General features: G+C 37.2%; 235 protein-coding genes, 1 tRNA gene, 4 pseudogenes, 3 riboswitches and 5 other annotated features (1 of these 248 running past the window's edge). Of the genes and pseudogenes, 42 read left to right on the top strand and 198 right to left on the bottom strand.

Features of this window, described 5'->3' with window-relative positions; all coding sequences use genetic code 11:
• Positions 1–38: 38 nt before the first annotated feature.
• The 44 genes and pseudogenes from lonB to ACK3CR_RS23215 all read right to left on the bottom strand — a co-directional run bounded on the left by lonB (position 39) and on the right by ACK3CR_RS23215 (position 41328).
• Positions 39–1706, bottom strand: a complete 1668-nt coding sequence (gene lonB / locus ACK3CR_RS23000) for an ATP-dependent protease LonB (RefSeq protein WP_243517367.1) — start codon at positions 1704–1706, stop codon at positions 39–41.
• 165 nt (positions 1707–1871) lie between these two features.
• On the bottom strand, positions 1872–3137 hold the full coding sequence (gene clpX, locus ACK3CR_RS23005; protein ID WP_019391301.1) for an ATP-dependent protease ATP-binding subunit ClpX: 1266 nt from the start codon (positions 3135–3137) through the stop codon (positions 1872–1874).
• A gap of 419 nt (positions 3138–3556) precedes the next feature.
• Entirely contained in the window at positions 3557–4846 is a 1290-nt protein-coding gene (gene tig / locus ACK3CR_RS23010) for a trigger factor (protein WP_243517366.1), read from the bottom strand.
• A 185-nt stretch (positions 4847–5031) separates the two neighbouring features.
• Positions 5032–6024, bottom strand: coding sequence for a tetratricopeptide repeat protein (locus tag ACK3CR_RS23015; protein ID WP_243517364.1), 993 nt, complete (start codon positions 6022–6024; stop codon positions 5032–5034).
• Between the two features lie 170 nt (positions 6025–6194).
• Entirely contained in the window at positions 6195–6776 is a 582-nt protein-coding gene (gene leuD, locus ACK3CR_RS23020) for a 3-isopropylmalate dehydratase small subunit (RefSeq protein WP_019391298.1), read from the bottom strand.
• A gap of 13 nt (positions 6777–6789) precedes the next feature.
• Positions 6790–8205, bottom strand: coding sequence for a 3-isopropylmalate dehydratase large subunit (gene leuC / locus ACK3CR_RS23025; protein ID WP_328122477.1), 1416 nt, complete (start codon positions 8203–8205; stop codon positions 6790–6792).
• 80 nt (positions 8206–8285) lie between these two features.
• Complete coding sequence (gene leuB, locus ACK3CR_RS23030) at positions 8286–9371, bottom strand: 3-isopropylmalate dehydrogenase (RefSeq protein WP_488976140.1); 1086 nt, start codon at positions 9369–9371, stop codon at positions 8286–8288.
• A 22-nt stretch (positions 9372–9393) separates the two neighbouring features.
• Complete coding sequence (locus tag ACK3CR_RS23035; RefSeq protein ID WP_243517359.1) at positions 9394–10935, bottom strand: 2-isopropylmalate synthase; 1542 nt, start codon at positions 10933–10935, stop codon at positions 9394–9396.
• On the bottom strand, positions 10922–11953 hold the full coding sequence (ilvC, locus tag ACK3CR_RS23040) for a ketol-acid reductoisomerase (protein ID WP_243517358.1): 1032 nt from the start codon (positions 11951–11953) through the stop codon (positions 10922–10924). The genes ACK3CR_RS23035 and ilvC overlap by 14 nt, the downstream gene beginning before the upstream one ends.
• Positions 11954–12011: 58 nt before the next feature.
• Positions 12012–12530 (bottom strand): acetolactate synthase small subunit, encoded by a 519-nt coding sequence (gene ilvN, locus ACK3CR_RS23045; protein WP_019391293.1) that lies wholly within the window; start codon positions 12528–12530, stop codon positions 12012–12014.
• The gene (ilvB, locus tag ACK3CR_RS23050) at positions 12527–14245 is read right to left on the bottom strand and encodes an acetolactate synthase large subunit (RefSeq protein ID WP_243517357.1); all 1719 of its coding nucleotides are present in this window, start codon (positions 14243–14245) and stop codon (positions 12527–12529) included. Before ilvB ends, ilvN begins: the two co-directional genes overlap by 4 nt.
• 95 nt (positions 14246–14340) lie before the next feature.
• Positions 14341–14600 (bottom strand) — a binding site (T-box leader).
• Positions 14601–15092: 492 nt separating this feature from the next.
• Entirely contained in the window at positions 15093–15398 is a 306-nt protein-coding gene (locus tag ACK3CR_RS23055) for a YrhK family protein (RefSeq protein ID WP_243517355.1), read from the bottom strand.
• A 242-nt stretch (positions 15399–15640) separates the two neighbouring features.
• Positions 15641–15883, bottom strand: a pseudogene (locus ACK3CR_RS23060) (KGG domain-containing protein); the annotation flags it as partial.
• 112 nt (positions 15884–15995) lie between these two features.
• A pseudogene (locus ACK3CR_RS23065) lies at positions 15996–16214 on the bottom strand (KGG domain-containing protein); the annotation flags it as partial.
• A 157-nt stretch (positions 16215–16371) separates the two neighbouring features.
• Positions 16372–16599 (bottom strand): annotated as a pseudogene (locus ACK3CR_RS23070) (KGG domain-containing protein); the annotation flags it as partial.
• A 126-nt stretch (positions 16600–16725) separates the two neighbouring features.
• Positions 16726–17001: pseudogene (locus tag ACK3CR_RS23075) on the bottom strand (KGG domain-containing protein); the annotation flags it as partial.
• A 205-nt stretch (positions 17002–17206) separates the two neighbouring features.
• A tRNA-Arg gene (locus ACK3CR_RS23080) sits at positions 17207–17280 on the bottom strand.
• 122 nt (positions 17281–17402) lie between these two features.
• Complete coding sequence (locus ACK3CR_RS23085; protein ID WP_243517353.1) at positions 17403–17909, bottom strand: metallophosphoesterase family protein; 507 nt, start codon at positions 17907–17909, stop codon at positions 17403–17405.
• A 14-nt stretch (positions 17910–17923) separates the two neighbouring features.
• Complete coding sequence (locus ACK3CR_RS23090) at positions 17924–18517, bottom strand: XTP/dITP diphosphatase (RefSeq protein ID WP_488976142.1); 594 nt, start codon at positions 18515–18517, stop codon at positions 17924–17926.
• Positions 18514–19269 carry a ribonuclease PH gene (gene rph / locus ACK3CR_RS23095; RefSeq protein ID WP_243517350.1) on the bottom strand — a complete coding sequence of 252 codons (756 nt, stop codon included), beginning with the start codon at positions 19267–19269 and terminating at the stop codon, positions 18514–18516. Before rph ends, ACK3CR_RS23090 begins: the two co-directional genes overlap by 4 nt.
• Positions 19270–19395: 126 nt before the next feature.
• Positions 19396–20469 carry a GerMN domain-containing protein gene (locus ACK3CR_RS23100; protein ID WP_243517348.1) on the bottom strand — a complete coding sequence of 358 codons (1074 nt, stop codon included), beginning with the start codon at positions 20467–20469 and terminating at the stop codon, positions 19396–19398.
• A gap of 103 nt (positions 20470–20572) precedes the next feature.
• Positions 20573–21379 (bottom strand): glutamate racemase, encoded by an 807-nt coding sequence (gene racE, locus ACK3CR_RS23105; RefSeq protein WP_243517346.1) that lies wholly within the window; start codon positions 21377–21379, stop codon positions 20573–20575.
• Positions 21376–21822 (bottom strand): MarR family winged helix-turn-helix transcriptional regulator, encoded by a 447-nt coding sequence (locus ACK3CR_RS23110; RefSeq protein WP_488976143.1) that lies wholly within the window; start codon positions 21820–21822, stop codon positions 21376–21378. Before ACK3CR_RS23110 ends, racE begins: the two co-directional genes overlap by 4 nt.
• Before the next feature lie 157 nt (positions 21823–21979).
• Complete coding sequence (gene cobO, locus ACK3CR_RS23115; RefSeq protein ID WP_243517344.1) at positions 21980–22522, bottom strand: cob(I)yrinic acid a,c-diamide adenosyltransferase; 543 nt, start codon at positions 22520–22522, stop codon at positions 21980–21982.
• Positions 22523–22533: 11 nt separating this feature from the next.
• Entirely contained in the window at positions 22534–23106 is a 573-nt protein-coding gene (locus ACK3CR_RS23120) for a nitroreductase family protein (protein WP_243517342.1), read from the bottom strand.
• Positions 23090–23872, bottom strand: coding sequence for a uroporphyrinogen-III C-methyltransferase (gene cobA, locus ACK3CR_RS23125; RefSeq protein ID WP_488976144.1), 783 nt, complete (start codon positions 23870–23872; stop codon positions 23090–23092). The genes ACK3CR_RS23120 and cobA overlap by 17 nt, the downstream gene beginning before the upstream one ends.
• Positions 23873–23906: 34 nt before the next feature.
• Positions 23907–25442, bottom strand: coding sequence for a cobyric acid synthase (locus tag ACK3CR_RS23130; RefSeq protein WP_488976145.1), 1536 nt, complete (start codon positions 25440–25442; stop codon positions 23907–23909).
• Positions 25439–26800, bottom strand: a complete 1362-nt coding sequence (locus tag ACK3CR_RS23135) for a cobyrinic acid a,c-diamide synthase CobB (RefSeq protein WP_243517332.1) — start codon at positions 26798–26800, stop codon at positions 25439–25441. Before ACK3CR_RS23135 ends, ACK3CR_RS23130 begins: the two co-directional genes overlap by 4 nt.
• Before the next feature lie 14 nt (positions 26801–26814).
• Positions 26815–27939, bottom strand: a complete 1125-nt coding sequence (locus tag ACK3CR_RS23140) for a cobalt-precorrin 5A hydrolase (protein ID WP_243517330.1) — start codon at positions 27937–27939, stop codon at positions 26815–26817.
• Positions 27936–28709 (bottom strand): precorrin-4 C(11)-methyltransferase, encoded by a 774-nt coding sequence (gene cobM, locus ACK3CR_RS23145; RefSeq protein WP_488976146.1) that lies wholly within the window; start codon positions 28707–28709, stop codon positions 27936–27938. Before cobM ends, ACK3CR_RS23140 begins: the two co-directional genes overlap by 4 nt.
• On the bottom strand, positions 28706–29407 hold the full coding sequence (gene cobI / locus ACK3CR_RS23150) for a precorrin-2 C(20)-methyltransferase (protein WP_243517326.1): 702 nt from the start codon (positions 29405–29407) through the stop codon (positions 28706–28708). Before cobI ends, cobM begins: the two co-directional genes overlap by 4 nt.
• The gene (gene cbiE / locus ACK3CR_RS23155; protein WP_488976223.1) at positions 29407–30618 is read right to left on the bottom strand and encodes a precorrin-6y C5,15-methyltransferase (decarboxylating) subunit CbiE; all 1212 of its coding nucleotides are present in this window, start codon (positions 30616–30618) and stop codon (positions 29407–29409) included. The genes cobI and cbiE overlap by 1 nt, the downstream gene beginning before the upstream one ends.
• Positions 30608–31708, bottom strand: coding sequence for a cobalt-precorrin-5B (C(1))-methyltransferase (locus tag ACK3CR_RS23160; protein WP_410914117.1), 1101 nt, complete (start codon positions 31706–31708; stop codon positions 30608–30610). The genes cbiE and ACK3CR_RS23160 overlap by 11 nt, the downstream gene beginning before the upstream one ends.
• A 5-nt stretch (positions 31709–31713) precedes the next feature.
• Positions 31714–32361 carry a precorrin-8X methylmutase gene (locus ACK3CR_RS23165; RefSeq protein ID WP_040056890.1) on the bottom strand — a complete coding sequence of 216 codons (648 nt, stop codon included), beginning with the start codon at positions 32359–32361 and terminating at the stop codon, positions 31714–31716.
• Positions 32362–32374: 13 nt separating this feature from the next.
• Positions 32375–33151, bottom strand: coding sequence for a precorrin-6A reductase (cobK, locus tag ACK3CR_RS23170; RefSeq protein WP_243517320.1), 777 nt, complete (start codon positions 33149–33151; stop codon positions 32375–32377).
• Complete coding sequence (locus ACK3CR_RS23175) at positions 33148–34056, bottom strand: sirohydrochlorin chelatase (RefSeq protein WP_488976147.1); 909 nt, start codon at positions 34054–34056, stop codon at positions 33148–33150. Before ACK3CR_RS23175 ends, cobK begins: the two co-directional genes overlap by 4 nt.
• A 21-nt stretch (positions 34057–34077) precedes the next feature.
• A complete protein-coding gene (cobJ, locus tag ACK3CR_RS23180; RefSeq protein WP_488976148.1) occupies positions 34078–35715 on the bottom strand; it encodes a precorrin-3B C(17)-methyltransferase in 1638 nt (545 codons plus the stop codon).
• A 53-nt stretch (positions 35716–35768) separates the two neighbouring features.
• Positions 35769–36143 carry a (2Fe-2S) ferredoxin domain-containing protein gene (locus tag ACK3CR_RS23185; protein WP_243517311.1) on the bottom strand — a complete coding sequence of 125 codons (375 nt, stop codon included), beginning with the start codon at positions 36141–36143 and terminating at the stop codon, positions 35769–35771.
• Positions 36144–36285: 142 nt separating this feature from the next.
• A riboswitch (cobalamin riboswitch) is annotated at positions 36286–36472 on the bottom strand.
• A 262-nt stretch (positions 36473–36734) separates the two neighbouring features.
• Positions 36735–37151: a universal stress protein gene (locus ACK3CR_RS23190; protein ID WP_243517309.1), complete on the bottom strand. Its 417-nt coding sequence runs from the start codon at positions 37149–37151 to the stop codon at positions 36735–36737.
• Between the two features lie 113 nt (positions 37152–37264).
• The gene (gerE, locus tag ACK3CR_RS23195; protein WP_019391263.1) at positions 37265–37489 is read right to left on the bottom strand and encodes a spore germination transcription factor GerE; all 225 of its coding nucleotides are present in this window, start codon (positions 37487–37489) and stop codon (positions 37265–37267) included.
• Between the two features lie 115 nt (positions 37490–37604).
• Positions 37605–38072 carry an acyl-CoA thioesterase gene (locus ACK3CR_RS23200; protein ID WP_243517307.1) on the bottom strand — a complete coding sequence of 156 codons (468 nt, stop codon included), beginning with the start codon at positions 38070–38072 and terminating at the stop codon, positions 37605–37607.
• A gap of 53 nt (positions 38073–38125) precedes the next feature.
• Positions 38126–38893: a succinate dehydrogenase iron-sulfur subunit gene (sdhB, locus tag ACK3CR_RS23205; RefSeq protein WP_061802165.1), complete on the bottom strand. Its 768-nt coding sequence runs from the start codon at positions 38891–38893 to the stop codon at positions 38126–38128.
• Positions 38890–40689: a succinate dehydrogenase flavoprotein subunit gene (gene sdhA, locus ACK3CR_RS23210; protein ID WP_488976150.1), complete on the bottom strand. Its 1800-nt coding sequence runs from the start codon at positions 40687–40689 to the stop codon at positions 38890–38892. Before sdhA ends, sdhB begins: the two co-directional genes overlap by 4 nt.
• A gap of 30 nt (positions 40690–40719) precedes the next feature.
• Entirely contained in the window at positions 40720–41328 is a 609-nt protein-coding gene (locus ACK3CR_RS23215) for a succinate dehydrogenase cytochrome b558 subunit (RefSeq protein ID WP_061802167.1), read from the bottom strand.
• A gap of 292 nt (positions 41329–41620) precedes the next feature.
• Here ACK3CR_RS23215 and ACK3CR_RS23220 point away from each other — a divergent pair, with 292 nt between their 5' ends.
• Positions 41621–42109, top strand: coding sequence for a YslB family protein (locus tag ACK3CR_RS23220; RefSeq protein ID WP_328122482.1), 489 nt, complete (start codon positions 41621–41623; stop codon positions 42107–42109).
• A 33-nt stretch (positions 42110–42142) separates the two neighbouring features.
• Here the strand turns inward: ACK3CR_RS23220 and ACK3CR_RS23225 are convergent, their stop codons facing one another.
• The 16 genes from ACK3CR_RS23225 to ACK3CR_RS23300 form a co-directional block, all read right to left on the bottom strand.
• On the bottom strand, positions 42143–43369 hold the full coding sequence (locus tag ACK3CR_RS23225) for an aspartate kinase (RefSeq protein WP_243517299.1): 1227 nt from the start codon (positions 43367–43369) through the stop codon (positions 42143–42145).
• 128 nt (positions 43370–43497) lie between these two features.
• Positions 43498–43674: riboswitch (Lysine riboswitch) on the bottom strand.
• 69 nt (positions 43675–43743) lie between these two features.
• On the bottom strand, positions 43744–45534 hold the full coding sequence (uvrC, locus tag ACK3CR_RS23230) for an excinuclease ABC subunit UvrC (RefSeq protein ID WP_488976151.1): 1791 nt from the start codon (positions 45532–45534) through the stop codon (positions 43744–43746).
• Positions 45535–45601: 67 nt separating this feature from the next.
• Positions 45602–45916, bottom strand: a complete 315-nt coding sequence (gene trxA / locus ACK3CR_RS23235) for a thioredoxin (RefSeq protein WP_040056898.1) — start codon at positions 45914–45916, stop codon at positions 45602–45604.
• 182 nt (positions 45917–46098) lie between these two features.
• Positions 46099–47079 carry an electron transfer flavoprotein subunit alpha/FixB family protein gene (locus ACK3CR_RS23240; RefSeq protein ID WP_328122484.1) on the bottom strand — a complete coding sequence of 327 codons (981 nt, stop codon included), beginning with the start codon at positions 47077–47079 and terminating at the stop codon, positions 46099–46101.
• 16 nt (positions 47080–47095) lie between these two features.
• A complete protein-coding gene (locus tag ACK3CR_RS23245; RefSeq protein WP_488976152.1) occupies positions 47096–47866 on the bottom strand; it encodes an electron transfer flavoprotein subunit beta/FixA family protein in 771 nt (256 codons plus the stop codon).
• A 28-nt stretch (positions 47867–47894) separates the two neighbouring features.
• Positions 47895–48668, bottom strand: a complete 774-nt coding sequence (locus tag ACK3CR_RS23250; RefSeq protein WP_243517288.1) for an enoyl-CoA hydratase — start codon at positions 48666–48668, stop codon at positions 47895–47897.
• 24 nt (positions 48669–48692) lie between these two features.
• Complete coding sequence (gene fadR / locus ACK3CR_RS23255) at positions 48693–49274, bottom strand: fatty acid metabolism transcriptional regulator FadR (RefSeq protein WP_019391251.1); 582 nt, start codon at positions 49272–49274, stop codon at positions 48693–48695.
• A gap of 180 nt (positions 49275–49454) precedes the next feature.
• Positions 49455–51131 (bottom strand): AMP-binding protein, encoded by a 1677-nt coding sequence (locus ACK3CR_RS23260; protein WP_488976153.1) that lies wholly within the window; start codon positions 51129–51131, stop codon positions 49455–49457.
• 217 nt (positions 51132–51348) lie between these two features.
• Positions 51349–51756, bottom strand: coding sequence for a DUF350 domain-containing protein (locus tag ACK3CR_RS23265; RefSeq protein ID WP_111922012.1), 408 nt, complete (start codon positions 51754–51756; stop codon positions 51349–51351).
• A 16-nt stretch (positions 51757–51772) separates the two neighbouring features.
• Positions 51773–54136: an endonuclease MutS2 gene (locus ACK3CR_RS23270; protein WP_488976154.1), complete on the bottom strand. Its 2364-nt coding sequence runs from the start codon at positions 54134–54136 to the stop codon at positions 51773–51775.
• Between the two features lie 36 nt (positions 54137–54172).
• Positions 54173–55885: a DNA polymerase/3'-5' exonuclease PolX gene (gene polX / locus ACK3CR_RS23275; protein ID WP_488976155.1), complete on the bottom strand. Its 1713-nt coding sequence runs from the start codon at positions 55883–55885 to the stop codon at positions 54173–54175.
• Positions 55886–56121: 236 nt separating this feature from the next.
• Complete coding sequence (locus ACK3CR_RS23280; protein ID WP_243517279.1) at positions 56122–56661, bottom strand: CvpA family protein; 540 nt, start codon at positions 56659–56661, stop codon at positions 56122–56124.
• Positions 56662–56667: 6 nt separating this feature from the next.
• On the bottom strand, positions 56668–56928 hold the full coding sequence (zapA, locus tag ACK3CR_RS23285) for a cell division protein ZapA (RefSeq protein ID WP_019391245.1): 261 nt from the start codon (positions 56926–56928) through the stop codon (positions 56668–56670).
• A gap of 329 nt (positions 56929–57257) precedes the next feature.
• Positions 57258–59672 (bottom strand): phenylalanine--tRNA ligase subunit beta, encoded by a 2415-nt coding sequence (pheT, locus tag ACK3CR_RS23290; RefSeq protein WP_243517278.1) that lies wholly within the window; start codon positions 59670–59672, stop codon positions 57258–57260.
• A gap of 14 nt (positions 59673–59686) precedes the next feature.
• Positions 59687–60721: a phenylalanine--tRNA ligase subunit alpha gene (gene pheS / locus ACK3CR_RS23295; protein ID WP_040056904.1), complete on the bottom strand. Its 1035-nt coding sequence runs from the start codon at positions 60719–60721 to the stop codon at positions 59687–59689.
• A 68-nt stretch (positions 60722–60789) separates the two neighbouring features.
• Positions 60790–61025, bottom strand: a binding site (T-box leader).
• A gap of 62 nt (positions 61026–61087) precedes the next feature.
• A complete protein-coding gene (locus ACK3CR_RS23300; RefSeq protein WP_243517277.1) occupies positions 61088–61831 on the bottom strand; it encodes a TrmH family RNA methyltransferase in 744 nt (247 codons plus the stop codon).
• Positions 61832–61961: 130 nt separating this feature from the next.
• Here ACK3CR_RS23300 and sspI point away from each other — a divergent pair, with 130 nt between their 5' ends.
• A complete protein-coding gene (sspI, locus tag ACK3CR_RS23305; protein ID WP_019391241.1) occupies positions 61962–62171 on the top strand; it encodes a small acid-soluble spore protein SspI in 210 nt (69 codons plus the stop codon).
• A 32-nt stretch (positions 62172–62203) separates the two neighbouring features.
• Here the strand turns inward: sspI and ACK3CR_RS23310 are convergent, their stop codons facing one another.
• The 24 genes from ACK3CR_RS23310 to ACK3CR_RS23425 form a co-directional block, all read right to left on the bottom strand.
• Positions 62204–63289, bottom strand: a complete 1086-nt coding sequence (locus tag ACK3CR_RS23310) for a M42 family metallopeptidase (RefSeq protein WP_243517276.1) — start codon at positions 63287–63289, stop codon at positions 62204–62206.
• A gap of 60 nt (positions 63290–63349) precedes the next feature.
• Positions 63350–63838, bottom strand: a complete 489-nt coding sequence (locus ACK3CR_RS23315; protein WP_410914134.1) for a dUTP diphosphatase — start codon at positions 63836–63838, stop codon at positions 63350–63352.
• A gap of 15 nt (positions 63839–63853) precedes the next feature.
• A complete protein-coding gene (locus ACK3CR_RS23320; protein ID WP_488976156.1) occupies positions 63854–64105 on the bottom strand; it encodes a DUF1294 domain-containing protein in 252 nt (83 codons plus the stop codon).
• 94 nt (positions 64106–64199) lie between these two features.
• The gene (gene rplT / locus ACK3CR_RS23325) at positions 64200–64559 is read right to left on the bottom strand and encodes a 50S ribosomal protein L20 (protein ID WP_019391237.1); all 360 of its coding nucleotides are present in this window, start codon (positions 64557–64559) and stop codon (positions 64200–64202) included.
• Positions 64560–64590: 31 nt separating this feature from the next.
• Positions 64591–64791 carry a 50S ribosomal protein L35 gene (rpmI, locus tag ACK3CR_RS23330; protein ID WP_019391236.1) on the bottom strand — a complete coding sequence of 67 codons (201 nt, stop codon included), beginning with the start codon at positions 64789–64791 and terminating at the stop codon, positions 64591–64593.
• 30 nt (positions 64792–64821) lie between these two features.
• Positions 64822–65364, bottom strand: a complete 543-nt coding sequence (gene infC, locus ACK3CR_RS23335; RefSeq protein ID WP_113714088.1) for a translation initiation factor IF-3 — start codon at positions 65362–65364, stop codon at positions 64822–64824.
• Between the two features lie 40 nt (positions 65365–65404).
• Positions 65405–65534: a sequence feature (ribosomal protein L20 leader region), on the bottom strand.
• A gap of 128 nt (positions 65535–65662) precedes the next feature.
• Positions 65663–67606, bottom strand: coding sequence for a threonine--tRNA ligase (gene thrS, locus ACK3CR_RS23340; RefSeq protein ID WP_124049769.1), 1944 nt, complete (start codon positions 67604–67606; stop codon positions 65663–65665).
• 342 nt (positions 67607–67948) lie between these two features.
• Positions 67949–68797 carry a putative sporulation protein YtxC gene (gene ytxC / locus ACK3CR_RS23345; RefSeq protein WP_243517269.1) on the bottom strand — a complete coding sequence of 283 codons (849 nt, stop codon included), beginning with the start codon at positions 68795–68797 and terminating at the stop codon, positions 67949–67951.
• A gap of 94 nt (positions 68798–68891) precedes the next feature.
• Positions 68892–69827 (bottom strand): primosomal protein DnaI, encoded by a 936-nt coding sequence (dnaI, locus tag ACK3CR_RS23350; protein WP_268586251.1) that lies wholly within the window; start codon positions 69825–69827, stop codon positions 68892–68894.
• Positions 69828–69891: 64 nt separating this feature from the next.
• Positions 69892–71304: a replication initiation and membrane attachment family protein gene (locus ACK3CR_RS23355; RefSeq protein WP_488976157.1), complete on the bottom strand. Its 1413-nt coding sequence runs from the start codon at positions 71302–71304 to the stop codon at positions 69892–69894.
• A 24-nt stretch (positions 71305–71328) separates the two neighbouring features.
• Positions 71329–71793 (bottom strand): transcriptional regulator NrdR, encoded by a 465-nt coding sequence (gene nrdR / locus ACK3CR_RS23360; RefSeq protein ID WP_019391229.1) that lies wholly within the window; start codon positions 71791–71793, stop codon positions 71329–71331.
• A 170-nt stretch (positions 71794–71963) separates the two neighbouring features.
• Complete coding sequence (gene speD / locus ACK3CR_RS23365; protein ID WP_019391228.1) at positions 71964–72344, bottom strand: adenosylmethionine decarboxylase; 381 nt, start codon at positions 72342–72344, stop codon at positions 71964–71966.
• A gap of 344 nt (positions 72345–72688) precedes the next feature.
• Entirely contained in the window at positions 72689–73720 is a 1032-nt protein-coding gene (locus tag ACK3CR_RS23370; RefSeq protein ID WP_243517260.1) for a glyceraldehyde-3-phosphate dehydrogenase, read from the bottom strand.
• A gap of 134 nt (positions 73721–73854) precedes the next feature.
• Positions 73855–74451, bottom strand: a complete 597-nt coding sequence (coaE, locus tag ACK3CR_RS23375; protein ID WP_328122487.1) for a dephospho-CoA kinase — start codon at positions 74449–74451, stop codon at positions 73855–73857.
• A gap of 21 nt (positions 74452–74472) precedes the next feature.
• Positions 74473–75108 (bottom strand): sporulation membrane protein YtaF, encoded by a 636-nt coding sequence (ytaF, locus tag ACK3CR_RS23380; RefSeq protein WP_488976158.1) that lies wholly within the window; start codon positions 75106–75108, stop codon positions 74473–74475.
• A gap of 86 nt (positions 75109–75194) precedes the next feature.
• The gene (mutM, locus tag ACK3CR_RS23385; RefSeq protein WP_488976159.1) at positions 75195–76031 is read right to left on the bottom strand and encodes a DNA-formamidopyrimidine glycosylase; all 837 of its coding nucleotides are present in this window, start codon (positions 76029–76031) and stop codon (positions 75195–75197) included.
• Positions 76032–76108: 77 nt separating this feature from the next.
• Positions 76109–78739, bottom strand: a complete 2631-nt coding sequence (gene polA / locus ACK3CR_RS23390; RefSeq protein ID WP_410914137.1) for a DNA polymerase I — start codon at positions 78737–78739, stop codon at positions 76109–76111.
• 244 nt (positions 78740–78983) lie between these two features.
• A complete protein-coding gene (gene pnpS / locus ACK3CR_RS23395) occupies positions 78984–80744 on the bottom strand; it encodes a two-component system histidine kinase PnpS (RefSeq protein ID WP_488976160.1) in 1761 nt (586 codons plus the stop codon).
• The gene (locus ACK3CR_RS23400) at positions 80737–81456 is read right to left on the bottom strand and encodes a response regulator transcription factor (RefSeq protein WP_019391221.1); all 720 of its coding nucleotides are present in this window, start codon (positions 81454–81456) and stop codon (positions 80737–80739) included. The genes pnpS and ACK3CR_RS23400 overlap by 8 nt, the downstream gene beginning before the upstream one ends.
• Positions 81457–81601: 145 nt before the next feature.
• Positions 81602–82072: a MaoC/PaaZ C-terminal domain-containing protein gene (locus tag ACK3CR_RS23405; RefSeq protein ID WP_243517240.1), complete on the bottom strand. Its 471-nt coding sequence runs from the start codon at positions 82070–82072 to the stop codon at positions 81602–81604.
• A gap of 86 nt (positions 82073–82158) precedes the next feature.
• Positions 82159–83097: a malate dehydrogenase gene (gene mdh / locus ACK3CR_RS23410; protein ID WP_019391219.1), complete on the bottom strand. Its 939-nt coding sequence runs from the start codon at positions 83095–83097 to the stop codon at positions 82159–82161.
• 34 nt (positions 83098–83131) lie between these two features.
• Positions 83132–84424: an NADP-dependent isocitrate dehydrogenase gene (icd, locus tag ACK3CR_RS23415; RefSeq protein WP_268586573.1), complete on the bottom strand. Its 1293-nt coding sequence runs from the start codon at positions 84422–84424 to the stop codon at positions 83132–83134.
• Positions 84425–84499: 75 nt separating this feature from the next.
• On the bottom strand, positions 84500–85615 hold the full coding sequence (citZ, locus tag ACK3CR_RS23420; RefSeq protein WP_019391217.1) for a citrate synthase: 1116 nt from the start codon (positions 85613–85615) through the stop codon (positions 84500–84502).
• A gap of 333 nt (positions 85616–85948) precedes the next feature.
• Positions 85949–86410: a DUF441 domain-containing protein gene (locus ACK3CR_RS23425; protein ID WP_113749567.1), complete on the bottom strand. Its 462-nt coding sequence runs from the start codon at positions 86408–86410 to the stop codon at positions 85949–85951.
• 163 nt (positions 86411–86573) lie between these two features.
• Between ACK3CR_RS23425 and ytvI the strand changes: the two genes are divergently transcribed.
• Positions 86574–87695: a sporulation integral membrane protein YtvI gene (gene ytvI, locus ACK3CR_RS23430; protein WP_328122492.1), complete on the top strand. Its 1122-nt coding sequence runs from the start codon at positions 86574–86576 to the stop codon at positions 87693–87695.
• A gap of 59 nt (positions 87696–87754) precedes the next feature.
• On the opposite strand, the gene ACK3CR_RS23435 is transcribed toward ytvI, so the two are convergent.
• The 6 genes from ACK3CR_RS23435 to dnaE all read right to left on the bottom strand — a co-directional run bounded on the left by ACK3CR_RS23435 (position 87755) and on the right by dnaE (position 97250).
• Positions 87755–88147 (bottom strand): FxsA family protein, encoded by a 393-nt coding sequence (locus ACK3CR_RS23435; protein ID WP_243517236.1) that lies wholly within the window; start codon positions 88145–88147, stop codon positions 87755–87757.
• A gap of 121 nt (positions 88148–88268) precedes the next feature.
• Positions 88269–90029: a pyruvate kinase gene (gene pyk, locus ACK3CR_RS23440; RefSeq protein ID WP_243517235.1), complete on the bottom strand. Its 1761-nt coding sequence runs from the start codon at positions 90027–90029 to the stop codon at positions 88269–88271.
• A 162-nt stretch (positions 90030–90191) separates the two neighbouring features.
• A complete protein-coding gene (gene accA / locus ACK3CR_RS23445; RefSeq protein WP_243517234.1) occupies positions 90192–91169 on the bottom strand; it encodes an acetyl-CoA carboxylase carboxyl transferase subunit alpha in 978 nt (325 codons plus the stop codon).
• The gene (accD, locus tag ACK3CR_RS23450; RefSeq protein WP_488976161.1) at positions 91160–92026 is read right to left on the bottom strand and encodes an acetyl-CoA carboxylase, carboxyltransferase subunit beta; all 867 of its coding nucleotides are present in this window, start codon (positions 92024–92026) and stop codon (positions 91160–91162) included. Before accD ends, accA begins: the two co-directional genes overlap by 10 nt.
• A gap of 601 nt (positions 92027–92627) precedes the next feature.
• Positions 92628–93857 (bottom strand): NADP-dependent malic enzyme, encoded by a 1230-nt coding sequence (gene ystJ / locus ACK3CR_RS23455; protein ID WP_019391209.1) that lies wholly within the window; start codon positions 93855–93857, stop codon positions 92628–92630.
• A gap of 123 nt (positions 93858–93980) precedes the next feature.
• A complete protein-coding gene (gene dnaE, locus ACK3CR_RS23460) occupies positions 93981–97250 on the bottom strand; it encodes a DNA polymerase III subunit alpha (protein WP_488976162.1) in 3270 nt (1089 codons plus the stop codon).
• Between the two features lie 94 nt (positions 97251–97344).
• On the opposite strand from dnaE, the gene ytrH reads away from it, so the two are divergent.
• A complete protein-coding gene (gene ytrH, locus ACK3CR_RS23465) occupies positions 97345–97680 on the top strand; it encodes a sporulation membrane protein YtrH (RefSeq protein WP_061802207.1) in 336 nt (111 codons plus the stop codon).
• Positions 97650–98201, top strand: a complete 552-nt coding sequence (ytrI, locus tag ACK3CR_RS23470) for a sporulation membrane protein YtrI (protein ID WP_243517232.1) — start codon at positions 97650–97652, stop codon at positions 98199–98201. The genes ytrH and ytrI overlap by 31 nt, the downstream gene beginning before the upstream one ends.
• Before the next feature lie 48 nt (positions 98202–98249).
• Here ytrI and ACK3CR_RS23475 read toward each other — a convergent pair whose 3' ends face one another.
• A complete protein-coding gene (locus ACK3CR_RS23475) occupies positions 98250–99185 on the bottom strand; it encodes a DHH family phosphoesterase (RefSeq protein WP_488976163.1) in 936 nt (311 codons plus the stop codon).
• A 227-nt stretch (positions 99186–99412) separates the two neighbouring features.
• Between ACK3CR_RS23475 and ACK3CR_RS23480 the strand changes: the two genes are divergently transcribed.
• Positions 99413–99703: a YtpI family protein gene (locus ACK3CR_RS23480; RefSeq protein WP_019391204.1), complete on the top strand. Its 291-nt coding sequence runs from the start codon at positions 99413–99415 to the stop codon at positions 99701–99703.
• Positions 99704–99747: 44 nt separating this feature from the next.
• Here ACK3CR_RS23480 and ACK3CR_RS23485 read toward each other — a convergent pair whose 3' ends face one another.
• The 7 genes from ACK3CR_RS23485 to ACK3CR_RS23515 all read right to left on the bottom strand — a co-directional run bounded on the left by ACK3CR_RS23485 (position 99748) and on the right by ACK3CR_RS23515 (position 106220).
• Positions 99748–101064, bottom strand: a complete 1317-nt coding sequence (locus tag ACK3CR_RS23485) for a DRTGG domain-containing protein (RefSeq protein WP_243517224.1) — start codon at positions 101062–101064, stop codon at positions 99748–99750.
• A gap of 197 nt (positions 101065–101261) precedes the next feature.
• Positions 101262–101498: a hypothetical protein gene (locus ACK3CR_RS23490; RefSeq protein ID WP_061802212.1), complete on the bottom strand. Its 237-nt coding sequence runs from the start codon at positions 101496–101498 to the stop codon at positions 101262–101264.
• 60 nt (positions 101499–101558) lie between these two features.
• On the bottom strand, positions 101559–101708 hold the full coding sequence (locus tag ACK3CR_RS23495; protein ID WP_243517221.1) for a hypothetical protein: 150 nt from the start codon (positions 101706–101708) through the stop codon (positions 101559–101561).
• Between the two features lie 99 nt (positions 101709–101807).
• Positions 101808–103184 carry an argininosuccinate lyase gene (gene argH / locus ACK3CR_RS23500; RefSeq protein WP_488976164.1) on the bottom strand — a complete coding sequence of 459 codons (1377 nt, stop codon included), beginning with the start codon at positions 103182–103184 and terminating at the stop codon, positions 101808–101810.
• Positions 103181–104389 carry an argininosuccinate synthase gene (locus ACK3CR_RS23505; RefSeq protein WP_328122497.1) on the bottom strand — a complete coding sequence of 403 codons (1209 nt, stop codon included), beginning with the start codon at positions 104387–104389 and terminating at the stop codon, positions 103181–103183. The genes argH and ACK3CR_RS23505 overlap by 4 nt, the downstream gene beginning before the upstream one ends.
• A gap of 486 nt (positions 104390–104875) precedes the next feature.
• Complete coding sequence (locus tag ACK3CR_RS23510) at positions 104876–105379, bottom strand: MogA/MoaB family molybdenum cofactor biosynthesis protein (protein ID WP_243517212.1); 504 nt, start codon at positions 105377–105379, stop codon at positions 104876–104878.
• Entirely contained in the window at positions 105369–106220 is an 852-nt protein-coding gene (locus tag ACK3CR_RS23515) for an EcsC family protein (protein WP_488976165.1), read from the bottom strand. Before ACK3CR_RS23515 ends, ACK3CR_RS23510 begins: the two co-directional genes overlap by 11 nt.
• Positions 106221–106354: 134 nt before the next feature.
• Between ACK3CR_RS23515 and ACK3CR_RS23520 the strand changes: the two genes are divergently transcribed.
• Positions 106355–107092 carry a Cof-type HAD-IIB family hydrolase gene (locus tag ACK3CR_RS23520; protein WP_243517191.1) on the top strand — a complete coding sequence of 246 codons (738 nt, stop codon included), beginning with the start codon at positions 106355–106357 and terminating at the stop codon, positions 107090–107092.
• A 32-nt stretch (positions 107093–107124) separates the two neighbouring features.
• Here the strand turns inward: ACK3CR_RS23520 and namA are convergent, their stop codons facing one another.
• From namA to ACK3CR_RS23550, 6 genes are all read right to left on the bottom strand, one after another.
• Entirely contained in the window at positions 107125–108138 is a 1014-nt protein-coding gene (gene namA, locus ACK3CR_RS23525; RefSeq protein ID WP_430237901.1) for an NADPH dehydrogenase NamA, read from the bottom strand.
• Positions 108139–108280: 142 nt separating this feature from the next.
• Entirely contained in the window at positions 108281–109471 is a 1191-nt protein-coding gene (locus ACK3CR_RS23530; protein ID WP_019391194.1) for an acetate kinase, read from the bottom strand.
• Positions 109472–109776: 305 nt separating this feature from the next.
• Entirely contained in the window at positions 109777–110763 is a 987-nt protein-coding gene (locus ACK3CR_RS23535) for a class I SAM-dependent methyltransferase (RefSeq protein ID WP_243517185.1), read from the bottom strand.
• 113 nt (positions 110764–110876) lie between these two features.
• On the bottom strand, positions 110877–111377 hold the full coding sequence (gene tpx, locus ACK3CR_RS23540) for a thiol peroxidase (RefSeq protein ID WP_488976224.1): 501 nt from the start codon (positions 111375–111377) through the stop codon (positions 110877–110879).
• A gap of 101 nt (positions 111378–111478) precedes the next feature.
• Positions 111479–111955: a GerW family sporulation protein gene (ytfJ, locus tag ACK3CR_RS23545; protein WP_019391191.1), complete on the bottom strand. Its 477-nt coding sequence runs from the start codon at positions 111953–111955 to the stop codon at positions 111479–111481.
• Entirely contained in the window at positions 111952–112635 is a 684-nt protein-coding gene (locus tag ACK3CR_RS23550; RefSeq protein ID WP_488976166.1) for a DUF2953 domain-containing protein, read from the bottom strand. Before ACK3CR_RS23550 ends, ytfJ begins: the two co-directional genes overlap by 4 nt.
• Before the next feature lie 203 nt (positions 112636–112838).
• On the opposite strand from ACK3CR_RS23550, the gene ACK3CR_RS23555 reads away from it, so the two are divergent.
• Positions 112839–113642: an NAD kinase gene (locus ACK3CR_RS23555; RefSeq protein ID WP_019391189.1), complete on the top strand. Its 804-nt coding sequence runs from the start codon at positions 112839–112841 to the stop codon at positions 113640–113642.
• 88 nt (positions 113643–113730) lie between these two features.
• Here ACK3CR_RS23555 and ACK3CR_RS23560 read toward each other — a convergent pair whose 3' ends face one another.
• The 4 genes from ACK3CR_RS23560 to ezrA form a co-directional block, all read right to left on the bottom strand.
• On the bottom strand, positions 113731–115344 hold the full coding sequence (locus ACK3CR_RS23560) for an amidohydrolase (protein ID WP_488976167.1): 1614 nt from the start codon (positions 115342–115344) through the stop codon (positions 113731–113733).
• Positions 115345–115444: 100 nt separating this feature from the next.
• Positions 115445–116650: a tRNA uracil 4-sulfurtransferase ThiI gene (gene thiI, locus ACK3CR_RS23565; RefSeq protein ID WP_243517179.1), complete on the bottom strand. Its 1206-nt coding sequence runs from the start codon at positions 116648–116650 to the stop codon at positions 115445–115447.
• Positions 116651–116653: 3 nt separating this feature from the next.
• Complete coding sequence (locus ACK3CR_RS23570) at positions 116654–117787, bottom strand: cysteine desulfurase family protein (RefSeq protein ID WP_488976168.1); 1134 nt, start codon at positions 117785–117787, stop codon at positions 116654–116656.
• A gap of 132 nt (positions 117788–117919) precedes the next feature.
• The gene (gene ezrA / locus ACK3CR_RS23575) at positions 117920–119620 is read right to left on the bottom strand and encodes a septation ring formation regulator EzrA (protein ID WP_243517173.1); all 1701 of its coding nucleotides are present in this window, start codon (positions 119618–119620) and stop codon (positions 117920–117922) included.
• 231 nt (positions 119621–119851) lie between these two features.
• Between ezrA and hisJ the strand changes: the two genes are divergently transcribed.
• Positions 119852–120646, top strand: a complete 795-nt coding sequence (hisJ, locus tag ACK3CR_RS23580; protein ID WP_243517171.1) for a histidinol-phosphatase HisJ — start codon at positions 119852–119854, stop codon at positions 120644–120646.
• A 3-nt stretch (positions 120647–120649) separates the two neighbouring features.
• Here hisJ and refZ read toward each other — a convergent pair whose 3' ends face one another.
• A complete protein-coding gene (gene refZ, locus ACK3CR_RS23585; protein ID WP_243517154.1) occupies positions 120650–121291 on the bottom strand; it encodes a forespore capture DNA-binding protein RefZ in 642 nt (213 codons plus the stop codon).
• Positions 121292–121572: 281 nt separating this feature from the next.
• On the opposite strand from refZ, the gene ACK3CR_RS23590 reads away from it, so the two are divergent.
• The gene (locus tag ACK3CR_RS23590; RefSeq protein WP_019391182.1) at positions 121573–122058 is read left to right on the top strand and encodes a GAF domain-containing protein; all 486 of its coding nucleotides are present in this window, start codon (positions 121573–121575) and stop codon (positions 122056–122058) included.
• A gap of 48 nt (positions 122059–122106) precedes the next feature.
• Here the strand turns inward: ACK3CR_RS23590 and ACK3CR_RS23595 are convergent, their stop codons facing one another.
• Entirely contained in the window at positions 122107–123927 is a 1821-nt protein-coding gene (locus tag ACK3CR_RS23595; protein ID WP_488976169.1) for a sensor domain-containing diguanylate cyclase, read from the bottom strand.
• Positions 123928–124324: 397 nt separating this feature from the next.
• Between ACK3CR_RS23595 and rpsD the strand changes: the two genes are divergently transcribed.
• Complete coding sequence (rpsD, locus tag ACK3CR_RS23600; protein ID WP_019391177.1) at positions 124325–124927, top strand: 30S ribosomal protein S4; 603 nt, start codon at positions 124325–124327, stop codon at positions 124925–124927.
• Between the two features lie 88 nt (positions 124928–125015).
• On the opposite strand, the gene tyrS is transcribed toward rpsD, so the two are convergent.
• The gene (gene tyrS / locus ACK3CR_RS23605; protein WP_488976170.1) at positions 125016–126278 is read right to left on the bottom strand and encodes a tyrosine--tRNA ligase; all 1263 of its coding nucleotides are present in this window, start codon (positions 126276–126278) and stop codon (positions 125016–125018) included.
• Positions 126279–126328: 50 nt separating this feature from the next.
• Positions 126329–126563, bottom strand: a binding site (T-box leader).
• A gap of 168 nt (positions 126564–126731) precedes the next feature.
• Here tyrS and ACK3CR_RS23610 point away from each other — a divergent pair.
• Entirely contained in the window at positions 126732–128807 is a 2076-nt protein-coding gene (locus ACK3CR_RS23610; RefSeq protein WP_488976171.1) for a transglycosylase domain-containing protein, read from the top strand.
• A 39-nt stretch (positions 128808–128846) separates the two neighbouring features.
• On the opposite strand, the gene acsA is transcribed toward ACK3CR_RS23610, so the two are convergent.
• Complete coding sequence (gene acsA / locus ACK3CR_RS23615; protein ID WP_243517145.1) at positions 128847–130565, bottom strand: acetate--CoA ligase; 1719 nt, start codon at positions 130563–130565, stop codon at positions 128847–128849.
• A gap of 177 nt (positions 130566–130742) precedes the next feature.
• Between acsA and ACK3CR_RS23620 the strand changes: the two genes are divergently transcribed.
• The 3 genes from ACK3CR_RS23620 to ACK3CR_RS23630 are packed head-to-tail and all read left to right on the top strand — an operon-like array spanning position 130743 to position 133217.
• Complete coding sequence (locus ACK3CR_RS23620; protein ID WP_243517142.1) at positions 130743–131375, top strand: GNAT family N-acetyltransferase; 633 nt, start codon at positions 130743–130745, stop codon at positions 131373–131375.
• A gap of 22 nt (positions 131376–131397) precedes the next feature.
• Positions 131398–132045: a CBS and ACT domain-containing protein gene (locus tag ACK3CR_RS23625; protein WP_243517134.1), complete on the top strand. Its 648-nt coding sequence runs from the start codon at positions 131398–131400 to the stop codon at positions 132043–132045.
• Positions 132042–133217, top strand: coding sequence for an acetoin utilization protein AcuC (locus ACK3CR_RS23630; RefSeq protein WP_328122500.1), 1176 nt, complete (start codon positions 132042–132044; stop codon positions 133215–133217). The genes ACK3CR_RS23625 and ACK3CR_RS23630 overlap by 4 nt, the downstream gene beginning before the upstream one ends.
• A 41-nt stretch (positions 133218–133258) precedes the next feature.
• Here the strand turns inward: ACK3CR_RS23630 and ACK3CR_RS23635 are convergent, their stop codons facing one another.
• The 6 genes from ACK3CR_RS23635 to ACK3CR_RS23660 form a co-directional block, all read right to left on the bottom strand.
• Entirely contained in the window at positions 133259–133960 is a 702-nt protein-coding gene (locus ACK3CR_RS23635; protein WP_243517121.1) for an OmpA family protein, read from the bottom strand.
• The gene (locus tag ACK3CR_RS23640) at positions 133950–134777 is read right to left on the bottom strand and encodes a MotA/TolQ/ExbB proton channel family protein (protein ID WP_243517118.1); all 828 of its coding nucleotides are present in this window, start codon (positions 134775–134777) and stop codon (positions 133950–133952) included. The genes ACK3CR_RS23635 and ACK3CR_RS23640 overlap by 11 nt, the downstream gene beginning before the upstream one ends.
• Before the next feature lie 107 nt (positions 134778–134884).
• Positions 134885–135883, bottom strand: a complete 999-nt coding sequence (gene ccpA / locus ACK3CR_RS23645; RefSeq protein WP_243517116.1) for a catabolite control protein A — start codon at positions 135881–135883, stop codon at positions 134885–134887.
• Between the two features lie 237 nt (positions 135884–136120).
• Positions 136121–136441: a bacillithiol system redox-active protein YtxJ gene (ytxJ, locus tag ACK3CR_RS23650; protein ID WP_243517111.1), complete on the bottom strand. Its 321-nt coding sequence runs from the start codon at positions 136439–136441 to the stop codon at positions 136121–136123.
• Positions 136442–136507: 66 nt separating this feature from the next.
• Positions 136508–136924, bottom strand: coding sequence for a YtxH domain-containing protein (locus ACK3CR_RS23655; RefSeq protein WP_243517109.1), 417 nt, complete (start codon positions 136922–136924; stop codon positions 136508–136510).
• Positions 136925–136947: 23 nt separating this feature from the next.
• Complete coding sequence (locus tag ACK3CR_RS23660) at positions 136948–137427, bottom strand: DUF948 domain-containing protein (protein ID WP_019391165.1); 480 nt, start codon at positions 137425–137427, stop codon at positions 136948–136950.
• 250 nt (positions 137428–137677) lie between these two features.
• Here ACK3CR_RS23660 and ACK3CR_RS23665 point away from each other — a divergent pair, with 250 nt between their 5' ends.
• Positions 137678–138793, top strand: a complete 1116-nt coding sequence (locus tag ACK3CR_RS23665; RefSeq protein WP_243517107.1) for an aminopeptidase — start codon at positions 137678–137680, stop codon at positions 138791–138793.
• Between the two features lie 26 nt (positions 138794–138819).
• Here ACK3CR_RS23665 and murC read toward each other — a convergent pair whose 3' ends face one another.
• The 7 genes from murC to ACK3CR_RS23700 form a co-directional block, all read right to left on the bottom strand.
• The gene (gene murC, locus ACK3CR_RS23670; RefSeq protein WP_243517104.1) at positions 138820–140118 is read right to left on the bottom strand and encodes a UDP-N-acetylmuramate--L-alanine ligase; all 1299 of its coding nucleotides are present in this window, start codon (positions 140116–140118) and stop codon (positions 138820–138822) included.
• 530 nt (positions 140119–140648) lie between these two features.
• Complete coding sequence (locus ACK3CR_RS23675; protein ID WP_488976172.1) at positions 140649–143447, bottom strand: DNA translocase FtsK; 2799 nt, start codon at positions 143445–143447, stop codon at positions 140649–140651.
• Between the two features lie 270 nt (positions 143448–143717).
• A complete protein-coding gene (gene ytpR / locus ACK3CR_RS23680) occupies positions 143718–144323 on the bottom strand; it encodes a YtpR family tRNA-binding protein (RefSeq protein WP_243517098.1) in 606 nt (201 codons plus the stop codon).
• Positions 144320–145129 (bottom strand): DUF1444 domain-containing protein, encoded by an 810-nt coding sequence (locus tag ACK3CR_RS23685; protein ID WP_243520700.1) that lies wholly within the window; start codon positions 145127–145129, stop codon positions 144320–144322. The genes ytpR and ACK3CR_RS23685 overlap by 4 nt, the downstream gene beginning before the upstream one ends.
• Before the next feature lie 19 nt (positions 145130–145148).
• A complete protein-coding gene (locus tag ACK3CR_RS23690; RefSeq protein ID WP_124049821.1) occupies positions 145149–145472 on the bottom strand; it encodes a thioredoxin family protein in 324 nt (107 codons plus the stop codon).
• A 94-nt stretch (positions 145473–145566) separates the two neighbouring features.
• Complete coding sequence (locus tag ACK3CR_RS23695; protein WP_488976173.1) at positions 145567–146073, bottom strand: DUF84 family protein; 507 nt, start codon at positions 146071–146073, stop codon at positions 145567–145569.
• A 64-nt stretch (positions 146074–146137) separates the two neighbouring features.
• Complete coding sequence (locus ACK3CR_RS23700) at positions 146138–147205, bottom strand: M42 family metallopeptidase (protein ID WP_488976225.1); 1068 nt, start codon at positions 147203–147205, stop codon at positions 146138–146140.
• A gap of 161 nt (positions 147206–147366) precedes the next feature.
• Between ACK3CR_RS23700 and ACK3CR_RS23705 the strand changes: the two genes are divergently transcribed.
• Positions 147367–147675: a hypothetical protein gene (locus tag ACK3CR_RS23705; protein WP_019391156.1), complete on the top strand. Its 309-nt coding sequence runs from the start codon at positions 147367–147369 to the stop codon at positions 147673–147675.
• On the opposite strand, the gene ACK3CR_RS23710 is transcribed toward ACK3CR_RS23705, so the two are convergent.
• The gene (locus ACK3CR_RS23710; protein WP_243517090.1) at positions 147672–148517 is read right to left on the bottom strand and encodes a YtnP family quorum-quenching lactonase; all 846 of its coding nucleotides are present in this window, start codon (positions 148515–148517) and stop codon (positions 147672–147674) included. The genes ACK3CR_RS23705 and ACK3CR_RS23710 overlap by 4 nt on opposite strands.
• A gap of 91 nt (positions 148518–148608) precedes the next feature.
• Complete coding sequence (gene trmB, locus ACK3CR_RS23715; protein WP_243517087.1) at positions 148609–149247, bottom strand: tRNA (guanosine(46)-N7)-methyltransferase TrmB; 639 nt, start codon at positions 149245–149247, stop codon at positions 148609–148611.
• 152 nt (positions 149248–149399) lie between these two features.
• Between trmB and ACK3CR_RS23720 the strand changes: the two genes are divergently transcribed.
• A complete protein-coding gene (locus tag ACK3CR_RS23720) occupies positions 149400–149678 on the top strand; it encodes a YtzH-like family protein (protein WP_019391153.1) in 279 nt (92 codons plus the stop codon).
• On the opposite strand, the gene ACK3CR_RS23725 is transcribed toward ACK3CR_RS23720, so the two are convergent.
• From ACK3CR_RS23725 to thpR, 5 genes are all read right to left on the bottom strand, one after another.
• Entirely contained in the window at positions 149673–150449 is a 777-nt protein-coding gene (locus ACK3CR_RS23725) for a phosphotransferase family protein (RefSeq protein WP_026009468.1), read from the bottom strand. The genes ACK3CR_RS23720 and ACK3CR_RS23725 overlap by 6 nt on opposite strands.
• A gap of 268 nt (positions 150450–150717) precedes the next feature.
• Positions 150718–151665 (bottom strand): nuclease-related domain-containing protein, encoded by a 948-nt coding sequence (locus tag ACK3CR_RS23730; RefSeq protein ID WP_488976174.1) that lies wholly within the window; start codon positions 151663–151665, stop codon positions 150718–150720.
• Positions 151666–151801: 136 nt separating this feature from the next.
• Positions 151802–152494: an LrgB family protein gene (locus ACK3CR_RS23735; RefSeq protein WP_488976175.1), complete on the bottom strand. Its 693-nt coding sequence runs from the start codon at positions 152492–152494 to the stop codon at positions 151802–151804.
• On the bottom strand, positions 152491–152886 hold the full coding sequence (locus tag ACK3CR_RS23740) for a CidA/LrgA family protein (RefSeq protein ID WP_243517079.1): 396 nt from the start codon (positions 152884–152886) through the stop codon (positions 152491–152493). The genes ACK3CR_RS23735 and ACK3CR_RS23740 overlap by 4 nt, the downstream gene beginning before the upstream one ends.
• The gene (gene thpR / locus ACK3CR_RS23745; RefSeq protein WP_243517078.1) at positions 152883–153455 is read right to left on the bottom strand and encodes an RNA 2',3'-cyclic phosphodiesterase; all 573 of its coding nucleotides are present in this window, start codon (positions 153453–153455) and stop codon (positions 152883–152885) included. The genes ACK3CR_RS23740 and thpR overlap by 4 nt, the downstream gene beginning before the upstream one ends.
• Positions 153456–153628: 173 nt before the next feature.
• Here thpR and cysK point away from each other — a divergent pair, with 173 nt between their 5' ends.
• Positions 153629–154549 carry a cysteine synthase A gene (gene cysK / locus ACK3CR_RS23750; RefSeq protein ID WP_410914240.1) on the top strand — a complete coding sequence of 307 codons (921 nt, stop codon included), beginning with the start codon at positions 153629–153631 and terminating at the stop codon, positions 154547–154549.
• Between the two features lie 52 nt (positions 154550–154601).
• Here the strand turns inward: cysK and pepV are convergent, their stop codons facing one another.
• Positions 154602–155978, bottom strand: a complete 1377-nt coding sequence (gene pepV, locus ACK3CR_RS23755; protein ID WP_488976176.1) for a dipeptidase PepV — start codon at positions 155976–155978, stop codon at positions 154602–154604.
• Between the two features lie 308 nt (positions 155979–156286).
• Between pepV and ACK3CR_RS23760 the strand changes: the two genes are divergently transcribed.
• The gene (locus ACK3CR_RS23760; RefSeq protein ID WP_019391145.1) at positions 156287–156508 is read left to right on the top strand and encodes a DeoR family transcriptional regulator; all 222 of its coding nucleotides are present in this window, start codon (positions 156287–156289) and stop codon (positions 156506–156508) included.
• A 141-nt stretch (positions 156509–156649) separates the two neighbouring features.
• On the opposite strand, the gene ACK3CR_RS23765 is transcribed toward ACK3CR_RS23760, so the two are convergent.
• The 31 genes from ACK3CR_RS23765 to ACK3CR_RS23915 form a co-directional block, all read right to left on the bottom strand.
• Positions 156650–157489, bottom strand: coding sequence for an MBL fold metallo-hydrolase (locus ACK3CR_RS23765; RefSeq protein WP_488976177.1), 840 nt, complete (start codon positions 157487–157489; stop codon positions 156650–156652).
• A 64-nt stretch (positions 157490–157553) separates the two neighbouring features.
• On the bottom strand, positions 157554–159956 hold the full coding sequence (locus tag ACK3CR_RS23770) for a heavy metal translocating P-type ATPase (protein WP_430237940.1): 2403 nt from the start codon (positions 159954–159956) through the stop codon (positions 157554–157556).
• A 77-nt stretch (positions 159957–160033) separates the two neighbouring features.
• Complete coding sequence (gene copZ, locus ACK3CR_RS23775) at positions 160034–160240, bottom strand: copper chaperone CopZ (protein ID WP_243517071.1); 207 nt, start codon at positions 160238–160240, stop codon at positions 160034–160036.
• A gap of 14 nt (positions 160241–160254) precedes the next feature.
• Positions 160255–160581: a metal-sensitive transcriptional regulator gene (locus ACK3CR_RS23780; protein WP_019391141.1), complete on the bottom strand. Its 327-nt coding sequence runs from the start codon at positions 160579–160581 to the stop codon at positions 160255–160257.
• A gap of 148 nt (positions 160582–160729) precedes the next feature.
• Positions 160730–160921 carry a YezD family protein gene (locus ACK3CR_RS23785; protein WP_019391140.1) on the bottom strand — a complete coding sequence of 64 codons (192 nt, stop codon included), beginning with the start codon at positions 160919–160921 and terminating at the stop codon, positions 160730–160732.
• A gap of 241 nt (positions 160922–161162) precedes the next feature.
• Complete coding sequence (locus ACK3CR_RS23790; RefSeq protein ID WP_040056948.1) at positions 161163–161588, bottom strand: RrF2 family transcriptional regulator; 426 nt, start codon at positions 161586–161588, stop codon at positions 161163–161165.
• A 180-nt stretch (positions 161589–161768) separates the two neighbouring features.
• Positions 161769–162314, bottom strand: a complete 546-nt coding sequence (gene ssuE / locus ACK3CR_RS23795) for an NADPH-dependent FMN reductase (protein WP_488976178.1) — start codon at positions 162312–162314, stop codon at positions 161769–161771.
• A gap of 17 nt (positions 162315–162331) precedes the next feature.
• Entirely contained in the window at positions 162332–162658 is a 327-nt protein-coding gene (locus tag ACK3CR_RS23800; protein WP_243517069.1) for a hypothetical protein, read from the bottom strand.
• Complete coding sequence (locus ACK3CR_RS23805; protein ID WP_243517068.1) at positions 162603–163031, bottom strand: riboflavin kinase; 429 nt, start codon at positions 163029–163031, stop codon at positions 162603–162605. The genes ACK3CR_RS23800 and ACK3CR_RS23805 overlap by 56 nt, the downstream gene beginning before the upstream one ends.
• Positions 163032–163237: 206 nt before the next feature.
• Complete coding sequence (locus ACK3CR_RS23810) at positions 163238–164389, bottom strand: amidohydrolase (RefSeq protein WP_488976179.1); 1152 nt, start codon at positions 164387–164389, stop codon at positions 163238–163240.
• Positions 164370–164930 (bottom strand): GNAT family N-acetyltransferase, encoded by a 561-nt coding sequence (locus ACK3CR_RS23815; protein WP_243517066.1) that lies wholly within the window; start codon positions 164928–164930, stop codon positions 164370–164372. Before ACK3CR_RS23815 ends, ACK3CR_RS23810 begins: the two co-directional genes overlap by 20 nt.
• Entirely contained in the window at positions 164931–165701 is a 771-nt protein-coding gene (locus ACK3CR_RS23820) for an ATP-binding cassette domain-containing protein (RefSeq protein ID WP_243517065.1), read from the bottom strand. It abuts the gene before it with no gap.
• 13 nt (positions 165702–165714) lie between these two features.
• Complete coding sequence (locus tag ACK3CR_RS23825; protein WP_243517063.1) at positions 165715–166491, bottom strand: ABC transporter permease subunit; 777 nt, start codon at positions 166489–166491, stop codon at positions 165715–165717.
• Positions 166492–166503: 12 nt separating this feature from the next.
• The gene (locus tag ACK3CR_RS23830; protein WP_243517060.1) at positions 166504–167523 is read right to left on the bottom strand and encodes an ABC transporter substrate-binding protein; all 1020 of its coding nucleotides are present in this window, start codon (positions 167521–167523) and stop codon (positions 166504–166506) included.
• Between the two features lie 68 nt (positions 167524–167591).
• Positions 167592–168680: an iron-containing alcohol dehydrogenase family protein gene (locus ACK3CR_RS23835; RefSeq protein WP_243517057.1), complete on the bottom strand. Its 1089-nt coding sequence runs from the start codon at positions 168678–168680 to the stop codon at positions 167592–167594.
• The gene (gene hisC / locus ACK3CR_RS23840; RefSeq protein WP_243517054.1) at positions 168667–169794 is read right to left on the bottom strand and encodes a histidinol-phosphate transaminase; all 1128 of its coding nucleotides are present in this window, start codon (positions 169792–169794) and stop codon (positions 168667–168669) included. Before hisC ends, ACK3CR_RS23835 begins: the two co-directional genes overlap by 14 nt.
• Positions 169784–170572 (bottom strand): amino acid ABC transporter ATP-binding protein, encoded by a 789-nt coding sequence (locus ACK3CR_RS23845; RefSeq protein ID WP_243517051.1) that lies wholly within the window; start codon positions 170570–170572, stop codon positions 169784–169786. Before ACK3CR_RS23845 ends, hisC begins: the two co-directional genes overlap by 11 nt.
• Positions 170569–171279 (bottom strand): amino acid ABC transporter permease, encoded by a 711-nt coding sequence (locus ACK3CR_RS23850; protein ID WP_488976180.1) that lies wholly within the window; start codon positions 171277–171279, stop codon positions 170569–170571. Before ACK3CR_RS23850 ends, ACK3CR_RS23845 begins: the two co-directional genes overlap by 4 nt.
• Before the next feature lie 22 nt (positions 171280–171301).
• A complete protein-coding gene (locus ACK3CR_RS23855) occupies positions 171302–172006 on the bottom strand; it encodes an amino acid ABC transporter permease (protein WP_243517044.1) in 705 nt (234 codons plus the stop codon).
• 16 nt (positions 172007–172022) lie between these two features.
• A complete protein-coding gene (locus ACK3CR_RS23860; protein ID WP_243517042.1) occupies positions 172023–172835 on the bottom strand; it encodes an amino acid ABC transporter substrate-binding protein in 813 nt (270 codons plus the stop codon).
• Positions 172832–173368, bottom strand: coding sequence for a GNAT family N-acetyltransferase (locus ACK3CR_RS23865; RefSeq protein WP_243517040.1), 537 nt, complete (start codon positions 173366–173368; stop codon positions 172832–172834). Before ACK3CR_RS23865 ends, ACK3CR_RS23860 begins: the two co-directional genes overlap by 4 nt.
• Positions 173369–173412: 44 nt before the next feature.
• Complete coding sequence (locus ACK3CR_RS23870) at positions 173413–173697, bottom strand: glutaredoxin family protein (RefSeq protein WP_243517038.1); 285 nt, start codon at positions 173695–173697, stop codon at positions 173413–173415.
• A 17-nt stretch (positions 173698–173714) separates the two neighbouring features.
• Positions 173715–175040, bottom strand: a complete 1326-nt coding sequence (locus tag ACK3CR_RS23875) for an LLM class flavin-dependent oxidoreductase (protein ID WP_243517036.1) — start codon at positions 175038–175040, stop codon at positions 173715–173717.
• Positions 175030–176046: an LLM class flavin-dependent oxidoreductase gene (locus ACK3CR_RS23880; protein ID WP_328122508.1), complete on the bottom strand. Its 1017-nt coding sequence runs from the start codon at positions 176044–176046 to the stop codon at positions 175030–175032. The genes ACK3CR_RS23875 and ACK3CR_RS23880 overlap by 11 nt, the downstream gene beginning before the upstream one ends.
• Before the next feature lie 142 nt (positions 176047–176188).
• A complete protein-coding gene (locus tag ACK3CR_RS23885; protein WP_410914232.1) occupies positions 176189–177088 on the bottom strand; it encodes a LysR family transcriptional regulator in 900 nt (299 codons plus the stop codon).
• 67 nt (positions 177089–177155) lie between these two features.
• Positions 177156–178301, bottom strand: coding sequence for an FMNH2-dependent alkanesulfonate monooxygenase (gene ssuD, locus ACK3CR_RS23890; RefSeq protein WP_488976181.1), 1146 nt, complete (start codon positions 178299–178301; stop codon positions 177156–177158).
• Positions 178302–178328: 27 nt separating this feature from the next.
• Positions 178329–179129, bottom strand: a complete 801-nt coding sequence (locus ACK3CR_RS23895) for an ABC transporter permease (RefSeq protein WP_488976226.1) — start codon at positions 179127–179129, stop codon at positions 178329–178331.
• Positions 179130–179149: 20 nt separating this feature from the next.
• Positions 179150–180130 (bottom strand): aliphatic sulfonate ABC transporter substrate-binding protein, encoded by a 981-nt coding sequence (locus ACK3CR_RS23900; protein WP_243517018.1) that lies wholly within the window; start codon positions 180128–180130, stop codon positions 179150–179152.
• A gap of 11 nt (positions 180131–180141) precedes the next feature.
• Positions 180142–180909 (bottom strand): ABC transporter ATP-binding protein, encoded by a 768-nt coding sequence (locus tag ACK3CR_RS23905; RefSeq protein ID WP_243517008.1) that lies wholly within the window; start codon positions 180907–180909, stop codon positions 180142–180144.
• A gap of 182 nt (positions 180910–181091) precedes the next feature.
• The gene (locus ACK3CR_RS23910) at positions 181092–181226 is read right to left on the bottom strand and encodes a hypothetical protein (protein ID WP_488976182.1); all 135 of its coding nucleotides are present in this window, start codon (positions 181224–181226) and stop codon (positions 181092–181094) included.
• Between the two features lie 3 nt (positions 181227–181229).
• Positions 181230–181940 carry a pseudouridine synthase gene (locus ACK3CR_RS23915; protein WP_488976183.1) on the bottom strand — a complete coding sequence of 237 codons (711 nt, stop codon included), beginning with the start codon at positions 181938–181940 and terminating at the stop codon, positions 181230–181232.
• A gap of 102 nt (positions 181941–182042) precedes the next feature.
• Here ACK3CR_RS23915 and ACK3CR_RS23920 point away from each other — a divergent pair, with 102 nt between their 5' ends.
• A complete protein-coding gene (locus tag ACK3CR_RS23920) occupies positions 182043–182249 on the top strand; it encodes a hypothetical protein (RefSeq protein WP_488976184.1) in 207 nt (68 codons plus the stop codon).
• 42 nt (positions 182250–182291) lie between these two features.
• Here the strand turns inward: ACK3CR_RS23920 and ACK3CR_RS23925 are convergent, their stop codons facing one another.
• Positions 182292–183929, bottom strand: a complete 1638-nt coding sequence (locus ACK3CR_RS23925) for a putative polysaccharide biosynthesis protein (protein WP_488976185.1) — start codon at positions 183927–183929, stop codon at positions 182292–182294.
• 94 nt (positions 183930–184023) lie between these two features.
• Between ACK3CR_RS23925 and ACK3CR_RS23930 the strand changes: the two genes are divergently transcribed.
• Positions 184024–185298: a BaiN/RdsA family NAD(P)/FAD-dependent oxidoreductase gene (locus ACK3CR_RS23930; RefSeq protein WP_488976186.1), complete on the top strand. Its 1275-nt coding sequence runs from the start codon at positions 184024–184026 to the stop codon at positions 185296–185298.
• Positions 185299–185322: 24 nt separating this feature from the next.
• Here ACK3CR_RS23930 and ACK3CR_RS23935 read toward each other — a convergent pair whose 3' ends face one another.
• Positions 185323–185502, bottom strand: coding sequence for a sporulation protein Cse60 (locus ACK3CR_RS23935; protein WP_268585890.1), 180 nt, complete (start codon positions 185500–185502; stop codon positions 185323–185325).
• 159 nt (positions 185503–185661) lie between these two features.
• Here ACK3CR_RS23935 and ACK3CR_RS23940 point away from each other — a divergent pair, with 159 nt between their 5' ends.
• Complete coding sequence (locus tag ACK3CR_RS23940) at positions 185662–185979, top strand: antibiotic biosynthesis monooxygenase family protein (RefSeq protein ID WP_268585891.1); 318 nt, start codon at positions 185662–185664, stop codon at positions 185977–185979.
• Positions 185980–186005: 26 nt separating this feature from the next.
• Here ACK3CR_RS23940 and ACK3CR_RS23945 read toward each other — a convergent pair whose 3' ends face one another.
• The 5 genes from ACK3CR_RS23945 to ACK3CR_RS23965 all read right to left on the bottom strand — a co-directional run bounded on the left by ACK3CR_RS23945 (position 186006) and on the right by ACK3CR_RS23965 (position 190569).
• Positions 186006–186785 carry a carbon-nitrogen family hydrolase gene (locus ACK3CR_RS23945; RefSeq protein WP_488976187.1) on the bottom strand — a complete coding sequence of 260 codons (780 nt, stop codon included), beginning with the start codon at positions 186783–186785 and terminating at the stop codon, positions 186006–186008.
• A 90-nt stretch (positions 186786–186875) separates the two neighbouring features.
• Positions 186876–187178, bottom strand: coding sequence for a rhodanese-like domain-containing protein (locus ACK3CR_RS23950; protein WP_185183394.1), 303 nt, complete (start codon positions 187176–187178; stop codon positions 186876–186878).
• Positions 187179–187253: 75 nt separating this feature from the next.
• Positions 187254–189668, bottom strand: coding sequence for a leucine--tRNA ligase (gene leuS / locus ACK3CR_RS23955; protein ID WP_488976188.1), 2415 nt, complete (start codon positions 189666–189668; stop codon positions 187254–187256).
• A gap of 57 nt (positions 189669–189725) precedes the next feature.
• Positions 189726–189941, bottom strand: a binding site (T-box leader).
• Positions 189942–190107: 166 nt separating this feature from the next.
• Positions 190108–190287: a hypothetical protein gene (locus tag ACK3CR_RS23960; protein ID WP_019391112.1), complete on the bottom strand. Its 180-nt coding sequence runs from the start codon at positions 190285–190287 to the stop codon at positions 190108–190110.
• A gap of 18 nt (positions 190288–190305) precedes the next feature.
• Positions 190306–190569 (bottom strand): YtzC family protein, encoded by a 264-nt coding sequence (locus ACK3CR_RS23965; RefSeq protein ID WP_019391111.1) that lies wholly within the window; start codon positions 190567–190569, stop codon positions 190306–190308.
• A gap of 166 nt (positions 190570–190735) precedes the next feature.
• Here ACK3CR_RS23965 and mnmL point away from each other — a divergent pair, with 166 nt between their 5' ends.
• Together mnmL and mnmM are read left to right on the top strand one after the other, a co-directional pair.
• Positions 190736–191698: a tRNA modification radical SAM protein MnmL/YtqA gene (gene mnmL, locus ACK3CR_RS23970; RefSeq protein ID WP_268585894.1), complete on the top strand. Its 963-nt coding sequence runs from the start codon at positions 190736–190738 to the stop codon at positions 191696–191698.
• The gene (gene mnmM / locus ACK3CR_RS23975) at positions 191698–192276 is read left to right on the top strand and encodes a tRNA 5-(aminomethyl)-2-thiouridylate-methyltransferase MnmM (RefSeq protein ID WP_488976189.1); all 579 of its coding nucleotides are present in this window, start codon (positions 191698–191700) and stop codon (positions 192274–192276) included. Before mnmL ends, mnmM begins: the two co-directional genes overlap by 1 nt.
• Here mnmM and ACK3CR_RS23980 read toward each other — a convergent pair.
• Positions 192273–193343: a tetraprenyl-beta-curcumene synthase family protein gene (locus ACK3CR_RS23980; RefSeq protein ID WP_488976190.1), complete on the bottom strand. Its 1071-nt coding sequence runs from the start codon at positions 193341–193343 to the stop codon at positions 192273–192275. The genes mnmM and ACK3CR_RS23980 overlap by 4 nt on opposite strands.
• A 39-nt stretch (positions 193344–193382) precedes the next feature.
• The gene (locus tag ACK3CR_RS23985) at positions 193383–194159 is read right to left on the bottom strand and encodes an alpha/beta hydrolase (RefSeq protein WP_243516970.1); all 777 of its coding nucleotides are present in this window, start codon (positions 194157–194159) and stop codon (positions 193383–193385) included.
• Between the two features lie 107 nt (positions 194160–194266).
• On the opposite strand from ACK3CR_RS23985, the gene ACK3CR_RS23990 reads away from it, so the two are divergent.
• From ACK3CR_RS23990 to ACK3CR_RS24010, 5 genes are all read left to right on the top strand, one after another.
• Entirely contained in the window at positions 194267–194785 is a 519-nt protein-coding gene (locus tag ACK3CR_RS23990; protein WP_410914235.1) for a gamma carbonic anhydrase, read from the top strand.
• Between the two features lie 139 nt (positions 194786–194924).
• The gene (locus ACK3CR_RS23995; protein ID WP_111922102.1) at positions 194925–195452 is read left to right on the top strand and encodes a phosphatase PAP2 family protein; all 528 of its coding nucleotides are present in this window, start codon (positions 194925–194927) and stop codon (positions 195450–195452) included.
• A gap of 28 nt (positions 195453–195480) precedes the next feature.
• Entirely contained in the window at positions 195481–196626 is a 1146-nt protein-coding gene (locus tag ACK3CR_RS24000) for a glycosyltransferase family 4 protein (protein WP_410914236.1), read from the top strand.
• A gap of 156 nt (positions 196627–196782) precedes the next feature.
• Positions 196783–197478: an ABC transporter ATP-binding protein gene (locus tag ACK3CR_RS24005; RefSeq protein WP_488976191.1), complete on the top strand. Its 696-nt coding sequence runs from the start codon at positions 196783–196785 to the stop codon at positions 197476–197478.
• The gene (locus ACK3CR_RS24010) at positions 197475–198803 is read left to right on the top strand and encodes an ABC transporter permease (RefSeq protein ID WP_488976192.1); all 1329 of its coding nucleotides are present in this window, start codon (positions 197475–197477) and stop codon (positions 198801–198803) included. Before ACK3CR_RS24005 ends, ACK3CR_RS24010 begins: the two co-directional genes overlap by 4 nt.
• Positions 198804–198842: 39 nt before the next feature.
• Here ACK3CR_RS24010 and metK read toward each other — a convergent pair whose 3' ends face one another.
• A complete protein-coding gene (gene metK / locus ACK3CR_RS24015) occupies positions 198843–200045 on the bottom strand; it encodes a methionine adenosyltransferase (protein WP_243516939.1) in 1203 nt (400 codons plus the stop codon).
• Between the two features lie 141 nt (positions 200046–200186).
• Positions 200187–200297, bottom strand: a riboswitch (SAM riboswitch).
• A gap of 330 nt (positions 200298–200627) precedes the next feature.
• On the opposite strand from metK, the gene ACK3CR_RS24020 reads away from it, so the two are divergent.
• The 4 genes from ACK3CR_RS24020 to pckA all read left to right on the top strand — a co-directional run bounded on the left by ACK3CR_RS24020 (position 200628) and on the right by pckA (position 203327).
• Entirely contained in the window at positions 200628–201170 is a 543-nt protein-coding gene (locus ACK3CR_RS24020) for a sigma-70 family RNA polymerase sigma factor (protein ID WP_488976193.1), read from the top strand.
• On the top strand, positions 201167–201325 hold the full coding sequence (locus ACK3CR_RS24025) for a YvrJ family protein (RefSeq protein WP_019391099.1): 159 nt from the start codon (positions 201167–201169) through the stop codon (positions 201323–201325). The genes ACK3CR_RS24020 and ACK3CR_RS24025 overlap by 4 nt, the downstream gene beginning before the upstream one ends.
• A 2-nt stretch (positions 201326–201327) precedes the next feature.
• Positions 201328–201537: a hypothetical protein gene (locus tag ACK3CR_RS24030; RefSeq protein ID WP_488976194.1), complete on the top strand. Its 210-nt coding sequence runs from the start codon at positions 201328–201330 to the stop codon at positions 201535–201537.
• Between the two features lie 200 nt (positions 201538–201737).
• A complete protein-coding gene (pckA, locus tag ACK3CR_RS24035) occupies positions 201738–203327 on the top strand; it encodes a phosphoenolpyruvate carboxykinase (ATP) (protein WP_488976195.1) in 1590 nt (529 codons plus the stop codon).
• A gap of 32 nt (positions 203328–203359) precedes the next feature.
• Here pckA and ACK3CR_RS24040 read toward each other — a convergent pair whose 3' ends face one another.
• Both ACK3CR_RS24040 and ACK3CR_RS24045 read right to left on the bottom strand, forming a co-directional pair.
• On the bottom strand, positions 203360–203602 hold the full coding sequence (locus tag ACK3CR_RS24040) for a DUF2584 domain-containing protein (RefSeq protein WP_488976196.1): 243 nt from the start codon (positions 203600–203602) through the stop codon (positions 203360–203362).
• A 35-nt stretch (positions 203603–203637) separates the two neighbouring features.
• Positions 203638–204438, bottom strand: coding sequence for an alpha/beta hydrolase family protein (locus tag ACK3CR_RS24045; RefSeq protein ID WP_328122513.1), 801 nt, complete (start codon positions 204436–204438; stop codon positions 203638–203640).
• A gap of 113 nt (positions 204439–204551) precedes the next feature.
• Between ACK3CR_RS24045 and ACK3CR_RS24050 the strand changes: the two genes are divergently transcribed.
• The 3 genes from ACK3CR_RS24050 to ACK3CR_RS24060 are packed head-to-tail and all read left to right on the top strand — an operon-like array spanning position 204552 to position 207112.
• Positions 204552–205544, top strand: coding sequence for an ABC transporter substrate-binding protein (locus ACK3CR_RS24050; RefSeq protein WP_243520697.1), 993 nt, complete (start codon positions 204552–204554; stop codon positions 205542–205544).
• Between the two features lie 10 nt (positions 205545–205554).
• A complete protein-coding gene (locus ACK3CR_RS24055; protein WP_328122514.1) occupies positions 205555–206322 on the top strand; it encodes an ABC transporter ATP-binding protein in 768 nt (255 codons plus the stop codon).
• Positions 206312–207112 (top strand): ABC transporter permease, encoded by an 801-nt coding sequence (locus ACK3CR_RS24060; protein ID WP_243516921.1) that lies wholly within the window; start codon positions 206312–206314, stop codon positions 207110–207112. Before ACK3CR_RS24055 ends, ACK3CR_RS24060 begins: the two co-directional genes overlap by 11 nt.
• A gap of 16 nt (positions 207113–207128) precedes the next feature.
• On the opposite strand, the gene ytkD is transcribed toward ACK3CR_RS24060, so the two are convergent.
• The 7 genes from ytkD to ACK3CR_RS24095 form a co-directional block, all read right to left on the bottom strand.
• Positions 207129–207623, bottom strand: a complete 495-nt coding sequence (ytkD, locus tag ACK3CR_RS24065) for an RNA deprotection pyrophosphohydrolase (protein ID WP_243516917.1) — start codon at positions 207621–207623, stop codon at positions 207129–207131.
• 98 nt (positions 207624–207721) lie between these two features.
• Positions 207722–208051 (bottom strand): hydrolase, encoded by a 330-nt coding sequence (locus ACK3CR_RS24070; RefSeq protein WP_243516896.1) that lies wholly within the window; start codon positions 208049–208051, stop codon positions 207722–207724.
• A 66-nt stretch (positions 208052–208117) separates the two neighbouring features.
• The gene (locus tag ACK3CR_RS24075) at positions 208118–208513 is read right to left on the bottom strand and encodes a phage holin family protein (RefSeq protein ID WP_328122515.1); all 396 of its coding nucleotides are present in this window, start codon (positions 208511–208513) and stop codon (positions 208118–208120) included.
• A gap of 179 nt (positions 208514–208692) precedes the next feature.
• On the bottom strand, positions 208693–209685 hold the full coding sequence (locus ACK3CR_RS24080) for an NADPH:quinone oxidoreductase family protein (protein WP_111922108.1): 993 nt from the start codon (positions 209683–209685) through the stop codon (positions 208693–208695).
• An 85-nt stretch (positions 209686–209770) separates the two neighbouring features.
• The gene (locus tag ACK3CR_RS24085; protein ID WP_488976197.1) at positions 209771–209926 is read right to left on the bottom strand and encodes a hypothetical protein; all 156 of its coding nucleotides are present in this window, start codon (positions 209924–209926) and stop codon (positions 209771–209773) included.
• Between the two features lie 107 nt (positions 209927–210033).
• Positions 210034–210477 carry a Dps family protein gene (locus tag ACK3CR_RS24090; protein WP_019391086.1) on the bottom strand — a complete coding sequence of 148 codons (444 nt, stop codon included), beginning with the start codon at positions 210475–210477 and terminating at the stop codon, positions 210034–210036.
• 127 nt (positions 210478–210604) lie between these two features.
• Positions 210605–211078, bottom strand: coding sequence for an S-ribosylhomocysteine lyase (locus ACK3CR_RS24095; RefSeq protein WP_019391085.1), 474 nt, complete (start codon positions 211076–211078; stop codon positions 210605–210607).
• Positions 211079–211187: 109 nt separating this feature from the next.
• Here ACK3CR_RS24095 and yidD point away from each other — a divergent pair, with 109 nt between their 5' ends.
• Complete coding sequence (gene yidD / locus ACK3CR_RS24100) at positions 211188–211427, top strand: membrane protein insertion efficiency factor YidD (protein ID WP_111922109.1); 240 nt, start codon at positions 211188–211190, stop codon at positions 211425–211427.
• Here the strand turns inward: yidD and ACK3CR_RS24105 are convergent, their stop codons facing one another.
• Both ACK3CR_RS24105 and ACK3CR_RS24110 read right to left on the bottom strand, forming a co-directional pair.
• A complete protein-coding gene (locus ACK3CR_RS24105; protein WP_040056981.1) occupies positions 211428–211997 on the bottom strand; it encodes a beta-class carbonic anhydrase in 570 nt (189 codons plus the stop codon).
• Between the two features lie 120 nt (positions 211998–212117).
• Positions 212118–212363 carry a type B 50S ribosomal protein L31 gene (locus ACK3CR_RS24110; RefSeq protein ID WP_061803998.1) on the bottom strand — a complete coding sequence of 82 codons (246 nt, stop codon included), beginning with the start codon at positions 212361–212363 and terminating at the stop codon, positions 212118–212120.
• A gap of 158 nt (positions 212364–212521) precedes the next feature.
• Here ACK3CR_RS24110 and ACK3CR_RS24115 point away from each other — a divergent pair, with 158 nt between their 5' ends.
• Together ACK3CR_RS24115 and ACK3CR_RS24120 are read left to right on the top strand one after the other, a co-directional pair.
• On the top strand, positions 212522–213865 hold the full coding sequence (locus ACK3CR_RS24115) for a cytochrome ubiquinol oxidase subunit I (RefSeq protein ID WP_243516888.1): 1344 nt from the start codon (positions 212522–212524) through the stop codon (positions 213863–213865).
• The gene (locus ACK3CR_RS24120; protein ID WP_243516883.1) at positions 213866–214927 is read left to right on the top strand and encodes a cytochrome d ubiquinol oxidase subunit II; all 1062 of its coding nucleotides are present in this window, start codon (positions 213866–213868) and stop codon (positions 214925–214927) included. It abuts the gene before it with no gap.
• 12 nt (positions 214928–214939) lie between these two features.
• Here ACK3CR_RS24120 and ACK3CR_RS24125 read toward each other — a convergent pair whose 3' ends face one another.
• The 13 genes from ACK3CR_RS24125 to ACK3CR_RS24185 all read right to left on the bottom strand — a co-directional run bounded on the left by ACK3CR_RS24125 (position 214940) and on the right by ACK3CR_RS24185 (position 227936).
• Positions 214940–215248, bottom strand: a complete 309-nt coding sequence (locus ACK3CR_RS24125) for a hypothetical protein (RefSeq protein WP_243516880.1) — start codon at positions 215246–215248, stop codon at positions 214940–214942.
• 22 nt (positions 215249–215270) lie between these two features.
• Entirely contained in the window at positions 215271–215552 is a 282-nt protein-coding gene (locus ACK3CR_RS24130; RefSeq protein ID WP_243516877.1) for a DUF2325 domain-containing protein, read from the bottom strand.
• Between the two features lie 246 nt (positions 215553–215798).
• Positions 215799–216251 (bottom strand): acyl-CoA thioesterase, encoded by a 453-nt coding sequence (locus ACK3CR_RS24135; RefSeq protein ID WP_488976198.1) that lies wholly within the window; start codon positions 216249–216251, stop codon positions 215799–215801.
• Between the two features lie 85 nt (positions 216252–216336).
• Positions 216337–217233, bottom strand: coding sequence for a metal ABC transporter permease (locus ACK3CR_RS24140; protein WP_488976199.1), 897 nt, complete (start codon positions 217231–217233; stop codon positions 216337–216339).
• Positions 217234–217247: 14 nt separating this feature from the next.
• Positions 217248–218582 (bottom strand): metal ABC transporter permease, encoded by a 1335-nt coding sequence (locus tag ACK3CR_RS24145; RefSeq protein WP_488976200.1) that lies wholly within the window; start codon positions 218580–218582, stop codon positions 217248–217250.
• 10 nt (positions 218583–218592) lie between these two features.
• Positions 218593–219342, bottom strand: coding sequence for a metal ABC transporter ATP-binding protein (locus ACK3CR_RS24150; protein WP_243516866.1), 750 nt, complete (start codon positions 219340–219342; stop codon positions 218593–218595).
• A 12-nt stretch (positions 219343–219354) separates the two neighbouring features.
• Positions 219355–220287, bottom strand: a complete 933-nt coding sequence (locus tag ACK3CR_RS24155; protein ID WP_488976201.1) for a metal ABC transporter solute-binding protein, Zn/Mn family — start codon at positions 220285–220287, stop codon at positions 219355–219357.
• Positions 220288–220544: 257 nt separating this feature from the next.
• On the bottom strand, positions 220545–221645 hold the full coding sequence (gene menC / locus ACK3CR_RS24160; RefSeq protein ID WP_488976202.1) for an o-succinylbenzoate synthase: 1101 nt from the start codon (positions 221643–221645) through the stop codon (positions 220545–220547).
• Positions 221635–223089: an o-succinylbenzoate--CoA ligase gene (locus tag ACK3CR_RS24165; RefSeq protein ID WP_243516850.1), complete on the bottom strand. Its 1455-nt coding sequence runs from the start codon at positions 223087–223089 to the stop codon at positions 221635–221637. The genes menC and ACK3CR_RS24165 overlap by 11 nt, the downstream gene beginning before the upstream one ends.
• Positions 223090–223158: 69 nt before the next feature.
• Positions 223159–223980 (bottom strand): 1,4-dihydroxy-2-naphthoyl-CoA synthase, encoded by an 822-nt coding sequence (gene menB / locus ACK3CR_RS24170; RefSeq protein WP_019391070.1) that lies wholly within the window; start codon positions 223978–223980, stop codon positions 223159–223161.
• 14 nt (positions 223981–223994) lie between these two features.
• On the bottom strand, positions 223995–224807 hold the full coding sequence (gene menH / locus ACK3CR_RS24175) for a 2-succinyl-6-hydroxy-2,4-cyclohexadiene-1-carboxylate synthase (RefSeq protein WP_243516847.1): 813 nt from the start codon (positions 224805–224807) through the stop codon (positions 223995–223997).
• Complete coding sequence (gene menD, locus ACK3CR_RS24180; protein ID WP_430237989.1) at positions 224804–226543, bottom strand: 2-succinyl-5-enolpyruvyl-6-hydroxy-3-cyclohexene-1-carboxylic-acid synthase; 1740 nt, start codon at positions 226541–226543, stop codon at positions 224804–224806. The genes menH and menD overlap by 4 nt, the downstream gene beginning before the upstream one ends.
• Positions 226533–227936, bottom strand: a complete 1404-nt coding sequence (locus ACK3CR_RS24185) for an isochorismate synthase (protein WP_243516842.1) — start codon at positions 227934–227936, stop codon at positions 226533–226535. Before ACK3CR_RS24185 ends, menD begins: the two co-directional genes overlap by 11 nt.
• A 392-nt stretch (positions 227937–228328) precedes the next feature.
• Between ACK3CR_RS24185 and ACK3CR_RS24190 the strand changes: the two genes are divergently transcribed.
• Both ACK3CR_RS24190 and ACK3CR_RS24195 read left to right on the top strand, forming a co-directional pair.
• A complete protein-coding gene (locus ACK3CR_RS24190) occupies positions 228329–229255 on the top strand; it encodes a 1,4-dihydroxy-2-naphthoate polyprenyltransferase (RefSeq protein WP_372439972.1) in 927 nt (308 codons plus the stop codon).
• 198 nt (positions 229256–229453) lie between these two features.
• A protein-coding gene (locus ACK3CR_RS24195; protein WP_488976227.1) for a TIGR00266 family protein crosses the window boundary here: on the top strand, positions 229454–229595 show its 5' portion. 659 nt of this gene lie beyond the right edge of the window; the window shows 142 of its 801 coding nt (coding positions 1–142); its start codon is at positions 229454–229456; the stop codon falls past the right edge of the window.

A 229595-nucleotide genomic window follows, 5' to 3' on the forward strand; every position in this document is an offset into this window, starting at 1 on the left:
AAAGAGGCTTTATCCTTTTAGGGACAAAGCCTCTTTTTTTACATTGATTCACGTTTTGGAAGTGACACATCTTCTTCGCGATTCAAAAGAGGATGAGCCGTTTTAACTAATGTTAGAGCTAGAACTTCTTTAATGTGTGTAACTGGGATAATTTCAATCCCCTTTATTTCTTCTAAAAGTGAGTTCATGTTTTCCTTTGGAATAATGACTGTTTCCACTCCTGCCTGCATTGCAGCTTTCACTTTTGCGACAACGCCACCAATTGGCTTTACTTTCCCGTGAAGACCAATTTCTCCTGTCATTGCTATCGTATGCTTAACAGGGACATTGTAAATGGCCGAATAGATTCCCGTAGCCATCGCGATGCCAGCTGAAGGCCCATCAATAGGAATTCCTCCTGGAAAGTTTACGTGAATATCGTATTCACTTTCTTCCATCCCCATTGTACGGAGAACCGTAATAACATTTTCAATGGAACTTCTCGCCATACTTTTGCGACGAATCGATTTTCCACTTCCTCCAATGCTTTCTTCTTCCACAATTCCTGTAATATTGATTTTTCCTTTATCTTTGCTTTTTAGTGCCGTCACTTCAATGTCTAACAAAGCACCAGAATTTGGACCGTACACTGCAAGTCCATTCACAATTCCAACTTGCTCTTTTTGCCCTATCTTTGGATCAAGGCGTGGGGACATTTGACTTGAATGAATAACCCATTCCATATCGCTATCTTCAATTTCTTTCTTATCAGCAGAAATAGCCACTCCTGCTGCAATTTGAATCATATTAACAGCTTCACGCCCGTTTCTTGCATATGTAGCTAATAGCGATAAGGAATATTTACTAATTGGCATCCCAACTTTATCTGCAGCCTTTTTGGCTACCGTTTCAACTTCACTTTTTTCAAGCTCTCTAAAGAAAATTTCTAAACAGCGAGAACGTATTGCCGGAGGAATTTCATCAGGTGTTCTAGTTGTGGCTCCAACTAGACGAAAGTCAGCCGGTAATCCATTTTGAAAGATATCATGAATATGTGTTGGAATTTGATTATTTTCTTCACTATAATATGCACTTTCTAAAAATACTTTTCGATCTTCCAGAACTTTTAGCATTTTATTCATTTGAATTGAATGAAGTTCCCCAATCTCATCAATGAACAACATGCCTCCGTGAGCGTGAGTAACAGCTCCTTGTTTTGGTTGAGGAATCCCTGCTTGGCCCATCGCCCCTGCTCCCTGATAAATGGGGTCATGAACAGAACCAATAAGAGGATCTGCAATTCCACGCTCGTCAAAGCGTGCTGTTGTAGCATCAAGTTCAACGAAAACAGCATCTTGCTTAAATGGTGACTTTGTATTCTTTTTTGCTTCTTCTAATACGAGGCGAGCCGCAGCCGTTTTCCCCACTCCAGGAGGGCCATATATAATAACATGCTGTGGATTTGGACCGCATAGGGCAGCTTTTAGTGAACGAATGCCGTCTTCTTGACCAACAATGTCTTTAAAAGTAGCAGGTCTTACTCGTTCTGCTAGCGGTTCTGTTAAAGAAATAGAGCGAAGTCTCCTTAACTGTTCCATTTCTTTTTTGGATTCCCGATCAATGGACACTTTTTGTGTACGTTGATTGCGCAATAAGCTCCAAAAGTACAGCCCAATAATAATGCCAAAAAACAGCTGTACAAGGATAATGATATTTGTCCAACTCATAAAGTGACCTCCTGCATGTTTTGTAAGTTTACATGCTAGTATCTCCTTGTCAAAGTTGGAATAAACCGTTTAAATTGAAAAAAAGAAGAGGAATTCCAAATGAGTTGGAATTCCTCTTCTTCGTTTTATAACAAAAAAGTAAGCTAAAAAGCTTTCTTCTCTTTATTAAGCTGATGTTTTGCTACCTTTTTGAACTGTTGAACCATCCTTTAAAACAAGTTTTGGCTCACCTTCTTCACGAACAGCTTCACCTGTAATGACACATTTATCAATGTCTTCACGTGAAGGAAGGTCAAACATTACATCAAGCATTAAGCCTTCAATAATTGAACGAAGTCCACGAGCACCTGTTTTACGTTCAATTGCTTTGCGAGCAATTTCTTTCAATGCTTCATCTTCGAACTCAAGATTAACATGATCAAGTTCAAGCATTTTTTGATACTGCTTCACAAGAGCATTTTTCGGCTTTGTTAAAATTTCAACGAGTGCGCCTTCATCAAGTTGTTCAAGACTTGCAATAACCGGAAGACGACCGATGAATTCTGGAATTAATCCAAATTTCAGTAAATCTTCTGGCAATACGCTTGTTAGAAGATCTTTTTGTTCTGCTTCAGGTTTTTTCGCTTCAGAACCGAATCCAATAACTTTCTTGCCTAAACGACGCTTAATAATTGGTTCAATTCCGTCAAATGCACCACCACAGATGAAAAGAATATTTGTTGTATCAATTTGAATGAACTCTTGGTGTGGATGCTTACGGCCACCTTGTGGTGGAACGCTCGCAACTGTGCCTTCTAAAATTTTAAGAAGAGCTTGTTGTACACCTTCACCAGATACGTCACGCGTAATTGACGGATTTTCTGATTTACGAGCTACTTTATCAATCTCATCAATATAGATGATTCCTTTTTCAGCACGCTCAACGTCATAGTCAGCTGCTTGGATAAGTTTTAGTAAGATGTTTTCTACATCTTCCCCTACATATCCAGCTTCTGTTAATGATGTTGCGTCAGCAATTGCAAATGGAACATTTAAAATACGAGCAAGCGTTTGTGCTAGAAGTGTTTTACCACTTCCTGTTGGTCCAATCATTGCAATATTACTTTTAGCAAGTTCAATGTCATCAATCTTGCTATTTGAATTTACTCGTTTATAGTGATTGTAAACGGCTACAGATAAAGAGCGCTTCGCAGCATCTTGGCCGATTACATATTCGTCTAAAATATCGCAAATCTCTTTCGGTTTTGGAACATCTTTGAACTCTACTTCTTCTTCCGTGCCTAGCTCTTCTTCCACGATTTCAGTACAAAGTTCAATACATTCGTCACAAATGTAAACTCCAGGACCTGCAACAAGCTTACGAACTTGGTCTTGTGTTTTACCACAGAAAGAGCATTTTAGTTGTCCCTTTTCTTCGTTAAACTTAAACATCGTGTCACCCCTTATATTGTTTAATAAACACACCTTCCAGCTTCCGAGCCTTCTGCGCTATGTACGCACTGTAACACACGTGTGAGTAAAATGCGAGAAATAAGTTTTAAGAAGCCTAAAAGAACAAAACAGAAGGATAAACCCATTTCTTAGCTGACTAAAAGACAACTTTTGCTGCTAGTGAGAGTTTTTACTGCATTTTACCATAAAACTCTGCAGTTTGAATACAAAAACACTCGTTATGTAAGTAATTATTAGACTTTCCTAATCAGACCTCTGATATGTAGCATGTTGATAAATTTGTTAACGTTATGATATGCATATGGATTCCTTCTTATTGCTAAAAGTTCTTTAAAAGGGTCTTTATTTTTATAAAGCAAGGCACGAGAAAATCGTGCCTTGCTTTTACTTACTTTTTATTATGCAACAGTTTTGCTGTTTTCTACAAGGAAATCGATCGCTTTGCGGATTTGAAGATCTTGTTTTAAACCTTCAGTTGATCCACCAAGCATGTTTTTGATGTTTTCAGCAGGCATGTTGTAGCTTTCAGCCATTGTATTGATTTCTTTTTCTACTTCTTCGTCTGATACTTCAAGGTTTTCAGCTTTTGCGATTGCTTCTAATGTTAAGTTCATTTTTACGCGTTTTTCAGCATCAGCTTTCATTTGCTCACGAAGAGCTTGTTCATCTTGACCAGAGAATTGGTAGTAAAGGTCAAGGTTTAAACCTTGCATTTGAAGACGTTGTTCGAATTCTTGCATCATGCGACCAAGTTCTGTTTCGAACATTGCTTCTGGAATGTCAACTTCTGCATTGTCTGCAGCTTTTTCTACTAGTGTATCACGAACAGTTGCTTCTGCTTCGTTTTTCTTTTGCTCAGCAAGATTTTCTTTTGTTTTGTCTTTAAGTTGTTGAAGTGATTCAACTTCTTCATCAACGTCTTTAGCGAACTCATCATCAAGCTCTGGAAGTTCTTTTGCTTTGATTTCGTGAACTTTCACTTTGAAAGTTGCTTCTTTACCAGCTAAATCTTCAGCATGGTACTCTTCTGGGAACGTTACTTTAACGTCTTTTTCTGCTCCAGCTTCAAGACCAACTAATTGCTCTTCAAAGCCAGGGATGAATGAACCAGAACCGATTTCAAGTGAATAGTTTTCACCTTTTCCACCTTCAAATGCTTCGTCATTAACGAAACCTTCGAAATCGATAACAGCTGTATCGCCTTCTTCAACTTTTCCTTCTTCTTTCACTACAAGCTCAGCTTGACGTTCTTGAAGAGTTTTGATTTCAGCATCTACATCTTCATCAGTAACTTCTGTATCCACTTTTTCTACTTCAAGACCTTTGTAGTCTCCAAGTTTCACTTCTGGTTTTACAGTTACGTTTGCTTTAAAGATTAGGGCTTGACCTTTACCAATTTGGTCAACATCGATTTCTGGACGGTCTACAGGCTCAATTCCTGCTTCTTCGATCGCGCTTCCGTATGCTTCTGGTAAAATGATATCTAAAGCATCTTGATAAAGAGATTCAACACCAAAGCGTTGTTCGAAAAGACTACGAGGTACTTTTCCTTTACGGAATCCAGGAATGTTTACCTGTTTCACAACTTTTTGGAATGCTTTATCAAGTGCAGCATTGAATTGGTCAGCTTCAACTTCAACAGTTAAAACTCCTTGATTTCCTTCTTGTTTTTCCCATTTTGCAGACATGTATGTTTCCCTCCAAAGCTTATTTTCATTTCATTAAAGTAGACAGTAGGCTGTCTATTCCTCACTGTCTAGCGAATATCCTACAGAGTGTATGGTAGGAACTTTCAAAAGTTTAAATCTATACGTTAAATAGATGTACACTTTACGACCACTATATTATACCATAGGATATTATGGTTTCAACATTATTCTACCGTTGTGTAGGTTTCCACTTCTTTCAAATGATTCATAATCTTTTTCAAGTCTAGTTCATTTACATTATAAAGCTCCATTACTTCTTCTTTTGCGGTCTCAACGTTTCCAATCTCTAGAAGAAGCAAATGAAGGCCACATGCCCAGAGATCTTCTTTTTCTGTCGGAATAAACGGAAAAACCACAAAAAGATATCGTTTCCAGACATCTGTAACCATTTGATACAATGTCGGATTATGGTGAAAAAGTTCGTCTTCAAGTCTTTTTTCTACTTCCCCAATAAAAGGGTGACGGAGCAAGTTCTCTAAATCTTGTGTATCATATGTATTTTGATGTGAAAACTTTTGTACCTTCCACTTTCCTTGAACCTTTTGATTCACAATTTCATTTAACAAAGCACTTTTCACATATGGATGAACGCTGCTGTGTATTAAAGCTTCATTAAGCTCTTTTTCAAAGTAGGCAAGGTTCATTCCTTTGATCTCTTGAAGAAGCAAAAGTTGTTTTTCTTCCTTATATAATGAAAGGTTTGGGAAAACTTCAGATTGTGCAGTATTTGTCGTTGTCTCTGCGCCGTTCATTTGAGCCTCACAAAACGACATTAAATGTTTGAAGTGTTGGGCATATGGGGTAGGAACATCCTGTTCTTGTAAAAGAGCTTCAACAAAAGAAAAAGCTTCTGCATAATCACTTTGTTGAACAAGAATTGTTAAATAAATTTGTAAAACTTCATAATAATTGTCCGTAGCTCCATGAAGAAGCTTCTTACAATATGACTTAGCTTCCGTTAAGTTCCCCATTTCAAAAAAGCATACGACTGCACCATATTGCATTTGCTCATTCTCTTCTTCAAGTTCTAATCCTTGCAAGAAAAGCGATAGCGCAGCTTGAAAATCTTCTTCCTTCATTAAAGAAGTGGCTTTTTCAATTAATCGCTCTGTCAAATTAGGAAACAAAATCATTTTGTCTTCATCAGGTGATTTCATGGATATATCCATTCCTCGCTTTATAAAATTTATTCCGTTACATAGAAGTGATAAGCAGTTGCTTATCACTTCATTTAAGCTAATTCTACTTTTTGTTTATTTTACAGTAGAAAGCGTTACTTTATGTAACAGTGTAGCAAGGAACAATAAAAAGAACAAATGAAAGCTGTTTAACGACGTTCTTCAAAAGCTAAAATTTTCTCTTCAAGTAAAAGTGTATGGTCAATCTCATCCCAACCGTTAATCAACATCTTCTTCCAGTGAGAGTCAATGTCAAACGCTGCTTTAAACCCTTTATTATCGTAGATTGTTTGCTGTTCTAAATCAACTGTGCATGTATAGTCCGCATTTTTAGATTCCTCGAGTAAATACTCTGTTTCTTCTACTGTAAGTGGAATTGGTACAATACCGTTTTTCAAACAGTTTTGATAAAAGATATCAGCAAAAGACGGGGCTACGACTACTTTGTATCCATAATCAAGAAGGGCCCATGGTGCGTGCTCTCGGGAAGATCCGCAGCCAAAATTTTCATGAGAAACTAAAATGCTTGTTCCTTCATTTTGTGGCTGGTTAAGCTCAAAGTCTGGATTTAAAGAACCGTCTCGGTTGTAACGCCAGTCAAAGAAAGCAAACTGTCCAAAACCACTGCGTTCAATACGTTTTAAAAATTGTTTAGGAATAATTTGATCTGTATCAACGTTTGCTCGATTAAGACCAGCTACTTTTCCTTCATGTGTTGTAAATGGGTTCATCGTTTTCTCCTCCTTATACTAATGCTTCTTCTCTTAGATTTCTCACGTCAACAAAACGACCATGAAGAGCTGCGGCAGCTGCCATTTCAGGGCTGACTAAGTGTGTTCTTGCATTCTTACCTTGACGACCTTCAAAGTTACGATTTGATGTTGAAGCACAATGCTCTCCTTCTGGAACAAGGTCTGGATTCATGCCTAAGCACATGCTGCAGCCTGACTCTCTCCATTCAAAACCTGCCTCTTTAAAAACCTGGTCTAATCCTTCTTGTTCTGCTGCTTCCTTTACTTTTTGCGAACCAGGGACAACGATTGCCTTAACCTGATCAGATACTTTCTTTCCTTTAATAAGGTTTGCAGCCTGTCTTAGATCTGACAAGCGAGAGTTCGTACAGGAGCCGATGAAAACGTGCTGAACCGGAATATCTGTAATTGGCATACCTGGTGTTAACCCCATATATTCAAGAGCTCTTCTTAAATTTTCACGTTCATTTTCATTTGCAACCTCTTCAAGCTTCGGTACGTTGCCTGTTACAAACGAGCTCATTGCTGGGTTTGTGCCCCATGTTACAACAGGTTCAAGGCTTGGTGCATCAAGCTCAATTGTGTCATCATATACTGCTCCTTCATCAGAAGCTAATGAAAGCCACTCTTTAGCTACCTTTTCAAATTCTTCCCCTTCTGGACAATATGGACGCCCACGAAGATATTCAACTGTTGTTTCATCAGGACTAATTAAACCTGCTTTTGCTCCAGCTTCAATGGACATATTGCAGATTGTCATACGCTCTTCCATTGAAAGCTCCTTAATTGCTTCACCAGTGAATTCAATAATGTAACCTGTCCCAAAGCGAACGCCGTATTTTTGAATAATAGCTAAAATAATATCTTTTGCAGATACAGCTGCTGGTTTTGGTCCTTTTACATGGACGTTAAGTGTTTTAGGTTTCTTTTGCCATAAAGATTGGGTTGCTAAAACGTGCTCAACTTCGCTTGTTCCAATACCAAAGGCAAGAGCTCCAAATGCTCCATGTGTTGATGTATGACTATCTCCACATACAATCGTTTTACCTGGCTGTGTTAAGCCAAGCTCTGGACCAATGACATGGACAATTCCTTGGTCTTTACTTTTCAAATCTGCAAGGCGAATACCGAACTCTTTACAGTTAGAAGCTAGTGTATCAATTTGCTTTTTCGCAATTTCATCTGTAATGTTGAAACGATTGACAGTTGGGACATTATGATCCATTGTGGCAAATGTTCGCTCAGGGCGACGCACCTTGCGTCCTGTTAATCTTAATCCCTCAAAAGCTTGCGGGGAAGTAACTTCGTGGATTAAATGTAGATCGATATAAAGAAGAGCTGGATTGTTTCCCTCTTGATGTACAACATGGTTATTCCAAACTTTATCAATAATCGTTTGTGGTTTCATAATTTTCATCTCCTTAACATCTTTTTGAAAAACGTTTCCTACTATAATGGTAGGAAACGTTTTATAAAAGATTATTTCTTTTAATTTGCTACTGGGGCTTGAATTGCCTCGATAATGACATCGACCATTTTGTCCGTTGAGACACTTTCCTCACCATCTGCAATATCAGGTGTTCGATAGCCTTGTGCTAACACGCTCTCAACAGCATCTTCAATTTTGTCTGCTTCTTGATGAAGATCAAATGAATGACGAAGAAGCATTGCTGCAGATAAAATAGCCGCAATCGGATTTGCTTTATTTTGCCCTGCGATATCAGGAGCTGAACCATGGACAGGTTCATAAATTGAAGCTCCATCACTCGAAAGACTGGCTGATGGTAACATCCCTAGCGAACCAGCAAGCATTGAAGCTTCATCACTCAAAATGTCGCCAAATAGATTTTCTGTTACAAGAACATCAAAATATTTTGGATTACGAATAAGCTGCATTGCTGCTGCATCAACAAGCATATGTTCAAGCTTTACGTCTTCATAATCTTTTGCGACCTCTTCTGCGACTTCTCTCCACAAACGACTTGACTCAAGCACGTTTGCTTTATCCACTGATGTTACACGACCATTTCTCTTTTGAGCCATTTCAAAAGCACTGCGTAAAATACGCTCAATTTCGCTACGTTTATAAAAGAGCGTATCAACTACTGCTTCTTCTCCATCTCGCTCAACTCTTTCACTTGGACGGCCGAAGTATAAGCCACCTGTTAGCTCTCTTACAATCATGCAATCTACGCCTTCTACATACTCACGCTTCAATGGTGAGCTATCTGCTAGAGCTCCTTGAACTGTCACAGGACGAAGATTTGCATAAACATCAAGCTCTTTTCTAATTTTCAACAACCCTTGTTCAGGACGAAGGTGGCGTGGAATACTGTTCCACTTTTCACCCCCAACTGCGCCTAGCAAAATGGCATCAGAGTTTTTACAAAGAGTAATTGTCTCATCTGGAAGTGGAACACCTTGTTGATCAATAGCTTCCCCTCCGATTAGACCATATTCAAAGTGAAACTCATGATCAAACCGATCAGCAATCACCTTTAATACATTTACTGCTCCTGCTGTTACTTCTTTTCCAACACCGTCTCCTTGCAAAACAGCGATTGTCTTTTTCACGGCAGTTCCTCCCTTCCTGTTCCTACATTACTTCTTGCTTTGTTTCTTTTCGATATTCTTGAATCGCAATCATGCGATTAATTGCATTTAAGTAAGCTTTTGCAGATGATTCTAATACGTCATATGCAAGACCGCGTCCGCTTGCTTCAACACCATTTCCTTCAATTTTAACGAAGACTTCTGCAAGAGCATCAGGTCCGCCATTAATAGATTGAAGACGATAGTCAAGCAGTTTTAATTCACTATCAACACATCGGTTAAGAGTATTATAGATAGCTTCAACACTTCCGCTTCCTGTTGCAGCTTCCTGAACAGATTCTCCATCATTCTTCGTCAGCGTAATCGTAGCTGTTGGGATGTTGTGGTTTCCATACTGTACTTGTAATGAATCTAGTTTATAAAGTTCATCACTGTTCACTGTTTTTTGTAGTACAAGAGAGAACAAATCATCATCTGTCACATCTTTCTTCTTATCCGCTAAGTCTTTGAACTTTTCGAACAAGCTATCAATCTGGTTATCTTGTAGCGTAAAGCCAAGATCCATTAGATGTGTTCTAAATGCATGACGCCCAGAATGTTTGCCAAGTACTACTTCTTTTTGCTGTACACCAACAAGCTCTGGAGAAATAATCTCGTACGTTGAACGATTTTTTAAGAAACCATCTTGGTGAATACCAGATTCATGTGCAAAAGCATTTCGACCAACAACAGCTTTGTTAGCAGGAATAGCCATCCCTGTCAGCTTACTTACCAAATCACTTGTGCGTTTCGTCTCAGAAAGCGTAATATTAGTATAAGATTGATAGAAATCTTTACGTGTATGAAGAGCAACTGCTACTTCTTCAATTGCTGCATTGCCAGCTCTTTCACCAATCCCATTAATTGCTCCCTCAATTTGTGTAGCACCATTCTCAACCGCAGCTAATGAATTAGCAACTGCCATTCCTAAGTCATCATGACAGTGTGTTGAAAGATCTACTTTATGGATGTTTGGTACGTTTTCTTTTAAATATGAAAACATTGCTCCATATTCTTTTGGCGTTGTGTAACCAACTGTATCAGGAAGGTTAACAACATTTGCTCCTGCTTTAATGACTTCCTCTGTAATATGAGCTAAAAACGGAAGCTCACTTCTAGAAGCATCTTCAGCTGACCATTGAATAACAGGGAAGAATCTCGAAGCATATTTCACCATCTCAACGGCAATTTCCACAATTTCTTCTGGCTTCTTATTAAACTTATAAGCCATATGGATAGGAGAGGTTGCAATAAAAACATGCAACCTTGGCTCCTCACTGCCCTTTAGTGCTTCCCAAGCTGTGTCAATATCACTTTTCACAGCTCGAGCTAGCCCTGTTACAGAACAACCTTTAATTGTATTAGCAATCTCGCGAACAGATTGAAAGTCACCTTTCGAAGCAGCTGGAAAACCAGCTTCAATAATATCAACACCATATTTCTCTAGCTGGCGAGCAATTTCCATTTTTTCTTGAAAGTTTAAATTTACTCCTGGTGACTGCTCTCCGTCTCGAAGTGTTGTATCAAAGATTTTAATTTTGTTCACTTGTCATCACCGCTTCTTTTCGTTTTTGTGATTGCTTAACAAATGGCATCATATCACGAAGTTTTGCGCCAACCTCCTCGATGAGATGTTCGTTTTCACGACGATTTGTTGAGTTAAATACCGCACGATTTGATTGATTTTCTAGGATCCACTCTCTTGCAAATTTACCAGATTGAATGTCTTCAAGAACTTTTTTCATTTCACCTTTTACACGATCATCAACAATACGTGGTCCTGTTACAAAGTCACCCCATTGTGCTGTATCAGAGATTGAGTAGCGCATACCTTCTAATCCGCCTTCATACATAAGGTCAACGATTAGTTTTAACTCATGTAGACACTCGAAGTATGCTACTTCTGGTTGGTACCCAGCTTCTACTAATGTTTCAAACCCAGCTTTTACAAGAGATGTTAGTCCTCCGCAAAGAACAGCTTGCTCACCGAAAAGATCTGTTTCTGTTTCTTCTTGGAACGTTGTTTCAAGAACACCTGCACGAGCAGCTCCAATTCCTTTTGCATATGCAAGAGCTACGTCTTTTGCTTGGCCTGTTACATCTTGCCAAACTGCAATTAAGCCAGGAACTCCAGCACCTTCTGTATACGTACGACGAACAAGATGACCAGGTCCTTTTGGTGCAGCAAGAGCTACGTCTACATAGCTTGGTGGCACGATTTGAGTGAAGTGAACATTAAATCCATGAGCAAAAAATAGGCTTTGTCCTTCACGTAATACTGGAGCAATTTCTTCATTATATACTTTTGGTTGAAGTTCATCTGGAAGAAGAATCATGATTAAATCTGCTTGATCTGCTGCTTCTCTTACAGAGTAAACGTTAAAGCCATCTTCAACTGCTTGGTCCCATGATTTCCCTTGGCGTAAACCAATAACTACGTCAATACCGCTGTCGCGTAAGTTTTGTGCATGTGCATGACCTTGTGAACCATAACCGATGATTGCTACCTTTTTGCCTTGTAATAATTGATCGTTTGCGTCTCCATTGTAATAAACTTTAGTCATTTAAAATCTCTCCTCTAATTTTTATATTTTGTATATTAATCATTAATAGATTTATACATTACAAGATTGATGTAACTTTTTCTGACGAAGAAGTTTTTTGCGTTCCTCGTTTTAAGGCGATTGTCCCTGTTCTTGTTACTTCTTTTACGCCATATGGCTTTAAGAGATCAATAATCGCTTCGATTTTTTCAGATGTTCCTGTTGCTTGAATAATGACACTATCACGGCTCACATCAATAATTGTGGCCCTGAAAGGTTCAATTAAAGCGTACATCTCGTTTCGCATTGCTACTGGAGATGTTACTTTAATGAGAGCAAGCTCTCTTGCAACAGCAGCTTGATTTGTAATGTCATGTACTTTTAGTACATCAATTTGTTTGTGCAGCTGCTTTGTTACTTGTTCTGCTGCTTTATCATCTTCAACATGAACAACAAATGTCATCCTTGAAATGTCACTTGTTTCAGTATGACCAACAGAAATACTTTCAATATTAAAATTTCTTTTTGTAAACAACCCAGTAATACGATTTAGTACACCAGCTCTGTTTAATACAGTTGTTGTAATGATTCTTTTCATGGTTTCACACCTACCATTTCATGAAGTCCTTTTCCAGGCGCTACCATTGGGTAAACATTCTCGCCAGGAGCAATATGAATGTTTAATACAGCTGGTTCATCGTGTGAAAAAGCTTCTTGCAATACTTTTTTCACTTCTTCTTCTGTTGATGCTTCATAACCTTTAATGTCATAAGCTTCAGCAAGTTTTACAATGTTTGGCTGATTCGGAATAAGCGAGTGTGAATATCTTTCTTCATAAAAGATTTCCTGCCATTGTCTTACCATTCCTAGTGATTTGTTGTTTAAAATAATAACTTTTACAGGAAGGTTTAATTCACGAATTACACCAAGTTCTTGTAGCGTCATTTGAAAACCACCATCACCTAGAAAAGCAACAACCGTTGTATCTTTTTCTGCAAGCTGTGCTCCAATTGCTGCTGGTAATCCAAAGCCCATTGTTCCAAGACCACCTGAAGTTACAAGACGATTTGGCTTTTTAAATGGATAAAACTGTGCCGCCCACATCTGATGCTGACCAACATCTGTTGTAACAATAGCATCGCCATTTGTTATTTCATGAACCATTTCAATTACTTTTTGTGGTTTTAGATCGTCTTTACTTTCTTCGTACCAAAGTGGATTCTCAATTTGTCGTTCCCTCAAACAGGCAAACCATTCTGTGTAATCGCCTTTTTTCCCCTGCTGTGCAAGCAGTTCTTGTAGAACAGCTCTAGCATCACCAACAATTGGGATTTTTGTTGGCACATTTTTGCCAATTTCAGCTGGATCAATATCAATATGAGCTACAGTTGCATTTGGAGCAAAATGATTTAAGTTTCCTGTTACTCGATCATCAAATCGTGCTCCAATGCTAATAAGTAAGTCACTTTCATAGATTGCCATGTTTGCTGTATAGTTCCCATGCATTCCAGCCCAACCGAGACTTAACTTATGATCAAACGGGAAACCTCCTAAACCAAGTAATGTATGAATTACAGGTAATTCGTATTTTTCTGCAAATTCTAACAATTCTTGATTTGCTTTCGCATGTAAAACTCCTGCACCTGCCAAAATAACAGGTTTTTTCGCTGATTCAATAGCTTCCAATAACTTTCTTACCTGAAAAGCATTTGGTTCATATGTCGGTTGGTAACCAGGTAAATTAAGTGGTTCATCTTCTTCCATTCGAGCTATAGCTGTATTCATGTCTTTTGGAATGTCAATGAGCACTGGCCCTGGTCGACCTGTTGTCGCGATATGAAAAGCTTCTTTCACAATTCTTGGAAAGTCTTTTGGATCTCGCACTTGATAGCTGTACTTTGTAATTGGCATTGTAATTCCCAACACATCTGCTTCTTGGAAAGCATCCGATCCAATTACGGTTGAAGCAACTTGCCCTGTGAAAACAACGAGCGGTAATGAATCGATCATCGCATCCGCAAGCCCTGTCACAATATTGGTTGCCCCAGGTCCTGATGTAGCAATTACAACTCCAGGTTTTCCAGATACTCTTGCATATCCTTCTGCCGCATGAATTCCTCCTTGCTCATGTTTTGCTAAAACATGAAAGAGACCAGAATCATAAAGTTTGTCGTATAGAGGAAGTACTGCACCACCAGGATATCCAAAAAGAACTTCCACATTTTCTTTTTTTAAGGCTTCAATAAGTAGCTCTGCACCCGTCATTTCTGCTTTTAAGCTTACTGGTTCTTGCATTCTCATTTCGGCTCCCACTTTTCCCCATCCTTTCCAAACAATAATTAAATTTTAAAGTTTTAGATAAAATAAAAAAGCCTTTTCATCCCCAATATAAGCCTTCCCTGCAAGGCTTAAGGGGCGAAAAGACTTTACTTTACGCGGTACCACCCTTATTTACAGCAAATTTGCGCTGCCTCATGAATGCTTTTTTCAAGCATTCGTTTTAATAACGAGTGTCTGTGTGTCAACCACCCGGTTAGCCTTACTCTAACTATTTCAGACTAACACTCTGAGGTGAGTTCATCTTAAGTAAATCTACCGGCTTCCAGCTACCCCGGCTCTCTGTGAAAGATTCTCTCTTAAGATTACTTATCCTCTTCGTCGCTTTATATATGTTAGTTTTCAATTCGCCAACTATTGAGCTAATTGAAAACTTTCTGAATTCTTTATTTGAACTATATACTACGCCCTATTTTAAGAAGCGTCAAGATGTTTTCTTGAATTTTTTTCACACCTTTTCTACCGATTAATCATTGTATCCGTTTACATTACTGTGCTATTAGTAATCTCCATTTTTAAAAATATCTTATAAATCCTTTATTTTAATTGATAAAACCAGTTCATATTTACCATAATTTTATTTTTTATGTATCTAACTGGTAAAAATAACTCAATGTTTAATATAACTCAGCTATATAGTTTTATAAGATCTTATCGAATTATATCTTAAAAATAATGACTAACCACTCTTATTAAGAAGAGTGGTTTGCATTGAACTTTTAATATTTTCGCTTCTCCATAAGCAATAGCAGAAACTTAGAGAGAGTATACCTTCTCTAATTTCTTCTTAACACATGCGGAGTTCACATTTCCGTATAAGATTTTACTTATTTTTATCATATGGATTATAAGACTCTTTCTGCTTCATCTCATTTCTAAGTGATGTATCATGCATAATTCTTAATATAGGTCGGCTACCAAGTAAAACGCTTCCACAAATATAGAGCGATTTTCCATATATAGATGTGACAGTGAATAAATTAAGTACACTCCCTACTACAAAAAATAAACCAATTAAAAGATCATTTACTGTAGAGATAAGTTTATAGCGTTTATGAAAGTAAATCCGAAACCGCCCTGCCTTTATGTCTAAGTATTCTTCAGTATGTTTCACCTTTGGTCTAGGCATTTATTCCCCTCCTATTTTTTTATGATTGTAGTATATTTATTACCACTTAAAAAAAGAGGGAAAACTAAAAATTCCAGCAAAATCACTATGAGAAAATCATTTTACTGAAAAAAATTAAACTCTTGCTAGGATAGGCAACATCGGATTTCCTCTTTATCTCACGCACAGTAAAATCCTCCATACCAATTTTTGATATGGAGGATTTTCTATACCTTCACCAAAGAAAATTAACTGTTGTTATTCTCACGATTGGCTTTTTCACTGTTATTCTCACGGTTTGCTTTTCCACCTTTTTCACCAATCTCTTGATAGAATTCTTTATCATGATTTTGAGCTGTAGCTTTTCCACCTTTTTCGCCAATTTCTTGGTAGAACTCTCTATCATGATTTTGGGCTGTCTTTTCTCCGCCTTTGCGGCCTGCTTCTTCATAAGACATTTTGTTATTACTATTATTGTTTTTGTTGTTTTTGTTATTGTCTGCCATTTGTAACGCCTCCTCTATCGATTAGAAATATTCATTATTTTTATATCACTATAATGTTGCGTACTTATTAGCTATTTTGAGAATTGTTGTTGTCACGATTGGTATTTCCACTGTTATTCTCACGGTTTGCTTTTCCGCCTTTTTCACCAATCTCTTGATAGAATTCTTTATCATGATTTTGTGAAGTAGCTTTTCCGCCTTTTTCGCCAATTTCTTGGTAGAACTCTCTATCATGATTTTGGGCTGTCTTTTCTCCGCCTTTGCGGCCTGCTTCTTCATAAGACATTTTGTTATTACTATTATTGTTGTTTTTGTTATTGTTGTCTGCCATTTGTAATTCCTCCCTATTAATTGTCATATAATAATTCAATATTGTATAAATATATAGACAGAATATTTTGTTTTTTTGACATAATGTGATAGAATTACTTTAACCTTTTCTAATAACAGCTGATCTTTTTAAGACCTGAAGATTAGTTGTTATTTTTATTATTGTCGCGATTGGCTTTTCCGCCTTTTTCACCAATCTCTTGATAAAATTCTTTATCATGATTTTCCTTTGTAGCTTGTCCACCTTTTTCACCGATTTCTTGGAAAAACTCTTTATCATGATTTTGGGCTGTTTTTTCTCCGCCTTTACGACCTGCTTCTTCATAAGACATTTTGTTGTTGTTATTTCGGTTGTTGTTATTTCGGTTGTTGTTTTTGTCTGCCATTTGTAATTCCTCCTTGTATTTTCCTATCAAAATATAGTAGTTTCTCACTTATTTTTGATGTACCCGCCATTTTAATTATTAAACAGAATATTTGATTTGTTTTTTTAAATGGTTTTTAGAAAGTTAATTGTTGTTATCGCGGTTTGCTTTTCCGCCCTTTTCACCAATTTCTTTATAAAATTCTTTATCATGGTTTTCCTTTGTAGCTTGCCCACCTTTTTCGCCAATTTCTTGATAAAATTCTTTATCATGGTTTTCCTTTGTAGCTTGCCCACCTTTTTCGCCAATTTCTTGATAAAATTCTTTATCATGATTTTGAGCTGTTTTCTCTCCGCCTTTTCGGCCTGCTTCTTCATAAGACATTTTGTTATTGTCGTTTTGGTTATTGTTTTTGTCTGTCATCTGTAATTCCTCCTTTTGTTTTTTCCAATTTTTTTACTATTTTCTTACTTATTTGTTTTGTACCCGATGCAACATCCAGTAAACAAAAAATTACACTTTCATCTAATAGTCCTAAATCTTAAATTTTAAACAAAAAAAAAGCACTTTCTTACTAGTCATTAATAACTAATAAGAAAGTGCTTTTTACGTTTTAAAAACAAGTAGACATCCCAGGAGAGATTCGAACTCCCGACCGACGCCTTAGAAGGGCGTTGCTCTATCCAGCTGAGCTACTGGGACATATTATAATATGTATTGAACTCTTAAGACAAGTTTTATTATACGCTCTAAAAAACATAAAGTCAACCATTTTCCCAAAAATTTTAGAGAGAGAAAATGAATTATTTCTCTCTCTAATTATACTATAGAGAAAATGAATTTGTTAAGTCTTTTACTTCATTTCCTTCATGATCGTAAAAATTTACAGTTGCTTTATTTTCTTCATACTGGAGGATGGCATATGTACGCTCTTTTCTTCGATTCGGTAGGCGAATACTTCCTGGATTAATAAATAACGTCTGATCAATCTTCTCGGCTCCTGCAATATGAGAATGTCCAAAGCAGACAACTTTAGCATCCCGCTCTTTAGCTCGGTATGTTAAATTCATAAGTGTCATTTTCACATTATATAGATGACCATGTGTTACGTAAAGAAGATCTTCTCCTATATTTAACGTTTCTTCATTTTCATATCGTTCGTCATAATCACAATTTCCGCGTACAGCAAGAAACCCTTCCATTTCGCTTGAATCTGCTTGAAGCTCAGAATCCCCGCAGTGAACAAAAGCATTGACATCTTTATGACGATTTTTAATTGTATGCAGTTCCTCTGTTAGGCCATGACTATCGCTTACGATAAGCACACGCATATTTCTCTCCTCCTCTACAATATTCCATCTATTACTTCTTCTAGCTTTTGAAGTGCCTTTGCTCGATGACTTATTTTATTTTTTTCTTCTTTTGGGAGTTCTGCAAGCGTTTTTTGCAGAGATGGTACATAAAATATTGGATCATACCCAAATCCCTGCTCTCCTACTCTCTCATGCGTAATAGTACCTTCGCAATTCCCTCTCACAACAACGGTGTCTTTTCCTGGCAAAGCAAGTGCTAGGGCACATTGAAAATGTGCTGTTCGCTCTGACTCAGGTATACCTTCTAATTTTTCTAATACTTTATCAATGTTTTTCTCATCACTTTTTTCAAGACCTGCATAGCGTGCTGAATATACGCCAGGTTCTCCGTTTAAAGCATCAACTTCAAGTCCAGAGTCGTCTGCAACAACAGGACAATCCAACAATTTTGAAATCTCTTCAGCTTTTAAAATCGCATTTTCCTCAAATGTTGTGCCTGTTTCCTCAACATCAAGGTCTCCTTCTAAATCAAGAAGCGATTGCACACTGTAGCCTTTCTTTTCAAAAAGAGCAGCAAATTCGGCCACTTTTCCTTTATTTTTTGTGGCAATTAAAATTTTTTTCATTCCTCTTCACCTTCACTTTCTAGAAGATGTGAAAACTCACTTAACGCTTCTTTCTGTACTGCAACAAGATCAGAAATTCCTTTTGAAGCAAGTTCAAGCATTTCATCAAACTGATCTTTTGAAAAAGTTGCTTCTTCTCCTGTTCCTTGAAGCTCTACAAATTGGCCTTTACTTGTCATAACAATATTCATATCAACATCAATATTGGAATCTTCTTCATAGTTTAAATCTAAAATTGTTCCATGTTCAACGTCAACTCCAACAGACGTTGCCGCTAGATAATCACGGATTGGGTAATTGGTAAGTTTCTCTTCTTTAACAGCTCGTCCAAGGGCTAAAGCCATTGCCACAAACGCACCTGTAATCGCAGCTGTTCTTGTCCCACCATCTGCTTGAATAACATCACAGTCAAGCCACACTGTGCGCTCACCTAACGCTTCTAAATCAACGACCGCTCGTAACGCTCGCCCAATTAAACGCTGTATTTCCATTGTACGACCTGATACTTTTCCTTTTGAAGATTCACGGATATTGCGCTGATTTGTTGCTCGTGGAAGCATAGCGTACTCCGCATTAATCCATCCTTTTCCTTTTCCTCTCATAAAAGGAGGTACTCTATCATCAATTGTAGCTGAACAAATTACTTTCGTATCCCCAACGCTAATAAGTACAGACCCTTCTGGATGCTTTATGTAGTCTTTCTCAATTTTAACTTCTCTTATTTCGTCTTTCGCCCTTCCGTCAATACGCAAGATGTTTCCTCCTTTAAAATCTATGTAAAAGGGTAATCCCCTTCAAAAGTAAAAAGTAAAAGAGGCCTCTAAAGACCTCTTTTTTATTACAGTATATCAAAAACTATTCTTAACACGAAATCATATTTAAAATGCCTCTGCATTTATATTTTCAGGACGGGAAACTTCTTCTGTTAATTTTTGACCAGAATCTACTGTTATATTCTTTTGTCCTTTTACTTCAATCGAGACATTTTCAACCCCTTTTTGTTCTGTAAGGGAAAGAGCTAGGGCATCTACCACATGTTTAGAAAGCTGGCTCTTTTCTGCAGAATTTAAGAGAGCTTTATTAAATGTTAGCGTTACTGTTCCATCTTCGTACTCTGGCTTCGCTACAAGCGCTGCTTCATTATTAAAATCACCAACAAGCCCCTTTGGTACATCATTTATTAAACTATCAACAACCGCTGTAAAACGCTCCTCATCTGTCTTCCCTAGATCGAGACGCTTTGTTACCGGAACATAATATGTTCCATCAGCATTTTGTGATAAATAGTAAAGAGTAGCAGAAGATGTGCTTGTCATATCTGTAATTCCTTCTGTTTGCATGTTAATGCCGTCTGCTCTTGTCAATTCCTCACTAATAGGGGTCTTATTAACAGGCATTTCTTTTTGATCATAGCCATTAATTTGAAGCTGTACATTCTTAACAGCGTCAAACTGTGTTAGTGTCCATGTTAAAGATTGCAAAATCCGGCTTTCATCTTCTGCTTTATACTCCTTAAATTCTGGAGAGAAGTCAACAACAAGTGTACCATTTTCTTTCAAATTGACGCTCTTAACTTCTGTTCCAGCAGGGAGAACAGCTCTAAAACCGTTTGGAAGCATTTGATCAATTGGTCCTCCTACAACAAGATATTCTATAATTTCAGCAGCTGCTGCATCTGCTTTTGGCACATCAATTGTTTGAGGAACAACAAAACCATTTTTGTCGATTAAATACACTTCTCTTGTTAATGTTTCTTCTGCTTTTTTACTCTCCTTTTCTTTAGTTGTTTCTTTTGCTTCTTCTTTTATTTTTTGATTGTCTTTCGTGTACTCAACGTCTTGTGGCGGATCAATTTCCTCTGCTACATCTTCTCCTCCAAACAAGCCGCACCCCGTTAAAAGCATTGATGTCGCAAGCATAGTAGAAACCGCCGTTATTTTTATTTTGGACATACCTTTCCCTCCTAAGACAGTTTGTACTATTATGTATACGAGCCGCTAATCAAATTAGACCGCTCACTTTTTTCTTTTTTTAAAGAAAAAAGTGAACTAATCATTAGTTCACTTTCGTTAAATCAATATGCTGAACGTTTTGAATAGGATGATCAAACCATTTTGACGCAATAAGCTCAAAAAGGGAAGCATTCCCTGTTGTAAAAAATACATGTTCTTTTTCACGTTTTTCCGTGTGCAGTTCATTACGAAATGACAAAATGGTGCTTACCTCAATTGCTGTCTCTTCTCCAGAACTGATGAGTGCAACACGAGCTCCCATCGCTTCTTTAATAAGCTCTTTTAAAATGGGATAATGTGTACAGCCTAAAATCAATATATCAATTTCCGTCTGATAGAGAGGCTTTAACGTTTGAAAAACAATTTCTCTTGCTTCATTTCCTTCGAAATCCCCGCTTTCAACAAGGGGTACAAATAAAGGACATGCTAAGCTTTTCACACATACGTTATGATGAAGCCTTTTTAAAGCTTGTTCATAAGCCTTACTTTTTACTGTACCATTTGTTCCAATAACACCGATATTATGATTGCTTGTTGCTTTCAACGCAGCACGAGCTCCTGGTTCAATAACGCCAATAACGGGAATATTTAGAGTCTCGCTAATCTCCTTTAACACAACTGCTGTTGCTGTATTGCAGGCGATAACGAGCATTTTAATATCAAATTGAAGTAAATAATTTGTCAGTTCCCATGTAAAAGCACGCACTTCCTCTTCAGGTCGAGGACCGTACGGACATCGAGCTGTATCTCCCATATAAATAATTTGCTCTTTCGGTAACTGTCTCATAATTTCTTTTGCAACTGTTAACCCACCAACTCCTGAATCAATTACCCCAATTGGCCGATTCATTCGCTACTCATCTCCTTATGAAGCTTCTGCAAATTTTCACAAAGAAGCTCAACTTCAGCGCGATCATACTCACAAACAACCTCCGCTAAGTAATTTTGCCTTTTCGCTATCACTTCTTCAATGAGCTTCTTACCACGTTCAAGCAGAACAACGCGAACAATACGCCGGTCTTGTTCATCTTTTGCTCTTGTGACAAGACCTGTTTTCTCCATTCGGTCAATTAAGTCTGTCGTTGTACTGCATGCTAAATACATTTTGCTAGAAAGATCTCCGATTGTCATTTCACCTGAATCAAACAGCCACTGAAGAGCCACAAATTGTGGAGGAGTGATGTTGTATTCGTTTAAGATTTCGCGACCTTTTTGCTTGATAATAACAGACATATATCGAAGAGACCGCTCTAGTTCAGCTATTGTCTCATGATGTTTCCTTCGTTTAGCCATAGACGTTGCCTCACTTATCAAAAAGATTATGATGAAAATGTTAACTCAGTTCATTAGAAATGTCTATTGTTTCTCCAATAATCCCTTTCTTTTGACCTACAATTTCCTTTTTATAAAAAAACAAGCTCTAGTTTCCTATGAGAAACTAGAGCCTTCTTCAAAATTCGAGCCCTTTAACAGCTGGAATTCCTTCTTCATAGTAGTGCTTTATAGGTTTGATTTCGCTGACTAAATCAGCAGCTTCAATTACTTCTTCCCGAGCTGAACGACCTGTTAAGATAAGATGCATGCCTTGCGGTCGATTTTCTATAAGCTCAAGCACCTCTTGAAGTGGTAAAACATCATCAACCGGAAACTTCGTAATAGAAAGGGCATTATGAATTTCATCAAGAATCACAACGTCATATTGTTCTGACATGACTTTCTCTTTCGTAAAAGCCCATGCTTTCTTTAAAGCCTCTCTATGCTCTTCTGGAGTTTTCGTCCATGTGAATCCCACGCCTGTTTGATGCATTTCAATTCCAAGCTTATCAAAGATAATCTTTTCCCCATACGTACGCTGAGGAGATTTAATAAATTGAACCATCAGCACGCGCTGACCTCGGCCTGTTGCACGCACAGCAAGTCCTAAAGAAGCTGTTGTCTTCCCTTTTCCATCCCCTGTGTAAACAAGGCATAAGCCTCTTTCTTTTGAAGCCATAAAACTCCTCCTTACAACCAAACGGTTTTCTCAGAATAGTCTGTTCGCTTTTTATCTTTCAGCTTACCAAGCGATTCTTCTGTTGGATAGCCAATAAAAAGGTTGCCTACAATTTGTTTTCCTTCAGGTGCTCCAATAAATTCGTAAAGACGTTCGTCACGAATAAGACCTACACCTCTTGTTCTCCATACAAAACCTAAACCAAGCTCTTCCGCTGCTAACCACATTGAATTAATTGCGCAGCATACTCCATATACGTTGTCACCAGTTGCTTCTTCGTCTCCTTCAACAACGTCTGCTGTTACAACAATATGAACAGGTGTATTTTTAACACTCTTCATTGAACTTTCAACAAGATGAGGTTTTGTTGGAAAACGCTCTTCTAAATATGTATATGCAAGCTCTTCATATCTCTTTTTCGCTTCCCCTTTAATAACATAAAATGTCCATGGCTCACGCATACGGTCATTAGGAGCCCATGTTGCAGCTTCTAAAATCTTTTCAAGCTTTTCATCTTCAACAGGACGACCATCGTGATCGCGGAGTGCACGTCTTTTTTGTAAGTTATCAAATAGTGTTGTCATAAGTTGTTTTCTCTCCTTTTTCGTTAAACCATTGAATTTTTTCACGAATGTCTACAACTTCTCCCACAATAATCATAGAAGGATGCTTTACATTCTCAACCTTAGCCATTTCTTCTATTGTTGCTAAGGTACCAACAACAGTGCGCTGCTCTTGTGTTGTTCCTTTATGAATAATAGCAACAGGGGTCTCTTTACTCCGTCCATGTTCCGTAAGCTTGTAAACGATATGTGGTAAGTTACCTACTCCCATGTAAAAGGCAATCGTATCTATCCCTTTTGCAAGCGTCTCCCAATTTAGGGTATCCTGCCCTTTTTCTTCTCGTCCATGACCTGTAACAATAGCAAACGATGTTGCTTTATCTTTATATGTGACCGGAATTCCTGCATAAGCAGGAGCTGCAATACCTGACGTAATACCAGGAATAATTTCAAAAGGGATATCTCTTTTAGCAAGTACTTCTGCTTCTTCTCCCCCACGCCCAAAAATAAAAGGATCACCGCCTTTTAAACGAGTGACAGTCTTTCCTTGCTCTGCCTTCTCAACTAGAGTTCGATGAATATCATCTTGAATTTTTCCATGTTTCCCTGGGAGCTTACCACAGAATATGAGCTCTGCTCCTTCTTTTACATGTTTTAGAAGCTCTTCACTAACTAAACGATCATATAAAATGACATCAGCTTTTTGGATGCACTCTAATCCATGAATTGTAATAAGCTTAGGATCTCCAGGGCCTGCTCCAACAAGGTAAACAGTACCAGCACTCATAGTTTTTCCTCCTTACATTTGCGGTTACATCAAATTATACCGAAAACTTCTCTGAATTCGTTTCTTTTTGAGAAAATTCGACCATTTTAGACTGAATATATTCCATGTTCACGTGTTTTCGCACATGATCAGCAAGTAAGTCAAAGGCTTCTTCTCTCATTTTATTAAACGATGGTCGCTCTAAAAGAGGAGGATGCCCTTTTTGTGCTCGTATACTGTTTAATAAAGCTGTTCTAAAAGAATCGTTATGAAAAATACCGTGAAAATATGTTCCAATGACTTTTTCTTCTTCAAAATAACAGCCATCTTCTCCATTTTCTAATTGAATAAGACAATCCACTTCTCTTGTAAATATTGATGTGCCCATATGAATCTCATATCCTTTTACAGGCATCTTTTCATGTTGAAAATTTAGCATTCCTTCTGAAAGAATCGTTTTCTTTTCTTCTCTAATTGTTGTATGAAGAGGAATAAAATCAAGTGACGTAACTTCCTCATGAGGTGATTCAACATGAAAAGGATCAAAGATTTTCTCGCCAAGCATTTGATATCCTCCACAAATCCCAACAATAACTGTTTCATTTCTTACAAAGAGCTCTTTTAAGCGTCCCGAAAGACCTGTTTCTTCTAGAAATAGATAGTCCTCAACCGTATTTTTACTGCCTGGCAAGATAATAAGATCTGGATTCTGAAGCTGTTCAAGTTTTGTTACAAACCGAACGTGGCAGTCTTCCTCAACAAAAAAAGGATCTACGTCTGTAAAATTTGAGATTCTTGGATATTGAATAACAGCAATATCAATTACTTTTGCGAGGTTTTTCACCTGAGAATAACGAGATAGAACAACAGAATCTTCAGCATCAATATTTAAGTTAGGCATATATGGAATAACGCCTAAAACAGGGGTTCCTGTATATTCTTCAAACCATTCAAGACCAGGAGTAAGCAGTGATACATCACCTCTGAACTTGTTAATTACAACCCCAATAACCCGTTCACGGTCTTTCTCACTTAAAAGTTGGAGTGTTCCAACAAGACTTGCAAATACTCCTCCCTTTTCGATATCGCCGATAAGCACAACAGGAGATTCTGCAATGGCTGCAACGCGCATGTTCACAAGCTCTCGATCATTTAAATTAACTTCAGCCGGACTTCCAGCTCCTTCAATCACAATTCTTTCATAGGTTCCTTTTAAACTTTTAAATGACTCTTTAATTAATCCAAGGCCTGTCTCGAAAAACTCTTGCCTATATGCCATTGCTTTCATATTTTTATACGGCTTTCCATGTACAACAATTTGCGATTCAGAATCTCTCGTTGGTTTGATTAAAATAGGATTCATATCTGTTGTTGCAGTAACTCCTGCTGCTTCTGCTTGTACGCCTTGAGCTCTACCAATTTCCTTGCCATCTACTGTTATATAAGAATTCAGAGCCATATTTTGAGACTTAAAGGGAGCTGTTTTATATCCGTCTTGGAAAAAGATTCGACAAAAAGCAGTTGCAATTGCGCTTTTGCCTGCATCTGAATGAGTTCCTTGAAACATAATGGAAAGAGCTTTCTTGTTCATCCTTTGTACCCCTCGCATTTTGCAATCCATTTTTCAACCATCTGAGGGCATGACCCAAAATGAAAATGAGTGTATCCGGCAAGAAGATTCCCTTTCATATATCCCTCTTTTTTCACACCTCTCATTCCTTTTGTCTCATAAGCTGGAGTAAATTCTTCATCACCTTCAAATGTTGAATAATGAAACTCGTGTCCTTTTGCTTCAAGACCCCCATCTAATAGATAATTCCCTTCACTGCCCCTAATCTCTCGATAACCAAGTGCTGCTCGTTTCTTTTGCATTTTGACACGCCCAGGAACAACACCAACCATCTTATGTATTTCTCCGTTCGTTGTTTCGATTGAATCTGCTAGAAACATAAACCCTCCGCACTCAGCAAGCGTTGGCATTCCTGAGTTTATTGCGTCTTTGAAGGACTCTTTTACCTGCTCTTGTGAAGAAAGCTCGTTTGCAAACTCTTCTGGAAAGCCTCCGCCAATATAAAGCCCTTGAACATCGCTTGGAACGCTCTCTCCATTTAACGGTGAGAATTCTACGATTTCTGCTCCATTTGCTTTTAACAGTTCCACGTTTTCTTCATAATAAAAATTAAAAGCTTTATCTCTTGCAACCGCAATTTTCACCACAGGATCTTTTGCTACTAGTTTAGGATTTTCTACATCTAGCACTTCTGTTTCAGCTAATGTATATAATGCTTCTAAATCAACTGTTTCAGAAATTAAGTCTCCAAGTTCATTAAAATAAGAATGAAGCTCCCCTCTTTCAATAGACGGCACAAGTCCTAGGTGTCGCTCTGGAATAGATAAGCTTTCGTTTCGCTTTACATATCCAGCCACTGGAATTTTACACTCTTGCTCAATTGCCTTTTTTACTAGCTTATAGTGTCCTTCACTTCCAACATTGTTAGCAATAACACTGACAATGTTTGGTTCTTCCCACATCATTTGAAAACCTTTCACAATAGCTGCAGCACTTCTTGCCATACTTGCACAGTTTACAACAAGTAAAACAGGACTATCTGTTAAAACACTAATCTCAGCCGTTGTTCCTCTATTATCAAGGGGACTTTTTCCATCATAAAAGCCCATTACTCCTTCAATAATTGAAATATCAGCATCCTCGCTATTGCGTTTTACAATTTCTTTCACTGTATCATGGGGAAGCATCCAACTATCAATATTTCGCGATACTCTCCCCGTCACTGCTGTATGGTATGTTGGATCAATATAATCAGGACCACACTTGAAACCTTGTACAGTGTATCCTTTCTTTTTAAATGCTGCCATAAGGCCGATTGTAAGCGTCGTTTTCCCAACTCCGCTTCCTGTACCTGCCACAACAAGTCGGCGCTGTACCATGTTGTTTCCCCCTCTTAGTTATATGGGATAACGGCAACAGATATCGTAACGTTCCCACTTTTTTTCTTTTCAAGATACAGCTCAGATGCTCCGCTTTTTAAAAGAGCTGCAGGCTCACTTACTCCATATGCACCTGTATATTTAAAAACTGTTTCAGAAGGATTCTTAATTTCCACTTCATTTAATTTTTCTGGTGTGTAATATGAAAACTCTAATCCATATTTTTTAGCTACTTGAAGTAATCCTTCTTCATCTTTTTTTAGATCAATTGTGCTAATAGCTTTGACACTTTTTACTGAAAATTGTAGTTCTTCAAGCGTTTCTAACATAACACTCTCAATTTCAGAAGCAGAAGTGCCTCTGTTGCACCCCATACCAAGCACAATATTTTTAGGTCTATAAAGAACCCCATTATTTAATACATGTTTTTCCTCTTCTTTTAATAAGCGATGTGTTACAACAAGCGCAGCTTGAAAACCGTCCTTTTCCGCTTCTTCAATTGAAGAGTAGGAGTTAATATTTTCAGGAATTGGTGTATCGTAATGCCACCATCCTTTTTCTCCGCTCTCTTGAATTACAGCTACTTTTTCTTCATTTACAACAGAGGCGCTAACAGGCGTTAACTTCTCAGCTGAATCCCACACCCAGCCAAAACGTTTCCCAAATAAGTCAACAGGAATTGTTTTTTGTACGTCAGATGCAGTTGTAATAACAGGGTGCGCTTTTAAAAGAGCTGCAATCTCTCTTGTTAATTCATTTGCTCCTCCGATATGACCTGAAAGAACGCTGATGACGTTTTCTCCTTTATCATCTACAACAACAACACCTGGGTCGGTTTTTTTATCTTTTAAAAGAGGCGCAATCATGCGAACAACCGCACCAAGTGAGATAATAATAATAATCCCTTTATATTGTTGAAAAAGAGCTGGAAGTAACAAGCGAACGCTTCCTGAGAAAAGCTGAATGCCCTTATCTTCTTCATCCCCTTTTTCAAACTTGCTCATATAGTACACGTCAGAATTTTGAAAAGAGGAGCCGAGCTTTCGAGCAAGCTCAACTCCGTGCTTTGTGATAGCAACAACAGCATAATCTCCTTGTTGTGTGACAGCTGGTACTTCACCTTCTTGCAATGCAATCATGATGGAAGCCCCTTTCTAAATCCATGTGTAAATGTCTTATCATAAAGCTTTGAACGATAATCTTTTTTATGAATATGTTCATCTAAAGCCCAGCCAGCTAGAATCATAGCTTGCTTACGAATTCCATTTTTCTTCATGTCTTCATCAAGATTAACAAGCGTTGTGCGTACGATCTTTTGGTCTGGCCATGTTGCTTTGTATACTACAGCAACAGGAGTATCTTCACTCCATCCAGCGCTAAGTAGCTCTTTAATCACTTTCTTTGTTAATGTCGCACTTAAAAATAACGCAATTGTACACTGATGCTTTGCTAAATCCTTTAGTTTCTCAAACTCTGGAACTGGGGTTCTTCCTTCTGCTCTTGTAAGGATAACCGTCTGAGTTAAATCTGGGATGGTAAGCTCAGCTCCAACAGATGCTGCTGAGGCAAATACAGAGCTAACTCCTGGAATGATTTCAACTTCAACGTCACGCTCTTTTAATAGTGCAACTTGTTCCATAATTGCTCCATAGACAGCAGGATCTCCTGTATGAACACGAACAACTTTCTTTCCTTCACTTAGTCGTTCTACCATAAGGTCAACCATTTCTTCTAGATGCATGCCAGCTGTTTTCAACACTTCTGCGTCTTCTTTTGCCTTATTTACAAGCTCTTCATTTACAAGCGAATCAGCATAAAGTACAACATCTGCTTCCTGAAGTAGTTTTAAACCTTTTACTGTAATTAAATCCGGATCTCCTGGTCCTGCTCCGATAATAAATAGCTTCATTTTCGCACCACCATTAATGTTAAGTATTCAAGCTCTACGCCTTCTAATTCTTCAATATTCCATACGATTTCTTCCTCTGACGTTACTTTCGTTACAACAGATGCTTTATGTAATAAATTTAGTTCTTTTAATAACGGAATCATAAAATCAATTACTTTTGCGACTTTAATAAATACGATACAGTCGTTTTCAAGAAGCACTTTTTTCATTTCTTCATAGTCTTCTCGAGCAGGAACAATTGCCACATGTTCATCACCATCTGCAAGCGGCAGACCAAGACGTGAAGCCGCACCATTAATAGAAGAGATACCTGGTACTGTTTCAATTTGGACTTCTGGGTGGCGTTCTTTCATCAGTTTCATCATATGAATAAATGTACTATATAAAAGAGGATCACCTTCTGTTACAAAAGCAACGTCTTTTCCTTGCTGAAGCTCAGCAAATACCGTTTCCGTTGTTTCGCTCCATTTCTTTTGAAGAATTTCTTTATCTTTTGTCATTGGAAATACAAGCCCAAGCATTTCTTTTTCACTTGGATTGAAATATGCTTCAACAATGCGATGTGCATAGCTTTTACTTCCTTTTCTTTTCTTCGGATAAGCAATAACATCTGTTTCTTTTAACTTTCTAAATGCTTTTACTGTAATAAGTTCTGGATCTCCTGGTCCTACGCCAAGACCGTATAATGTTCCTATCATTATTTTTCTCCTTCTTCACGACGAGCGCTAATAATATAGATGGGGTTTAGAGCATCAAAACGAGTTAAGTTTAAAATTGGCTTGCTTCTTGAAACTTGAGCAAGTGTAATGTCTACGGAGTAGCCATTTTCTTTAAAAGTGGATACAGCTTCTCCTAAATTTTCAATTGTTACAGCATTTAGCACAATCTGACCGCCTTCGTTCAGGCGTTCACAACACTGTTTTAAAATATTTTTCATTCCCCCTGCTGTTCCACCAATAAAAACAGCATCAGGATTTTCAAATGTCTCTAAGCCGTTCGGCGCCTTATCGTGGATAACTGTGAAATCTGTACGAAACTTTTTCATATTTTCCAAACAGTTTTGATAATCACCTTCGTTTTTTTCAATAGCGAATACTTTCCCGTCTTTAGCAATACGAGCAGCTTCAATTGCTACTGAGCCTGTACATGTTCCAATATCCCAAACAATGCTGTCTTTTTTTAGACCAAGAGCCCCTAGGCTTAGTGTACGAATCTCTTTTTTTGTAATTAAACCTTTTTCAGGTTTACGCTGAATAAACTCTTCGTCATGAATTCCAAATGACCAAGATGGTCCTTTTTTCGTTCTTTTTAAAATCACAACGTTTAAAGGTGCAAACGCGGTATCAGTTGCTTCTTCAAGTGTTAAAGTGCTACATCTTTCTTCTTCTCCACCAAGGTGTTCGCCAACAAACATTTCATATTCCGTCATATTAAAAGAGAGCAAATATTTTGCAATTTCAGAAGGAGAGTTTTTTTCATCTGTTAAAAGAGCTACAAGGTCTTCACTATCAATCTTTTGTGCAAGCCCTAGCATATCTCTCCCATGAACACTTAGAAGTTTTGCATCTTGCCATTTTTCTCCCATTCTTGAGAAAGCAAGCTGAACGGAACTTAAGTATGGATAAATGCTTACATTTATCTTTTTAGAAAGATAACCACCAATTCCATAGAAAAGGGGATCACCTGAAGCGAGCACAACAACTTCTCGTTCCTCGATTTGCAGCATATCAACTAAGTTTTTAAGTCCACCTTTTATCACAACTTTTTCACCGCTATAATCAGGGAAGAACTTAAGCTGTCTTTCCCCTCCAACTAATACATCACTTTGTTCAATAAATGTTTCATAAAGGGGGAGCAGACTTGCTCTCCCTTCATCTCCAATGCCAATAAGCTTTATATTACCTTTCATCATAAACCGCCTTTCCAAGAAACGCTCCTTTGAACGTATAAAGAGAAGTTTCAATCTTCATTCCGCCGCCCACTTCTCTTAAACCCGAACGACAGCAGTTTTCACATAAACTATCAAAGAAATAAGGCAAATTTCTTTCTACCATGAAATCACCAACTTGAGAAGCCGTGTTTGCATTACGGATACTTTCTAAGAGCTCTTCGTCTCCCCCAACGCGCTCTGCAATATCAGCTAAAAAGTTAAAATCAACAGGAGCACTTTTGGAATGTACCATCATTACACCTTGGGCAACCTTTGAGAACTTGCCCATCATTCCAACCATTGAAACATGCTTAATTCCTTGGCGTTTGCACTGTTTGAGGGTGAATCCAACAAAGTCTCCCATCTCTATAAATGCTTCTTCAGGAAGATCCGGATATTCTTTCATCCCATATTTCTCACTGCGTCCACCTGTTGTAATAACAAGATGATCACATCCACTTGTTTTCGCAACGCTAATGGCTTGGACAATACTTGCTTTGTAAGCAGCTGTTGAAAAAGGAACAACAATTCCTCTTGTTCCTAGAATAGAAATACCTCCAAGGATACCTAGACGGCCGTTAAGCGTTTTTTTGGCCATCTCTTCTCCATCAGGAACTGAAATTATAATTTTAATCCCTCTATTTGAACCATGCTCTTTTAAAACTTCTTCTGCTACGCTATAAAGCATTTTACGTGGAACAGGATTAATAGCTGCTTCACCAACTGGCACAGGCAGTCCTGGTTTTGTGACTCGTCCAACTCCAACTCCTCCGTCAAGTTCAATGCCTGGTGTGTCTTTCCATGTTACAGTTGATTGGATACGAGCGCCGTGCGTTGCATCTGGGTCATCTCCTGCATCTTTAATAATTTCAGCGAATCCCATATTTTCTTTGACTTCACATTGTTCCATTGAAAAGGTCACAATTCTCCCCATTGGAAGCTTAATTGTTGCCTCTTTTTGCACTTCACCTGTGATAAGAGAAAGAAGGGCCGCTTTTGTTGCAGCTGTTGCACAGGAACCTGTTGTATACCCTTCTCGAAGTGGTTTATCTTCTTTTTTAGCTTTCATCACAATTACACCTGATCTGCTAAAATTGAAATCGCGTTTAATGCAGCAACTGTAACTGTACTTCCGCCCTTTCGTCCAATGTTTGTAATGAACGGAATATCAAGCTTTGCCAGTTCCTCTTTGGACTCTGCTGCAGACACGAATCCTACAGGCATTCCGATAACAAGCCCTGGTTTTGCTTCTCCTTCTTTAATAAGACGAATAAGCTCAAGTAAAGCTGTCGGAGCATTTCCGATAGCGAATATGCCGCCTTCAGCATGTTGAATAGCTTTGCGCATTGAAATGATAGCACGCGTTGTATCTAATCGTTTTGCTTCTTCCATAACATCTTCATCAGAAATATAAACGTGTACATCACTTCCAAACTTTTGCAAGCGAGGCTTGTTTGTTCCCACTTGGACCATCTGCACATCTGCTACAACTTGTTTACCACTTCTGATTGCTGCAACGCCTGCTCTAACTGCATCTGGATGGAAAAGAACGCTTCTTCCAAGCTCAAAATCTGCTGAAGCGTGAATAATGCGTTGAACAATTGGGTATTGTTCTTCTGTGAAATGATGCTCCCCTAACTCCTCTGTAATCATTTCAAAACTTCTTCCTTCAATCATTTGAGGCTGTACTGTAATTGGTTTAAAATCTGTACGAAAGTCCATAATTAACGCTCCTTTAATGTTTTTGTAGTTGAACCGTTTTCTTTAACGCTTCTAGAATACTCGGAAAATCACTATATACTTCTTTGTACTCAATACGTGGTCTTCGAATCATAATAGTTTCGATTCCAAGCTCTCTTGCGGCACTAAGCTTTTCATCTACAGACCCTACTTTCCCACTCTCTTTTGTCACCATAAGTGTAACGCCATACTGCTTATATAATGCTTGATCAAATTCTTTTGTAAAAGGACCTTGAATGGCAACAATGTTCTTTTGAGGGAGACCAAGCTCTTCACACTTTTCCATATTATCTTTTCGAGGCAGCATGCGCGCAATCAAACGAATGTCTTCAATTGGAAGTAGCTTTTTTGTAAAGGTAGCAAGGGTCTTGCTGCCTGTTGTAAGCATTACAACGCCTTTTCTTTTTGCTGCTTCTTCAGCTGCCTCCTCATAATCATTAACAAGCGTTAGCTTGTCATATTGAAATGTTTGAGACTCACGTTCATAGCGAAAGTATGGAATTTGAGCCTCCTCAGCTGCTCTCATTGCGTTTTTAGATGCTTCTTCTGCAAAAGGATGGCTCCCATCGACAATAGCGCTCATCCCTTTTTCCTCTATTAGTTTTGTAATCTCGGCTGCATCTAATCTACCTACTTGAACAGATAAGTGCGCTCGCTCTAATTCGATCGCGGCATTTTCTGTTACAACCGTTGCCAAAAGAGGATAGCCTTCCTCACTGATCCGGATAGCAAGCTCTCTTGCATCACTTGTTCCAGCAATAAATAAAATCATTTTAGAACACCAGCTTTTTCGTCATCCTCATGGTGATGATGGTCATGGTCGTGATGGTGATGATGCCCGTGGTCATGATCATGATGGTGGTGGTGATCAATATGCTCCATTGCTTCAATTCTGTAAAGACAGGTATCACAATTCATTTTCACTTCACCTTCAAGTGCTTCCTCAACTCTATCTTTCAAAATCGTTTGAAGCTTTGGATGAAGGCCAAAATATTGAGCAAGCTTAAATTCAACTTCTGGATATTTTTCTTTAAATTCTTCAACAAGTTTTTCAAGACGTTTAATTAAAATCCCTGTAAAAAGGAAGTATGGAAGCACAACAATCTTCTTTGCTCCAAGCTTAATACAGCGTTCTACTCCTTGTTCAATCAAAGGATCTGTTACACCCATAAAGGATGTTTCAACAAGTTTATAGTTTGTTTTCTCCCAAAGAAGACGCGTAATTTTATAAAGCTCACTGTTCGCGTCAGCATCGCTTCCACCGCGCCCAAGTAAGATAATTGCTGTTTCTTCTCCAGGACTTTCTAAATTTTCCCCAGACTCTTTTAATCTTGTATTTAAAATTTCAAACGTTTCTTCATGAATACCAATTGGTCTGCCATATGTAAATTTCGTGTTGGGATACTTTTCTTTTGCTTCATCAATTGCTCCTGGAATGTGAATTTTAGAATGGCCAGCAGGAAGAAGCATAATTGGAATTAAAATAACATGATGCGCCCCTTTTTCTATACAGGTATCAATTCCATCTGCAATTGTTGGGCGTTCAAATTCTAAGAAGCTTGTTTCTACTAACAACGTCTCTGGCAAAAGAGTCCTCATTTTCTCTACAAATTGACGTACTTCTTCATTTCCTTCAAAGTCACGGCTTCCGTGTCCAATAAATAATACAGCTTCCATTTGTTTTCCCCCTCTATTTTCCTAGTCTCCACAAGGAGCTGGCTCAATTTTAATTTTGGGTGTTACATCTTGATAAATAAAACCACCGACTTCTTTTACACGTTTAAAGAATTTAAAGAACGACTCATTAGGATGCCCCTTTTCTCTATACTCATCAACAATTCCTTCAACAACATCAACAATCTTTTCAGGAGAAATTCCTTCTGCAACAGGCTGTCCAGAATGTGCTGATCGGCCTACTGTTTTCGCTCCAAGAAACAAATCAAACTTTCCTTTTCGATATACAATTCCGATATCATCTTGTACAGCTCTGTAGCAAGCCATACCACAGCCGTTGAACCCGATTTTTGTAACTTTTGGCATATTCGCTCCGCCAAGTCTTTCTTGAAGTTCTTCTGCATATGGAATGGAATCTTTTTTCTCTCCATCGCAGAAGTCACACGCCTTCATTGTTAAAACGTCTCCAACAGGAGCAAGGAGTAGACCTACTTCGCTAAGTCTCTTTGTTACTTTTTCTGGTTCAGCAGTCGGTACTTCAAGACGAATTTGATGATCTGGTGTATATTCAATTGACCCTTTTTCGCCTGCAACTTCAGCAATTGTGGTGAGCTGAACTGGTGTAAACTTTTTACTTACAAGCCCTGGGCTTACAGCAAGTTCGAAGATGGATTCCATCTTAGCCGTTACTTTTTCAAATGTTGTTTGCTCTTCTTTTCCTGTCACAAGACTAAGAGCTTTCTCCGCAATTTCTCTTGAAGAAATTTTCTCTACTTCTTTAACTTTCTCAACTTTTTCTGCTTCCTTCTCTTCTACTGCTGGTGCTGCTTCTTCTTGGGAAAGTGCCCATGGCTCTGCCTCTTTTTTCAAACGTTGATGAGGTTTTAGCGGCTGTTTTGTTTCATTTAGCGTATATTTACGTTGATAGCCACGTGGGGTAATCATCAAATCATCATAGAGAAATGTTGAAGAGTTTCCAATAATAACAGTTGTTAGCATTCCAATTTCATGTTCAAGCATCTCTTTTAAATTGGTAATTACAATATTCTGACGGTCTCGATATGCGCTTTTCACAAGGCCAACAGGAGTATCTGGTGATCTATATTGAAGCAGGATACGCTGGGCTTCCTCAATTTGACGGGTTCTTCTTCCGCTTTTCGGGTTATAAAGAGCAATAACAAAATCAGCAGATGCCGCAGCTTCAATCCTTTTTTCAATAAGTGTCCATGGTGTTAAATGGTCGCTTAGGCTTATTGTGCACGCATCATGCATAACAGGGGCTCCTAATAATGAAGCACAAGAGTTAATCGCAGAGATACCAGGAATAATTTCAATTTCCACTCCGTCTTTTCTTGACCAACCTTTTTCAACAAGCACTTCATACACAAGACCAGCCATTCCGTATACTCCCGCATCTCCACTCGAGATCACAGCTACTTTTTTCCCTTGCTCAGCTTGCTTCACTGCTTCTTGGGCTCTTGTCACTTCCTCAGTCATTCCAGTACTAATAACCTGTTGATTTGACAACAACCCTTGGATAAGTTCCACATATGTTTTATAGCCAATAATCATGTCACTTTCTTGAAGTGCCTCTTTCGCTCGCTCTGTAATATGTTCAAAATTTCCTGGCCCAAATCCGACGATAAGCAATTTACCACTCATATTTTTTCCTCCTACCACAAGTTTTTCGAATGATGTGATTCTTTCGAAAACAGTTATTTCACTTTCTCTTTTGAAATTCCTTTTGGTGATGAGGAATTTTCAGGAGCTTTAAATCCTTCCTCATATGTGTAGATGATAGAGTTTTCAAGCTTATTCCCATCTAAGAGATGCTCTCTTACCATCTCTCTTCCAAGCTCTGGTGTCATTTCTTTATACCAAACTCCTTCAGGGTATACAATTGCTACACATCCATCTTTACATCGCCCATTACATCGCGTTCTTGTTGTATGAATTTGAGCATCCGCCCCAAGCTTTTCAATTTCATCTCGAACAGCAACCGTTACTTCTTCTCCGCCCTTTTTCATACACGTTCCACCATTACAAATTAAGACATGGTGCTTTGTTTCATTTAAATTCCACGTTGTCATCCATACCAACTCCCTCGTTAAAATCGTTTTCTCAAAAAATGCATAAAAAAAACACCTCTACGAGAAAGAGATGTAAAATGCATACCTGTACACGAGTTTGCACAATGGATTAGCACTTCTTCCTATGTCCCGTAGGTTTCAAATGAAGCAAACAGCTAAGGCAGGTCTCCTGACTCAAGGTAATCGTTCTACTACGTCTTCCCAAAAAAATTCAGTGACACGTTGTAATAGAACTCCCTTTTACAGTGGCGGGCACCGTGCCAGATTTTCACTGGCTTCCCTTTTCAACATAGGCTTTAAAGCTATGTACCTTCCTGTTTACAATATGAAATTGTCTTTAAAATGAAAGAAGAACTCTCCCTAGCAAAACATACATAGTGGAACCACTATCTCATCCCAAACAAACTTAGCTGTGATGATGACTCCCCTTATGTGCAGTATGCTAGGATAGTTCTCTATCTGCTACTTTTTTGATTTATGTAAAAATTTTTTCTTGTATGAGTTTTCTAATTAACTACAATGATAGAGGAAGTTGGCTCATTTTTCAATAAAGAATTCAAATGAAGAGTAGGAGAAGCCTCATCCCTTCTTTTATTTCACAAGGAGAACGGAACAGGAGGCTTTCTCTATTATTCTAGAACTAACGCTACCAAGCACTACTTTTTGAAATCTATTAAATCCTCTACTTCCTACCACAATAAGTTCAATATTGTTCTCATTTGCATGACGAATAATTTCTTCAGCAGGATTTCCAACTCTAAAATGAACCTTATGAGTAATGTTATACTTTGCAGCCATAGTATCAATTTCACGAAGAAATTCTTGCCTGTCTTCTAGCTTGTTTAAATTAGAGCGTTTATACCAATATGTTTTAGTTTTATCATCCCCTTCTTTCACATGAAGAATTTGCAGTGGTGTACGATAACAAGAAGCAATAGAAAATGCTTTCTCAAGCGCTTCTTTTGCCTGTTTTGAGCCATCTACGGCTGCAAGAATTTTATTGTACATTTCTTTCTCCCCCTATATTTCTTTATTTTTCTACTTCCCTTTTTTGACTGTGATAATCTTTCATTTCGCTAGAAAACAAAACCGACTATCTTTTACTGATAGTCGGCCACATGTTATAACTCGAGTTCTCCCATGCGAAGAAGTTCAACGACAGCTTGAGAACGCCCTTTAACGCCAAGCTTTTGCATTGCGTTAGAAATATGATTGCGAACCGTCTTTTCACTAATAAACAGCTCACTTGCGATCTCTTTCGTTGTTTTGTCCTGTACTAGAAGTTCAAAAACCTCTCGTTCTCTCTTTGTAAGTAACGGTTTAGGTGGAAATTCTTTATCCTTCAATGTAACCCTCCTTGCCTGATCCAGAGTCGAACTATCGGATGGGTGTAAGTTAGTCACGATATACTATGTAAAAAAGGATAAAGCGGTTCCTAGAATTCGCAAGTTATGCTATATTTTATTCACTTTTTTTCGATTGATAAGGTTTTAATTTCTCAAGTTGCTCCTCTGTCCATGGAACAGATTTACCCGTGCTTTTGGAAACCTGTACAAGAGCACCTCGTCCTGTGAAGCAAATTTCCTCTTTTTCATTTATCCCAACATAGTGTAAATCAACAGATGAACGTCCAGTATGCTCAATTTTCGTTTTTACTCTAAGCACTTCTCCAAAGAAGACTTGTTGAACAAAATCACACTGTAAATCAGCAACAACTGGCATTGTTTCACTATCAGGCTTCTTCCATATTTCCATAAAACCAATATGTTGAAAAAAAGTTGTTCGGGCTTCTTCAAAATAGAGGAAAGGAACGGTATTATTCATGTGACCAAACATATCTGTCTCACAAAAACGAACTCGAATCTCTCTATTAAAGTTAAAATCGTGCTTCCAAGTCTCTATATTGTTAATATAACTCGGCTTCTTCATTCATCTTCCTCCTTTGATGAAAAGAAACCTCTCCAGTATGGAGAGGTTTCTTTTTATTCTGCATCGCTTCCAAAAAACTTTCGGAAAGAGCGAAGAGTAGTGTCTCTGTTTAAAGCAGCAATTGATGTTGTTAATGGAATACCTTTTGGACAAGACTTTACGCAGTTTTGTGAGTTACCGCAATTTGAAAGTCCTCCATCTTCCATTAAAGCATCAAGTCGTTCATGTTTATTCATTGCTCCAGTCGGATGTGCATTAAATAAGCGAACTTGTGATAATGGAGCAGGTCCAATGAAATTTGATTTACTGTTTACATTTGGACAAGCTTCTAAGCATACTCCACATGTCATACATTTTGAGAGTTCGTATGCCCATTGACGTTTCTTCTCTGGCATACGTGGTCCCGGCCCTAAATCGTAAGTTCCATCAATCGGTACCCATGCTTTTACCTTTTTCAACGAATCAAACATGCGACTACGGTCGACTTGTAGATCCCTCACAACAGGGAAAGTTTTCATTGGCTTGAGTCGAATCGGTTGTTCAAGCTTATCAACTAACGCTGTACAAGATTGACGAGGGCGTCCGTTAATAACCATTGAGCATGCTCCACAAACTTCCTCTAAACAGTTCATATCCCAGTTAATTGGTGTTGTATGCTCACCTTTTGAATTTACTGGATTTCGACGAATTTCCATTAGAGCTGAAATAACGTTCATATTTGGACGATACTCAATCTCAAATTCCTCGTCATATGGAGCTGTTTCCGGTGAATCTTGGCGTGTAATAATCAACTTAATGGTTTTTGTTTTTGTCTCAGTCATTTCCCACTAACCCCCTCTTTTTTTTTAGAGGATGCTGATCCACTATCTTTCTTCTGTGAATAATCACGCTTACGCGGCTTGATTAATGAAACATCTACATCTTCATAAGAAAAGTTAGGTGCTGACTCACGATCTACAAAAGTTGCCATCGTTGTTTTTAGGAATTCTTCATCATTACGTTCTGGGAAGTCTGGTTTATAATGTGCTCCGCGACTTTCATTACGGTTATAAGCACCAAGTGTAATAACACGAGCAAGTTGAAGCATATTTGCTAGCTGACGCGTAAATGCTGCTCCTTGGTTACTCCATTTTGCTGTATCATTAATATTAATATTCTGATAGCGTTCAAGAAGCTCTTGAATTTTATCATCTGTTTTCAACAATTTATCGTTATAACGTACAACTGTTACGTTATCAGTCATCCATTCTCCAAGTTCTTTATGAAGAACATAAGCATTTTCTTTTCCATCTAGTGAAAGAATGTTTTGCCATTTTTCTTCTTGCTCTTTTACATGTTTATCATAAAGTGAAGATTCTATAGAATCTGTCCATTTGTTAAGACCTTCAATGTATTTTACTGCGTTTGGTCCTGCAACCATACCACCATAAATAGCTGAAAGTAGAGAGTTTGCACCTAAGCGGTTTCCACCGTGCTGAGAATAATCACATTCACCAGCTGCAAAAAGACCAGGAATATTTGTCATTTGATCATAATCCACCCAAAGGCCACCCATTGAGTAGTGAACGGCAGGGAAGATCTTCATTGGTACTTTACGTGGATCATCACCCATGAATTTTTCATAAATCTCAATAATTCCACCAAGTTTAATATCTAGTTCTTTCGCATCCTTATGAGAAAGATCAAGATATACCATGTTCTCTCCATTAATACCCAGTTTTTGGTTAACACAAACATCAAAAATCTCACGAGTTGCGATATCACGCGGAACTAAGTTTCCATATGCCGGATATTTTTCCTCAAGGAAGTACCAAGGCTTTCCGTCTTTATATGTCCAAACACGGCCACCTTCACCACGCGCTGATTCACTCATAAGACGAAGTTTATCATCTCCTGGAATTGCGGTTGGATGAATTTGGATAAACTCACCGTTTGCATAGTGTACTCCTTGTTGATAAACAATTGAAGCTGCTGATCCTGTATTGATCATGGAGTTTGTTGATTTACCAAATACTATTCCAGGTCCACCTGTTGCCATAATTACCGCATCTGCTTTGTATGAACCAATCTCCATTGACTGCAAATTCTGAGCGGTAATCCCTCTACAGGTTCCTTCATCATCAATAACGGCCCCTAGGAATTCAAATCCTTCATATTTAGTTACAAGACCCGCTACTTCATAACGACGAACTTGCTCATCAAGTGCATATAAAAGTTGCTGTCCTGTTGTTGCGCCAGCAAAAGCTGTTCTATGATGCTGTGTACCTCCAAAGCGGCGGAAATCAAGCAATCCTTCTGGTGTACGGTTAAACATAACTCCCATACGGTCTAATAAATGAATAATTCCAGGTGCTGCTTCACACATTGCTTTAACGGGAGGCTGGTTTGCTAAAAAGTCTCCACCATAAACTGTATCGTCAAAGTGCTCCCATGGCGAATCTCCCTCACCTTTTGTATTTACGGCTCCGTTTATTCCACCTTGCGCACACACTGAATGAGAACGCTTCACTGGAACGATAGAAAACAAGTCTACTTTCTTACCAGATTCCGCAATTTTAATTGTTGCCATTAAACCAGCGAGTCCACCGCCGACAACAATAATTTTTCCGTTACTCATCGTAACTCACTCCTTTGAGATATGAATAAATTAAGTGAACGCTAGGATGGCGCGGACACCTACAATTGTAAGAGCAAAAAATACGCCAATCGTCACATATGTTGCAATTCTTTGAGAACGAGGAGTTACTGTTAAACCCCAGCTAACGCTAAATGACCATAAGCCGTTAGCAAAATGAAAAATAGTAGAAATAACACCAATAAGATAAAAAGCAAGTGAAACCGGGCTTGATAAGATGTTTGCCATCATATCATAGTTAACTTCGGCACCTCTCATAGCTTGAATACGTGTTTCCCATACGTGCCATGTAATAAAGATAAGTGTAATAACACCTGTAACACGTTGAAGAACAAACATCCAGTTTCTAAAGAATCCATATCTGTTCGCATTGTTCTTGGCTGTAAAGGCAATATATAATCCATAAACAGCATGAAAGATAATTGGTAAGAAAATCACAAAGATCTCCAATAAATAGCGAAACGGTAGTTTTTCCATGAAGTGTGCGGCAGTGTTAAATGCCTCTGGGCTTCTTGTTGCAAAGTGGTTAACAACAAGATGCTGGATAAGGAAAATCCCGATCGGTATTACACCCAGTAATGAGTGTAACCTACGATAATAAAATTCTTTTGTTGCTTCCAATATCTAAACCCCCCTTGTGAAATAGAAAACATGTGTAGTCCAATAGACCCGAGCTCCCCATCCTTTTTGTTGTAGTCTAATTTGTTGAAAAATGAAACCCCTTGCATTTTTCAACAAATTATAAATTGTGAAACAAATGTGACAAATTTATTGTACTCCCCCATAATGTAAGCGTCAAGAATTGTTGTAGGTGATTTTCACTTCTAAAACAGGGAAAAGCTACTTTTTTCTTACACAAACTATATAAATCGTAAAAAATCATTTATAATGGAAAAGAAAGTGAGGTATCGGTATGGAGCAACGAGAAAAACAAGAGTTAGATAGTTTAGAAGAAGTGGAAAAAGAAGAGGAAAGGCCATCTGCTGTTACACATGAAGAAACCATTCCTTTATTTGGTTATGAACTGCTACGAGATATTGTTTTACCAGATATTTTAGGAAAGGAAACAGATAATATTTCCTATTGGGCTGGTAAGAATATTGCACGTCTTTATCCACAACCGTCCCTAGCAGATCTTCAAACTTTTTTTATTCGTGCAGGATGGGGCACTCTTACTCTAAAAAAAGAACAAAGAAGCTCACTCGAATTTGAACTTAGCGGACCTAGCGTTGAACGCCGTTTACATAATAAAGAAACATGCTCTTTCCAACTTGAGGCTGGATTTCTAGCTGAACAAATTCAAGCTCAAAAAGGATATACAGCAGAAGCTGAGCAATGGAAAAAACATCGTAACAAGGTCGTCCTTTCCATCGTTTATGACAGAAGAGATATTTTAGTATAGAAAAGGAGAACTCGCTAAACGAGTCCTCCTTTTTTATTTACCTACACGTTCATTTGTTAACTCAAATGTTTCATGAAGAGCTTCGACAGCTTTTACCATATCTTTTTGCACAATGACTGTTGAAACTTTAATCTCAGACGTGCTAACCATTTTCACTTGAACTTTACTATCTTGAAGCACCTCAAACATTTTTGCAGCCACCCCAGGATTTGAAACCATTCCAGAACCAACAATAGAGACTTTTGAAAGTCCATTTTCATGCTCAACTTCTTCATATTGCAGATATCTTTTTTGAGCTTCTAAAACACTTAATGTACGTTGAAGTTCCTCTGTTTTTACGGAAAATGATACTGCTGACTTAGCAGACGTAACGCTTTGAACAATAATATCTACATTAATATGATGTTTAGCAAGGAGCGAGAAGATAGAAGGAAGGGTATAAATGTTATCCTCCATGCCAATAACCGTAACTCGGGAAATATTGTCCTCAAATGCAATTCCTCTTACTAATAAATTATCTTCCATCTCTGCTTCCTCCTTAATAATTGTTCCACGTTCTTTTTCTAAACTTGACCGAACTTCAAGCTTTACTTCATAATTTTTAGCAAACTCAACAGCTCTTGGATGAAGAACCCCTGCTCCTAGATTGGCAAGCTCTAACATTTCATCATAAGAAATCGAGTTAAGTTTTCTCGCACCTTTAACATAACGAGGATCTGTCGTATAGACTCCTGTTACATCTGTGTAAATATCACATTTTTCTGCTTCAAGAGCTGCAGCAAGTGCCACCGCAGTTGTATCAGAGCCACCTCTACCTAATGTTGTAATCTCATTGTTCTCTGTAATCCCTTGGAATCCCGCAACAACGACAATTTTATTTTCTTTGAGATATTGTTTGATTCGAGCGGTTTCAATATTGGTAATTCGAGCATTTCCATGTACCTCTTCTGTCTTCATTCCAGCTTGCCAACCTGTTAAAGAAACAGCATCATAACCTTTCGCCTGAAGAGCCATAGAAAGAAGAGAAATGGTAATCTGTTCTCCTGTTGTTAAAAGCATATCCATTTCCCGCTTACTTGGGTTTTCATTGAGCTCTTTTGATAATGAAACAAGCTCATCCGTTGTTTTTCCCATCGCAGATACAACAACAACGACATTATTACCTGCTGCTTTCTCCTCAATAACTCGATTTGCTACATTTTGAATTCTCTCGCTAGATCCTACGGAAGTTCCTCCAAATTTTTGAACAACTAAGCCCATTTTTCTAAAACCTCTCCTCAGTTCGTTTTTTCACACAAATGGTTTACTCGTAAGTAGGGCGAACGCAATAAAAAAAAGCAATGAGAGAATCTCTCATTGCTTTTTTAAAATATCTATATTTGCGCAATGTGTGAGATAGCCCTCCAAGATTGTGATCTTGACAGTCTTACATTTATTCAATGCAAAACCAGCAAAAGCTATGATGAGCTAACTTCCACTTCGGCAGATTTTCCTTTCTATAACAATCAACGGAACTCATTTTCCTCCTGCTATATACTCTTAAAATCCGCACCTCTATCTTCACCTCAGTAATATTGAAGTGATTATACAGTTTTTAAAATCTTTTTTTAGCTTATCAAATATTTAAAAAGTTTTCAATCACTTTTTTCGTTTTCTTCGCGAAGAACGCTATAAATCGCAGTTGCTGTATCTTTTGGTATCCCTGCTCCTTGGATTTCTTCTATGCTTGCTTCTTTTAATTTCTTTAAAGACCCAAAGTGAGTAAGTAGCATTTTTTTTCGCTTTGCGCCAACCCCTTTAATATCGTCAAGAACAGATTGAAAAGAAGATTTTGACCGAACTTGTCGATGAAAAGTAATCGCAAAGCGGTGCACTTCATCTTGAATGCGCTGCAGTAAATAAAACTCTTGGCTGTTCCTTTCAAGAGGCACTACTTCTAAAGGATTTCCGATCATAATGTTTGATGTTCGGTGCTTACTATCTTTTACAAGACCTGCAACAGGAACAAACAATCCAAGTTCATTTTCAAGTACGTCCTCTGCAGCCGCAATTTGTCCTTTCCCTCCATCAATCACAATTAGATCTGGAAGCGGAAGATTGTCTTTTAATACACGACTATATCTTCGTCGCACAACTTCACGCATGGAATCATAATCATTTGGACCTTCAACAGTTCGAATTTTATATTTTCGATATTCTTTCTTATATGGTTTTCCATCAACAAATACGACCATTGCTGATACAGGATCTGTTCCTTGAATGTTTGAGTTATCAAATGCTTCGATTCTATTTGGCGTAGCAATATTTAGTTTCTCACCAAGATTTTCAATTGCTTTAATTGTCCGTTCTTCATCACGTTCAATAAGCCAAAATTTTTCTTTCAAAGCAATCTTAGCGTTCTTATTGGCTAGGTTCAGTAAATCTTTCTTTTTTCCTTTTTGAGGACAGTGTGCTTTGATTTCTAAAAGACGCTCCACTATTTCACAATCAACATGCTCAGGAAGAAGCACTTCCTTTGGTTTTACATGGTTAGACTGCTGATAAAACTGTCCTAAAAAAGTGAGAAAATCTTCTTCAGGTTCACCGTAAAAAGGAAACATGGAAACATCACGTTCAATTAGTTTTCCTTGGCGAATAAAGAAAACTTGGACACACATCCATCCCTTATCATAGGAATAGCCGAAAACATCTCGATTAACAAAGTCGTTAAACATCATTTTTTGCTTTTCCATTGTTGCTTCAATATGGGAAATTTGATCTCGATATTCCTGTGCACGTTCAAACTCTAGATTTTCTGATGCGTTCATCATCTTTTCAGTCAGTTCTTCTTTAACATGCTTAAATCCGCCGTTCAAAAACTTTGCAATCTCGTCTACAAGCTCCTTATTTTGCTCCTTTGTCACTTCATAAACACAGGGAGCCAAACATTGGCCAATATGATGATAAAGACAAACTCGGTCTGGAATAGTAGAACATTTCCGGAGTGGATATAAGCGATCTAACAGCCTCTTTGTCTCATTTGCTGCTTGAACGTTTGGATAAGGTCCAAAATATTTGCCTCCATCTTTTTTTACTTTTCTTGTAATAAATAAACGTGGATGGCGCTCATTGCTAATTTTAATAAATGGATAGCCTTTATCATCTTTTAGCATAACATTATATTTTGGATCGTACTTCTTAATTAAGTTCATTTCTAAAATAAGCGCTTCAATGTTGGAAGACGTGACGATATATTCAAAATCAACAATAGCGTTCACAAGACGAAGCGTTTTCCCATCATGACTTCCGGTAAAGTATGAGCGTACTCTATTTTTTAATACTTTTGCTTTTCCGACATAAATAACAGTACCGTCCTTATCTTTCATCAAGTAACAGCCAGGCTGATCTGGAAGAATCGCTAGCTTTTCTTTTATGATTGCATTCATAACGTCCCCCCTTTTTCTTTTTGTCATAAGAAAAGCACCTGCAAAAAGCAGGCGCCCTTTTTAAAGCTTATAGATGTTTGTTTAATGCTTCAGCAAGTGCTTCTTTTGGTTGGAAGCCAACGATTTTGTCAACTTGTTCTCCATCTTTCATAACAAGTAAAGTTGGGATACTCATTACACCAAATTTCCCTGCTGTTTCTTGGTTTTCATCTACGTCAAGCTTTACGATTTTTACTTTGTCGCCCATATCTGAATCAAGTTCTTCAAGAACTGGAGCAATCATTTTACAAGGTCCGCACCATGGTGCCCAAAAGTCAACAAGTACTACCCCTTCATTTGTTTCAGCAGTAAAGTTTTGATCTGTTGCATGTGTAATTGCCATTAAAAATTCCTCCTATACCTAAGTAACTTCTTTTAAGATATTCACAGTATAACATCATTAAAATGGGAGTGCCATTTATTTGTTTCGTCATGCCTTTCCTATTACATAGTTATACCCTAAGGAATCATTTAAAAACAGCATTTTTCATAAAAAAACACGGAAAAGGCGACAGAGTGTCGCCTTTAGCTCTTTTCTACTTTTAATTTTTTACACTCCTCGATTAAAAGTGGAATAATTTCAAACAAGTCTCCGACGATCCCATAGTCTGCTACATTGAAAATATTTGCTTCTGGGTCTTTATTGATAGCTACAATCACTTTTGAATTAGACATACCTGCTAAGTGTTGAATAGCGCCAGATAAGCCACATGCAATATACAAATCAGGCGTAACAACTTTTCCCGTCTGTCCAATTTGAAGTGAGTAATCACAATATTCTGCATCACATGCCCCTCTTGAAGCTCCAACTGCTCCACCTAGCACATCAGCAAGTTCTTGTAATGGCTTAAACCCTTCCTCGCTTTTTACACCCCGTCCTCCAGCTACAATCACTTTTGCTTCTGAAAGATCTACTCCGCTCGTCGCTTTTTGCATAACTTCTTTTACAACTGTACGTAAATCTAGAGATGGTTCTGCAACTTCTTTTGTTTCTCCATCTCTTCCTGGGTCCGCTGCAAGCTTTTCGATATTATTTGGACGAATTGTGAAAAATAAAGGGGTGTCAGTAAGGATGCGTTTCTCAAAAGCTTTTCCTGAGTAGATAGGACGCGTTAGAATAACGTTTTCACCCACAACTTCAATATCTGTTATATCAGAAATTAAACCACTCTCAAGCTTTGCTGCAAGCTTTGGAGCAACCTCTTTCCCTTGAGAAGTATGGCCTATAATAATTGCTTCTGGTTCTTCCTCCTCTAAGAGGGCCTGAAAACATTGGGAGAAACCATCAAGCGTATATGTTTTTAAGTTAGCGCTTTCAATAAAAACTACACGATCTCCACCATAGTGAAAAAATGAAGACGTATGGCGAGCAATGTCTTCTCCAACTGCTCCCACAACAACTTCTCCGCCATCTGCAATCATGCGTGCTGCTGCAATTGCTTCGTACGATACACTTCTGACTTCTCCGCCTTTAAATTCCGCCAATGCCAATACTTTGCGGGCCATAGCTATTCCTCCTTTTTTAAAGCACTTTTGCTTCTGAGTATAATAGATGAACAAGCTCTTTCACCTGTTCGTGTGATTCACCTTGAAGTATTTTGCCTCCTTCTTTTTCAGGTGGTAAAAACCGTTCAACAACCTTTGTTTTGGCTTGTATTTCTTCCTCTATTTCTAGATCGTCTAATTCAATTTCTTCAAGCGGCTTCTTTTTGGCCTTCATAATACCAGGTAAAGACGGATAGCGCGGTTCATTTAGTCCTTGCTGAGCTGTTACAACAAGCGGTAGAGCTGCTTGAATTTTTTCTTCATCTCCTTCTACGTCCCTTATTATTTCCACATCATTCCCCTGGATTTCAATACTTGTGATAGTTGTAACACAAGCCATATTTAAAAGCTCTGCGACTCGTGGACAAACCTGTCCACTTCCTCCGTCAATAGCAACATTTCCACCAATAATCAAATCAAATTGCTGTTCTTTTAAATAAGAGGCTAAAATAATGGATGTGGTATATTCATCTTCGCTTTCTATTTCATCTTCTGTATCAATGAGCACCGCTTTATCACAACCCATTGCAAGCGCCGTTCGCAGTTCTTTTTGAGCATCTTCGTTCCCCAGTGTTACAACCGTCACTTCCCCTCCATGTTTTTCTTTTAAAGAAATTGCTTCTTCTATTGCATATTCATCATAAGGATTAATAATGAACTCTGCTCCATCCTCAATAATCTCTCCTCCATCAAGTGAAATCTTTTCTTCTGTATCAAACGTACGCTTCATTAACACAAAAATATTCATAACTCCACCCCTTTACTGAATATTAAGATTATTTACCCTGGAAGAATGGCTTTCTTTTTTCTAAAAAAGCAGCAATCCCTTCTGAAGCGTCCTCTGAACCGAATACTTCTTTAAATTTCCTTGCTTCTTCTTCTATTCCTTCTTCATAGCGGGCATCTTTAGCATATTGTAAAAGATGCAAAACTGCTTTAATAGTCATAGGACTTTTTCTTGCCATTTGCCCAGCAAGCTCTGCTACTTTTTGAAAAAGCTCATTTTCTTCAAACGCCTCGTTTGCTAGACCTATGCGAACAGCTTCACTTCCAGAAATCGATTGTCCTGTTAGCATCATTTCACATGCTTTTCCTACTCCGACAAGCCTTGGAAGTCGCTGCGTTCCTGCAAAGCCGGGAATAATTCCAAGTGTAAGCTCTGGAAGTCCTAAGCGGGCTTCTGCTGCAACAAACCTCATATGACACCCCATTGCCAGTTCAAGACCTCCGCCTAAGGCTGCTCCATGAATAGCCGCAATAACTGGCTTGGGGTATGTTTCAATCTTGTTCATAAGCTTTTGCCCAAAGCGAGCAAGAGACTCATAATCTTCACTTTTTTGCAGTGCTGTGAATTCTTTAATATCCGCTCCTGCACAAAAAAACTTTCCTTCTCCTCGAAGTACAATAACGCGGGTTTCATCATCTGTTTCAAGTAACGAAAAAGTATTCCAAAGCTCTTTTAAAAGAGCTGTTGACAAAGCATTTGCTTTTGGTTTATTTAAGGTAAGAGTTGTGACGTGCTGATTTTTGTTCATTTGAACGTAAGCCATCATATCCCTCCTATAGCGCAATCTTTATCTTTTACAACCATGAAGTAGAAGCTTATGGACTTTTGGAATAAGTTCTGTAATGTCGTACTTATACTCATTCATCACCCATGTTGTCACAACTTCATCAATTGTTCCAAAAATCATTTGACGAGCAAGACGAGCATCTAGTTCTTCTTGGAACTCACCGCTCTCAATGCCGCTTTCTAAAATTTCATCAATGATTTGAAGGTAGCCTTTTAGAACTTCGTTAATTTGGTTTCTTATATCGCGGTTTGTTTGGCGAAGTTCAAGCTGAGTTACAGCTGCTAAGTGTTGATCTTCCGAAAGAAACGTAATGTGACGCTGAATTAAAAAGAAAAGCTTTTCAGAAGCTGTTTCTTCTTTTTGAATATCCTCTTGAATTCTTTCAATAAATTGCCCCATTTTCTCTTGAAAAAGGGATATGAGGATATCTTCCTTATTTTTAAAATAGAGATAAATAGTTCCGTCTGCTACCCCTGCTTGTTTAGCAATCTTAGATACTTGAGAGCTATGATAGCCGTGTTCGGCAATGACGACAACTGCTGCATCTAAAATTTGTTTGAATTTTGGTCTATTTCGATTCATATTGTTTGCTCCCTTGCTTCATTAATTACCAACAGAGTACACCATATTCTGTACAATTGATTATCATTTTGTTCGACTGAATAAAATGAATGGTTATTCATTCATAATATCATCTTAAAATATCCCGACAAACCTGTCAACAGAATTATAGTGAAATTGGGTTTGAAGGGAAAACACTATCTATTCTTGTCTTTCTTCTTCTATCAAAACACGCCTTAAGATTTTCCCAACAGCTGTTTTAGGTAATTCTTTTCTGAACTCATAGACTTTTGGAACTTTATAGGAAGCAAGAGACAAGCGTACATACTCATCAAGTTCTTTTTCTGAACATGATACACCATCTTTTAATACAACAAAAGCTTTGACCGTTTCTCCTCTGTATAAGTCAGGGATGCCAATAACAACGGCTTCTTTTACTTTTGAATACCCGTATAGCACTTCTTCTACTTCACGAGGGTAAATATTATATCCACTCGCAATAATCATATCTTTTTTTCGATCCACAATGTAGAAATAGCCGTCTTCATCAAAATAGCCTAAGTCTCCTGTAAAAAGCCACCCATCTTTCAACACTTGTTTTGTTTCTTCTTCTTGATGCCAGTATCCTTTCATCACTTGAGGCCCTTTTACAGCAATCTCTCCTATCTCGCCACATGGTAAAGCTTCTCCTGTTTCAAGCGAAACAATTTTAGCATCCGTATTTGGCCAAGGTACACCAACACTTCCTTGTTTTCTTTTTCCCCAGAGAAAATTAGCATGTGTCACAGGGGAACTTTCTGTTAGTCCATAACCCTCTACAAGCTTCCCTCCTGTAAGGTCCTCAAACTTTTCCTGAACATAAGCAGGAAGTGGTGAAGAACCGCTTATACAAGCTTTAATCGAGGAAAGATCATATTTTGGTAAACTAGCATTATTAAGCAGTCCAACATAAATTGTGGGAGCTCCAGGAAATAGTGTTGGCTTTCTCTTATCAATTGTTTTTAATACCTCTTTTATTTTAAATTTTGGTAAAAGAACCATTTCATATCCTTCTAGTAGAGATAAAATAAGCACTGTTGTTAATCCATACACGTGAAAAAAAGGCAAAACGCCTAAAATTCTTTCATTTCCTCTTTCGCATTTGTAAAGCCATGTTGTACACATCTTCGTATTAGCGACTAAGTTTTGATGTGTCAACATTACTCCTTTCGGAAAACCTGTTGTTCCTCCTGTATATTGTAAAAGAGCTAAATCATCGCTATACACTTCTTCTTTTACCGAACTTGCTATTTTTGTTTTTAAAATGGTGGACCATTTATGCGTATCGCTGTCTTCTTTTATGTTTTGGACGGTTTTTTGAGTCTTTTTTTGGAGATATGGATAAAGAAGATTTTTTGGAAAAGGCAAGTAATCTTTGATGGATGTTATAATGAGATGTTCTATCTTTGTTAGCGCTTTCATCTTAAAAACTTTTGAATATAACAAATCTAGAGTAATAAGGAATCTTGCGCCTGAATCTTGGAGTTGGTAGGATAGTTCTCTTTCTGTATAAAGCGGGTTAACAAGTACAACGACTGCTCCTAATTGTAATACGGCATTAAAGGCAATTACAGTTTGAGGACAGTTTGGTAGCATAATAGCTACTCGATCACCTTTACGAACTCCTATCTCATAAAAATAGCAAGAAAGTTGATCAGTTTGGGCAGCTAACTCTTTAAACGAAAGAGTTTTTCCTAAAAAGTGAATAGCGGGATTTTCTTGAAATTCTTTTGCTGCTTTTTGAAATAGCGATACAAGCGTCGCTTCACCAAGAGTGATTTCTGCCGGTATTTCAGGCGGATAGTGAATCAACCACGGTTTTTCGGATGCTTGAAGCACAAAAAATACCTCCTCAGTTTCGCATTTATTACGCACACTATGTTTATTATACAATGAGGATCACTAAAAAGAAAAGGCTTTCAAAGAAAAACAAGAGAAGAAACATCGAAATGTTTCTTCTCTTGTTTTATGCAATAAACACTATATAAATAATCCCAATTGTCATAAATAAACCGCAAAGAATAAGCAAAAGTTTAGCTAGCTTCTCCATTGTTTATCACCCTATTCCAGCTGAAATAACAAACGACATTCCAATTGAAATGACCATCGATATAAATCCAACGGCTCTGTTGTCTTGCGCAATTTCATGATCAATCTTGAATTTTGGTGTAAGAAATTCAAAAATAAAATAGCTAATTAATAGAAGAATAAAGCCAAAAACTCCCCAGCCAACCATTACAAACAACGTATTGTGCTGGCTAATCGAGCCTTGAAAAACATTTGCTACGCCAAAGATTTTCCCACCCGTAGCCATAGCAACGGCTAGATTTCCACGCTGAATTTCCTCCCAGTTTTTATAACTTGTCACAAGTTCAAAGATGACAAGAGCTAGAACAATGCATAAAATAACAACGCTATAGTTCGCTGCTGTTAATACATAAGGATTCTCCCAAAATTCCTTCACAGCGGCTCTCACTCCCTTATTTTAGTTCAGCAACGGTCACTCCAGAGCCGCCTTCTGATGCTTCCCCAAAACGAATGCTTTTGACGAAACGATGATTTTTCAAGTAGTCTTGTACACCTGTTCTTAAAGCCCCTGTTCCTTTTCCATGAATAATAGAAACACGTGGATACCCAGCAAGAAGTGCATCATCAATATACTTCTCAACGCGCTGAATAGCATTTTCAAACCGTTCTCCGCGGAGGTCAAGCTCAAGCTTAACATGATAATCTTTGCCTTTTACTGTTGCAAGTGGTCTTGTTTCTACAGCTTTTGGAGAACTAATAAACTCTAAGTTTGACTCTTTTACTTTCATTTTCATAATACCAAGCTGTACTTCCCACTCTGTATCTGATACTTTGTCTAATAGCGTTCCTTTTTGACCGAATGTTGATACTTTCACTTCATCCCCTGGAGAAAGCTTTCTTTCTACCTTTTTCGGTTTCGGTGCCGCTTTCGTGCCTTTTCTTAATGTTGGAACTGCTTCTTCAAGATCTTTTCTTGCTTGAATTAGCTCATGTTCTTTTATTCCACTTTGTTGATTAAGACGCATATTACGCAGGTCTTTAATAATATTCTCCGCTTCGGCCCGCGCTTCCTCCACTGCTTTTGCTGCTTTTTGTTCAGCTTGCTCAAGCAATTTGTCTCTTTCATTGTTAAATTCTATAATTTGATCCTGCAGTTCACGATGAAGCTGTTCTGCCTCTTTCCTAAATAAAGCAGCTTCTTCCTTTTCACTTTCAGCTTTTTTGCGGCTATCCTCGAGTGAAGCAATCATATTTTCTACCTTATTTGTATCTGCTCCAATATATCCCTTTGCTTCGTTAATAACTTCTTCTGAAAGACCTAATCGGCGTGAAATCTCAAATGCATTGCTTCGTCCTGGAACCCCTAAAAGTAGTTTATATGTCGGACGAAGTGTTTCCACATCGAACTCAACGCTTGCATTCATTACTCCTTTTCGATTATATCCGTACGCCTTCAGTTCAGGATAATGAGTTGTCGCTATAACACGTGCTCCTCTATTGTATACTTCATCTAGGATAGAGATAGCAAGTGCCGCTCCTTCCTGAGGATCTGTTCCAGCACCAAGCTCATCAAATAATACAAGGCTCTTATTATCAACACCTTTTAAAATGTTAACGATATTCACCATATGAGAAGAAAACGTACTCAAGCTTTGCTCAATAGACTGTTCGTCTCCAATGTCAGCAAATACATTTTCAAAGACCGCTACTTCAGAACCGTCCAAAGCCGGGATTTGGAGACCTGCTTGTGCCATAAGTGTAAACAACCCAACTGTTTTTAACGTTACCGTTTTTCCTCCTGTATTTGGACCTGTAATAACGATGCTTGGGTACTCTCCTCCAAGCTCAATATCGTTTGCTACAACATCTTCTGCAGTAATTAAGGGATGACGTGCTTTTTTCAGATTAATATATCCTTCTTTATTAAGCTTTGGTTTTGAACCTTTTAATTTGTGGCTATACTGCCCTTTTGTAAACATAAAATCAATTTCTGCTAGCATATCAACGTTAACAGAAAGCTCGCGAGCAACTTCTGCTACTTCTGCCGTAATTTGTGCAAGAATACGCTCAATCTCACGCTTTTCTTCTACTCGGGCCGCTTGAAGCTCATTGTTTAAGTTTACAATTGCTTGTGGCTCAATAAATAACGTTGCTCCTGAGGAAGATTGATCGTGAATAATTCCTCCATATGCTCCGCGATATTCTTGTTTAACCGGAAGCACATAGCGATCATTACGAATCGTTATAATTGCATCTGAAAGCATTTTTGTTGCAGAAGAGGAACGCGTCATTTGCTCTAGCTTTTGTCGAACACGCGCTTCTGTAGAACGCAGTTTTTGACGTAATCCTCGCAGTTTTTCACTCGCTCCGTCTAACACTGTCCCATTATCGTCAATGCTGTTCTCAATTGTTCGCTCAAGATCTGTTAAGATAATAAAACCTTCAATATACCCTTTCAAAATAGGTAATGAAAGGTCTGTATTCTCTTCTAAACTTTCCATAAATATTGAAAGCTGTCTTGTTGCATAAATTGTGCTTGAGATTTCCAGTAGCTCACTTGCTGAAAGTGTTCCACCGATCTCTGCCCTTTTAGCACTTGCTTTTATATCATGGATACCGCCAAGTGGAACATTTCCTTTCACCCGAAGCACTTGAGCTGCCTCATCAGTTGCGTTTTGCCAAGCTTCTACTTCTGTGAAACTTATGGACGGGCGAAGACTCTCTACTTTCTCTCGTCCTAGTGAAGATGCTGCATGTTTTAACAGACCTTCTTTAATTTTATCGAACTCTAATGTTTTTAAAATGCGCGCTTGCAAACATGTTCACTCCTTTTAAACCTTGCTTTCCTTGTATTAATCATTACGTTTTAAAAATGCTCTCAATTCTTCTAAAGGATATGTGTTAATAACGCTCTCTTTGCGAATCCAGCCTTTTACAGCTGTCGACACCCCAACTTTCATATCTTCAAGCATGTCCAGATTATGTGCATCTGTATTAATTACAAGCTTTACTCCTTGCTCTTGTGCTTTTTTCAAATGATGAGAAGCAAGGTCTAAGCGATGTGGATTGGCATTGAGTTCAAGTGCTGTTTTTGTTTCGTGAGCAAGCTCAATTAACAAATCCATATCAACGTCATATCCGTCTCTTCGTCCAATCAGTCTTCCTGTTGGATGTGCAATAATATCGACATGATGACTATTAAGAGCTGTTTTTAATCGCTCCATAATAACTTCTCGAGGCTGAGAAAAACTTGAATGGATAGAAGCAATAACAATATCCATTTCCTGTAGAATTTCATCATCATAATCTAATGTACCATCAGGAAGAATATCCATCTCAATTCCTGAAAGGATTGTAAAGTCATCATATTTTTCATTTAGCTTCTTAATTTCTTCTCGCTGTTTACGAATTCGTTCTGGTGTTAGTCCATTTGCCACTTTTAAATATTGGGAATGGTCAGTAATTGCCATGTACTCATAGCCCCTTGCACGGCATGCTTCCACCATTTCTTCGATAGAGTATGCGCCATCACTCCATGTGGAATGCATGTGCACGTCTCCTTTTATGTCTTGAAGTGAAATAAAGCGATCTTCTTTCGTTAGCTTATCTACTTCTGTTCCATCTTCACGCATTTCAGGTAAAATAAACGGTAAGTTAAAATAGTTATAAAACTCTTCTTCAGATGAAAACGTACGGATTTCTCCTGTTTCTATATTCTCAACACCATATTCACTAATTTTCTCTCCACGTTCTTTCGCAAGCTGTCTCATTCTGACGTTATGATCTTTTGAGCCTGTAAAATGATGAAGCGTTGTGGGAAATGCCTTGTCTTCTACAAGACGAAAATCAACAGATATATCATAAACATCTTCAAGCACAACCGATACTTTCGTATTTCCACTTGCAATTATTTCTTTAATAGACGGCATTGCGAGTAAGCTATCACGAACAAGAGACGGCTCTTCTGTAGAAATAATAAAATCTAAGTCTTTCACTGTTTCTCTCATACGGCGTACGCTGCCTGCTCGTGAGAAACGAATAATGCCTTTCATATCAGCAAGCGTTTCTTCGATTTTTTCCACAAGTGGTAACATAATAGCAAGTGGCAATCGTTCAGGACGTGTCCCATATTCCTCGATTGCAGCAAGAATTTTCTCCTCTGTTTTTTTACCGAAGCCGCTAAGTTCCTGTACTTTTCCTTCTTCACAGGCAGCCTTTAATGTGACCATATCCGTAACATTCAGCTGTTGATAAAGCTTTGCAATCTTTTTTCCACCTAATCCTGGTAAATCAAGAAGAGGAATTAATCCTTCTGGAACTTCTTTTTTTAACTCTTCTAGCACAGTAGATTGTCCATCTTGAATATACTCTTCAATAACAGCACTAGTTCCTTTTCCAATGCCTGCAAGAGATGTGAAGCTTTCAATTTCACTCAAGCTGCGCTCATCATTCTCAAGTGCACCTGCCGCCTTTCTAAAGGCCGAAATTTTAAATGCATTATCTCCTTTTAACTCCATATATACAGCAATCTTTTCCAAAAGTTTAATAATCTCTTTTTTATTCATTTTCACACCCACTTCTTATACGTTCTTCTATTGAAGATGATACAAAGTTTTTTTAAAAAAGTACAATCTCTGCCTCCTTATAGCCTAGAAGCATATTAACTTTATTATCATATCGTATTTTGCTTATGAAAGCGAAGAAGCTCATTTTACAAGGCTAACCATCTTCTTCTACCCTTTCTTCTTTCTCTCTCTACAAAAGAACATAAAAAAGCTCGACGAAAAATCGCCAAGCTTTTTTACATATCTTTCCCCCATAGCTCTGGAATCATATCAGAGAGATATGGAGTGTGATTTACAATAATCCCTGCAAGAGATGAGTTTTGAACTTGTGCTTGTATACCGCCGACAGGAAGCAGTGCAATAATATACAACACAATAAAAACAATTACATAAATCTCTACAAATCCAAGGATGGCTCCTGCCCATTTATTAAAATGACGTAATATCGGAAGCTGCGCTACAAAATCAAAGAGCGAGCCAATAATATGAATCACCAAATTTGTTAAAAAGAAAAGAATAGCAAATGAGATGATCCGGTAAAATAGCTCTTCTGCATAAGAACTTTGTACAAGAAGAGATACAGCATTTCCTCCTTCAACAGACGGATACGGAATCCATAGCTGAAGTTTTTCAGCAAGAGCTTCATGGTACATGTAAGCTACGAAAATGGAAAGAACAATGCTAACAAGACGAATTACTTGTAGAATTAATCCTCTCTTTAAGCCAATTAAAAACCCGTAGCATAACATTATTAACACTATAATATCGACGAGCATAGTTCTTCATTCCTTCTTATTTATGAGTTCCTCTTCTAATCTTTCAACTTCTTCTTTTAATTTTATATAATCGTTCACAACATTTACAGCTGTTAAGACCGCTAGTTTATTAATATCTAGTTGTGGGTTCTTTAAGTTAATTTCTCTCATCTTATCATCAACAATCGAAGCGACAAGGCGTACATGGCTTGTACTTTCATCACCTATTATATTATACTGTTGCCCATATATGTCGACCGTTGTTCGATTTCTTCTCCGTTTTGACACAAAAGATCCTCCGTTCCCACAAAAATCCTATTCTATATCATAACACGGATGATATGAAGAAGGAAACACCATTTCTTGTAAAATAGCTTCCTTATGTAAAAAATTCTATGACACTCTTTTACTTCTTCATTATAAACATTTACTGTCATTGTGCCACACTCTTAATGTATTTTCTATTTTAAAAATGTAGAACTTTTAAGTAAATACTCTTAATATTCTTTACAACATAACTTTTCAACAACTATACAGGATCAAAATTTGCCAGGTCAAGAAATTGATTTTTAGAGAAATAAAAAGAGAGAAGTCAAAGACTTCTCCCTTTTTCTAACTTAAGAACGTAGTGATGCATCAAATTTAGTATGAAGAGCTTCTAATACTTTTTCATGTGTTGAAGTTACTTCTTCATCTGTTAACGTGCGCTCTGGATCTAAATAACGTAGAGAGAAAGCAATTGACTTTTTACCTTCTTCAACGTGCTCACCTTCATAAAGGTCGAAAACTTTTACATCTTTCAATAGATTACCACCCGTACCACGGATTTCTTGCTCTAGCTTACCAGCTGAAATACCTTTATCAACCACAAGAGCAATATCACGAGTAATAGATGGGAAGCGCGGAATTGTTTCATAAACAACATCCTCAACATCTGCTGAAAGAAGCGTTTGTAAATCAAGTTCAAATACATATGTTTCACGAACATCATAGCGTTTTGCTGTGTGAGGATGAACTTGACCAATAATCCCAATTTCTTTTCCATCTAATGAAATAGCTGCTGTTCGACCTGGATGCATTCCGTCATGCTTACTTGCTTGGAACTCGATGCGTTCTGCTAGTCCAAGAACATCAAATAGCCCTTCTAAAATCCCTTTTACAGTGAAGAAATCAACAACCTTTTTCTCCCCTTGCCACATATGCATATGCCAAAGCCCTGAAACAGCACCTGCTAAATGTTCTCTTTCAGTTGGTAAATCTTGATTTTCTTTTGAAAGGAAAACAGAGCTTGTTTCGTATAGAGCAACAGAATCAAGCTGACGAGCAATATTGTGTTTTACAACTTCTAACAAATGTGGAATAAGGCTTAAACGCAGCGTTGAACGCTCTTCACTCATTGGCATAGCAAGACGAACATGTTTTGACACTTCAAGTGCAAACTGCTCGGCTTTTTCTTCACTTGTTAGAGCATACGTAATGGCTTGAAGCATTCCTGCTCCTTCAAGATAGCGGCGGACACGACGGCGTTTTTCTTGATAACTTGTTAACTGTCCTGGCGTTGATTCCCCAACAGGAAGTGTTGTAGGAATATGATCATATCCATATAAACGAGCAACTTCTTCAATTAAGTCTTCGCTAATCGTAATATCTCCACGACGAGTTGGAACTGTTACAGAAATTTGTTCTCCATCTGCAACAGCTTCAAAGCGAAGACGATTAAAGATGCTTGTTACTTCATCAGCTGTAAGCTCTGTTCCAAGTACACCATTAATTTTAGCAAGAGTAACGTCTACTCTTTTCGGCTCGGCATCTAACGTATTTGCCTCAACAACTCCACTTACTACTTCTCCACCTGCATACTCAGCAATAAGAGCTGCTGCACGCTCAGAAGCCGAACGAACGCGATTTGGATCAATTCCCTTTTCATAACGAGCACTTGCTTCACTTCGAAGACCGTGGTCTTTAGAACATTTACGAATGCTCAAACCAGCAAAGTAAGCAGATTCTAACAAGACATTTATTGTATCATCTTTCACCTCAGAGTCCGCTCCCCCCATTACTCCAGCAAGAGCAATTGGCGTTTCTCCGTTTGTGATAACAAGATGATCCCCTTTTAACGTTCTTTCTTGATCATCTAACGTTGTAATTTTTTCTCCTTCTACAGCATGACGAACGAGAATTTCTTTTGAGCCAAGTCGATCATAGTCAAAGGCATGAAGAGGTTGCCCATATTCTAAAAGAACGTAGTTTGTAATATCAACCACATTGTTATGCGGACGAATGCCAGCTGCCATTAGACGTGTTTGCATCCATAATGGAGATGGTCCAATCTTTACATTTTTAATAATGCGGGCAACATAAAGTGGATTATCTTCTTTTGCTTCCACGTTTACTCTAATATAGTCTTCTGCTTTTTCACTGCTTTCTTGAAGCTCAATGCTTGGGTATTTCACTTCGTTATCTAGGATAGCTCCAACCTCGTATGCAACTCCAAGCATGTTTAAGCAATCCGCACGGTTTGGCGTTAAGCCAAGCTCAAGAACATGGTCATCAAGATTTAAAAGCTCAAGTGCATCGCGCCCTACTTCCGCATCATCTGCAAATACAAAGATGCCTTCTTGGTATTCTTTTGGAACAAGCTTACCTTCAATACCAAGCTCTTGAAGAGAACAAATCATACCATGAGATGCTTCACCACGAAGCTTTGCTTTTTTAATTTTGAAATTTCCTGGTAGCACAGCGCCAACTTTTGCTACTGCTACCTTTTGGCCTTTAGCAACATTTGGAGCACCACAAATAATTTGTACAGGTTCTTCTTCTCCAACATCAACAAGACATTTATTTAATTTATCAGCATTTGGATGCTGCTCACATTCTAAAACATGACCAACAACAACGCCTTTGATTCCTTTATTTAACGTTTCTACGCCTTCTACTTCAATTCCTGTGCGGGTAATTTTCTCTGCTAATTCGTTTGGGTCAATTCCTTCTAAATCAATATATTGCTCTAACCAACGATAAGATACAAACATATTAGAACCTCCTCTTATGCTCTTTTAAATTGTGTTGTGAATCGAACGTCGTTTGTATAGAATTCACGAATATCTTCAATTCCGTAGCGCAGCATGGCGATACGCTCTGCACCAATTCCAAATGCAAATCCTTGATACTCTTTTGAGTCAAAGCCAGCCATTTCAAGTACGTTTGGATGCACCATACCTGCTCCCAGGATCTCAATCCAGCCTGTTTTCTTACAAACGTTACACCCTTTACCAGAACATTTGAAACAAGAAACATCAACTTCTACAGATGGCTCTGTAAACGGGAAGAAACTTGGACGAAGACGAATTTCACGCTCTTCTCCAAACATTTTTTTCGCAAATACTTCTAGCGTTCCTTTTAAATCACTCATACGAATATCTTTATCAACAACAAGACCTTCAATTTGTGTAAACTGATGTGAATGTGTTGCATCATCATTGTCACGACGATACACTTTACCAGGGCAAATAATTTTAACAGGACCCTTGCCTTCACATGCAACCATTGTACGAGCCTGAACAGAAGATGTATGCGTGCGGAGCAGCGTATCCTCTGTAATGTAAAACGTATCTTGCATATCGCGAGCAGGATGACCCTTTGGTAAATTTAAAGCTTCAAAGTTATAGTAATCTTTTTCAACTTCAGGACCTTCTGCAATGCTGTAACCCATCCCAAGGAATAGATCTTCCATTTCTTCAATAACAGCCGTAAGCGGATGATGATTTCCTGTTTTCACAGGACGCCCAGGTAATGTTACATCAATTGTTTCTGAAGCGAGTTGACGCTCTACTTCTTCCTCTTCTAGACGAGCTTGTTTTGCCGCAATTTGAGAGGCAATTTCTTCACGTACTTCGTTTGCTAATGATCCAATAACAGGACGCTCCTCTGCTGACAGCTTCCCCATGCCGCGAAGAACTTCTGTAATAGGACCTTTTTTCCCCAAATATGCAACGCGAACGTCATTGACTTCTTTTAAATTCTGTGCGCTTTCCACTTTTCCTAACGCTTCTTCTTTCAGCTCTTGCAAACGTTCTTTCATGAACTAACATCCTCCTTTTAACTTCTGTGCTGTATTCTAAAAAACAACAATAAAAAACCCCATCCCTAGAAAGGGACGAGGTTTGATCGCGGTACCACCCTTGTTAATGTATCATAAAGATATCATTCAACTTTATTTCAATAACGGCATTTTACCGGTACACTTTTACATTTAAAATTAAATGGTCCCAGTGCCAACTCGAGAGGTGAACGTTCACTTCGTTTCTCCACAAAAATGCTTTCAGTCACGGCATCTTCTCCCTGATTGTGAAACATAAGCTACTATTCTCTGTCATTGTTTTTACAGCTATATTTTATTTCTTATAGAACTATTATAGGTAAAACATATGCAGGATGCAACAAAGGATTAAACGAAATGATAAAGGACAATGCCTGCTGCAACTGCTACGTTTAACGATTCACTTTTCCCGATAATCGGAATATAAAGGTTTTGAGTTGTCATCTCTAAATATTCTTCCTTTACACCACTTCCTTCATTCCCAAGCAGAATAGCAAACTTTTCACTTTTTTCAACTTCACGATATGGTAAAGCGTTTTTCAAAGATGTACCATACACGGGGACTTCTCTTTCCTTAAGCTCAGAAATAAATGCATCAAGGTCTTCCCTAATAATTGGCACATGAAATAGAGCACCTTGTGTAGAACGAATAGTTTTCCCGTTATAAAGGTCTACTGTTCCTTTTCCTAATACAACAAGCTCAATGCCAGATGCTTCTGCCGTTCTAATAATCGTCCCTAAGTTTCCAGGGTCTTGAATACCATCAATTAATAAAATTTTTTCAGCAGTTTCCCCTTTATCTTCTTCTCTCATTTCACAAACCGCTAGGATTCCTTGTGTTGTTTCAGTATCCGCTATTTCTCTAATAAGTGAACTAGGAACAATATACACTTCACATTCCTTCACATCCCAATGGCTTGGAAGTGCAATTTCTTCACTCATAATGAGTTCTCGAACGCCATGCTTTAAAGCTTCTTCAACAAGATGATAGCCTTCAACGAGAAAAAGACCTTCTTTTTCTCGCTCTTTTCGTGTTTTTAACTTCTTCCACGCTTTTACACGCGGATTTTTTACTGAGTCAATTCGTTTCACAATATATCTCCTTCTACAGCATTTGTTGCTGATTCAATCTCTGCTTCTAAAAGTATGCTCACAATACATATAATTCCTTTCACCTGAAAATAATAAAACTGTTCATTACAATGTAACGAGGTGATAAAGAATGGATTTAAACTTGCGCAATGCTATTATATCGAATGTATCCGGTAATTCTCAACAAGAGCTTGAAGCAACAATTAAAGATGCAATCGAAAGTAAGGAAGAAAAAATGCTTCCTGGTCTTGGTGTTTTATTTGAAATTATTTGGGAACATTCAAATCGCGAGGATCAAGAAGAGATGCTTTCAACCCTTGAACAAGGATTAAGTAGCTAATAAAAAAGGAGCTCATATGAGCTCCTTTTTTATTAGCTAAATGTAATTTCATTTACTTTGTCACGGTCAAGTCTCTTCACAACTTCTGTAATCAACTTCACTGTATTTTCATAATCATCACGATGAAGCATTGCAGCATGTGAGTGGATATAACGCGTTGCAATTGTAATAGAAAGCGCAGGAACTCCGTTTGCTGTAAGGTGAATAGCACCAGAATCCGTTCCACCGCCTGCCATTGCATCAAACTGATACGGAATATTCAACTCATCTGCTGTATCTGTTACAAGGTCACGAAGGCCTTTATGAGAAACCATTGAAGCGTCATAAAGGATAATTTGAGGACCATTCCCCATTTTACCTAATGCTTCTTTTTCTGTTACACCAGGTGTGTCTCCTGCAACCCCAACATCAACACCAAATGCAATATCAGGTTCAATTTGCGTTGCAGATGTGCGAGCACCTCGTAAACCAACCTCTTCTTGAACAGTACCAACTCCATAAACAACATTTGGATGATTTTCATTTTTTAATCCTTTTAAAACATCGATTGCAATAGCACAACCAATTCGGTTATCCCAAGCTTTTGCTAGCAACATTTTTTCATTCTGCAGCACAGTAAACTCAAAATATGGGACAACTTGGTCTCCAGGACGAATGCCAAACTCTGTCGCTTCCTCTTTACTGCTTGCTCCAATGTCAATGAACATGTCTTTAATTTCAACCGGTTTTTTTCGCGCCTCTGGAGGAAGAATATGCGGTGGTTTTGAACCGATAATCCCTGTCACATCTCCTTTAGAAGTAACAATTGTGACACGCTGGGCAAGCATAACTTGTGACCACCAGCCTCCAACAGTTTGGAAACGAATAAATCCTTTGTCATCAATATTTGTTACCATAAAGCCGACTTCATCTAAATGACCCGCAATCATAATTTTGGGACCATTCTCATCTCCTACTTTTCTTGCAATTAAGCTTCCTAAACGGTCCGTTGTCACGTCGTCTGCGTAAGATGATATGTACTTCTCCATAACGGCACGAACTTCACGTTCATTTCCCGGAATTCCTTTTGCGTCTGTTAAGTCTTTAAGCATTGTTAGAGTTTCATCAAGTTTAGCCACCCTGTTCAGCCTCCTTAAAGGTAAATTCTTCTTCATTATATCGAAAAAGAACCTTTTATTCTAATATCCTTGCTCTTGACGCTTAAAATTTTCTTCATTTTTCTCTAAATATGCACGTTTGATATCCTCAGCCGAAAAGCCTAGAAGATAGCCAAGCTGTAAATAAGACGAGAACATTTCCTCATAGTGCTGTTCCTCTTGATTGACTTGAAAGGCAGAAATGGTTTGATATGCGTATAAAAACTGCTCATTTATATTATTGTCATTTTCTTCTTTTTTAAAATCTTTTTCTTGGTCAATATTTATTTCAAGTCCTAGAGAAAGAATGAAATGGATTCCGTCTACATACTCTTCTAAGATTACTTCTCGTTCTGCCGGTTTCTTTAAACTCCAAAATTTAAAGCAGCGCGTCTCATTTGCAAGCTCTCCTAATTCCACAAGAAGAGCTAGCGTTTTACGTTGAATTAATGATTCTTCCTGTAATCCGTGTTTTTGTTCAATATGTGTATCAAGCTCGTGTTGCATTGAAAATAACTGTGTAAAGTTCATAAAGTATTCTCCTTTTTATTTCAATATTATGTAGATTAAAGCAATGTGGAGCAGCATAAAAAGCGGAAAGCCAATTTTAAAACTTGGATGTTTCGTTTTATGACGATAAGTGTACATTCCAATGATTCCGCCAAGCGCTCCTCCAAGCAGGGCGATTAGAAAAAGCGTTTTTTCTGAAATGCGCCAAGCATGCTGTTTGGCTCTTTTTTTATCTTCTCTCATTATGAGTAAGCCAATTATATTTACAATGACATAATAAATTACCATATATAACTCCTTAATAGAAAAGCTCTCCTCTTCATTATAAAGAGCAGAGCTTTTTTCGTCCAAATAAAAAAGGTGCCGCTTGGACACCTTTATATTATTTGTTTAGTTGAGCTTTTGCAGCGTTTGCTAATTCAGCAAATGATTTCTCATCAGTGATAGCTAGGTCTGCTAGCATTTTACGGTTAACTTCGATACCAGCTAGTTTAAGACCATGCATTAAACGGCTGTAAGAAAGACCGTTTGTACGTGCAGCCGCATTGATACGTGTGATCCATAGTTTACGGAAGTCACGTTTCTTTTGACGACGGTCACGGTATGCATACATTAGAGATTTCATAACTTGTTGATTTGCTACTTTATATAAACGATGTTTAGAACCGAAAAAACCTTTAGCTAACTTAAGTACTCTTTTGCGACGACGACGCGTCACTGTTCCGCCTTTTACGCGTGGCATAATAATTCCCTCCTGTGTATCTAACTATAAATTACTTAACGTTGTGTAATAATTGGTTGATGCGTTTGTAGTCTCCAGAGCTTACAAGAGCACCTTTGCGTAGTTTACGCTTTTGTTTTGTTGATTTGTTTGCAAATAAGTGACTTGTGTAACCGTGAGAACGTTTAAGTTTACCAGATCCAGTTTTCTTGAAACGTTTTGCAGCTCCACGATGTGTTTTCATTTTTGGCATGAGATGTTCCTCCTCATCTAATTTTAAAAATTATTTATCCGTCTTAGGCGTAAGCACAAGAAACATGCTACGACCGTCCATTTTCGGAGCAGATTCTACAGCAGCAATATCTGCACATTCTTCTGAAAAACGGTCAAGTACACGCTGACCAATCTCTTTATGAGTAATGGCACGACCTTTGAAACGAATAGCCGCTTTTACTTTATCACCTTTTGATAAAAACTTGCGTGCATTGCGAAGCTTTGTATTGAAATCATGTTCATCAATAGAAGGGCTCAAGCGAACCTCTTTGATATTGATCACTTTTTGATTTTTACGTGCTTCTTTTTCTTTCTTTTGTTGCTCGAAACGGTATTTACCATAATCCATAATACGGCATACCGGTGGTTTTGCGTTTGGCGCCACTAGCACTAGATCTAAGTTTACACGGCCTGCCATTTCAAGCGCTTCTTGCTTAGATTTAATTCCGGCTTGATCTCCGTTTTGATCGATTAAGCGTACCTCACGAGCGCGGATGCTCTCATTGATTAAAGTGTTATCTTTGCTAATAAGTAGCCACCTCCAAGGTTTTATAGGGAATACGTTTGGGATTGAAGCACTCTGTTGATAGTAGTCAATAAAAAACGTGTGAGCACAGAGCACCCACACGTTAGCTTTTATATAATCATAAAAGTTGTGTTGAAACCTATCAACTGCAATAGCTGCGTCAATCAGGTGAGAAGCGGGTGCCTCTTCTTTCCACAAACAAGTATTCAATTTACCTTAGAAATCATATCACATCTCAACTGAGCATGTCAACAGATTGCTTAAAGTGCAACAAAAACTATTTTAGCAGAGCACTCAAAAATATGCAACAATTTTTATCAATAAATTACTTTCCTTTTTGTTCAACTTCGTTTTTAAGAGCTGAAAGGAAGGATTCAAAGCTTACAGTTTCTGACTTCTGCTCACCGTATTTTCGAACGTTTACAGCTTTCTCATCACGTTCTTTGTCTCCTACAACAAGCATGTATGGAATTTTTTGCATTTGAGCTTCACGAATCTTATATCCCATTTTTTCATCACGCTCATCAATTTCAACACGTAATCCTGCTTGACGAAGCTCATCTTCAATTTGTTTTGCATACTCTAAATGCACGTCAGGTGATACAGGAATGACTTTTGCTTGAATAGGAGCAAGCCAAGTTGGAAATGCACCTTTATACTCTTCAATAAGGAAAGCAACAAAACGTTCCATTGTTGATACAACTCCACGGTGGATAACGACAGGACGATGCTGTTTGCCATCTTCTCCAATGTAAGTTAAATCAAAACGCTCTGGAAGTAAGAAGTCAAGCTGAACAGTTGAAAGTGTTTCGTCTTTGCCAAGAGCTGTACGAACCTGAACGTCTAGCTTAGGACCATAGAAAGCTGCTTCTCCTTCTGCTTCATAGTAATCAAGCTCAAGATAGTCCATCGCTTCTTTTAGAAGAGTTTGAGCTTTGTTCCACATTTCGTCATCATCATAATACTTTTCTGTATCTTCAGGATCACGGTAAGAAAGACGGAATGAGTAGTCGTTTAATCCAAAGTCTTGATATACTTCTTGAATTAGACGAACAACACGAACGAACTCATCTTTAATTTGGTCCGGACGAACAAAAACGTGAGCATCATTAAGCGTCATACCTCGAACACGTTGAAGTCCTGAAAGTGCTCCAGACATTTCATATCTATGCATTGTTCCAAGCTCCGCAATACGAATTGGAAGTTCGCGATAGCTATGGATATCCTGTTTATAAATCATCATGTGATGCGGGCAGTTCATCGGGCGAAGAACAAGCTGTTCGTTGTCCATTTCCATAACAGGGAACATATCATCTTGATAGTGATCCCAGTGACCAGATGTTTTATATAGTTCACTGCTTGCAAGAACTGGAGTGTATACATGGTCATAGCCAAGACGCTCTTCTTTATCTACGATATAACGTTCAATAATACGACGAATTGTTGCACCTTTTGGCATCCAAAGCGGCAGGCCTTGTCCAACTTTTTGAACGTTTGCAAATAGGTTTAATTCTTTACCAATTTTACGATGATCACGTTCTTTTGCTTCTTCGAGAAGACGCATATGTTCTTTTAATTCATCTTTTGTAAAGAACGCTGTCCCATAAATGCGTTGAAGCATTTTATTTTTGCTATCTCCACGCCAGTAAGCTCCTGCTAAACTTAGAAGTTTGAACACTTTAATCTTGCTAGTTGAAGGTACGTGAACACCGCGACAAAGATCAAAGAATTCGCCTTGACGGTAAATAGATACTGTTTCATCTGCTGGAATAGCATCTAAAAGCTCAAGCTTTAAGTTGTCACCAATCTCAGCAAACATTTTGTGTGCTTCATCACGAGATACTTCTTCGCGAACGATTTGTAAGTTTTCATCCACAATTTTTTGCATCTCTTTTTCAATCTTAGGTAAGTCTTCAGGTGTAATAGATTCTTCCATATCGATGTCGTAGTAGAACCCACTTTCAATAACTGGGCCAACGCCGAGTTTAACATCATTACCATATAAGCGTTTAATAGCTTGAGCCATTAAATGAGCTGTACTGTGGCGAAGAATTTCAAGCGTTTCTTTTGAACCTTGTGTTAAGATTTCAATTTTTCCATCTTCTTGAATTGGGGCTGTTAAGTCAATTTCTTTTCCATTTATTTTACCTGCAATTGCTTTTTTGCGAAGTCCAGGACTAATTGAAAAAGCTACATCTTCTGTTGTTGTTCCCACTTCGAATTCTTTTACTGATCCATCTGGGAATGTTAACTTTCTTACTTCCGCCATTTCGGTCACTCCTTTTAAATGTAAAAAATAAAAAACTCGTCCCTAAAAAAGGGACGAGTTATGTATATAATCATCGTGGTTCCACCCTTGTTTCTGCTCATGCAAAATAACCGCACTAGAACAGCTCCAAGTGTTGATAACGGGGGCTCCCGTCAGCAATTAATAAAGCACATGCTCGTTCACTACTGAAGTTTAGAGGTGGTAAACATATGAATCGTGTTAGGAAGCTCACAGCTTTATCTTCCCTCTCTGCAAACCGTATTGCATACGTTCGTGTCCTCATCATTACTTTTGTTATTTAAGAAATGTACGTTCCTATTATAAGAATAATCCTGTCGTAAATCAACCTTTACTTTGGGAAGGAGGCGGAAATTTTCGAAGTGGAAGAAGACAAACACGTTCTTCAAAAATCGTCTGGATAGTGGAAATTAAAACATGATCCCATTTATCTGTATAAAGGTGAATTTTACGCGGAGCCCATTTTAAAAGCGGGGCAATAATTCTTTCATTCACGCGTAAAGATGGATATTCTGTTAGAAACTCTTTTCTTGCTTTTTCAACGCTCTCTTTAGTTATCTCCAAAAATGGCTCTTCATAAAACCGAAATTCACCATTATATACAATGGAAATATGCTGAAACCACGTTTTCTTTTTTTGAATAATATCACGCAATTCATGAATAAAAACTTGATAGTCTTCTTCTTTCTCATGCTCTTCAACCCCAAGCTGAATATAGTGATAAATTCGTTGATAGTACTCTTTTAACCGAAATGTTCTAAAGGCATCAAAAGAGAAAGCTAAATCTTCTTGAAGGAAATCTTGAACAGCTTCATTTACAAGTTGCCACCTTGAATTTTTGTAAAAGGAACGTTCTTTTTCATCACACTTTATAACAGAATAGATTGTCGCAAAAAGCCGCTGCTGCTCTTCCCATGTACTATATAAAGAGAGGTCTTCTAAAAGATATGAAACAAATTTCTCTTCTTTCTCTTGAATAACATACGTTGTAAAAGCAGGTACAATAATATTTTTCATTGTCGTTTCTCTATGTTCATTTATATGAATGAAAATTTTGGTATTAATTCGATTAATTGTACAAAGCCTGTTTACGCGCGTTCTTCTTCGAAAATGCTTTAATAAGTTATGCATTATAATTGCTTCATCTTCTCGTTCGAACGTTACACTAATCAAACAATTCCCCCCTTACCTAACATCGTCCCTTACATATATATGGAAGGAAAGCAAAAAAAATGAGCAAGTCCATTACTTTTCGTAATAGACTTGCTCATTTTTGTTCTCTTCGGTTTTCCCCAACCAAATTCACAGGAGTTGCAAGGGCTTTAACCCGCTCGACAATTCGAGCTGCTTTTAGCGCTTCTTCTTCACCACGCTGTGAGTACGTGAAATGATGTGTAAGCTCTTTGATTCCTAAATTTGATGTAAAGAATGTCGGTAAACTTTGATGCATTCGGTACTGAAGAATTGTTCCAATAATATCATCTCGTACCCAGCTGCTCATCGCCTCTGCCCCAATGTCATCTAACATAAGTATAGGAGCTGTTTTCACAAGCTCAATTTTTTCTCCTAAGCTTGAATCTTTTAAAGAGTTTTTAAGCTCGCGTAGAAATTCAGGCAGATAAACAAGAATAGACTGAATGTTTCGCTTTGCTAACTCATTTGCAATGGCACCTAAAAAATATGTTTTTCCAACGCCAAACGACCCATATATATATAAACCTTTAGCAGGCTTTCCGTTTTCATAGTTTTGTAAAAACTCATGAACAAGCGTTAGCGCTTTAGCTCGCCCTCGTTCCATATCAATATTACCCATTTTAGCATCCAAAATTTCACGAGGAAGATGAAGGCTTTTAATAAGGGTTTTGTACTCTTTTTCTTGATCATGGGCAATTTTATTTGGACAGCGATCATATTGTAAATCAATTGTTTTGCCTTGCAAAGTAAGCTTTGGCTCATATCCTTTCACTAAATTAATACATTGATCTAATGATGGACAGCTTTTGCACTGTTTACTTTGAGTTGTATACTCATACATCTTCATTAAGCTACGGTCAATCATCTTATCGTCAATTTCTGCTCGATGTTCTTGCAAAAATTCCTGCACTTCTTTTTGATTTGTCACCATCATGCGCATTTTGGAAAGCCGTGTTTTAAAATCTGGCTTTTGCATTACTTTTTTTAAAGAACGATCAATTGGCTGCACTTTCCTCACCTACCTTCACTAGTTACAAGACACTAGCTATCGTATCGCTTTTTCGACAAAAAGACTACTCTTCTGACTCGCGATAGTGCTTTAATATCTCTTCCATTTTACGCTCTTCTTCTTTTATTTTCTCTTCATCATCTAGCTTTTCAACAGAATTTTCTTCTTTTTCTTTCAACCAATCAGGAACCATTTCTTTTCTTATAGGTTTTCTTGTCTTCTTATTTGTTGACTGCTTTTTCGTCTCTTCCCACTGCTGATATTCTTTATGCTCGTTCTTAGCGAGATCCATTGCTTCTTTTACTGTTTTAATTCCTTTTCGCGCCCAATGACTTGCAATCTTTTCTACGTATGACTTTGATAACTTCATATCTGTTTTAATCATTACATAATAAATCAAAACATTTACAACCCCAGGTGTTAGCTTCTGCTTAAACATCACATCTTCAATAATTTGCAAATCTGCTTTTGAAGCTTGAGCACCTTGTGACCATCCTTCCAGAAGCTCTCTTGGCGAAATATTATTTAAAAGAGGAATGAGCTCATCTTCAGGATTTTGCCCTATTAGCTCTTTCTCTTCCTCTTTTAATTTATCAGGCTGTATTTTTTCGACAAGAGTTGGCAAACTTTCCCCTGATTTAAATAAATACGTGTTTTGTGCCGACTTTCGAAGATTCTCAATGTTGATTTCATCATTTTCATCAATTGCATCAATAACAACGTTTTTCATTTCTATCGGATCTATTTCATAAAGGAAGGAGATTTTTTGAATCGCTTCTCTCACTTCGCTTGTTAACGCTTTTTTAGGTACCATTGTATCACTAAGACCTGCTAGAAAAAGCTTAAAATTAAACGTGTGATCATCAAGTGATATACCGTTACTTTTTGCTTCTCCTACATATTTAAAGTTTTCTTTATTCGTTAGTGTGCTTTTTACTTCTTTTTGCACACTGCTTATTTCGCTCATATGTAGAGTTTGGAATGTGTCATTGAAAGAACGAGTAACGTCCTTGAACTGATCTTTTGACAGAGGGGGGTACAAGAAATGTTGTTTAACATTTTGAAAAACGTTTTTACCTAGTCGATTGTATAAATAAACGTTTAGAACACCATCATTAAAAAATTCGTGAGGAGTTAGCGGTGGTATTAATTCATAAACAAAAAGCCTATGCTCTTGCTCCTCCTTCACGAATGTTTTTAATAGACCAATTCCTTCTAACTTTTGACGCTCTCTATAGATTTCTGGAAGACCACACTGCATCATAGCCATTAAATAATGATGGGTGACTTCTTTTCCCCAGTGCTCTTTTTCTTTCAGTTGGCTCCATAATGTCATATACAAACTGTAGCCGATTGGACCGATAAGAGGCTGATAAAGCTTTGTAATAATTTGACGATCATAGTCATGGAGAATATCATTTGTATGAACAACATAACGATCAATAGCAATCAATTCTTTCCAATGTTGAGAAGTCATATTATTCGTACCTTTCTTCTCCGGTTATTTCTGCTGTTCTTTTTTAATTAATTCTTTTAATTCATCAATAAATACGTTAATATCTTTAAATTGACGGTAAACAGAAGCAAAACGAACATAAGCTACTTCATCAATCTTTGCTAAACGTTCCATTACCATTTCACCAATAAAATCAGATGAAATTTCAGATCCTCCTTGATTGCGAAGCTCTGTTTCAATTTCTCGTACTGTTTCCTCAAGTTTTTTTAATGGTACCGCTCTTTTTTCACAAGCCCTAATAAGACCGCGTAAGATTTTTTCTCGACTAAATTCTTCACGCACGCCATCTTTTTTAACAATGATAAGCGGGATTTCTTCTACTTTTTCAAAGGTTGTGAAACGATAATGACAGTATTCACATTCACGACGCCTACGAATAGCACGTCCTTCATCACTTGGTCGTGAATCTAAGACTCTTGTGCTATTTGAATGGCAAGAAGGACATTTCATATTCTCAGCTCCAACTTCTCACTTTTGTATTTTTATCTTATAGAACTTCTTTTATAAATACAAGGTTTATTACAAACAGTTCTACTTTCTACTACTTAGTTTGCCACTTATAAAAGGATATAACAAAAAAGAGGTGTACATAGACACCTCTTTCTACAGCTGTATTATTATTATAACGCATTTGCTTGATTTTGTTTAATTTGAACAGGACCCATTCCACGTGGAACTTCAATATTTTCACGAGTTGTTGCTCCTAACTCTTCAGCAATGTAATCTGCTGCAATGTTAGGATCCATCTCTCCACATGTATAAACATCAATGCTTGCATAGCCGTGCTCTGGGAAACTGTGAATTGTTAAATGAGACTCCGAAATAATAACAACTCCACTTACACCTTGTGGAGCAAATTTATGAAAAGCTACTTCTCGAACTTCAGCACCTGATTTTAGCGCTGCATCAACGAACGTTTTTTCAATAAAATCCATATCATTTAACTTGTTAAAATCGCATCCCCATAGCTCTGAGATTACGTGACGACCAATTGTTTCCATACTTATGTTTCCCCCTTCAACATTTTTAAATACAAATTCCTTATAAGTCTCTGATCAATAGCGCACGTTAACTACCACGGGGGAAAGTTAGTCCAAGGAGGTCCTAACCCTTTAAGTAGCTAGCCTGCAAAAGGCTTATAAGAATTTCACAAAACATAGTATACTTTGTTTATAATTATTTTGCAACACATCTTTTTTAAATAAAAAAGAGAAGTGCCACTTCGTTAGGATTTGTGAAGCTATATTTATTTATGATCTCATTTTTAAAATGAGAAATATTTCTATAAAGCTTTATTTTCAATTAAAACTATGTAAAAAAGCCCACCATTAAGGTGGGCTTTTTTCTAACTCATCCCAAGTTCAGCTTGTTGAAAAAGCTCTGTTCCCACTAACTTAACAAGGTCGACAACTCTTTTGGAGTATCCCCATTCGTTATCATACCATGCTAATACTTTAATTTTCCGATCAGCCATCACAAGAGTTGATAGTCCATCAACAATAGCTGAGAAAGGATTTGTATTATAGTCAATTGAAACAAGCGGCTCCTCTGAAAAATCTAATATGCCTCGTAAGTTCGTTGAAGCAGCTTGTTGGAATGCTTGATTAACTTCTTCAATCGTTACGTTTTTTTGCACATCCACAACAAGATCGACAAGTGAAACATTTGGCGTTGGCACACGAAGAGCCATTCCATGCATTTTACCTTTCATATGAGGAAGTACAAGCGAAAGAGCTTTTGCTGCCCCGGTTGATGTAGGAATTATTGATTGGCCGCATGCACGCGCACGTCGCAAATCTTTATGAGGGTTATCAATATTTTTTTGATCATTTGTATAAGCATGAACAGTTGTCATCAAGCCGTTTTCAATTCCAAAATTCTCATCGAGAACTTTTACGACAGGTGCCAAACAGTTTGTTGTACATGAAGCATTTGAAATAATATGATGTTTCTCCAAATCTAATTTTTCCTCGTTCACACCCATTACAACTGTTATATCTTCTTGTTTCCCTGGAGCTGTTAACACTACTTTTTTTGCCCCTGCATCAATATGAAGCTGTGCTTTATCTCTTGAATTGAACTTTCCAGTTGCTTCAATAACAATATCTACTCCTAAATCTCCCCACGGAAGCAAAAGAGGATCTCTCGAGTTCAAAAGCAGCACTTTCTTTCCATCTACAAGAAGCTCTTTCTCTAAAGGAATGACTTCACCATCGAATTTACCATGAATTGTGTCATACTTTATAAGATGGGCAAGTGTTTCAGCTGGATAACTTGCATTAATTGCTACAACATCAACACCGCTTTCTTTTATTAGGCTTCTGAATACCATTCTACCAATTCTTCCGAATCCATTAATTGCTACTTTTGCCTTCATAGCCATTCCCCTCTCTAATTATGTTATACTTTTTATCTTTTGTTGTTACTTAAGTATAACACATTAAAAAGAAAACGCTATAGTTAAAAAACACATTTCAAAAAAAAATAGCTAAAAGAGATGACCTCTTTTAACTATTTTAAGTTCCAACTGTCAATAATATGTGTAACTTTCTTCCTTGTTTCTTCTTTTGAACCATTATTATTAATAACTTCATCCGATTTTGCAACTTTATCCTTAAGAGGATCTTGCGCTTTTATACGCGCTAGTGCTTCCCGTTCACTAAAGCCATTTCGCTCTATTAAACGTTTAAGCTGTACCTCTTCATCGACATATACAAGCAGTACTTTATCAACAAGATGGGTTAGATTACTTTCAAATAAAAGCGGTATATCTAATATAACGTTTCTTTCATGCTGCAAATAATGATCTCTTTTAGAAAGCATTTCTTTTCTCACTGCTGGATGAACAATAGCGTTTAGTTGCTGTCTTTTTTGCTCATCATTAAACACAATCTCTCCGAGAGCACTGCGATTAAGTGTCCCGTCTTCTTCAAGAATATCACGACCAAAACGTTTAACAATTTGGTTATAAGCTTCTTTTCCTGGTTCTACAACTTCACGTGCAATAATATCTGCATCAATAACAGGAATATTATGCTCTCTCAATATAGCGGAAACAGTACTTTTCCCGCTTGCAATTCCTCCTGTTAATCCAACTGTAATGGCCATGTTTCTTCGTCCTTTCACTTTTTACATTTTCCATATTCCAAGTACAATAAGTAACACACCTGGTAAAAATGAAAAAAACTTTATCCAACTAAGTTTTGAAAAAGCATTTCCACATTTCAAACCAGCATACAAAAGGAGCGCACTCATAATTCCAACGACTATAGCAAGATAGATAGTTGAATATCCTAAAAGGGAAGCTCCTACTCCTGCCCCAAAAGCATCAAGTGAGAGGGCTAAACCAAGCATAACAGCCTCTATCCCTGTAACAGATCCTGACCGATCAAAGTCCGCTGAAGTTGGTTTTCTTAAAATGTGGACAACTACTCCTAATGATTTGATTTCCCAATCAAGGAGCACTTTTGGGCCTACTCTATTGTGGGGCTCATCTGACTGCTGAAAAAATTGAAATAATACCCATCCACCAAGAAATATTAAAATTCCACCGCCTATTTTCTCCATCACGTCTGGTGAAAAAACAGCAGAAAGGCCTTTTCCAACAAACATTGAAAAAACAAGAGAAAACATAGAAAAACAAGCAATAATAATGATGGATTTAAAAGGCAGCCCCATGCGGCGTAATCCATATGTTACGCCAACGCTGAAGCTATCAAGACTTACAGCAAATGCTAATAAAAATAAAGAAAGTTGTGCTGTCATTACTAGGCTCCTTCCATTTCTTTACGATTACTATATGGAAGAAGCCCATCCATTGTTATTAAAAGCTGATGAAGTTTATATACTTATTATATTCTAGGAAAAGGTTGGCATGATGGACAAATATGGGTTCCACGTCCGCCTACAGTAAATTTCTCAATTTCTGTTCCACAATTTTGGCAAGGCTCGCCTTTTTTCCCATATACAAAATGTTGATGTTGGAATGTGCCAATTTCTCCTTGTGTATTCACATAAGAACGAATTGTACTTCCACCCTTTTCTACTGCCTCAGCAAGCGTTGCGATAATTTCTTGGTGCAAACGAACAATATCTTCTTCACCAAGTGTGTGTGAAACACGTTCAGGGTGAATTCCTGCTCTAAACAGTGCTTCATCTACATAGATATTCCCAAGGCCTACAACAATTTCCTGATCTAGTAAGGCTACTTTTACTTTCCGATTCGTTTTCGCTAATCCTGCTTGTAGAGATGCAGTTGTAAACTCTTCTGCAAAAGGCTCTGGTCCTAACCCAACAAGCGGACCTGAATCAAACTCTGTTCCTTTTTTAAAAAGATGAAGTGTTCCAAACTTTCGAACGTCATTATAACGAAGCTCTGTTCCATCACTGAAAAGCATCATAACGTGATCATGTTTGTTAAGATCTTCCCCCTGCTCGACAAGACGATATTTTCCTTCCATTCTTAAATGAGATACAAGTGTATAATCATCGAGATAAAAAAGAAGAAATTTCCCTCTTCGTCCAATGTCATGAATCTTTTGATTTATTAAAGCATCTGTGAATTGAGCAACTTCAACAGGACGCTTAATAATATTCGGCCAAAGAACGTTCACTCTTGTAATTGTTTTTCCACTCACAAGATTTACAAGTGTCTTACGAACGGTTTCAACTTCTGGTAGTTCTGGCATTGATGTCCCTTCTTTCTTATATGTTGTTAAACATAATTAGTGAAGGGAAAAGTTTCCCTTCACTGATTGTACTTTTACTATTTAGCGTCAAACCACGTTTCTCCGTACGCATGATCAACTTTCAACGGCACGCTTAATTCAATAGCATGTTCCATCACTTCTGGTACAAGTTTTTGAAGTCTCTCAATCTCACTTGTCGGAGCCTCAAAAATTAGTTCATCATGGACTTGAAGAAGAAGTTTTGCTTCTAACTCTTCCTCTTTAAGACGCTTTTGCACTTCAAGCATAGCTTTTTTAATAATATCTGCTGCACTTCCTTGAATTGGTGTGTTCATAGCCGTACGTTCTGCAAAGCTTCTTAAGTTAAAGTTACGACTTGTAAGCTCTGGAAGATAGCGACGACGATGAAGAAGTGTTGTGACATATCCTGCTTCCTTGGCATCTTGGATAATATTATCCATATAAGCTTGAACGCCTGGGAAACTTTCTAGATAACGATCAATGAATTCCTGTGCTTCTTTTCTTGAGATATTCAAACTCTGTGATAAGCCGTAATCACTAATTCCATATACAATACCAAAATTGACTGCTTTTGCTTGGCGGCGCATATTGTCTGTTACTTCGTCACGCTCAACTTTGAAAACATCCATAGCGGTTTGGGTATGAATATCAAGGTCGTGTTTAAATGCGTTAATAAGCTTCTCATCCTGTGCAATATGAGCAAGAACGCGCAGTTCAATTTGCGAATAGTCGGCAGCAAAAATCATCCACCCTTCATGTGAAGGTACGAAAGCTTGACGAATCTTCTTCCCTTCCTCAAGGCGGATAGGGATATTTTGCAAGTTAGGATCTGTAGAACTTAACCGACCTGTTTGAGTTAGCGTTTGGTTAAAACGTGTATGCACTTTATTTGTTTCTTTATACACTACTTTCTTCAATCCTTCAATATATGTGGACTGAAGTTTTCCTAGCTGGCGGTATTGAAGAATTTCAGACACAATTTCATGCTTACTTGCCAACTTTTCTAGCACGTCTGCTGATGTAGAATATCCTGTTTTTGTTTTTTTAATTGGTGGAAGACCTAAGTTTTCAAAAAGGACAACTCCAAGCTGTTTTGGTGAATTAATGTTAAATTCTTCTCCTGCTAATGCATAAATGTTTTTTTCATATTCACTCAGACGCTCTCCGATTTCCTTCCCCATTTCTTCAAGACGGTTCATATCCATATGAACTCCTTGCACTTCCATTTCTCCTAATACAAGGGCAAGGGGCATTTCAAGATCATTGAAAAGAGACAGCTGGTTATTCTCTTCTAGATCTTTTAAAAACGGTTCTTTTAATGTTTTAATCATAAAAGCTTTACGAACGGCATGTTCGGCAAGAGACTCTTCATTCGGAACTGCTCGCTTGGCACCTTTTCCGTATACTTCTTCATCTCCTTGAACTTGTCCACCATAACCTTTTAGTTTGGCAACTGCTGCTACATCCTCATGAGACTGTGCAGGATCTATTAAATAAGCAGCAATAAGCAAGTCAAAATCTACTCCACGGAGGTCTACATGATTCCACTTCAGCGCTACAGCTGCTCTTTTTATATCAAAAACAGCTTTTTTCTTACTTTCGTCTTCTAACCATTTCACAAAAACTTCTGATTGTAGAGCTGTATCACGGTCAATATAATAGCTTTCCTTCTCACCTACTAGGCCAAAACCTAGGATATCTCCGTGATGATAATTTTCATCAAAAAGCTCAACTGTTAATGCTACATTTCCTTCAAGATGCTCTTCTTTTACCTCTTTTAAAACTGTTGGATGAATTTCTTGAAGCTCTGCGCTTTCTGTCACCTCTACATCAAGCTTCTCGAGCATTGATTTAAATCCTAGTTCCTTATAAAGAGCAATAAGCTTTTCTTTATCATAGCCTTTATATTCTGTTTCAGCTAAAGAAATTTCAATTGGTGAATCACGCATAATTGTGGCAAGCTCTTTGCTCATTAAAGCTGTTTCTTTATTTTCTTCAAGACGCTCTTTCATTTTCTTTCCGCTAATCTGATCGATGGAGTTTAGCACTTCTTCAACTGATCCGAACTCTTTTAGAAGTTTAAGGGCCGTTTTTTCTCCAATTCCCTCTACTCCTGGAATGTTATCTGATTTATCTCCCATTAATCCCTTCATATCAATAATTTGATTTGAGGAAATACCGTATGTTTCATCAATTTTTTCAGGAGTAAATGCATCTACTTCTGTAATTCCTTTTTTGGTAATTGCTACTGTTGTTTTAGGAGAAACAAGCTGAAGTAAATCTTTGTCTCCTGTGATTACTTTGACTTCGAAATTTTCTTTCTCTGCTGTTAAAGAAAGCGTGCCAATAATATCATCAGCTTCATAATTTGTTAATTCATAGCGAGAAATACCGTATACATCAAGCAACTCTCTAATAAATGAAAATTGTTCAGAGAGCTCTGGCGGTGTCTTTTGACGTCCACCTTTATATTCTGTAAATGTTTTATGTCGAAACGTTGTTTTTCCAGCATCAAATGCAACAAGCATATGGGTTGGTTTTTCTTCTTCTAAAATACGTGTCACTATCGTAGTAAAGCCGTAAATTGCATTTGTATGAATACCTTTATCATTGCTTAACAGCGGCAATGCAAAAAATGCGCGATAAGCAATGCTATTTCCATCAACTAAGACAAGCTTTTTGGTCATTTTTCGTCCTCCATCTTTCTTTCACTTATTAGTATTGTATCAAAATCTCTCATAGAAAGAAAAATTCAGTCCTTTTTATAAACATAAAAAAAGAGGTGAAAACAGATTAGTCTGTTTTCACCTATCAACATTGGCTCCTTGGATGAAGGGGTTTCCACTTATTACTTTACCAATAGAATGTTAACCTTAGTTAAATCGTTTGTAAAATTGATGTAAACTTTCATTCCATATCCAAACAAGGTGGTTATTTTCCTTGTTTCTTTTTAAGGTTCACTTTAAAAGTTGTGCCTTCTCCAACAGCACTTTCCACATCAATTTGTCCATGATGTGCTTCAATTAAGTGTTTTACAATAGCAAGTCCAAGACCTGTTCCACCTGAATTTCGGCTTCTTGCTCTGTCTACCCGGTAAAATCGTTCAAAAATACGGGGGATTTCTTCTTCTGATACACCAATCCCAGTATCTTCCACCAACACTTTAACATCCTGGCGACCATCCATCATCTTTAACGTAACTTTTCCACCACTTGGCGTATACGTAATTGCATTATTAATAAGGTTAATAAAGATTTGCTTTAAACGTTCACTATCTGCTTCAATAAACATTTCTTCTTTTTCATGATAAAAAGCAAGCTCAATCCCTTTTGTTTTTGCTTTTTCTTTTAAAATCATGATAATTTCTTCAATCACTTCTACTAGATTAACTTCTGCAATCGTAAGTTTGTAACCTTGCTGCTCAATTTTAGATAGATCGAGCAAGTCTTGAATAAGGCTTTGCATCCGTTGACCTTCTTTGTGAATGATTTTTAGAAATTGATTTCTAATCTCCTCATCATTCCCTGCACCTTCGAGTAGGGTCTCACTAAACCCTGTAATAGACGTAATTGGCGTTTTTAGCTCATGTGATACATTCGCTACAAAGTCTTTTCTCATTTGTTCTAGTTTCTTCAACTCTGTAACATCATGAAAAACAAGGATAATGCCTTTCCATTCATCATTCAGCCCGATAATAGGTGATCCATATACTTCAAAATGACGACGTTCAATATTAATCGGAATCACAATACTTTTTCGGACTCGAAGCTCTGTCATAAAAATCTCTTCGACAATCGCTGCAATTTCGCGGTGTGAAAAAGCCTCGTAATACAGCTGATAAAGATAATCTGTTGGATTAATCTTAAATGTATCTTTATATGAGCGATTAATAAGATTAATATAGCCTTTTTCATCAATCAAAATAAGACCGCTATCCATATTTTCAATAAGCGTCCTTAATCTATCTTGCTGCACTTCTTGTGAAGCAATAAGCTCCTGTAAATTCCGTGCTAAAATGTTAATTGCTTGACTTAACATTCCCGTTTCATCAACATAGTCTTCATATGTACGAGCTTTATAGTTCCCACGTGCAAGCTCCATCGCAACTTTTGTTGCGGATTCAATTGGTTTTGTATATTGATTCATAATTTTAACCCCTAAAAGTAAGATAACAACAAGGGCCATTCCTAAACTACCAATCAAAACTCCCCAAATTTGTGTATTAATTTTGTCTAACGAATCTATAGAAGCGCTTAATACGACGCTGCCTACCTTTTGATCATTTTGAACGATTGGTGCACCGTAATAATAAACTTCAGAGTTACCACCTTCACGTACAACCCCATCTTGCTCATTAATACGTTTTTTCACAAAGTCCTGTAAATCTTTATCTGTTACAGGAAGATTTGCTCCATTTGAATCTAATAAAATCTTCCCCTTATCAGAGAAAACGGTAGCTCTCGCTCTTAAAATTTTGCTTATTGAATCAAGTTCATCATGAAGGTCTTTTGAACCTAGCCCTTTTTCAGAGACGATAATTTCAACAAGGCTTACTTCTTTTTCTAATCGATCGTGAAAGTTTTGGACATAAAAGCTTTTGAAAAGCTGGCCAAGCAAAAGACCTAGTCCAATAAGCACGATAATAATTAGAGTAAGCAAAGCAAATAGGAGACGAGAGCGAAATCTATTCATCCGATTTAGGCTCCTCTAGCTTGTATCCTAATCCTCGAATTGTTTTAATATAAACAGGTTTTCTTGAGTTACGCTCAATTTTTTCTCGTAGATGACTAATATGAACATCCACAATTCTTGTATCTCCCGCAAAATCGTAATTCCATACAGCGCTTAATAACTGATCACGAGTTAATACTCGTCCTTTATGTTTCGCTAAATATAATAGAAGTTCAAATTCTTTTGGAGTAAGTTCAATGCGGTTTCCTTCAAAATAAGCCTCATAGTGCTCTGGTAAAATTCGAAGTGATCCAATAAAAACTTCATCACCAAGTCCAGATGTTTCCTCACTTTGCTGTGGGGCAAACTGTGTTCTTCTTAATATGGCCTTCACACGAGCTACAACTTCTCGTGGGCTAAACGGTTTTGTCATATAGTCGTCTGCACCAAGTTCAAGACCTAGTACTTTATCAAACTCATCATCTTTAGCTGTTAGCATTAAGATGGGAACCATCACTTTTTGTTGACGAAGCTTTTTACATACTTCAATCCCATCCATCTTTGGAAGCATTAAATCTAGTACAATTAAATCAAGCTCCTGGCTGTTTGCTAACTCTAGCCCTTCTTCCCCATCCATAGCTGTTAAAACTTCAAAGCCTGCTTGCTGTAAGTTATACTGTAATAACGTTACGATAGATTGTTCATCATCCACTACTAATAGCTTTTTACCCATATGCGCCTCCGCTCACGTTAAACTTTTAACAAGTTTTTTTCCATTCATTATAATCATACAATGAATTTTTAAACTTCTCAAAGGGAAAAAGACCATTTTCCAATTTATTTATAGCTGCTATTGGAAATGGTCTAAGGAATCGCTTCTAGAAGTTCTGAAATACGTATTCGTCTAACTCTTTTGGCCGATATGGAGTGCGTACTAGAATTTCTCCTTTTATAACACTGCGATTATCTTTATTTGCTACTACGCCTATTTTAATGGTTTCGGAATCTTGGTTTAATTCTAGGATTTTAAGCGAAATTTCGATCGTTTCATAATGGTAAACAGGATGTATAAATTGAAGAGATTGACTTAAAATTTGGCTCCCTGGTCCTGGAAAGTGTTTGGATATTGTAGAAGTAATCATACCTGAGAGCATAATAGAGGGAACAATTGGTTTTTTCACAGGAGTTTGCGCTGTATAATCATGTTGAATATATAATGGGTTAGCATCGTCTGTTAATCCTAAATATAAAAGTAGCTCTCTATCCTCCATCTTTTCCTCTTTTAAAAATGTTTCACCAACAGAAAGCTCTTCTATAAACCTGCCAAGTTTTACTCTTTTCCCTAACACATGAACGCCTCCTTAAAATGAAATCGCTTACATTAATATTTAAAAAGAAAGGCTCGGAGATATTCCTCCGAACCTTTCTTTTTTTATTATACAAGTACGCTCATTACTTTTTTAACAGATTCTGCAGATTGATCAAGTTGAGCACGTTCAGGATCTGTTAACTCTAATTCAATAACTTGTTCAATTCCATTTCCACCTAGCACGGTCGGAACGCCAAGGTAAATTCCTTGGTATCCATATTCACCTTCAAGGTATGCAATGGAAGGTAAGATACGGCGCTGATCTTTCACGATTGCTTCCGTCATTTCTACTAATGAAGCTGCTGGTGCGTAATAAGCACTTCCGTTTCCTAATAAACCAACAATTTCACCGCCGCCTTTTCTTGTACGCTCTACAATAGCGTCTAGGCGCTCTTTCGGAATAAGTGTTTCAAGTGGAATTCCGCCTGCATAAGAGTAGCGCACAAGCGGTACCATATCGTCTCCATGTCCACCAAGAACGAAACCTGTTACATCTTTAACAGATACGTTTAACTCTTGCGCAACAAACGTACGGAAACGTCCAGTGTCAAGCACCCCTGATTGACCAATAACACGGTTCTTCGGGAAACCAGATTCTTTATACACTGTGTATGTCATCGCATCAACAGGATTTGTTAATACAATAATATGACAATCTGGCGAATACTTTACAATTTCTTGCGTTACACTTTTCATTACTTTTTGGTTTGTTGTAACAAGATCATCGCGGCTCATTCCTGGCTTACGAGCGATACCTGCTGTAATGATGACAACATCAGAATTTGCCGTATCTTCGTAGTTAGACGTGCCAACAATGTTTGAATCAAACCCTTCAATTGGACTAGCCTCAAGCATGTCCAATGCTTTCCCTTTTGTTGGTCCCTCTGCATTTGGAATATCGACAAGAACAACATCACCAAGCTCTTTTTGTCCTAAAAGAAATGCTGTTGTTGCTCCAGTAAAGCCTGCACCAATAACGGAGATTTTCTTACGTCTCATTGTCATCACAATTCCTCCTCTTTTTTCTTACTTTCTAACGTTATACTGTTACTTCTTCTTCCATATTTTGAATTAGCTTATCGCCAAACTCAGAGCATTTCACTTCTGTTGCTCCGTCCATTAAACGAGCAAAGTCATATGTTACGACTTTAGAAGCAATTGTTTTATCCATTGCGCTCATTACAAGATCTGCTGCTTCTTTCCATCCTAAGTGTTCAAGCATTAGTACACCTGAAAGAATAACAGAAGATGGATTTACTTTATCAAGACCAGCGTATTTCGGAGCTGTACCGTGTGTTGCTTCGAAAATAGCATGTCCAGTTTCATAGTTGATGTTTGCTCCTGGAGCAATTCCAATTCCACCAACTTGTGCTGCAAGAGCATCTGAAATATAGTCGCCATTTAAGTTCATTGTTGCAACAACATCGAACTCACTTGGACGTGTTAAGATTTGTTGTAAGAAGATATCAGCAATAGAATCTTTCACGATGATTTTTCCAGCTTCAACAGCCTCATCTTGTGCTTTATTTGCTGCTTCTTTACCTTCTGTTTCAACAAGGCGATCATACTGAGCCCATGTGAATACTTTATCACCAAACTCTTGTTCAGCTAACTCATAGCCCCAATTTTTAAATGCGCCTTCTGTAAATTTCATAATGTTCCCTTTATGTACAAGGGTTACAGATTTACGTCCTTCACTAATTGCGTAGTTGATTGCACCACGTACAAGACGTTTTGTCCCCTCTTCTGATACAGGCTTAATTCCAATACCAGATGTTTCTGGGAAGCGAATTTTATTTACTCCCATTTCATTTTGAAGGAAGTCAATAAGCTTTTTCACTTCTTCTGAACCTTTTTCATATTCAATACCAGCATAAATATCTTCTGTATTTTCACGGAAGATAACCATGTCTGTGTCTTCAGGACGTTTAACAGGAGATGGAACACCTGTAAAGTAGCGAACAGGACGTAAGCAAACAAATAAGTCTAACTCTTGACGAAGAGCAACGTTTAAAGAACGAATTCCTCCGCCAACAGGAGTTGTTAAAGGCCCTTTAATTGCAATCATATATTCACGTACAGCATCTAATGTTTCAGCAGGAAGCCATTCGCCTGTTGCATTGTAAGCTTTTTCTCCAGCTAAAACTTCCTTCCAAACGATGCCACGCTCTCCATTATACGCTTTTTGAACAGCTGCTTCTAGTACTCTTGATGCTGCCGCCCAAATATCAGGACCGATTCCATCTCCTTCGATATATGGAATGATTGGTTTATTAGGTACTTGTAATACTCCGTTGTTAACTTGAATTTTTTCTCCTTGTGTCATGGAAATAACCTCCCTAGTATTGTGTAAAAAAAAATGGTGCTGTGCTCAAGAAATCAAGTCCTGAGCACAAGATCGATTTAGTTAACGATCTTCAATAGAAACATATGCCTGTTTATCAGGTCCTATATATTCAGCGCGCGGACGAATTAAACGATTGTTTGAATACTGCTCTAGAATATGAGCAATCCATCCTGAAACGCGACTGACTGCGAAAATTGGTGTAAATAAATCATGATCTATCTTTAAAGAATGGTAGACAGATGCAGAATAAAAATCTACGTTCGGCGGTAAGTCTTTTTGACTTGTAACAAGATCTTCTATTTTCAATGACATCTCATACCATTTCTTTTCTCCCGTTACATCTGCAAGCTTTCTAGACATTTCTCTTAAATGTTTAGCGCGCGGATCTCCCTCTCGATAAACACGGTGACCAAATCCCATAATCTTCTCTTTTCCATCCAGTTTAGCTTGAATGTAAGAATCGACTCTGTCCACATCACCAATATCAGAGAGCATCTTCATTACAGCTTCGTTTGCTCCTCCATGAAGAGGTCCTTTTAAAGCGCCAATTGCAGCTGTTAAACCAGAATACATATCAGATAGTGTTGCAACACATACACGGCCTGTAAATGTCGAAGCATTCAATTCATGGTCAGCATGAAGAACAAGTGCTTTATTAAAAGCTTCAACAGCAATATCACTTGGCTCTTCTCCATTTAACATATAAAGAAAGTTCTTCGCTAGTCCGTACTCTTTTTTCGGAGCAATTGGATCAAGCCCTTTTCTTATACGTGCAAACGTCGTAACGATTGTTGGAAGCTGTGCCTGTAAGCGAATAGCTTTGCGATAGTTCGCTTCTTCTTCAACACTGTCTGCTTCCTCATCATACAAACCTAACAATGATACAGCTGTTCTTAGTGCTGCCATCGGATGTACTTTCTCAACTGGATATGTTGAGAAGTGATCTACAACTTCTTTTGGAAGCTCTGCATTTTCAGATAGCAGTCTAGTAAACTCTGATAATTCACCTTCATTAGGAAGCTTACCATGCCAAAGTAGATAAACTACCTCTTCAAATGTAGCATAGCTTGTTAAATCATCAATATTGTATCCTCGATACGTTAGCATATCGTCAATAATTGAACTTACAGCTGATGTTGTAGCTACGACTCCTTCTAAACCTCGAGTTGCTGTCATATTCTCCTCTCCTTCTATAAAAAATTTCCCCTTTTTCTCCTGCGGTATGAATTTTTCCTTTTTATTCGCAGCACAGTGACTTTTTGAACAGAAAAAGGTTAATTCTCCGCTTGAGATCGTACATTTAAGCTTACCTTGAGCAAGCATTCACAAAGAAAATGCTTTCATTTTCTCGTGCACTAAAAATAGCTAGCCCTGTTTTAAGCTAGTCATTTTTGTGCCCGCTAAAAAGGTAGGTTAAATGATGTTCACCTATCATTATAAACAATTATCAGACTTTTGTGAATGATAAGTATCAATAAATTTTAAATTTTTATTATAACAAGAAAATATTCACTGAAACATTTCAACGATTTTCATACAAATATAGGCAATTCCAGCTCCAATAAGTGGCCCAACGGCAACTCCTTGAAAAAGGGCAACAGCCAAAATTGTTCCAATTACAAGAGCAGCTGTGATTTGAGGATCATTTTGAAGGAGCGTTAACCCATGTTTTGCAATAAGCGCAACGGCGATTCCAGCTCCTAGAGCAATCCAAGCATAGGAAGACTTCACAGCGTCTCCAAGCTGTTTGAACCCAATTTCTCCTGTAGCAATTGGGATAAGGACTGCGATTGTTATAATTGTCACTCCTAAATTAATTCCTTTAGTTTGTAGGTAAGGAAACAGCTTGCTATCAAGGCCAATCAGTTTTATAACAAGTAAAAAAGCAACAGCAAAAATAAGCGATTGGTTCTTAGCGATGACTGCAATTCCAAGGAAAACAAGTAAAAATAATGTTGCTTGTGAGAACACGTCCTCATCACCTTTCTTGATTTTTCAAAGTAAATATTTTCTATTTCAGAAAAGTATTTTTTTGCACATTCCAATGTAAAAAATTTAAAAATCCAGCTGTAAACTTCTAAAATTCATCATGCATATGTAAGATATAATAACTGGACATGCTAGGAGGAAAAAAATGAATTCACACTATGTTTCCATATTTGGTCGAATTCTACTCGTTGTCTCCCTCACCATTCTTTCCTTTTGGTTCCTATATCATTTATCACACTTGATTTACCCTTTTATCATTGCTTTTATCCTTTCTCTAATGATTAATCCCTTTGTAAACCTATTGGAGAATCGGCTGAGATTTCCACGTTCTTTAGCAATATTAACGACTCTTCTTCTGCTTTTTTGTTCAGTAGCAGGTATATTAGTGCTTCTTTTTACTGAAATTGTAGCAGGAGCTGAGTATTTAGCAAAATCAGTACCTCAAAACTTTACTCATCTTGTTTTATACATCGAGCAGTTTCTAGGAGAGCAAATTATCCCACTTTATAATAAATTATCTTCTTTTTTCAACAGTCTAGAAAACGAGCAGCAAATTGCAATGATGACGAACATCCAAAATGTTGGAGAAACTCTGTCTGAAACAGTCGGAACTTTCATCCAACGTTTCTTACAAAGTATTCCGATTGTTTTTACATGGCTGCCAAATGCAGCTACGTTTTTCATCTTTTCCCTCCTTGCTACTTTTTTTATTAGTAAAGATTTAAACAAGCTCAAAGGAAAAATAAATAAAGTTTTCCCACCTAAAGTGAAAAAAAGCCTACGTACAATCATCATTGAATTAAAGTTTGCGCTAACAGGATTCCTAAAAGCACAGCTTACGCTTATTTCGATTACAACTATTATTGTTCTTATAGGATTATTGATTTTACGAATTGATTATGCCATTACTATCGCTCTTATCGTTGGTTTTGTTGATTTACTTCCTTACTTAGGAACAGGAGTCATTCTTGTACCATGGGCCCTTTATAGCTTTTTAAGTGGAAATAACGCACTCGGAATAGGCTTGCTTGTACTTTATGTAGTCGTTGCTGTCCAAAGGCAAATCATGGAACCAAAAGTTCTTTCATCAAGTATTGGAATTGATCCACTTGCAACCTTAATAGCTGTTTTTATCGGTTTTCAACTTTTTGGCTTTTTTGGTCTGATTATTGGTCCCACTTCTCTTGTTCTCTTTAACACAATACACAAAGTTGGAGTTTTTCATCATCTCTTAGCATTTATTTTAGATAACAAAAAGAAAATTTGACGTCTAAAACAACAGAGAGCTTCTACAAGTAGAAGCTCTTTTGTTTGTAAGATATTTATTTAAAAACGACGCATCATGACAAATCCTTTATTTCGGAAAATAGTGCCAAGATAGCGTGAAATTATTGGCTTAAGAAGGTTTCTTGTAAAAGGAAGCAGGAATATAAGACCTGTTATATCTGTAATAAATCCAGGAATGATAAGCAATATTCCAGCAAGGAGTACACATAAACCATCCATAATTTCTTCTCCAGGAACATAACCATGTTCCATTTGATAACGAGCTTTTTGTAATACAAGAAGACCTTGTTTTTTTGAAAAATAAGCTCCTGCTATGCTTGTAGCTACTATCAATAAAAGGGTAGGAAAAAAGCCAATCGCACTTCCTATATAAATCATGGCTGCAATTTCAAGCAATACTAAAACTAAAAAGAACGGAAAAATTTTTTTCATGACCTTTCCTCCACTCACAATAGATTTGAGGACTATCTCTATTATAAGAGTTATGGCTGAAAAGATAAAGAAAACGGCTATAAAGAAAAGTCGATGCATAAACATCGACTCTACTTTCCTTTTATAGCACGCTTGCATATCCTTTATAAATAACGCCGCCGTTCCCATCAACGGTTACATCTTGACCATCTTTAAAGAGCTCTGTTGCATTTTCAATTCCTACAATGACAGGAATACCTAGACTTAAACCAACAACAGCTCCATGACTTGTTAAGCCACCTTCTTCTGTAATAATAGCTGATGCTTTTTCTAATGAATCCATCATATCTCGATCTGTCCCAATTGTAACAACAATACTTCCTTCAGTTATTTTTCCTTGTAGTTCTTTTGCGTTTTTAGCAACAACTACTTTTCCGAATGCTGATTTACGTCCAATACCTTGTCCTTTTGCAAGCAGTTCTCCAACAACCTGCACTTTCATAAGGTTTGTTGTTCCAGATTTCCCAACAGGAACACCTGCTGTAATTACAACAACATCTCCGTTTTCAATATTGTTTGATTTACGAGCAGCACGAACTGACATATCAAGCATTTCATCAATTGTGGCCACATTCTCGCCAAGTACAGGATGAACTCCCCAAACGAGTGCAAGCTTTCTTAAAACTTTTTCATCTGTTGTAACCCCAATAATCTGAGCTTGAGGACGATACTTTGAAATCATCTTCGCTGTATAACCACTTTCAGTTGGAGCTAATATTGCATTAACATTTAAGTTTAAAGACGTATGCACAACAGATTGACCAATAGCATCTGTTACAGTAGCTCCAACTTGTTGACTTCGTTTTTTTAGAAGCTCTTGATAATTTAGAGCTTTTTCTACTCTTGTTGCAATAGCATTCATCGTTTGCACAGATTCAACAGGATAATGACCTGCTGCTGTTTCACCAGAAAGCATAATTGCGTCTGTTCCATCAAAAATAGCGTTTGCTACATCACTTGCCTCCGCTCGCGTGGGGCGAGGATTTCTTTGCATTGAATCAAGCATTTGTGTTGCCGTAATAACAGGTTTTCCTAATTCGTTGCATTTTTTTATTAGCCTTTTTTGGACAAGAGGAACAGTCTCGGCAGGAATTTCAACACCTAAATCTCCACGCGCGACCATGAGGCCGTCTGATACAGCTAATATCTCATCAATATTATCTACCCCTTCTTGATTTTCAATCTTCGGGATAATTTGAATATGCTCCCCGCCGTTCTCTTCTAAAAGCTGGCGGATTTCCAGTACATCTGAAGCTCTACGAACAAAAGAAGCTGCAATAAAATCAACCTCTTGCTCGATGCCAAACTTAATATCTTTTGCATCTTTCTCAGTCATACCAGGGAGGTTTACGCTCACTCCTGGTACATTAACGCCTTTTTTATTTTTTAAAATCCCTGGATTGCGGACCTTTGTGCGGATTTCTTCATGTTTTTTGTTGACATCAATTACTTCAAGTTCAATTAATCCATCATCTAATAAAATGGTTGACCCTTTCTCAACGTCATTAATTAACCCTTTGTATGTAATTGAGAACTTTTGTGGAGTTCCGACAACTTCATTCATTGATACAATAACTTCATCATCTTTTGAAAGCGAAATCTCACCGTTTTCTACCGTATGTGTTCGAATCTCAGGCCCCTTTGTATCCAAAAGAATCGCTACGGTTTTACCACTTTCACGACTAACCTCACGAATGGTTTTTACACGAGCTCCATGCTCTTCAAAATCTCCATGCGAGAAATTTAAACGTGCAACGTTCATACCCGCTTGTACTAACTTTTCAAGCATTTCTTTACTTTCACTAGCTGGACCAATTGTACAAACAATTTTTGTTTTTCTCATGATTTAGATCCTCCCACTATTTGCTTGTTACTCCACTTCTCTATTATGCTACAATTAAGGCATTTTCGAAACCCTCTGTTCTTTGTCTTTACGGAGAATTAATAGTCATTCTTCATTTATAGAAAAAAGATGCCTTTTTTAGAGGCATCTTTTTTCTGCTATCTATTTTGTAACTTTTTGTTTTTGTTCTTCTAGGAATTCGCCAATTTCGCGATATTTTTCATAGCGCTGGTTAACAAGCTCTTCTTTTGAAAGTTTTCTTAAAGATAAAAGAGATGATTTAATTGTCGCGTCAATAAACTGTGCCTGTTTTACAACATCGCGATGAGCTCCACCGCGAATTTCTTCAATTACATCATCAATAACCCCTAATTCTTTCAAATCTGGAGCCGTGATTTTCATTGTTTCAGCTGCTTTTTTAGCAAGCGTCGAATCTTTCCAAAGAAGCGCTGCTGCTCCCTCTGGAGAAATGACAGAATAAGTGGAATTCTCAAGCATATGAAGATGATTGCTAAGACCTAAACCAATAGCACCACCACTTCCACCTTCTCCAATAACAACAGAAATAATCGGAACCGTAAATCCAGCCATTTCCATTAAATTTTTGGCAATTGCTTCACTTTGTCCACGTTCTTCAGCTGCTTTTCCTGGATAAGCTCCTTTTGTATCGACAAAAGTAATAATCGGACGGTTAAACTTCTCCGCTTGCTTCATAAGACGAAGAGCTTTTCTATATCCTTCAGGATGTGGCATCCCGAAGTTACGACGAAGATTTTCTTTTGTATCTTTTCCACGCTGATGGCCGATAACTGTAACAGGAAGACCATGGAATTTAGCGATACCGCCAATAATAGCTTCATCTTCACCAAAAAGACGATCGCCATGACACTCAAAAAAGTTCGTAAACAACTGCTCAATATAGTCTAATGTTGTAGGGCGTTCAGCATGTCTAGCAATCTGCACACGGTCCCATGGAGCGAGATGGTCATAAATTTCATGTTCCACACGCTTCAAGCGTTCTTCAAGCTTGCTTACTTCTCCAGATAAGTCAACGTCAGAGCTCTTAGCAAAGTTTTTAAGCTCTTGAATTTTATTACGAAGCTCCACGACAGGGCGTTCGAATTCAAGCTCTACTGCCATTCTTCTCCACCTCCTGACTTATGCATATCAAGAATATTTCCAAGCGTTTCTTTCATATCATGCCTTTTAATGACTGCATCAAGCTGACCATGTTTTAATAAAAATTCAGCTGTTTGAAAGTCCTCTGGAAGTTCTTCACGAATCGTTTGTTCAATAATTCGACGTCCAGCAAATCCAATAAGTGCACCAGGCTCAGCAAAATTGTAGTCACCAAGCGAAGCAAAACTTGCAGAAACTCCTCCTGTTGTTGGATGCGTCATTACTGAAATAAACAGCTCTCCTGCTTCACTAAGACGGTTTAAAGCAACACTTGTTTTAGCCATCTGCATAAGGCTTAATACACCCTCTTGCATACGAGCACCGCCAGAAGCTGTGAAAATCAAAAACGGCACGCGTTTTTCTACTGCTTTTTCTACCGCGCGCGTAATTTTTTCCCCAACTACAGATCCCATACTTCCCATTCTAAAATGAGAATCCATTACCGCTATAACAACAGCTACACCATTGATCGTTCCTTCACCCGTTACAATTGCTTCATTCATTCCTGTTTTCTGTTGATCTTGTTGGATTTTTTCAAGGTAAGACGGAAAGTCTAACGGATTTGCAGACGTCATACCTTTGTCATATTCAACAAAACTTTCTTCATCAAGCAAACTTGAAATACGTTCATATCCTGTCATTTGATGATGATATCCACAGTTTAAACAAACTTTTAAATTCTTTTTCAATTCTTTTGTATACATGATTTTTTTACATTTCTTACACTTTGTCATAATTCCTTCTGGTACTTCTTGTCTTATATGTTCTGAAGGAATTGAAGCATATTTTTTCTTTTTAACAAACCAGTCTCTTAACAAAGTTTGCCCTCCCTTACATTTCATTAGTGTCATTGGAGTGAAAAGGCAAGCGTAAAATGCCTAAGAAGATCACACTTGTACATATCTGCTTACGTTCAAGGTGCTTGTATTTTAGAATTAGAATAGCGGAACTTTCTAAAAGATGCTGTCAGTTTGTGACGCATGTCCTTCGACATTTTCACTTAAAATAAGCATTTATACAGTGTGAACGAAAGGTAAAAAGTGCTTCACCCATTCTATTATACAGGACTAAAGGATGAGGAGCTCCCTACTAGACGAACAAATGATAAGTTATTCCATAATAAGAATAATATAGTTATTATTACATACTTAAAAATGTTGACACATCTGCTCGAATAATAAGTCATGTTTGCTTAAAAAGCAAGGAGATTTTTGTAAAAGTTGCTTTTTCATCGCTCGAAAAGCTTTCTTTTCAAACTTCTTGTAAGCACTTAAAACGCGAGGGAAAATTCGGAAAATCGAGTTTAAAGACCAGAAGTATGCATTTCTTACGATGCCTCATTCTTCTTTCATTGGAAGAGCGCCTTTTTTAGTAGGCGCTCTTTCAATGAATATAAAAATAGAAAGCAGGAAAACAATTTTACTCAATGATTGTTAACTTACGCGTTTTCTCCGCTACTTCTTCTGGATTCACTTCAATACGAGCTACCCCTGTTTCCATAGCTGCTTTTGCAACAGCAGCTGCCACAGCCGGAGCTACTTCTGGGTTAAATGGAGCTGGGATTACATAATCTGCATTTAACTCCTCTTCAGAAATTAAACCCGCAATAGCCTCAACAGCTGCCATTTTCATTTTTTCATTAATATGTGTAGCACGCACATCAAGTGCACCACGGAAAATCCCTGGGAATGCAAGCACGTTGTTAACTTGGTTCGGGAAGTCTGAACGTCCTGTTCCAATAACTCTGGCACCTGCTTCTTTTGCATCTTCAGGCATGATTTCTGGCGTTGGGTTTGCCATTGCAAAAATGATTGGATCTGTATTCATTGTTCGTACCATTTCTTTCGTAAGTGCACCTTCAACAGAAACACCAATGAATACGTCTGCTTCACGAATTACGTCAGCTAAATCTCCTTCAACTCTGTCACGGTTTGTATATGAAGCAACTTCTTTCTTCACATCGTTCATACCATATGAGCGACCTTCAAAAATTGCGCCTTTCGAATCACACATCACAATATCACGCACACCATAACGGTATAAAAGTTTGATAATAGCAATTCCAGCTGCACCTGCTCCATTTGCTACAACTTTGATTTCAGACATTGATTTGCCAACAAGTTTTAATGCATTTAGAAGACCTGCTACTGTTACAATTGCTGTTCCATGTTGATCATCATGAAACACAGGAATGTTTGTTTCTTTTTTCAAGCGTTCTTCAATCTCAAAGCAGTTAGGTGCTGCAATATCTTCTAAATTTACGCCGCCGAATGTCGGCTCAAGAAGTTTTACAGTTTCAACAATTTTATCTACATCCGTTGTATTTAAGCAAATTGGAAACGCATCCACTCCAGCGAAACTTTTGAACAATACAGCTTTTCCTTCCATAACTGGTAAAGATGCTTCTGGGCCAATATTCCCAAGTCCAAGTACCGCTGTTCCATCTGAAACTACTGCTACCATGTTGCCCTTCATTGTGTATTCATATACCTTATTAACATCATCATAGATGGCTTTACAAGGCTCTGCTACTCCTGGTGAATAAGCAAGACTTAAGTCTTTCGCATTTTTTACGGGAATTTTTGCTTTTGATTCTAATTTACCCTGATTCATACGGTGAATATGTAAAGCTTCCTCTTTCAATGACATAAAACTCTCTCCTTTGTCCAAAAACTACTCAATTGTATAGAATAGTTAATAAATTTGAAGTTTTCTAATGTAAGACATTAACTCTTTTACAATATACCAAATGGGGACAGAATGTAAAGCATATTACTCACGAAGAATCACGTTTCCATCCCCTAGTATTTTCTTTAAATATTGCAAGCATTCATTACTTGGATTTACATTAAAAGAAGGTGCTAAACGAATGGTTTTATCTTCAGCAGCATAGTAAATCATGACTGCTGTATCGCCTTTAAATCGCTTAAAAGTCTCTTCTAACTCTATGAAAACTTCTTCTTGCTTTTGCTGTGAATCTACTCTTAAATAGAGCGCTTTTAAAAAGCTTCGTTTCATATCCTCAAGTGAAATAACCTCATTAATAAGCAACTGAAACTTATGGTTTCGCTCCTCTATTTTTCCAACTATTAATATTTTACCATCAATACTTAATTTTTCTTGAAACTTTCTAAACGCATTTGGAAATACAATTCCTTCTATTTCTCCTGTTTCATCCTGCAAGTTCAGAAAAGCCATTCTCTCTCCACGTTTTGTAAGGATTTCTCGTCGTTCTGTTACAAGAGCTCCTACTTTTACGTTTCCTCTTTTTTGCTGTCCTAAAGTGAAAAGAGGGTGTACCCCTTCTTTTTGAAGGAAGGGTCTATAAGAAGACAAAGGATGACTAGATAAGTAAAGTCCAAGTGCTTGCTTTTCGTAACCAAGCTTTTCTTCCTCTGTTAAAGGCTCTGCTTTTGCATACTTTGGTTCAAACCCAAAATCCTCCATAAGACTTGCATGTTCGAAAGCAACGTCAATGGATTTAATCAATGTTGCTCTATCTTCCCCAAACTCATCAAATCCTCCCGCATAAATAAGAGAAATGAGACCATTCCGCCCAACAGCTTGTTCTGAAATTCGCATGCAAAAATCAAATAAGCTAGCGAACCTTTTCTCTTTTCTTTTTTCAATAATTTCGCGAAGAGCTGTTTGCCCAATATATTTGATTGGTGCTAAACTGTAGCGGATAGCACTTTCTCCTTCCACAGTAAATGGGTAAATACTTTTATTAATGGAAGGAGGCAGAATTTCAAGGCCTTTTAATTTTGCTTCATGAACATATTGTTTAACTCTTTCCTCATTTCCAATTGCACTCGTTAGCAAAGCAGCTGTAAAGTGAGCTTTGTAGTGCGCTTTAAAGTAAGCAAGATAATAGGCTATAAGGCTATATGCGACAGCATGACTTCTATTAAACCCGTAATTTGCAAACTGCACAATTAATCCATAGAGATTTGAAGCAACTTCTGTGCTATACCCTTTTTGCAAACATCCTTTGATAAAGTGCTGACGTTCTTCTTCAAGTACACTTCGGTTCTTTTTACTTACTGCTCGTCTTAACAAGTCAGCTTCACCAAGCGTAAAACCTGCCAATCGTGAGGCAATTTGCATAATTTGCTCTTGATAAACGATAACTCCATATGTTTTTTCTAAAATTGGTTTTAAATCTTCATGGAAATAGTGAATTTCTTCTTTTCCATGTTTCCTTTTTATATAATGAGGAATCTGCTCCATTGGTCCTGGCCGATATAAAGCATTAACAGCGACTAAATCTTCGAACTCACTTGGTTTTAACGTTTTTAATACCTCTGTAATACCTGACGATTCAAATTGAAAGATTCCCGCTGTATCTCCATTGCTTAGTAGACGAAAAGCTTCTGAATCATTTAAAGGAATGGTTTGAAGCGTTAGTGTTCTGTTGAACTTTTGAACAGATTTCAAGATTCTTTCTAAGATCGTTAAGTTCCTCAGTCCAAGAAAATCAATTTTCAATAGTCCTGCGGCAGCTGTTTCATTCATGGCGTATTGTGTTAAAGGTACGTCTCCATGTCCTTCCTGTAGCGGTACGTAATGTGTTAATGGCTGCTCGCTAATTACAATGCCTGCTGCATGAATTGAAGAGTGACGAGGCAAGCCTTCAACTAGAAGAGCTACTGAAAATACGGTCTGCAAAAGAGCGGAAGATTGAAGAATGGAGCGAAACTCTTCTGATGTGTTGTACACTTCTTTTAACGTTACTCCTTGCTTAGCAGGAATAAGTTTTGACAATTTGTTCATTTCCGCTCCGTCTACTCCAAATACTTTTGCGATATCACGCAAAGCTGCTTTTGCTGCTAATGTTCCGAACGTAATAATTTGGGCAACATGCTCTTTTCCATATCTTTTCATAACGTACTGGATCACTTCATCACGGCGATGATCCGGAAAATCAATATCAATATCAGGCATGCTTATTCGCTCTGGATTTAAAAAGCGTTCAAATAATAAATCATATTGAATAGGATCAACAGTTGTAATATCAAGAGCATAAGCAACAAGTGATCCTGCAGCAGATCCCCTTCCAGGACCTGTTATAATTCCTTTTTGATGAGCAAAATGCATAAAATCTGCAACTATTAAAAAGTAATCGCTAAAGCTCATTTTCTCAATGATATGAAGCTCATACTGAAGGCGACGTTGATAACGTGTATCTTCAGAAAGCCCCTTTTGCTCCATCCCTCTCTCACAAAGCTTTTTTAAAAGAACATGAGCACTTTTCCCTTCTTCTACAGGATATTTTGGTAGAAAAGAAGAACCAAGATTCAACGAGACGCTGCAGTTGTTTGCAATGTGTACGGTTTCTTCTAATAGAGAAGGAAAGTTCGCAAAAACTTCTTTCATTTCTTCTTCTTTTTTTAAATAACGTTCCTGTTCATAGATTTCAATTTCTTCTCTTTTAACACCTTTTCTCACCGCTTCTAAACACTGATAAGCAAGCTGATGCTCTTTCTCTAAATAACGAACATCGTTCGTACCTACCGCTTTCATTCCACAAGAGCGAAACATATTTATCGTTTCCTCTGAAACGTCTTTCTCTGTTACAGCTATGTAGAAATTGTGGCGGAATAGTGAGGAGAATGGCAATAGCAAGTTTTTTACGTGTTCTTCACTAAAGAACGTCCCTTGAAGTTGTGAATAAGGGAGCAGCGCAAACAGATGCTCACTGTACGCCGTCAACGTTTCAAGCGATACTCCTTCTTTCTCATTAATTTGGACAGCTGTCGCAAGTTTTAAGAGATGTTGATATCCCTGGTTATTTCTAGCAAGCAAAATAAGATCATAGATGTTTTCTTCCACTTGTACTGTAAGTGTTATTCCTAGAATTGGCTTAATACCTTCTTTTTTGCATTCTTTATAAAAAGGAAGAATAGCGTGCATGACATTGTGGTCTGTTAAAGCAATTGCCTTTTGGCCATCTTCCTTTGCTTTTTGAACAAGTTCTTTTATTTTCACTGTACTCTGAAGCAAAGTATATCCACTTTTTACTTGCAAGTGAACAAATGACATTGCATTTCACCTTCCTTTGTAACATAACGTTTTCTTTTCCTCTTTCATACATGCCTCCTTCACACATATACATATAGAAAAGGAGGAGAAAGAGATGAAAGATACATTTGTAACCCTTTTTATTACGAGTTATTTTATTGCACTTGGTGTTATTATTGGCGGCTCTTTTATCGGCTCTTTTGGTGCCTTTTTAATGGGCAAGCCCCCTTTAACATATATGAACACTCTTTCCGACAACTTAAAAATCTGGGCCCTTATTGCGGCTATTGGCGGAACTTTTGATACTTTTTTCAGCATTGAAAAAGGCTTTTTTCAAGGCGCAACAAAAGAAGCGTTCAAACAGATTCTTTATATTCTTTCTGCTCTAGGCGGTGCTCAAACAGGTGCACTTCTTATCAAATGGCTTATCCAGGACTATCTCTCATCATGAGAATTCCACCTTTACATGAACGTCCTTCTTTTCGCTTTCTACTTGTCGGAGCATTTTTCGGGGCATTAATTAGCTGGGGCGTGTTTCTGTTTATGTACGGAACACTGCAAGAAAGACAAACCATTACTATTATTAAACAAAAAAGAGAAATTGAACAACTTCAAGATCAACTGTCAATTTGGCAAAATGAACACGAAAGTGAGAAACCTGATGAAGAAAAACCAAAAACAAAAGAGCTCGTTATCCAAAATTTAGATGTTAAAATTATAAATAGCGATAACTTTAAACTTGGATACTATTCTACCTTTTTTATCGAAGAAGCTGTTAAAAAAGAATTAAACAACTTAATTTCTCAGCCTGTTGAAGAAGTTTATGAATCAAAAGAGCTTATAAAAAGAGTCATCGAAAACAGACAATATGAAATCGATAAAAAAATATACAAGATTGAAGTGCGCGAAATCCTTTTCCATCGGACTTTATCTGTTCAACTTAAAGTCACAGATGTAAAATCCTCCCTTTGAAAACTATGGAAAAGGTGATTTCCATTCAAAAGGAAACCACCTCTTTCTCTACTCTTGACATACTTTTCGTAAATCATTTAAGACGGACTGAACGTCACTCCACTGATAAATAGAAGCTCCTGAAGCAAGCGGATGACCACCGCCGTTATAATTACGGGCAACACCGTTAATAACCGGTCCCTTTGAACGCAAGCGAACTCGGATTAGACTTTCTTCTTCAACAAAGAAAACCCATGCTTTTACTCCATCAATGTTTCCAAGAAGGCCGACAAGCTGAGATGCTTCTGATGGAGTTGCATTATATTCTTGTAAAATATCCTTTGTAATTATAATATAAGCAATTCCTTCTTCTTCAAAGGTGAAATTGTTTAACACATAGCCTTGAAGACGTGCGACATTAAGCTTTGTTTTATACATGCCTTGATAAAGATCCGTGAATGAAAAATCAGCTTGAACAAGCTCACTTGCATATTGAAGCGTTCTTTGCGTTGTATTTGGAAAAAGGAAACGACCTGTATCTCCTACAATCCCTGCGTAAATAAGGCGTGCAGCTTCCTTTGTCATTGTAAGCCCGCTGTCTTTTAGCTCTATGTATAGTTCATAAATCATCTCACTTGTTGAACTTGCTGATGTTTCAACCCACAGTAAATCTCCATAAGGGTCTTCATTTGGATGATGATCTATTTTAATGATAAACTTACCGTTTTTATAGCGCTGATCAGATACACGCGCTTCATTTGCGGTATCACACACGATTACAAGAGCATCGTGATAAATAGCATCATCAACCTCGTCCATATTATAAAGAAACTCTAAAGAAGGATCACTAGCTCCTGTTACATAGATGTTTTTAGTTGGAAAAGAGGCCTTCAAAATTTCTGCTAATCCACACTGCGAACCATATGCATCAGGGTCTGGACGTACGTGTCGATGAATAATGATGGTCTCATATTTCATAATTTCCTGCAAGATTCTTTCTTTCATTTTCTCTCTCCTTGAAATATCTAAAATTAGACATTTAGAATTTATAGCTATGCTTTCGCTAAACGGTGCACTTTATTTACTGTATTGTGATCTATTTATATTACCTATTAAATCATACAATGGCTCTGTTTTAAATAAATGTCATCCGAGCTGTAGAAAAATTCCTTTTTACAAGCTAAAATAAAAGAAAATGAAGCATCACCACTATTAAAAAATGGAGGAATTGTATGCCTATTTTTGTAGTATTGATTATTTTTTCGCTTGTTTTTTATCTTTTCTACAAAACAAAGTACATTCGTTCAAAAGCTCCAATGGAAAAACAGTGGCTCTCTGCTAAATGTAGCATCGCTCTTGGTCTCTTCGTTTTTCTGTTCGGAATAAACCTCTTTTTCATCCATAATTCTGTTGTTTCCACCATTGTAGCAGTCGTTTTCGTTTTACTAGGCGGAGCAAGCGTAATTGCGGCTTTCAAAGCTTACAAATACTATCTTCCAAAAACGATTGAAGAACGCAAATAAAATTCTATACTAAAAAACGCAAAGCAGAGTTGCTTTGCGTTTTTTTATGTTCGATCAAGTACTTGAGCCATCATAAGTGCTTTACCAACTAGCACTCCTTCACTATATGCTTCAACATCTACTTTTCCGAACTTACGACCAATTTCAAGTACTTTTGGGCGAATTTCAAGCGTACTGTCAATTTGGACAGGTTTGATAAAATATAAAGTTACATTTTCAATAACGAGATCGCCTTTTTTATAGACACGAAGAGCTCTGTTTGTTGCTTCTGTCAATATAGTCATAAAAACCCCATTTGAAATAGTTCCCATATAGTTTGTCATTTGTGGGGTTACTTCACAACGATAATAGAAGTTATCTTTTGCCTCTGACACGTCTTGAAACTGACTTGTCACAATATCATCAATCGTCTCCCCAACTTGTGGCTGCTTTTGAATCATTTGAAGAGCTTTTAATACATCTTGCCTGCTAATAATTCCTTGAAGCACATTATATTCATCCACTACGGGTAATATTTCAATGCCTTCCCATACCATCATATGAGCTGAGGAAGCAACAGACGTCTTTTGGTGGACTGTAATTGGATTTTTCGTCATCACTTTTTCAATAATCGTATCTCTGCTATAGTCAATAATGTCTTTTGAAGTCACAATTCCTTTTACATGCAAATCATCATCTACAACTGGAAAACGAGTATGTTTTGTATGATGATTATACTCATACCATTTTGATATAGGATCACTTATGTTTAGAATAGCCGCATTCTCAGCAGATGTTAAAATATCTTCGACAAGGACAATTTCTTTTTTGATAAGGTGATCATAAATGGCTCTATTGATCATAGCTGCTACTGTAAACGTATCATAGCTTGTTGAAATAACAGGTAAAGCAAGCTCGTCCGCTAACTTTTTAACATGATCTTCAGTGTCAAATCCTCCTGTTATCAAAACTGCGGCTCCTGCTTCTAATGCTAGCTCATGAGCATCCGTTCGATTTCCAACAATAAGCAAATTATCTGCTCCTGTGTAACGCATCATTGCTTCAAGTTTCATTGCTCCAATAACAAACTTATTGAGTGTTTTATGGAGCCCTTCTATGCCGCCTAACACTTGCCCATCTACAATATTAACAACTTCTTCATACGTCAACTTTTCAATATTTTCTTTTTGTTTTCGTTCAATTCTAATCGTTCCAACTCTTTCAATTGTCGAAACATACCCTTTATTTTCAGCATCTTTGATGGCACGGTAAGCCGTCCCTTCACTTACTCCAAGGTCTTTTGCAATCTGTCGAACAGAGATCTTTTCGCCAATCGGTAAATGATCGATATGCTGCAAAATTTGTTGATGCTTTGTCGCCACGATTCTTCACCCTTTAAAATTACTTAGTTTATTTGTTAATTGCCACTGTTATCTATCTTTCTCTACAGCGTCATTTATTTTGCATACTCTACTTCATTAAACCATTTTTTTACGATGATGTAACTACTCTTTATCTTACTTTTCATTTTTCATAATAAAAAGCCTTTCTTTTTATGAAAGGCTTTCCATCTCTTTCTCTATTGATACATTCTTCTCTTCAAAGGGGCTTTTGCTTTTTTCACTTTTAGTCTTTTCTCTCCTTTAGGAGCGGATAAGAAAGCTAAGAAATTACCGCTTAAGACAAGAAGAGCAAAAAGAATCCATACTAGTGAGAAAAGACCAAATGTTCCCCCATAAAAAGGCTGTAGATATGGCATTGCATAATAAAGCAAAAGGCTTGTTAGCAAAACATATAAAAGATATTTCTGTTTCATATGGACCTCCTAACTATTCCTTTTGCTTTATTTATATGCAGAACTTGTCTTAATCAGACGTTATCCTTCACCTTGATTTTCACTGTATCCTGTGTCAAAATGACCATTTTCATACGCTTCCATAATGTGCTGGGTTGTCAGTTGTTCTCCTTCTTCATCGTAAAAAAACATTTCATCATAAGACTTGTTTACTGACTTTGGATCATTCATCTATTATCACTCCTCAAATTATCTTTATTCTCCGTTATTTTCTACTTATTTTTTAACATTATTCCCAAAAAAAGAAGACACCTAATTGGTGTCTTCTTTTTATAACAATATGTGCTGCTTTGCCTTTTCAATTGCAAGGCTCACTTGCGCAAAGCCTGTGCCCCCTTGGCTATTACGACGCTTAACAGCATTATAAGGATCAATTACATCATAAATGTCATTTTCGAAAAGATCTGATGCTTCTCTATACTGCTCTAATGTAAGATCTTGAAGATAAATGCCTTGATTAATGCATGTTAAAACAAGTTTTCCTACAACTTCATGCGCTTCTCTAAACGGCATTCCTTTTGATGCTAGATAATCGGCTAGCTCTGTCGCATTTGAGAAATCTTGTGAAGTTGCTTTCGTCATATTCTCTGTTTTGACAGTCATCGTATCAATCATGCCGCTGAAAATTGTCAACGAACCTTCAAGTGTTGTTACCGTATCAAACATTCCTTCTTTATCTTCTTGCAAATCTTTGTTATAAGCAAGAGGAGTTCCTTTTAGAACTGTTAAAAGACTGAATAAATTTCCATATACACGGCCTGTTTTCCCTCTGATTAATTCTGCCATATCTGGATTTTTCTTTTGTGGCATAATGCTACTTCCTGTTGCATATGTGTCATCCATTTCAATAAATTGAAACTCTTGGCTTGACCATAAAATCAACTCTTCACAGAATCGAGAAAGATGGGTCATAACAAGCGAACTATTGCTCAAAAATTCAATAATAAAGTCTCGATCGCTAACAGCATCCATACTGTTTTCATAGATACCTGAAAAGCCTAATAGCTCTGCTGAGTAGTTACGATCAATAGGAAAAGTTGTGCCTGCAAGCGCTCCTGCCCCAAGCGGTGAGAGGTCAATACGTTTTAATGATTCTGTAAAACGATCAACGTCACGTTGCAACATCCAGAAATAAGCCATTAAATGGTGAGCAAATGAAACAGGCTGAGCACGTTGCAAGTGCGTATATCCTGGGAAAACAGTCTTAATATGTGCCTCAGCTTTATTTATAAGAACTGTTTGTAGTTTCTTTAATAAGCCAATAATCTCTGTAACGTGCTTTTTTAAATAAAGATGCATATCTGTTGCAACTTGGTCATTACGGCTTCTCCCTGTATGAAGTTTTCCTCCTACAGGCCCAATTTCATCAATAAGAAGTTTCTCTAAATTCAAATGAATATCTTCATACTGAGCAGAGAAAGAAAGCTCATTACTTTTTGCTTTCTCTGCTAATATATTTAGTCCAGCCGTGATTTGGTCTTTCTCATCTTCTGTGAGAATGTTGCATTTTGCAAGCATTGCAACATGAGCAAGACTTCCTTGAATATCTTCTTCTACAAGTGCTTTATCGAATGTAATAGATGCTCCGAATTCGTCAATCCATTGCTCAGGACGTTTTGTAAAACGTCCTCCCCACAATTTGGTCATGAGTTCACCTTCTCCTTATTGTTCACCATGCTATTTACTTTTGTTGGTAAGCCCCAAAGGTTGATAAATCCAACAGCAGCATCATGGTTAAACTCATCTTCTTTTGTATATGTTGCAAGCTTCTCATCGTATAGAGAATTTGGAGATTTTCTTCCTTCAACAACAGCATGACCTTTGAATAGTTTCACGCGTGCTGTACCGTTTACTGTTTGTTGTGTTTCTTTTAGGAAACCTAGTAGCGCTTTTGTAAGCGGTGAGAACCAAAGACCTTCATAAATCACTTCTGTTAGTTTCTTTTCAATCACTGGTTTGAAATGAGCTACTTCTTTTACAAGTGTTAAGTCTTCAAGCTCTTTATGTGCTTTAATAAGCGTCATAGCACCTGGGCACTCATATACTTCACGAGATTTAATTCCAACAAGGCGGTTTTCAACATGATCGATACGTCCCACACCATGTTTCCCAGCAATGTTGTTTAATTTTAAGATAAGTTCAGACAGTGGAAGATTCTCTCCATCTAACGAAACAGGAACCCCTTGAACAAACTCGATTTCTACAACATCCGCAACATCTGGTGTTGCTTCAACTGGAGTTGTAAGATCATATGCTTCTTCAGGTGGTGCTGCCCATGGATCTTCTAAAACACCGCACTCATTGCTTCTTCCCCATAAGTTTTGGTCAATTGAGAAAGGGCTATCCAGATTAATCGGAATTGGAATATTTTTCTCCTTCGCATATTCAATCTCTTCTTCACGAGACCATTTCCAGTCACGAACAGGAGCTAATACTTCAAGATTTGGATTTAAAGCATTAATTGATACTTCGAAACGCACTTGGTCATTTCCTTTTCCCGTACAACCGTGCGCTACAGCTACTGCATTTTCTTTTTCAGCTACTTCCACAAGTTTCGCAGCGATTAACGGACGAGAAAGCGCTGAAACAAGTGGATATTTTCCTTCATAAAGAGTGTGCGCTTGAAGAGCTGCTAATGCATAAACATTCGCAAATTCTTCTTTTGCATCAATAACATGTGAAGAAATTGCGCCAACAGAAAGTGCTTTTGATTGAACGAAATCTAGATCTTTTCCTTCCCCGACGTCTAAACAACATGCTACAACGTCATAACCCTTCTCTTGCAACCATTTAATTGCGACTGATGTATCTAATCCACCTGAGTATGCTAACACGACTTTTTCTTTTGCCATTTCTAAAATCCTCCTCTTAATATCCTTGCATTTATATATAAATATATTTTTATCGATTTGTTTTTTTATTCATCTTTGTTAATAATAATGTATCACCTATCTCTCAGACTTTCAATACTTATTCATAAAAAAGTATAAATATTAGTGTATATTTCTTGTTTTTTTTATTTTCTCTTTCTATTTACTTTTTATTTAAGCCCGCTAACATAAGGTTTTTAGCCCTTTCATCTTCTTTCGCTTTCAATGTTCACCTTTTTCTCTTTCTCTATCTTTTTGCAAGAAACAATGAATAATCACTACATATTCAGCAAATACACATATTCTAAAAAACAGGAACAAGTACTAACATAGCGGGCGAGGAGCAACAGTTTTTATACATTATGAAAAGAAGGAAGAATTGTTGAATAAAGGGAGAAGCCTAAATTTTTTATAGATATGTTATAAAATAAAAAGAAGCTGAAAAACTCTCAGCTTCCTTTAAAAAAGTTATTTAATATGTTTTATAACGTGAGCAAGCTCAGGGATAATAAGTTTATCCATTGCAAGTTTAACAGCTCCTGAAGAGCCCGGAAGAGAGAAAAGAGCTGTGTTCTGCACCACTCCGGCTGCAGCCCTACTTAATAGGGCCGCAGATCCGATATCTTCTTGATAACTTAACATACGGAAAAGTTCACCAAAGCCCACGATTTCCTTTTCAAAAAGAGGTGTGACAGTCTCAATTGTTACATCTCTTTTAGCAAGTCCTGTTCCTCCGTTTGTAATAACTGCTTCAATACGTTCATCATTAATTAACCTTTGAACAGCTTCTAAAATCACGTCTTTTTCATCTTTTACAATCACGTGCTCAACAACTTTAAAATTCTTTTCTCCTAGCTTCTCTTTTATGAGTGCTCCACTTTTGTCTGTTTCTTTTGTTCTTGTATCACTAATTGTAATAACTCCACAAGCAACGACCGTTGGAGCTTCCCTTTTGTGTTCTTCAACGCTCATTTTGCTTTCCTCCCTTCTCTTCCATTAAGAAGCGATATTGATAGAAGCGTTTTGCAAAATCCGTTACTTCAGCTGTGAATTTGTAGTTGAAACTGCCTGAAAGAAGCATTGCAAAGAGAGAACGTTTCTTTGAAGAGTGACGTTTTGTTGATAAAATAAGCATTGTTTTAATAATTTGTTGTAATAGATGAGCACTTAATGCATTATGTAATACTTTTTCGCTTTGCTCATTATAATAGGCCGTTTCAAACGTCTCAATCTCTTCTTTCAGCTGCTCCCAAGCAGCGAAACGATACTCTTTTGGCACAATAGCTGCATGAAATATTTTTAGAATAAGAATCATTTCAAATGGGTCTTCACAATCGTATCCATAGCTTAGTGCTGTTAAATGGATAGATTGAAAGTTCAATGTGATGAGAAGAGGAATATCTATGCCAACAAATAAAACATTTCCTGTTCCAGAAGCTGCTCCTTGAACAAACGAATAAAGCCGCTGCTTTTTCAGCTGCTCATCAGCGAGGTATGACAACTGATCAATATTTAACATCTTAAGATCCTGAATTTCCTCTATGCGTTCGTCTAGCAATGAAGCGGTTTTTAGAAGACGTTTACGCTCACTTTTTTGTATGTAAGATCGATCAATAAAACCTTGAAGGTGAAAAAGCCCATTGTCTAGAAACTCCATGTACTTGTAATATTTATCTTCAGGAAGGGAGTCAAAAAAGTTTTGCAGCAACTGCTTGTTCTCTCTCTCAGCTGATGTTAAACTCCACTTTTCAAGCTCCTGTTCCCATTGCAAGATTTCTTCAAGCATAATTCTTTCTCGGCTTGTACGTTTCATTCTTACACCTCCGTTATTGTTAAAGATTATTTTAACACAAGGGGATATAAGAAACATTAGGCGGTTACAGTTATCATTCCTTTATATTAAAATGAAAGAGACGGAACGTAAAAAGAAGGAGGCTATTTTTTTCTATGAAAAACTCAATAAAACTTATCGCACTCGATATGGATGGTACATTGTTAGATAATGAACAAAATGTATCTTCTCAAAACAAAGAGGCTATTAAGCTTGCTAAGCAAAAAGGAATTCCAACTGTATTGAGTACAGGACGCTCACTTCTCACATGTCGTGAATATGCAGAATCGTTGGAGCTTTCCTCCTTCCTTGTTACTTCAAATGGAAGTGAAATATGGGATTCTGCTTTTAAGCTTGTTGACCGCAATCTTATTGAGCATGCTCATATCGAAAAACTATGGGAACTCAAACAAAAGTATAATATTCACTTTTGGGCCTCTACAACAGAACGATTATGGAGAGAAGAATTTCCTGATAAAATTGTGGAACATGAGTGGTTAAAGTTTGGATTTGATATTCCGAATGATAGTATCAGAGAAGCTGTTTTAGGAGAACTTCAAGAAAGCAAACAGCTTGAAATCACAAATTCAAGCCCAACAAATATTGAAATCAATGCTGTTGGAATTAATAAAGCAAAAGCATTGATGAAAGTTTGTGAACGATTAAATATTACAATGGATAACGTCATTGCAATGGGAGACAGCTTAAATGATATCGCTATGATTGAAGAAGCAGGTGTTGGAGTTGCAATGGGAAATGCCCAAGAAGTTGTGAAAGAAAAAGCAGATTGGATTACTTCTCCCAATATTGAGAATGGAGTTGCAAAAGCTATCCATCACTGGGTTTTATCCTAAATAAAAATCCCCTTCTATGAGGGGATTTTTATTTACCAACCGTATTCGTATTGAACAGGAGCTTCAATTTCTTCACGAAGTTCTTTTGCAGCTGTTCTTGGCCAATATGGATCGCGAAGCAATTCACGGGCTAAGAATACTAGGTCTGCACGATTATTACGTAAAATCTCTTCCGCTTGGAAACCGTTTGTAATAAGACCAACGGCTCCTGTATCAATATTTGCCTCATTTTTAATTTGATCTGCAAATTGAACTTGATAACCAGGATATGCTGTAATTGGCGCTGGGGCTACGGCACCTGAACTTACATCAATAAGATCTACACCTTGTTCTTTCATCCATTTCGCAAATGGAACATAGTCGTCAGCTTTTAAGCCTTCGTCAAGATAGTCAAATGCAGAAACGCGAACAAATAGTGGTCCATTCCATTCTTCTTTCACAGCTTCAATCACTTCTTTTAAGAAACGATAGCGATTTTGGGCTGATCCCCCATACTCATCTTCACGTTTATTACTAATTGGAGAAAGAAATTCATTAATTAGATAACCATGTGCACCGTGAATTTCAATAATATCAAATCCAGCTGCTTTCGCTCTACGCGCACCTTCTTTAAAGTTTTGGACCTTATTTTGAATATCTCCCTTTGTCATTTCTTTCGGTGTTTTGTAGTTCTCATCAAAAGCAATAGCAGAAGGAGCCAAAATTTCTTCTTCAAGCTCCGCTTTACGACCTGCGTGTGCAAGCTGAATGGCTACTTTTGCACCATGCTCTTTACTTAAAGAAACGATATCTTTTAATCCATCAATATGTTCATCGCTCCAAATCCCCAGATCACGAGGAGAAATACGTCCTTCTGATGAGACAGCTGTTGCTTCAACCATAATAAGACCAACTTGACCAACAGCACGAGTTGTATAGTGTGTTAAGTGCCAGTTTTTCACTTTTCCACTTTCATCACTTGAATACATGCACATAGGAGACATAACAATTCTATTTTTGATTGTAACGCCTTTCACTGTATAAGGAGAAAATAACTTTGTTTTCATATCTTTCGCCTCCCGAAACTTTTAAATTGAAACAGAAATATTGTATCATCTCCCCTTCTACACTTCACTTAAGATGCTCAAAGTAAATCTTTTTTATAAAAAAAAGCCTCTTTCCCATAAGGAAAAGAGGCTTTCTCTTTTATTACATGTTTGCTAAACGAGTTACGTCGCGAGCAATCATTACTTCTTCGTTTGTTGGGATAACAATAACTTTTACTGGAGAGTGTGGATAGCTTACAAAAGCTTCGTCCCCACGTACATTGTTAAGATCTTTGTCCCAATATACGCCCATGAATTCAAGGCCTTTTAGGATACGCTCACGGATTTCTACGCTGTTTTCACCGATACCAGCAGTGAAGACGATTGCATCAACACCAGACATGCGAGCAGCATATGAGCCAATATATTTATGGATACGGCTTGAGAATACTTCAAGAGCTAACTCTGCACGTTCGTTACCTTCTTCGGCTTGACCAAGTAGGTCACGAAGGTCACTTGAAATACCAGAAACACCAAGAAGTCCACTTTCTTTGTTCAATACTTGAAGAACTTCATCAGCTGTTTTCCCTGTTTTCTCCATAATGAAAGGAATTAAAGCTGGGTCAATGTTACCTGAACGTGTTCCCATTGCAACACCTGCAAGTGGTGTGAATCCCATTGAAGTATCAATTGATTTCCCACCTTCAACAGCAGCAATACTTGCACCGTTTCCTAAGTGGCAAGTAATGATGCGAAGTTGCTCAATCGGACGACCAAGTAACTCTGCAGCACGTTGTGACACAAATTTATGTGAAGTACCATGGAAACCATATTTACGTACGCCATATTTCTCATAGTACTCATATGGTAAGCTATAAAGATAAGATTGCTCTGGCATTGATTGATGGAATGCCGTATCAAATACAGCAACTGAAGGAATGTTTGGCATAATTTCTTTGAATGCTTTAATTCCTACAACGTTTGCCGGGTTATGAAGAGGAGCTAGTTCGCTTAACTCTTCAATTTGGGCTAATGTTTCATCAGTAATAAGAGCAGAATCGCTGAATATTTCTCCCCCATGTACAACACGGTGACCAACGCCATTGATTTCATCATAAGAACTAATAACGTTTTCAGAAATTAATTTATCAAGCAAGATTTTCACTGCAACAGCGTGATCTGGGATATCTGTTATTTCTTCTTTCTTTTCTCCATTAACAACGATATTGAATACCGCGTTATCTAATCCAATACGTTCTACAAGGCCTTTTGTTAATACCGTCTCACTTGGCATTTCGAATAATTGAAATTTAAGTGATGAACTACCGGCATTAATTGCCAAAATTTTGGTCATACTCAAATACAGCTCCTTTTTTCATATAGACACGGACTAGGTAGCTTCTTGCGCTACCATGTTCTACAATTTTCTATGATATTCGACACAATTTCTATCCTATTCCATTTAATCACTAGTGGTACACAATTTCAATATAGTAAACGCTATTAGTAAATATTCATTTTTTTCTGACATCTAATATATTTTCGTAACTTAAATAACCTTTTTGTAATTTTTTACTTTTTTATTTGCATAAATCCTCAAGTATTTACTATATCAAAATAAAATAAGAATACGACAGGTTTCTATCGTATTCTTATTCTTCATTGCTTTGCAGTAAACCATTCATTAATTTGACTCATAATATCACTCATAGCTTCTTTATTTGAGAAAGAAGGCAAATCAACAAGCAAAGCCTGCGAAGGTGGGGCTGCAGTAGCTCCTTTCTTCTGGACGATGAAGATACTTTTAGCATGCTGTTCTTTTTTAAACATTGTAAGTGGAAGTTGAAGCAGTCCTTGAATAAACCCTTCCTCTTTAATGAAAGCATGCAGTTTCTTCGCTTCATCCCCTGAAAAAATATTATTCGGAACAAGAGCAATAAGGTAGCCTCCTTCTTTTAAATAGCGGAAGCTTTGCTCGATAAATAAATAATGAGCATATGAATGCCCTTCTTCTGCTCTCAAGCGATAAGTTGAAGCACCTTCATTGTTAGGATAATAACCAACTGGTAAGTCTACTGTGACAACGTCAACAGGATCAACAAAGAGAGGCTGTAAGCTATCTTGATTAAAAAATTCCATTTCATGATGCTGCAGGTTTGCATTAACATACGAAAGTTTTACAAGAAGCTCGTCAACATCACTTCCATACGCCCGTACTTTTTTGCTATTTCCATTTAAAATAGCCGTAAGTAGATTCCCAGTTCCAACAGCAGGATCTAATATGGAAAACTCATCTTTTTTCTCCATCAATTTTTGAACGAAATAACCAACAAAGATGCTGACTGCATCAGGAGTCATTTCATGATTAGGCTGTGTTGCTTCTTTCATTCCTTTTAATACTGCGAGCTGAAAAGCTTTTCGAATACTCTCTTTAGATAGCTTTTCGATATCTACACGTTCATATTCTTTTTCAACACGCTTTTTTGTTACATCATCAACTTCTTCCTGAAGAATCGCTTTTTCGAATAAATTTTCACCAGTTTCACTAACAGCTTCTAAATACGTGCAGTTCAATTTATTTCGCAAAATGTTTGCTGTATCATCTATCACTTTAAAGAGCGTTTCCATCTCTTTGAGCTCAGTCATTTCTATCTCCTCCGAATCAAAAATCTCTTTTGATAACTTGACTATTTTAGCATATTTCCAAATTGAGACGCAAAAAAAGACCTCGAGAGTTTCGAGGCCTTTTTTTGAGAAAATTACTTTGCTGCTTTTGCCGCTTCGATAGCTGCTTCATAGTTTGGATGTTCTGTTACCTCTTCAAGGTATTCTGCATATGTTACGTTGTCCTCTGAATCAACTACGAATACAGAACGCGATAAAAGACGAAGTTCTTTAATCGTAACGCCAAATGCTTCGCCGAAGGAAAGATCACGATGATCTGATAAAGTTTGAACGTTTTCAATACCATTTGCACCGCACCAGCGAGCTTGAGCAAATGGAAGGTCAACGCTAACCGTTAGCACTTTCACATTTTCAAGTGAAGCTGCTTCTTCATTAAAACGACGTGTTTGTGCATCACAAACGCCTGTGTCAATTGAAGGCACAACGCTAATGATACGAACAGAACCTTTTGAATCATCTAAAGTAACTTCTGATAAGTCGTTTGCTAATACAGTAAAGTTTGGAGCTTTTTGTCCTACTTCTACTCTTTTCCCTAGAAGCGTTACTTCATTTCCTTTAAATGTTGTCATGATAATTTCCTCCTATATAAAAAGAATATGTACATGTAAATGTTAGCCTGTTTATGTACATATTGCAACGATTTCGTTCTATTACTTTTCACAAGGAGAAACATTGATTATGCTTCAGGATCAATTCCTTTTGCATGGCTGTCAGAAGAAGAGCCATTTTTCTTTCCATCTTCCTTCTTTTTAAAGAGCCCTTGTATTTTTTCTACTGCTTGTGGTGCTGTTTCTAACAATCGCTCGTAAAGATGCGTACTTTCATCAAGATGCAGCATTTTCACACCTGAGGAGTTGACAATCAGAAAAGCAATTGGCGTAATAGATACTCCCCCACCGCTTCCTCCTCCAAAAGGACTTCGCTCTTTTTTAGACGGAGTATGAGCTGACTGGCTGCCTCCTTCTCTCTTTCCTCCATCTGTAGAAAAATCACTTCCTCCTGCCGCAAAACCAAAACCAACTTTAGATACGGTTAAAATTACGCTTCCGTCAGGTGTTTCAACAGGATCTCCTACAATTGTATTAACATCAATCATTTCTTTTAAGTTTTCCATTGCTGTAGACATTAAGCCTTCAATAGGGTGTTCACTCATGAGGAAACCTCCTTGTGTTCGTTTTTAATTTTTTCTTTTTTACGTATTATGCTACGTCGATGTGAAAGCATAGCTATTCCCGTTAATATAGCATGACCGTTTTGGACTGAAACCATACATTGGAAGGACGTATATGAAGCTGGCTTATTAAATATGGGTGTAACAGCTAGTTTTGGTTCAGGATAAACATTCATATATTCCACAAGTAGACCTACAATGCTTCCCTTAATCCCCCAGCATGCTCCACTTAGAACACCCGTTATTGCTGCATCTCTTACACCGATTTCCGTTTCCCACTCAAGATTACGAACGTGCACCTTTCTCAAAAATCTTCGAACAATTTCATGAAAAGAAACGATATCTTGAATGATCTCTTGTACCCGATGAAAAGCGTCAGTGACATTTTCGACCGAAATACTTTCTTGTTTCACCCCTTTTTTATTATTGTTAATAGATTCTGTTTGCTTGATTTTCAACTTAGTTTCACCATCGTCTTCATTTAATGTTGCTTCAGGAATTTCATATGTATAGCGAATAAGCCCGAAGAGTACTTTGCATTTTATCTGATAAAAGTCATCTTTATGCTGATGGCGAAGATGAACCTCTATTGTTATGTTAGTAAACCAAACTAAAATAAAAAATGCGATAAGAACAAGGAGTATAATGAATACAACATTCACCTTCTACCACCTCCAAATATTCATTATTTCCCATTTACCCCACTCTAAACCCAGTTACTATTAACAAATTAGCTCTCTATGCCATAATCAAAAACTATAAAATTAATGGAATGTGAAATAATTATTTTAATTTTCTAACACTTGATGATATGATAGAAGGTAGAAAGCGGTTACTCTATTATCATCATATGGGAGGTTAAATCATGACAGCACATCGTAATAATATCTATTTATTCTACAAAAAAAATGAAAAAATCCTTGCAAACCTAAGCAGCTTACACGAGCTAGCCGAACAAAATGGATTTAATATTGTCAGCACGATGAAAGAGGCAAACATCATTGCAGCCCTTGGAGGAGACGGAACATTCCTACAAGCTGTCCGTAAATCAGGGTTTAGAGATGACTGTTTATATGCTGGTGTAACGCTTGATGAACAGCCTAGCTTTTACTGTGACTTCAACATCGATGAAAAAGAAAAAATGGTTGAAGCTATGACAAATGCTGACATCGAAGTACGCCGCTTTCCTATTATAGAAGTAAAGGTGGATCAGAATCCTCCTTTTTATTGCTTAAATGAATGTACAATTCGCTCGTCTGTAATTAAGACTTTAACAGCAGATGTATATATTAATGACCTACATTTTGAAACGTTCCGAGGAGATGGCATTGTTATTGCAACGCCAACTGGAAGTACAGCATACAACAAATCAATCAATGGTGCTGTTGTAGATCCATTAATGGACTGCATGCAAATTAGTGAAATTGCTTCTCTTAATAATAATACGTACAGAACGCTTGGCTCTTCTTTTATTTTAAGTGAGCAAAACTCTCTTACATTAAGACTTGGAAGCTATCAAAACTTAAATCCAATTGTAGGCGTTGACAATGAAGCATTGAATATTCAACAGCTTGAAAAAATCGAAGTAAAGCTTCACCATCAAAAAATTAAAACTGTAAAATTAAAAGATAATTCATTCTGGCGCCGTGTACAGCGCACATTTTTATAAAAAACAAAAAAGCTTGGACAATGAATGTCCAAGCTTTTTTAATGTCTACAGCATATAATTTCACATTCTATAAAATTACGTATTAAAGTTAAAATGCACTGTTCTCTTTATTTTTCTCAAACATAATTGTTTCATCAACGACTGTCATACTTACTCCAACGTTTGGAATAGCGTCTTCTGCAATCGTAAATAAATCTTGTTCTAACACCGTAAAATCTGCTAAATACCCTTCCGCAATCTTCCCTCTATCTCTCTCTCGACAAACAGCTTGAGCACTTCCTTCGGTAAAAAGCTTTATTGCTTCATATACGGAAAGCTTTTCAGAAGGAATATACTCTATATTTGAAGATTGCCCTCTTTTGGTAGTAACAGCAGCGTGAATACCTAAAAGCGGATTTACGGGCTCGATTGGTGCATCTGAGCCTCCTGCACACATAATTCCTTCTTGTAATAATGTTTTCCAAGGATAAAGATATGAAAACGTATTTTCCCCAATTTTATCAAGAATCCAAGGAAAATCGCTTGCAACAAAACGAGGTTGAACATCGAGTACAACGGGAATTTCTTTCGTTCGTTGAATCAAATCATCTCTTAAAATTTGAGCATGAATAATACGATCTCGCTGTCCCTTTTTTGGTGGATAAGCTTCTAAACTTTCTAGAACATACTCATAAGCAAGATCTCCAATGGCATGAACTGCTACATTCATCCCATGACTTCTTGCTGCTTTTACAAGCCCTTGTAGCTCTTCCCGTGTATGAATAGCAACGCCATTTGTGGATGGATCATCCTTATATGGAACGCTTAAAAGAGCAGATCTGCTGCCAAGTGATCCATCTGAGAAAATCTTCATAGCATCAAGTTCAACGAAAGAAGATTGTTTCTTATTCTTTGCCATATATTGAATCATATCTCCTACAACTTCATGATGAACAAGCAAGTTTAAACGAAACTTGTATCCGCTTTGTTCTGTTGCATAGAGAAATGCCTCATACGTTTCTTTAAAACCTGTGTAATAGTTTAAATCCTCTGTATGCCCTCCAGTTAGACCAACCCTTAAGCAATCTTCAATCCCCATCTGCAAGGCCTTTTGCACATATGCTTTAGAAACAGGAGGCATATATGCTGTAACCAAATCTTGAGCTCTATCAAGAAGCATTCCTGTTGGCTCTTTTCTACTATTTTTCACAATAACTCCACCAGGAGGATTTGAAGTATGTTTATTAATACTTGCTAGCTTTAGTGAATAACTATTCGCGAGACTTGCATGATGACAAATTCTTCTTGCAATGAGCGGATGTCCCTTGCTTACATTATCAAGTTCCTCTGCTGTTGGAATGCTTTTATCATCCCATTCATTCTCATTCCATGCTTCTCCAATAAGCCATTCCCCTTCTTCAAGTTCTTCTGCTTTTCTTTCTAAGAGGTGAAGCATTCCTTCCTTTGATTTCGCTTGCGATAAGTCCAGACGCATTAACCGTTCTCCATGTCCTATAAGGTGCATATGACTATCAACAAATCCTGGATACATGACAGACCCTTGTAAATTTATGACTTCTTCAATAGCATGTTTGTATTCTTGGCGAAGCTTTTCTTTTTCTCCAACAGCTTTTATAATTCCGTTTTCAGTAAAAACTGCTTCAACTGTCTCTCCTTGGTTTTTCATCGTATAAATTATTCCGTTACACCAAAGCTTTCCCATCACCATAACCCCTTTTAACATCATAATTGTTGTACTATGTATCGTATCACACAGAAATAAGCTCAACAAAAAAGAGCAGAAATTCTGCTCTTTTTCTTGTCTAAAATAATGATTCTTCAATGCTGTTAGAACTATCATTTGGCTGAATAAGAATAGTCTCTGTTTCATTCACAGCTTTTTCAATTAGTTCATCAAAATCTACAAACTCCTCATAGCGCTGCACCTTCTCAAGCTTTGGACGAGTTTTAGGCGCTACTGGTGTAAAGATTGTACAGCAATCCTCATAAGGACGAATCGAAATATCGTACGTATTGATTTTTTTAGATACTGAGATGATTTCAGTTTTATCTGTAGCAATAAGTGGACGTAAAACAGGTGTTGATGTAACATCATTAATCGCAACCATGCTATCAAGCGTTTGGCTTGCTACTTGTCCAAGACTTTCTCCTGTTACAATAGCTAGACCACCGTTTTGTTCTCTAATTTTATCCGCAATTTTTAACATCATACGACGTGTTGATGTCATTGTATAGTTTTCGGGAACCTGCTTATGAACAAGCTGCTGAATCTCTGTGAATGGAACAATATGAAGCTTAATGCTTCCTCCGTATTTTGTTAACTCTTTTGTTAAATCTACTACTTTTTCCTTTGCACGTTCACTTGTAAAAGGAGGACTGAAAAAGTGGACAGCTTCAATTTCAACGCCGCGCTTCATTGTTAAATAACCAGCAACAGGGCTATCAAGTCCGCCTGAAAGCATTAAAGCAGCTTTTCCACTCGTACCAACAGGAAGACCACCAAGTCCTTCGTAATCCCCGCTCATAATATACGTTGCTTCATTACGCACTTCAACTTTTACATTCACATCTGGATTGCGAACATCAACAGTTAGATTTTTTGTATTGCGAAGCAAATGGGCACCAATTGTTTGATTTAATCCATTTGTATCATACGGAAAATCTTTGAAAGAACGGCGGGAAGAAACTTTAAATGTCACACCCTCTTTATCATATTCTTTCAATGCCTCAAGAGCAGCTTCTTTAATTTTCTCTATATCATTCTCTACTTTTTGAGCTAAGCTAAAGCTTTGAATCCCGAAAACTTTTCGTAAACGTTCAATGATTAATTTCTCATCTTCATCATGAAGTTGAATGTACATGCGATCTCGAGTTTGAACAATTTCTATCCCGGGAACATCATAAAGAACACTCTTAATATTTTTGCGTAATCGACTTACAAACTTTTTACGGTTTTGGCCTTTTGTTGAAATTTCTCCATATCGAATTAGAATATGATCATATTTCATAGATTACCTCACTACCTTTTTTAAATGTGAAATGGTTTTATATAACGCTTGTGCTGCTTTTTTGCCGTCTTCCGGATTATTACAATAAGAAAAACTAAAGCGAATAGCCTGACTAGCTTGTTCAAGTGATTTTCCCATCGCAAGAAGAGTTTTGCTCGGTTGAGCTGTTTTAGAAGAACAAGCAGATGTTGTAGATGCATACACATTTTCATTCTCTAAGCTATGAATAACAACTTCTGCTTTCATCCCTGGAATTGTCACATTCACAATATGTGGAGCAGCTCCGTCTTTCGGCGTATTAATCATAAATTCTGGGTAAGAAGAAAGTTCTTTTCTAAACTCTTCACTCATTTTCCGTAAAGTCTCTTGGTTGTGTTCAAATGTCATCCGCAAAGCTTTAGCCATAGCTACAATGCTTCCTACATTTTCAGTTCCCGCTCGATGACTGTGTTCTTGAGCTCCGCCTGAAAGAAGGGGGGAAAGAGAGATACCCTCTCTTATATATAAAATACCTGCACCTTTTACACCATGAAATTTATGAGCGGAAAATGTGCAAAGATCAATATAACCTAATTTTAAATTGATAGGGACCTTGCCTATCCCTTGAACAGAATCAACGTGAAAAAGAATTTTAGGATGGTTTTGCAAAGCAAGACCAATTTCTTCTACAGGCTGCACTGTACCAACTTCGTTATTAACATGCATAACAGATACAAGGATTGTTTCAGGTGTAATAGCATCTAAAATAGCGTTAACAGATACTCTTCCTTCACTATCTACAGGAACATAGGTTATGTTAAATCCCATATCTTCCAACTGTTGCAGTGAACCATGAACAGAGTCATGCTCAACAGTCGTTGTAATGATATGATTACCTCGATTTCCAAAAGTAAAAGCGGTTCCTTTTAAAGCAAAGTTGTTTCCTTCTGTTCCTCCAGAAGTAAAAACAATTTCTTTCGCTTTTACACCTAACAAATCACCAATTTGGTTTCTTGCATGTGTTAATAATTTTTCAGCTTCTCCGCCTAGCTTATGAAGAGAAGAAGGATTTGCAAAATAGTCTTTCGCAACCTTTGCATAAGCGTCAATAACTTCGTCATAAGGCTTTGTTGTTGCACTATTGTCTGCATAAATCATCTTCAGTTCCCTCCCTACTTTTTATAATAACTATGATTAATTTCTTTTTTTACAAACTTTTTTTATCATACCATACGAATAAAGTTTTGCAATAAAGCTGATTGAAAACACAAAGAAAAAAGCCGCTACATTTTATCGTAGCGACTCGTCTTCTTTTAACGAATTTTCAATGGATGAAACAGAACCTGGTTCAACGCTCTCAAGCGCTGAAGACGCTTCTTGATAGGCTCTCTTATATTCGTATTGTCTAAAAGCCTGTTCTGCTTGTAGTAAACTTTCAGCAACTTCTGGATGACGGCTTCTGTAGCGGTTTCCATACTGAATCATTCGTTCTACAAGTGCTGCCTCAAAAATCAATTCTTCTGTTTCGCGGAAGGAAAGCTGAACTTCTTCAACAGCTTGCTCGAGCAGCTCATTTACAGCTACTGTATCGAGCGGCTTTTCTTCTAGTTTTGTGCTAACTTCTTGGATCTTCCCATAAGCGCGTTGAATATCTTCTCGATAAGATTCTGGAATTCCAGGTACATTGCTTTTTTCCACAATACGACGAGCTTCAAAAAGCTGCTTGCGCAAGTCTGCAATTTTCTCTTTAGCTGCTAGCTCATCTTTTCTTAAATCTTGAAGCATTTCAATATATGCTTGCTGAATACCTTCGACTTTATTCAGCTGTGTTAACACTTCTTCAAGTTCCTCAAAAATCACGCTATAAGCAATATTTTGTTGCTCTGCTTTATTGACAATGTTGTAATAAAGATTTGTTAATCGCTTTAGCTCTCGATCAATCTTTTGATAAAGCTCTAGCTCCTCTGGTGTTAAATGGTAGCTTTTTTGAACAAGAAATGCTTCTTCTTTCACTTCATGATTTCTTGCCTGAAGGGCTTTAATCATAACCGAAATTCGATCAATGTCCTGATTCATTTGCTGAAATGCACGCGCTTCTTTTTCAAGCATATCGTAAATGCCGTCAATCTTAGCGTTAATTGCCGCAACACTCGCTTCTGCTTCTTCAATATTTAATGCTTCAATCTCTCCAATAATAGCTTTAGCTGCTCTGCTTAGTTCCTCTAATGACTCTTCAATTTGAAGATGCTCAAGAATGTACCCCTCTTCAATCATCCCAATATAGCCTTCTCTTAATTCCTCAAGCTGTGTTGGTATCGTTGTTTGAAGCTCTGTAAAAAGAGCCGGGATCTTTTCAAGATTGTTTGTCATTACTGCTAACCGTTCTTCAATGCTCATTAATATGGCACTTGCTTGCAAGTAGTTGCCATTCTCTGTTTCTTCGTTAAATTTCACAAACTGTTTCTGAATTTTTTCAAGCTTCTCTGTAAGAGGTTCTTCTGCTTTTCCATATGAGTAACGATGTGCAAGCAATCGTTTCTTAGTTTCCCTGAAAAGTTCTTCCATTTCTACAATGGTTTTCTTATTATTTTCCTCACTACCGAGTAAGTTTTGAAGCTCTTCTAAAATTGTATCAATATCTTGTTTAATATTAGCAAGCTCTTCATCTAAAGAAGCAATACGCGCTTTTGCTTTTCGAAATTTATACTTATCAGCAAGTTCTTCAATTTCATAAAACGCATCGTCCATTTTGGGCAGGCGTATAGCAACAATGTTGTCCCATTTTTCACGCCAGCTTTCAAATAATTCTTCTGTTTCTCCTGTCATTTTAAGCTGTTTCACTTTTGCAATTTCATCTGCTACAGGTTCGCTCATCAATGCCGCCTTTATAGAATCCAATCGATCAACTTCTCGATAAACTTTTTTTCGAAGGAAGAAACCGTACAAAATAAATCCTATAATAAGGAGAATGATTATAATCGCGAGCTCCATCTTTATTCCCCCTCACAATGCCGTCCGACTGTTCAATTTTCTTATGTAAATATGTAATGAATGATGTTTTTGTCAATGCTTTTATGATACCATGTTCATAACATTTTTTGAGGAAATTTTTAAATTTTTTTAATAAATCCTTGGAAATAAACAATATTCCTCATACTTTTCTACATTCTAGCATTTTTTTATCAAAAACGCTTATATTTTGCTGTTAAGGAGAGAGACATTATGAAGAAAGACGGTCACATTCATACTCCATTTTGTCCCCATGGTTCAAGTGATGAATTAAGGAGTTATGTTTATAAAGCAGTTGCACAAGGATTTGAAGAAATTTCTTTTACAGAGCATGCTCCTCTTCCTCCTTCTTTCAAGGATCCTACTCCATTGAAAGATAGTGCTATGAAAGTGAGCGAAATGGAACTCTATATTGAGCAAATTGAGAAAGTGAAAAAAGAGTTTCAAAAAGAAGTAAAGATTAATGTTGGATTAGAGGTTGACTATATTAACGAATATGAAGAAGAGATTAGGCACTTTCTTAATACATACGGACCATATCTTGACGACAGCTTATTGTCTGTTCATTTCCTTAATAAAGAGGGTTCTTTTTACTGCTTGGACTACAGTGCGGAAGAATTTGAATATATCATTGCAAAGTTTGGCTCTGTTAAAGAAGTATACAAAGCTTACTTTGAAGCCGTTGCTTCATCAGTTAAAGCAGATTTAGGTTCTTACAAACCAAAACGAATAGGTCATATAACGCTTGTTCATAAATTTCAAAAAAAGTTTCCATGTGAAGTCTCTTTTCAAAATGAAGTCTTGCATATTCTAAATGAAGTGAAGAATCGAAATTTAGAACTCGATTATAATGCAGCTGGATTTCACAAACCACTTTGTCAAGAAGCATACCCTTCTAAAGAAGTTGTTGTACTTGCTCAACAAAAAAACATCCCTCTTGTTTATGGGTCAGATGCCCATTGTGCGAAGGATGTTGGTCAAAGCTACACAAAACTTTTTGAAAGATAAACGTTACTTTACAACAAGCTGCAGCGGAGTACATGGCAAGCATATATGCTCGTTAATCCACTGCTGTAGCTCACTCGTATATTTAGTAACAAAATACTCCTCATGTGTGAGGACATGAAGCACTTCCGCTGCATACTGCTGATGCAAATAAGGCATTGTCATCATGCCCTTAAGCTGCATAATTGTAAATGAAACACTCACATGTCGAAATTCTTTTCTTTTCATACCAAGCTCTAGGAGCATTTTTAAATAATATTTCTCTTTCGTTAAATAGGTTGACATAATCTCCCGAACAAACGTTGTATCTACGGAAAGTTCCCGGTAAATGACCCGAGCAACTTCTCTATGTGCGTGCTGATATTTCATTACATGAAAAAGCATTTGACCGAAGCATTCTCGCACAGGCCGATTTTGAAATGATCGCCATACTTTATCCATTTCTTTAATATATCCTTCAAAGAACTTGGTAACGATATACTCAAGGAGTCCCTCTTTCCCGTCAAAGTAGTAAGAGATATTTGCTACATTCACACCTGCCTTTTTCGCAATCTCGCGAACAGAAGTCCCGTTAAATCCTTTAATTTGAAACAAGGAAACAGCTGCATCCAACACTCTTTCTTTTGTTTCTACTTTTTCCTTCAACATTGTCACCCTCTCAATATAAAGTGTTTGCAAATTACAAACGAATGTGCAACAATACTTTGAACGATACAAAAGGAATTTATAATAAGGGCTATTGTGACAGAAGCAGACATAAGGGCTACTAGTAACATCAAACACGAGCAGAATATCTAATTTTTTGACTTTATTATAGATGATTCGTTTTATGAACCTTCTTTCCTCCTCTTTTTACTCGACAAAGTTTGAAGGTTCTATAAATACAAAATCGAAATTTGATTTTTTTTATAGTTGAAAGGGGTTTTTCCATGTTTCATGTCGAAAATTATAGTGGACAAAAAGAGAAAGACTTTGAGCTTGTTATTAAACAACTTCAAGCTCTAACAGCTGATGAACCAAACACTATTGCTAATTTGGCGAATGCTTCATCACTTCTAAATCAATTTTTAGAAGAAATCAACTGGGTTGGTTTTTATCTTACAGATGAAGCTAAAAATCAACTTGTTCTTGGACCTTTCCAAGGGCTTCCTGCATGCGTTCGAATTCCATTTGGAAGAGGGGTTTGCGGTACTGCTGCTGCTGAACAAAAAACACTTCGTGTTAAAGATGTACACGAGTTTCCAGGTCACATTGCTTGTGACAGTGCTTCTCAATCTGAGATTGTTGTTCCAATTATCAAAGATGGAAAAACAATTGGAGTCTTAGATATTGATAGCCCTATTAAAAACCGTTTTGATGAACAAGATGAAAAATATCTAAATCAGTTTGTTGACGTATTAGTTCAAACGCTATAATAAGGAAGCTGCCAATAAACCACAAAAAGTGGTATCCTGGCAGCTTCTTTATTTTTCACAACTTTTTACAACCTGATTTTTCCCGTTATTTTTCGCTTGATAAAGAGCTTTATCAGCCTTAATAAATAACCGATGTGCTGACTTTTCACCCCTTTTCCACGATGAAACGCCGCATGAAACGGTTGTATGTGGAACAGTTTCCTTATGGACTTTTGCGACAAGGCGCTGTGCAATACTGACTGCGATATGTTGTGGAACATTTGGCAAATAAACAGCAAGCTCTTCACCTCCCCATCTAGCTCCAATATCTCCATCTCTCAAATTATTTTTAATAATTGAGGACACTTGTATGAGGACTTGATCTCCTGTTTGATGACCATACGTATCATTCACTTGCTTAAAATTATCAATATCCAACAAAAGAAGAGAACCAAGTTTGTCCTGTTCTATAGACTTCTGAATTTGCTCATCTAGATAACTTCGTGAATAAAGTTTTGTAAGGTGATCTGTTACAACTAAACTTTCCAACTCCTCTCTTAAAATAGAATTTGTAAAAGCAAGTGTTGAATGATGTACAAGGGATTGTAATACTCTATAGTGGTTAAATGTAAAGAAGTACGGCTTATCATGAACAATGAGGACAAGTCCGGACATTTTATTGTTGTGAATCATAGGAAGAGCAATAAGAGAACGATATGGAAACTTCTCGCCAAATAGTGTATCTGTGTCATTGATAAATTTCGACTCTTTTTCTCTGTTAATTTTCTTATAAATTTTATCAATATAAGCCTTGTTTTCTGTTTGAAAAAATAATTCTGTACTACCTTCTAATATTTTATACTTATCATTTGTAATACAGAGAAGAAAACCAACACCTTTAGCATGAAAAAAAGTAATGATTTGCTCTGTCATATAATGAATCGTATCGTCTAACCGTAGACTTGAGTTGAGCTTATGTGAAGTCTCATTAATAAGTTTGACATCTTCAATCACCTGTTCCAACTGTTCATGGAGCTTGGCATTTTCTAAAGCTGCTCCTGTTGTATGAGCAATTTTTTCAATAAAACTCATTTCCTGCTCTGAGCAAATGACTCCATTTTCCCCAATCATCTCAAGAACCCCATACACTCCTTGCTTTCCTTGCAAAGGTGCATATAGAACAGACCTTTTTCCATCTTCCATCATTTCAATATGAATTCTTCCTGAAACGTATGCTTTCATTACTCCAGAGCTCAACTTTTGGTCGTTATATTTCATTGTACGAATAGAGGGATCATGACTTACTTCACTATCATGAGAAAGAATAAGTGAACACTCTGCTTTCGGACAAATGGTATCAAGCGCCGTAATAACGTCCTTTAACACTTGATTAGGATCTAATGAAGAATAAAGCTTTATTGTTAAATCATATAGGCCTGCATATCGGGCTCTTTCATATTCTTTTTCTATCTCTTTATCCACATATTCTAAAAACTGAGCACATGTTGTCCATAAAAGAGGAGAAAATTCAGGTGGCAAGGTATTTTCTCTGTATACAATCCCTAAATAAAGTTCCTTCAAAGATAGAAAAGGAAATTGAAAAACAGCAATTTCCCTTCCACTCTCTTGAAAAGAGAAAATCGTTTGATCGTCTGGTACTTTTTGAACATTTTTTACTATACTGTGTTCTTCATTCCACGCAACCTCTTCACTAGTCACTATATATTTATACCCTTCGTATACTAGAAATGCACCTTCTAATGTACAGGAATCAACAAGAATACGGAGGACCTCTTCATATAAGGAGGAAGGATTTTCTCTAGGCAATTTTTCCATCAGCATATCAAAAAAAGATTGTTTTAGACGGGTTATTATTTTTTCTATAGGCATTTCAAACTCCTCAGTTTAAATAAACTTTTTATTGTAATTTAAGGTATGTACTCTAAATTATACTATATATTATAATCAATATAGTTATATTTTCCTATTACTTTGTACCCTTAAAAATTATCTTCTAACCTTTCACTCTTTTTCTTCCTTTATTTGTTTTATACAGAAAAAGATTTGATTTTTTTCTGAGAAGATTATATAATACTCTCTGTGTGAAATATGAAAGGCAGTACTGGCAATCTTTATGGTGAATTCATTTTGTTCCTTAATAATAAGGTGTATCTTGTAACTCTTGGCTGCTGGAGCGAGGATGCATGAAAACAAAATGAACATGATAAAGGATTGTGGCTGTTTTTATTTCATGCGAAATAAAAACACACAAAAGGAGGAGTCAATTATGGCTCGCTATACAGGTCCAAGCTGGAAATTATCTCGTCGTTTAGGTGTTTCACTAAGCGGAACAGGTAAAGAATTAGAAAAACGTCCTTACGCTCCAGGTCCACACGGTCCAGGACAACGTAAAAAAATCTCTGAGTATGGTTTACAATTACAAGAGAAACAAAAATTACGTCATATGTACGGAGTTAACGAACGTCAATTCCGTAACTTATTCGTAAAAGCAGGTAAAATGGAAGGTATCCACGGTGAAAACTTCATGACACTTCTTGAAGCTCGTCTTGATAACATCGTATATCGTCTAGGTCTTGCACGCACTCGTCGTCAAGCTCGTCAATTAGTTAACCATGGTCATATTCTTGTTGATGGTTCTCGCGTTGACATCCCATCTTACCGTGTAACTCCAGGTCAAGTTGTTTCTGTACGTGAAAAATCACGTAACCTTTCTATCGTTAAAGAAGCAATCGAAGTAACAAACTTCGTACCTGATTATGTTACATTTGATGCTGAGAAATTAGAAGGTACTTTCACTCGCTTACCAGAGCGTTCTGAATTACCAGCTGAGATCAATGAAGCACTTATCGTAGAGTTCTACTCTCGTTAATAACAGAAAGCGATTGGACTGGTCCAATCGCTTTTTTTATTTATATATGAAAAGAAGCTAAACAATAAATGTTTAGCTTCTTTTTTCATTATTTATACTCAATTACAAAGTACTTCTTCTTACCTCTACGAATAACCGTGAACTCGCCGTCAATACGGTCTTCCGCTGATAATATTTTTTGTAAATCTTGCTCGCGTTCTCCATTAATATAAACTGCGCCATTTCCGATATCTTCACGTGCTTGACGTTTAGATGGAGAGATTTTTGCTGATACAAGAAGATCAATAAGACCGATCTCTTCGTCTTTTTTCACTTCAAACGTTGGAACATCTTTGAATCCCTGCTTAATCTCAGCACCTGTCAAAGCTTGAATATCCCCTTTAAACAATGCCTGTGAAATACGGATCGCTTGCTCTAAAGCTTTCTCATTATGAACAAGTTTTGTCATTTCTTCAGCTAGTGCTTTTTGAGCTGCGCGTTGCTCTGGCTCTTCTTTTGTTTTGCGATCAAGTTCTTCGATTTCCTCATGACTTAAGAAAGTAAAGTACTTAATGTACTTGATTACATCGCGATCATCTGTATTAATCCAAAATTGGTAGAACTCATATGGCGACGTTTTTTCTGAGTCTAACCAAACTGCGCCACCTTCTGTTTTCCCAAACTTTGTTCCATCAGATTTTGTTACAAGTGGGACAGTTAAACCATATGCTTTTGCATTTTCTTCTGATTTGCGAATTAATTCTAATCCAGATGTAATATTTCCCCACTGATCGCTTCCACCAATTTGCAAACGACACCCTTCATTTTGATATAAACGAAGGAAATCAAGTGATTGTAGAATCATATACGTGAATTCAGTAAATGAAATACCTGTTTCAATACGAGATTGTACAGTGTCTTTAGCAAGCATGTAATTTAAGCCAAAGTTTTTTCCGATATCGCGCAAGAATGATACAACATCCATATTGCCAACCCAGTCATAGTTGTTTGTCATTTTTGCTGCGTTATCGCCTTCTTTAAACTCTAAAAAGCGAGAAAGCTGTTCTTTAATACGCTCAACCCATAGATCCACAACTTCTTTTTCATTTAAAGTTCGTTCTGCTTTCTTACCACTTGGATCTCCAATAAGACCTGTTGCTCCACCAACAAGAGGAAGTGGACGGTGTCCTGCTTCTTGGAATCTCTTTAACATGAGGATAGGAAGTAGATGACCAATATGCAAACTGTCTGCTGTTGGATCAAATCCACAGTAAAGCGTTACACTTTCTTCAGCTAACAGCTTTGTTAGTCCTTCCTCATCTGTCATTTGATTAATAAGACCACGGTATTGTAAATCTTCGATAAGATTCATTTTATTCGCTCCTTTTTTCTTTTCAAATAAAAAACGCCCCTTCTATTGCTAGAAGGGACGAGGTTTGATCGCGGTACCACCCTTGTTAAAACAATCCACTAAAGATTGTTTTCACTCAGTTACTTTAACGGTATACACCGTCTTTTGCTAATAAATGATTACCTCATTGTTCACAAAAGATGCTCTAGGAGGTAATTCACAAAACAACTTTGTACTGATTTTCACCATCCATCAGCTCTCTAAAACAGGGAGAAGTTTGTTACTAATTCCTTTCATAGCAGTCCATATATTCACATATCATTGATTATGAACGATTTTATCTTAAATTGCAAGAACTGGTCCTAAAAACAGGTATCAAATCTTATGGAAAATATACTACATTAGAGACAAAATACTACATTTCTCGTAAAAATAACTATGCTATAATAAACAGAAGTAAGGGGGAAATCATATATGTGGGAAAAGTGGAAAACAAAACTAAAGGAGCTATTAGCTAGCCTTAAAGATGGACAATCATCCACTTATATAAAAAGAGGAAAGTTAGCCTCTCTCGTTATTTATAATATTGTTATTATTGGCTTCGTTTTTTTACTTATAATCGGTTCATTTGCCTTTGGAGCAGGCTCTGGCTATTTCGCTTCCCTCATTAAAGACGAGTCACCTCCTTCTAAAAAGGAGATGAGTGACGCTTTAACGAATTATAGCGAAACAAGCGAAATTTACTTTGCTAACAATGTACCTCTAGGAAAGCTACGATCAAATCTTGAACGTGATGAAGTGAAATTAGAGAACGTTTCTCCTCACCTCGTTAATGCCCTCATTTCGACAGAAGATGAGTATTTCTATAAACATGACGGAGTGGTTCCAAAAGCTGTTCTTCGAGCTCTTTATCAAGATGTTTCAAATTCTGCTACGAGAACAGGCGGAAGTACATTAACACAGCAGCTTATTAAAAATCAGATGTTAACAAATGAAGTTTCCTTTACAAGGAAAGCAAATGAGATTCTTCTTGCCCTCCGTGTTGAAAACTACTTCTCCAAAGAGGAAATTTTAGAAGCTTACCTAAACGTTGCTTACTTTGGAAGAAACTCAGCAGGAAGCAATATTGCAGGTGTTCAAACAGCTGCTCAAGGACTGTTTGGACGAGATGCAAAAGATCTGACACTTGAACAAGCAGCCTTTATTGCTGGCCTTCCTCAAAGTCCGTCCCGCTATACACCATTTACGCAAGCTGGACAATTAAAGGAGGATCTTTCTCCAGGAGTAAAACGAATGAAAACCGTGCTCTTCCGCATGAAACGAGCTGGGTACATTACCAAACAGGAGTATGAACAAGCAGTAAACTACGATATTACAAAAGACTTTAAAACTTCTTCTCCTTCTGTTGTAGAAAAGTATCCTTGGTTGAATTTTGAAGTGGAAAAGCGAGTGCGTAAAATTTTAGCAGAGCAGCTTGCAAACAAAGCAGGTATTAGTACAGAAAAACTCTATGGTGACAAAGCTCTTCTTCAACAGTATACCGAGCAAGCCGATCTTAATATGAGACAAAACGGCTATCACATCCACACTACAATTCATAAAGATATCTATGATGCAATGGAAAATGTAACGAAAAATTTCAATGGCTTTAATAACTACGTAAAAGTCAATACCGGTAGCGTGATGATTGATAACAAATCAGGAGCTATCATTAGTTTTGTTGGAGGCCGAGATTATCAAAGTTCTCAGTATAACTATGCTACAAGCGTAGAAAAGCCTAATGGTTCAACAATGAAGCCACTGCTTGTATATGCACCTGCTATCCAAAACGGGTTAATTTCCGCTAATTCTATGATTAGTAATAGTGCCTTTACGTGGGGAAACTGGTCACCAAAAAATGCAGGAAAAAACTATACTGCTCCAGTAACGGTACGAAAAGCACTTACATACTCTTACAATATTCCAGCTGCCAGAGTATATAAGATGAACAAAGGAAACAATCCAGTCTCTTACCTAGAAAAAATGGGCTTTACCTCCCTTCAGCCAGGTGATTATGAACATGCTTCCCTTGCACTAGGAGCAATGGATCAAGGTGTGACAGTAGAGGAAAACGTCAATGCCTATACTACCTTTGCTAACAAAGGACAGTTTAAAGACGCTTACCTTATCGAGAAAATTGAAACTCGCGATGGGAAAGTTTTATATCAACATGAGACAAAACCAACAACCGTGTTCTCTACTAATACTTCTTCTCAAATGATTAGTATGATGAGAGATGTTGTACAAACAGGAACTGCTGCAAGAGTACGAAACTACTTACAGTTTAATTCAGATCTTGTTGGAAAAACGGGAACAACGCAAAATGAAAATGATTTATGGTTTGTTGCATCAAATCCAAATGTAACGTTTGGAACATGGATGGGACGATTAAATAGTCCGCAAAGTTCAGCGAAACCAGGAGATCACTTGCGACTGTGGGCTCAGTATATGAATGCAGCGTATCGAGTGGAACCTAGTTTTATAGCTCCATCAGAACGTTTTCAGCCTTAATAAAAAGAGAGACTGCTATAAAAGCAGTCTCTCTTTTTATTAATCTTCCATTGAGGAAAGATCTCCAGCAGGCAAATCAAGCTCCCACGCTTTCAACACGCGACGCATAATTTTTCCACTTCTTGTTTTCGGTAGCTTTTCTCTAAATTCAATCTCTCGTGGTGCAGCATGTGCTGCAAGGCCTTTCTTCACAAACTGACGAATATTCTCGATAAGTTCATCAGAAGGCTCATATCCATCTCTTAAAGCAATAAATGCTTTAATAACTTCCCCACGCACAGGATCTGGCTTGCCGATAACGCCTGCCTCTGCAACAGCCTCATGTTCTACAAGTTTGCTTTCCACTTCAAATGGACCTACCCGTTCACCGGATGTCATAATAACATCATCGACTCTTCCTTGGAACCAAAAATATCCGTCTTCATCCATATAAGCCGAATCACCTGAAACATACCAATCACCAGGCATAAAATAGGTTTCATACTTTTCAGGATTATTCCAAATTGATCTCATCATGGAAGGCCAACCTTTTGCAATAGCTAGGTTCCCCATTCGATTTGGAGGAAGTTCCTGACCTCTATCATCTACAATCGCTGCTTTAATTCCTGGAATTGGTTTCCCCATTGATCCTGGACGAATTTCCATTGCTGGATAATTACAGATCACTTGGCCTCCCGTTTCTGTCATCCACCATGTATCATGAATGCGGATATTAAACACTTTCATTCCCCATCTAATAACTTCAGGATTTAGAGGCTCTCCAACGCTCACAATATGGCGAAGATTACTTAAATCATACTTCTTCATGAGCTCGTCCCCTGCTCCCATTAACATTCTAAACGCTGTTGGAGCACTATACCAAACAGTTACTCCATAATCAGCCAATGCTTTATACCAGTTATCAGGACTAAAACGGCCCCCAACAATTACACTTGTTGCTCCAGCAAGCCAAGGCCCAAAAATACCGTAAGACGTACCTGTTACCCACCCTGGATCCGCTGTGCACCAGTAAATATCGTCTTCTTGTAAATCAAGTACCCATTTTGCTGTCTGATAATGCTGTACCATAGCATTGTGTACATGTAAAACACCTTTTGGTTTTCCAGTCGATCCTGACGTATAGTGAAGAATAAGTCCGTCTTCACGTTCCACCCAAACAGGCTCAAATGTTGAACTTGCTTCACTAAAATGTTTATTAAAATCAAGGTAAACATCGTCTTCCTCAACATCTTCTCCTACAATAAGAACACTTTTTAAAGCAGGAAGATCACTGACGGGAACTCTTTCTAACAGCTCCTTCGTTGTGATAAGTACTTTCGCTTCACTATCTTCTAAGCGATCTTTTACAGCCCCCTCCATAAATGCTTCAAAAAGCGGCCCTACAATTGCACCTACTTTAATAGCACCTAGCACTGCAAAGTACAGTTCAGGCGATCGAGGCATAAAGATGAACACCCTGTCCCCTTTTTCTACATCTGTTGTCTTTTTGAGAACATTGGCAGCTTTGTTAGACAAAGCACTCATTTCTCTAAAAGTATATTTCTCTTTTCTTTCTCCGTTTTCATAAAAGAGCGCTACTTTATTTTTCCTGAAAGAGTTTGCATGCCTGTCAATTGCTTCATAGGCCATATTTAATTTCCCACTCTCATACCACGAAAATTGCTCTTCAACGTTTTTCCAGTTAAAATTGCTGTAAACATCATCATAATTTTGTAAGTTATAATTCCCCTTAATCACCGGAAGCGCTTCCATCCCCATATCAAACTCCTCCTTATGTAGCAATTTACAAAATCTATTATAATATAAAATGGAATATTTCTCAATTTTTAAAATATTTATATATTTTATCCTTTGGCCTATTGAAAACGCTTTATAAGGTGATTTTTCATGTATAATATAATATATAAGAAAAGATTTTCGAGGTGGTGAATGCATTTGAGGCATATAAAAACGTACCACGCCAAAGAAATAAAAACAAAGCAAGGTCCAATTATTGTAGAAGGCCCTATCCAAACAAATAGATTAAAAGAGCTTCATTTTCATGAAGGATTAACGGCCTTTAGACCTTCTGATCAACAGAAAGAAGCATTGCTTGAAATTTCAGAGCTTGAAGAAGGACGCATTATTATTGCCCGTTATAAGGATACTGTTGTAGGCTATGTCACATTTCTATATCCTGATCCACTTGAACGGTGGTCTGAAGGAAATTTAGAGAACTTGATTGAGCTTGGTGCTATTGAAGTTGCTCCTCCTTTTAGAGAGATATCTATTGGAAAAAATCTTTTAGAAATTTCAATGATGGATAAGATGATGGAAAACTATATTATTATTACAACCGAATACTATTGGCATTGGGATTTAAAAGGCACTGGGTTAAATGTTTGGGAGTATCGAAAAGCAATGGAAAAAATGATGGAAACAGGAGGACTTACTTGGGTAGCCACAGATGATCCTGAAATTTGCTCTCATCCTGCTAACTGCTTAATGGCTCGGTTCGGTAAGAAAGTAAATCATGAATCTGTGCAGAAGTTTGATCAACTTCGTTTTCAAAATCGCTTTATGTACTAACTTACAAAAGGAGCTGTGAAGGATGATTGTTGAAGAGATTATGAGTAGAAATCTAATTACTCTTCTACCAGCAGATAAAATTAAACAAGCTGTTGTTCTCATGAATAAATATCATGTTCGTCATATTCCTGTTGTGGATAAAGAAGATAAGCTTCTTGGTATTATTTCAGATCGTGATATAAAGGATGCTGCTCCTTCAATTTTTGCACAAGATCACAAATTTGAAGAATTCGAGAAGCCTGTTCATGAGATTATGACGAAAAATGTGATTGTAGCATATCCGCTTGACTTTGTTGAAGAAATCTCATTCATCTTTTATGAGAACAAAATTAGCTGCCTTCCTATTATTCATAAAGGCAAACTTGTTGGAATTGTAACCAAAACTGATATATTGAATACTCTTGTTCAATTAACAGGTGCACACCAACCAGGTTCTCAAATTGAAGTAAAGGTTCCAAATGTAGCAGGTAAACTTAGTGAAGTCACAAAGCTATTAAGTGACCATCATCTAAATATTTTAAGCGTTCTCGTTTATCCTTATAAGCAAGATGATACATACCGTACAATTGTTCTGCGCATTGAAACGCTAAACCCGACAAAAGCAATCTATGCCCTAGTTGAACACGGTTATGAAGTGTTACGACCTCATATAACGGATGTGATACGATGAAACATGACGCTTTATTTGTTTATTCTCCTGATTTCCTAACATATAAATTTAATACTCATCATCCTTTTAATCAACTCCGAGTCGAGATGACGTACGATTTATTAAAAGCATTAGGCGCCTTAGGCGATCAACAAGTTATAAAACCTCGTCAAGCTTCTGTAGAAGAGCTTAAGCTTATCCACCATGACGCTTACATTCAGGCTGTTCAGAAAGCTGGTCAAGGACTTCTATCAAAAGATGAAGGGCTAAACTTTGGACTTGGTACAGAAGATACACCTATTTTCCCTAACATGCACGAAGCAAGTGCTTATCTTGTAGGGGGCACTCTTACTGCGGTTGATCTGGTGATGTCTGGGAGCACTCGTCATGCATTCAGCTTAGGAGGAGGGCTTCACCACGGTTTTTGTGGAAAGGCATCTGGTTTTTGCATTTATAACGATAGTGCTGTAGCCATTAAATATTTACAGCAGAAATACAATGCACGGGTTCTTTATATTGATACTGATGCACATCATGGAGACGGTGTTCAAGTTGCCTTCTATGATGATCCCCAAATTTGCACGTTTTCAATTCATGAAACAGGTCGCTATCTCTTTCCTGGCACAGGATCAATTAATGAAAGAGGCTATGGAAATGGATACGGCTATTCTTTTAATTTACCTCTTGATGCCTATACAGAAGATGAATCATTTTTATACACATACGAAACAGCAGTAAGGGAAATTGCAGAATTTTTCAAACCTGACGTCATTTTAACGCAAAATGGCGCAGATGCTCACTATCATGATCCATTGACACATCTTTATACTACTATGGAAACCTACAAACATATTCCTAAAATAGCTCATGAACTAGCTCATAAATATTGTAATGGACGCTGGATTGCTGTTGGAGGTGGAGGATATGATATTTGGCGCGTAGTTCCTAGAGCATGGTCACTAATTTGGCTTGAAATGACGGGGTTCACTCTTAAAGAAGATCTCTTGCCAAAGAACTGGGTTGATAAATGGTCTAAAAGAGCGCATCATCCACTCTGTACAACGTGGAGTGATCCTCCTAATTTATATAAAAAGGTGCCTCGCAAAAAAGAAATTGAAGAAAAAAATAGCCGTACTCTTCAAAATCTGCTTTTTCCAATCCGTGGAACAGAAAGAAATAAAAATGTCACATGAACTAAAAAAATCCGCTTCAAAAAAGCGGATTTTTTACTGTATTAGTCATTAAGATCTGAGATTACAATTTCTACACGGCGGTTCTTCTTCATCTCTTCTTCTTGATTACTTATCTTAAGTGGCTTTGTATCCCCATATCCAATTGCCACAAACCTGCTTGAGTTGATGTTATAGGTTTTTGACAAGTATTGAATAACACTGCTTGCTCGGGCAGTAGAAAGCTCCCAATTTGACGGATAATAACTGTTTCGAATAGGCCTCTTGTCTGTATGGCCTTCAACATGAATAACATTTGGCAGCTCTTTAATAATTTCACCTATCTTATTTAAAAACGGCCGAGATTCAGGAACAAGCCTTGCTTCCCCTGTTGGGAAAAGGATTTGTTCTTGTAAAACAAGTACAACTCCTCGTGAATCTTTTTTAGCTGCGATTTTATCATCTAAGTTGTTTTTCTTCAACTTTCCTTTAATATAAGCCAAAAGTTCATCGGAGTTCATCTTTGACTGTGCTTCTCCTTGACTTTCTTTATTATGTACATCTTTTGTTGACTCACTAGCTAATGTCTTATCCATTGAGCCAACAAGCTTCTGAAACTTGCCGCTATTAATATGAGACATGGAGAATAAAAGAACAAAAAAAACGAGAATAAGCGTAATCAAGTCTGCGAATGTGACAAGCCATTTTACATTTCCTCCATCTTCACGACGCTTTGGGCGACGAAGACGATGTTTTCTAGATCTCAATTTCTTTAACTCCTTGTACACCTTTTTCCAACTTATTCTTCTTACGATTTAAACGTTCTTCTGTTGATAAAAAGGCAGATAGCCGCTCTTCTACCATACCTGGATTTTGACCTGTTTGAACTCCAATAACGCCTTCAATTACACATTGTCTTAGGAAGATCTCTTGTTCTGTTTGTAATGAAAGTTTTGCTGCAAGGGGCTGAAACACTAAATTAGCAAGCAATGAGCCATATAGTGTTGTTAAAAGAGCTACTGCCATATTTGGCCCGAGTAAAGAAGGATCATCCATATTTTTCAGCATTAATACAAGACCAATAAGAGTACCGATCATTCCCCACGCTGGTGCATATTCAGCAGCTTTCTCAAAAATACTTCGACCTTTGCGATGACGTTCTTCTAGCGCATCAACTTCTAGATTTAATATTTCCTCAATCGTATCTGTCTCTACTCCATCAACAGCTAAAAGAATCCCTTTCTTCAGAAAGCGATCTTCTACATCTCCCACCTCTGCTTCAAGAGATAAAAGCCCTTCTTTTCTTGCTTTATTAGCAAAAGCAACAAAAAGGTCCACATATGGTTCAGGCTCAAAAGTTTGAGTGCGAAATGCCTGCTTAGCAATGGTTCCTACTTTTTTAAGCTCATTTATACGAAAACTAACAAAAAGTCCTGCTAAAACTCCTCCTAACACAATAAAGAAGGAAGGGATATTTAAAAGGGAAAAGAAGTTCTCAATCCCTCCACTTGTAATAACTCCAAAAATAATAATGGCACAACCAACAACTAATCCTAGCGGTGTAAGAATATCATATTTCTTCATTACGTTTCTCCATTTTCTTTTACCCCGAGCTTTTTAGAAAGTTAGCTTCTCACTCATGAAAGCTCATCAGCAGCAAACTTAGAAGTCTGCTGCTGATGAGCTTTTATTTATTTTGTAGAATTGCGATATTCAATTCGATGTGGAAGTTGAACAATGTTGCTGTCAACTTGCTCTTTGTTCATTAATTTTGTTAATAGTCGCATTGCAACAGCTCCAATATCATACATTGGTTGTACAACAGTTGATAGCTGCGGGCGCACCATTGTCGCTAATCTTGTATTATCAAATCCAAGCACTTCAATGTCTTCTGGAATTGAAATGCCTTCATCTTGCGCTCCGTGAATAACTCCAAGAGCCATTTCATCTGTTCCAACAAAGATAGCTGTTGGACGATCTTCTAATTTCAAAAGTTGCTGAACAGCTTCAATTCCTGAATCGTATGTGTAGTCTCCTTCAGCAACATAATCTTCATTATAAGAAATATTTGCTTCTTTTAAAGCTCTCTTATAACCTTCATTTTTCTTTAGACTATTGATTGGTTCTTCTTCAGGGCCTGAAACATAGCCAATCTTGCGATGACCCTTCTCGATTAAAGCGTTTACTGCATCATAAGCAGCTTGTTCATAATCAATATTTACAGATGGAATTTCTTCTGATTGTTCAACAGATGCAGCAAGCACAACTGGAACTGGAGATTTTTTCAGTTCTTCAACATGCTCTTCCTGTACATTTCCACTCATAAAAATAATGCCATCCACTTGTTTGCCAAGCATTGTATTTAAAAGATGGAGCTCTTTATCTTTGTTTTGATCTGAGTTACTCAAAATAATATTATATTTATACATTGTTGCGATATCTTCAATACCACGTGCAAGCTCTGCGTGGAAAATGCTTGAGATATCAGGAATAATAACCCCTACTGTCGTTGTTTTCTTACTAGCAAGGCCTCTTGCTACAGCATTTGGGCGATACCCAAGTCTTTCAATTGTTTCTAATACTTTTTTTCTTGTTGATGGTTTAACATTTGGGTTTCCATTTACTACACGTGATACGGTTGCCATTGAAACATTTGCTTCTCTTGCAACATCATATATTGTAATATTCATGTTTTAACACTCCTTATATCAACGCTTTTCGCTTAGCTTATCCACATTTTTCACATAATAGTGATTAAATTTCGGATTCATTGTCTGTAAATAATATACGATACTATTTACATAATGACAAATGCTTATTGGTCTCTCATGTATATTTTTCACAAAAAGTTTACTAAATCGCATAAAAAAGGCTCAGCAACACGCCGAGCCTTTGGTATTACTCTTACATATTCCTCCAAAAGAATGCTATTCGTGTAAGTAATCACTTAGTTTCTCGTACGTAATGTCAAAATGAGAGGTATTCCACTCTACGTTGCCTTGCTTAAAATAAAGAACTTGAGGTGATTCATGTTTTACATTGTATTGTTCTGCCACATAATTTGAGAGAGGGCGTGCTTCTTGCACATATAAATAATAGCAGGGAACATTTTCTTCTTTAGAAAACTTCTCATATTGTTCAAAAGCATTTTGACTAATAGGACACGTCGTACTATGTTTTAATAAAAATAACGTATTATTTTCTTCTAGTGCTTGATTTAATTGGTCTTCTGAAAAAATTTTATCCACGCTTAGGACTCCTTTAGCTTGTAAAAATTAAAACGTTGCTAATAAAATTAGCAACGTTTTATTTCATTAGTGCTGACTTGAAGGTGTTTCTCCCTTGTATTCAGGACTTTTTACTTCTTCATCTAGCTTTTCTAATTGATCTTCTACTTCACTTTCAAGAACTTGAAGACTTGCCTTTGAGATTTCGTCATCCTCTTTGTTACGGAAGTTTTTCACTTTATCCATCACATTAGATGACTGCTTTGAGAAATTTTGAGAAAAGTCTGCTGTTTTTCCTTTTGCTGATTCAGCAAATCCTTGACCTTTTTCAACAGCTACGTTTTTAAATTCCTCTGTTTTAAGGCGAACATATGCAGCTTGTTCGTTTAAATCTGTGCGAAGTTCTTTACCAGATTTCGGTGCTAATAGAAGTGCTGTAGCTGCGCCAATCACTCCGCCAATAACAGTCCCAACGATAAACTCTTTTCCGTTTCGATCGCCCATAATTGAATCTCCTCCTTTAAATCCTACATATACATACGTGAACGTTTCGGAACGTTCTCTTCTTCAATTTGTGGTGATTGCTTTTGTTGTTGATTTCTTTTTCCTTTTACTTTGTTCCAAATATCCATTGCGACGTTACTCCATTGAACAACTTGAGCAATTTTATCCTTATTTGCTTCAGTTTGTTCTGTGACCGTTGTAGACACTCGCGAAATAGATGTGTTTAATCCTTGGATAGAGTTTCCTACTTGTCTAACAGAGTCTACTACACTGTTTAGTGACTCTGATTTTTTTTGAATGTCAACTGCTAGTGCATTTGTTTTATGAAGCAGCTCTGTTGTTTCAACGGTAATACCCTTCATTTGCGTTTCCACACCTGTTAACGTTGTAGACACAGAGTCTAACGTAGTTTGAACAGATCGCAAAGTTTTAGAGAGTGAAATAACGAGGAAAAGAAATGCAACAGCAATAACTGCAACGCTTAAGTACAAGATGATAATCATGAACAGTAACCTCCTACTCTTTGATACGATTCACTACCCTTTTTCACCTAGAAACAAACATATTATTCACTGTGGACAGGAATCTCGGAAAAAGGAAGCAGGTCTCTTTATGTACTTATACTATTTTATCATTCGACAGAAAGAAAACAAACTCCTCTGTTTTTTTTATTCCCTTTTATTCATATTTTTATGAAATTTTCCTCTTCTAGGGTACAATAAGGACAGATATTTATTTCCAAGGAGGTTCCTCATGAAAGATCCAAGAATTCAACAACTAGCGAAAAACCTTATTCAATATTCTGTGAAGCTACAAAAAGGTGAAAAAATTCTCATTGAAAACTTCGGTTTACAAAAAGAACTTGTTACAGCACTTGTAAAGGAAGCTTATGAAGCTGGTGGACTTCCATTTGTAAGCTTGAAAGACCATACAGTAGATAGAAGTCTCTTAATGGGGGCTTCTGAAGAACAGTACGAGCTTATCGCTCAGTTTGAAGCGAACGTTATGAAAGAGATGGACGCTTATATTGGGCTTCGCGCAGGGGACAATATTTTTGAACAATCAGATGTACCTGCTGAAAAAATGAAGATCCAAGGCGATACAGTAGGCAAGAAAGTTCATCGTGAAATTCGTGTACCGAAAACAAAATGGGTTGTTTTACGCTATCCTACAGAATCAATGGCTCAGCTTTCAAAAATGAGTAAGGAAGCTTTTGAAGATTTCTATTTCAATGTTTGTAATCTTGACTATGGCAAAATGAATAAAGCAATGGATTCTCTTGTAGAACTTATGAATAAAACAGATAAAGTTCAGCTTATTGGAAAAGATACAAACTTAACATTCTCTATTAAAGACATCCCTGCTGTGAAATGTGCAGGTGAAATGAATATTCCTGATGGAGAAGTTTTTACAGCTCCTGTTCGTGATTCTGTGAACGGAGTTATCACTTACAACACACCATCTCCATACCAAGGATTCACATTTGAAAATGTAAAATTAACGTTTGAAAATGGAAAAATTGTTGATGCAACAGCAAATGATACTGAACGTATCAATCATATTTTTGATACTGATGAAGGAGCTCGTTTTGTTGGGGAGTTTGCGATTGGTGTAAACCCATACATTCAACATCCAATGCAAGACATCTTGTTTGATGAAAAAATTGACGGTAGCTTCCACTTCACTCCTGGAGAATGTTATGAAGAAGCCTATAACGGCAACCATTCTAACATTCATTGGGATATGGTAATGATCCAACGCCCTGAATATGGTGGAGGAGAGATTTACTTTGACGATATGCTGATCCGCAAAGACGGTCGCTTCGTCATTAAAGAATTAGAAGCTCTAAATCCAGAAAACCTAAAATAAAAAAGGTTCCCATTAGGGAACCTTTTTTATACGAGCGTTTTTTGGTATAATTCTTCGAACTTTTGAATGTCTCCTGCTCCCATGAAAATTAAGACACCTTTTTCATGTTTGCTAAGCTTTTCAATACTTTCTTCGCTAATAAGCTCTGCACCTTCAATTTTAGAACGTAAGTCTTCAATCGATAAGTTTCCTTGTTTTTCACGAGCAGAACCAAAAATATCGCAAAGATAAACTTTGTCAGCACTTTGAAGAGATTCTGCGAACTCCCCTAAAAACGTTTGTGTACGTGTAAACGTATGTGGCTGGAATACAGCAATAACTTCACGATCAGGGTATTTTTGACGAGCTGCACTAATTGTTGCTTGAATTTCAGTTGGATGATGTGCATAATCATCAATAATTACTTGAGAACCTAACACTTTTTCACTGAAGCGACGCTTTACTCCTTCATAGGATTTAAAACGCTCTTGAATGATTTCAGAATCAATTTGCTCATAGTGACAAAGAGCAATAACAGAAAGAGCATTCAAAATGTTATGGTCTCCATAACCTGGTATATAGAATGTTGCATAAAATGTATTTCGTACGAACACATCAAATGTTGTTCCTTCTGTTGTTTTCTCTACGTTGCGAGCTTGAAAGTCGTTTCCTTCTCGGAACCCGTAGTAGAGAACAGGTACTTTAGCTTGGATTTTTTGCAGATGTTCATCATCCCCACAAGCGATAATTCCTTTTTGCACTTGAAGAGCCATCTCCTGAAACGCACTAAATACATCATCTACGTTAGCAAAATAGTCAGGGTGATCAAAGTCAATGTTTGTCATAATCGCATAATCAGGATGGTAAGAAAGGAAATGACGACGATACTCACATGCTTCAAATGCAAAGTATTGGCTATCTGCCGTTCCCTTTCCTGTTCCGTCACCAATTAAATATGACGTAGGACGCGCACCTTGAATAACATGAGAAAGCATGCCTGTCGTAGACGTTTTCCCATGCGCTCCTGTAACAGCAACGCTTGTATACTGTTTCATAAAGTCTCCTAAAAAACGGTGGTAGCGAATGACTTCTAAACCTTGCTCTTTCGCTGCTTCAATTTCTTCATGCGTATCTGGAAATGCGTTGCCCGCAATAATCGTTAATCCTTCGTGGATATTATCTTTGGAAAATGGATGAATTGGTATGTTCCGATCTTCTAACGCTTTTTGAGTAAAAATCTTTTTCTCAATATCAGAGCCTTGTACTTGAAAGTCCATATCATGTAAAATCTGCGCTAGTGCACTCATGCCAGTTCCTTTAATTCCAACAAAATGGTAAACAGTCATAGAAAAGAACCTCCAAAATACGTCTATCTGTAAGACAGTATATGACGTTTATCTTAATTTGGTTATAAATACTTGTAATCTTACTTCTGTTGCTTGCATAAAATTAAATTTTCAATCATAAATCTTGAGCTTTTGACAGTAGAAAGAGGCTTTGCCTCAGGGTGCTAACGAGCTTAAAAAAGAATAAAGAACGTACTTTATGTACAGCTTTTCACTGTAACAGTTCATCATTATACCATTTCTTTAGATAATAAACCATCACGATTGAGGATAAGTTTCTGTATGTTTTTCCTTTTTTTCCATATTTAGCTTTCCCTTTTTTCTACTTCTCTCATTCATAAAAATATCTTTTTTCTTTTAGCTTCTGTACTGCTTCATCTTTGACATGCCATTCGGCGTGAAGTAAGAGCACTTTCTAGAGCGAAATGTGCTCTTTAGCTGTAAAATAATGCTGTCTTTTCATATAGTAAAACATTTTTTGCCTCTCGACAACGTTAAGTTTTATTCTTCACATATATGCCATTTTTTTATTAAAATGTACTTGTTCCTTGAAGCTCCATAAGCTCATCCTCGCTCATTAATACATCACGAGGCTTACTGCCTCTTGATCCTGAAATAACGCCTTGTTCCTCCATCATATCAATAAGACGTGCTGCACGGTTATATCCTACTCGAAAGCGACGCTGAACGCTTGATGTTGAGGCCCCACCTTGATTGATTACAAACTCACAAGCATCATAAAAAAGCTCGTCTTCATCGCTTGCAAAGCTATCATGCTTTTGAAGAAGCTGCTCTTGGTTAAATAAATAATTCGGCTTCATTTGGTCTCTTACATGATGAACAACTTCATCAATTTCCTCATCTGACACAAAGTTCCCTTGGATCCGCACTGATTTTGACGAGCCATTTGCAAGCAGAAGCATATCTCCTTTTCCGAGTAGCTTCTCAGCTCCCGCTGTATCAATGATTGTTCTTGAATCTACTTGTGAAGATACAGAAAAGGCAATACGCGTCGGAACGTTTGCTTTGATCAGGCCTGTAATCACGTCTACAGATGGACGTTGTGTAGCAAGAAGCAGATGGATACCACATGCCCGAGCTTTTTGTGCGATTCGACAGATTGCCTCTTCGACTTCTCCTGGAGATACCATCATAAGATCAGCAAGCTCATCAATGATAATAACAAGGTAAGGAAGCTCCTGCCCTTTTTCTCCTTTTTTCTCAACAAGCTCATTATACTTTTTAATATCACGTACTCCTGTATGAGCAAAGAGTTCGTATCTTCTTTCCATTTCCTCCACAGCCCATTTCAAAGCAGAAGTAGCAGCTTTTGCATCTGTGATAACTGGGCTTACAAGATGAGGAATATGATTATATGGCGCAAGTTCTACCATTTTGGGATCAATAAGCATCAATTTCACTTCATGTGGCGCTGCTTTATAAAGAAGACTGACAATAATTGTATTAATACACACACTTTTCCCTGAACCCGTTGCTCCTGCAATAAGACCGTGGGGCATTTTGTTTAAGTCCATCACAATAGGCTCACCTGAAATATCTAGACCTAAAGCAACAGAAAGCGGCGACGCGCTTTGTTGAAATTCGTTACTTTCTAGAATTTCTTTTAAAAGAACCGGTTTGCTATTTCGGTTTGGAAGCTCAATACCAATTGCGTTTTTGCCTGGAATAGGGGCTTCCATTCGAATATCTTGAGCCGCCATACTTAACTTAATGTCATCAGTTAAGTTTGTTACTTTGCTTACTTTTACACCTGGTTCTGGCTGTACCTCAAAGCGAGTTACTGTTGGTCCTTGCGTAACATTTACAACGCTTGCTCGAACATTAAAGTTAAAAAGCGTTGTGTTCAAAAGCTCGCTTTGACTTTGCATCCACTCTTCATCATCCCCTTCCGTTCTTGGGGGATCTGCCAAAAGAGCTAACTCAGGAAACTGATAATGTTCTCTATTAATCTTTTCTTCTAATTCTCTCTCCCTGTTACTATCATGTTCATTCATCTCTTCGTTAGTTGGAAGAATCGTCTCTTTTTCTACTTTTTTTTTTAATTCCTGTCGATCTTTTTTAAGCATCATAACATTGAAAGGAACATGCCGTTTTCGTTTCTCTTCCCTGTCGTCAGATGACACTTTTCTTTGCTCACGGACTTCCTCAACAGGAGCTTCAGTCTGCTTCTCTTCAATAGGCTCGGGTTCTTTTATCTCGTATTCTTCCATTCTTTCATCTTCTACTGAAGCTGAGCTTATGTCCTCTTTTCTCTCTTCTTCTATCTCTTGAATAGGAGACAAAGAGACAGAATTCTGTATTGTTTGTTCATCTTCGATTTCGTTTTTAAAAGAGGGAGAAGGAGCTTCCTCTTCTTCGTATAAAGAAGGCTCTTCTGTAGCTGACACTTCTTCTTTTGCTTCATTCGTATACATAGAAGGTACTTCTTCAAGCTGCTCCGTCTCTTCATAAGAAGCAACTTTCTCCTTTTGAAGTGGCTCACTTTCATTCATCATATAAATCTCTTCTTCTTGTGTCGGTGGTGAATGCTCTTCAAAAGTAGGGAAAGCACGATAAGCTGATTCATCTTTCTTCTCTATTTCACGTCGTTCTCTAATTGGCGCAGATGAAGGAAGCTCAAATTCAATAATGTCGTCATAAACTTCCTCTGGTTCCTCCTTTTTATCCGGACGCTGATTAAATCCATAAATAGGAGAAGGTATTTCCGTTGGGCGAAACGGTCTTGTTCTTAATTTTTCTTCTTCTACCTTTGGTTTTAGGTGATCAGAAGACATTCTTTCACTACTTTCTTGCTGCTCTCTCCATTGTTTTGGCGTTCTTCTTCTCTCTTTGGGCGAGAGAGAGCTTTCTCCATTAGAAACAGGATGTTCTTCATACTCTTCTTTCCATCGCGCTGATGGACGGACCTCATGATTTCTTCTCCTATTAGATGGTCTACTAGATGGCCGTTTTGGTTGTTCTTCTTCTTTGTGACGATGAGCTGCGTTTTCTTCTTCTTTCCATCGCGCTGACGGACGCACTTCACGCTCCTCTTCTCGCTCTTGTCGAGGCTGTCTAACGTCTGCATTATCATCAATAAGAGGGAAACGAAACTTTCCTTTGGGATATTGATAAGCGACTCGCGTTTCTAAATCAGACTGCGGTGTTTTCACTCCGTTTGGCCCACTCGGTTTTACGATTGGATGTTTTGGTTGCTTTTTAGGACTTTGCTGCTGTTTCTTTTTCTCTTCTTGAGCAGGCTCTTCTACAATAATCTCTTTCACTTCATATCCTAATAAGTAATCCACAAATTTTCGGATAAAACCCATTTTCATCACTCCAACGTTTTACTTTATCTATTCAAATTTCGGCTTAAATTTTTCACAAAGGATTTCTTTTTATTTTCACATACATTTTACCACGTTTTTAAGATTTTCTATCCTCTTCTTCATATTTTTACAAATAAAGACCACTAGTGTATACACTAGTGGTCTGTAATTTTATCAAATATAAAAAAGAGCTTTCAACGATTTTTAAACATTTGTAATGTCTGAAAGAAAAATGTAGTATTTGTCTCTAGACTCTCTTCTATTTGTTATTTATTTGTCAAAAAAAGGTTTTCCAATTTCTGCATTATCTTCTAGAACAAGAATTCCTTTTTCCTTCGGTGCATTTGGAAGTGCTAATTCTTTTGCTGAACAAATCATTCCAGAAGAAGCAACGCCGCGAAGCTCTGCATCTTTAATTTCCATTCCACTTGGCATAACAGCTCCAACTTTTGCTACAACAACCTTTTGACCTTGATCAACGTTCGGCGCTCCACACACAATTTGAAGTGTTTCATTTCCTACGTTTACTTGACATACATTTAATTTATCTGCATCTGGGTGCTTTTCTTTTGATTCTACATATCCAACAACAAACTTTGGTGATAAATCAACGTCTACTTTTTTAAAACCGCTTTTTTCAATTGTTTCATTGATTTTCTCTGCTAACTCTTCTGTTAGATCAACTAAGCCGTTTGCTGACACTGTAAAATATGTAGAAGCATTAAAAATATTGTATCCTGCTGTTTCGTTTGTTTTATTGTGATATACGCGTGCTACATCACCATTGCGCTCAACAGCTCGGTCTTGAAGCTCAAGTTCATTTATTTTTACGATGAGTGTATCACCGATTCCTTCTCGATTGTAAAATGCGTTCATGATTTTTTACCGTCCTTTTTTCTATTTTTAGCTAAAATGAAAATTGGCTCTAATCCACCGTTCTCATAAAGGAAAGAGAGTGCTGTAATTGGCACATGACCATCAGCAAAAAAGCTCATTGTAATCTGTGCAAGCACGTCATAACCTGTATCGTTTTTAATATCGGCAATAATTAAAACATCTTGATGTGGAACAGCCACTGCCATTGTACCATGAATTTCGGCTGAGAATTTCTTTAAAATTGACTCGTTTAAAATGCGACTAGCATCATAACCGTCTTTGTTGTTAACAAAATAGAATGTATTTCCTGCCACCGTATCTTCTCGATATGAAAGCGGCAACGAACGAAGGTTGAAACGAGCCATCTCACGAACTTTCAGTAAATCCCATCCTTCTTTTTTCAAAAGGCGTTCATCAATAAGACGATACGTCGTTCCAAGGTCAAGAGCATAGTAAATACGTGTCTCTGCCGTATGGTCATCATTTAAAAGCTTTGTACCATCGTTCGCTTCTGTTGGAAAAGAGGTTGAGCGAATAACAGGATAAACATTCCGTTCTTTGCCTGTTAATTCTTGTTCTTGTGACATTACTTTCAATGCCTCTTCTATATAGTAAACCATCTCATCAATGGCTTTTTCTTTTCTTACTTCCCATTTGGCAATAAGCCCTGGTAAAGAGACTGTTGTTCCCTTTTTTGTCTCTTTATCTTCAATGCGCAACGTGTCTTTTTCACGATCGAAAGAAAATGTCCAATGATCATTTTTCAATCGTTCTTTTAAAAGATCACGCATTTTCAAGCTTGTCATTTTCAACTGCTCTCACTCCTTAAGAATTAGAGGGTAGACCTTCGATAAACTGCTCAATTTCTTCTTGTGTTTTTCTATCTTTGCTTACAAATCGACCAATCTCTTCTCCATTACTGAATGCAACAAAGCTTGGAATACCAAAGATATTAAGTTCTTGACATAACTCAATAAAGTCATCACGATCTACATAGAAGAATTTATATTGATTATATTTCTCCATAACTTCTGGTAAAATAGGCTCAATTACACGACAGTCCGGACACCAGTCTGCTGAAAACATGAAAATAACATCTTCTTTCCCAGCTAATTCTCTATATTGTTCAATTGTTGATAATTTTTCCATTCACTTTTCCTCCTAGATTATACAGTAAAATATAATATCTTTTTGATGTTAACAAATGAAGAGATCCACCGCAATGAAAGTATACTAACAACATTTATCGGCAACTTTTTAATTGCTTATACTGGCCAACAAGAGCCTTTACAATATCTGTAAAAACTTGCTCTCTTGAAATATATCCTCCTGTTAAAATGCCAATAGCTCCTTCATTTTGTCTAACGTTCTCTTTTTTGGCATATTCATCAATGATTTCGCCAAGCTCTCGACCACTTTTTAAAGGGGCAACAAATTCCTCTGGAAGCGGAATACGCAAGCCTCCCGCTACAATAGGCTCACAGTCTGAAGCAAGAAGTGCTCCCCAGTTGCATAAAAGCAACCCTCTATCAGTCTCAACAACGCCCCCTTCTAACCCAATTCCGATTGCGACGTTTGCTTCAACCTTCGCGTTTCGGGCTCTGTTAATAGCTCCTTCAACGGTTTCCTCATCTGAAAATGGTTGAGCGGAGACTTCGCTTGATACGGATAAAGCTTTAATTTCTGTTGTCGCAAAGACAGCTTGTACAGCTCTTACTTTTGCTGTATTTGTCGTACCGAGCGCAATCATATTCTCTTCTCCTTTCATAAAAAAGTTCGGTAGCGTAGCATACGCTTGACCGAACCTTTGTCTATTAACCTTGTTCTAAAATCGTGTTTAACGTTGTTTGATCTGAAGATTTTACAAGCTTGATAAGCAGTTCTTTCGCTGCCGCATAGTCATCAATATGAACCATTGATGCACTTGTATGAACATAGCGTGAACAGATTCCAATTACTGTTGAAGGAACACCCTTATTTGATAAATGAACACGTCCAGCATCTGTCCCACCTTGTGATACAAAATATTGATATGGAATATTGTTTGTTTCTGCTGTATCAAGCACGTATTCTCTTACTCCTCGATGTGTGACCATCGTCCGGTCTAGAATACGGAGAAGCACTCCTTTTCCAAGTTGTCCGAACGCATTCTTGTCTCCAGAGGTATCATTTGCAGGACTTGCATCAAGAGCATAAAAGAGATCTGGATTAATCATATTTGCTGCAGATTGAGCTCCTCTTAAGCCAACTTCTTCCTGCACTGTTGCACCTGAATAAAGCGTATTTGGGAGCTTTTCGTTTTTAAGCTCTTTTAATAACTCAATTGCTAAGCCACAGCCATATCTATTGTCCCATGCTTTAGCTAAGATCTTTTTTTCATTTTTCATCGGTGTGAATGGACAGATAGGTACAATCTGATCTCCTTGCTTAATGCCCATTTCTTTTACTTCTTCTTTGCTATCTGCTCCAACATCAATAAGCATATTTTTAATGGCCATTGGGCGGTTGCGCTGACTCTCATCGAGAAGATGTGGCGGAATGGACGCAATAACGCCTACTACAGGCCCATTTTTTGTTATAACTTCTACGCGTTGGGCAAGCAGTACCTGACTCCACCAGCCCCCAAGAGGTTGAAAGCGAAGCATCCCTTTATCTGTTACAGATGTAACCATAAACCCTACTTCATCCATGTGACCTGCAACCATTACTTTTGGACCGTTGCCATTTCGAACTCCAAATGTACTGCCAAGACGATCTTGAATAATTTCATCAGAATATTTTGCAAGCTCTTCTTTCATAAATGCGCGAACAGCATGTTCATTGCCTGATGCTCCAGGTAATTCTGTTAATGTTTTAAATAATGCTAAAGTTTCTTGATTCATCATCATGCCCCTTTAGATATGTATAGTTATTTCTTTATTTTATCGAAAACAATCATGAATTGCTACTGCAGAACGAATTCGCCCCTTTTTACTTAACAAACCACCTTTTGTTCTGTATACTTTCTTATAATGAAAGCTGTTACAGAAATGGAGTGGAAGAAATGAATTGGAAAAGCTTAGCTATTGGACTTGCTGCAGGTGCAGCTGGAACTTATCTTCTTCAAAGAACGTGTGAACAAAAGATGGATGCTGAAAAAGCTCTTGAAACTGTAAAACGCGTTTTCAAACAAAATGGAACAGTTAGCGGTTCTTGGATTGAAACAACTAAAAAGACGTTTCACAAAGATGAGTTATTTTTTGAAGGATATCAAGGCGGTATTACAAGAAGTAAAAATGGGCTACAAGAACACTATGAGTTTTTTGTTGATAGTGTGACAGGCTCACTTATCGAATTCAAGAAAATTGGCTAGTCTCTTTGGATTTTTACTGAATCAACAATCACACCTTTATCGTTCCATTTTAAGGCACGATAATAATAGTCATGATAAAAAGTTAGCCAAGCCTTTTCATCAACGGCTTTTTTTAACCAACGCTCTTTTTGTAAAACAGATGTGACCGGATAATCATCATAGGCCATAACCCACAGTGGATTTTGATGGGCATGTGTACCAAGCAAATCACCAAGATGATAAGCAACATGCCCATCACTTTCTAGTCGGATAATGGCATGACCGCCGCTATGCCCTCCTGTTTTAATCATTTCTATTTCGCTTATTACACTTACTGACTCTTCAAAAGGAACGACTTGCTTGCTTATTGCTTCCCAGTTCTGTTTCCAATATGTGTTTCGTGAGCGAAGGTTCGGACTTCTCATTTCATCCCATTCGGTTTTAGTGACGAAGATTTCAGCATTTTGAAATGTGGATATAAACTGCCCCTCTTTTACACTTGTTAAACCACAAGCATGGTCAAAATGAAGATGTGTCATCAAAACAACATCAATATTTTCCGGAGACAGCCCTAATTCTTTAAGGGCAGAGATAAGGTTCGATTCTCTTGTTACGCCGAAATTACGCTTTTGCTTTTCTGTTAGTTTAGCAACCCCAAGCCCTGTATCAATAAGAAAGTTTTTGTTTTCTTTTTGAATTAAAATAGGATCTGTACGAAGCGGAATTTGATTTTTTTCATTTTCTTTATACTTTTTTGACCATAAAGCCTTAGGAACTACACCAAACATTGCTCCACCGTCAAGATGATTGTCTCCACCATCTAACCAAGTAAGTTTTAGCTCCCCTAATGATAACGTTTCCAAAAAATAACCTCCCTTTGCTTTTTCTTTATTGTATCACGCTCCATTTTTTTCGCATACAAAAAATGCGCCGTCTTTGTACGGCGCATAAATCTTATTTGAACTGCACTTCACAGCGATAAATACGATTTCCTTTTTCAGAAAATTTCTCTTCATATTCTGTCATAATATTATTTTCATCCTCTAGCTTATGAAGATCAAGACTAACAAACGTCAGAAGCATACCATAAGCTGAAAAGCTTTGAAGTGAATACTCAAACAATCCTTGATTATCTGTTTTAAAATGAATTTCTCCATTTTTAACAAGCACTTCTTCATATTGCTCTAGGAATGTTTTGTATGTGAGACGTCTTTTTTCATGTCGAGGCTTTGGCCATGGATCAGAAAAGTTCAAATACACACGGTCAATCTCACCTTGAGCAAAATAGTCTGTTAAATTTTCCGCGTTAACGTCAAGAAGCTTCAAATTTGGTAAATCTTCCTCAATGAGCTTTTCAAGAGCGCTCACAATAACACTTTGATATGCTTCAATCCCAATATAGTTAATATGAGGATTTTGTTTCGCCATTCCGATTAAGAACTGACCTTTCCCAGTTCCAACTTCAATATGGATTGGATTATCATTTTGAAATACACTCTTCCAATCCCCCTTACGTTTCTCTGGAGTCGGAATAATGTATTGTGGGTGGGCATCAATATAATCTTTTGCCCATGGCTTGTTTCGCAAACGCATGTTACACACCTCATCTATTTATGTTTTTCACTTCTTTCCTAATTGAGAGGAAAGGCTGTCTAGTTCAGTTAAATTTTTAGTTGTTAATATATCGCATAAATGTGTTGATAAAGATAAAACTAAAGGCACTACGTAAAGAAAAGGTGATACTTATGCCATTAAATTATCAAAATCAGCTTAGTGTATTAAAAGATATTCTTTCAGAACATCAAAGTGACTGCTGTGGAACTGTTTCGGAATGTGAGCAAATGGAGCGTCTCGCTAAATCGATGCTAGCAAATGCGCAGACGAAGGAGGAAGTTAAAAAAACTTTAGAAAACATTTATTACTATTCACAGACTGGGAAAGGAAGCAGCGAGCTTAATCAATATATCCAAACAAATCAAGCTAATTTAACTCAATGGATGGACGAACTTCATACTTTATCATGAAACAAGCTCGCTGAGGTGATGATGTAATCTATTCATTTCTCGTTCATCTTGACAGTCTTTATGTGACTGCATAAGAGAGATCATTTGGCTGATGGCATACCACTTCATTCGGTGTTCTAAGTCATCAGTCATTTCTGCTCCATATTCTTCGAGCCATTCTCCCCACTCTGATTTCGGAATATAGAGGTAAAAAAGCAATCCTAAATCAATAGCAGGATCTGCAATCATTGCTTCGTCCCAATCAATCAGGTACATCTGTCCATTTTCTCCTAACAGCCAGTTGTTATGATGAACATCACAATGACAAACTCCGTAACGAATCGTATGAATGTTTGGTAATTCACGCTGTAGATACCGAATACCTTCTTGAACTGCTGGAATTGCTAGTAGTTCATGATCGATATGCTGATATAAACTTTGTAAAAGTTCATCTGGACGCAACGGCGTTTTACCTAATCTTTTTAACATATCTAACAGTTCTTGAGAATAGTGGATTTTACTGAGCAGTTTTGCTACTTTTGTTGAAACCATATCACTTGGTTTTAGTTCTCGGCCATTCAACCAATGTTGCGCAGTAATAACATCTCCATTTTCCATTCTTCTTGTCCATACAAGTTTTGGAACAATTCCTTCTGCTGAAAGCATAGCTAAAAAAGGCGATGAATTTCGCTTTAAAAAAAGTTCCCGATCCTGAAACTTCGCAAAATAAGCATCTCCTGTTGAGCCGCCTGCTGGCGTTATCTTCCATTCACTTCCTAATATATGTTCCAACCAGTTCACCTTCAATTTCAACACACACATTTCATTTAGAAGTTTAGAAATAAAAAAGACAGCTACCTGAGGATACACAGACAAGTAGCCATCCTTTTTTGATTTTATCCTCAAATATCTTTTTTCGTCAAGTAAAACTGACAGATAAACAAGAATAGTTGCAGAAGTTTTCTCTTATTTAATGTTTCCACACGTAAATTAGGCTTTATCGTATCTCTATTAATGTAACCTGAACAAATATGAATTAAACGTAGCTTACAATAACGATTTACTCTTCTTCTTTGGTGAAAAATGTATTTTGAGTACTTGTTAGGAGGGCTTTGGCTGCCTTTAGCTGCCCATGCTTCAAAGGAGTTGTTAGCGTTCTAAATTGTTCAAACCATTCTCCATAATTTCTCCGATCAACAAGCAACGTATCATGAGGAACAATAGGACAGTCAAAATATCCTTTTCGATTTAATACAACTTTACGTACAGGAAAATCACAGTTTGCTCGCTCATAAAGTTTTTGAACAATAAGACCTGTTCTATTTAAACTAATAAAAGGATTTACAATTTTCTTTTCATCTTCTCCGTCTAAGTATTTCCAAAATCGTCCTTGGTTATATTGAAAAATCCCATTTTCCTTTCCTTCAACAATAGAAATACAAATTGTTTCAAGTGGACTAATTAAAATAAGGTCTGTTTCAATTGGTGCTTTTTTGAGCTTAAAAACAGGATTATATAAGAGTAAATAATTATCAGGAAAGCGTTGCAAAAAGTATTTCAAATGTTCGTTATAATATAATGAATGGGGTATTGCTTGAGATGTTAGAACAGTGGAACTTGCCCACTGCGTTTGGAGTTGAAAAAGATTGTCTAAAAATAAAATTTTCAAATCCTCGATTGTTTTTGGTTCTGTTGTGAAATGACGAAGTGACTTTTCAAACAGTTTCTCCTCTGTCATTACAGGCTCTTGTTGTTCTTCCACCATTACTTCTTCATTTCTTCGTTGAAATAATGTTTTTAAGTTATCTAAAAAAGAACTCTTTTCTTTTGCTCCGGTCTCTGCTTCTTCTACAATCTCTTCCTCAGCAATCAAAGATTCTCCTTTATCAAATGCCGATCTTATTAACTCCCAGTTTCTTTTCTTCAATTGAATATAGTGACTAGGATATTGATAAATATCTTGTTCATATCGTGATATATAGTCTTGTAGTTTAATTAACTGTGCCATTTTGTTCTCGTCTCCCGAGCTGTTATATTTGGACATTCTTTTTCCATAATCATGTTAAATTACTCATTTTATCATTTTACAAGTATTTTTATTTTAATATTAAATACAGAGACGGAACAATATTTATTTCGTTATGCTAAGCATTCAAAACGAAGGAAATGGCTGCTGGACAAAGGAGAACAGTAACAACAGCACTCAACGTCATTGCAACAGAACTTATGGCTCCTTCCTCTTCTCCAAGTTCCAAAGCTTTTGCTGTTCCAATTCCATGGGCTCCTGTACCAAATGCAGCTCCTATTCCAACAAAATGATTCACATGGCAATATTTTAGCAATATGTTTCCAAACACAGCTCCTGATATTCCTGCAATCATTACATAAACAGCTGCAAGTGATGGAGAGCTCTTTGTAATCATTGCAACGTCCATAGCAACAGGAGATGTAACAGACTTCGGAGCTAATGCTTTAATGAATGTCGAGTCAATATGTAATAAAACACTTAAATATATGCCACTAAATATTCCTACAAGCGCCCCTCCCACAATACCTAAAGAAAGAGAAAAACCGTATTTCTTTAAAATATGCTTATTTCTAAATAATGGGTATGCTAAAGCAACAACGGCAGGACCTAACAGCTCTCCAATCCACTTCCCACCAACCATATACTGTTTGTAATCTATATGACAAAACAAGAGCAGAACAACAAGGATTAGCGTCGTAGTTGCTGTTGGAACAAGGAGTGGAAATCGATATTGCTCATAAACACGTTTCATAAGTATATAAATTAATATTGTTACTAAAATGACAATAATTGACAATAGTATATTCATCTTGATACCTCTCTTTCCCCTGTTCTTGTTACTTTTTCTTGCTTTCTAGCAAAATATTGAGTTAACAATCCTGCTGTCATCATAACGAGAAATGTACTTATAATAACGATAAAAATTGTAAGAATACCTTTTGAAGCAAAGAACGATAAATAATCAATAATCCCAACGGTTGCCGGAACAAATAAAAGGGAAAGATAAGAAAGCAGCCAATTTGCTCCTTCACTTACCCATTTTGCTTGTATTAATTTGAACTGTAACAACAAAAACAATATGAGCATCCCTACAATACTTCCAGGAACAGGAAGATGAAAAAATGAAGCTACAAATGTACCGCATTTATACAAGAAGTAAAGGAACAAAATTTGAAGAGCTATCAAACTAAAACGTTTCATAGCTCTTCTCTCCTATTTAAGGAAAAGTTTTGAACTATTTCATATTTAGGGGTTCTAGAGGGATTAATTTTAACAAGCTGATATTCTACCACATCCCATGATAAACTTTGGAGATCATTATTTTTTATAAATCTTTCTTCGATACCTTTATCTCCTTCATTAAATCGTTTAGCTAATGTAATATGAGGACGGTACGGTCTTGATTCAAGTTTTTTTCTGCTTTTTTCACAACTAGTGCGAACAACTTGTTCAAGCTGGAACAGATTTTCCTCATGATGAACACCAAGCCAAAACACGCGAGGTTTTGATGCCGATCCAAAAACATCTGTTTCAAATGTTACTAATTTAAAGGAGGAAACATTTTTACTGTTTTCTTCAAGCTGTTTAATTAATAACGCTAGGGTTTCATTACTTGTTTCTCCTAAAAAAGCAAGGGTAATATGGTAATCTTCTTCATGAACAAATTTTTTAAACGGAAGCTCTTTTTTATACTTTTGCACCCATGCATGAACTTGTTCGTTAATCCCTTTAGGAAGTTTAATTCCAATAAAATAGTGAGAAGATGACATTCCGCTTTTCTCCTTTATAATGAATTAGTTTTTTTTACTTTACCGCAATTTATGAAAAGACTACAAGGTGGCTTTTCGTAAGAAATTAAAGATATGTTATAGTAATATTATATTTAATACTCTTATTTACATACAAAGTGATTGAGGTGACAGTAGTGAAAGTAGCCAACAACATGGGAGAATTAATTGGAGAAACTCCCCTTGTGAAGTTAAACCGCCTACAGCCAGCAAATGGAGCGTCTGTTTATCTAAAATTAGAATTTATGAATCCAAGTAAAAGCGTAAAAGATCGGGCCGCTTATAATATGATTATTGAAGCAGAGAAAGCCGGATTGTTAACTGCTGATTCTGTTATTATTGAACCTACAAGTGGAAACACGGGGATTGGTTTAGCGATGAATGCTTCTGCAAGAGGCTATCGCTCTATTCTTGTGATGCCAGATACAATGAGCCAAGAGCGAATTAACTTATTAAAAGCATATGGTGCAGACGTTGTACTTACTCCTGGTGAAGAAAAAATGCAAGGATCTATTCGAAAAGCAGAGGAGCTTGCTAAAACTATTCCGAACTCTTTTATTCCAATGCAATTTAAAAACCCAGCAAACCCAGATGCCCATCGGAATACAACAGCACCTGAAATTATCAATGCGCTTGATTCTATTGGGAAAAAACTTACTGCTTTTGTTGCAACAGCAGGAACAGGTGGGACGATTACTGGTACAGGCGAAACATTGAAAAAACATGATCCAAATATTACAGTTCATGTTGTAGAACCAGCTGGTTCCCCTGTTCTATCAGGAGGTAAACCAGGACGTCACAAGCTCGTTGGTACAAGCCCTGGTTTTATTCCTGAAACGCTTCACCAAGATGTTTATGATGAAATTTTTAAAATTAAAGATGAACAAGCATATGAGATGGTACGTAACCTTGCTTCTCAAGAAGGAATCCTTGTTGGTCCATCTTCTGGGGGAGCATGCTTTGCAGCAATTGAAGTTGCTAAACGTTTATCTCCTCAGGAAGTTGTTGTCTGTATTGCTTGTGATACAGGAGAACGTTATTTATCAACAGACTTATTTGACTTTGAAAATGAATAAATAAAAAAGATAGAAGAGCCTTCTTCTATCTTTTTTTATTTATTATATTTTTTTACTTTGCTAATTCATATAGTGCTTGAGCATAAATGGCTGTTGCTTTTAGTAAATCTTCTATATCCATATATTCATCTTTTTTATGTGCAACATCTTCTCGTCCTTGAAATAAAGGCCCGAATGCAACACCAGCTTTCAGTGCCCGCGCATATGTACCTCCTCCAATAGCTAAGAGCGTTGCCTCTTCTCCTGTGCGTTCTTCGTAAACGCGTTGCAGTGTTTGAATAAGTTGATGATCTTTTTCAACATGATGCGGAGGTGAATCATCAATATTTTCAATTAAAAATGTTTTTTGATCAATTCCTTCAATAATGGCGCTTGATTGTTGTGTAACAGGATAACGAATGTTGAGGCCGAATTTTCCTCCTTCATCTTCCTTATAGCGAATAAGACCAATATTTATGGTTAACGGCCCGCTTACTTCATCTTTATATGAGATTCCTAGCTTTTCTCCATAATAGTCCCCACAGAACATCTGCGCTCCATACTGAACAAATTCATTTGCTTTCTCATCTAATGCAAGAGTTGAAAGAAATTCGCACATTTTAATTCCTGCATTAATCCCTTGTTCAGGCATGCTCCCATGTGCTGAAACCCCTTCAATTGTCAAAAGCACTTCTTCTCCCTTTATCGTTACATGACCACTTAAATTTTCGCTCTCTAAAAAGGCATGAAAAGATTCTTCTTCAAAGTCCTCTAGAGCTAATAATGCTTCCGCATAATCAGGAACCATATTATAACGATGTCCCGATGTCAGAGACTTTAGCACTTTGTCTCCCTTTTCATCTTTTTTCTGGATAAGATCAAAATCCATAATGCCCTTCTCAGCATGGATAATAGGGAAATCGGCATCTGGAGCAAATCCAATCCCTGGCATCTCTTCATGAGCAAAATAGTGATCAACACAGCGCCAGTTACTTTCTTCATCAGTTCCAATAATCATTCGAATTCGCTTTGACAAAGGTATCTCAAGCTCTTTTAAAATTTTGATTGCGTAGTAGGCTGCCATTGTGGGACCCTTATCATCAATTGCTCCTCTCGCATAAATTCGACCATCTTTCACAACGGCTCCAAATGGTGGAACAGACCATCCATCTCCCTCAGGAACTACATCAATATGACAAAGAACACCAATTAATTCTTCTCCTGAACCGTGCTCAATATGACCTGCATATCCATCAACGTTCTTTGTAACAAAGCCATCTTTTTTTCCAGTTTCTAATAAAAAGTGAAGAGCTTCTGCTATTCCTTCTCCAAAAGGAGCTTTCTCCGTTCCTTCTTCTAATACACTTTTTATTTTTAATAGCTCTCTTGTATCTTCAATAAGTTCATTTTTTCTATTCTCTACTTCTTGAACCCAATCAATATTTTTCATTTTTTTCAGTCCTTTCCTATGTAAATCTTCCCTTTCATTATACCTTTTTATAAAAAAGAAATTAAAATAAAGCGTTTTAGAAGATTCCACTCATATATTTCGGAAAATTCATTATAATTAAAAATAAGAAGTAAAAATGGAGGTGACTTCCTTCAATATTACATAATTGTTACGCAATTTTGTAAATGTTGTGTTAATTTATGCCTTTTGCTTTTCAAATGTTTGTGTGTTTGTGTACAATAGAAGTGTAGTGGCATTATCCAATCAGCAAAGCGTACCATGTTAAAATCTGATAAGGAAGTGGTTGTTTGAAACCTGCAACGAATCGAATGCTAACTCGCATCAAATCAGTTTACATGTTCATTAGTCAAAAAGGTACAGTAACGACTCAGGAGCTAGTAGACGAATTTGGGATTACTCCACGGACTGTCCAGCGAGATTTGAATGTATTGGCATATAATGATTTAGTTCGCAGTCCTGGTAGAGGAAAATGGACGGCTACAGAAAAGAAAGTACGAGCATCATCTTAACTACGAAAATAAAAAATAACGAAGAAGCATGATATTGAAAAAAACAGCATACGTTTTTTTCTGCTTGTAGACCACTGCCTTCTGGATAAAGAATGGCACTACAAGCTTTTTTTATGTGCCCTTTCATATAAAATTCCTTTTTTACTTCCACTCGATGTTTAATCCTACCCCAACTTCTTTAATAATCCCTGTCCTAGCAAGCGCTATTTTAGATTGAAGATCTGTACAATGACATGGGTATAATGACTGAAGCTCTAACTTTTCTAGATAACTCACTGTTTTCTCAATTCTGTTTTTAGATGGATTTAGAAGATGAAACCCTCCGATCACACTTATAACTCGTTCTTCTTCACATACCATTTTTGCTTGTTCAATAATATTGCAAATTCCAGAATGAGCACAACCAACCATTACAACAAGACCCCCTTTTGCTTTATACACAAGGGCTGTGTCATCTACTACATAATCATCTTCATATTGTTCCTCAACAATTACACTCCCAATTGGTTCATCTTCTTCGAAGTCAAACTTTCTTTCGATTTCTCCTAAGAACACAAGCTTCTCTGTTAACCAAAAAGGCTCTCTTGATAGATGCACAGGAAAATGATAGTTCAACTTTTCCTCCGATAAGAGACTGCCTATTTCACCTTCTGAAGGAAAGAGCTTGCTATTAAAAACAAGAGGATGCCCAATAACAGTTGGAATTGTATAATCTATTTTTTCTCCTTTTGCCTCCATAAACAACCTTACAAGATCTGTTAATCCCCACGTATGGTCAATATGACCGTGTGATAATGCAACATAGTGTAACTTTCTAAGGTTAATTCCCATTTTTTCAGCATTATGAATAAATGCACGTGAATAACCTGTATCAAATAATATTCTTTTTTCTCTATCTTCTATAAAAAAAGATAGAGCAGGTTCTCCTGTAAAATAACGATCAATGTATGTATTATTATCGACTAGTACCGTTAAGTTCATGACTTCTCCCCCTTATTTACTTTATTATACAAAAAAAAGAGGAGTAAAAAGCACTCCTCTTCCTTTATAATTTCAACCTTTGTAATCTTAGAGCATTAATTACAACAGATACAGAGCTAAACGCCATTGCAGCTCCTGCTACCCATGGAGCTAGTAATCCAGCTGCTGCAATTGGAATTCCTAATGTGTTGTATCCAAATGCCCAGAATAAGTTTTGTTTAATATTTTTAATTGTTTTGTCACTAATAAACAAAGCATCTCCTATGCTATTTAAATCCCCTCGCATAAGGGTAATGTCTGCTGCTTCTAGGGCAACATCTGTCCCTGTTCCAATCGCCATTCCGACATCAGCAAGGGCAAGAGCAGGAGCATCATTGATTCCATCCCCTACCATAGCTACAAAATGTCCTTTTTCTTTCAGCTTTTGCACTTCCTTGGCCTTTTCTTCTGGAAGCACTCCTGCAATAACGTGTTGGATTCCAACTTGCGCTGCAATTGCTCTAGCCGTTCTTTCGTTGTCACCTGTTATCATAAAAACGCGTAACCCTTGATTTATAAGACGCTGTACGGCTTCTTTTGATGTCTCTTTTACGGTATCTGCCACAGCAATAATTCCTTCATATGATCCGTCAATGGCTACAATCATTGCTGTTTTTCCTTCTTCTTCAAGCTTGCTCATATGCTCTTCAGCTGCTTCAATATGAATACCATATTGAAGCATAAGCTTACGAGTACCAACAAGAACTTTTCTTCCTTCTACAGTTGCTGTGATTCCGAACCCTGAGAGAGATTCGAATTGGGAAACAGAACAGAGCTCAATTTTTCTTCCTTCTGCTTCTTCTACGATAGCACCTGCAAGTGGATGTTCAGATTGTTTTTCAGCTGACCCTGCTATCTTTAAAAGTTCTGTAACTCTCACTTTTCCACGTATTAAAACATCCGTTACTTTCGGTGTTCCATTTGTAATTGTACCTGTTTTATCAAGAATAACCGTATCAATTTTATGGGCTGTTTCTAAATATTCGCCACCCTTAAATAAAATACCGTATTCTGCGGCACGTCCAGATCCTGCCATGATTGAAGTTGGCGTTGCTAATCCAAGAGCACAAGGACAAGCAATCACAAGCACAGCGATCAGCGCTTCTAAAGATGGTGCAAACTGTCCTGGTTCAACCCAGATATACCAAATCAAAAAGGTTACAATTGCAATACCAACAACAATAGGGACAAAAACCCCTGAAATTTTATCAGCTAAGCGCTGAATAGGAGCTTTCGAACCTTGAGCTTCTTCAACAACTTGGATAATTTGAGCTAGTGCTGTTTCTTTTCCAACTCTAGTTGCTTCTACTTTTAAAAAACCATTTTTATTAATTGTAGCTCCAATTACTTTGTCGCCAACTTTTTTATCCACTGGGACGCTTTCCCCTGTAAGCATTCCTTCATCTATGCTTGACTCTCCAGCAATAACTTCCCCATCAACAGGAATTTTCTCTCCTGGTTTAATATATAGGATATCGCCTTTTCTTACATCATCAATGGACACTTCTATTTCTTCACCATCGCGAAAAATAGTGGCTGTTTTTGCTTTAAGACTCATCATTTTCTTGATTGCTTCTGAGGAACGTCCTTTTGCTTTTGCCTCAAAGAGTTTGCCTAATAAAATGAGCGTAAGTAAAACCGCACTTGTTTCATAATAAAGCTCGATGTGATGACTTCCTGATGAACGGAGAGTCATATATAAAGAATAAAAATAAGCAGCACTTGTTCCTAAAGCAACAAGCACATCCATATTCGCACTCTTATTTTTTAATGCTTTAAAAGCGCCAATATAGAACTGTCCGCCAATAATAAATTGCACAGGTGTTGCTAATGCAAATTGAAACCATGGATTCACAAATAAATCCGGCACAGGAAGAAAAGAAGTAAAAGAAAAATGGCCGAACATCGTCCATAAAAGTGGCAAACTTAATATAAGAGAACCCCAAAACTTCAACTGCTGTCTTTTTAAAACTTTTTCACGATAATCAACATTTTCCGTTGCTTCTTTGACTTTAGCATCATACCCAAGTTTTCTTACTTTTTCAGTCATATCTGATGGTGATAGAGTATTTTTGTTATAAACGACTGTTGCCGTTTCAAGTGCAAAATTTACAGTAGCGTCTTCTACTCCTTCTAGTTTGTTTAACCCTTTTTCAATCCGGTTTGCGCATGCTGCGCATGTCATTCCCATTAGTATAAGCTCTGTTTTTTCTTTTACAACCTCATAACCAAGCTTATTCACTTTTTCTTCAATTTGATTTTCATTTATTTCATCTTTATTATACTTTACTGTACACGACTCTAACGCAAAGTTTACATTTGCTTCCTCTACCCCTTCTAACTTTTTTAATCCTCTCTCAATCCGATTTGCACATGCTGCGCATGTCATTCCATTAATAGACAAGGAAGCTTCTTTATACGTTGTCATATTGCCCTCCTCTATATACCTACGCAGGGTATATATTTTTGAGAAAAATAGCGCACGAGATCTCGTACGCTATTTATTTATTTTACATCATAGCCTTGGTCATCAATTGTTTCTTTAATTTTATCAAGTGTTGCTTTATCTTTATTAAATTCAACTGTTACAGCCTTTTCATTCAAGTTTACGTTTACTTTTTCTACTCCATTAAGTTCTCCAACGCTACTTTCAATTGCTTTTACACAGTGGTTACATGACATGCCTTCAACGTTTAAAGTTACTTTTTCCATGTTCTCCATCTCCTTTATTTCATTAATCTCTTCATTGTTGTTAATAACTCATCAATAATTTCTGGATCATCATTTTTAACACGTTCTACCACGCAATGTTTTAAATGACCTTCAAGCAATATTTTACTAACACTATTTAAAGCTGATTGAGCAGCTGCAATTTGTGTAATTACGTCATCACAATACGTATCTTTATCAATTAATCCTTTAATGCCACGGATCTGGCCTTCAACACGATTTAAGCGACTTGTTAAATTCTTTTTTACTTCTTCAGAATGATGACTTCTTCGCTCAGTTGAAATATGACAAAGATTTTCTTCTACAACTTTCTCTTCTTTCAATTATTCTCCCCCTTTCTATTTCGAGATTAACATACCCCCCTACCCTATGTAAAGGATAAAGCTTCTATTTTTTTATCTTCCCTTTTCTACATCTTTTTATCTATAAAAACAAAAAATAAGAGCTTTAAAGCCCTTATTTTAAGCTATATTATTTAAATTTCACTTCTTTTAACTTTCCTGTTTGTTGTTTCTTTTGTAGAGGAAAACGCTGCTTTTCTAATCTGTCAATTTGAGTAATTTGTGAATCATGAACAACAATCTCCACAGACCCATATTCAATGCCTTGAAGTGACTGCACAATACGATCAATCCACTGTTGGTCAATTTGCTTTTCTCCCATAGAAAATCCCTCCATTTTTAATCTCGACTAATTCAGTCGAGTTTTAAATAAAAAAGACTCCTTTCATCTACACACCATTAATTGGAATTAGATAAGAAGGAGCCTTTAGTTGTCTAATCGGCATCTTTTAGTATGTAGTTTTATAACTCAGTAATTCAATTGGTTTTGTATGATTAATTGGATTATAGCCTATTCACGAAATGATGTCTACCTGTTTTCTAAAAAAAGACAAAATTTGTAGTTAATTTAATTGGATAGGTTTTAGATTTCCTTTTAATAAATCATCAAGCGTAGTTTGTTCAAGTACATATGCAATTGTATCTCGAACAAGAGTCCAAAGTGGCTTTAATAAGCAGGTCTTTTCAAGTGCACAAGGTTCATAAGCTGTTACACTAGCACAGCTCATTGGAGAAAGAGGTCCTTCTATTTTTCGAATGACTTCACCAATGTTAATGTCCTCAGGCTGTTGACTTAAGAAGTAACCTCCGTGTATACCACGTTTACTCTCTACGTATCCTAGTTTCTTGAGGGTAAGCAAAATTTTTTCTAGATATTTTACTGTAACAAGTGTTGCATCAGAAATATCACTGATAGACATAAGCTCTTTCTTCTGACCAAGAACAATAAGAGCACGCAGTGCATACTCACCTTTACTGGAGACTTTCATATTCCCACTCCCAAAACTTACTATACCTATCGGAATTAATATAATTATATCTATTTTCTGATTTATTGTCTACCCTTAAATAAATCTCTAGATGTAAAAAAGTCGTTAAGAATTTCATCTTAACGACTAAAGAAGAACATCTCGTTTTCATATTACGTGTATAAATGAAAGCACACTTTATTAATTCACAGGAATGGTACGTTTTGCCTCATTAATAGATAACGCTAATAACTTATCAATACGTTCACTTATCTTATCTTCAATCGTATAATGTTCACTGTTTATTTTCTCCACTTGTGTGTCTATAACATATGCTCCGCTTAAAATATTTGTTGCTCCAAGGGCTGATAGTACAGGCTTTAATGCGTAATCAATAGAAAGTAGATGTCCAAAAGAACCTCCTAGTACAAGTGGAACAATCGTTTTTCCCTGTAGTCCTTTCTGTGGTAACAAATCTAAATAAGTTTTTAAAATACCTGTATAAGCAGCTTTATAAACAGGTGTAAGGACAACAACAATGTGAGCATTTGCTACCTTTTCGTTAGCCTTTATAATTTCTTGGCTATGAAAATTAGCTGAAATCAAATCCTCCGCAGGTAATTCTGAAACAAAAACTGTTTCAGTTGAAACATTCTCATTCTTAAGATACTGCTCTGCTTTATCAAATAATCCTTTTAAACGTGATTTATTACTGTTTCCTCCATAGATGATTACTCCATTTGTCATATTATTATCCCCTTTCTTTAATACTTGCTTAATGGATTTTCTTCAAGGGTATTTAAAAAATCATGAAACTTTCTTGCTAACCCTCCTTGCCCAAACTTCAAATACTTTGTACTTCCTTTTTTTATCCCTTTTTCTTCAAGATAATTTAAAAATGCTAATAAATAGATACGACGAGAAAGAACATTAATAATACCGTGATTATAAAGCCAGTCTTCAATTGTATTAAATGTGCCTCGGTTAAGACCGTACCTTTGATAGCACCAATTATAAAAATGTACATTTGGTAAGTTAAGATATTCGCTTGTTTTGATCGATATTTTCGCTTCTGAATACAACTCTTGCATATTCTTTGTCCTCCTTTATTTGTTTAAGAAGTGAGTGAAGTGAAGAAAATTTTTGCTCAGCGCGGATGTAGAAAAGAGGAATGCATTTTAAATGTTGACCATATAAATCTCCTTCAAAATTTAGAAGGTGAATTTCGATTGTATGTTTAAGATCAGAGCCTATCGTTGGTTTGAATCCTATATTCATAATACCTTCGTACTTTTTGGAATTTATATAAACTTGCACCCCGTAAACTCCATTTTGAAGCGAGGGAGATGAAGAAGCTACATTAGCTGTCGGAAATCCAAGCTTTCTTCCAATTTTCATACCATGAATTACTTCTCCATCAAACTCTTGCTTATTAATCCACTGTACATTTTTCTTAGTTTCCATCTTTATCACCCTTTACTTTAAAAATAAGAAAAGGCCTTTGATGTGTAAGATACACATCAAAGGCCTCTAGTTTTCTAGCCGGCAAATTTTAGATTAAACTTATCTTAAATCAATTATTCCTATTTGTAAAGTAGGTTTTAAATTTTCACTTCTTATCTCTTTTTATAAACTCTTCTCTTCTAATTCATTTTTTTAATATGTTGTTGCTAGATTTTTAATACATCATGCTGTTGTTGCAAAAGGTATTTAGCACTGCTATACAAGAAATAAGCTCCTTTTATTAATGCTTTTTCGTTTATTGTAAAAGAAGGATGATGCCAATCTTCTGTTCCACTTGTTCCTAAAAACGCAAAAGCCCCCGGTACTTTCTCTAGATAATGAGCAAAGTCTTCTCCTGCCGTCGAAAGCTCTGGTTCAATAATTTCTAGCTCAGCACTTTTGGCTCCAGACTCTATTGCTTCAAGTATGCTGCAGTGATTAATCAGCGGCGGCGGCCCTTCATACCACTTGATATCTCCCTCCATTAAAAATGTATTAAATATATTTTCTAAAATTGTGTAGAAACGTTCTTTGACATGTGCGCGCACTTCCTTATCAAATGTTCTCACTGTTCCCTCAATCGTAACAGAGCTCGGAATAACATTCCATGTATTTCCTCCCTCTATTCTTGTTACACTCATAACCGCATTTTTTAGCGGAGAAACATTTCGGCTTATAACGGTTTGTAAAGCTGTAATGATGTGAGCTGATGCTACAATTGGATCGTTTCCATTATGAGGAAGAGCCGCATGTGCTCCTTTTCCATTGATCACAACTTTAAAACGATCAACAGCCGCCATCAATGGGCCTCTTTTAATTCCTATTGTTCCAACTTGTAGGTCAGGCTTGTTATGAAGACCAATAATAGCCTCTACATCTTCCAAATGGCCTGCTTTAATAACCTTTTCTGCTCCAGCTCCGTATTCTTCAGCAGGCTGAAATAAGAGACGAACACTGCCCCTCAGTTGTTCTTCTTCTTTTTTTAATAAATAGGCTGCTCCAATAGCAGCTGCTGTATGAAAATCATGACCGCATGCGTGCATTTTTCCAGGTATTCTCGAAGCATATGGCAGATTGGTATTCTCTTGAATGGGTAAAGCATCAATATCTGCTCTAATGGCCACAACAGGTCCCTCATTATTTCCGATGTTTGCAACAACTCCCGTTTTTAAAACTGTCTCTTCCAAGCAAATATCTTTGTCTATTAGCCATTCTTCAATTCTACTTGTTGTTTCAAATTCTTCATGAGAAAGTTCAGGGTATTGATGTAAAGATCTATAAATATGAATTAGACGTTCTTCAAGAACTTTGGCATTCATTTCCCTCTCCTCCTTTATATAAATCGTAGCGAAAACATTTCACAAGGATGTCTTGATTGGAAAACTCTTTTGAATAATCTCTCTTAAATCCTAACCGTTCATATAGAGAAATTGCCTCTTTCATCATCTCTCCAGAATGCAAATATAAGCACCTTGCTCCTTTATTCTTTGCATAAAGAAAACTTTCATTTAGAAGAGCCTTTGCCACGCCTCTTCCCCTTGCTTTTGGATGAACGGCTAATAAACGTACAATAGGATCAAAAATTTCAAGTTCTGGTTTGTTATAAGCCGTTTCCCCATTACAAAAAATTTGAAGAGTTCCGACTATCTCTTTTCCCTGTTTCGCAACTAAAATTCTGTCAATTCCTTGTTTTTCTAGGGATCCACCTATGTTTGCTTTGTACTCTTCCCATACACTTTTATCCTCATAATCTTTCTCATACTGTCCATAGCTCGCTAGTAGAAGAGCCCTTGTTTCCTCTTTTTCAAGCTCGCTCATCTTTGAAATAATAAGACGAGATCCTATACCTACCTTCTTCATTTATATCGAGTACTCCACATCTCGCTGCTCGCTTTTTATACTTTCTTCTCTTCCCATCACTCGATCTAAAATTTTCTTCTCGAAGTAAATAAAGTCATTATCTCTTGGTCTCGGTCTTGCTAATGGGATTTCAATATCCATTTTGATTCGTCCTTCTTCAATAAGAAGAACGCGATCTGCCAAAGCAACAGCTTCGCTCACATCATGTGTCACTAAAATGGCTGTAAAAGCTTTTTCAAACCATAATTGTTCAATTAGATTTTGCATCTCAATTCGCGTTAGTGCATCAAGTGCTCCTAGTGGTTCATCTAATAACAGAAGATTAGGGTCTGCGGCAAGCGCCCTGGCTAGTGATACACGCTGTTTTTGACCTCCTGATAAAACCCGAGGCCACTTATTTCGTTTATCTGCTAATTTTACAGCTTGAAGGGCTTCAAATGCTGTTTCGTCTGTTTTATCAACGGAGCAAATCCTCACGTTTTCAATTACTTTTTTCCATGGAAGCAGCCGAGGCTCTTGAAAAAGCACTCGAGTTTGCTCATTATATCCTTTTACTTCTGTACCATTTGCTTGCAAGTTTCCAGCTGACGGTTGCTCTAACCCTGCAATTAATCGGAGAAGCGTGCTTTTTCCACATCCACTCTTTCCAACAATGGCAATAAACTCTCCTTTTTGAATTTCTAAATTAATATTGTGCAAAACTTCTACTTCGCCAAATCGTTTTGATAGGTTTTGAATAGAAAGGGTCATTCCATTTGAAATGTTTTGCATAAAATATCCCCCTTTAATCTTTTACAAAGTTAGGATGCCACTTAAGCCAGCTCTTTTCCATCCATTTTGCAACTGTATCTGATAACTTTCCTAACAACGCATAAATTAGGATACTGAGTACAATCACATCCATTTGCATAAACTCTCTTCCGTTCATCGCCATAAAACCAATTCCGGAGTCTGCAGCAACCGTTTCAGCAACAATAAGGGTAAGCCACATCACGCCGAGAGAATAACGAACTCCTACTAGAATAGAAGGAAGGGATCCTGGCAAAATAACATGCCAGAAAAGAGCCCTTTTATTTAAATTGTAGACTCTTCCCATCTCAGTTAAAGTAGGGTCAATGGAGCGAATGCCATGAAAAGTATTTAAATATATTGGAAAGAAAACACCGAGAGAAATTAAAACAAGCTTGGCTGGTTCTGCAATCCCAAACCACAAAATCACAAGCGGAATTAGTGCTAGATGGGGAATATTTCGTACCATTTGAATCGAAGAATCTAACAATTTTTCCGATGTGGTACTTAACCCATTTATCATGCCTAACGCTAATCCTAATCCTCCTCCAATCACAAACCCAGTAAACGCTCGCTTTGCACTGTCTCCAATATATTGAGTAAGTTCCCCTGTTTGTAAAAGGGTGATTAACGTATCTAAAACTTTTAAAGGCTGTGGAAACGTTTGTGCACCGATAATACCTTTTGTTGTCACAACATGCCATGTTACTAATAAAAAAAGTGGCAAAACCCAAGGTATGAGATAGTGAAAAAAGAATCTTGTTTGTCTCATTAACTCCCCTCCCTATTTCTTTAATACTTTGGCTAATTCTTTATCAAACTTATCGCTCCAAAATGTTTTAGCATCTAAATCTTTCTCGATAATTCCCACATCTTTAAAGGTTTCAATAATATCTTGCTGTGAATCTACTGTAACTTCAGAATTTGGAATAATTTTAGTCGGTTTCTGAGCTTCTCCTTCTTCTAGAGTCTGCAGTGCCTGTTTAACAGGCTGTTTTGTATTTGCAGCAACAATTTCAGCCCATTCTTCTTTATGCTGACGCTGCCACTCATACGCTTTATTAAGACGTGAGATATAATCTACAATTGCTTTATGCTTTTTAGGATCTTCAATTGCTGCTGTTGAAGCATTGAGTTGAAAATTTCCTGAGAGGATATTTTTGGCGCTGGCAACTGTCACAGCATCGTTTTCATGGGCTGATAAAATAGCATTTCCGTAGCTTGCTAGTGCATCGACCTTTCCACCAACTAATGCTGCAAGACCGTCAGATGTTGTAAGTTGGACTGGCTTAATATCTTCCCAAGAAAGACCAGCATCTTCTAACATTTTAATAAGAAAATAGTGTGACGTTGTATTATTTACGTAGGCTACTTTCTTTCCTTTTAAATCTTCAACTTTCTTAATTTTTGACCCTTTAGGTACAACTAGCTCTTGTTGAAGTGTGTGAGATTGTTGGATAGCAATGACCTTGGAGTTCTCTCCCTTTTGAGATAAAGCAGAGAAAATAGGGGGAATCTCACTTGTTGCTCCAAAATCAACATGTTCAGCCGTCATAGCTTCTAAAATAAGATTGCCACCTTGAAATACGCTGTACTCCACCTTATATGGCGTATCATCTAATCCAGCTGCTTTTAGCGCTTCCTCATAAGATCCCCATCCTGTTTGAGCAACTTTTATAGTGACACCATCTAACTCTGAATCTTTCTTAGACTCTGAGGCATTACTTCCTTGACTTGAACAACCGCTCAAAATCAAAACGATCAACAAACCCAATGCTATAAAAAAGTTCACTCTATTTTTCACTTTAGTTTGTCTCCTTTTCTTAAACTTTGTATTCCGATAAGTTTACTTATTATGAAGCAGTAGTGAACTTATAAACTTTGTATTTTTTTCGCCTTTCCCACTTTTTCTGCTTTTTTTACTGCTTTTATAAAACTTTGTTGATCAACAATAAATGTTAGTTGATCCAACGCTTGTTTTCTTAGTTTGACTTCATTGATAATTTGTTTTATCTCTTCACTCGAATCTTGTAATCCAAGTTCATCTAACGTTACGGGTGCTCCCCATTCGGCAATTCTTTCTGACAGCTGTTTAGCTTCATCTTCTTTTCCTTCCAAAAAAAGTTGAACAATTAATCCATAGCCAACAAGCTCCCCATGAAGTGACTGATGTGCCCCATTAAATTGAGTTAAACCATTATGAAGAGAGTGAGCAAGAACAGCACGTGGTGCGCCATCTGTAATACTTCCTACCAATCCAGCAAGCTCAATAATACTATCAACAATAGCTTCAAAAGAAGCATTTACTTCTCTTTGTTCATTAGCCGAAATGGCTTTTTCAGCATGTTGTGCAATAAGTTCTAAAGCTAATTTAGAAGTAGAAAGAGAAATATGGAAAGCTACGGATTCACGTTCATACTCTTCATGTGGTTTTAGTTCATACCATTTGGCTAAAGTATCAATGATGCCAGCAATCAAAAACCGCTTTGGTGCTTGGGCTAAAAGTGCTAAATCGGCTAACACTAGTGCTGGTGCCTGTTTTAAAAGCTGATGTCCGGTAGCTCTTCCATCCTTATCATAAAAAACAGACAAGGCAGACCAAGCAGCACACGTAGCTGCAACCGTTGGAACCGTCACAACGGTTTTATTCTCATCATCTCCAGCTGCTTTTGCGGCATCTAAAACACTCCCTCCTCCAACTCCAATAATAATTTCTGCATTTTTAGCATGCTGTTTGATTTTATCGATATTTTCTTCTGTGCAGTATCCTTTAAAAATACTAATCTCCGTTTTTACACCTTCTTCCTCTAAACTTTTTATAAAAGAATCCTGTACTCCGTGAATTGCTTTTTCTCCTCCAACAACTAGAGCGTTTTTACTAATTGATGCTACAAGTTCTCCTGCTGATTGTAGGATTCCAGCTTCACTAATATAATTTTTGGGCGTTTTAAATACTGGCATTCTCAACACTCCTATTATGTTTGAATTTTCTTATAATTTCTTTTAGAGATCTCACTACAAATTGATTTTCAGATTCTTTCCCTATCGTAATTCGAATCCAATCATCCATTCCAAAGTCTGCACCAGGTCTTATGGATATCCCTCTCTTCAGTAGTTCTTCAACTACTTTTTTGGCATCATGATGAACGTTTATCGTAATAAAATTTGTTTTAGAAGGAATATACTCCCACCCTTCCTCCCTGCATTGCTGTTCATAAAAGGCTAATCCTGCTGCATTGTTCTCTAAACAATTTCTCTTAAACTCCTCATCTTGTAAACTAGCGTATGCCGCAACTTGTGCGATTTTATTAATATTAACAGGAATTCGAACTTTATCTAGCATACTGATCATTTCTTGACTACCTATCCCATAACCAATCCGCAGAGAAGCTAGGCCATATACTTTTGAAAAAGTTCTTAAAATAATTACATTAGAGTACTTTTGGATGATATCTACTGAATTTGGATAATCCTCTCCAACTGCATATTCATAATAAGCTTCGTCTAAAACAACAACGATATCCTTTCGAATATCATGTAAAAAACTCTCCAATTCTTCATGTGAAAAGTGTGTGCCTGTTGGATTATTTGGGTTGCACAACCAAATCACTTTTGTTCTGGGTCTAATCGCTTTTTTTATATCTAACAATGCAACTTTATGGTGAACTAACGGTATGAAAAGAGGCGTACCACCTGAAGTTAATGTAACGTTTTTGTACCACCCAAAGCTTGGAGATGGAATTAATGACACATCGCCATCTTCAATGAAAGTTTGACCAATGAGAGTAATCAGCTCAAAAGAGCCGTTTCCAAAGATAAGCTGATTCTCCTGAACATTATAAAGATTGCTTAGCGCCTCTCTTAAAAGCTGACATTTTGCATCTGGATATAGAAACAGTTCATTTTCCGTACTTTTAATCGCTTCTTTTACAAGCGGTGAAACCCCCATTGTATTCTCGTTCCCTGCTAGCTTTAATACTTTCTCTTGTTTATACTCTTGCTTGATTTGCTCAATTGTTTTTGCTTGTTGATATGTTGAAACTTTTTCAAGCTTTTCCCTCCGTTTATAAAGCATGTTGATGTACTCCTTTTTCAATATGATGTTGGTTATCGTAGTTATCACCTTCAAGTCGTTTTAAAAAGCGCTTCGTTCTTTCTTCTTTTGGTTTATAAAATATTTGCTCTGGCACTCCTTCTTCAACAATGATTCCTTCGTCCATAAACAGAACATAGTCAGCTACTTCTCTTGCAAAGTTCATCTCATGCGTCACGATAATCATTGTAATTCCTTCCTTAGCAATTTCCTTAATAACGGAAAGTACTTCTCCGACTAGCTCAGGATCAAGGGCGGATGTAGGTTCATCAAATAAAATGACTTTGGGGTTAAGAGCAAGAGCTCTTGCAATTCCAACTCGCTGTTGTTGCCCGCCGGAAAGCTGGCTTGGATAGTGGTGAAGTTTATTTTCTAGTCCTACTTTAGCAAGCATTTTTTTGCTTTGCTCTCTAGCGATTGATTTTTTCATTTTATGCACAACAACAAGCCCTTCCATCACGTTTTGAAGTACAGTTTTATGGGAAAACAAGTTGTAATGTTGAAAAACCATTGCAGATTGTCTGCGTAGTGCAATAATCTCCTTTTTCCGAACACTGTGAGCATCTAAACTTATCTCTCCAACAGATACAGTGCCTTCATCTGGTTTTTCAAGATAATTCAAGCACCGTAGCAACGTTGTTTTGCCAGATCCGCTCGGTCCGAGGATTGCCACAACTTTCCCATGCTCTATATTAAGACTAATGTCTTTTAATATCTCTTGCTCTCCAAACGACTTTTTAATTCCAGCTAATTTAATCACCGAACTCCTCCTTTTGCGTATGAATACACCCTTTTTTCAATCCAAGATGACAACACTTCTATAAGAATAGTTAATCCCCAGTAAATCATCCCTGCTGCAATAAAGGCTTCTAGAAACTTTAAATTTGTAGATGCCACGATATTTGCTGCTCCTGTTATCTCTTTTTGAGAGACAATAAAAGCAATTGATGATGTATGCAAAAAGCCAACAAAAACATTAGTAAAGTTAGGAATAGACGCAGCAAAAGCCTGTGGTAAGACGATACGTCTCATTACTTGAAAAGTTGTCATGCCTATTGCGTATGCAGCTTCTACTTGACCTTTTGGAAGACTGACAATGCCCGATCGGATTGTTTCCGATAAATAGGCCCCTGCGCTCAGTGACAAAGCAAAAAGGACAAATAAAGAAACAGGAATAGCATTTGTCTGTACGTTCATGTCCATTTCTTTCACCGCTTTATCAATAAGAAGAGGAAGACCAAAGTAAATCAACATAACATGCATAATAATAGGTGTTCCCCTCAAAAAGGAAACATATATTTCCGCAAATGGTGCTAATATCCTCACCTTATAAATCCGAATAATAGCTAAAATTAACCCGAGAAGAAAGCCTACACATAAAGGAATAAACGTTAGCATTAGGGTAATCGGCAGTGCCTTAATAATTTCCGTGAATGCTGTCCAAATAAAGGGGATATCAATTGTCATTTTCTTCTGCCCTTTCTACTTTTTAAGCTGACTTCATGACGCTTGGTTTATATTGATTTGCTCGTTTCTCAAATAATTGAAAACCTCTTTCCATAATCCATACAATTCCGTAGTAAATAATAGAAAGAGCGATATAAACTTCTAGAGCATGCATAGAAGATGCAACTAATGCTTCTCCTCTTCCAACCATATCCATTACACCAATTGTGAAAGCAAGGGATGTATCCTTTAAGGATCCAATCACTGTGTTTGCCATGTTAGGAAGTGCTATTCCTAATGCTTGGGGAATTACAATTCGTATAAAATTTTGTGTATCGCTCATCCCAATAGATAAAGCAGCTTCTGTCTGTCCTCTGTCAACAGATCTAATTGCACTCCGGAAAATTTCAGAAAAAACAGCTCCATTACTAAGAGAATAAGTGATGATCACAAAATACATTGGATTAACTCTTGAAACGTCCCATCCAAATAACAATATGAAAGCCGGAATTCCATAGAATACTAGAAACAGCTGAATTAAAATTGGTGTTCCTCGCACAAAGGAAGCATAGAGTATAACAAGCTGAGAAAGGAAAGGAATCTTAAAAATTCTAGGGATGGCCGCTACCACCCCTATTATTATTCCAGCAATTGTTGAAAAGACTACAATTTCAAGCGTAACGTATAGATAGGGAATAAGCTGTGATAGAAAAGTCCAAATTAAAGTGAAATCAAATGCTTTACCCACCTTGCTTTCCTCCTCGTTAGAAGTCTACTGTATAATCTTCACCAAGCCATTTCTTGCTTAATTTGCTCACTTCTCCCTCTTTCTTTAGTTCAACTACCGCTTCATCAATTCGTTTCTGAAGCTTTGTTTCATCTTTACGTAACATAAAATACACTTTTGAATTTTGAACAGGATCGCCCACTACTTTTAATCCTGCATTAGCCTGTTCATTTTGCAATTTCACTCCAAATGGGGTATGAATGGTTGCATCTGCACGCCCTGTACGGATTTGGTTAATCGTATCGTCAGATCCTTGGCCAGAATAAACAATATTAATTCCTACATTATGCTCTTTATTGTACTTTTCGATGAAAACAGCTGAGTTACTTGTTGCACTCACGATGACTTTTTTTCCTTTCAAATCTTTAATAGACTGGATGTCTTTATTCTTCTCATTCACTGCTACTTGTAGCGGGAAAATATTATAAGGCTCTTTGCTAAAGAGAAACTTCTCCTCACGCTCTTTATTCACTTCCATTTGATGTGCAATAAAATCAATCTTATTGGTTTCTAAACTTAACAAAAGATTAGAAAAATCCATTGTTTTAAACTCAAATTCATATTCAGGTAGTTTCTTATCAATCTCGCGCACAAGCTCTACATCATAACCTGTAAGTTTCCCATTGTCATCGATGAAGCATACGTTTGGAAACTGTGTTCCTGTTCCAACAATGATTTTTTGAATCTTTTCCTTGTTTTCTCCATCAGAGCTTACTTTCTCAACTTGCGAGCATGCTGTTGTTAGTAAAGTAAATACAAGAGCTAAAAATAGACCCGCCTTTTTCTTCATCCTTGTTCTCCTATTCCTACATGACTATCTAATAAGTTATAAAGAGATGGGTTTAGCACTTTCCGAAGAAAAACAATATCATCCCCTTCATGTACTTTTTCTTGAAAAGCTTGATACCCCCGTCGTTCATAGATTCCGACAAGCCACGGGTGGCGCTTAGCCGTAGCCAAATAAACAGCCGGTGCTTTGGCTTGTTCTCCGAGTATCTTTTCTTCTACATAAGAAAGCAATTTAGAGCCAACACCTTTTCGTTTAAACTTTGGATGAACAGCAAACCACCAAATAAAAGGATATGGGGCAATGTGCTCTGGATGTGTCCAAGGATATTGAACAGTCACAGTTGCCGCAATTTCTCCATCCCGCTCTAGTACATAAGAGGCATTCCTTGTTATGTTCTCAACCACAAGGTTTCTATCAGCTGTTGCTGCTGAAAACTTAATATTCAATTCTCGAATTGGTGCATAAGCTTGTAATGTTAGAGCATGGACTTGATCTACATCCTCAGTTCCTGCTAGACGAATAACATCTTTCATCACATTTCCCCCTTTATCTATTAAATCGATAAATTTAGTTGGTTTTAAGACAATAAAGAATCCTTTTCTTCTCTGATACGATCAAGAGCTTCTTGCATGTATTGAATACCAACTTTTGTAACAGCTTCATACACTTCACCTTTTCCAATTTCAACAACTGGAACATGACGCACTCCATATTTGATATCTAAAATATCGCGACGGTCATCAGCATTTGTTACATCAATATCCTGATAAGCTATGTTGTGGTTATTTAAGTATTCTTTCACCTCCGTGCAATAATGGCACCCTTTCTTTGACCAAACAACAACTGAAAATGAATTTGACATGCTTATTTCCTCCTTTATTAAACTTTTTGTTTTGTATATTGATTTTCCTTAAACGGAAGACCTAAATTTGTTCGTAACGTATTTCCTTCATATTGACGACTATAATATCCTTTGCTTTCTAGAATAGGAAGAACATGTTCTGTGAAATCGTCCAAACCACTTTCAAGAACAGGTGACCCTAAAATAAAGCCATCAGCTCCGCCTTGTTCAACCCATGCAATTAGTTTTTCTGCTACTTCTTCATAAGTTCCAAACAAAGCGCTTTTTGGGGTTGTTACTTCTAATGCTACTTCTCGTAATGTTTGATTTTTTTCTCGGGCTCGCTGCTTAATTTTATCTGTTGTAGAACGAAAGCTATTTTGCCCAACGTCTCCGATGTCTGGAAATGGTTCATCTAATGGATATGCGCTAAAATCAAAGTGATCAAAGAAACGCCCTAAGTAGTTTAATGCTTCTTCAATTGAAACTAGGTTTTGAATCTCTCTATACTTCTCTTCTGCTTCTTCAACAGTAGCTCCAACAATGGGGTGGATACCTGGAAATACTTTTATGTCTTCTTCATCCCTACCAAACGTTTTTGCTTTGTTTTTTATATCTTGGTAATATGCTTGTGCCTCTTCTAAAGATCCTACATTTGTAAACACAGCATCTGCTTCTTTTGCAGCTAAATTCTTCCCTCTTTCAGAAGCCCCTGCTTGAAAAATCACGGGCTGACCTTGCTCTGATCGTTCAATATTAAGAGGGCCTTTTACAGAGAAAAATTCCCCTTCATGATTTAATGTATGAAGCTTGTTTCGATCAAAAAATTCTCCCGTTTCGCGATTTCTTACAAAAGCATCATCCTCCCAGGAATCCCAAAGTCCCTTTACCACTTTTAAATATTCATCAGCTATCTCATAACGTTTTTTATGAGAAGGATGCTCTCCTTTATTATAGTTTTCAGCAGACCCCTCTAACGGAGATGTCACAACATTCCAGCCAGCACGCCCTCCGCTAATTTTATCTAGTGAAGCAAACTGCCTTGCCACTGTAAATGGCTCACTATAAGAAGTTGATAATGTGCCAACTAAGCCAATTTTGGAGGTGACGACTGCAAGTGCTGAAAGAATCGTAATTGGTTCAAAACGATTTAAAAAATGTGGAATTGATTTTTCATTAATAAATAAGCCGTCAGCTACAAATGCAAACGTGAATCCTGCTTCTTCAGCTTTCTCTATCATTGATCTATAGTAGCTTAAATTCACACTCGCATCTGCTGGAACAGAGGGATCTTTCCATGCATTCATATGCCCCCCTGGACCATGTAGCATAATACCAAAGTTTATTTGCTTTTTAGAAGACATTTTCTTTCCTCTTTTCTTTGAGAGACTGTACAGAACTTAATAGGTGAAATGAATGCTTCCTCGCTTGTCGATCTTCGATTGGAGTATGAAAAATAAATTCTTTCACGCCATAATGCTCGTGATAATACTTTAGAACGCTATGGATATATTGAGGCGTTCCTGCTAATGTTTGCAGTTTCTGCTTTCTTATCTCATATTCTTGACCTGATTGGTTTCCAAATCCTTTAGCTTGTTCTAGAGAGTTAACGGTTACGATTCGACCACTTTCTAAAGCCACTTTATAAATCGTTTGGTCGCTAACACGTTCCTCAGCTTCTTTTTGATGATCTGCAGCAAATACAGATATGGCCATCGCAAAGTGTCCGTTTGGTGATAAGCTTCTATATACCTCCGCTGCTTCTATCCATGCTGTAGAATCGCTATTAATAAATTTAGCAAAAACAAAGTTCCAGCCGAACTTAGCAGCAATCTCAGCGCTTTTAGCACTTGCTCCTAACAAGTAATAGCGAGGATTTTCAGGAGGTTCTGGCGTTACATTAACTTCAGCTAGCGGATGATCTGGGGGGAGTTTTTTTTCTAATAGCTCATAAAGTGAACTTAATCGTTTTTCAAAATCTTCCCCATCATTCACTGTGCCAAATTGTAAAGCTTTTGTGGATAAAGGTAATCCACCAGGGGCTTTGCCAATCCCTAAATCAACTCTTTTTGGAGCTAGGGCAGATAAAACACTGAAGTTCTCAGCCACTTTGTATGGACTGTAATGCTGAAGCATAACACCTCCGGATCCAATCCGAATTTTATTCGTTTTTGCTAATAAGTAAGCCATCAGCACTTCTGGCGAAGATCCTGCTAGCTTTTCTGCATTATGATGTTCAGAAACCCAAAAGCGATGATAGCCCCATTTTTCTGCTTCTTGTGCTAACTCGACTGTTTTCTGTAAAGCATGGAATGCCGTTTCCCCTTCGTATATAGGGCTTTGGTCAAGTAAACTTATTTTGTATTCCATCTTTTCATCTCCCTAACCAAACTTTTTTTATAAGGATAGTAAGTTTTCTCTAATTGACACTTATCCTACCATCTACATTTCATAAAATAAATGCTTTTAATGATAGAAAGATTTATTGTATTTATAGAAAAAATAAATACATTTATATAGCTTCTGCTTGCTTTCTTTTCTCTTCAAAAGATTCGATTACGTTCCAAAGGTGATCCCATAAATAAGGAGGGTTTGCTCCATAGTACGTTCCATATACTTGCTGTTTTATATTTAAAATATGTTCTGTTTCAATCGTAACCAGCGTCCCTTTCTTCAGTTCTTCTTTTATACATAAGGAAGGTAAAAACCCAATCCCTTTATTATGTTGAATAAGTGATTTAGCTACTTCTAAGTGACCAATTCGAAATTCAATACGAGGACTAACATTTGCCGCTTCAAACATCTTATGAATTCTATTCCAATCAAAAGCCCCACATTCAAAGAAGACAAGAGGATCTTCAGATAAATCGTCCACATTAATATTTTTCTTATTCGACAAAGGATGATCTGGATGACAAACAAGGCGAACGGAATTATCAAGTACAGGACGTTGATAAATTGCATCGCGGCTCATTTCTTTTAAGAAGGCAATGTGAATCTCTTTCCGAATGAGTTGATCCACAAGTATCTCATTTGTTGCCGTTATAAATGTAAAATGGACATCAGGAAGAGCTTCCTTCCACAAAGGTAAAATATGAGGAATAAAGTATTGAGAAGAGATGGGATTAGCTCCTATGACTATTTCCTTTTGGATAAGTTCTTTACTAAGCTGCTTCTTCGCTTTTTCATACGTTTGTACAATTTGTTCAGCATACGAAAAAAATTCTCGCCCTTTTTCTGTTAGTTTAATTCCTCTTCCACTTCGTTTAAATAATGCCTGCCCAAGCTCACGCTCAAGTGTCTTTATTCGGGCCGTTACCGTTGGTTGTGATAGAAATAAAGCATCTGCTGCTTTATGAATACTGTTTAGATGCACCGCGTAAATAAAAGCTTCTATGTGATCAATATTCATCTTCTTTCTCTCCTTCTAAAAAAGCGCCTGAATTTAATTATTCAGGCACTTTGTTGATCATTAATTTTTAAATTAACTGTTTTTTAATATCTTTCGCTAAAATATCGTTTCCAATCGCTTCGCCAATGTTTCCACGTGAACGTCCAATATCTTCGCCAACTCCGAAAGATAAGAGCGGAAAAACAAGCTCTGCAAAACGATAGGATTCTTCTAAATGCGGATATCCGGAGAAAATAAAGCTTTCAATTCCTATTTCTTGGTACTCTCTAATTCTTGCAGCAACTGTCTCAGCATCTCCAACAAGAGCGGTACCCGCTCCCCCGCGCACGAGACCAATTCCAGCCCATAAGTTCGGACTAATTTCTAAGTCAGCTTCTTTTCCTTTCTTATGGAGATCAGCCATTCGAATTTGACCTGTGGAATCATGTCGACTTAACCGTTGCTGCGCTTGTTCAATAATCTCATCATCTAAATATGAAATAAGCTTATTAGCAGCAGCCCATGCTTCTTCATTTGTTTCACGTACAATAACGTGAAGACGAATACCAAACTTTACTGTTCGATCTTCCTTAGCCGCTTTTTCGCGAACGCTTTTTATCTTCTCCTTTACTTGTTCTGGTGGTTCTCCCCATGTTAGGTACACATCAGAATGTTCTGCTGCCACATTCTGCCCTGCTTCTGAGGATCCACCAAAGTAAACAGGTGGTGTTGGTTGTTGAACAGGTGGGAAGATAAGCTCTCCCCCTTGAGAAGAAATATGCTTGCCTTCGAAATGAACTTTATCTCCTTTTAAAAGACTACGCCAAACTTTCAAAAATTCATCAGTTGCTTCATATCTTTCATCATGAGAAAGGAAAACACCATCACCTGCAAGTTCAACCGGATCTCCCCCTGCTACAACGTTAATCAGTAAACGACCATTTGATATACGATCAAGAGTAGATGTCATCCGAGCAGCAACAGATGGAAGCATAAGACCTGGTCTAACAGCTACTAAAAACTTTAGACGTTGCGTCTCAGCCGCAAGGGCCGCTGCTGTTAACCAAGGGTCTTCGCACGACTTTCCTGTTGGAATCAAAACACCCGTATATCCTAATCTGTCTGCTGCTTGTGCAACTTGACGAAAATAAGTATGATCAGCTTCTCTTCCTCCAACTTGTGTTCCTAAATATCGACCATCACCATGTGTTGGAATAAACCATAAAATTTCCATTTTTATCGCTCCTTTAGATTTGTTTTATTAACCTTTGAAACTATCTCGCCATTTTAATAGCTTTCGTTCAAATAAGCGTACAAGTGAGTCTGTTGCTTTTCCGACAACTGCAAAGATGATAATTCCCACGAACACTTTATCTGTTAGTGAATATAAGCGCGCATCCATAATCATATAGCCAATCCCAGCGCTTGAACCCATAAGCTCAGCTACAACAAGTCCAAGCCAAGCAATTCCAAGTGATAAGCGCACACCTAGTAAAATATTAGGAAGGGCAGCAGGAAGAATCAGCTTTGTAATTTTATCTTTAAAACTAAATTCTAAAACTCTAGCAACATCAAACAGTTTCGTATCAACACTTCTTATTCCAAGAAACGTATTAATATAGATTGGAAAGAACGCTCCAAGAGCAATTAATAATACTTTGGAAATTTCATCAAACCCAAACCATAGAATAAAAAGCGGCGTTACAGCTAAATGTGGAACTGTGCGTAACATTTGAAGAGTTGGGTCAATATACGCCTCTGTTTTTTTAGAAAACCCTGTTAGGATTCCGAAAATTAATCCAAGGCTACCACCAAGTAGAAAACCAAGCGCTGCTCTTATGATACTAATTTTCATATTGCTAAAAAGCTCTCCAGATAACGTAAGTTCATAAAAGGAAGAAAGAATAGCCATTGGTGTTGGTAAGATATTAGCCGAAACAAGACCAATGCTCCCTATATACTGCCAAACAGCAAGGATAACAACTGGCAAAGCACATCCTTTTATCCATAACGGTATACCTCTTTTTCCCTTTAGTTTTCTTGTTTTCTCTTCTCTTTGCACTTGGACGTAGGCTGCTGTTTTCACTTTTCATCCTCCTCTCTTACTTTTTTCACGAATGTGTTATCAACTACTTTGGATACATCAATCTCTTTATTAATTGCCCCTATTTCATATTGGAAATCAGCCGTATTTTGCTGATCTTTAATAATTTCTTTTGAAATGGGAACATTAAATTGTTTTGTATTTTTTAAGACATTATCCACTACTTTTTCATCTAAGTTTTTCGTCTTCGCATAAATGGCAACAGCTTCTTTGTTGTGAGCATTCTGCCATTTTACAGTTTTGTCGTACACTTTCATAAACGTTTCCAATTCTTTTGGATGGTCTTTAATAAATTGTTCTCTAGCAATTGCAAAATTAGGAGAGTATGTACCAACCGTTTCTCCATCTGCTAGTATTTTAGCGTCATGTTCAATCGTTTGAAGTGAAATAAATGGTTCCCAGATTGACCACGCATCCACAGATCCATTCTGAAAAGCAGGCATTGCTTCATCTGGCTGAAGTTGAATAATTTCTACCTCTTTAGGAGAAATTCCAGCTTTCTTTAATGCTTTGTGAAGGAAGTCAAACCCACTGCTTCCTTTTGCAACAGCAATCTTCTTTCCTTTTAAATCTTTTAGTGACTTAATACTGCTGTTTTTATTGACTAAAATAGCGTTACCTTTCACTCCATCTGATGTCATCGCAATTTCTTTAAATGGGACGCCACCAGCCTGCCCTCCAATAACAGGTGAATTCCCTACTAGTGTCACATCTAGTTTTCCACCTGCAATCCCTTCAAATTGAGGTGGTCCACTTTGGAACTCTGTCCATTTCACTTTAATTCCTTCTTTTTCAAACGCTTCTTCAAACCACTTCTTTTCTTTTGCAATCCATAGCGGTGTTAGGCTTTGTTGAATGCCAATATTAATTTCTTTTAATTTTCCAGGTTCTGCTGAACTTTTAGCAGAGCAAGCTGTTAACAACAGTGCAGCTGCTATTACTAACAACCATTTCTTCATTGAAATCCCTCCTAAATTCCTGATCCTTGTTCATAGACCACTTCTTTTGTTTTTTCAAACTCTTTTAACACTTCTTGACGGAGATATTGAAAAGATGAATCAGTTCGATCTCTTGGAAAAGAAAGCTTAATAGGCATAACTTTCTGAAGGGCACCTGGCTTTGCTCTTAAAATCGCAAGCTTTGTACCTAAATAAATGGACTCATCAATATCATGGGTAACTAAAATCATCGTAATTTTTTTCTTCTGCCAAATTTGAAGCAAAACATCTTGAAGATGCTTTCTCGTGAATGCATCAAGCGCTCCAAATGGTTCATCAAGCAGTAATACTTCTGGTTCGCGAATAAGCGCGCGAGCAATAGCTACACGCTGAGACATTCCTCCTGACAGTGCTGATGGATATGCTTTTTCATATCCATCTAAGCGAACAATTTGAATAATCTCTGCTACTTTTTGCTTCACTTTTGGATCTCGCAAATTCAAATCTGCTGCAATGTTCTGTTCAACGGTTAACCAAGGAAACAACCTGTGTTCTTGAAAAATAAATCCTTGATTGATTCCAGGCTCTACAATCCTTCTATTTTCAATATGAACTTTCCCAATATAGTTAGTATCGAGACCAGCTATAATTTTTAATAATGTGCTTTTTCCACATCCGCTTGGACCAATAATAGTTAAAAACTCACCTTGTTTAATTTCTAAGCTAATATCATCAATTACTACATTGCGCTTTTCATCACTTATAAATGCTTTTTCATTTACAACAATTGAAACCGCCACTTTTCTTCTCCTCCTTATGAAAAAACTCCCTATCTAAATAAGATAGAGAGCTTTCGGTTGTTCCGATCAGCCTTTTTCAATATGTGTTTACAGTCATTCACAAAAGCATCAACTCCTTTAGTAGCAACAAAAAAAGCACACGCTTCTATAAAAGAAACATGTGCTTTCGGTGTTCCGATCAGCTATATGAAATATATAATTTTATATCCAATTAATTCTATAGGGATTATAATATATAAATTTTCTTTCTTCGTCAATCCTTTTTTAAAAAAATTTAAATCTAAAAAGCCCTTAAATTGTTTAAGGGCTTTTTTCATCTTTTATTCTCCTTTTAGCAATGCCACTTCTTCATCTGTTAACTCGCGGTACTGTCCAAGCTCAAGTTCTTCATCAAGTTTTAGTTCTCCCATTGAGAGGCGTTTGAGATAGATTACTTTTTTCCCTACGGATTCAAACATTCTCTTAACTTGATGAAACTTTCCTTCTGTAATTGTTAAGTGAATAACAGACGTTTCTCCACTCTCAATAATCTCTAGCACCCCTGGTTTCGTAACATATCCATCATCAAGTGTTACACCATTTTTAAAAGCTTCCACATCTTCCTCAGTCACTTGTGAATTAATGTGAGCTAAATATGTTTTCGGGACATGCTTTTTCGGTGAAAGAAGCTGGTGGGACAGCTTGCCATCGTTTGTTAATAAAAGAAGGCCTTCTGTATCTTTATCAAGCCTACCAACTGGAAAAGGTTCAAAAACAGCATCTTCCGGTTCTAATAAATCAACAACAGTTGGTTGGGACACATCTTCCGTCGCTGAAATAAGGCCTTGTGGCTTATGTAGCATAAGATAAATAAATTCTCGATATACAACTTCTTCGTTATAAACTGTAACCTCTTGTGCTTCAGGATTTACATGTTGTTTCGCATCTTTTACAGGTGTTCCATCAACTTTAACAGCTCCTGATTTCAATAATGATTTTACTTCTTTTCGACTACCATATCCAATATTCGCTAAAAGCTTGTCAATTCTCATGACAAATACCTCCTATTCTTCTTAAAGTTTAGGCTCCTGCCTATACATCCTGTAGATAACTTTCATACTTTATGGTGAACTCAATTAGAGAGGAGAACTTTCATGTACCCTTATCCTTATTCTTATTATCGCCAACAGCCTCAAGGATTCTTCCCTGGCTCTACCATTTCAAACATCAATCGCCGCCTTAATCGCATTGAAAATCGTTTAAATGATCACGATCGGAAACTTCGTCAACTTAATCGACGCCTTCGTCGTGTTGAACGTCAAATCGGTTTCTCAGTCTTTGGTACAGACGAAGACTTCTAAAATGATAATAAAATGGCGCTAAGATTAGCGCCATTTTACTTTCTATTGTTCTCTTACTTTATTACGTTTAAAACGACGGGTGATTTTATTCACAAATCCATCTCCAAACACAATGTTTAGTAAACGAGATTTGTAAGCAAGTCCTAAATATAGAGCTCCGCCAATGCCAACTCCGGCAAATGAGATCAGTCCAGCAGCAATTCGTCCGTCTTTGTACGTTACAAAAGAAGACAAGCCAAGCTGTACAAGCCATACAGCAAGAGCCATAATAGCTACAAATAGAATAATCAAAATGGATCGCTTTACAAAGAGCGTAAATTTATATGCTGCGTGTTTTTGAATCATATAGAACGTGTAAGCAATAGCTACAAAATAGCCAAGAGCTGTTGCAAGAATAGAACCTGTTGCTTGCAAATAATACGTAAGCGGAAAGTTAAAAACAATCTTTACTAGCAAACCAAGTACTAAACTAATAACAGCATAACGTTGCTTGTTAATGCCTTGTAAGATAGCTGCATTGACTGTAAAGAATGAGAAGAACAGAGCAAGCGGTGCGTACGTTGCTAGCATCTGACCTCCTAAGTCACTTGTGCTATACATAAGGGCATAAATAGGATACGCAAGAACGCACATCCCGATAACTGCTGGTAATACTAAAAACATAATAGTTTGATATGTTTGATCAATTTGGTTTTTTAATGTTCTGCGTCTTCCGTTAATATAGGAATCCGTAATTGTTGGAACAAGCGTTAACCCAAACGCTGTTGCAATAGACACAGGAATCATGACAAGCTTTGGCACCCATCCAAATGTGATACCAAAAAGCGTTTCAGCCGTGTCTTTATGTCCTGCTGCAACCATTGCTCTATTAAACATAAATTGATCAACGTATTGGAACAAAGGAATAGCTAGTCCTACAAACACAAATGGACCTGCATAAGAAAATAGCTCTTTAAACATATCTCGCGTTGAAATGTTAGCAGGCTCAACGCTTTGTTCGAGCAATTTATCAAAGTGTTTCTTACGTTTTTTCCAATACCAATAAAGAACAGCTAATCCACCAAGTGCGCCAATAAAGGCTGCAAATGTAGCAAATCCAACAGCTGTTGCAATGCGTCCATTTAACATCTTAATAATAATGTAGCTTGACGCTAATAAGAAAACAACGCGTGCAATCTGCTCGATAACTTGTGAAACGGCTGTCGGTCCCATTGAACCATTTCCTTGGAAAAATCCGCGGATAAGACTCATTGTTGGAACTACAATGATGGCCACGCTAACCATCCGAATAACCATGACAACATCGTCAAGTGAGTTATCAAGGCCATTTCCCCCCAGCATTAATTCTGCAATAACTGGTGAGAGAAAAAATAGAGCTGCAAAAACGGTAACTCCCATAATCATGGTGAACTTCATTCCACTTTTGAACATCCGCATACTTGTATGATAATCTCCAAGTGCGTTATATTTAGAAACGAACTTAGAAACCGCTAGCGGAACTCCCGCTGTTGCGATACTCAAATAAATTGTATACTGTCCATAGCCATATTGAAAAAGGGCTCCCCCTTTGTTTCCAACAAGACTTTCAAATGGAAAAACATAAATCATCCCGAGTACTCGCGCAATGTATGTACCGAGTGTTAAAATAAGTGTTCCTTGCAATAGTTTTGAATTAGACATATTGGTGCCTCCAAAAAAAGCTGACTCAACTATTGATAATAGAGATATCTTTGCATTTACGCAAGTGATTATATTAGGTAGGCTGGTGAAATAATTGTTAAATTATGATGTCATTGTCATTGGTGGTGGGCCATCAGGCTTGATGGCTGCTATCTCTGCAGCAGAAGAAGGAGCAAAAGTGTTGCTCGTTGATAAAGGAAATAAGTTAGGTCGAAAATTAGCAATATCAGGTGGCGGACGCTGTAATGTCACAAACCGACTTCCTGTTGATGAAATTATTAAACACATTCCAGGAAATGGCCGCTTTTTATATAGCGCCTTTTCGGTATTCAACAATGAAAACATTATTGAATTTTTTGAAGGACTTGGGGTAAAGCTGAAGGAAGAAGACCACGGGCGCATGTTTCCCGTTTCTAACAAAGCTCAATCAGTTGTTGAAGCCCTATTAAATCATTTAAGAAGACTTGGTGTAACAACAAAAACGAATACACCTGTCAAGAAAGTCCTGTATGAAAATGGAGCTGTAAAAGGAGTTCTATTTGAAAATGGAGAAGAAATGTTGAGTAAAAGTGTTGTTATTGCCGTTGGAGGTAAATCTGTTCCACATACAGGTTCAACTGGTGATGGATATGTATGGGCAAAAGAGGCTGGGCATACGATTACAGACTTATATCCAACAGAAGTCCCACTTACATCAAATGAGCCATTCATTAAACAAAAGACACTTCAAGGACTTGCCCTTCGTGATGTAGCTCTTAGTGTATTGAATAAAAAAGGCAAAGCAGTCATCACTCATAAAATGGACATGCTTTTTACTCATTTTGGAGTTTCAGGTCCCGCAGTTCTGCGCTGTAGCCAATATGTTGTAAAAGAGCAAAAGAAACGAAAAAACGAACCAATCACATTAACAATTGATAGCTTCTCAGAGAAAAATAAAGAAGAGCTCTTCCAATCCATCGTAAAAATGATGAAAGAAGAGCCGAAAAAAGCGATTAAAAATGTATTAAAAGGGATTGTCCCAGAACGCTTCCTTCTTTTCCTTTTAGAAAGAGTAGGAATTCCTGAACAAGAAGCTTGTGGACAAGTTCCTCATGAAAAAGTGCGTTCACTTGTTGAAGGTTTTAAACAGTTCTCGTTTACTGTTAATGGTACACTTTCAATTGAAAAAGCTTTTGTAACAGGTGGTGGCGTTTCTACAAAAGAAATTCATCCAAAAGAAATGTCCTCAAAGTTAATGGATGGTCTTCACTTCTGTGGAGAAATTTTAGATATTCATGGCTATACTGGCGGATACAACATTACAGCTGCCTTTGTAACAGGTCGCCTTGCAGGACATAGTGCAGCAGTTCATTCCTCACAAACAACATAAGTTAACAGGCTGACGCGTAATACGTCAGCCTTTTTTGTACATAACAAGAGCAGAGAAGCAGTAGACTTGATCTTTTTCTGTCATCGCTGTTGCTACATTGTATTTGATATCAATAATTTGTTCATCTGATAGTGTTTTTAAAAAACGATTTATCGCCTCTTCTAAATCCCCTTCATGTTCTTTATCAAAAATTTTCACTTTCATTTCTCTTCCTCCTCTACTATTTCTTTTTTATAATTACGAGAAAAAAGAGCAAATTATGTTAGCAAGAAAATAACCTTAAAGATTTGACTTATTAGTTGAGAAAGATTATCATTATATTATCTTACTGAATAAGATAATTTCTTAGAGGAGGATGTAATAATGTTTGTTATGAATGCAAGTTTTGAAATAGATAAAGAACATGAAGATCGCTTAGCTCATAAGGCGAAGAAAAATAAACAGGAAATTCTAGAAGCTGATGGTGTAGTTTCATTTGAGTGCTGGCGTAAAGAGCATCGAGAATCGGTTGAATATGTTTTTGTTTCAAAATGGGAAAAGCAAGAGGACTTTAAAGCTTGGATTTCTCGTGAAGAGCATGTTGAGGAACATAAGGAAATGAACAAGAAGAAAAAAGTGGAAGAACCTGCTGTAAAAATTAAAAAGACGCTTCGTTCATTTGAGACATTAGAAATAAATTAAAAAAGGGAGGGGATAGCCTCCCTTTTTTAATACAAATCTAAACGTTGATCTGTTATGACTGGAATATGATTTCTAACTTCTTCTACTTCGTCTAGTGATAGCTCAATATGGTATACTTCTTCCTCATCATTTCCTTCTAAAAGCACTCTTCCTAATGGATCAATCACCATGGAGTTTCCAGGAAACTCCGCATCCCCACTTTTTCCACATCTGTTAACAGCAACAATAAAGCATTGATTTTCAATTGCTCTTGCGATTAAAAGGTGTCTCCAATGATCAAGGCGTGCCGTAGGCCATTGAGCAACATTCACAAGCAGACTTGCCCCTTCATTTACAAGTTTACGAGAAAGCTGTGGAAATCTAAGATCATAGCAAATCATTAATCCTATTTTCATATCCTCGTAATCTAATAAACCTACTTTTTCTCCTGCTTGTAAATATTTGTGTTCATCCATTAAGCGGAAGAGGTGTATTTTCTCATAACTTAATAGTTCCCTGCCGTCTCTACTGAACACAAACATTGTATTTTTAAAATCTTTTTGCCGAGAGCGTGTAAGTGTACTTCCTCCAATGATCATCACATTATATTTTTCAGCAAAAGAAGAGAGAAATTTTTTTGTTCGCTCTCCGTTTGGATCTGCTACTTCGTCAGCTTTTTCTAATGCATATCCACTGTTCCACATTTCTGGAAGCACAATCATATCAGGCTGCTTCTGAATCGCTTTCGTCATCAACTTCTCTATGTTTCTAAAGTTTTGATCTGGATCTCCAATTTTCACATCTGCTTGAATAAGAGCTATTTTCAAAAGAATAACCTCCTGAACATTTCGAATTTTTCATTTTTAAAAAAGTGCGCTTTCTATTAAAAGCGCACTTTAACAAAGAAAAACGGTATTTTATCGTTTCACTTCACCATTCCACTCTAACATACCTCCAACCATATTACGGGCTTGATAGCCATGGTCTTCTAAAAAGAAGCATACATTTTCACTGCGACGCCCTGAACGACAAATAAAGATATACTCTTTGTCTGTATCAAGTTGATCCATTTTTTGAGGAATCTCGCCCATTGGGATATGAACTGCTCCAGGAATCATTCCTTCTGCAACTTCCTCATTTTCACGTACATCAATAAGGTGAAGAGATTCACCGTTCTCTAACTTTTTCTGAAGCTCTTCTGTCGTAATTTCTTTTACCATAGTAATACACCCTCAACCTTTCCTAGCTTTGTTTTGTTAGAAAGGGCTCTCTATAAAAAGAACCCTCTCCATTTCTTAGTTAGCTACAATATTTACAAGCTTTCCAGGTACTGCAATCACTTTACGAACTGTTTTTCCTTCAATTTGCTCTTGTACTTTGCTGTCTTCCATTGCAAGATCTTGAAGACCTTCACGTGTTGTTTCAGCAGGTACTTTTAGTTTAGCACGAACTTTACCGTTAATTTGAACAACGATTTCAATTTCATCATCAACAAGTTTGCTCTCATCATAAGCAGGCCATGCTTCATATGAAATTGTTCCACTTCCGCCAAGCTTACTCCATAATTCTTCTGCAATATGCGGAGTAATTGGAGCAATTAGTTTTAGGAATCCTTGCATATACTCTTTTGGTAAAACGTCTGTTTTATAGCACTCGTTAATGAATACCATAAGCTGAGAAATTGCCGTATTGAAACGAAGTCCTTCTAGATCTTCTGTTACTTTTTTCACTGTTTCATGGTAAATGCGTTCAAGTGCTTCATTATCTTGATCTTTAATCTTCTCTACAACTGCACCTTCATCAGTTACCATAAGACGCCAAATACGATCGATAAAGCGACGAGCTCCATCTAATCCGTTTGTAGACCATGCAACAGAAGCTTCTAATGGACCCATAAACATTTCATACAAGCGAAGTGTGTCAGCACCATGTGATCCAACAATCTCATCTGGGTTAACGACATTCCCTTTTGATTTACTCATCTTCTCATTATTTTCACCAAGAATCATTCCTTGGTTAAATAGCTTTTGGAAGGGCTCTTTTGTTGGAACTACACCGATATCATAAAGGAACTTGTGCCAGAAACGAGCATAGAGAAGGTGAAGTACAGCATGCTCTGCTCCTCCAATATAAATATCAACTGGAAGCCATTGTTTTAATTTTTCTTCGTCCGCTAATTTTTCACTGTTATGTGGGTCAATATAGCGTAGGAAGTACCAGCAGCTTCCTGCCCATTGTGGCATTGTATTTGTTTCACGACGGCCTTTTTTGCCCGTTTTTTCATCTACAACGTTTACCCAATCTTCAACGTTTGCAAGTGGTGATTCACCTGTACCAGATGGTTTAATTTCATCTGTTTTCGGAAGCATAAGCGGTAGCTCATTTTCGTCAACAGCTGTTGTTGTACCATCTTCCCAATGAATGATTGGAATTGGCTCTCCCCAATAACGTTGACGGCTGAATAACCAGTCGCGAAGACGATATGTTACTTTCTTTTCACCTTTTTTGTTCTCTTCTAGCCATGAGATCATTTTCTCAATTGCTTCTTCTTTATCTAAACCGTTAAGGAAGTCAGAGTTCACATGTGCTCCGTTTCCTGTGTACGCTTCTTTCGTAACGTCTCCACCTGAAACAACTTCTTTAATCGGTAGATCAAATGCTTGAGCAAACTCATAGTCACGCTCATCGTGAGCAGGAACGGCCATAATTGCCCCTGTTCCATATGTTGCTAGAACATAGTCTGCAATCCAAATTGGCATTTTCTCGCCGCTTACAGGATTAATTGCATAAGCTCCTGTGAAAGCACCTGTTTTTTCTTTAGCCAAATCTGTGCGCTCAAGATCACTTTTTGTTTTCACTTTATCAATATAAGACGTAACTTCTTCTTTTTGTTCTGCTGTTGTAATTTTCTCCACAAGACTGTGCTCTGGTGCTAGCACTGCATATGTCGCACCAAAAAGTGTATCAGGACGCGTTGTAAATGCTGTGAAGCTTTCATCTGTTCCTTCAATTTCAAATTGAACGTGAGCTCCTTCAGAACGTCCAATCCAGTTGCGTTGCATATCTTTAATGCTCTCAGGCCAGTCAAGCTCTTCAAGGTCGTCTAACAAACGATCAGCATATTTTGTAATTTTCAAAATCCACTGTTTCATTGGACGACGCTCAACAGGGTGTCCACCGCGCTCACTTTTTCCATCGATTACTTCTTCATTTGCAAGTACTGTACCAAGTGCAGGGCACCAGTTTACAGGGATTTCATCAACATAAGCAAGCCCTTTTTCATAAAGCTTTAAGAAAATCCACTGTGTCCACTTATAATAATGAGGATCTGTTGTGTTAATTTCACGATCCCAGTCGTAAGAGAACCCTAATGATTGAATTTGACGACGGAAGTTATCAATGTTTTGCTTTGTAAAAATCGCTGGATCATTTCCTGTATCAAGCGCATATTGCTCTGCAGGTAACCCAAAAGCATCCCATCCCATCGGATGAAGAACGTTATAACCTTGCATGCGTTTTAGACGAGAAAGGATATCTGTTGCCGTATATCCTTCAGGGTGTCCAACATGAAGACCTGCTCCTGATGGATATGGGAACATATCAAGCGCATAAAACTTTGGCTTGTCTTTGTCTTCCCCTGTTTTAAATGTTTTATTGTCTAACCAATAATTTTGCCACTTCTTTTCAATTTCTTGATGATTATAAGCCATTGTGTTTCCTCCTTAAAGCCAATATATTCCAGTAAAAATAAAAAAACTCCCCTCCCACAAAGGGACGAGAGATGCTTTCCCGCGGTACCACCCAAATTAGCGCTTAAAACGCTCAGCTTTACGTCCGTAACGTGGACTAACGACAAATGCTACTGCTTTCGTTCACATTTATAGCTCAAAGGCGAGTTCACAAACATGCCTCTACTGACTCACACCAACCGTCAGCTCTCTTAAAGACTCATGTTTCCTACTACTCCTTATCAAAGCAAATATAGTGTTCGTTACTATGTATTGTAAATAATCTAGAATAAAACTGCAAGCAATGAAAAAGCGCTTTTTCCTATTATCGCCTGCTAAAAGTCATTATAAACGAAAAATTCCGCCTATATGGCTAAAAAAAGAAGAAAGAGCGGATTTTTTTCCGCTCTCTTTGCTGGTATTACAATTTCCCTTCATTTTCCTTAGAAGGTTTTGATTTAACCGGCTGACCGCCGCTCTCTTCGTAACGTTTTTTTGATTCTTTAACAGGATCGAAATCTTTTCCAACTTCCATATCGTTGCTGTTGAAGCCATTACGTGTTTTTTGTTCAGGGTTATTTTTCTTTGAACGTTTTTTCATCAGAAACTCTCCTTATTTTTAATAATCTGTTAAAATCATTTCATTTTGAAGCTGCTGAATTTGTAGACGCATACGGTAAAGCTGCTCACGCTGCTGATCGTTTGCACTGTGTGCCATTTCTTCTAGGTTCATGTAAGACTGCTCAAGCATTTCCTGCGCTTTCGTATACTCTGTTGCATTGTAATGTTCTTGTTTCATTCCTTCACTAAGCTGACCTTTTGCATAGCGAAGTGAGTCTTCACACTGTTGAAGAAGATTGTCAATAGATTGACGTGTTGCCATATTAATCCCTCCATTTTCATTAACTTATAGCATATCAACGTTATTTTTTACGACTTTCCTCTCTTTTATGTAGCTTCTCCTTTAACACCTCTTATTGGAGAAAAGGAGTCATTCTGTTAAAATGGTCTATGATTTATGATGAAAAAAGGAAGGAGAAATTCTCCGAATGAAAGAAACTAATCCATTTCTGTTTGCAAGCGATCATAAACGCTACCATACATGGAATTATCATTTACGAAACACTTTTGGACACAAGGTGTTTAAAGTAGCTCTTGACGGGGGTTTTGACTGTCCGAATAGAGACGGAACTGTTGCTCATGGAGGCTGTACATTTTGTAGTGCAGCTGGCTCAGGTGATTTTGCTGGAAACCGAGCTGAAGATTTAATTACCCAATTTAATGATATTAAAAGTAAAATGCACAACAAGTGGAAAAACGGAAAGTATATGGCTTACTTCCAAGCCTTCACAAATACGCATGCACCACTTGCCGAACTAAAAGAAAAATATGAAACAGTTCTAAACCTTGAAGGTGTTGTAGGACTTTCCATTGGAACACGTCCTGATTGTCTTCCAGATGATGTCGTTGATTATTTAGCAGAACTAAATGAAAGAACATACCTGTGGGTTGAACTTGGTCTTCAAACTGTTCATGAACGTACAGCTCTCTTAATTAATAGAGCTCATGATTATGAATGTTACGTTGAAGGAGTTAATAAACTACGAGCGCGGGGTATTCGCGTTTGTTCCCATATTATTAATGGTCTGCCTCTTGAAGATTATGACATGATGATGAAAACAGCTCATGAGGTGGCAAAATTAGATGTCCAAGGAATTAAGATCCATCTTCTTCACCTTTTAAAGAAAACACCAATGGTCAAACAATATGAAAAAGGACAGCTTGAATTTTTAGCTTTTGATGATTACATCAACCTTGTCTGTGACCAACTTGAAGTGCTTCCCCCTGAAATGGTTGTTCACCGTTTAACAGGAGATGGTCCAATTAACCTTATGATTGGTCCAATGTGGAGCGTTGATAAGTGGAGTGTTTTAAATGCAATCGATGATGAATTAAAAAAACGAAATAGCTACCAAGGACGACTTTTTGAACGAAAGGAAGTAAGAGTGTAATGAATATTGAACGCGTATTAACTTTCTCCAAAACGCTTCTTGAAAAAGTAACAGAGAACGGAGATTTTGCTGTTGACGCAACAGCAGGAAACGGTCATGACACTCTTTTCCTAGCAAATCTTGTTGGCGAGAAAGGGCACATTTATAGCTTTGATATCCAACAAAATGCAATTGATGAAACGTATAATCGCTTGAAAGAGGCAAAAAAAACCGAAAATGTCACGCTTGTTCATGATGGTCATCATCATTTCCACCAACACATCCCTCTTGAATTAAAAGGAAAGCTAAGCAGTGCCATATTCAATCTTGGCTATTTACCCGGTGGAGACAAAAAGATTGTCACAACCCCCGACACAACTATCGAAGCTGTGAAAGGTCTTCTACAATGGTTAAAAAAGGGAGGAATTATTGTTCTCGTTGTCTATCATGGTCATGAAGAAGGAGCAGTAGAACGAGATGCCCTTATCCAGTATGTAGCAACACTAGATCAAAAAAATGCGCGCGTATTGAAATACGAGTTTTTAAATCAAAAAAACAATCCTCCATTTATTATTGCTATTGAAAAAAGTACTCCTTAATGTGGAGTACTTTTTTGTAGCATGCGGTATAAACGCCCATTCCAATAAAAAAATCGGCTTATCTTTCCTCCAAGCTTAATAATCTTCTTAGCCTGCTTATGAACATTTCGCTGTTTTTTTACTTTTCGATCTGAAAGATACAATCCAAGAAGACCTCTATTAATAAAATGGTGAAAATGCTCATGTGGAAGACCTTTAATTTTTTTGTCTGCTTCACTCACAAAATGGTAAAAGCGTTTCATCATTTCCTCTTGTTCTGGATAATAAAAACAAAAGTTCAAATCTCCCTCTTCTTCATCTTCTTCTTGATCAATAAAATAGTCTAATAAAATGTGAAGTCCCTGAATATAAGGGAAATACCCTGACATAATTTGTATTGCTTGCTGTTTAGTGAAATCACGTTGAAAACTATAAGAAACAAGACAAAAAATGCCAAGAGTGGAACCTGCACAGGCCGAAAATTCATACCAAGTCATGTTTGGGAATTTCTCCTGATGCTCGTGAAACCACGTTTCTAGGCGGTGAACGCGCTCCTCTTCTCTTACATGTTTATGTATTTGCAAATCACAATAATAGCGGCAAAGCTCTAATAAATGGCTTTTAATGAGTGGATAATGTTCAATACTTGCTAGCACTTCCTGACATGTTTGAACAAGAGCGTGCAAATACCCCCCATCATTTTGATCCTCTCGATAACGATAATATTCTCCGAGTGTCGCATGTGGTGTGAGAGCATGCGGCATTGATTCATGAAGAGCCGCAAAGTCAAGCGGATCAAGCGAAGTACTTCGATCACACAAGTTATCAAGGTAGTCACTGATTGTTTGGTAAGCAACAATAAAACGGATTGCTTTTTTAAATTCTCCACATGCAAGCAACCCCATAATTGATCCACCTTCACAGTGAAAGGTTTTATCATTTATGCTTGCTAACGCTTGCGTTCGAAGTTCTTCATTTGAAATATTGCTGGCTTTTTTCTTCCACTTCAACAATTCTTCATGAACAATCGGCATTACTTCTTTATAGACTTTTCTCATTAACATAAAAGGGTGTTTTGGTATCTCCACATTGCTCACCTCGAGATTGTTACGGCTCTATTTTTCCCATTATACATGTAAATGAACAAAGCTTTTTGCATAAGCAAACACTTGGTCCTGTTCAGGCTCATTGAATACTTCATGATAAAGTCCTGTCCATTCCTTATAAATCTTTTCACTTAAACTCATATCATCAAACCATTGTCTTACAATAAATTTCTCAATAACCTTATCTTCCCCAGCTTGAAGAATTAATAACGGTACATCTGGAAATTTATCCATATCTTTAAAAGCTAAATTCATCGCTTCCACAAACTGACGGTACCAGCGTACAGACACTTTTTTCACATACAGCTTATCTTCTTTATGCTCTCTCCAAAGACGCTGATTTCTTGTGACATTTTCAATCACAAGTGGAGATTGAACAAGTTTACCAGGCATGAGCTTATTTAAACCTTTTGAAAGGACATCTTTAAAGGCTGGTGGTTGTTCTTTTAATCCTAAGGCTGGTGATGATAAAATAACTCCCCATACAGGCAAACTGCGAAGCTGAAGCGCTCGTATAGCCGTCAATGCTCCCATACTGTGTCCTAGTAGAAAAATGGGTAAGTCGTATGTTTGCGCTTCTTCAACCCATTCTTCAATTGCTTCAATATACTCATTAAAAGAGCGAATATGTCCTCTTCTTCTCGTAGTCACTCCTTGGCCTGGGAGATCTCCCATGATAACGTGAAAACCTTCTTCATTCCATCTTTCTCTCAGCCATTCATAGCGTCCATGATGCTCTCCTGCTCCATGGATGATGACCATGACTCCCTTTGCGTTCTCTACTTCCCATGTCCACATATTATGTACTTCCCTTCTTTTTATATTTACCGATGCAAAAAAAGTTTGTACACTTACATTAGAAGATTCTTTGTTTTTTTGCAACTGATAACATGGAGGGATAATAAATGTTTTACGCTTACAAAGGGAAAGAACCACGTATTTCAGATACCGCTTTCATTGCTGACTATGTAACAATTACAGGAGATGTTGAAATTGGAGATGAAAGCAGCATTTGGTTTAATACCGTTATCCGCGGTGATGTTGCTCCAACAATTATTGGTCGTCGAGTGAACATCCAAGATCAATCAACACTTCATCAGAGCCCCAATCATCCTCTTATAATTGAAGATGATGTAACAGTTGGTCATGCCGTTATTTTACATAGCTCAATCATTCGTAAAAAAGCATTAGTTGGAATGGGTTCCACAATTTTAGATGGAGCAGAAATCGGCGAAGGAGCTTTTATTGGTGCAGGAAGTCTTGTTCCTCCTGGTAAAAAAATCCCTCCAAATTCTCTTGCTTTTGGACGGCCGGCTAAAGTTATTCGAACGCTAACAGAAGAAGACCTAAAAGAAATGGAACGCATTCGTACAGGCTATGTAGAAAAAGGACAATATTATAAGCAGCTGTCTCCTCTTGAATAACAGAATTTACACACCGCTCACACGGTGTGTTTTTTTTGTAAAGAAAAGCTACACGATAATTTTACAAATTCTTAGCACTAACTCTAAAATTTCTTTCTACAATAGAAGTAAAGGCTGTAAAAAGGAGATGAAAAACGAAATGGAAAGATGGCTAAAAAGGGCCTATATATTTGAATGCTTTTTATTCCGTTCACTTAACAACCAATTTCATCGCAAATGGTTGAACGGGTATTTTCGTTTTATTACACATCTAGGAGGAGCAGCTGTCTCCATTAGCGTTTGTCTATTACTTCTTTTCTTGCCTTTTGAAACATTGAAGGCAGCAAGTTTAGCGAGTGCTTTAGCGCTAGCTTTAAGTCATATTCCAGTTGCTCTCTTAAAAAAACTTTATCCACGAAAACGACCTTATCTTCAAATTATAAATAGCTATGTTTTACAGAATCCTTTGCGTGATCATTCTTTTCCATCTGGTCATACGACAGCTATTTTTGCTATCTCAACACCTTTTATTATTTCATTTTCTGCTCTTTCTCTTTTACTTCTTCCACTTTCATTAAGCGTCGCACTCTCAAGAATTTATCTTGGTCTTCATTACCCAAGCGATGTTGCAGCTGGTATGCTTATTGGCAGTTCATTTGGCTATGGATGTTTTTCTTTTTTTCTGTAGATCATGATTTTTCATTGGAGGGATTGAAATGAAAATTGCCATCTTCACAGATACCTTTACACCTGATGTTAATGGGGTTGCGAAAACATTGAAAAGACTCACGGAGCATTTGCGTAATGAACATATTTCATTTCAGCTTTTTGCTCCTGATAGTACGGGAGAAAAGCCATATTCGCTCAATGTTCATCGATTTATGAGCTTACCGTTTTTTCTTTATCCACAATGTCGGCTCGCCCTTCCCAACATGCTCAAAATCCGGCAACAGCTTCAATCTTTCAAACCAGATATTATTCATGTAGCAACTCCCTTCAATGTAGGACTTTGTGGAATTCACTATGCTAAAAAATTCAACGTTCCTCTCGTTGGTTCTTATCATACTGATTTTGATCAATATCTTTCTTATTATGATTTAGAATTTCTTTCTCCTCTTGTCTGGAAGTATATGCGATGGTTTCACCGCTCAATGAAAACGATTTTTGTGCCTTCTCAAGATACAAAAGAAACGCTTATGCGACATGGTTTTTCTAATCTTTCCATTTGGTCCCGCGGTGTTGATCATCGCCTTTTTCATCCTCACTACCATCAAAAAAATGTTCGGGATGCTTACCATATTAAAGAACCCTACGTTATTACATATGTTGGGCGGCTTGCTCCTGAAAAAAATTTAGAACTTCTAATGAATGTAGCTCAGGCACTTCCTGCCAAGCTGCGAGATAAGATCCATTGGCTCATTATTGGAGATGGACCAATGAAAAAACAGCTTGAACAAAAGGCTCCCAGAAATATGTCTTTCACAGGATTTCTAAAAAGCAAAGAAATTGCACCTTTGTACGCAGCCTCTGACTTGTTTTTTTTCCCTTCTACAACTGAAACGTTTGGAAATGTTGTTCTTGAAGCTGCGGCTTCAGGAATCCCAACAGTTGCAGCAAATGCAGGAGGAGTAAAATCGATTGTGAAAGATAGAAAAACAGGTTTTTTATGTGACCCTACTAACCCTGATGAGTTTATTAAAGCAGTGACCTATCTTTTAACAAGGCATCATGATCGACTGCAAATGGGAAATGAAGCTCGTCATTACGCCCTTACTCAAACATGGGATCAGATTTTCACCAACCTTCTTACTCAGTATGAAGAAACAATTTCAATTGCTTCTACCACAAGTAAGCTTGCTTAAAAAGAGATCCTCGTTATCAACGAGGATCTCTTTTTATATTTTCTGCTGAAAAAAGTATTGACTTTCTCTCTTCTTCAACATACAGTATTAACTGTACTATTTATATTAATACACTTATAACGATTTTATTTTATAAAATGAAAGAGAGGAAAAAGCATGATTAGCATAAAAAACATTTCTCATTCTTTTAAAATTGGCAAAAAAGGAACAGAAGAGACTGTTCCTGTCCTAAAAGATGTTTCTATGGACATTCCTAAAGGTGAAATTACCTGTATTGTTGGAAAAAGTGGCTCTGGTAAATCAACGCTTCTTAACTTAATTTCTGGCTACATTGCCCCAACAGAAGGAACCATTGAAATCAATAATCAAACGGTCACAAACTTCAATGAAAAGGAATGGGCTCAGTTTCGTCTTGAGCATTTTGGGTTCATCTTTCAAAACTTTCAACTTATCCCTAGCCTTACTACATATGAAAATGTTGAACTGCCGCTTACTTTAAAAGGTATGCGCAAGTCTGAACGAAAACAAAAAGTTTTAGAAATTCTACAAACAGTTGGATTAGAGAACCACCGTAACCATTATCCTAATGAGCTTTCAGGAGGACAGCAGCAGCGTGTCAGTATCGCAAGGGCACTTGTTTTGAACCCTTCTATTATTCTCGCAGATGAACCAACAGGAAGCTTAGATTCAGAGACTGAGAGAGTTATTCTTTCTTTCATTCAAACGTTAAATAAACAATACGGAATTACATTTGTCATGATTACTCATGATGAAGAAGTATCCTCTATTGCACATCATAAGCTTCATTTACACGATGGTGTACTACGTAAAGAAGGTGTATGTAAAAAATGAATTTTAAAGATCAAGTTAGTTTTATTAAACGAAATATGAAGAAAAACCGACTCCGTGTCTTTATGACCGTTCTAGCAACAGCAATGTCGTGTGCATTTCTTGTTGTTCTTGCTTCAATTGGTTTTGGAATGCAAAAAACAGTTACAGACGAAATACTCTCACAGCAGATCGTTACAAAGATTCCTATTTATGGTAGCGAAAAGAATACAAAAGATTTAAGTGGTGACTTAAAAAAAGACTTAAAAGATAACGAAAATGTCAAAGCTATTGTTGAACGTACAACGGTTAACGAACCTATTCAAACAATGCTTGATGAACGATCTAGCGAGAACTCTTCTCTCATTTTTACGAATATGAAACAAGAAACAAACGCAGGAATGAGTCTTTCAAAAGGACGGATGCCAACTTCGTCACATGAAGTTATTGTTGGCTATAATTTTGCAAGCCAGCTTTGGTCTAAGAAAGAGCAGGAAAAGTTTGAACAAGAACTAAAAAAGTCTGAACAAAATGCAAATTATGATTTAAAACAACCTAAAGGGTTTCAAGGAAATGTCTTAAATAAAAACATTACTCTAAAGGTGTCTAATACAGACGAAGAGACTGGGAAAGTAAAGGAGAAGAAATCTTATACTTTTAAAATTGTAGGCATTGCGAAAGAAAACCCAAACGATTGGGTTGTTGATTCTAACATCTTTATAAGCAGTTCATTTCTAAGTGATTTCTCAAACGTTCTCGGAGTTGAAGAGGAGAGCTTTTCAACAGACTTAGCTGTTTTTGCAGATAAATTTGAGCATGTAGAGCAATTAACACAAGCGCTTTTAGATAAAGGTTATCAAGCAAACTCTGTTACACAGCAGCTTGATAATATTAACAAGTTTTTTACAGCTTTCAAAATTGGACTAGTATTTGTTGGAACTATCGCTGTAATTATTTCAGCTATCGGTATCTTTAATACAATGACAATGGCTGTCACAGAACGAACTCAAGAAATTGGGATTATGAAAGCGATTGGTGCACAACCAAAAGTTATTCAAAAAATCTTTTTAATGGAAAGTGCTTTTATTGGAGTTTTAGGATCTATTATTGGAATTATTGTGTCCTACATTGTAAGTTTTGGGGCAAATGCTATTCTACCAATGATTCTTACTTCTGTATTAAGTGAAGGAGCGGATGATTCGTTCCATGTCACTTATTCTTATATTCCGATTTCACTCATTATTATCGCTGTAGTTATTAGCGCTAGCGTTGCGGTTCTTTCAGGATTAAGACCCGCTCGTAAAGCAACAAAAACAAATGTCCTCTCTGCTTTGAGAAGAGAGATATAAAAAAAGCTTGTCACTAATTTAGTGACAAGCTTTTTTTGATTACTTTTCAAGGGCTTGAGTACGAAGAGCTTCAGCTTTATCCGTTAATTCCCATGGTAGTTCAACATCAGTACGACCAAAGTGTCCATAAGCAGCAGTTTGCTTATAGATTGGACGACGTAGGTTCAACATGTTGATAATTCCCGCTGGGCGAAGATCAAAGTTGTTGCGAACAACGTCAACAAGTACTTCTTCAGATACTTTGCCTGTTTTGAACGTATCAATTGAAATTGATACAGGTTGTGCAACACCAATTGCGTATGCAAGCTGTACTTCACATTTGTCAGCTAAACCTGCAGCCACAATGTTCTTTGCTACATAACGAGCTGCATATGCTGCTGAGCGGTCCACTTTTGTTGGATCTTTACCAGAGAAAGCTCCACCACCATGACGAGCATATCCACCATACGTATCAACAATGATTTTACGTCCAGTTAAACCTGCATCACCTTGAGGGCCACCAATTACAAAACGACCTGTTGGGTTGATGAAATATTTTGTGTCTTCATCAATAAGCTCTGCTGGTACAACTGGGTTAATAACATATTCTTTTACATTACGTTGAATTTGCTCAAGCGTAATTTCTGGATGATGCTGTGTTGAAATAACAATTGTATCAATACGAACAGGTTTATCATTTTCATCATATTCAACTGTTACTTGTGTCTTAGCATCTGGACGAAGGTAAGGAAGAATTTCTTCTTTACGTACTTCTGCTAAACGACGAGCTAAACGGTGTGATAATGAAATTGGAAGAGGCATAAGCTCTTTTGTTTCATTACAAGCAAATCCGAACATAAGACCTTGGTCTCCTGCTCCAATTGCTTCAATTTCTTCTTCAGACATTGATCCTTCACGAGCTTCAAGAGCTTGGTCAACACCTTGAGCGATATCAGCAGATTGCTCATCAATAGATGTTAATACAGCACAAGTTTCAGCATCAAAACCATATTTTGCACGAGTGTAACCAATTCCTTTAATTGTTTCACGAACAATTTTCGGGATATCTACATAAGTAGAAGTTGTAATTTCCCCCGCTACTAATACTAAACCAGTTGTTACAGATGTTTCACAAGCAACACGAGCATTAGGGTCATTTTCTAAAATAGCATCAAGGATTGAGTCCGAAATTTGGTCACAAATTTTATCTGGGTGGCCTTCTGTCACAGACTCAGAAGTAAATAAACGACGTTTAACTGACATCTTTGTTCCTCCTTCTAAAGGTAGCAAATCTATGATACGGTACTCATTCCCTTATTATTGTAAATAAAGTTCCCTCTTACACACATATAAAAAAACCTTTCCTAGCTTGAGGAAAGGTTTAACGTCAAAGTTTGCCTTTCGCTCTTATCGATCAAGGTTTCCCTTGCGTCAGGTTAGCACCTTTTCATCTTTAATTGATGACGGTTGCTGGGTTTCATAGGGCCATGTCCCTCCACCATCTCGGGATAAGAGAGTATCCGTTCAATGACTTATCTTAACGTACAAAAGGGAAAAGTGTCAATACGTTTTAGGAACTTCCTTTTCCTTAATACGTTATCCGGTTCATTTAAGAGAGAAAACTCTTTTTTCTCTAGTCTAGGATATCGTTCCTCTCCTCCTATCTATCACAGAGAGTAAGGAAGAAAGACTCTGTTTCAGATAGCTATAATAAGGTAAACTTTTAAAAAAGATGGTTGTTTTTTCACTAGAACTTTCCTCTTTACTTTACTATAGGCAGATTTTCTAGCAGCATATTTTTTTTACCCTAAAAAAGAACATACGTTCCGGTTAGGAGGATTTTTTATGAAACCTTTTCATTCTTTGCCTAATAACTCCTTATTAAAGCATTTTTTCTCTTCAGCTTCTCACCAAAGAAAGTTTGAGAACTACCAGCAAAATCCAAGCAAGCAAACAAAAAAAGAGCTTGATCAAGCTTTTAAATGTTTTTATGAGGAAGTTCGACTTGTCGCATACTTTTCTCGATTTCTTTCTTCAGAAGCTATCACGTTTAAGAAGAAGATTCAAAAATATGAATATACTCACTCTTTTATATTGGATAAACCAGTGTTTGAAAATAACAGAGAGCCTAGAATAAATATGATCAAAGATGACAGTTTTTGTAATTATTATCATCAGCATGAGGAACATATAGAGGAATGTATTACAAACGAATACACTTATCACTGTGTCAAAATGCTTACAAAACGCGAAAAAACCGTTCTTTATCTACATTTTTATGTTTGTTTAACAAACGTTGAAATTGCTCAAAAGCTCGCTGTCTCTCCCCAAGCCATCTCAAAAATGAAAAAAAATGCCCTAAGAAAACTGAGGAGGTCTAGAATATGATGGAAAGTATAAGTATTGTCTCTCTTATCCAGCATGCAGGATTTCCAATAGCAATGACATTCTACTTGTTATCCCGTTTTGAGAAGCGCATGGAAAATTTAGAACGCGAAGTATCCCAACTTCGTGCACTTCTGCAAGGTAGAAAGGAAGGATAATTTTGAACGAACAAACTAAGAAACAATATAAAATGGCTGTTCTCAATCTGCTTCAACCTAAGATTGCAAGCCTTGTAAAAGAAGCCCATCCCGTTTATCAAGAAGATTTAGAACAAGAATTAAAACTCAAAATGCTTGAGAAAATGCAAACTCCTTTTTTACACAATATCCCTAGTTTCTTTGAATTTGTGTCATCTAACGAAAAAGAATAAAATTCAAATTTAAATTGTATAACACTTTTAAATTATAGAAACAATATAACACTCAACCCTTATTACAAATTTATTTATCTAATATAATATCAGTAAAGCGATGCACTTTTTTCATAAATTAGTATAGACTATTTAAATAAATGTGTTATACTCTTTTTAAGTTAAAATAAAAACGTTATGAAAAAAGGATGATATTGCTTATGAGTACTGTCGATATGTCAACAAAATTAACTGAACTATTAACGCTTCCGTCTGTTCAACATAACCTTGCAACACCTTCTCTTGTTGAACGTATTTTAGATCGTAAAGAAGGTATATTAACAGAAACAGGAGCCGTCAGTGTTGCAACAGGAAAGTACACAGGGCGTTCTCCTCTTGACAAATTTGTTGTTCGTGATGCTTCTGTCGAAAAAAAAATCAATTGGGGGCAGGTAAACCAACCAATTGCTCCTGATACGTTTTCTCGTTTATATGAGAAAGTTGTAAATCATTTAAAGAAAAAAGATGAACTTTTTGTATTTGATGGTTTTGCAGGGGCAGACGAGAAATACCAGCTTCCTCTTCGCGTTATTAATGAATATGCATGGCACAATCTATTTGCGCGTCAGCTATTTATCCGTCCTGACAAAGATGCAGATTTAAAGACTCATAAACCTGAGTTTACAATTGTATCAGCACCTGACTTCAAAGCAGATTCGGCTATAGATGGAACAAACTCTGAAACATTCATTATTATTTCTTTTGAAAAGCGCATTATCTTAATTGGGGGAACAGAATATGCTGGGGAAATGAAAAAATCCATTTTCTCTGTTATGAACTTCCTTCTTCCTGAGCAAGATATTTTATCAATGCATTGTTCAGCGAACGTTGGCAGTGAAGGTGATGTTTCCCTTTTCTTTGGTTTATCTGGAACAGGAAAGACAACCCTTTCTGCAGATGAAAACCGTCGCCTTATTGGAGATGACGAGCACGGATGGTCAAATTCTGGCGTCTTTAATATTGAAGGTGGATGCTATGCTAAATGTATTGGTTTAACAAAAGAAAAAGAGCCTCAAATCTTTGATGCTATCCGTTTTGGAGCAGTGCTTGAGAACGTTTTTGTAGATCCAAAAACAAAAACTCCAGACTATAACGATAACGCACTAACAGAAAATACAAGAGCAGCTTATCCACTTGAGTCTATTGATAATATTATAAAACCAAGTGTTGCAGGTCACCCTTCAACAATCATCTTTCTTACAGCAGATGCAACAGGTACGCTACCTCCAATTAGCAAACTAACAAAAGAACAAGCTATGTATCATTTCTTAAGCGGATACACTAGTAAACTAGCAGGAACAGAACGAGGTGTCACAGCACCTGAAGCCACATTCTCTACGTGCTTTGGCTCTCCATTCCTTCCTCTTCCTGCTACTGTATATGCTGAGATGCTTGGAAAGAAAATTGTAGAACACAGTGTGGACGTTTACCTTGTAAACACAGGATGGACTGGCGGCGTTTATGGCGTTGGCCAACGTATGAACCTAGCTTACACACGCGCAATGGTGCAAGCAGCACTTGAAGGTGAACTTGCTAATGTAGAAACAGTGCAAGACGGTATTTTTGGGCTTCATATGCCGATGCATGTTCCTGGAGTGCCAGATGAAGTTCTGCAGCCTTTCAAAACGTGGAAAAACCCTGATGAATATAAAAATGCAGCAACAACGCTTGCATATCAATTCAAAGAGAATTTTAAAAAATTCTCAACAAACAATTCTGAGATTGAAAAGCTTGGTGGACCAATCGTTTAATCGAAAGAGCGAGCGCAACAGCGCTCGCTCTTTTAGTTTGTAGAATTCAAGGAAATGAACTCATATGTTAAAAAAGTCGTTTCTTTGAACCATTCTATTTTCTTTATGATTGCTCGTCCTCGACTTTCGCCTTCTTTAGTCGTACGGATGTCAATTGGAATATCAAGTGGGTAAAGACGGTATCCACTTTTTTTAAGTGCAAACTCGTTCTCCCCTATTCTTTCTTCGTTGCCTTTTGTTACAATCATCGTGTTTAGCTCCATTGGCATACCCATAAAAATCACCTCTTTTTTTTTATTATATCAAATTATCAAACCTGTGAAAGACTTGAATGCTTCTTCATCCAGCTTGTAAGTGAATGAACAATTCGGCGATTTTCACGTGGTGGAAAGTAATGTGTAAACCCCTCAAAGTACCATGCTTCATATGTATGATTTAGCTTTTTGAGTTTTTCTTCTAATTTGTAAGCATGTTGCACTGAGACATTTTCATCATGTACTCCATGTATAAGCAGTACAGGACAAGAAATTTGATCCACTTCATAAAGAGGAGTACGCCACTTATAAGCCTCTGGTACCTTATTTGGACTTCCTCCAATAACGCGCTTCATCATTCTACGCAAGTCTTTTCGCTCATTGTAGGTGAGCACCATGTCTGTTACACCTCCCCATAATACAAGAGAGCGAACGGTATCGGATAATTCAGCAACCAAAAGAGCCATTACTCCTCCTCTTGAAAACCCAAAAACGTGAATGTTATCCTTGTCTACTTTTGAATGTTGCTCAAGCACTCCTAAGGCACTCAGCGCGTCATAACGATCTTCTCCTGCAAAATCTTCATTTCCTTCTCCCCCTTGGTTTCCTCTATAAAAAGGGGCCATTACAACAAATCCTTCTGAAGCAAATTGAACAATTCGCCCAACTCGAACCATGCCAACGCTTTTAATGCCTCCTCTCAAATATAAAAAACCGTCGTATCTTCCGTTAGCTACAGGCTCTGCCAAAAGTCCTTTAACACGCAGTCCATCCACCATATATTCCACAATATGAAGGAGTACATGCGGATTTGGTGATGGAAATCGCTGCTTACTAACTACCGTTCCATTTAGCAAAAAACATCATCCTTTAAAATAATTTTTCTAGGCATTCACACAAATTGTCTCCTCCTCATATTTTATCAATATAGACAAAAGAAGTCTTTTTAAAGGAGGTTTACTCTTTCATGATGAAAAAAGGTAAAGTTTATTTATCTATAGCTCTTCTCTTAGTTTGCTTAAGTTTGTTTGGGTGTAGTCAAGAAACGAAAAAAACGGTCAGAGTTGGGGAAGTAACCCATTCTATCTTTTACGCTCCACAGTATGTGGCTGTTTCCAAAGGTTTTTTTGAAGAAGAAGGTTTAGATGTTGAATTAAAAACAACGTGGGGCGGAGATAAAACAATGACGTCTTTACTATCAGACGGCATTGATGTTGCTCTCGTTGGTTCTGAAACATCCATTTATGTGCAATCTCAAGGAGCAGATGATCCTGTCGTTAACTTTGCACAGTTAACAGAAAATGATGGAACTTTTTTAGTAGCAAGAGAAAAAATAGAGAACTTCTCATGGGAACAGCTTAAAGGTTCTACATTTCTCGGTCAGCGTAAAGGTGGCATGCCACAAATGGTTGGTGAGTATGTATTAAAGCAGCATAATATTGATCCTAAACAAGATTTAGAGCTTATCCAAAATATTGATTTTGCAAACGTTGCGAATGCCTTTGCATCAGGAACAGGTGATTATGTCCAGCTTTTCGAACCAACAGCAAGTATTTTTGAACAACAAGGAAAAGGCCATATTGTTGCCTCATTTGGAACCGAATCAGGCAAAGTTCCTTACACTTCTTTTATGGCGAAAGAAAGCTACCTTACTGAAAATGAAGAAACGATGGAGAAATTCACACGTGCTCTTTATAAAGCGCAAAAATGGGTTGATGAGCACAGTGCAGAGGAAGTAGCAAAAGAGATTGCTCCTCAGTTTGAAGATACGTCCTTAGAAACAATTGAAACTGTTGTTGATCGTTACAAGTCACAAGATTCCTATGCAAAAAATCCTTTGCTAAACAAAGCAGAGTGGAATCAGCTTGAGGAAATTATGAAAGAAGCAGGCGAACTACCTAAAAATGTGGATTATACAAAACTTGTGAACACGAAGATAGCCAAAAAGGCTATGGAAGAGTAGGCGATAAAAAATGACATTTCTTGATGTTCAAAACATAAGTCATACGTACTTCTCAAAAAAGCAGGCTACTTCCGTTCTTGAGAACATTTCATTCACTCTTGAAGAAGGCGAATTTATTTCTCTTTTAGGACCGAGTGGCTGTGGGAAAACAACGCTTCTTTCTATCATTTCTGGGCTCCTTTCTCCAACAGAAGGGAGCATACTTATCCAAGATCAAAAAATGAAAGATCATAAAGACTTAATTGGCTATATGCTTCAACAAGATTATTTGTTTAATTGGAAAACGATAAAAGAAAATGTCCTTCTTGGGCCTAAAATCAAAAAGCAAACGTCAGCAGAATGGGAGGAAAAGGCGACAGCTCTCTTAGAAACTGTTGGACTGCCAAATGTAGAATCCCTCTATCCGAGCGAGCTTTCAGGTGGGATGAGGCAGCGTGTTTCACTCGTTCGTACACTCATTACGAATCCACAGCTTTTATTGCTTGATGAACCTTTTTCAGCGTTAGATTTTCAAACCAAATTAAAGCTTGAAGATCTTGTTGGGGAAACGTTAAAAAATTTCAATAAAACCGCCGTTCTTGTTACACACGATATTGGTGAAGCCATTGCAATGAGCGACCGTATTTTTCTTCTTTCAAGAAACCCAGGGAGACTTTCTAAAACATTTATCGTTCCTCAAAGTTTACGGAGCTTATCACCGCTTGAAGCACGTCAACATGAAGAATATAATGCCTTATTTCAACGCATTTGGAAGGAGTTTGAACATCTTGAACAATAATAAAAATACAGCCTTCCTTCATGAACAGTATTTGCGTACCTTAAAAAGAGAAAAAGTTTATGTTCGTCTTTTTCAACTTCTTATCCTCGTTTCTTTTTTTGTTCTATGGGAAGTTGGTTCACGAACAAAAATTTTAGATCCGCTTATTTTCAGTTCCCCTGTTAAAGTGAGTGAGCTTTTTATTGAAAAGCTGATGGATGGCTCTCTATTACAGCATACAAGCGTCACTCTTTTTGAAACACTGCTTGGGTTTTTAATTGGGACACTTGCTGGGATTTTACTTGCATCGCTTCTTTGGTGGTCACCAAAGCTTGCTAAAATTCTTGATCCTTATCTTGTTGTATTAAATGCGATGCCTAAAGTAGCGCTCGGGCCGATTCTGATTGTTGCGATTGGACCAAACTTTTCCTCCATTCTAATTATGGGGGCTCTCATTTCTGTGATTATTACTACCATTGTTATTTATACATCATTTAAAGAAGTGGATCCTAACTATGTAAAAGTCCTTCGTATTTTTAATGCTTCACGACTTCAATGTTTTAAAGAAGCCATCCTACCAAGCTCTTTTCCAGCTATCATTTCTACTTTTAAAGTGAATGTTGGATTATCTTGGGTAGGCGTTATTGTCGGTGAATTTCTCGTTTCAAGTCAAGGGCTCGGTTATATGATTATTTATGGATTCCAAGTGTTTAATTTTACCCTTGTGCTTCTAAGCCTCTTGCTTATTGCCATTTTAGCTACGCTTATGTATCAAGGCGTTGCTATTCTTGAAAAAAAATTGCTGAAATAATAAAAAGGAACATCTCTTATGAAGATGTTCCTTTTTGAGGTAATATTCCCTGACGTCGCATTTCAGTTAACACGTGCTGAAGAACGTCATCTTTCATAATAAAACTGTATTCTTCATGATTTTTAATATGTTTTGGTAATTCTCTTACTAAAACAGGTCCTTTTGTTTCTAGGTAGTCATCTCTTTTTTTAATCTCTGGAATAGAAGCAAAGTAAATGTTTTTGATAATAATTCGTTGGCGGCTACATACTTTATACTGCCCTAAATAGTGTAAATCTGTAACAACCCCACCTGTTTCCTCCATTACCTCTCGTCTAGCAGCTTCTGCAGGTGTCTCTCCTTGCTCTACTTTTCCACCCGGAAACTCCATTCCACGTGTTGAATGATCTGTTAAGAGCCATTGGCCTTCAAAACGACACACAACCCAGACATGTTTCGGATTTTTAGAAAAAGCATGTTTATTAAAAGACAAAAAAACTTGATTCTGGTAGCTATCTTTAAACGTGTACATATGACATTACTCCATCGCTCATTATTATGATTTCTATTGTAGCATAGAAGTTTTCAATACGTTCTTTTTTCCCGACAAAAAAAGAGCAATTATTGAAATCACTCTTTATTTCTGTTCAGCAACGGCAGGATTTGTTCAATATGGGCTTTGGCATTCTCATCTCCAAGCTCATACAATTTATCATATATAGCACAAATATGGCGATCATAAATGTCATTGCCTTTATCATAATGATATTCTAAGTATGGAACATGTGCTCTGAAATAGTTACCCCAATCTGTTGCTCTGTTTTCATTAAAGATTTCTCTTAGTTCTTCTATTTCCTCATTATTGGCATAAATCGTATAGTTCCAATCTGACGCAGTGCTAATTTGTGAAATTTCCCCTGTTGCTAATGTAACGTAATAAGTTTGTCGCTCGTTTATCATAGAATTCTCTCCTCTTTGTAGAGATAATAGTGTTCTTATCCCACAAAAAGGAGAAAAGTATTCATTTTATTTTTTTAATCGATTTTGTAAGGCGCGAATTGCATTGATAATAATTTGTGGTACAGGTAGTCCTACTCTTTTTGCGTTATCAGTGATAGAAATGATTTCGTTAAGTGTATAAAATAGGATTGTTGTATTGCGGATAAAATTCTCATCCCAGAGTAGAACATCCATAAAGTTTGCTACAGCAACTAAAATAAAAATTAAAATCTTTTGAGCAATTCCTCTATAACCGATACGGCTATTGAATTCCTTGTGCACAATAGATGATAGCAAGCCAGTTATATAATCGAGAATAACGCATGCCAAAAGAATGGTTAGTAAATAATTCCACCCACCAAACAGCAGTCCAGTAAAAGATCCGATGCTAGCAATGCCGAGCAAGAAAGACTGTTTAAACACAGTTTCCCTCCTCCCAAACTCCTATGATAGGAAATAGTTAATTCACAGTATTATTATATGTACAAACTATCAAAGTGCGTAGGAATTTAAAGAAATGAAGATAACGTGTAAAAAAAGAGGGAAAAGGAGGCATATATCATATAAAAAAGCAAACAAGCATAAGGCCTGTTTGCTTTTCATTACATTTTCACAATAACTCTACCCGTTGATTTTGCTTGTAAAATGTTGTCTAAGGCATTTGGAAGTTCTTCCAAGGAAATCTCTTTGTTCACAAGCTTTGAGAAGTCTTGGGGTTTTAAATCTCCTCCCATTCGCTCCCAAAGTTTTTGTCTACGCTCCATTGGACAATAAACAGAATCAATGCCAAGGAGGTTTACCCCGCGCAGTATGAATGGATAAACAGACGTTGGAACTTTGCCTCCACCCGTTAACCCACTTACGGCAACAGAACCATTATAAGAGATTTGACTAAGAATTGACGCTAGCACTTCACCACCAACAGGATCTACGGCTCCTGCAAACTTTTGTTTATCAAGCGCTTTTATTTTGCCATTGTAAACATCTTCACGCGAGATAATCTCAGATGCCCCAATACTTTTCAAATACTCGTGCTGTGATTCTTTCCCGCTGCTTGCTACAACGGTATAGCCACGCTTAGAAAGCATTGCGATAGCAACGCTACCAACTCCACCTGTTGCTCCTGTCACAAGAACATCACCGTTTTCTTCTTGAAGACCGTTTTCTTCTAACCGTTGAACAGATAGAGCAGCTGTAAACCCTGCTGTCCCTAAAACCATTGCTTCTTTTAATGTTAAACCTTCTGGTAATGGAACAATCCAATCTCCATGAAGGCGTGCATATTCACTATAACCACCAAAATGAGAAACCCCAATTTCGTAGCTTGTTGCAATTACTTTGTCACCTTCTTTAAAGCGCTCATCTTTTGAGGAAACAACTTCTCCTGCAAGATCAATTCCAGGAATAAAGGGATAAGAAGAGACAATTTTTCCATTCTTAATACTTGCTAGTCCATCTTTATAGTTCACACCAGAGTAAGCAACTTTTACAACAACATCTCCTTCTGGTAAGTCTGACAGAGATAGATGCTCAATGTTCCGTGAAACCTCTTCACCTTGTTCACGAATAACTAATGCTTTAAAAGTCTCTTTCATAAAAATGCTCCTTTCTTATATTCCCATACAATTTATATTAAATGAAAACAGAGAGTGTAACAAATATCTGCTACACTCTCTGCCTTCACGCTTCTGAAATTGCTTTTAGAACTGTTTTGCAGCCCATCCAAAGTAAGCGAGGAGCGTAATAAAGAAGTTCAGGAGCTTCAAGCAAAACGTCAAAGGCTGTCTCTGCTACTTCCTTCTTTCTCCTGTTCTGCTTTTTCTTTTTCAGCTTCACTCCTGCACCGCCTCCTTTCTTTGTTTAAAAAGATATACGGAGCAAAGAGAGAAACTGTTTCAAAAATTTGCTAGAAGCAAAAAAGCGGAGATATTCTCCGCTTTTTCTTATCGTCCTAAGAACGAATTTAACATCCATGTATGTTTTTCAAAGCTTTTATGCATAGCAAGGAGCATATCTCCTGTTGTTTCATCGTCAGCTTCTGCTGCAGCATCCATACCTTCTTTCAACTCTTTTGTTAATGTATTGAAGTCTGCTACAAGGTTTGCTACCATGTCTTTTGCACTTTCATTCTTTTCTGCTTCTTTGATAGAAGACATTTCAAGATATTCTTTCATTGTTGCAACAGGTTTTACTTCAAGAGCTAATAAACGCTCTGCTAAGTCATCAATATTTGTAGCTGTCTCGTTGTAAAGCTCTTCAAACTTTTCATGTAGGGTAAAGAAGTTTTCTCCTTTTACATACCAGTGATAATTATGTAGCTTAATGTAAAGGACACTGAAATTTGCGATTTGATTATTTACAATTGTTGTAACTTTATTGTTTGACATCGTTATTCCTCCGAATCATTTTTTTTAACACATTTTCTCTACTATAGTTGTACCCACTTTTACACGATGTTCAAACTTAAAATTATGGAAAAAAAGCGTCCTTTTTTAAAAAAGGACGCTTTTCTTCTTAACCAAATACTTTTTCTAAATCTTCATCATTTTGTTCAAGCCAGAACTTCATTAGACGTTTTGCTCCATCTAAATCGTGAAGTTTCGCTTGACCGCATTGTGTTTCATTTGCAGCTGGGATTTCAGTAATATTCACAGCATCCTCAAATGTTTCTCTTAACAATGTAATGATTTCTTTTACAGTTGGCTCGCCGCTTACCACTAAATAGTACCCTGTTTGGCAACCCATTGGAGAAACATCAATAATATCAAAATGGTCGTGTTTCTCCGCATATTTACGGATTGTAAATGCTAAAAGATGTTCCAATGTATGAATAGTATCAGGCTTCATCGCTTGCTTATTCGGTTGGCAAAAACGAATATCAAACTTATTAATTAATCCATCAGTTCCTACTTTATGAACACCACAATGACGAACATAAGGAGCTTTCACGGCTGTATGATCAAGTTCAAAACTTTCAACTGAAGGCATAAAAAAGCTCTCCTTTCGATGTATCATTTGTATTTTTTAATCGTATCTAGTATAACATATCGTAGGTTATAATAAATTTAGAACACTCTTTTTAAGGAAGGTTTTATCTATGAAAAAATTATTGCTCTGGCTTATTAGAGGATATCAGCTGTTCATCTCTCCTCTTTCTCCTCCACGCTGTCGCTTTCACCCCACATGTTCACACTATGGTCTTCAATCGATTCAGCGCTTTGGAGCCATTAAAGGTACCTACCTTACGATAAAACGAATATTAAAATGCCATCCCTTCCATCCAGGAGGCTTTGATCCAGTTCCTGAAAAGAAGGACAAGCATTCACATTCAAAATAATTATTTTGATGAAGTAACAGCTTTTTCGTCACGATCTACAACATCTAATTTTCCTGTTGCAGGGTCAATGACTAAACCATGCACAGGAACGTTTGGTACAAGCGGATGGTTGCGAATTTGATCAACGCTTTGTTGAACGCTATCTGTTACATTATCAAATCCACGAAGCCAGTCATCAAGGTTAACTCCCGCATTTTCTAACGTATGGATTGTATCTTCTGTAATACCGCGTTCAACAAATTTTTTCTTTACGGCCTCTGGATTGATACTGCTCATTCCGCAGTCATGATGACCAATAACAAATACCTCATCTGCGCCTAATTCATAAATAGCAACAATAAGGCTGCGCATAATTCCGCCAAATGGTGTTGAAACAACAGCACCTGCTGATTTTACAATTTTAGCGTCTCCGTTTTTTAAGTTCATACTTGCTGGTAAAAGTTCGATAAGTCTTGTGTCCATGCATGTTAAAATAACGCATTTCTTGTTTGGAAACTTTGTTGTTTCAAATGTTTTGTACTCTTGTTTCTCAACGAATTGCTTGTTATATTCTAGAATTTGTTCTAACATTTTTCTACTCCCCTTATCATATCTTATATGGTGAAATTCATTATTTATTATATCAAATTTTTAAAAAAGAGGATGTTCTAAAATTTATCTTTTTAGAACATCCTCCTTTTATTGTTGTTTTTACTTCATATTATATTTCTTCTTAAACTGCTCTGCTCGTCCATCACGGTTACCAAATTTTTGACGTCCTGTATAGAATGGATGTGTGTCAGATGAAACCTCTACTTTTAAAAGCGGATAAGTGTTTCCGTCTTCCCACTCTATTGTCTCGTTTGATTTCTTTGTTGAACCACTTAAAAATTTATATCCGCTGTTTGTGTCCATAAATACTACAGGCTGGTAATCTGGATGTAAATTTTGTTTCATAGTTATCGTGCTCCTTTCAAAATCATATCCCTATTATAAAACGTAACCATTACTATTTGCAAACGAAAAGTTTTCCTCCCTTCCAAAATCATGAATAATTGATTCCAATAAGTGGACAATAAGGTTTATTGATACTTCACTGGAAAGGTAGGAGCATTATGGATCACTTAGTTACAGCACGCTCAATGTTTGGGATGACAATGGGTTTTCATATTATTTTTGCAACACTAGGCGTTGGTCTTCCTCTTATGATTCTCATTGCAGAACTTTTATATCAAAAAACAAAAGATCCGTCTTATAACATTATGGCACAGCGTTGGATCAAAGGTTTCTCTGTTTTACTTGGCGTTGCTATTCCAACCGGAACAATTGCCGGAACACAGCTCTCTTTATTGTGGCCTGGCTTTATGGAAGTTGTTGGTAAAGTTATGTCTCTTCCGTTCCAAATTGAAATTTACGCTTTTTTTATTGAAGCTCTCTTTTTATCTATCTACGTGTATGCAGCAGACCGCATTTCTCCCTTGATGAGGATTGTTAGTGTCATATCTATTGCAATTGGTGGAGCAGCTTCAGCTGTCTTAATTACGAATGTCCATGCTTTTGAAGGAACTCCTGCAGGGTTTACCATTACAGATGGAAATATTACTAATGTTGAACCTTGGGCAGCTTTCTTTAATCCAAGCTTTTTAGTCACAGCAGGGCATGTTGTTGTCTCAGCATATACAACAGTTGGTTTTATTATTGCTTCGATTGCTGCTTACAAAATGCTACGCTCGCGCAAAGATAAAAAGGTATACTCTTTCCATCGAAAAGCTCTTATTATCGGTTTAACTGTTGGAGGAATATTCTCTTTTCTAACAGCCCTTAACGGTCATGAATCAGCACAGCATCTTTATGAATATCAGCCAGAAAAGCTAGCAGGTGCTGAAGGGCTTTTTGAAACTCAGGATCATGCTCCACTAACACTCGGAGGATTCACGGATGTTGAAAATCAAGAAATTAAATACGGAATAGAGTTCCCATGGGCGTTAAGCTTTTTAGCTGGCAACAGTTTTAATACTACTGTAATTGGGCTTAATGATTTCCCAAGAGAATATTGGCCACCGTTATTTATTCACACTTTATTTAACTCAATGGTTGTCATTGGTGGATTTCTTCTTATGTTAGCTCTTGCAGCATTCGTGTGGACGAAGTTCTTAAAGAGAAAAGAATTTCCGAAACTTTTTCTTTGGGCATTTATTATCTCAGGGCCGCTTGCTGTAATTGCTATTGAATCTGGATGGATTTTTGCTTGTACAGGACGTCAGCCATGGATTATTTACCGTATGATGAAGACGTCTGAAGCTGTTACAACATCAGCAGATTTAAGTCTACTCTTTTTCCTGTTCCTTCTTGTCTATATTATTTTAGGAATAGCTGTTGTTCTTGTACTTCGCTATTACTTCAAGAGACATCCTGTTTCAGAAGATTTAGCTAAACTAAACTCTGAAGGAGGTATTTAAATGGCGGATACGCTCATTGCTGTTACTCTTTTGTGGGGGCTTGTTTTTATCTATGCCATTATGGCTTCCATGGATTTTGGAGCTGGGTTTTGGTCTATGGTGTATATTAACAAAGAAAAAACGAATGCAACGAATATTGCAAACCGTTACCTTTCACCAACATGGGAAGTTACAAACGTATTTATTGTAGCTATTGTGGTTGGATTATTTAGTTTCTTTCCAAGTGCTACATTTACGCTCGGAACGGTTCTCCTTATTCCAGGAAGTATTATGCTTCTCTTGCTTGCGATTCGAAGCGGATTCCTTGTTTTTTCTCACATGGCTAAAGGATATGAAAAAGCACTGATTTACGTTTCTGGCGTATCAGGTATTTTCATCCCTGCTCTGTTAATTTGCGTTCTCCCTATCACACATGGTGGCTATATTAACAAAGTGAATGGAAACGATCATTTAAATTTAGGAGCACTTTTTACTAGCCCAAACGTATATATGTTTATGCTATTCGCCTTCACGTCAACGCTGTTTCTTTCATCACTTCTATTGACAGATTACTCCAAAACATCTGATCAGTACAATGCATACGAAGTATATCGACGTGATGCTCTCATTACAGGCCCATGCTCCCTTATTGCTGGGTTTCTTGTTATAGCAACATTACGAACTGAAAGCCCTTGGATTTACAACAATATGATGGATCATATTTGGGCTCTAGTTGCTTCTATTATTGCTTTTATTATCGCAGGACTGTGTCTCTTCCTTCCAACAAAATCAAGGCTTGGAAGACCCCGAATTTCTGTTGTGATGGTTATTATTCAATATTTCTTTGCAAGCTATGTGTATGGCCGCTCTCATCTCCCATACATGGTTTATCCACATGTAACACTTGAAGAAGGATTTACAGATCCGGCAACTTTTAAAGCTCTATTTATCACTTATATTGTAGCGTTCATCATTCTCTTCCCTGGGTTTGTGTATTTTTGGAGACTTTTCATGAAAGATCGCGGCTACCTAAAGAAGAACTTCAAATCAAAAGATGATAATGACCCAGAAGGTGCCTATTAAAAAAATCCCCTCCTAGGACTCTCTAAGAGGGGATTTTTGATTATATAAAAGAGTTGTTAATAAGTAATCACTGACTTTTGCTAACAAAAGGTAATATTCAGTTAAGGATTGAAAAGACTCTCTCGGGATATTATGCCAGTACTTGTCAATAAGTTGAAGTAAATAGAGAGAAGAACGTTCTTTTTGCGGGGCTTGATAGAACAAAGTTGTAATTTTCTCTATTGTCCTTATAATAGGCTTCTTCCACTTTGCTTCACTTTTTGTACTTTCTATTATCCAATCTAAGAACAACCCTTCTTTCCTTATGTCATTACAGCTCATACTATCCCTCTTTCGTTTTTTATTAGTCTATCTTTTGAATTACTCGGTAAATTGCGCTCCACGAATGATGAACAAAGTAAATTGGTTTAGCGCTTTTTTTCGCTTTCTCTTTAATTACTTTTGCAAGATTATGATTGATAAAATCAGTAATAACAAGCACGAAACGAATATGTTCTGGAATATCTCGCTTTACCATGTTTGCCTTACGTCCGTCTAAATGAATCACCTCATTGTACCCTTCATTCTCTAATCTTGTTGTAATATGTTTAACACGGTCTCCTCCAACAACTAAAATCGATCCCATTTTAGCTCCACCCTTCTTTTATTTCTTCTATTTTCACGTTCATTATGTTAAATTCTTGGCGTTCCATAATCATATTTAAGTATCCTCAACAAGCAATCAGAATATTTTTTCTCTTTGCTCTTCTATAACTAGCATAATTGAGAATGATTCTCTTTGTCAACAACTAATTGATAACATTTATCAATTAGTTGTTCTGTCCTATAGAAAAAATAAATGAGCATGCTTATGTTGCATGCTCATTTATAGCTAGATTCTTTGCTGTTTACGCTTTAAAGCTGATTCATAAATCTCTTTCTCTTCTTCACTTTGGGGCACAATTTTTGGAACTTCTATTGTTTTTCCCTCTTCATTGATAGCTACCATTGTGACAAAAGAAGTTGTAGTAGTAACTCTCTCTTTTGTTTTCCAATCTTCTTTCACCACTCTTACATATACTTCCATTGAACTTCTTCCTGTATGAGCAATTAGTCCTTCAATACTTAAAATATCTCCGACCTTTACGGGAGATAGGAAATCCACAGAATCAATAGAAGCTGTGACCGTTGTTGAAGCAGAATGTTTCATTGAAACAATAGCAGCCATCTCATCAATGGAGGCCAGTACTCTTCCCCCAAACATTGTTCCTAGATTATTTGTATCAAGAGGAAGAACAAGCTTTGTTTGCATAACCTTTGAATCTTTCATTAGAATTTCTTTCATGTTAAATTCTCCTTTTCTATTCACATACTAGCTTTGTCAGTAAAGGAGAATTTATACAAAAAATGACCCTTCAAATGAAGGGTCATTACTTTTCTGAAAAAGCTTCGCTTTGTTTAAGCTTTTGTTGTGACAGTCGCTTAAAAAGAAGGCCATGCTTTGGCGAAAAAAGAAAAGCTAACAAGAAAAGAAAACCACACGAAGCTGCCATTGCACCTGCTATAGATATGTTCCAATATGATGCACTATAGTATCCAATAACAGCTGCTACTGCCCCAACAGCGGCACTTAGTATAATCATGACGATTAAGCGATCAGTTAATAAATAGGCTGTTGCTCCTGGAGCAATAAGCATTGCAACAACTAAAATGGCCCCAACACTATCAAATGAGGCAACAGTTGATAAGGAAAGCATCCCCATCAGCAAATAGTGAATAAATGTAACTGGAATACCAAGCGCAAGTGCCATTTGAGGGTCAAAAGAAGTAATCTTCAACTCCTTATAAAAAATCCACATTAATATAAAATTAATAAGAGCTACAGTTCCAAGCATCCATACTGCTTTAGGTCCTAAAGAATAACCGAAGAACTCCAGTGTATTCCATGGCACAAATGTAATATCGCCCATAAGAGCATGATTCACATCCAAATGCACCTTATCTGCATAGACAGTCACAAGGACAACGCCAAGCGCGAAAAGAGATGTGAACACAACCCCAATAGCTGCATCTGATTGAACACCGCTTTGATGCAAAAGCTGAACAAACCAAGCTGTTAATAATCCAACAGAGGCTGCCCCAATCAGCATGTAAATACCGTCTAAGCTGTTGCTGACTAAAAAAGCTACAACAATACCGAGAAGTACAGTATGACTAATTGCATCTGCTAGCATTGCCATCTTGCGGAGAATTAAAAAACAGCCAATTGTTCCACAAACAATCCCAACAAGCATTCCAGTAATAATAATCCATCCTTCAAAGCTCAAATTCCTAACCTCCTTTACGATATATTTTCTGGCTTTGTTTCTGCTAGTTCGCTCTCTTGTTCTTTTAAAAGGAAAGGCATCCGCCCCTGGTTTTTAAGAATGTCCAGAAGTTCTGTTAGAATATCTTTTGGTATATCTCTGATTTCCCCGTGAGCTGTTCTTAATTGGAGGTGACCATAGTGCATTTCATTCATAAGATACACTTCCATTAGCCTTCTTTTTAAAGTCAGCTCATGAGCTATTGAAAGACCTTCTTCTGTTAAACGATATTCCTCTCTACTATTCTTCTTCAATAACCGCTCTGAACGTAACTTTTTTAAATTTCGTTCTAATTTCCTCTGTGAAATAAATCTTGTTTTCATAAGATCTGAAGAAGACATAGACGGAGAATAACCTTGCTTTTTCTGAAGCTTTGCCCACTCTTCTCCTTCATAAAAAAGAACAAGAACATCCTCTCTTAGTATGTTTTGATTAAAACGAATTCTTTTAACCAACGTGGAAATGAGCCCTCGCTTTGGAGAAAATAAAAGTGAAAAAAGGAAGAGGACAGTTAAAGATAAAATAATCACAGGACCTGTTGGTAAAGAGGCGTAACTTAAGCTCACAATTGTTCCAATCCCTCCAGAAGCGAGGCCCATTGTCCCTGATAAAATTGTCATAACGCTCAATTTGTCTGTCCAGTAGCGCGCCGTAATAGCTGGAGTGATGAGTAAAGCAGACATTAAAATTACGCCAACTGCTTGCAAGCCAATAACAACCGCAAGTACAATCATTGTCATTAATAAACCATTTAATCCTCTCACAGGAAGTCCTAATCCTTTTGCAAACTGGGGATCAAATGTGATGACCTTAAGTTCTTTAAATAAAAGAGCTGTTACACATAAAAGAAGCAGAGAGATAATACTAATAATCTGAACATCTACTCCAACAAGAGAAGCCGCTTGACCGAATAAGAAATCGTCAAGTCCACTTTGATTTCCGGCTCCATTATGCTGGATATACGTAAGAAGAACGATCCCTATACCAAAGAAGACAGAAAGCACAAGTCCAATCGACGTATCTTCTTTAATACGTGAATGCCTCACAATGAATTGAATACAGTAAGTTGCAATCATTCCTAGTATAGTAGCTCCAATGATGAATGGGATAAGCGCCTTTTCTCCTACAATGAGAAAAGCGAGACATATTCCAGGAAGAGCTGCATGTGCCATTGCATCTCCAATTAAGCTTTGCTTTTTTAAAAGAGCAAAGCTGCCAAGAACCCCACTGCAAAGACCTAACAGTAATGTTCCGAGCAATACCCACTGAACGTTTCCATTCCTAAAAACTTCTTGAATAACTTCCATCATCCTCCCTCCTCTACTTTTTAGATGTGACAAGCATTTCTTGATTTAAAAACGCTAATCCCCCGCCATATGTGGTTTGTAAATTATCAAATGTAAATACCTCTTCTGTTGGGCCTATTGCAATCTTTCTCATATTCAATAGAAAAACCCAATCAAAATACTCTTGAACAGTCTGCAAATCATGATGAACAACAAGAACCGTTTTTCCTTGTTTTTTTAGTTCATCTAGTAGAGTAATAATTGCTTTTTCAGTTGCGGCATCAACTCCAACAAACGGTTCATCCATAAAGTACACTTTAGCATCTTGAGCAAGTGCCCTTGCTAGAAATACGCGCTGCTGCTGTCCTCCAGATAGCTGACTAATTTGCCTTCCAGCAAATGCTGACATTCCAACTTTATCCAAACACTCCATTGCAAACTGTTTATCTTTTTTAGAAGGGTATTTCAGCCAGCCAATGTGTCTGTATCTTCCCATTAATACAACATCAAGTGCATTTGTGGGAAAGTCCCAGTCCACAGATCCTCTTTGAGGTACGTAACCAACAAGGCTTCTTTGTTTTTCATATGGCTTATCATAAATAGATACATGTCCGCTTGCTTTTGGTATCAATCCTAATATTGCTTTAATAAGCGTAGACTTCCCAGCTCCATTTGGACCAATAATTCCAATCAGTTTTCCTTCTGGAATTGAAAAGCTAACGTTTTGAAGAACTGGTTTTTTATGATAAGCAACCGTTAAGTTATCAACTCTTACAGGTTCCATGTCCTACCTCCTTTATTTAAGCGCCTTTGAAATTTGCTCAATATTGTGACGGTACATCCCAATATATGTACCTTCCTCTGTTCCTTCTTTCCCCATTGCATCTGAGTAAAGTTCTCCACCAATTTTTACATTGTGACCTGCTTTTTTCGCTCCCTCTACAACTGCATTGATTGATTTTTTAGAGACACTACTTTCAATAAATACAGCTTTAATTTTTTTATCGACAAGTGTATCTACTAAATTTTGAACGTCTTTTAAACCATATTCAGAGTCTGTACTTAAACCCTGCAGTCCCATAACATCCATATTGTAGGCTTTGCCGAAGTAACCAAAAGCATCATGAGCTGTAACAAGAACACGACGTTCCTTCGGGATTTCAGCAAACTTCTCTTTCGCTTCTTTTTTCACCTTATTTAATTCCTCTATATATTGCTCTGCATTTTTTTCATATTCACCTTTGTGATCAGGATCAAGCTTCACAAGTTCTTCCTTTGTCTCTTCAACTGCATACACCCAAAGCTCTGGATCAAACCAAACATGTGGATCATAAAGCTTTGCATCATCTGCAGACTTAATGAGCTTTTCTTTTGGAATAGCTTCTCCTACAGGCACAACAGGTTTTTCTTTCTCAATTCGTTCAAAAATATTCCCCATCTTTCCTTCTAGATGTAGACCATTGTAAAGAATTATATCTGCTTCTTGTATTTTTTTAATATCTCCTTGAGAAGGTTGATAAAGATGGGGATCAACACCAGGTCCCATTAAGGCTTCTACTGTGACTTTATTTCCACCAATCCTTTTAGCAATATCTGCAACTTGACCTGTTGTAGCTGTGATTTTTATTTTTTCTCCTTTATCTCCTGACGAGCTTGCCTTTTCACTTTGACAACCTGCCAGTAATAAAATGAACAAAAATGCCCCTATCATTACGACTAACTTCTTCAAAACGCATCCCCCTTTTGTGCTTGCACTATTTTTTTGCTTCAAGGCAACTTTTTAAGCAAAAAAATACCTTTTTTATTTTTAGAATAATTTATGCTTATATACTAAAAAGTTTCCTTAATACAAAAAATATAGCCTAATTGAAAAAATGTCAACTTTTTTTGTATATTTTTCATATTATCGTTCTGTTCTTCACAAACATCTTCTCTCTAAATATAAAAGCTCGGAAAGAAATTATTCTTCTTTCCGAGCTTTTATATTTAAAATTCTTCTTTTTTAGTTGCAATTTGATCAATAAAAGGCTCATCAATGAAAAATCCTAAACCACTTTCTAATGGTACTTCAATATGGCCATCAAAAACTTTAATCCCTTTTTTGACCACATCTCGACTCCAATAACGGTCTGACGCAGAAATGTCACCTGGAATTGTAAAACCAGGCAAGCTTGCAAGTGCTACATTATGAGCACGAGACACACCAGATTCAATCATCCCACCAACCCAGAGTGGAAAATGATGTTTAAGAGCTAGCTCATGAATTTGAAGAGATGGGGATAGCCCACCAATTCTCCCTGGTTTCACAACAAGAATTTTGCAGCTCTTAAATTGAATCGCTTGGTAAGCTTTTTCAACAGATGTAATGCTTTCATCAAGACAAATCGGTGTTTTCAATACTCGCTGAAGTTCGCTATGTTGAAAAAATTCATCTTTTCCAAAGGGCTGCTCAATCATCATCAAGTTAAGAGAGTCAAGCTGTTCTAGAAGAGACATATCAGTGAATGTATATGAAGCATTAGCATCTGCCATAAGCGGTAAATCTGGGAATTGTTGACGAATCTTTTTCAAAACTTCATAGTCGTGACCAGGTTTAATTTTAATTTTAAAGCGTTTATATCCTGCCTTTACATATCCCTTAATACTTTGAATCATTGATTCTTCATCGCTAATACCAATAGCTACTCCTGAGGAAATTTTAGAAGCTGTGCCTCCAAGGACCTTTCCTAACGGTTTGCCAAGCTTCTTTGCATAAAGATCCCATAGAGCTAAATCAAGCGATGCCTTAGCCATACTATGACCTTGAACGAATGAAAACAATTTGGTTGTTTCCCTTGGGTGTGTTACCCTTTCCCCTTTCAAAAAGGGAATTAAAAAATGTTTTAACGCATATTCACACGTATCTACCGTTTCTTCCGTATACCATGGAGTATCAAAAGCAACACATTCTCCCCAGCCAACTGCTCCTGTTTCATCTTTCACTTTAAGAAGTAAAAACTCTCTATCTTTTACTGTTCCATACTTTGTAGAAAAAGGACTTTTTAATGACAGACTCAACCTATATAAGGTGATATTCTCAATCTTCATTTTGTTGGCCCTCTAGCAAAGAAAACAGCTTCCGTCTCACTAATTTATTTGAAGCGTTTCTTGTTAGCTCATCTACAAAATAAAAGTTTGCTGGAATTTTGAAGGAAGCGAGTCTTTTTTGACAGAATGATTTTAGCTCACTTTCCTCTATAGAGTGTGCCATGACAAGAAAAGCAGCCGGAACTTTCCCCCATCTTTCATCATCTTGACCTGTTACACCAGCTTCTTTAACAGCAGGATGCGAAAGAAGCACAGATTCTATTTCTGCCGGATATACATTTTCGCCCCCTGAGATGATTAAGTCTGAACGTCGATCAAGTACGTACAAATAACCGTCTTCATCAACATATCCCATATCTCCCGTATGAAGCCATCCATCTATAATAGCTTTATTTGTTGCTTCTTCGTTGTAGAGATATCCTTTTGTCACGTTTGGTCCTTTTACAACAATCTCTCCTGCTTCTTGCTTATTCTCTGATTTTATTTTTAGCTGCGCTGGGAAAAGCACCTTTCCAGCCGACCCAAGTTTAGTCAGCGCATCCTCAGGTGAAAGAGTTACAATTTGTGAGGAAGTTTCCGTCATTCCATATGTTTGATAGACAGGAATGTTTGCTTCTTTGCACTTTTCTAGTATTGGCAAAGGAGCTGGACCTCCTCCTAAGAGAAGACATCGAAATGTATCTGGATACGGCTCGTGAAGATGCTCTAGCATTTTCTGCAGCATTGCTGTTACACAGGATATAATTGTTACCCCCTCATGAAAAATAGCATGTTGCACTCTTTCTGCCTCAAATTTCTCATGAAGAATTACAGTCATTCCATATATGACGCTGCGCATTAAAATCGAAAATCCACTAATATGAAAAAGTGGCACGGCCAAAAGCCAACGATCATTATCATGAAGACCTAAGTTTAAAGAAGATCCAGTCGCACTCCACCAATGGTTCCCATACGTTTGAACAACCCCTTTAGGATTTCCTGTTGTTCCTGATGTATACATAATTGTTGCTACATCTGAAAGAGAAACTTCCTCTTGGAAAGACAGATTACGCTCTTCAAGTTTTTTCACTTCTGAAAATGAAGCTTTTTGAATACCTGTAATTGACGTTTTAAATAGTTCATCATCTGTAATAAGAATAGAAGTTTTACTATTTTCTAGCTGAAACGATAGCTCTTTCTCCGTTAGCTTAGTATTTAAAAACACAACTTTAGCTCCTATACCAAGCAGTGCATGAAGAAAAATGACGAAATCTAAACTATTGTGAGCAAGAATCCCAACATGGCTTCCTTTTTCTATCTCAAGTGCCCCTAACTTCTTCCCTATTTCTTCTGCTTTTATAAAAAGTTCTTTAAATGTAATTTCTTCTTTCATCGTTTTAATTGCAATCCGGTTCGGAGACAGAAAAGCTCTCTTTTTTAACCAGCTTGGCATTGTCTGTTCCATACTATTACTCCTTCTTTATCGAAAAAGCAGCTTAACGAAATTCATTAAGCTGCTTTCTCTTTGTTATTTTTAAGGGAATCTTGGGAACTGCTTGAAGTCTGGAGTACGTTTCTCTTTGAAAGCATCTCTTCCTTCTTTTGCTTCATCTGTTGTGTAGTAAAGAAGCGTTGCATCTCCACCAAATTGTTGCATACCTGCTAGTCCATCTGAATCTGCATTGAACGCAGCTTTTAGGAAACGAAGAGCAGTTGGACTTTTCTCAAGCATTTCGTTGCACCATTGCACAGTTTCCTCTTCTAACTTTTCAAGAGGAACAACTGTATTTACAAGACCCATATCCAATGCTTCTTGTGCACTGTACTGGCGACATAAGAACCAAATTTCACGTGCTTTTTTATGTCCTACAACACGAGCAAGGTAACCAGCACCATAACCAGCATCAAAACTTCCTACTTTTGGACCTGTTTGACCAAACACAGCATTATCCGCTGCAATTGTTAAGTCACAAACTAAGTGTAAAACATGTCCTCCACCAATTGCGTATCCTGAAACCATCGCAACAACTGGTTTTGGAATAACACGAATTAAACGTTGTAAATCAAGTACGTTTAAGCGAGGAATTTGATCGTCCCCAACATAGCCACCATGACCACGTACTTTTTGATCTCCACCAGAGCAGAATGCTTTTTCACCAGCACCTGCTAATACAATAACACCAACATTAGCATCATCACGAGCATATGCAAACGCATCGATTAGCTCTGAAACCGTACGTGGGCGGAATGCATTATGCACCTCTGGTCTGTTAATTGTGATTTTAGCAATTCCATTGTACGTTTCATATAAAATATCTTCGTACTTACGTTCTGCAGTCCATTCTACTGTAGACATTTTTTAGTCCTCCTTTATTCATGTACACTTTGTAAAAACCCATCTACTATTTTACTAAAAATTCGAGGTTTTTCCACATGTATAGCATGCCCAACTTCTTTAACTCTTTCTAAAAAAGAGTTTGTAAGCTGCTCATCTATCTCTGAACCAATCTGACAAAACTTTATATCAAGTTTTCCTGTGATAAGAAGTGTTGGCATATTGAGAGTAGACAAAAGCGGCCACCATGAAGGCTGCATGCCTGTCCCCATCCCAATTAAGCTATTTGCTAAACCGCGGGGAACATTTTTTAATCGCTCTTTTCTTACTTCTTCAATAATATCATTTGGCAAGGACTTTTGAGAACGAAAAAGCGGGATGTTTTCCCACTTTTCGACAAAAGCCTCTATTCCTTTTTCGTTAATGAAAGAAGCAAGTTGCTCATCATTCAATTGACGAGCTTTCTTTTCTTCAATTGTCTTAAGACCAGGTGAAGAGCTTTCTAATATAAGTGCTGTCACTTTATGAGGATATAAGATTGCAAACGATAACGCAACTCTTCCACCCATTGAATAACCAAGAATCGCTGCTTTTTCAATCTTTAATTCATAGAATAATTGAAGCAAGTCTGCTACAGTTTCCTCCATCGTATAACGACTAGGATCAGCAGGCTTGTCTGTTTCTCCATGTCCAATAAGATCTACTGTAATCACTTTATAATGAGTAAAATCTTCCTTCACATGTTTCCATGTTGCCTGAGATCCTGTAAAACCGTGAAGAAGCAAAAGAGGTGGGCCTTCTCCTTCGATTTCAATATTATAATTCACTCCACGAATGATTTTGTTCATTTTTCCTTTTCCTCATTTAAAGCATCCTCAATATCTTTCCACATGCTTCGATGTGTTTCAACATTCTTCGTACGCACTGTTTCAATCTCAATGACTGTAACACCTTTTGTTCTGAAAGATTCCTCAAGGTAATAACGAAAATCCGCCCAATTGCTCGCTTTATGAAATGACCCATGATAAGCTTTTACAGCATTTGAGAAATCAATTCCGAGTGGAGTACCAAAGAGAAGTTCGAAATGCTTTTCTTCCTTTGCTTGAGGAAGAAAAGAGAAAATACCTCCACCATCGTTATTAACAAGCACAACGGTTAGGTTCAATTCATTCAAATGTGCAGCTAATAATCCATTTAAATCATGATAAAAAGATACATCGCCAATTAATAATACAGAATGATGATAAGCAGTACTTGCGCCAAGTGCTGCTGAAACAACTCCATCAATTCCGTTAGCTCCCCTATTTGCTAATACATCTAGACTTTTAGATGACTTTCTTAAAAATGTATCAACATCTCGAATAGGCATAGAGTTTCCAACAAAAAGAAGGCTTTGCTCTGGAAGAGCTTCTTGAAGTTCTACAACAACTTTTCCTTCATCAAGTTCCTTTGTATTGGCCATTGCCTGCTGAAGAAGGTCACTTGTGATATTTTGCACATTCATCCATTTTGAAAGCCAATTTTTTGAGAAAGTGATGTTTTCACATTGTTCCCTTAAGCTTCTACATAAAAATTCTTCATGCGATACAATAACATCTGTTATCGTTCCTGTCGGATCACGCCAATCTAATGTATGATCTACCATTATGAAATTTTCTGGGGCGTAGTTTGTCATAAACTTGAGCGTTGTTTTTGAAACAGGCATTCCACCAAAACGAACAATAAGATCTGGTGCTAATTCTTCAGCTACTCTTTCATTTTTTAAGAAAGTATCATAACTATCCATTACAACATCTTGCACTAGCTTATTTGTTCGAATATTTGATAAGGGATCAGCAAGAATAGGGATATTAAGCATATCTGCTAAAGCAACAATCTCCCTGCTTCCTTCTTCAGAAATTTGTTGACCGCAAATGAAAAGAGGTTTTTCTGCTCTTTCTAGCAATTGTTCTACATAAGCAACATCAGCTTGGGAACCAATTCTCTCGCTTACTTTTTTTCGCTCTTCTCTTCTTTCTTCAAAGAAATTGTGCACTTCTGCTAAGTTAGGGAGAAGTGGCTCTCGAAGCGGGAAGTTCACATGTGTAACGCCTTGGCCACCACGTTCAGCTACATGAACAGCTCTTTTAGCCACTTGTTTAATATACCGAAGAGCTTCTACTGAGCTTTCAGGTATAGAAACATCCACAAACCATTTGGCATACTTGCCGTACAAGTTTACTTGATCAATTGCTTGTGGAGCCCCTACTTCTCTTAGCTCGTGCGGTCGATCTGCTGTTATAACAACAAGCGGGACACGAGAATAATGGGCTTCTACAATAGCAGGAAAATAGTTAGCTGCTGCTGTACCTGACGTACAAAGCAAAACGACAGGATGCTGTTTTGCTTTCGCTATTCCTAAAGCGAAAAAAGCCGCAGATCGTTCATCAATATTAGTATACACATTTAGTTCGTCACACTCTGCCATTGTAAGTGCAAGCGGAGTTGAACGAGATCCAGGACTGATAACAACGTCCACAATGCCACTGCTTACTAGTCCATCTACAAATGTTGCTACATATGAGGTAAGAGCATCACTTGTCATTGTTCATTCCTCCTAACGCTGAAAGCATTGGCTTAAATTTTGTTTTTGTTTCTTCATATTCACTTTGAGGATCTGAATCTCCCACAATTCCACAACCTGCAAAAAGTGATGCTTCATGACCACGCAGCAATGCTGATCGTATTCCAACAATAAATTCACCGTTACCATCCCCATCAAGCCATCCAATTGGGGCTGCATACCATCCTCTTTCAAACACCTCTAGCTTTTCTAACACCTCAACAGACTCTTCTTTAGGATATCCACCAAGAGCAGGAGTTGGGTGCAATTTCTCCACAAGTTCAATAAGAGTGGTTCCTTCTTTTGCTTTTCCTTTAATAGGAGTATATAAGTGTTGAATATGCTTTACTTTATAAAGAGTTGGATGCTCAGGGGCATATACATTTAAGCACGTCTCTTTCATTGCCTTTTCAATCATATTTACAACAAGGTTATGTTCAAACAAGTTCTTTTCATCGTTCAATAACTCTTCCCCTAATTTTTCATCTTCCCCTGCAGAATGTCCCCTTGGGATAGAGCCTGCTAAGCACGTTGAAAAGACCTCACCATCAACACTTTTTACAAGTCGTTCCGGAGAAGCACCGATAAAACATTGGCTATCTTGTTCAACAGCAAAAATATAGCTTAAATTCTGTTCTTCTAGCAAGTTTGATAAGGCATATTCACTCCATATTTTTTCATGAAATGTTACTTGTAATTCACGTGCTAATACAACTTTTTCAATTTCACCACTTCTAATCTGTTCTGTTGCATGCTTCACAGCTCTTTTCCATTCTTCAGGAGCGACTTCATGTTGAACAGCATCTCTGTTATGAACTTGAGATGGAAGAGTGTCAGAAGCAAGAAAAGTTTCTTCGATATGCTCCATTTCTTTTATAATGTCCTCTACTGATTCGCCTTGCTTAATATATCGATTAAAGGTTAAGAAAGCTTCTTTATTATAGGAGGTAAAAAGAACTTTAGGAACAAAAAAACGGCTAACAGGAAAACTCGTCCATAAATTATCTTCCTTTTGATAAGGATGAAAAGAGAATCCTCCAAAAAGCAAGTTACCTGTCCCAAACGGTGTTTTGTTGTCCTCTACACCTTCAATAAAACGCTTCCATTCTTCTTCAACATACTTAAAACGATCTCTACCCTTATTCTTTTCAATAATATGGGCATAATCAAATCCAACTAGATAAAAAGGATCATACGCATCTTTCCAAAAGAAACGCTTCCCTTCATATAAATGGCGCCCATTATAGTAAACAGAGAGAGGATCAAACTGAGCAATTTGCTTTACAATACTAACAAACTGAGGCTTCTCTAATTTATTAGCACGTAAACTAGCGTCTTCAATTTTCCGTTTCGCTTCCTCAATACTTGTAACCACACTAGCTCCCTCCAGTAAAATCTGACATAATCTTATTTTTATTTCCCAATTTATTTTAGGGAAACTTATATGGTAAAATCTTCTCTTAAAGATAGAAAGTTGTAACAAAGAAAAAAGTCTTATCTTAAAATAAATGCTTGTCTAATGTTGTAGAAATACGCAACTAAATAATTATAAATCTTTCTCTTTAAAAATGCTAGTGAAGGGCTTCATAATCTAAATGTAATCTCTATATCCCTTTTTAAACTTTATTTGCACAAAGCTTTAGTAAGTGAAAAAAAGTTGAACTTTCTCATGATTTTCTCTACACTAATGTTAGGTGTTTTTTGTCTAAAAACGTCTATCTAAAATGTTTTTATAAATATCTTTTTAGAGAAAGGATGAGAACAAGCATGCAATCATCACAACCGCGTGCTGCTCAATCGCCAAAAAAGGGATGGAAAGTATGGTGGAAATTAACACGTCCACATACCTTAACAGCAGCTTTTGTTCCTGTCTTAATTGGAACAGCTCTGTCTATGCAATCTACTTCAGTTAATATTCCCATCTTTCTAGCAATGTTAATTGCGTGTCTTTTTATTCAAATTGCTACGAACCTTTTCAACGAATATTACGACTTCAAGCGTGGACTTGACAATGAAAACTCGGTAGGAATTGGTGGCGGAATTGTTCGTGAAGGAATTTCTCCTCGGACAATTATGAACAGTGCTCTTATTTTGTACTTATTATCAATGATTATTGGGGTATATATTTGCATGAGTAGCAGCTGGTGGCTTGCGCTTATCGGCCTTTTTTGTATGGCTGTTGGATATCTTTATACTGGAGGTCCATACCCTATTGCTTATACACCGTTTGGAGAACTTGTATCAGGACTTATGATGGGAAGTTCCATCATATTGATTTCTTTCTTCATTCAAACAGGAAAGATTACAGCAGAAAGTGTTGTCGTATCTATTCCTATTGCAATTCTTGTAGGTGCTATTTTACTTGCAAACAATATCCGTGATTTTGACGGAGACAAAGAGTTTGGCCGTAAGACGTTAGCTATTCTCGTCGGAAAGAAACAGTCTATTGTAGTGTTAGCATCTATGTTCACCGTATCTTATGTATGGATTATTGGACTTATTATTGCAGGAGTAGCAAGCCCTTGGCTATTATTAGTATTCCTTAGCCTTCCAAAACCAATCCAAGCTGTAAAAGGATTTATTGGAAAAACAATGCCAATTCAAATGGTACCGGCTATGAAAGCTACAGCACAAACAAATACGTTCTTTGGATTTTTATTATCCATTGGTCTTTTTATCGGCTACTTCTTCTAAAAAACACAGTCTTTTGACTGTGTTTTTTCTTAAATTACGATACTGTTATTTCTCATTATTTAAGATCGACTTTTAATTATATGCTTTATAATCCTATACATTAGAAAAGAACATTGTGTTTATCCTATTACATGTTGAAACTTTTTAACTTTGTACAACGTATTACAAGGAGAAAACCATTTGAAAAGAGGAGAAGAAATGAATTCACATGAAATAGATTATAAACTTTATGGAGATGATATGCAGTTCGTAGAGATTGAACTTGATCCACGTGAAAGTGTTATAGCAGAAGCTGGAAGTATGATGATGATGGAAGAGAACATTGAAATGGAAACCATTT

This window comes from Priestia sp. TRM10, from assembly GCF_057808375.1.

What these genes read in the sequence shown, in the direction of transcription:
- ACK3CR_RS23660 (WP_019391165.1), bottom strand. Translation starts at nt 137,427, where the DNA reads ATGATTATCATCTTGTACTTAAGCGTTGCAGTTATTGCTGTTGCATTT.
- thrS (WP_124049769.1), bottom strand. Translation starts at nt 67,606, where the DNA reads ATGGCGGAAGTAAGAAAGTTAACATTCCCAGATGGATCAGTAAAAGAA.
- menB (WP_019391070.1), bottom strand. Translation starts at nt 223,980, where the DNA reads ATGTCTACAGTAGAATGGACTGCAGAACGTAAGTACGAAGATATTTTA.
- ACK3CR_RS23700 (WP_488976225.1), bottom strand. Translation starts at nt 147,205, where the DNA reads ATGAATCAAGAAACTTTAGCATTATTTAAAACATTAACAGAATTACCT.
- ACK3CR_RS23740 (WP_243517079.1), bottom strand. Translation starts at nt 152,886, where the DNA reads ATGAAACGTTTTAGTTTGATAGCTCTTCAAATTTTGTTCCTTTACTTC.
- ACK3CR_RS23090 (WP_488976142.1), bottom strand. Translation starts at nt 18,517, where the DNA reads ATGAAAAAAATTTTAATTGCCACAAAAAATAAAGGAAAAGTGGCCGAA.
- ACK3CR_RS23190 (WP_243517309.1), bottom strand. Translation starts at nt 37,151, where the DNA reads ATGTACAATAAAATTCTTGCAGCCGTAGATGGCTCAAAACAGGCAAAA.
- rpsD (WP_019391177.1), top strand. Translation starts at nt 124,325, where the DNA reads ATGGCTCGCTATACAGGTCCAAGCTGGAAATTATCTCGTCGTTTAGGT.
- ACK3CR_RS24010 (WP_488976192.1), top strand. Translation starts at nt 197,475, where the DNA reads ATGAATTTTAAAGATCAAGTTAGTTTTATTAAACGAAATATGAAGAAA.
- ACK3CR_RS23085 (WP_243517353.1), bottom strand. Translation starts at nt 17,909, where the DNA reads ATGCGTGTGCTTATCGTAAGCGATAGTCATGGCCTAACAGAGGAACTG.
- menC (WP_488976202.1), bottom strand. Translation starts at nt 221,645, where the DNA reads ATGAAGATTGAGAATATCACCTTATATAGGTTGAGTCTGTCATTAAAA.
- cobJ (WP_488976148.1), bottom strand. Translation starts at nt 35,715, where the DNA reads ATGAGTGGTAAATTGCTTATCGTCGGATTTGGGCCAGGAAATTTTGAA.
- ACK3CR_RS23730 (WP_488976174.1), bottom strand. Translation starts at nt 151,665, where the DNA reads ATGGCACAGTTAATTAAACTACAAGACTATATATCACGATATGAACAA.
- ACK3CR_RS23900 (WP_243517018.1), bottom strand. Translation starts at nt 180,130, where the DNA reads ATGAAGAAATGGTTGTTAGTAATAGCAGCTGCACTGTTGTTAACAGCT.
- ACK3CR_RS23240 (WP_328122484.1), bottom strand. Translation starts at nt 47,079, where the DNA reads ATGGCCCGCAAAGTATTGGCATTGGCGGAATTTAAAGGCGGAGAAGTC.
- ACK3CR_RS24130 (WP_243516877.1), bottom strand. Translation starts at nt 215,552, where the DNA reads ATGGGATCGATTTTAGTTGTTGGAGGAGACCGTGTTAAACATATTACA.
- speD (WP_019391228.1), bottom strand. Translation starts at nt 72,344, where the DNA reads ATGGAAACAATTGGTCGTCACGTAATCTCAGAGCTATGGGGATGCGAT.
- ACK3CR_RS23165 (WP_040056890.1), bottom strand. Translation starts at nt 32,361, where the DNA reads ATGGACTTTCGTACAGATTTTAAACCAATTACAGTACAGCCTCAAATG.
- ACK3CR_RS24095 (WP_019391085.1), bottom strand. Translation starts at nt 211,078, where the DNA reads ATGCCTTCAGTTGAAAGTTTTGAACTTGATCATACAGCCGTGAAAGCT.
- ACK3CR_RS23870 (WP_243517038.1), bottom strand. Translation starts at nt 173,697, where the DNA reads ATGTCAAATTCATTTTCAGTTGTTGTTTGGTCAAAGAAAGGGTGCCAT.
- ACK3CR_RS23960 (WP_019391112.1), bottom strand. Translation starts at nt 190,287, where the DNA reads ATGAAAAAACGTTCAAAGAAAAATAACCCTGAACAAAAAACACGTAAT.
- ytkD (WP_243516917.1), bottom strand. Translation starts at nt 207,623, where the DNA reads ATGTACACGTTTAAAGATAGCTACCAGAATCAAGTTTTTTTGTCTTTT.
- ACK3CR_RS24020 (WP_488976193.1), top strand. Translation starts at nt 200,628, where the DNA reads ATGAAACCTTTTCATTCTTTGCCTAATAACTCCTTATTAAAGCATTTT.
- ACK3CR_RS23490 (WP_061802212.1), bottom strand. Translation starts at nt 101,498, where the DNA reads ATGAAACAGAAATATCTTTTATATGTTTTGCTAACAAGCCTTTTGCTT.
- ACK3CR_RS23885 (WP_410914232.1), bottom strand. Translation starts at nt 177,088, where the DNA reads ATGAATATTGATCACATAGAAGCTTTTATTTACGCGGTGCATCTAAAC.
- ssuE (WP_488976178.1), bottom strand. Translation starts at nt 162,314, where the DNA reads ATGACAAATGGAGTAATCATCTATGGAGGAAACAGTAATAAATCACGT.
- ACK3CR_RS23400 (WP_019391221.1), bottom strand. Translation starts at nt 81,456, where the DNA reads ATGGGTAAAAAGCTATTAGTAGTGGATGATGAACAATCTATCGTAACG.
- menH (WP_243516847.1), bottom strand. Translation starts at nt 224,807, where the DNA reads ATGAACAAAATCATTCGTGGAGTGAATTATAATATTGAAATCGAAGGA.
- ACK3CR_RS23765 (WP_488976177.1), bottom strand. Translation starts at nt 157,489, where the DNA reads ATGAACTTAACGGTACTAGTCGATAATAATACATACATTGATCGTTAT.
- ACK3CR_RS24115 (WP_243516888.1), top strand. Translation starts at nt 212,522, where the DNA reads ATGGATCACTTAGTTACAGCACGCTCAATGTTTGGGATGACAATGGGT.
- mnmL (WP_268585894.1), top strand. Translation starts at nt 190,736, where the DNA reads ATGAAAGAAACTAATCCATTTCTGTTTGCAAGCGATCATAAACGCTAC.
- pheS (WP_040056904.1), bottom strand. Translation starts at nt 60,721, where the DNA reads ATGAAAGAACGTTTGCAAGAGCTGAAAGAAGAAGCGTTAGGAAAAGTG.
- ACK3CR_RS23495 (WP_243517221.1), bottom strand. Translation starts at nt 101,708, where the DNA reads ATGAATGATCCAAAGTCAGTAAACAAGTCTTATGATGAAATGTTTTTT.
- ilvN (WP_019391293.1), bottom strand. Translation starts at nt 12,530, where the DNA reads ATGAAAAGAATCATTACAACAACTGTATTAAACAGAGCTGGTGTACTA.
- ACK3CR_RS23320 (WP_488976156.1), bottom strand. Translation starts at nt 64,105, where the DNA reads ATGGTAATTTATTATGTCATTGTAAATATAATTGGCTTACTCATAATG.
- rpmI (WP_019391236.1), bottom strand. Translation starts at nt 64,791, where the DNA reads ATGCCAAAAATGAAAACACATCGTGGAGCTGCAAAACGTTTCAAGAAA.
- pnpS (WP_488976160.1), bottom strand. Translation starts at nt 80,744, where the DNA reads ATGAATAGATTTCGCTCTCGTCTCCTATTTGCTTTGCTTACTCTAATT.
- ACK3CR_RS23940 (WP_268585891.1), top strand. Translation starts at nt 185,662, where the DNA reads ATGTTTGTTATGAATGCAAGTTTTGAAATAGATAAAGAACATGAAGAT.
- ACK3CR_RS23530 (WP_019391194.1), bottom strand. Translation starts at nt 109,471, where the DNA reads ATGACCAAAATTTTGGCAATTAATGCCGGTAGTTCATCACTTAAATTT.
- ACK3CR_RS23965 (WP_019391111.1), bottom strand. Translation starts at nt 190,569, where the DNA reads ATGGCAACACGTCAATCTATTGACAATCTTCTTCAACAGTGTGAAGAC.
- ACK3CR_RS23685 (WP_243520700.1), bottom strand. Translation starts at nt 145,129, where the DNA reads ATGACAAGCTTGAAAATGCGTGATCTTTTAAAAGAACGATTGAAAAAT.
- ACK3CR_RS24110 (WP_061803998.1), bottom strand. Translation starts at nt 212,363, where the DNA reads ATGAAACAAAATTTACATCCAGATTACCAGCCTGTAGTATTTATGGAC.
- argH (WP_488976164.1), bottom strand. Translation starts at nt 103,184, where the DNA reads ATGACCAAATTGTGGGGAGGACGTTTTACAAAACGTCCTGAGCAATGG.
- ACK3CR_RS23640 (WP_243517118.1), bottom strand. Translation starts at nt 134,777, where the DNA reads ATGAAGAAATATGATATTCTTACACCGCTAGGATTAGTTGTTGGTTGT.
- cobI (WP_243517326.1), bottom strand. Translation starts at nt 29,407, where the DNA reads ATGATAGGAACATTATACGGTCTTGGCGTAGGACCAGGAGATCCAGAA.
- polX (WP_488976155.1), bottom strand. Translation starts at nt 55,885, where the DNA reads ATGAATAAAAAAGAGATTATTAAACTTTTGGAAAAGATTGCTGTATAT.
- ACK3CR_RS23135 (WP_243517332.1), bottom strand. Translation starts at nt 26,800, where the DNA reads ATGGTACAGCGCCGACTTGTTGTGGCAGGTACAGGAAGCGGAGTTGGG.
- ACK3CR_RS23505 (WP_328122497.1), bottom strand. Translation starts at nt 104,389, where the DNA reads ATGGCAAAAGAAAAAGTCGTGTTAGCATACTCAGGTGGATTAGATACA.
- hisJ (WP_243517171.1), top strand. Translation starts at nt 119,852, where the DNA reads ATGAAGAAAGACGGTCACATTCATACTCCATTTTGTCCCCATGGTTCA.
- ACK3CR_RS23355 (WP_488976157.1), bottom strand. Translation starts at nt 71,304, where the DNA reads ATGACTTCTCAACATTGGAAAGAATTGATTGCTATTGATCGTTATGTT.
- rplT (WP_019391237.1), bottom strand. Translation starts at nt 64,559, where the DNA reads ATGCCACGCGTAAAAGGCGGAACAGTGACGCGTCGTCGTCGCAAAAGA.
- cysK (WP_410914240.1), top strand. Translation starts at nt 153,629, where the DNA reads ATGGGAGAATTAATTGGAGAAACTCCCCTTGTGAAGTTAAACCGCCTA.
- sdhB (WP_061802165.1), bottom strand. Translation starts at nt 38,893, where the DNA reads ATGACTGAGACAAAAACAAAAACCATTAAGTTGATTATTACACGCCAA.
- ytrI (WP_243517232.1), top strand. Translation starts at nt 97,650, where the DNA reads ATGGCTTATCCAGGACTATCTCTCATCATGAGAATTCCACCTTTACAT.
- pyk (WP_243517235.1), bottom strand. Translation starts at nt 90,029, where the DNA reads ATGAGAAAAACAAAAATTGTTTGTACAATTGGTCCAGCTAGTGAAAGT.
- ACK3CR_RS23860 (WP_243517042.1), bottom strand. Translation starts at nt 172,835, where the DNA reads ATGAAGAAAAAGGCGGGTCTATTTTTAGCTCTTGTATTTACTTTACTA.
- ACK3CR_RS24005 (WP_488976191.1), top strand. Translation starts at nt 196,783, where the DNA reads ATGATTAGCATAAAAAACATTTCTCATTCTTTTAAAATTGGCAAAAAA.
- ACK3CR_RS23140 (WP_243517330.1), bottom strand. Translation starts at nt 27,939, where the DNA reads ATGATTGCATTGCAAGAAGGTGAAGTACCAGCTGTCACACAACAAGGA.
- ACK3CR_RS23705 (WP_019391156.1), top strand. Translation starts at nt 147,367, where the DNA reads ATGAATTGGAAAAGCTTAGCTATTGGACTTGCTGCAGGTGCAGCTGGA.
- thpR (WP_243517078.1), bottom strand. Translation starts at nt 153,455, where the DNA reads ATGTCATCTTCTCACTATTTTATTGGAATTAAACTTCCTAAAGGGATT.
- ACK3CR_RS23935 (WP_268585890.1), bottom strand. Translation starts at nt 185,502, where the DNA reads ATGAAAGTGAAAATTTTTGATAAAGAACATGAAGGGGATTTAGAAGAG.
- yidD (WP_111922109.1), top strand. Translation starts at nt 211,188, where the DNA reads ATGAAAAAATTATTGCTCTGGCTTATTAGAGGATATCAGCTGTTCATC.
- ACK3CR_RS24000 (WP_410914236.1), top strand. Translation starts at nt 195,481, where the DNA reads ATGAAAATTGCCATCTTCACAGATACCTTTACACCTGATGTTAATGGG.
- ACK3CR_RS23990 (WP_410914235.1), top strand. Translation starts at nt 194,267, where the DNA reads ATGTTTTACGCTTACAAAGGGAAAGAACCACGTATTTCAGATACCGCT.
- ACK3CR_RS24070 (WP_243516896.1), bottom strand. Translation starts at nt 208,051, where the DNA reads ATGATAAACGAGCGACAAACTTATTACGTTACATTAGCAACAGGGGAA.
- ACK3CR_RS23560 (WP_488976167.1), bottom strand. Translation starts at nt 115,344, where the DNA reads ATGGGAAAGCTTTGGTGTAACGGAATAATTTATACGATGAAAAACCAA.
- ystJ (WP_019391209.1), bottom strand. Translation starts at nt 93,857, where the DNA reads ATGTCATTGAAAGAGGAAGCTTTACATATTCACCGTATGAATCAGGGT.
- ACK3CR_RS23120 (WP_243517342.1), bottom strand. Translation starts at nt 23,106, where the DNA reads ATGACAACACTATTTGATAACTTACAAAAAAGACGTGCACTCCGCGAT.
- ytvI (WP_328122492.1), top strand. Translation starts at nt 86,574, where the DNA reads ATGAATTCACACTATGTTTCCATATTTGGTCGAATTCTACTCGTTGTC.
- ACK3CR_RS23800 (WP_243517069.1), bottom strand. Translation starts at nt 162,658, where the DNA reads ATGCAAGAGTTGTATTCAGAAGCGAAAATATCGATCAAAACAAGCGAA.
- racE (WP_243517346.1), bottom strand. Translation starts at nt 21,379, where the DNA reads ATGAATCGGCCAATTGGGGTAATTGATTCAGGAGTTGGTGGGTTAACA.
- ACK3CR_RS23435 (WP_243517236.1), bottom strand. Translation starts at nt 88,147, where the DNA reads ATGAAAAAAATTTTTCCGTTCTTTTTAGTTTTAGTATTGCTTGAAATT.
- ACK3CR_RS23185 (WP_243517311.1), bottom strand. Translation starts at nt 36,143, where the DNA reads ATGACAACGTGGAATTTAAATGAAACAAAGCACCATGTCTTAATTTGT.
- ACK3CR_RS24125 (WP_243516880.1), bottom strand. Translation starts at nt 215,248, where the DNA reads ATGAGCTGTAATGACATAAGGAAAGAAGGGTTGTTCTTAGATTGGATA.
- ACK3CR_RS23535 (WP_243517185.1), bottom strand. Translation starts at nt 110,763, where the DNA reads ATGACTGAGCTCAAAGAGATGGAAACGCTCTTTAAAGTGATAGATGAT.
- nrdR (WP_019391229.1), bottom strand. Translation starts at nt 71,793, where the DNA reads ATGAAATGTCCTTCTTGCCATTCAAATAGCACAAGAGTCTTAGATTCA.
- ACK3CR_RS23245 (WP_488976152.1), bottom strand. Translation starts at nt 47,866, where the DNA reads ATGAATATTTTTGTGTTAATGAAGCGTACGTTTGATACAGAAGAAAAG.
- leuD (WP_019391298.1), bottom strand. Translation starts at nt 6,776, where the DNA reads ATGAACCCATTTACAACACATGAAGGAAAAGTAGCTGGTCTTAATCGA.
- hisC (WP_243517054.1), bottom strand. Translation starts at nt 169,794, where the DNA reads ATGCTTTATAAACGGAGGGAAAAGCTTGAAAAAGTTTCAACATATCAA.
- ytpR (WP_243517098.1), bottom strand. Translation starts at nt 144,323, where the DNA reads ATGAACGCATTTTACAATCGAGAAGGAATCGGTGATACACTCATCGTA.
- ACK3CR_RS23200 (WP_243517307.1), bottom strand. Translation starts at nt 38,072, where the DNA reads ATGAAGAAGCCGAGTTATATTAACAATATAGAGACTTGGAAGCACGAT.
- ACK3CR_RS23695 (WP_488976173.1), bottom strand. Translation starts at nt 146,073, where the DNA reads ATGATTGCGCTCGGTACGACAAATACAGCAAAAGTAAGAGCTGTACAA.
- ACK3CR_RS23865 (WP_243517040.1), bottom strand. Translation starts at nt 173,368, where the DNA reads ATGAAAGATGTTATTCGTCTAGCAGGAACTGAGGATGTAGATCAAGTC.
- leuC (WP_328122477.1), bottom strand. Translation starts at nt 8,205, where the DNA reads ATGAAACCACAAACGATTATTGATAAAGTTTGGAATAACCATGTTGTA.
- ACK3CR_RS23280 (WP_243517279.1), bottom strand. Translation starts at nt 56,661, where the DNA reads ATGCTCGTCGATATTATAGTGTTAATAATGTTATGCTACGGGTTTTTA.
- ACK3CR_RS23520 (WP_243517191.1), top strand. Translation starts at nt 106,355, where the DNA reads ATGAAAAACTCAATAAAACTTATCGCACTCGATATGGATGGTACATTG.
- fadR (WP_019391251.1), bottom strand. Translation starts at nt 49,274, where the DNA reads ATGAATCGAAATAGACCAAAATTCAAACAAATTTTAGATGCAGCAGTT.
- cobK (WP_243517320.1), bottom strand. Translation starts at nt 33,151, where the DNA reads ATGATTTTATTTATTGCTGGAACAAGTGATGCAAGAGAGCTTGCTATC.
- ACK3CR_RS23735 (WP_488976175.1), bottom strand. Translation starts at nt 152,494, where the DNA reads ATGAATATACTATTGTCAATTATTGTCATTTTAGTAACAATATTAATT.
- pheT (WP_243517278.1), bottom strand. Translation starts at nt 59,672, where the DNA reads ATGTTTGTATCTTATCGTTGGTTAGAGCAATATATTGATTTAGAAGGA.
- ACK3CR_RS23910 (WP_488976182.1), bottom strand. Translation starts at nt 181,226, where the DNA reads ATGAAAAAAGCCCTTAAACAATTTAAGGGCTTTTTAGATTTAAATTTT.
- ACK3CR_RS23805 (WP_243517068.1), bottom strand. Translation starts at nt 163,031, where the DNA reads ATGGAAACTAAGAAAAATGTACAGTGGATTAATAAGCAAGAGTTTGAT.
- ACK3CR_RS23110 (WP_488976143.1), bottom strand. Translation starts at nt 21,822, where the DNA reads ATGGCTAAACGAAGGAAACATCATGAGACAATAGCTGAACTAGAGCGG.
- lonB (WP_243517367.1), bottom strand. Translation starts at nt 1,706, where the DNA reads ATGAGTTGGACAAATATCATTATCCTTGTACAGCTGTTTTTTGGCATT.
- ACK3CR_RS23510 (WP_243517212.1), bottom strand. Translation starts at nt 105,379, where the DNA reads ATGAGCGTTGAAGAACACAAAAGGGAAGCTCCAACGGTCGTTGCTTGT.
- citZ (WP_019391217.1), bottom strand. Translation starts at nt 85,615, where the DNA reads ATGACAGCAACTCGAGGTTTAGAAGGAGTCGTAGCTACAACATCAGCT.
- mutM (WP_488976159.1), bottom strand. Translation starts at nt 76,031, where the DNA reads ATGCCAGAACTACCAGAAGTTGAAACCGTTCGTAAGACACTTGTAAAT.
- ACK3CR_RS23475 (WP_488976163.1), bottom strand. Translation starts at nt 99,185, where the DNA reads ATGAAAGAAAGAATCTTGCAGGAAATTATGAAATATGAGACCATCATT.
- ACK3CR_RS23810 (WP_488976179.1), bottom strand. Translation starts at nt 164,389, where the DNA reads ATGAATGCCAAAGTTCTTGAAGAACGTCTAATTCATATTTATAGATCT.
- ACK3CR_RS23160 (WP_410914117.1), bottom strand. Translation starts at nt 31,708, where the DNA reads ATGAAAGCTAAAAAAGAAGATAAACCACTTCGAGAAGGGTATACAACA.
- sdhA (WP_488976150.1), bottom strand. Translation starts at nt 40,689, where the DNA reads ATGAGTAACGGAAAAATTATTGTTGTCGGCGGTGGACTCGCTGGTTTA.
- ACK3CR_RS23815 (WP_243517066.1), bottom strand. Translation starts at nt 164,930, where the DNA reads ATGAAGAAGGTAGGTATAGGATCTCGTCTTATTATTTCAAAGATGAGC.
- cobO (WP_243517344.1), bottom strand. Translation starts at nt 22,522, where the DNA reads ATGGCTTCAAAAGAAAGAGGCTTATGCCTTGTTTACACAGGGGATGGA.
- ACK3CR_RS23950 (WP_185183394.1), bottom strand. Translation starts at nt 187,178, where the DNA reads ATGGTAAAAGAAATTACGACAGAAGAGCTTCAGAAAAAGTTAGAGAAC.
- ACK3CR_RS23220 (WP_328122482.1), top strand. Translation starts at nt 41,621, where the DNA reads ATGGAGCAACGAGAAAAACAAGAGTTAGATAGTTTAGAAGAAGTGGAA.
- ACK3CR_RS23920 (WP_488976184.1), top strand. Translation starts at nt 182,043, where the DNA reads ATGTACCCTTATCCTTATTCTTATTATCGCCAACAGCCTCAAGGATTC.
- ACK3CR_RS23570 (WP_488976168.1), bottom strand. Translation starts at nt 117,787, where the DNA reads ATGATTTATGCAGACAATAGTGCAACAACAAAGCCTTATGACGAAGTT.
- namA (WP_430237901.1), bottom strand. Translation starts at nt 108,138, where the DNA reads ATGAAAACAAAGTTATTTTCTCCTTATACAGTGAAAGGCGTTACAATC.
- ACK3CR_RS23985 (WP_243516970.1), bottom strand. Translation starts at nt 194,159, where the DNA reads ATGTGGACATGGGAAGTAGAGAACGCAAAGGGAGTCATGGTCATCATC.
- ACK3CR_RS23690 (WP_124049821.1), bottom strand. Translation starts at nt 145,472, where the DNA reads ATGGAAAAATTATCAACAATTGAACAATATAGAGAATTAGCTGGGAAA.
- ACK3CR_RS23655 (WP_243517109.1), bottom strand. Translation starts at nt 136,924, where the DNA reads ATGGGCGATCGAAACGGAAAAGAGTTTATCGTTGGGACTGTTATTGGC.
- metK (WP_243516939.1), bottom strand. Translation starts at nt 200,045, where the DNA reads ATGTCAGTTAAACGTCGTTTATTTACTTCTGAGTCTGTGACAGAAGGC.
- ACK3CR_RS24150 (WP_243516866.1), bottom strand. Translation starts at nt 219,342, where the DNA reads ATGGAACCTGTAAGAGTTGATAACTTAACGGTTGCTTATCATAAAAAA.
- dnaE (WP_488976162.1), bottom strand. Translation starts at nt 97,250, where the DNA reads ATGTCATTTGTTCACTTGCAAGTAAAAAGTGGATATACTTTGCTTCAG.
- sspI (WP_019391241.1), top strand. Translation starts at nt 61,962, where the DNA reads ATGGATTTAAACTTGCGCAATGCTATTATATCGAATGTATCCGGTAAT.
- ACK3CR_RS23555 (WP_019391189.1), top strand. Translation starts at nt 112,839, where the DNA reads ATGACAGCACATCGTAATAATATCTATTTATTCTACAAAAAAAATGAA.
- ACK3CR_RS23225 (WP_243517299.1), bottom strand. Translation starts at nt 43,369, where the DNA reads ATGGGCTTAGTTGTTCAAAAATTTGGAGGAACTTCCGTAGGATCTAGC.
- ACK3CR_RS23785 (WP_019391140.1), bottom strand. Translation starts at nt 160,921, where the DNA reads ATGGGAGAAAAGCAAATTGACCAACAGTGGATTGATCGTATTGTGCAG.
- tyrS (WP_488976170.1), bottom strand. Translation starts at nt 126,278, where the DNA reads ATGAATCTTATCGAAGATTTACAATACCGTGGTCTTATTAATCAAATG.
- ACK3CR_RS23100 (WP_243517348.1), bottom strand. Translation starts at nt 20,469, where the DNA reads ATGTCCAAAATAAAAATAACGGCGGTTTCTACTATGCTTGCGACATCA.
- ACK3CR_RS23790 (WP_040056948.1), bottom strand. Translation starts at nt 161,588, where the DNA reads ATGAAAGTCTCCAGTAAAGGTGAGTATGCACTGCGTGCTCTTATTGTT.
- ACK3CR_RS23250 (WP_243517288.1), bottom strand. Translation starts at nt 48,668, where the DNA reads ATGGCTTACGTTCAAATGAACAAAAATCAGCACGTCACAACTCTTACC.
- ACK3CR_RS23875 (WP_243517036.1), bottom strand. Translation starts at nt 175,040, where the DNA reads ATGTCTTCTAAAAAGCAAATAAACTTTGGTATTATGCTACATGGTCCA.
- ACK3CR_RS23925 (WP_488976185.1), bottom strand. Translation starts at nt 183,929, where the DNA reads ATGTCTAATTCAAAACTATTGCAAGGAACACTTATTTTAACACTCGGT.
- clpX (WP_019391301.1), bottom strand. Translation starts at nt 3,137, where the DNA reads ATGTTTAAGTTTAACGAAGAAAAGGGACAACTAAAATGCTCTTTCTGT.
- ezrA (WP_243517173.1), bottom strand. Translation starts at nt 119,620, where the DNA reads ATGGAGCTCGCGATTATAATCATTCTCCTTATTATAGGATTTATTTTG.
- ACK3CR_RS23370 (WP_243517260.1), bottom strand. Translation starts at nt 73,720, where the DNA reads ATGAAGGCAAAAGTAGCAATTAATGGATTCGGAAGAATTGGTAGAATG.
- ACK3CR_RS24165 (WP_243516850.1), bottom strand. Translation starts at nt 223,089, where the DNA reads ATGGAACAGACAATGCCAAGCTGGTTAAAAAAGAGAGCTTTTCTGTCT.
- ytfJ (WP_019391191.1), bottom strand. Translation starts at nt 111,955, where the DNA reads ATGAGTGAACACCCTATTGAAGGCTTAATGTCTACAGCAATGGAAAAC.
- ccpA (WP_243517116.1), bottom strand. Translation starts at nt 135,883, where the DNA reads ATGAATATTACAATATATGATGTTGCAAGAGAAGCAAATGTTTCAATG.
- menD (WP_430237989.1), bottom strand. Translation starts at nt 226,543, where the DNA reads ATGACAAGTGATGCTCTTACCTCATATGTAGCAACATTTGTAGATGGA.
- ACK3CR_RS23590 (WP_019391182.1), top strand. Translation starts at nt 121,573, where the DNA reads ATGTTTCATGTCGAAAATTATAGTGGACAAAAAGAGAAAGACTTTGAG.
- ssuD (WP_488976181.1), bottom strand. Translation starts at nt 178,301, where the DNA reads ATGGAAATTTTATGGTTTATTCCAACACATGGTGATGGTCGATATTTA.
- ytaF (WP_488976158.1), bottom strand. Translation starts at nt 75,108, where the DNA reads ATGACAGCACAACTTTCTTTATTTTTATTAGCATTTGCTGTAAGTCTT.
- uvrC (WP_488976151.1), bottom strand. Translation starts at nt 45,534, where the DNA reads ATGAATGCAATCATAAAAGAAAAGCTAGCGATTCTTCCAGATCAGCCT.
- ACK3CR_RS24135 (WP_488976198.1), bottom strand. Translation starts at nt 216,251, where the DNA reads ATGAAAGAAATTCTAATGAAAGATTCAAAGGTTATGCAAACAAAGCTT.
- ACK3CR_RS23625 (WP_243517134.1), top strand. Translation starts at nt 131,398, where the DNA reads ATGATTGTTGAAGAGATTATGAGTAGAAATCTAATTACTCTTCTACCA.
- mnmM (WP_488976189.1), top strand. Translation starts at nt 191,698, where the DNA reads ATGAATATTGAACGCGTATTAACTTTCTCCAAAACGCTTCTTGAAAAA.
- refZ (WP_243517154.1), bottom strand. Translation starts at nt 121,291, where the DNA reads ATGTTGAAGGAAAAAGTAGAAACAAAAGAAAGAGTGTTGGATGCAGCT.
- ytrH (WP_061802207.1), top strand. Translation starts at nt 97,345, where the DNA reads ATGAAAGATACATTTGTAACCCTTTTTATTACGAGTTATTTTATTGCA.
- ACK3CR_RS23130 (WP_488976145.1), bottom strand. Translation starts at nt 25,442, where the DNA reads ATGAACAAGAAAGCTCTTTCCATTATGTTTCAAGGAACTCATTCAGAT.
- ACK3CR_RS24120 (WP_243516883.1), top strand. Translation starts at nt 213,866, where the DNA reads ATGGCGGATACGCTCATTGCTGTTACTCTTTTGTGGGGGCTTGTTTTT.
- ACK3CR_RS23770 (WP_430237940.1), bottom strand. Translation starts at nt 159,956, where the DNA reads ATGACAACGTATAAAGAAGCTTCCTTGTCTATTAATGGAATGACATGC.
- ACK3CR_RS23015 (WP_243517364.1), bottom strand. Translation starts at nt 6,024, where the DNA reads ATGAAATCACCTGATGAAGACAAAATGATTTTGTTTCCTAATTTGACA.
- ACK3CR_RS23675 (WP_488976172.1), bottom strand. Translation starts at nt 143,447, where the DNA reads ATGGGTTTTATCCGAAAATTTGTGGATTACTTATTAGGATATGAAGTG.
- ACK3CR_RS23175 (WP_488976147.1), bottom strand. Translation starts at nt 34,056, where the DNA reads ATGGAAGCTGTATTATTTATTGGACACGGAAGCCGTGACTTTGAAGGA.
- acsA (WP_243517145.1), bottom strand. Translation starts at nt 130,565, where the DNA reads ATGGGGATGGAAGCGCTTCCGGTGATTAAGGGGAATTATAACTTACAA.
- coaE (WP_328122487.1), bottom strand. Translation starts at nt 74,451, where the DNA reads ATGGCCATTACAGTTGGATTAACAGGAGGAATTGCAAGCGGGAAAAGT.
- polA (WP_410914137.1), bottom strand. Translation starts at nt 78,739, where the DNA reads ATGACCAAAAAGCTTGTCTTAGTTGATGGAAATAGCATTGCTTATCGC.
- accA (WP_243517234.1), bottom strand. Translation starts at nt 91,169, where the DNA reads ATGGCAGTAGAGCTTGAATTCGAACGCCCTGTCGTGGAGCTTCGTAAT.
- ACK3CR_RS23055 (WP_243517355.1), bottom strand. Translation starts at nt 15,398, where the DNA reads ATGCCTAGACCAAAGGTGAAACATACTGAAGAATACTTAGACATAAAG.
- ACK3CR_RS24040 (WP_488976196.1), bottom strand. Translation starts at nt 203,602, where the DNA reads ATGGGTATGCCAATGGAGCTAAACACGATGATTGTAACAAAAGGCAAC.
- ACK3CR_RS23915 (WP_488976183.1), bottom strand. Translation starts at nt 181,940, where the DNA reads ATGAGAATTGACAAGCTTTTAGCGAATATTGGATATGGTAGTCGAAAA.
- ACK3CR_RS24055 (WP_328122514.1), top strand. Translation starts at nt 205,555, where the DNA reads ATGACATTTCTTGATGTTCAAAACATAAGTCATACGTACTTCTCAAAA.
- ACK3CR_RS23630 (WP_328122500.1), top strand. Translation starts at nt 132,042, where the DNA reads ATGAAACATGACGCTTTATTTGTTTATTCTCCTGATTTCCTAACATAT.
- mdh (WP_019391219.1), bottom strand. Translation starts at nt 83,097, where the DNA reads ATGACAATGAGACGTAAGAAAATCTCCGTTATTGGTGCAGGCTTTACT.
- tig (WP_243517366.1), bottom strand. Translation starts at nt 4,846, where the DNA reads ATGTCTGCAAAATGGGAAAAACAAGAAGGAAATCAAGGAGTTTTAACT.
- pepV (WP_488976176.1), bottom strand. Translation starts at nt 155,978, where the DNA reads ATGAAAAATATTGATTGGGTTCAAGAAGTAGAGAATAGAAAAAATGAA.
- trmB (WP_243517087.1), bottom strand. Translation starts at nt 149,247, where the DNA reads ATGCGTTTGCGAAACAAGCCATGGGCAAAAGATTATATTGATGCCCAC.
- thiI (WP_243517179.1), bottom strand. Translation starts at nt 116,650, where the DNA reads ATGAAATATGATCATATTCTAATTCGATATGGAGAAATTTCAACAAAA.
- ACK3CR_RS23315 (WP_410914134.1), bottom strand. Translation starts at nt 63,838, where the DNA reads ATGAACTTTACACAGTTATTTTCAATGCAACACGAGCTTGATACACAT.
- trxA (WP_040056898.1), bottom strand. Translation starts at nt 45,916, where the DNA reads ATGGCAATTACACATGCAACAGATCAAAACTTTACTGCTGAAACAAAT.
- ACK3CR_RS23835 (WP_243517057.1), bottom strand. Translation starts at nt 168,680, where the DNA reads ATGCCAGTATTTAAAACGCCCAAAAATTATATTAGTGAAGCTGGAATC.
- leuS (WP_488976188.1), bottom strand. Translation starts at nt 189,668, where the DNA reads ATGGCTTATAATCATCAAGAAATTGAAAAGAAGTGGCAAAATTATTGG.
- ACK3CR_RS23595 (WP_488976169.1), bottom strand. Translation starts at nt 123,927, where the DNA reads ATGCCTATAGAAAAAATAATAACCCGTCTAAAACAATCTTTTTTTGAT.
- ACK3CR_RS24090 (WP_019391086.1), bottom strand. Translation starts at nt 210,477, where the DNA reads ATGTCAAACAATAAAGTTACAACAATTGTAAATAATCAAATCGCAAAT.
- pckA (WP_488976195.1), top strand. Translation starts at nt 201,738, where the DNA reads ATGAGTACTGTCGATATGTCAACAAAATTAACTGAACTATTAACGCTT.
- ACK3CR_RS23720 (WP_019391153.1), top strand. Translation starts at nt 149,400, where the DNA reads ATGCCATTAAATTATCAAAATCAGCTTAGTGTATTAAAAGATATTCTT.
- ACK3CR_RS24025 (WP_019391099.1), top strand. Translation starts at nt 201,167, where the DNA reads ATGATGGAAAGTATAAGTATTGTCTCTCTTATCCAGCATGCAGGATTT.
- cobM (WP_488976146.1), bottom strand. Translation starts at nt 28,709, where the DNA reads ATGAAGCTATTTATTATCGGAGCAGGACCAGGAGATCCGGATTTAATT.
- ACK3CR_RS24190 (WP_372439972.1), top strand. Translation starts at nt 228,329, where the DNA reads ATGCAATCATCACAACCGCGTGCTGCTCAATCGCCAAAAAAGGGATGG.
- ACK3CR_RS23995 (WP_111922102.1), top strand. Translation starts at nt 194,925, where the DNA reads ATGGAAAGATGGCTAAAAAGGGCCTATATATTTGAATGCTTTTTATTC.
- murC (WP_243517104.1), bottom strand. Translation starts at nt 140,118, where the DNA reads ATGACTGTTTACCATTTTGTTGGAATTAAAGGAACTGGCATGAGTGCA.
- ACK3CR_RS23825 (WP_243517063.1), bottom strand. Translation starts at nt 166,491, where the DNA reads ATGAGACAAACAAGATTCTTTTTTCACTATCTCATACCTTGGGTTTTG.
- ACK3CR_RS23610 (WP_488976171.1), top strand. Translation starts at nt 126,732, where the DNA reads ATGTGGGAAAAGTGGAAAACAAAACTAAAGGAGCTATTAGCTAGCCTT.
- ilvC (WP_243517358.1), bottom strand. Translation starts at nt 11,953, where the DNA reads ATGACTAAAGTTTATTACAATGGAGACGCAAACGATCAATTATTACAA.
- ACK3CR_RS23480 (WP_019391204.1), top strand. Translation starts at nt 99,413, where the DNA reads ATGCCTATTTTTGTAGTATTGATTATTTTTTCGCTTGTTTTTTATCTT.
- ACK3CR_RS24080 (WP_111922108.1), bottom strand. Translation starts at nt 209,685, where the DNA reads ATGAAAGAGACTTTTAAAGCATTAGTTATTCGTGAACAAGGTGAAGAG.
- ACK3CR_RS24050 (WP_243520697.1), top strand. Translation starts at nt 204,552, where the DNA reads ATGAAAAAAGGTAAAGTTTATTTATCTATAGCTCTTCTCTTAGTTTGC.
- ACK3CR_RS23820 (WP_243517065.1), bottom strand. Translation starts at nt 165,701, where the DNA reads ATGCAAAACATTTCAAATGGAATGACCCTTTCTATTCAAAACCTATCA.
- ACK3CR_RS23665 (WP_243517107.1), top strand. Translation starts at nt 137,678, where the DNA reads ATGAAAGATCCAAGAATTCAACAACTAGCGAAAAACCTTATTCAATAT.
- ACK3CR_RS23515 (WP_488976165.1), bottom strand. Translation starts at nt 106,220, where the DNA reads ATGAAACGTACAAGCCGAGAAAGAATTATGCTTGAAGAAATCTTGCAA.
- ACK3CR_RS24105 (WP_040056981.1), bottom strand. Translation starts at nt 211,997, where the DNA reads ATGTTAGAACAAATTCTAGAATATAACAAGCAATTCGTTGAGAAACAA.
- copZ (WP_243517071.1), bottom strand. Translation starts at nt 160,240, where the DNA reads ATGGAAAAAGTAACTTTAAACGTTGAAGGCATGTCATGTAACCACTGT.
- ACK3CR_RS23850 (WP_488976180.1), bottom strand. Translation starts at nt 171,279, where the DNA reads ATGACAATTGATATCCCCTTTATTTGGACAGCATTCACGGAAATTATT.
- cbiE (WP_488976223.1), bottom strand. Translation starts at nt 30,618, where the DNA reads ATGAAAGGTAATATAAAGCTTATTGGCATTGGAGATGAAGGGAGAGCA.
- ACK3CR_RS24145 (WP_488976200.1), bottom strand. Translation starts at nt 218,582, where the DNA reads ATGATGGAAGTTATTCAAGAAGTTTTTAGGAATGGAAACGTTCAGTGG.
- cobA (WP_488976144.1), bottom strand. Translation starts at nt 23,872, where the DNA reads ATGAGTGCTGGTACTGTTTACCTTGTTGGAGCAGGCCCTGGAGATCCT.
- ACK3CR_RS23880 (WP_328122508.1), bottom strand. Translation starts at nt 176,046, where the DNA reads ATGGAATACAAAATAAGTTTACTTGACCAAAGCCCTATATACGAAGGG.